We start from the raw sequence: 225,858 nt of genomic DNA, 5'->3' as shown, positions 1-225,858 counted from the left end.
ACGTCGCGGCCCGGCTCGGCATCGCACCCGAGGAGATCATGCGGGTCCTGACCGGCCCGGGCCGGCGCTGGCCGCGACCGGTGCGCGGGACGGGTGGGCTGCCCGCTCTCATGATCATCGGCCGCACCGGCGCGGGGCAGCCGCTGGCGGTGGTGGTGCGTCCGCTGTCGCAGTGGGACCAGCAGGTCGTCGGCGTCCGGCCGGTGACCGGAAGGCTTCTCGCCCAGTTCGAACAATGGGAGGCGGACCATGACTGACTATCCGGACAAGGGCTACCCGCACACGGCCGACGAAGCCGGCGACTTCCTCGACAGCCTCACCTTCGACGAGGACGCCCCCGAACCCGACCTCCCCGGCCCCGACACCCCCGTCACGGTGCTGCGCACGGTCCGGCTCCCCTATGCCATGGATCAGCGCATCCGCGCCGAGGCCGACCATCGCGGGGTGAGCATGTCCGACCTGATCCGCGACTTCCTCACCATCGAACTGGCCGCCCTCGACGACGACACCCCCATCAGCCGTGCCGACGCCCGCCGGGCCCTCAGCGCCGCCCTCGCGAATCTGTCACCCGTGCAACGTCATCCGCGGTGACCCTGCCGCGCAGTCATCCGCGGTGACCCTGCCGCGCACGACGAACCCTGCCGCGCACGACGAATCGCCCGGGCACCGATGTGGTGCCCGGGCGATTTCAGGAGCTGGGGGCTAGGAGAACTTGATTTCGAGGCCGATGCCGAGAATGGAGATCAGCCAGATCAACCCCAGGAAGATCGTGATGCGATCGAGGTTCTTCTCGACAACAGTGGACCCCGACAAGCTCGACTGCACACCACCACCGAAGAGGCTGGACAGACCTCCGCCCTTGGCCCGGTGCAGCAGCACCAGCAGCACCAGCAGCACGCTGGTGATAACGAGGAGGATATCCAGGAACATCCGCATGGCCGACAGTGTATGCGGTCGATACCGAACACCCCGAATCAGGCCGGGAACCGCTGTGGCCAGGCGCATACGGTGACGGCCGGAACCAATGGATGATCTTGCCGAGCTCGAACACCCCGTTGAGGCGCCTGGTCAACGCCGCACGAGCCAGAGCGCAGTCGCAAGTACGACCAGCACGGACCAGACAACCCAGTAGACCGGAGTTGCGTGCACCGCGACCAGCACCGCGGCTGCCACGCCGAGCAGGACGACTGTGGTTGTGCGCATGAGGAATTGTCTCAGCTTCGAGACTCCGTCATCGAAAAGCCCCCGCCTTCTCAGGGCGGTGCTCCGACCATTGAGCTAAGGCGACGAACCTGCCACGTCGGGCGGCGGCCCGGCCAGCGCGCGGCCGGTGAGCAGGGCCGCGCAGGTGCCGGTTGCGGCGCAGCCCAGCACGATCGACCACGCTACCGGCCCCAGTGGTACGCACCCGAAGAACCGGTTCACTCCGGGCACCATGATGATGGTGGCGAGGACTACGGAGCTGCCTGCCACGGTCACCCAGACCAGGCGGCTGTGCCGGCCGATCACCAGGGTCTGCCCGAGCTGTGTACCGATCAGGGCGGCCAGTGCCATCGTTTCCGCGCGGCGGCGCCGACCGGTGGCGCGGCCGAGCAGCCATGCCGCGCCGGCGCCGATGGTGGTGCAGGCGCCGCGCACGGCGACGGCTTGCAGGAAGTCGCTGCCGATACCGGGCGGTGGCCCGAGTGTCCTGTCGGTCGTTTCGGTGTCGTCGGCGGGCCGGGTGTCCGAGAGTGTGAGCGCCATTGCCGGACCGAGGTCGGTGAGCAGGTTCACCACCAGGAATTGCCGGGTGCCGATCGGGGCTCGGCCGGACAGCAGCGCGCCCAGGACGGTGAACGCCACCTCACCAGCGTTACCGCCGACCAGCACGCCGATCGCGTCGCGTACTCGCTGCCACATGCCACGGCCCTCGGCCAGTGCCTCCTGCAGCACGGTGAGGTCAAGAACCTTGCCGGTGTCGGTGAGGATCAGGTCCGCGGCCTCCCGAGCGGCGACCGACCCTCGAGCGGCAAGCCCGATACCGACATCGGCGGTGCGGATGGCGGCCGCATCGTTGCTGCCGTCGCCTGCCATCGCCACCGTGTGCCCGCGGCGCTGGAGCGCGGACACGATGCGCACTTTGTGTTCAGGCGATACCCGCGCGAAAACTGTTGCCTGCTCGATGAGTTCGGCTTGGCCGTCCTCGTCCAGCAGGTCCAGATCGGCGCCGGTGGCCACCGTGTCGGCGGGGATCGCGAGCTGTTCGGCGACCGCGCGCGCGGTGATCGGGTGATCACCGGTGATCATCCGCACGCTGATGTCGTTGCGGGCCAATTCGGCAAGCAGTTCCAGTGCCTGCGGGCGCGGGCTGTCGGCAATACCGAGGAAGCCGAGAAGGGTGAGTTGCTCGATCTCTTCGGTGAGATCGCGGGGAGCGGAGGCGAAATCGCGCCGCGCCACCACCAGCACCCGCAGCCCCTGCGCGGCCAGCCGGCGCACCGCCGCCTCCGCGGCGGCGCGGCACGCGGGCGTGAACGGCCGGGCCTCCCGGCGGCCTTCGTCATCGGTGCGCAGGACCTGATCACAATGTGGCAGCAGCACTTCCGGGGCGCCTTTGACGGCGAGCCGGATGTGCTGACCGGTGTTGCCCACCGCCGCGGAGTAGCCGCGGAAGCTCTCGAACGGCAGCTCCTCGATGGGAGCCCAGGCATGGGGCTGTCTGTGGGCCAGATATGTGTGTGCCGCCTCGACGACAGCTCGGTCGGTGGCGTGTACCAGTGGGGCATCGTCAGGGTTGGGGCAGGCGTAGGCGGCGGCGCGGAGCAGCCCCCGCGACTGTGGCGTGCTCGCGAGATGGTCGCTGTCCCACGTCTGGTCGAGATCGGCAACCGCGACCAGGCGCAATTGTCCCTCGGTGAGGGTGCCGGTCTTGTCGAAGCACATGGTGTCGACGCGGCCGAGTGCCTCGATGGTGCGGCTGGAGCGAACCAGCACGCCGCGGCGGGACAGGCGGCGGGTAGCGGCCAGTTGGGCGACCGTCGCCACCAGCGGCAGTCCTTCGGGGACGGCGGCGACGGCCACGGCCAGCCCGTCTGCGAGGGCCGGGCGCAGCGGCAGCCCACGCAGGAAACTGGTGACAGTAACGGCGGTTCCACCGCCGAGGGTGAACGGCAGCACGCGTTCGGTCAAGCTGCGCAGCTGTTCCTGCACACCGCCGCTGGGGGGCGGCCCGGCGGCGGCGAGGGCACGACCGGCCTCGGTTGCGGTTCCGACCGCCACCACGACCGCGGTCGCCTCGCCGCTGACCACGACGCTGCCCTCGAACACCATGCCGGTGCGTTCTGCCAGCAGGGCGCCGGGTGTGGCGGGGGTCTGCTTCTCCACGGTCACGGTCTCGCCGGTGAGGCCGGACTCGTCCACTTCCAGCCCATCGGTCTCCAGCAGCCGCGCATCCGCGGGGACTACCTCGCCGGTGGCCAGAGCGATCACATCACCAGCCAGCAGACCGTCTGCGGGAGTCTCGATTTCGCCGTCCTCGGTGAGCCGCCGAGCAGTCAACCGCTCGCCGAGCAGGAGTTTGTCCAGCGACAGCCGGGCGCGGCGGCGCTGCAGGGCCGACACCGTGGCATTGAGCCCCAGCACCGTGCCGACGAGCACGGCGTCGGTAGGCGAGCCCAGCAGCGCGGAGGCGACCGCGCCGACACCCAGCAGTGGAGTCATCGGATCGGCCAGCTCGCGGCGCACATCTGCGACCAGACCGGCGAGACTCGTTGCGGGCGTGGCCAATCGCTGCGATATACGGCTGGCAACGGTGGTGACGTGCGAGCGAGGCGGCGGCGCCGACCGGTGCGGGGCGGGTAGGCGGGCCAGCACCTCGTCCGGTTCCAGTGCATGCCACGGCACCAGCCGCACCTCGGCCGGCCCGGTCGCGCGGGCGGCCCGGCGCCCGCCGTTCAGACCCGTTGCCAACCCCATCAGAGTGGCCGCCGTGACCGGGCTGGTGGCTCGCGCCGCGCGAGACTCCGCGGGACCGGACGCGAGCAACAGACCGCTGAGCGTGGCTGCCGACAGCGTCAGGACCCGGCCGCGCTCACTGACATTGCGTGCCTGGCCGGCAGCGGCGATGATCTGCCGTGCCGAACTCAGATCCGGGCACACCACATCCGCCTGCCAGGGGATCCGTACCGGAGCGCCGGGAGTCCGGGAGGCGATACCGATGCCCAGATCGGCGGCCGCAAGGGCGCGATGTGCCTCGCCACTGACCACCGCCACCACGTGCCCCTGCTGTTGCAGTCGCCGTACCAGCCCGGACACCGACCCGCCGGCGAGCACGAATTCATCGGCGCTGCGACGCAATTCGCCGGTGCTCTCGTCACCGATGAGTACCACCCGCAGGCCCGCCTGTCGGGCGGTGGACAGCAATCCGGCAGCACCCGGATGTGGCTCGCTCCCGATCAGCACCCGCCCGACCACGTGTCCGTGCTCGTGCAGCAGGTGCCAGCGAGGGCCCCCTGGATCGCTGTCCGGGCCGGGAGCATCGGTGTCGCTGTCGAGTCGCGGGTCGGCGTCGATGGCCAGATGCAGATTCTCACGCCGATGCTCGGGCGGTGGTGGGATGGGCAGTTCCTCACCATTGCACCAGAGCAGCCGCTGGGCGGCGCTCCACACGTGTTCGACCGGCCAGCTGTCGTCGCGGGATTCGGCGGCGAGGACCACAGCCCGTTGACCGCGCACGGCATCCCGGTCGACGACCACTGCGGAAACCCGGTCCATGCGGCGCCACATGAACGGGTCGAGGGTCAGCACGCCGCGCGCCGCCATGAGGGTCGACAGCGCACCGGCGAAGGTCTCGCGACCGGCCCGCGCCGCCTTCGGCACGCCCGCCGCCACGGCGTCGGCGGCGTCGGCGACCGCGCGGCCGCCGACCAGCGTTGCCGCCGAGGCCAGTGCCGCGGCGGCGCTGACCTGTTCGGTGCAGCGCTCGATCGGTCCATGCGGCAGCGGTACCGGCCGCGGCTCGGGCGGATCGTAGACGTCGACACCCGGCAGGTCCGGGTCGGCGATCAGCTCTTCCCAGCGCCGCCACTGCGCGAAGCGGGCGGCGGCCTCGACCAGCCGCACCGCCCGCTGCATCGCGTCGGCGCACAGGCCGGTCACTTCCGAATCCAATGCCTGACCCACGGCATTTCCGATCGTGATCACGGTATCGGCGCGGTGGCGGCCGAGCTGGGCTTCCAGTGCGCCGCGCAACCTCGGCTGTCCGTCCACGAGAGCCACCGCCCCCCGGACTACATGGGCCGGCGGCGGTGCCGGAAGCAACCGCCCGGTGACGACCACACCGATCCCGATGAGATCGCCGGCCAGCTGCAGCGCGGATGTCAATACCGGCTCCCGATCGGAGGGGTGCTCGAGTCGACGGCTCCACGGCTCCGTACTGGTTCCGGCGAGATCTTCGACGCGTTCCAGGATCGCTTCCAGCTGTGCCGGAGACAGACGTTGCGGGTCCGCGGCCACGACGACCCGCCCGGTGGCGGCATTGACCTGGAACCAGCACACCTCCGGTTCCTGCTCGAGGTGCTTGCGCGCCAACTCGGCTACCCGAGCGCTCTGTGCCGACTGCAAGCCTCGAACCTCGGCGTGAATACGGTTGGCATGCACCGTGAGCCGCCGCTGAGTACGCATGCGCCGCGGGTCCACGAGCGCGCCGAGTTCCCGGCCGATGCCCTCGGTGAATTCGACGACTGTTCGAGCGACTGCTGGGTCCGCCAGCCGCGACGCCACCGCGACCGGCCGCCGGAGCAATCCCACCGTGGCTCCGGTGGCCGCGAGAGGCAGCCGGATCGGCGCAGTGGCCAGACCGCGCAGGGAAACCACTACTGGGCGGCGGTTCGCGACCGTCGCGAACCCGCGGTGGACTGCTTCGGCCGAGTGCTCTTGCGCTCCCGCGGCCGCGGTTCGGACGTGTCCTGATTCCCGGATTCGGTTCTGGCGCGCCGCAACAGATAGACCGCACCCGCGACGCCGCCCGCAGCGGCGGCCACGGGCCACTCGATCAGGCCGGTCAAACCGGCCGCAACGACGCCGAGCACAGTGGCGGCAGAAACGTCCACCCCACTGCGAGCGCCGGATACGGCGCCCTCGACTGTGCCGCGCGCCGCACCGGTCACCGCGCCGACGACGGCTCCACCGGCCGCCTCAACCGCATGCACACCCGCCGATGCCGTAGCCTCGAGCGTCCTCACAGTGTCCGATGCAACGCTGCTCATCACACCCCAGTCGTCGTAGGTAGCGCAAAGAACTTCCTGCGGAAACTAGTGCGTTGCCAGAATACTCCGCGATGCTCTGATCGGCCCTACGTTATCGAAACGAAAAGTGGCACGGTCAACTCGTCCACGTGAGACGGGGGCAGAAAATGCCATTTCCAAACGGTGCCGACCCGATCCGACCGCTGTAGCGATGATATTTCCTCTACCTGAGCAGCCGAAATTGCAGACTAGTTGCTATTGCAAATTGGATCTATACCTCTTCGAGGGCTTCGCCGATCTGATGAGCGATGCGATTGTGCTGATCATGGAGCAGCCAATGACCCGTTGCGAGTACCAGCGCGACAGGCCATTCGATGATCTCCGCTGCGGCCAGCGCGCCCAGTACGCCGTAGTACGCCAACTGCTCGGGCCGGGGGATGCGAACCCGGCCGATCACCGGCAGGTCCACTGCGAAACCCTGCGCAGCCAGCACACGGTCGACGGCGTTCTGGTGGCCGGTTGGTGGTTTTTCGGCCATTTGTTGCCTCCCGGTCATAGTGCGTTCGAGTGTTCGACGCCTGGGATCCGCAGTGTGTCGAGTGTGATGAGTACTGGTGTGGGCGGCGGATCGGATCCATTGACAGGGGCACTGACGCAGATGCTCGCTGTGCCGTTGCGTGAGCTGTATGCGGTCCTGCTGCGCCTGGATCTCATCGAGATCGTCGACTGATCATCCCGCCGGCAACCGCCGGTGGCGAACGGCCGGGGAGCGACGGCGGTCGCGGCAGCAACTAACCAGAGTTTAGCCCCGAGCAAGTCCCCTCACCGCCCGAACCGTCACGGTTTCGGGGCCGCTTTGGGCTGTCCCGAGCGAGAGTCGGGGTGCCGGGCCGGCACGGCACGAGGTCGTTGGTGACGTAGGTCGGAGTCGAACCGACGTGGGTCCTGAATGAAAGTCAGGCTGCCCGTGCCGACAGAGCAACTACGCCATCGTCCGGCTGGATGGAATCGAACCATCTGCGCCCGAAGGCGGGAGGTCGCCACACCGCCATTCGGTTCCGACTCGCGACGGAACACCGCGGAAAGCTGAGGAGTCGAACCCGCGGGACACGTTGCCCGCCTCCGGTTTTCAAGACAGGCCGACCTCCACAGGCCGGAGCCTTCCGAGACCGCCGCCCCATCGAGCTTGCGGTACAACAACATTCGCAGCCGACCAGGGAAGGCCGCAACCGAATTTCCGGGGCTGCCGTCAGGGCCATGACGTCGATGAATTCCTCGTTACGTCGACAGCTTATTCACAGCTATCAACCCGGGAGAAGAGCGGCCCACTCAGAATTCCCACCGTCACCGCAGGACGAGCGAGTCCACCTGTAGTATCCGTTAACCAGTGCTGAACGAATAGCACATGACCAGCTATCGAAGGTGGTTCACTACAGGAGAGGCATTCATGACGATGAAAACTCGATCTGTCCTGCTCGCCGCCGCGGCCGGGAGCGCCCTGTTCCTCAGCACCGGCATCGCTTCCGCCGACCCCACCGATCCGTCGGGTTTCCTCATCGGAGACACCGCTTTCTTCAATATCGGTGGCTTCAACTGTTCGATCGCCGCCAATGGCATTGTCGGCTGCGATATCAACCCGGCGGGCGTGCTGATGTACGTGTCACTGGCCGGGCCCAATGGCCAGGTCTATCCGGTGCCGTACGCCCCGGCCGCGATCATCGACAACGCCGCCTGGCCCGCCCATCCGGAGTGGAGCGGCGGCGGCCACACCCAGCCCGGCGGCAACCAGGCACTGCCGCCCAGCGGTGACGTGTGGTCTCCGGCCAGCATCAGCTACGCGGGCGCGACGTGCACGCAGGGCTACCGCGGCGGGGTGCAGTGCAGCTCGATGGGACACCAGTTCTCGTTCAACTCCAGCCAGGTCTACGGCAGCTGAGCCATACCGACGTGAAAAGCCCTGCCGGGCAGGCGTTTCGCGGCACGGCAGGGCTTCACAGTGTCCGGCGGACGTATTCGTCGAGCGAATCACGCACGAACGCAGCGTGTTCGGGTCCGCCGTAGGCCGCGGCGAACCGCTCGTCCTCGACGTACATCCGCCCGAGACCGCCGATCATGGCGATGGAGCGCTCCCGATCACCGTCCGCCAGTGGCGTTCCGGGGATGGCCCGCAACCACGCCACGTGCCGGGCGGCCAGCGCCTGCGCGCGCTCGGATTCCGGGGCGCACCCGTCCTTGCGGGCGGCGATCCAGCACGCGATCAGATCGTCGGTGTCACGCTTCCACTCCCGCTGCTCCCGCAACGACTTACCGTGCCACCACTGGTTGCTCACGGCGAAAGCGCGTTCACCCCAGCGGGATACGACCTCGTCACGGTAGGGGTCGTTGAAACCCTCCAGCATCATCTGCAGTGATCCGTCGACTCCGGCGCGCGCGTCGAGGGTGTGGCGCAGGGTCCGGATGCGCTCGTCGAGGCGGGCGCGTTCGTCTTCCAGCAACCGCAGATGAGTGTGCAGGGCCTTGTCCGCGTCGTGTTCGCGGTCGAGGACCTCGGCGATCACCGGCAGGCTCAGGCCGAGCTCGCGCAGCAGCAGGATGCGCTGCAGCCGGGCCATCGAATCGGCGTCGTAGAAGCGGTAGCCGTTGTGGCCGACCCGGGCGGGCGGGAGCAGCCCGATCTCGTCATAGTGGCGCAGTGTGCGGCTGGTGACGCCGGCGCTGTCGGCCAGTTGCTGAATCGTCCACTCCACGAAGCCTTCCCGTCTCGTCGCTAATTCTTGCCGACCCAGTCGCCCTCGAAGGTCGCCGCCCATTCCTTGGCCCGGTCCAGCTCGGCCTCGCGGGGTGCGGTGAAGATGACCCGGTTGCCGTCCGGGTCGTCGAGGGTGACATCGGTGGTGTACCACGCGGTGTCCGCGGGACCTGCCACGCCGAGGCCCGGGAAATCGCACTCCCGCAGGGTTGTCGCCAGTGCGGTGAGGTCCGCGCCGCCGGCGGCGAAGGTGACCGTCGTGCTGCCCGGCGCCGGTTCGTCCGGGACCAGCAGCAGGTCCTGGTACTTCATCCGCCTCAGGTGCACCAGGACGGGTGTGCCGTCGGCGCCGGGAATGGTTGCCAGCGCGATGAATCCGGCGGCCCGGTAGCAGGCGGTCGCGGCGGCGAGGTCACGCACCCGGAAGGTGGCGAACATGGGCATGGGGTAGATGGTCCGGTCGATGGCCGGTTCGGTGGGCTCGCTCATGGCCCCGACGCTATGAGTTGACGTAGCGGCAAGGTCAACTCGGCGCCGCCGGGGTCGAGGCGTGGGCGGAGTAAACCGCCAGCATGTCCTCCACGAGACGGAGAACGGCGGTGTCCAGGTCCGGTCGCTGGAAGACCCCGCGTACCACGGCCTCGCCCGAGAACTGGTGCAGCAGCATGAAGAACAGCGGTTCGCGGATCTGCGCGGGGAACTCCGAGAGCACCCCGGTGCGTTCGAGGGTGGCCACGATCTCGCGGTAGTAGTTCTCGGCGATGGGCGCGATGCGGTCGCGCAGTTCGGTGTCCGAGCGCGCCGCCAGGTAGATCTCGCGCAGCGCGTGGGTGAGGTTGGACTGCTGGGCCCGGCGCAGGAAGCGCAGCGCCACATCGAGCGGATTGTCCTGGGCGCCAAGGTGTTCCATGGTGACGGTGTAGCCGATGAGCTGGCGGTCGAAGACCTCCTCGGCGGTGCGCACGATCAGGTCCAGACGGGTGTCGAACTGCCGGAACATGGCTCCCGCCGACAACCCGGCCCGCCCGCAGATCTCCTGGACGGTGGTGCGTTGATAGCCGACCTCTCCGATGGCCGCGATGGTGGCGTCCACCAGCTTGGCCACGGTGGCTGCCCGGCGCTCCTGCTGAGTGCGGCGCGGGCGGGAAACTTCACTCACGACCGACCATCCTGCCCGCCGCCGGGCGTGCAGCAAACATCCGGCCCGACCGTGGCAGGACGCGATCGGCACGGACCGCACAGCGATGATGCGCGGGCGAAGCGGCAAATGGGACCACCCGGAGAGTCGCGGTGACATGGCCCACACGATCGATAACAATGCAGCCCCATGACGGACACGGCCGGGAGCGGATTGATAAATCGGCAGGCAGACCGGGTTCAGCATGCACCGCCGCCCCGGGAGGGATTTCGTCCCGATATCGAAGGGTTGCGAGCAGTCGCGGTCCTGGCCGTCGTGTTCTTCCATGCGGGTGCGCCCGGGCTCGGTGGTGGATTCGTCGGCGTGGATGTCTTTTTCGTGATATCGGGCTTCCTGATCACTGGAATACTCTGCCGGGAGGCGACGGCCACCGGCACCATCGAGCTGGCCCGGTTCTACGGTGCACGGGCTCGTCGGCTGCTGCCCGCGGCGAGCATCGTCCTGGTCACCACCGCGATCGGCGCGGCGGTGCTGCTGCCGCCGCTGCAGGCCCGCCAGGTCCTCGGCGACGGGATCGCGAGCGCGTTGTACGCCGGGAACTACCGGCTCGCCCTGCACGGTACCGACTACCTCGCCGCCGATGCGCCGCCGTCGCCTTTCCAGCAGTTCTGGTCGCTCGGTGTGGAGGAGCAGTTCTATCTGCTGTGGCCGGTGGTCATCATGGCGACGGCCTGGCTCGTGCGGCGGCGCCGAACCGGATCGGCCACGCTGCTGCCGTATCTGATCGTGCTCGCGGTTGTCGCGGCCGCCTCGTTCACGATCTCGCTGGTGTGGACCCGTGTGCTGCCGCCCTGGGCCTTCTTCTCGCTGCCCGCTCGGGCCTGGGAGCTGGCGGTCGGCGGCATGGTGGCGCTCTCGGCCGTCGCATGGTCCCGGCTGCCGAAATCGGTGGCCGCGCTGGTCGGATGGATCGGCCTGGTCCTGATCGTCACGGCCTGCACCCAGCTGAACGGCAGGACACCGTATCCGGGCACCGCAGCGCTGCTGCCGGTCCTGGGCGCGGCTCTGGTGATCGTGTCCGGCTGTGCCGCACCACGATTCGGGGTCGGCCGGGTACTGGCTCCGGCTCGGGTGCGGGCGATCGGCGGCCTGTCCTACACCGTGTATCTGTGGCATTGGCCGGTGTTGCTGCTGGCGCCCCTGGCGCTCGGCCACCCGCTCGGGCGAGTCGGCGCACTCGGCGCGGTCATGATGACCGGCGGACTCGCCCTGCTGACGCACTGGTCGGTCGAGAATCCGGTCCGCTTCGCGGCACTGTTGCGCAGCTCTGCCAAGCTCAGCCTCGCCTGTGGCGGCGCGTGCACGGCTGTCGCCATCTGTGTGGTGGTGGCACTGCTCATGCTCGTCCCCGCCCCGGTCGGCCGCGGCATGTCGGCGCCGGCGCTCACGCTCGTCGCACCAGCTGTACCGTCCGCTCCTGTCGCCGACCCCCTCGACCAGGCGGTTCGGCAGTTGGTGACGCAAACGCAGTCGGCGGTCGCCGACTCGGCCGAAATCCGGGCTGTCCCGTCGAATCTCACTCCCTCACTCGGCAACGCGTCCGGCGACAAGGCAGACGTGTTCAACAACGGGTGTGTGCGCTCCTGGCGCGATGTGGGCCAGCCCGAGTGCGCCTCGGGTAATCCGGGCTCGGACACCACGGTGGCCCTGGTGGGTGATTCGCACGCCGCGATGTGGAGTCCGGCGTTGGAGCCGATCGCCGCGGCGCGGGGCTGGCGGCTGGAAACCATGGCGAAGGTCACCTGCCCGCTGCTGGACCTGCCCATTACGAGTCCCTATCTGGACCGGGAGTACACCGAATGCGAGCAATGGCGCGGCCAGGTGCTGACCCGGCTGCAGAGCGAACGCCCACGGCTGATCGTGGTGAGTATGTCCCGACGCTATGGCGGAGACTTCGGCTTCGTCTCCTATGACGCTGCCTGGATCGATGGCCTGACCCGCCTGGTTGCCCAGCTGCGCGCGATCGGCTCGGCCGTCCTCGTTCTCGGGCCGATCCCCGATCCGCACACCACCGTGCCGGCATGCCTGTCCGAGCACATCGACGATGCCTTGGCATGCACCCCCGAGCGACCGGTCGCGGTGAACGACGCGGGTGTCGTGGCCGAGCAGACCGCGGCCGTCGCCGGAGGCGGCCGGTACGCCGACCTCACCTCGCTGTTCTGCACCGCCGTCCGCTGCCCCCTCATCGTCGGCAACACCCTGGTGTACCGCGACGACAACCATGTCACGGTCAGCTACGCCCGGACACTCGGACCGGTCATCGGCGCACTCACCGAGCAGGCGCTCGCCCACGGCTGAGCTGCGCGGGCTCGTGCGTGAACTCGACCGGGCGGACGCTCGCGTCGGCACTCGGGATGCCGGTGTGATCGCCGTACGATCGGGGATATGCCAGCAACTCGTCGGTGGGTCTTGCTCGCGCTGACCGCCGTGACCGCGGCCGGATGCTCCTCCAACGGCGGCGTCAACGACATCCCGTCCGTCTCGCTCATGGGCCGCTCCTTCGTCTCGACCGCGGTGGCGGGCACCCCGATTCCGGGTGGCGGGCCGCTGACCCTGACCTTCGCCGACGGGCGCATCTCGGCCACCTCCGGCTGCAATACCGCCACCGGACCCGTTGACCTGCAAGGCAATACAATCCAGGTGGGTGAGATGGCGACCACGCTCATGGCATGTCCGGGCGATCTCGCGGGCGCGGACGGCTGGCAGGACGGCCTGCTGCGCTCCCAGCCGACCTGGACGCTGACCGGCGACACACTCACCCTGAAGGGCAACGGCTCCACCGTCACCATGCTCGACCGCAAGGCCGCCCACCCGGACAAACCGCTGATCGGCACGCCCTGGATCGTGACCGCCGTGCTGCGTCCCGACGCCGAGGTCCACTCGGCCACCCTCGACGAGGTCCGCCCCGCCCTCACCATCACCCCGGACGGCACGGTTTCGGGTAGCGCGGGCTGCAACAGCATGACCGGCACGGCCCAGATCGACGACGGCACCGTCACCTTCCAGATCGCGACCACCCGCATGACGTGCGACCCGCAGGTCATGGAGGTCGAGCAGCAGGTGCTGCAAGCACTGGACGGAAAGACCAAGGCCACCATCGATTCCAACGAACTCACCATCCGCAACTCCGGCAACGACACGGGATTGACACTGCGCGCGGAGTGAGTGGTGCTCCGGCGGCAAGCCACCGAAATCGTTGTCGTGCACGGGTATCCGCGCGCTAGCGTGCGGTCGTATGGACGAGAGATATCTGAATGTGGTGGATGTGGAGGCCACCTGCTGGGAGGGGCCCAATCCACCGGGACAGCCGAACGAGATCATCGAGATCGGATTGTGCGTGCTCGATACGGTCACCCGGGAGTGGGTGAGCAAGCACAGCATTCTGGTGCGACCCGAGCGTTCGACGGTCACCGACATGCTGGCGCGCGACGCCTGGCCGCGCTGAGCGGTTGCGACCGCGTCTTCGGAAATACACAGCCATGGCAGCGATATCACCTGGAATACTTCCGAACAGATCATCAACATGGAGGAAATACGCCCGCGACGGGTCTGCGCCCGGCACTCTGGACAGACTGGCCGACAGATCCGATGTTGCCGCTGATCGCGCGGTGTCACACCTACGCTGAGGTCCCGGCGAACTCGAACCATGGGAGGGCGTCATCAACGATCAGGAAGCTGAGCTGGATCAGTGGTTTCGCGCGGAGGTGGCGGCGACGACGCCGGGAGCGGCTCGCGCGCACCGGGAACCGATAGACGCCGCCACCGGATTGACCGGGGCGCGGTGCCTGGAACTGTTCGATGCCCAGGCCGCGTCCCGGCAGCTGGATCTGGCCGCGCGGCGGCTCACCCGGGAGGGGCACGGGTACTACAGCATCGGTTCGTCGGGACACGAGGGCAATGTCGCGGTGGCAGCGGCGCTGCGGGTTACCGATCCGGCGCTACTGCACTATCGGTCCGGCGCGTTCTTCGTGCACCGCGTCCGGCAGGTGCCCGGCCTGGATCCGCTCCGCGATGTGATGCTGGGTGTGGCGGCGGCGGCCGCGGACCCGATTTCCGGTGGGCGGCACAAGGTTTTCGGTAGCAAGCCGGCCCACATCATTCCGCAGACCTCCACCATCGCCTCGCACCTGCCGCGCGCGGTCGGCCTGGCGTTCGCCCTCGACCGGGCCGCACAGCTGCGCCTGGACACCGAGTGGCCACAGGATGCGGTGGTGGTGTGCAGCTTCGGCGACGCGTCGGCCAACCATTCGACCGCGGCCGGGGCCATCAATACCGCGATCCACACCGCCCACCAGGGCGTGCCGATGCCGATCCTGTTCGTGTGCGAGGACAACGGCCTGGGCATCAGCGTGCCCACTCCGCGCACCTGGATCGAGCAGGCCTACGGATCCCGGCCGGGACTCGCGTATTTCGATGCCGACGGCACGGATCTGCCCGCCGCGCTGGCGGCGGCGACCGCGGCCGCGGATCACGTACGCGCACACCGGAAACCGGCCTTCCTGCGCCTGCGCACCGTGCGGCTGCTCGGCCACGCGGGCTCCGATGTGGAATCGGCCTACCGCCGCGCCGCCGACATCACCGCGGACCTGCGCCGCGACCCGGTGACCGCCACCGCCCGCCTGCTCGTCACCACCGGCGTCACCACCCCCGCCGAGATCGTCAGGCGCTACGACGAGATTGGCGACCAGGTCGCCAAGGCCGCCGAAGCAGCCTGGCACGAACCGAAATTGCACTCGGCCGCCGAGATCACCGCCCCGCTCGCCCCCGCCCACCCGGCCCTGGTCCGCGCCGACGCCCTGCGCACCGCCGATGTCACACCCCCGGCCACGGCTGCCGTGGACTCGGCCACCGCGACCGCCGGTCCGGCTCCGGCTGCCGAGGACGCTGCAGGTGCGATATCGGACCTGGCCTCCGCTACTCGAGCCTCCGTTGCGGCATCCGCGAACCGGGCTGCGGCACAGGGCATCTCGTCCGCACCACTTCCTTCACCGGTTTCCGGCGAGCCCCTCACCCTGGCGCAGGCGGTGAATCACACGCTGGCGGAGTTGCTGGCTCGCGATCCGGATGTGCTGGTGTTCGGGGAGGATGTGGGGCGTAAGGGTGGGGTGTACGGGGTGACGAAGGGGTTGCAGCAGAGTTTCGGGGTACGAAGGGTTTTCGACACGCTGCTGGATGAGCAGAGTGTGCTGGGGACCGCACTGGGGGCGGGGCTGGCGGGGTTCGTGCCGATTCCGGAGATTCAATACCTGGCGTATGTGCACAACGCCGAGGATCAGTTGCGGGGGGAGGCGGCGACGCTGTCGTTCTTCTCGGGCGGGCGGTACCGCAATCCGGTGGTGGTGCGGATCGCGGGGCTGGCCTATCAGAAGGGGTTCGGCGGGCATTTCCACAATGACAATTCCCTTGCGGCGCTACGGGATATCCCCGGTCTGGTGATCGCCGCGCCGGCCCGGGCCGATGACGCGGCGGCGATGCTGCGCACATGTGTGTCGGCGGCGCGGGTGGACGGGCGGGTATGCGTGTTTCTCGAGCCGATCGCGCTCTATCACACCCGGGACCTGTATCGCGCCGGGGACGGCGGCTGGCTGGTGCCGATTTCCGGTGTGCGCCATGTCGAGATCGGGCGCGCCCGCGTGTACGGCACCGGTGCGGATCTCACCATCGTGAGCTTCGGCAATGGCGTGCCGATGAGCCTGCGGGTGGCGGAGCGGCTGGCCGCGCAGGGGATTCACGCGCGGGTGCTGGATCTGCGCTGGCTGGCGCCGCTGCCGGTGGCGGATCTGCTCGAGCATGCGCGCGCCACGGGCCGGGTGCTCGTCGCCGACGAGACCCGCCGCAGCGGAGGCGTTTCCGAGGCGGTGTGCGCGGTATTGCTGGATGCCGGGTTCGAGGGCCGCCTGGCCCGTGTCACCAGCGCCGACAGTTTCGTGCCGCTGGGTCCGGCCGCCGCGGCGGTGCTGCTGGACGAGGCGGCGATCGAGGCCGCCGCCCACGCGCTGCTGATCGCTCCGCGGTGACAACGGGTGGGGCCGCGGTTGCTCGCGGAAAACACCCGGCCCCACCCGTGGTCGACGCCGGTCCGGTCGGCGTCCCGGTGCCGTCGAGGGAACGACACCCGGTCTATCTACGTATCAACTACGTAGATACGTAATACCGGAGAATCGCCGCCGACCGCAAGCACGCCCGGTCGATTCATGCGGTTTTCCTACCCCGGCACGGCGAGTCGGCGGCGCGTCCGCGCAGGCCGGCCTGCACTCCGGCCATCGCACACAGAGCGACGCAGCGGGCGAGGGTCACAGTGGCGGGATGTCGTGCCATGCGCCATGCCGCTTCGGTTCGGGTCGACATCGGTTCTCCTGTCGCCGGTTTCGGATTCATACCCCCAGTAGGTATATGAAGCGTACCCCACAGGGGTATCGGACATGCCGCTCCTGCCGGGCGCCTGCGGCGGCCGTCACGCCGCGGGGAGTAAGCCTGCCCTCAGTTTTGCCCTCTACACTCGTGCCCATTCCACGGGAGGAGATCGGATGCGAGCAGCGCGATCGCGGATGCCGGCATGAGCGTCGCCGTCTGTCTGCTGCTGTACGGATTCGCCGTGGTCGTGCTCGCGCCCCGGCTGCTGCGCCGGCTCAGCACAGAGGGAGCCGCGCCGCGGATCGCGGTGGCGGCCTGGCTGGCGGCCATGGCCTCGACCGTGCTGGCCTGGACGGTGACGCTGGCGATCATCATCATCGACCTTGTCACGCACCGGATTTCGCTCTTCCCCGCCCGATTCATGGACAGCTGCCTGCTGCACCTGCACGACGCGGCGGTCGGCGACTACGGCGGGCACATGCAGACCGGGCTGTTCGTGCTGTCGGGATTCGCCACGCTTGCGGTGCTGGTGCTGGCGGTGCGGCTCGGCACCACCCTGCTGCGCTCGCGCCGCACCACCCTCGAGCACGCGCGCATGGCCCGGCTCGCCGGACGCCACCACCCCGGCCTGAACGCGGTCGTGCTCGAGGTCGATCATCCGGCCGCGTATTGCGTTGCGGGCAAACCCCATACGATCGTGGTCAGCCGCGGCGTGCTGGCCGCGCTCGAGGACCATCACCTCGATGCGGTGCTCTCCCACGAGCGCGCCCACCTGGACGGCCGCCACCACCTGCTGCTCACCCTCACCCGCGGCCTGGCCACCGTGCTGCCCCGGGTCGAGCTGTTCACCCTGGGCGCCTCCGAGGTGGCGCGCCTGCTGGAGATGCTCGCCGACGATGTCGCCGCCCGAATCCACGGGCGCGAGGCCGTCCTACAGGCACTGCTGACGCTCTCCACCCTCCCCACCCCGCCCGCGACCGCCGAGGCCGCACTGCTGCCCCGGGTCCGCCGCCTCTCCGCGCCGGAGAACCCGCCCCGCCTGCACACGCGCATCGCGGTCACCGCGATCACGCTCTCCGCCGTGTTCATCCCGGTGGCGGCCATTGTCACCGCCGGCATCGGCCTCCAGGTCTGTGCCGTGTAGCAGGGGCCCGGCGCGGATCGCCGCGCCGGGCCCCGGGCTCAGCGCCGCACCGGCAGCGGCCGGGTCGGATAGTCGATGCGCCGACCCGCGGGCGATGACGGATCCTCGATCGGCGTGCGATGCCTGCCGGTGGGGACCGGATCCCGATCGGACCGATTCAGGGCATGCAGGGCGAAGGCAGCCAGCGCACCGATGACCGCGAGACCGAGCCACACCGCCCAGTCCGCCCCGACGGCATGCGCCGCACCCAGGAGTGCGCCCGTCGCGAGGTTGCCGACCAGGATGCCGATGCCAACCACCGTGTTGTAGAACCCGTAATGCGTGGCTACCAGCCGATTCCCCGACCGCGAGACCACGGTGTCCATCTCGAACGGGAACACCGCCGCCGTGCCGACCGCCAGCACCGCCGCCGCCAGCAGCAGTGCGCCGATCGCCGCCGGTGCACCGAAGGGCCGCGGCGCGGGCAGGACCGCCAGCGGCACGAACGCCGCCGCCAGCAGGGCCACACCGACCACCAGGCCGCGTCCGGTCCCCCAGCGCTTCCGGAACCAGGCGGTAATGCGCAGCTGCCCCGCGACCGCGACCAGGCCGGAGATCACGAACAGCGCCGAGGTGACCGTCTGCGCCCGCTCACCGGCCAGGTACTCGGCCTGCAGGGGCAGCGCCAGATACACCTGGAACGACAGCACATACGAGCCGATCATGGCCAGCGCGAAGGCGACGAAACGGCGATTGACGACGACGGTGCGCCAATCCTCCAGCACCGAGGTCCGCACGGCCGGTTCGGCACCGCGGCGCGCGGGTAGAGCGAACAGCTGCGCGACGGTGAGCAGCGCGAACACCACCGCCGCCGCGGCCGCCGCGGCCCGGAAATCCAAGGCCAGCAGCGCCAATCCGACCAGCGGGCCCGCCAGCATCCCGGCCTGGTAGAAGACGTTGAACACCGCGAACGCCTCCACCCGCCGCTCCCCCGCCTCCGCGGCCAGATAGGCCCGCACCGCCGGATTGAACAGCGCCCCCGCGAATCCCGTTGCCGCCGAGGCGATGAGCAGGCCCGGCAGATCCGACGCGAACACCAGCAGCGCGAAACCGGCTGTCCGCAACAGACATCCGGCCACGATCAGCGGCTTGTACCCCAGCCGATCCGCCAGCGTGCCGCCCACCAGGAACATCCCCTGCTGCGAGAAGTTCCGTACACCCAGCACCAGCCCCACCGCCCACGCCGCCAAACCCAGCGGCCCGGACAGATAGCCGGCCAGATACGGCATCAGCATGTAGAACCCGAGGTTGATGCCGAACTGATTGACCATAAGCAACTGCGCGGCCCGGTCGAACCCGCGGAACTTCGCCACGATGCTCACGACAGCGGCTCCGCGACGTCGCGTGCGCTCGCCGAACCGAGTACCGGATTCCCCACCGGCTCAGCATCTCCGAGCTCCACCGTCGTCGAATGACCAGCGGTACCACCGCCCGGCCCGCGACCGGGTATAGAGCCGGCCGCGTTCGCGATCAGCGCCGGAGCGCCGTCGCGGGCTCTCGTCTCCGACGCGGCCTCCGACGCTCGGGGGTCGATAACCGTGGAGCAGCGGGTCCACTTCTCCACCTGCCGGTCCCGGGGATGAGCGATCGTGTCCGGCGCGGTGGGTTGCGGAGCGCCGAGCAGTCCGTGTGCGGCGCAATAGGAATCGTTGTAGATGGTGTCGAAGTAGCGATGCGGACCGTCGGGGAAGACGGCGGCGATGCGGGTGCCCGGCGCGTGGGTGCGGGCCGCCCATCCGGCCACCAGCGCGACCGCACCGACGCTCCAGCCACCGCTGGCGAGGTAGGCGGCGGCCAGGGTGCGGCAGGCCCAGACGGCTTCGGCCGGTGCGACCCAGTGGATTTCGGTGAAGGCGGCATAGTCGACATTGCGCGGGTGGATGCTGGAACCGAGACCGCGCATGAGGCGCGGCCCCGCCTGCTGGCCGAAGATGGTGGAGGCCACGGTGTCCACACCGATCAGAGACAGGTCCGGGTTGGTGCGGCGCAGGGCACGGGCGACACCGGCGGAATGGCCGCCGGTCCCGACGGCGCAGACCAGAACGTCGACGCCGCCGAGCTGTTCGATCAGCTCCCGGGCCAGGGACTCGTAGCCGTCGACATTGTCGGGATTGCTGTACTGGTCCGGGCACCACGCGCCGGGCTCGGCCGCCAGCAGTTCGGCGACCCGATCGCGGCGCGCCTGCTGCCAGCCGCCGGCTGGGTGTGGCTCGGACACCAGCTCCACGTGGGCGCCGTAGGCCGCGAGCAGCTGCGCGACCATGGGTTCGAGCCCCGGATCGGTCACCACGGTCACCGGATGCCGGTACACCAGCCCCGCCAGGGCCAGCCCCAACCCCAGTGTGCCGCTGGATGATTCGATGATCCGGCCGCCGGGGGCCAGTACTCCCCGTTCCCGGGCGCGCCGCACCATGTGCAGCGCGGGCCGGTCCTTCATCCCGCCCGGATTGCGTCCCTCGAGCTTGGCCCAGAAGCCGAGCCCCGGGGGCGCGAACGGCTCCCCCACCCACAGCACCGGCGTATTGCCCACCAGCGCGCGGGGTTCCCGGGCCAGGCCGGGCAATCCGGGATGGCCGGTGATCGTGTCGAAGTCGTCGAGCAGACCTTTGTCCATGACTGTCGCTTTCGGTATCGGACCGCCGCGGCGGCGGCATGACGTGCACGGCAACGGACTCCGGCCCGGCGCAGGACGCCCGGGGCCTGTCGCCGGCCGATCAGCGTCGGTCGATACACAGGCGGGTCAGCAGTATTCGGCCGCCGACCGCGTAATCGGGTGGTCCCCGGACTCCGTGGGACACGGCGGCGATTCCGGTATCCGCAGGTCCGGCTACCGGGACAACGGGATCGGCTGCGGCCTCCGGCGTGTGTTCCGCGCCGGGCGAGGCCGTCCGGATCGCGTCCTCGACATGCGGGTCGCAGTGCGTGGATTCGCCGCCGTGCGGTCCGGGATCCCCCGGTTCGCCCGGGGCGATCGACACCGCTTCCGGCGGGCGCGCATGGTCGGACCCATCGCCGAGCGCGCAACCGGCAATCGCGGCGAGCAGCACCAGCCCCGAGCCGAGCAGCACCCACAGCGTCCGGCCGAACCCGCCGACACGACCCACCGCCGACACCTCCCGCCTCGAATCCGACTGCCCGGCCGATGTTTTGACCGACCGGTTTCCTCGCCGGCATGTCATTGACACACCCTCGTAACAATCTACTATCTACGTACGTAGTTAGTTGGGAGCCGGTGATCGGGCTCACGCCCGGCCGAGGCGAATCCGAGGCAAAACGACAGGACACGCATGAGGTTTGCGCAATCGGCCACCCGACACGCCGAACCCGCGGCCGACAGACCGCAGCACACCACTACCGGTGGCAGCGGCTGGAATCGAGGTGGCGCGCAGACCCTCCGGTCAGCGCAGTTTGGAGCGTGCGAGTTTGCGCAGAGCCGCGCGCAGACCCTCGGACTCCTCGGCGCTCATCTGCTCCACGAAGTGCGCGAGTACCAGATCCGAACGACCGCCGCTGCCCAGCGCCTCACGCATCAGGCGGGCGCTGTACTCCTCGCGGCTCAGGGTGGCCCAGTATCGGTAGGCCTTCCCGACGCGTTCGCGTTCCAGCCAGCCCTTGCGATGCAGATTGTCCATGGTGGACATGACGGTGGTGTACGCGATGTCGCGCTCGCCGGCCAGCTCGTCGAACACTTCCCGGACCGTCGTCTTGCCGGAGCGATCCCAGATGCGTTCGATGACGACCGCTTCCAGGTCTCCGAAGCCTCGCGCACTCACGTCTGACGTCTCCTCACCTCACGGCTCAGCCGATTCCGCATCGCGTGTCGGCCTACTGTCCTGGTGCGCACCCGATCGTAGGGTGATCGCCGGCATGGACTCAAGCCGCCCCGGGCGCCGGGGGCGCGCCCGCTCATACGTTCTACGTACGTAGACAGTAATATGGTGCACCCGTGGGCCGTCCCACGCAACCGGACAGCAGCACGGCGTCAGTCGGCGATGCGATGCCCCGCATCACGCAGCGCCGCCGACGCCTCCTCCAGCCGATGCGCGGGAACCAGCACCAGATCCGCGTGGAAGGTGGAGGCGACGAACACCGGGATCGACGACTCCGCCAGCGGCCCGATCAAGGCGGCGAGCGTGCCGGGCGCGTTCAGGCTGCCCGCGTCGACACCGTAGAAGCCCTTCCAGGTCTCACCCTCGGCCCACGCGGGGGCCTCGCGAATCACGGTGAGCCCCTCCGGCGCCCGTACCAAGGCGATCCACTCGTCATCCTCCGGGAAGGTGGAATTCGGCAGATGATCCACCGCGAACTGCGATGGGACGATCCGCAAACGCTGGGAGCCGGTCATGGCGACATCGTAGGCGGACGGTCGGACAAACCCGGTGCGCGCACCACGACAGCGCAGTATTGGTGCCTGCGACTAAAATTCGGATGCCATCCCCGGGCCCGGCCCGTATGGTCACTGAAATGAGTACCAGCCCACAACAAATCGCCGACGAGAACGAGCGGATCGCCGCCCTCGGCACCTATCGTGCGGCCGACGGAACCCTCGTCGACATCACCGACGCGCTGTCCGAGGCGCGCGCCTGGACCCACTGCTTCGAACCCGACGAGGAGCTCTACAACCGAGACCTCGGACCTTTCACCGGACGCCCCGAGGTCACGGCAGAAGGCAGCATACAGGCAGCGCGCCGGCTACACGGGGAAGGCGGAAAGGCCATCGCCGTCCTCAATTTCGCCTCCGCCCGCAACCCCGGCGGCGGCTATCTCCGCGGTGCCCGCGCCCAGGAGGAAGACCTGTGCCGCAGCGCCCTGCTCTACCGCTGCCTGCTCGAGACGCCCCGCTACTACGAGGCCCACCGCGCATCCAACGATCTCCGCTACAGCCATCGCGTCATCTTCTCCCGCGAGGTCCCCGTCATCCGCGACGACCGCGGCGCGCTCACCGCGCACACCTTCACCACCTCGTTCCTGACCTCACCCGCCCCGAATGCCGGTGCACTGGCGGACCGTTCGGGCCAACGGGTCGACGTCCGCGAGATCCTGATCGCGCGCGCCGAGCGGGTGCTCGCCGTCGCCGCCCACGAGCGTGTCCGCGAATTGGTCCTCGGCGCGTGGGGATGCGGTGTGTTCCGCAATGACCCGAACGAGGTCGCCGAGGCCTTCGACCGGGCGCTCCAGATCCACGGCGCCGCCTTCGATCGCGTCGTGTTCGCCGTCTGGGACCGCTCCCCCGTCTCCGCCAACCGCGCCGCATTCGAAGCCCGCTTCGGGCAAGCGGTTTCCCCCTAGCCGCGGCGAAGTCCGATGGCGGGCACCGCTCTTCTCAGCTGCTTGTTCTGAACAGGTTCACGGTCCGGGTGTCGCGGCAGCGGTGCCATATCGGCAATCCATGCTCAGATTGCAATATCTACAGACTCAGATAGCCGATTGAGGGCCGATAGGCCCGGACCCTTCGCTCAGCGGGCCAGACCCGTGCGATGGGCGTAGGCGATGGCCTGGCCGCGATCGCGGACCCCGAGCTTGGCGAACAGTGAATTGATGTGGGTCTTCACGGTGCTGACGCCGATGAACAGTTCCTTGGCGATCTCGGAGTTGTTGCGCCCCTGCGCCATCAGCCGCAGTACGTCCCGCTCGCGGTCGGTGAGGTCGGCGGGCGGTTCGGGTGGCGCGTCGAGGGCGGAGAGCAGGCGGCGGCCCACATCGGCGGCCAGGGTGGTGTGACCGCTCGCGACGGATCGGATGGCCGCGGCGATCTCTGCGCGACCGGCGTCTTTGGTCAGATATCCGCGTGCGCCCGCCCGCAGCGCGCCCGCGATGGAAGCGTCGTCGGCGTAGGTGGTGAGTACCAGCACCGCGGTCTCGGGATATCGGGCGGTGATGGCGGCGGTCGCGGCCACGCCGTCGATGCCGGGCATGCGCAGATCCATCAGCGCCACACGGGGTTTCACCCGCCGTACCAGCTCGACCGCTTCCGCGCCGTCGCGGGCCTCCCCCACCACCCGCATATCGGGCAGCAGCGACAGCACCGTGGTGAGCCCGTCGCGCACGGTGGTCTGGTCGTCGGCCACCACCACCGTGATCACTTCCGCGGCAGCAGGATTCGCACCGTCCACCGACCCTCCTCCTTCCCGGCGGACAGCAGTCCGCCCGCCGCCTCGATCCGCTCTCGCATACCCAGCAGTCCCGCCCCTGAACCGGTGCTGCCGAGCGGCATCCGTTGCACGGCAATCGGATTCGATACCACCGCCTCCAGCGACGCGCCGCTGCCGCGCAGCGTGAGCGTAACCGCCTGCCCGGGGGCGTGTTTGCGCGCATTGGTGAGGGCCTCCTGGACCGCGCGGATCAGGGCCACCGCCGCCTGCTCGTTCGCCGGATCCACCGCGACATCGAATCGCTCGGCCAGCTGCCCGCCGGCCGCGCGGTGCTCCTCCACCACCCGGCGCAGCTCGGCCGACGCGTCGAAGCCGCCCGACCGCAGCGTGCCCACCACCCGGCGGGCGTCGGCCAGCCCGGACACCGCCAGCCGATGAGATGCCTTGACCCGCTCCGCGGCCCGGTCCGTCTCCCCCGCCTCCAACAGTGCGTCCGCGGCGTCGAGTTGGAGCACCAGACCGCCCAGAGTGTGGGCGAGCACATCGTGGATGTCGCGGGCGATACGTCCGCGCTCGGCCAGGGCGGCGGCCCGATCCCGCTCCTCGCGGATGATCCGATTCTGTTCCACCAGCATCCGATTGCGCTCCGCGCCGACCCGCGCCTGGCGGCGGCTCCAGCCCGCCAGGCCGACCACGACCACACCGACCAGCAATCCCACGAACGCCCCTGGACGCGCGCCGTCCACCAGGATGGAGACGCACATGAGCACCGAGGTGGACACCGCGATCGCCAGGCCGAACCACAGCGGCGCGCTCAGCAGGCCGAGGGCGATGAATACCGTGGCCAGGGCGGTGATTCCGGAGCCGACCGACTGGGCGACGGTCGATCCCCCGCCGATCGCCATGGCGCACAGGCAGATTCGTTCCCGCCGCCACCTCCGTGCGGGCATCACCACCCACGCCGCCCAGCCCAGCCACGACAGCACCACCAGCGCCGCCACCCACGGCCGGTGGAACAGGGCCACACTCGCCGAGGAGGAGACCACGGCGACGAGCCCGACCAGGCGCAGCAGCCTGGACAGGCTCGAGGGTGGGTCGATGATGGACATCGGTCTCAGTGTGCCGCAACCGGGTGCGCCTGCTCGGCACGCCGGGCCAGCACCAGCGCCCGGCCCGCCCGATTGAGCGCCACCACCAACAGGATCGCCCCGACCGAGGTGACGGCCACCGCGCCGGCCAGGTGCGCGACCACATCCACCCCGATGCGCGCCGCCAGCAGCACCAGCCACAGCAGCGATCCGGCCCACCCGGTCCGCGCCTCCAATCCCGTGGCGGTGCGGCGCAGCTGGGACAGCACGCCCATCAGCACGCCGACCCCGACACCGAGCGCCGCCGACAAGGCCAGCAGGGCCACCGACATCACCCCGAGGCCGCCATCGGTGACCACGGACTTCATCTGCAGAAACCCCACCAGCCCGAGAATGATCGGTCCCCGCCACAGCCGATTGGCATCGAGGACCTGCCACCGGGTCTGCCGGTACATGATCCACCCGATCACCAGCACCGCCACCGCGCCGTCGACCACCGCATTCTGCACGTTCATGCCTCTACGGTCGCCCCGCGAACCGCCTCCACCCACCACCCCGGGGTGGAGACCGGGTGGGATTCCCGCCCACCCGCTCGCCGGTCAGTCGGGCCAGACGGGCGGGCGTTTCTCCAGGAAGGCGGCCATTCCCTCGCGGGCGCCGGGCAATTGGGAGGCGGCGGCCATGACCTCGCGGGCGAGGGTGTAGGCGTCGGCCTCGGGGCGGTCGAGCTGGGCGTAGAGGGTGCGTTTGCCGAGCGCCTTGCTCGCGCGGCTGCCGCGGGTGGCGCGGGCGAGCAGGTCGGCGACGGCGTCGTCGAGGTCGGCGTCGGGGACGGCGTAGTTGATCAGACCCCAGTCGACGGCGGTGCGAGCGTCGATGATCTCGCCGGTGAGGGCCAGCTCCATGAGGCGTTTGCGGCCGATGGAACGGGCGACCGGGACGGCCGGGGTGTGGCAGAACCAGCCACCCTTGCCGCCGGGCAGGGCGAAGCCCGCCGAATCGGCGGCGACGGCCAGGTCGCAGGACGCGACGAGCTGACAGCCGGCCGCGGTGGCCAGCCCGTGCACGCGGGCGATCACCACCTGCGGCACCGTCTCCAGGGTGGTCATGACCTGCTGGCAGAGGGTGAGCAGGTCGCGCACGCCGAGCAGGTCACGGGCGGCCACATCGGCGAAATCGTGGCCCGCACTGAACACCGGTCCGGCCGCGGCGAGCACGATGCCGGTGGCGTCGGTGTCGCCCGCGGCGCGGAACGCGGCCAGCAGTTCGGTGAGGTGGTCGGCGGACAGCGCGTTGCGGCGGTCGGGACGGTTCATGGTGACGGTGATGGTGTCGCCGTCCCGCTTCACGAGTAGGTGCCGGTACTCCGCGGTCATACCTTCCACGGTAGTGCGGAGTATCGGCCCGGGCTGCCGCATTTCGCGGTTCACACGGGTGCGGGCGCGTCCGGATTCAGGTGCAGCCACTGCCCGGTCGAGGGAATCCCGTCGGTGTCCACCACGACCACGAGGTACCAGCCGGGCGGGGCCAGCGCCGGGTTCGAGGGCAGCGTGACGGTGAGGGCGCCGGGCGCGGCCGGGGTGATCGGGCTGGTGGACTGGCTGCGCGACTCCGGATCGACGAGCCCCGGCACCTCGGTGACCACACCGGTGGCGGTGTCCCAGATCGAGGGGTGCATGCCGTTGTTGGTGCCGAACTGCCCGCCGGTGTAGAACACCCGGTCGTCGGCGAGCAGCACGAGGTGTGCGTACGTCGGAATGGGCCCGGGCACAGGGAGTTTCAACCAGGTCAGCGTGGCGGGGTCGAACGACTCGGGCGTCTCCGACAGGAACCCGTCCTCCCCCAGGCCCGAGACCGCCACCACCGCACCGTTTTTCAGCGCGGTCAGGGTCGGATACCAGCGCCCGGAGACCATATCGGGCTGCCGGTTCCAGGTCAGCGACTGCGGGTCGAACAGCAACGCGTCACGTAGCCCGAGGAACGGGTCGTACTGCTCGGTCCCGCCCGCGGCCAGCAGCCGCCCGTCCGGTAGGAACGCCTGCCCGGAACAGAACATGTCGAAGGGCGTCGCGGGCGCGTCCAGCCCCGGATTCGGGTAGTGCCACACCCGCGTGCGAAAGTCGTGGGCGTTCAACCGATCCGGGTCGTTACCGGATCCGGCGAAGAACAGCACATCGCCGGTGTGTAGCAGGGCGGCGTGCACCGGATTGATCTCGGAGCCGAAATCCAGGATGCGCCAGGTGCCCTGGGTGGCCGCGGTGGCCAGATCCGTGTCGAGGTCGAGCACGCGCAGGTATCCGGCACTGCCGCCCTGCGGATGATCGATGGCGCACCCACCAGCTGTGGCAGTCCACCGGCGCCGGGCAGCAGGGCGACCGCCGCGCCCTCGTTCTCCCGGAAACCCCAATCCGGCACCTGTGACCAGCGGCTCCAGCCGTCGACGCAGTGCCCGGTGCCGTCCAGACCCCAGCCGATGGTGTAGACCCCGGCATTGCCGTTCTGCGGGTGGTCGATGGTGAAGACGATGAGTTCGGGCCGCCCGTCCCCGTCCAGGTCGGCGACGGTCATGCCCGCGCCCTGGTTCTCCCATCCCCACCAGTCCGGAATCGCCAGCCATGGTGTCCATTCCGCGACGGAGCCGTCCGCGCCGAGACCTTTGGCGAGACGGAACTGGCCGCTGTTCTGGCCGACCGGATCGTCGACGGTCATGACGACCAGGACCGGTTGCCCGTCGAGGTGGGTCAGGCAGATGTCGGCACCCTGGTCCTCCCAGCCGTACCAGTCCGGAATCTGTTGCCACGCAGTCCATCCGCCGGCCACCGTGCCGTCGGGGGCGAGGTCGCGGCCGATGCGGTAGTAGCCCTGGTTCTGGCCGGCGGGGTTGTCGACGAGGAACACCACCATGTCCGGGCGGCCGTTGCCGTTCAGGTCGGCGATGGCGATGCCCGCACCCTGGTTCTCCCAGCCCCACCAGTCGGGCACCTGCAGCCAGGGGCCCCACTCGCGGACAGTGCCGTCGGCCGCCAGGGCATGGCCGACTCGATAGTTTCCGGTGTTCCGACCTGGCGGATTGTCGACCATGAGGACCACCACGTCGAGGGTGCCGTCGCCGCTCAGATCGGCGACGGCGAGACCGCAATCCTGGTTGTCCGGTGAGAACCAATCCGGGATGGGAACGAATTGTCCTGCCACGCAACCAATCATGGCGGCCGGCGGCAATTCCGGCATCCGATGTTCGATGTCCGGATAGTCCGGATGCCCATTTACGCCAGGTTACGGAAAACGCACCCCGGCGGCCCGGGCAGCCATTACTCTCCGAAACGCTCTCGTTTCACACCCTTGAGGACACATCATGAGAAAGACAGTCTGGGCCAACGGCCTCGCACTCACCGCGGCCGCGATCCTGGCCTCCACCGGCACCGCGAATGCCGTCGGCAACAGCATGAGCACCGATGCCACCTTCAAGGTCGGCGTCGACATCCAGCCCGGTGTCTATAAGACCACGACGGCCGCCACCGTGTGCGCCTGGGCGCGACTGTCGGCCATCACCCCCGATGCCAGCGCCACCATCCAGGCCGGCGGCGCGGTCAACGGCACCGTCACCGTCGAGATCAAGCCCACCGACGTCGCCTTCTTCACCAGCGGCTGCGGCACCTGGACCCTGCAGACCACCACCACGAACACCGGCTCGTCGGGTCTGTCGAATCTGATCAGCGGCAGCGCGAGCGGCAGCAGCCTGCTCTCGACCGGCTCCGCCTCCGCCTCCAGCTAGCCGATCGGGCATCGGTGAGCCGTCTACCCGGAGGTGGCGGGTTCATCGGGCCGGGAGGGCCGGGCAATCCGCAGTGCCCGCCCCTCGCGGTGACTCAGCAGTCGCAGCAGGTTTCCTCACAACAGCAACAGGATTCCTCACAACAGCAGCATCCTTCGCCGCAGCAGACGCAGCCCTCGCAGCACGGCAGGCAGAAGCCACTGCGGCGCCGCGGGGCGGGACCGTAGTAGCCGGGACCCGGGCCGTAGCCCGGAGGCGGACCGTAGCCGGGCGGCGGCGGACCCCATGGGCCCGGCCCCGGACCCCGGCGACGCCAGCGGCTCAGCGGCGCGGTGGCCGCACCGTGATTCGCGCAGGTGTGCGCGGGACCGCCGAATGTCCTTGTCACCGACCGGTTCAGCTCGTGCTTCAGCAGTTTGTGAATCAGCCGCCCATCGGTGAATTCCACGTCGGCCAACGCCAATTCGATACCCAGCAGGGCGTCGGTGCACAAGCGGTGCGCCTCGGCCACCTCGGTTCCCGTGGCGGCCAGGGGATTCCACTTCCCGTGTGCGAGATCCTCGTCCAGGTCCTCGACGGCATCCACGAGATGCGCTATGCGGCCGAACAATCGGCCGACCTCCGACAGCGCTGCCTGGTTTCCCGGGCGCCCCGCCAGAACGGCGGTGTGGCCGAAGGCCGCGCCGGTCGCGGTCTCGGTGGGTTCGGTCACCTCCAGCAGCGGGGTGCCCACCGCGGCCGCGGCCTCCACCTCGCCCTGCCGATCCACGGCGGTCACCAGCACGCCGGTGTCGAAACCCAGTCCGGCGCCGGTGGATTCGCCCTGCCGGGCCCAGCGCTGGGCGATGCGCCGGGCGGCGGGCCGGAATCCGGCCGCGCCCGCCATGCCGTCATGATCGGCCACGTGATCGCGCACCTTGGCGGCGGCCAGCACCAGCGAGACCGTGGCGGCCAGCCGGACGCAGTCGCCGGTGGCGACGTCGGCGCGTTTCATGCCGCGCAGCGGGCAGGGCCCGGCCGCACGGCGGGTGGGCGGCGCCGTGGACTGCGCCTCCACCAGGGCCGAGACGATCAGCCCGTCGTAATTGGTTGCCATGCGGGCGCTCTGGCCGTGGTCGTCACGCAGTGCCAGACAGAGTCCGCACAGTTGCGCCAGCCAGGCCCGCCCGAGTTCCTCGCCCAGCCGATGACGGCAGGGCCGGATGATGCCGAACACACCATCGACGGTAACCGCTCGCGCGGCATTCGTCGCCCGGAATCGGGATCACCGCCGAATGGACGGCGTAGATCGAATCTCACTGGGCCGCAAGGGCGGCGAACTCCTCGGCCAGCGGAACCGGGCGCGCCGACGACCACGCCAGGCTCACCTGCAACGGCGCGAGGTCGGGAACCGGGACGTAGGCGATGTCCGGGCGGGTGTAGAAGGTCATCACCGACAGCGGCAGGAACATGATGCCCCGGCCCGCGGCGACGTGCTCGAGCTTCTCCTCCACACTGTGGAAGACCGGGACGGCGGGGCGGCCGGTGCGCAATTCGGTTGCCACCGCACTCCATTCGGGGACCGTGTCCGGGTCCTGGAGCAGGTGCTCGTCGGCGAGATCTCCGACGGCGACCGCGTCCTTGCCCGCGAGGCGGTGGTCGGCGGGCAGCACCACGACCCGGGGCTCGGTGTAGAGCGGGCGCACGACCAGACCGTGCGGGTCCACCGGCAGCCGCACCACGCTGACGTCGACGCGGCCGTCGTGGACCACCTCGACCTGATCGAACCAGCCGGTCCGCACCAGATCGACGGTGAGGCCGGGGTGACGCTCGGTGAGCGTCCGCACCGCGGCGGTCACGATGAGGCCGGGCATGAAGCCGACGGTGAAGCGCTGCGTCCCCTCGACGGCCCGAATCACCCTGCGCTGCAGGGCTTCCGCGGCGGCGAGCAGCGGTCTGGCGTCGGCCAGCAGCTGCTCCCCCGACGCCGTCAGCGCGGTCCCGCGGCGATCGCGGGCGAACAGCTGCGCGCCCAGTTCCTCCTCGAGCGCGCGAATCTGACGTGACAGGACCGGTTGCGCGATGAACAGCTGCTCCGCGGCGCGGCCGAAATGCAGGTGTTCGGCCACCGCCACGAAGTAGCGCAGCTTGCGCAGATCGACGTCACTCATGATGCCTTCAGGGTATTACAGGCGGCGGTATAGGTCTTGGACGGGAGCGGGTCGCGAAACCCAAGGTGGAGAGGCACACACGCACAGCATTCCCCGAAAGGAAATCCGATGTCTCTCGACGGACAGCACGTCGTCATCCTGGGCGGCACCTCCGGAATCGGCTACGCCGTGGCCGCCGCGACGGCCGCACAGGGCGCGAAGGTCACCGTCGTCTCCAGCCGCCAGGAGAACGTGAAACGCGCGGTGGCCGAACTCCCGGCCGGCGTCACCGGCCTGGTCGCGAACCTCGGCGACACCAACCGGCTTCGCGCGATGTTCGATGAACTCGGCGCGCTCGACCACCTCGTCTACACCGCCGGCGAGCCGCTGCTGCTCTCCCCGCTGGCCGAACTGGATCTCGACGCCGCGCGGAAGTTCTTCGAGCTGCGCTACTTCAGCGTGCTGGCCGCGGTACAGGCGGCCGCGCCACGGCTGCGAGCCGACGGGTCGATCACCCTGACCAGCGGTACCGCCGGGCCGCGCCCGGTCCCGGGTTCGACGGTCACGTCCAGCGTCTGCGGCGCGATCGAGACCCTGACCCGGGCGTTGGCGGTGGAACTGGCGCCGATCCGGGTGAACGCGGTCATGCCGGGGGTGGTCCGGTCGCCGCTGTGGAACTTCCCCGAGGAGTTGCGCGAGCAGTTCTACGCCGACACCGCGGCCGCGACGCCGTTGCGCCGCATCGCCGAAGTGGACGATATCGCGCAGGCCTTCGTCTTCTTCCTCACCCAGCCCCACGCCACCGGCACCGTGCTGCCCCTCGACGGCGGCGCGGTCCTGGCCTGACCCGGACGTCGGGTGGCGCACCGCCGCGGGACACCGGACGGATCCCCAGCGGTGCGCCGGTCGGCGCCGGGACTACCGGCCGGCCGCGTGGCGGGCCGCCAGGTAGCCGAAGACGACAGCGGGGCCGATGGTCGCGCCGGGACCGGCGTAGGTGTGGCCCATGACCGGAGCGCTCGCATTGCCGGCCGCGTACAGGCCCTCGACCACCGAGCCGTCCGCCCGCAGCACCCGGCCGTCGACATCGGCGCTCAGGCCGCCCTTGGTGCCGAGGTCGCCCGGCACCAGTTTCGCCGCATAGAACGGACCCGTCTGCAGCGCACCGAGATTCGGGTTGGGGCGGTTGCGCGGGTCGCCGTAGTAGTTGTCGTAGGCGCTGTCACCTCGACCGAAGTCGGGATCGGCACCGGCGGCGGCGAATTCGTTGAAACGGGTCACCGTGGCCCGGAGTTTGTCGACCGGGACACCGATCTTCTCGGCGAGTTCGGGGAGCGAGTCGGCGCGGGTGAGCGCGCCCGACTTGAACCAGCGGCCGGGCAGGGCCTGACGGGGCGGGACACCCGCGAACTGGTAGCGGTTGCGGTAGCGCTGGTCGAAAATCAGCCAGGCGGGCAGGTTTTCGCCCGGGCCCGCGCCCTGCCCGTACTCACCGCCGTACATGCGGTGGGTGGCCTCGACATAGGGCAGGCATTCGTTCATGAACCGCTCGCCGCGGTCGTTGACCACGATACTGCCGGGCAGACTGCGCTCGGCCAGGCAGAACCAGGCCAGCCGAGGCAGCGGAATGGACGGGCCCCACCAGGCGTCGGCCATGAATTCCACCGCGCCACCGGCATTCTCGCCCGCGCGGATGCCGTCACCGGTATTGGCCTTCGCGCCGACGGTCCAATCGGTGCCGATCGGCTCACGCTGGTACTGCTTGCGCATCACCTCGTTGTGCTCGAAGCCGCCGGCCGCGATGACCACGCCCCGGCGGGCGGTGAGCACCTGCTCGCGCCCGTCCCGCAGTACCACCGCGCCCGTCACCCGGCCGTCCTCGGTGCGCAGGTCCACCAGCGGAGTGTCCAGCCACAGCGGCACATTCGCCTCCAGCAGGCCGGCGCGCAGCATGGCACTCAGCGCCTGGCCGCGGGCCAGGACGCGCCGGCGCAGCACGGCCGCAGTCAACCACCGCCCGGCGACGCGCATGGCCGCCAGCGGACTGCGCGGATTGCGCAGGCCCAGATGCAGCTGCCGGAACTCGGCCTGGGTGATCACGACATTCTTCGGGGCCTTCACGTAATCGGGCTCCAGCGTGGCCAATTCGGCGCCGAGACCGGTGGCGTTGTAGGGCACGGGCTCGATCGAGCGGCCGTGGCCGCGGCCGCCGGGCGCCTCCGGGTAGTAGTCGGAATAGCCCGGCACCCACCGCATGCGCAGCGGCGCGTGCGCGGCCAGGAAGTCGAAGGCCTCCGGCCCGCGGTCGAGGAAGGTGTCGATCCGCTCGGGCGGCACCCCGGGACCGACGATGTGCGTCAGATAGGCTCGCGCGGCCTCGAGGTCATCGGCGGGGGCGTCACGGCGCAGCACGGCATTGCCCGGAATCCACACGCCGCCACCGGATCTCGCGGTGGATCCGCCCCACGCCCGCGCCTTCTCTACGATCACCGTGGACAGTCCGTGGTGGGCGGCCGTCAGCGCCGCGGCCATGCCCGCCGCCCCCGATCCCACGACAATCAGATCGAATGTCTCGTCAGTTGCCCTGTCGTGCTGCATGTTTCCTCTATCTTCGTGTTCTGTTGTAGCTATCCGCGTGCATGCCAACGGCTTTCAGCCGTGATGCCGCCAGCGTTCCCCGGCCACGGCGTCGAGCGCACCCTCGACGCACACCGCCAGCGACATCTCCGGCTGCGCCGAATTACGCAGCCACTGCAGGTAACCGAACTCCGCCGCCGCCAGCATGAGATGCACCAGCAAACCCGGAGTGCTGTCCCGCCGCGAGTCTCGGCCCATCCGCTGCGCGACCAGCTCGACCAGGCGCGCCCGATGCTCCGGAGTGATCAGAGCCACCCGCTCCAGAAGATGCGGAGCGGTGCGGAACGCGGCCCGCCACTGCTCCAGCTCCGCCGGGGCCAGCGCGGTGGACCGCGCCAGAATCGACTGCGCCAGCGCCACATCCGCGGGCTCGTCGCCGTCGCGCTCCTCGAGCAGCGCGACGATTCCCGACCCGCCCTCGCGGACCGGATCCAGCAGCAGATCCTCCTTGCTCCGCACATGCCGGAAGTAGGTACTGGCCGACACACCCGCCGCGGCGGCGATCTGCTCGGTCGTCACCTCCCCGAAGCCCTTCTCCGCGAACAACTCGTACGCCGCCCGCTGAATCTCGCCGCGCACCTGCCGGCGCTGCCGCTCCCGCAATGACATCCGTCGCCCTCCTTCGTTAGAGCGAGTATCTGCCGATATGACAGTTACTGTCAAGAAAGGACTTTCTGTCAGCAATGGACAGCATTCGACAAGGTCCTGATCAGCAAGATTCAGCGATCCACTCGCCCTCGAAAAACCCGCCCCTGCACCTGGGCGGCCGTCACTCCCCCGCCGACTCCCCTACCGCCGCAAATGAATTCATGGACAAGGTGGCCCACCCCGCTCCTGGCCTCCGCACCGACGAATGAGGCCGCCACTACCCTCGACCCCACCTCGAACCCCGGCCGTCGCCTACTAGGGATCGATCTCCGCGCCCACCATCCCCCGCAAACACCCCGACCACCCACACGCCGAATGCACCCCCGCGCCGACGCCTGCCAGGGCGCGGGCCGAGCACCCGCGCCCTGCGGCCGCGAGCCTAGGCCCGGCGCAGCGCCAGCACCGGGATGGTGCGGATACCGGCGGCCTTCACGGCGTATTCGCCGAAACCCGGGTATCGCCGGGCCTGTTCGTCGTAGATCCGGTCGCGGTCCGCGCCGGTCACCTCGGTGACTTCGACCTGAAAGGTCTCGGTCCCGACCTCGGCCTCGGCCGTCCCCGCCTTGGTCAGGTTGTAGTACCAGTCCGGATTGGTGGGCGCGCCCGACTTGGTCGCGAAAACGTACACAGTCGCCGGATCCTGCTCATCGGCCAGGTACATCATGGGCGTCACCAGCTCCCGCCCGGTCTTGCGGCCCCGATGGTGCACCAGAATTATCGGCGCCCCCTCGAACGGCCCGCCGACCCGTCCCTCGTTGGCCCGAAACTCGTTGATGATGTTCGTATTCCAGTCGCTCATACCGATCATTCTTCTGTATGAGCAATTCCGCCGCGGGGAGCTTCCCGGCGCGGCGGCGTCATCCGGCCACGACCACACGCTCTCGCCCGGAGACGGCGAAGGGCCGGGCATCCAGTGGATGCCCGGCCCTGTGCAACGGAAACCCTTACGGCAGCGGGCCGCCGGCGGCGATCGCGGAGAGGGTGGCGAACTCGTCACCCTTCAGCGACGCGCCGCCCACGAGAGCGCCGTCGATGTCGGTCTGGCCGACCAGCTCGCCGACGTTCTTGGCGTTGACCGAGCCGCCGTAGAGGACCCGGACACCGGCCGCCACTTCGGGATTCGCCAGTTCGGCGAGTTCCTTGCGGATGGCGCCGCAGACTTCCTGCGCGTCGGCCGGGGTGGCCACCTTGCCGGTGCCGATGGCCCAGACCGGCTCGTAGGCGATGACGATCTTCGAGATCTCCTCGGGCGTCAGGCCCTTGAGGGAGCCGCGGAGCTGCTCGAGGTTGTACTCGACGTGGGTCTTGGTCTCGCGGACGCCCAGGCCCTCACCGATGCAGACGATCGGGGTGATGCCGTACTTGAGCGCCTGCTTGGCCTTGGCCAGCACGGTGGCGTCGTCCTCGTTGTGGTACTGACGCCGCTCCGAGTGACCCACCACGACGAAACTGCAGCCCAGCTTGGCCAGCATGGAGCCGCTGATCTCGCCGGTGTAGGCGCCCTCGTCGTGGGTGGACACGTCCTGGGCACCGTAGGTGATCAGGAGACGGTCACCCTCGACCAGCGTCTGCACGCTGCGCAGGTCCACGAACGGCGGGATCACCGTCACGTCGACCTTGTCGAAGTACTTCTCCGGCAACGCGAATGCGATCTTCTGCACCAGAGCGATGGCCTCGAGGTGATTGAGGTTCATCTTCCAGTTGCCGGCGATCAAAGGCTTACGTGCCATGGTTCAGTCCTCCAGGACAGCGAGGCCGGGAAGTTCCTTGCCCTCCAGGTATTCCAGCGACGCGCCGCCACCGGTGGAGATGTGCGAGAAACCGTCGTCGGGCAGACCCAGGGTGCGCACGGCCGCGGCCGAGTCACCGCCGCCGACCACCGTGAACGCGCCCTTCGAGGTCGCCGTGGCGATCGCCTCGGCGACACCACGGGTGCCGGCCGAGAACTTCTCGAACTCGAACACACCCATCGGGCCGTTCCAGAACACGGTCTTGGCCTCGGTCAGCAGCGCCGAGAAGCGGGCGACCGAGTCGGGACCGATGTCCAGACCCATCCAGCCGTCGGGAATCTCGTGGGCGGGCACGGTCTTCGAGTCCGCGTCGGCGGCGAACTTGTCGGCCACCACGATGTCCACCGGCAGATGGATGACGTCGCCGTACTTGGCCAGCAGCTCCTGGCAGGTGTCGATCATCTCCTGCTGCAGCAGCGAGGTGCCCACCGGAAGTCCCTGCGCCGCAAGGAAGGTGAAGCACATACCGCCGCCGATGACCAGCGTGTCGACCTTGGGCGCGAGCGCCTCGATGACCGCCAGCTTGTCGGAGACCTTGGAGCCGCCGAGCACGACCGCGTACGGACGCTCCGGGTTCTCGGTGAGCTTCTTCAGCACCTCGGTCTCGGCCGCGACCAGGTTGCCCGCGTAGTGCGGCAGCAGCTTGGCCACGTCGTACACCGACGCCTGCTTGCGGTGCACCACACCGAAACCGTCGGACACGAACGCGCCGTCGTCACCGACCAGCTCGACCAGGGCACGGGCGAGCCTGGTGCGCTCGGCGTCGTCCTTGCTGGTCTCGCGCGCGTCGAAGCGAATGTTCTCCAGCAGCAGCACATCACCGTCGGTGAGGCCCTCGGAGCGGGCGAGCGCGTCCTGGCCCACCACGTCGCCGGCGAGCTGGACATTGCGGCCCAGCTCCTCGGACAGCCGCGCCGCGACCGGCGCGAGGGAGAACTTCGGATCCGGCTCGCCCTTGGGGCGGCCGAGGTGCGCGGTCACGACGACCTTGGCGCCGGCCTCGGCCAGCGCCTTGATGGTCGGCGCGGACGCGATGATGCGGCCCGGGTCGGTGATGACGCCGTTATCGAGGGGAACATTGAGGTCGGAGCGCACCAGCACGCCCCGGCCCTCGACACCCTCGGTCAGCAGATCCTGCAGAGTCTTGATCGTCATCGGCGCTTAGAGGGACTTGCCGACGAGGCCGACGAGGTCGGCGAGACGGTTGGAGTAGCCCCACTCGTTGTCGTACCACGAGGCGACCTTGACCTGGTTGTCGATGACCTGGGTCAGCGGCGCGTCGTAGATGGAGGAGTGCGGGTCGGTCACGATGTCGGAGGAGACGATCGGGTCGACGTTGTACTTCAGGATGCCCTTCATCGGGCCGTCCGCGGCGGCCTTCATGGCGGCGTTGATCTCGTCGATCGAGGCGGTCTTGGCCAGGTCCACGGTCAGGTCGGTGAGCGAACCGGTCGGGACCGGCACGCGCAGCGCGTAGCCGTTCAGCTTGCCGAGCAGCTCGGGCAGCACCAGGCCGATGGCCTTGGCGGCGCCGGTGCCGGTGGGCACGATGTTCAGCGCGGCGGCGCGGGCGCGACGCAGATCCGAGTGCGGGCCGTCCTGCAGGTTCTGGTCCTGGGTGTAGGCGTGCACGGTGGTCATCAGACCACGCTCGATGCCGAAGGAGTCGTTGAGCACCTTGGCAATCGGGCCCAGGCAGTTGGTGGTGCAGGACGCGTTCGAGATGATGTTCTGCGAACCGTCGTACTTGTCGTCGTTGACACCCATCACGATGGTGATGTCCTCGCCCTTGGCGGGCGCGGAGATGATGACCTTCTTGGCGCCGGCGGCCAGGTGGCCCTTCGCCTTGGTGGCGTCGGTGAAGATACCGGTGGACTCGACGACCACGTCGACACCGAGGTCACCCCACGGCAGCGCGGCCGGGCCCTCCTTGATGGCCAGCGCGGTGATGCGCTGGTCGCCGACGACGATGGTCTCGTCGCCGTCCAGGGAAACGTCCTGCGGCAGGCGGCCGAGGATCGAGTCGTACTTCAGCAGGGTCGCCAGCGACTTGTTGTCGGTGAGATCGTTGACCGCCACGATCTCGATGTCGGTGGTGCCGAGGGCCTTCTGCGCCTCGACGGCTCGGAAGAAGTTTCGCCCGATGCGGCCGAAGCCGTTGATCCCTACCCGGACAGTCACGTTTTCGCTCCTCAGCTTTGCGGATCGTTTCCGTTGCGGTGCTAACCCTAGACCTGTAACAGAAACATCACGGACACACCCCCGCCACGGTGAACTACGAAACGTTCACTTTCGTCACAGACGACCGGAAGCGCCGCGACCCTTGGGGTTGCGGCGCTTCCGGACGGAATCACCGTGCGGTATTCATCAGTTTATGCGGCGGCGTGGGTGTTTCACGCCTCTTCGAGCAGCTCTGCGGTGACAGCGCTTTCGGTGTCGGGCACGCCGAGTTCCTTGGCGCGCCGGTCCGCCATCGACAGCAGCCGCCGGATCCGGCCCGCCACAGCGTCTTTCGTCATGGGCGGATCGGCCAGCTGGCCCAGCTCCTCCAGGGACGCCTGCCGGTGCAGCACGCGCAGCTTGCCCGCGGCGGCCAGATGGTCCGGCACATCCTCGCTCAGTATTTCGAGCGCGCGCTCCACGCGGGCCGCGGCGGCCACGGCCGCGCGGGCCGAACGACGCAGGTTGGCGTCGTCGAAATTGGCCAGCCGGTTGGCGGTCGCCCGGACCTCGCGACGCATGCGCCGCTCCTCCCAGGTGAGCCGGGTGTCCTGCGCACCCATGCGGGTGAGCAGGGCGCCGATGGCCTCACCGTCGCGCACCACGACGCGATCGGTGCCGCGCACCTCGCGCGCCTTGGCCGAGATGCCCATCCGCCGCGCGGCGCCGACCAGGGCGAGCGCCGCCTCCGGCCCGGGGCAGCTCACCTCCAGGGCCGAGGAGCGGCCCGGCTCGGTGAGCGAGCCGTGCGCGAGAAACGCTCCACGCCAAGCGGCTTCGGCATCGCCGATGCTGCCGCCCACCACCTGGGCGGGCAGCCCGCGCACCGGGCGGCCGCGCACATCGAGTAAACCGGTCTGGCGCGCCAGCGCCTCGCCCTCCTTGGAAACCCGCACCACGTACCGGGAGGTTTTCCGGAGCCCGCCGGCGCCGAGGACATGCACGTCCGAGCCGTATCCGTACAGCTCGAAGATCTCTCGGCGCAGCCGACGTGCAATGGAACCCATGTCCACCTCGGCTTCGACGATCACTCGACCGCCGACGATGTGCAATCCACCGGCGAACCGCAGTAGCGCGGACAATTCCGCTTTGCGCGAGCTCACCTGTGATACAGAGAGCCGGCTCAGCTCGTCCTTCACTTCCGCTGTCATCGCCACGAGACGCGCTCCTTTCCACCCAACCCGGACCGCACACGTTGGCCCATATGCCGTCCTTCGACTCGAAGCCCTGCCAATTCCGGCCGAGGTTGCCGGATCACCTGATCCAGTGCGGCGGCAAGCTTTCCGGGGTGGTGCCGGTCCGTCCCCGCCTCGGCGACATCAGCGAAGGTTACTCGCGCACGCAGCTGTTCGGCAGCTCTTGCCAGATGTTCGCGTTCCCTACCCTCGGGTACGGAACCGGAGTCCACCAGAACATGGTCGACTGTGAAATCCGGTGCGTGCTGGGACAATACATGCAGGTGCCGCTCGGCGCTGAATCCGGCCGTTTCGCCCGGTTCGGCAGCGAGGTTGAGCACCAGCACTTTCCGTGCCCGCGTATACAGCAGCGCTTCGTGCAATTCGGGCACCAGCACATGCGGGATGACGCTCGTGAACCAGCTTCCGGGGCCCAGCACCACCACGTCGGCGTGCTCGATGGCCGAGGTCGCCTCGGGGCAGGCGGGCGGATCCGAGGGGATCAGCCGCACTCGGCGCACCTTGCCCGGCGTGGTCGCCACGGCCACCTGACCGCGGATGCAGCGGCTCACGCGCGGATCGCCTTCCAGCCCAGACACATCCGCCTCGATGGTCAGCGCGATGGGCGACATGGGTAGCACGCGGCCGGTGATCCGCAGGATCTTTCCGGCCTCGTCGAGGGCCGCCACCGGATCGCCCAGCTCCTCGGTGAGACCCGCCAGAATCAGATTGCCCACCGAATGCCCGGCCAGCGCGCCGGTGCCGCCGAAGCGGTGTTGCAAAGTTCGCGCCCAGATTCCGTCGGCCTCTTCGGCCAAGGCCGCCAAGGCCATTCGCAGATCGCCCGGGGGCAGCATGCCCAGCTCGGACCGTAGCCGTCCCGAGGAGCCGCCGTCGTCGGCGACCGTGACCACCGCGGTGATCTTGCGGGTGAGCCGCCGGATGGCGGTCAGCGTCGAATACAGGCCGTGCCCACCACCGAGGGCCACGATGGCCGGATTCGTGGTGCGGACGGAGTCGTTCTCACTCATTCCCGCCCCAGATCCCGATGAACCACGCGCACCACGTCACCCGGGTCGTTGCCGGCCGGGGCCGATTCGTTGCCCGCCAGCGCCTCGCCCAGCGCCTCCGCTATCGCCACACTGCGGTGTTTGCCGCCGGTACAACCCACTGCCACGGTCATGTATCGCTTCCCCTCTTGGCGGTAGCCCTCGGTTGTCAGGTCGACGAGATGCCGCGCGGTGCCCAGATAGTCCTGCGCGCCCGGCTGCGACAACACATACTCGCTGACCGGGGCGTCCTGTCCGGTCTTTTCGCGGAGTTCGGGAATCCAATGCGGATTCGGCAGAAACCGCAAATCGAACACCATGTCGGCGTCGAGCGGGACTCCGTATTTGAAACCGAACGATTGAATGGTCAGCTGCAGCACGGTGGCGGCGTCGCCGCCGTAGACCTCCTCGAGCTTGCGGTGCAGCTGGTGGATGGACAGCGCGGTGGTGTCGATGACCACGTCGGCGGCCGTTTTCACCGGGTCCAGGCGCCGCCGCTCGGCGGCGATGCCGGCGGTCAGGGTGCCGTCGGCGCTCTCGCTCTGCAGCGGATGGCGGCGGCGCGCGAACCCGAAGCGGCGGATCAGCACGTCGTCGGAGGCCTCCAGGAACAGGATGCGGGTGCGCACACCCGCGGCCCGTAGCTGCTCGCCGACCGCGGCGAGGTTCCCGGTGAAGAAGCGGTTGCGCACGTCCATGACGAGCGCCAGTTTGCGGATGGGCGGTTCGGCGCCGCGGCCGAGATCGACCATGCGGCCGATCAATTCGGGTGGGAGGTTGTCGGCCACGTAGTAGCCGAGATCCTCGAGCACCTTGGCGGCGGTGCCGCGCCCGGCGCCGGACAGGCCCGTCACGATGACGACCTCGACCGGTGCGGATTCGGGTGCCGACCGCCCGCTGCGAGCGGTCGGCTGGGACTCACCTGTATCGGTTGCCTTGCTGTTTTCGGCCGTATCAGTACTGGCTTCGACGCGCGTCATGTCCTACCGGTTCGTGTCTGGAGTTCCCTCGATCATCCTGCACCGACGCCCGGAAACGCGGCAGGCACACGACGGGAGCGAGACACAGCTGTGATTTCTGCTCCCGACCTGCACACACGGCGTGTCGCAGTTTTGCCATTCGGCGTGTCGCACTCTACCCGGTGCGTCCCGATCGGACGCGCCATCGCGGCAAACCGATGGGTCCGCGCACGATTGTTACGGCTGCTGCAGGGCGGCCAGGACCGCCTTGGCCGTCGCCACGCCGATGCCCGGGACCTCGGTGATCTGCTCCACCGTAGCCTGCTTGAGCTTGGCGACCGATCCGAAGTGCGTGACCAGCGCGGTCTTGCGCGCCGAGCCCAGCCCGGGCACCGAGTCCAGCACCGATTCGGTCATCCGCCGCGAGCGTTTGGAGCGGTGGAAGGTGATGGCGAAGCGGTGCGCCTCGTCGCGGACCCGCTGCAGCAGATACAGCGCCTCGCTGGTGCGCGGCATGATCACCGGGTCCGCCTCGTTCGGCACCCACACCTCCTCCAGGCGCTTGGCCAGCCCGATGACCGCGACATCGGTGATGCCGAGTTCGTCGAGCACCTCGGCGGCGGCATTCACCTGCGGTGCACCGCCGTCCACCACGTACAGGTTGGGCGGGTACGCGAAGCGGCGCGGCTTACCGGTCTTCGGATCGATGCCGGGCAGGCTGGATTCGAGCGGGTCCGAACCGGATTCGAGCTCGGCGGCCTCGGCGGCGTCCAGGTCGCGGCGGAGCTTGCCGAAGCGCCGCCGGGTCACCTCGGCGATGCTGCCGACGTCGTCGGAGCGGCCCTCGCCGGCGGCCTCCTTGATGGCGTAGTGCCGGTACTCGGACTTACGGGCCAGGCCGTCCTCGAACACGACCAGTGAGGCCACCACATCGGTACCCTGCACATGCGAGATGTCCACGCATTCGATGCGCAGCGGTGCGCTGTCCAGATCCAGGGCGTCCTGTAGTTCCTGCAACGCGGCCGAGCGCGCGGTCAGGTCGCCGGCGCGCTTGAGCTTGTGCTGGGCCAGGGCCTCCTGGGCATTGCGCTGCACGGTCTCGGCCAGCGCCTTCTTGTCGCCGCGCTGCGGCACCCGCAGCTGCACGGCCGATCCGCGCAGGTCCGAGAGCCACTGCTGAACCTGCTCATGATCATTGGGCAGGGCCGGGACCAGCACCTCGCGCGGGACCACGGCCCCGGGCTGTGCGTCCCCGCTCTGCTGGGCGACCGCGGTCTGCTCGCCGTAGAACTGGGTGAGGAACTGCTCGACCAGGGCCGCCAGCTCCCCACCGGATTCCGCCACGGCAGGGTCGATCGGACCTGGGCCGGGGCCCTCCGTGGTTACGCCGGCTTCCGCCTCCGGGCCTGACCGCCCCAGGTCCAGGGCGTCGCCTGACTTGTCGACCACCCAGCCGCGCTGCCCGCGCACCCGCCCGTCGCGCACGTGGAAGATCTGGACCGCGACCTCGAGCTCGTCCACCGCGAAGTCGATGACATCGGCGTCGGTGCCGGTGCCCAGCACCACGGCCTGCTTCTCCAGGGCGCGCTTGAGCGCCTGCACGTCGTCGCGCAGGCGGGCGGCCAGTTCGAAGTCGAGTTCGCCGGCGGCCTCGTGCATGCGGCGCTCGAGCTGCTTGACCAGGCGATCGGTCTTGCCGGAGAGGAAGTCGCAGAAGTCGTCCACGATCTGCCGGTGCTCGGCAGCGCTCACCCGGCCGATGCACGGCGCGGAGCACTTGTCGATGTAGCCGAGCAGGCACGGCCGCCCGATCTGACTGTGCCGCTTGAAGACTCCCGCCGAGCAGGTGCGCACCGGGAACACCCGCAGCAGCAGATCCAGGGTCTCGCGAATGGCCCAGGCGTGGGCGTACGGGCCGAAGTACCGCACGCCTTTCTTGCGCGCGCCGCGGTAGACGAACACCCGCGGATACTCCTCGTCGAGGCTGACCGCCAGCACCGGATACGACTTGTCGTCGCGGTACCGGACATTGAAGCGCGGATCGAATTCCTTGATCCAGTTGTATTCCAGCTGCAGCGCTTCCACCTCGGTGGACACCACGGTCCACTCGACCCCGGCCGCCGTGGTCACCATCTGCCGGGTGCGCGGGTGCAGCCCGGCCACGTCGGCGAAGTACGAGTTCAGGCGCTGGCGCAGGCTTTTCGCCTTGCCGACATAGATGACCTGCCCGAACTTGTCCCGGAACTTGTAGACACCTGGTTCGACGGGAATGGTGCCCGGTGCGGGCCGGTAGGTCGCGGGATCTGCCACGGCTCCAGGTTAGTCAGTGCCCCCGACAGGCGGCCAAGGCCTCCGACACCCCCGCCGGGCCTCCGGGCGACCATCCGCGGCGGTCACGGCGACGAAGTATCCGCAAGATCGTTCACCTGGAGGGACCGCCATGATCCGACTGCGTTTGCGCCGCCGCTCGCTCGCCATCGCGGGGGCGGTCTGCCTGGCCGCCGCCGCGCTGGTGGCGGTCTCGGTGCCGGCCGAGGCCGCCGCCGGGCCGATCTTCGTCTATGGCGGCTACCGCGAGCACACGACGCCGCTGCCGATCCGCGCTGGGGCCGTGGCGAATTCGGCGCCGGAGCTGCTGGTCGCCTGGCACGGGCGCGGCCCGACAGCGACCGCGCGTCCCGGAGGACGCGCCACGCGGGAACACCGATCTCCGCGAGGTTCGGCCGTCCAGCGGGGTCTCGCGGTCAGTATGGGACGAACTGTTTCGCTTGATCTGTCCGTCTATGAGGGAGCTTGATCGATGACGAACCATCACCATCTCCACCCGCGCCGCCGGTCGCTCGCGATCGGTTCCGCACTCGGCATCGGCGCGGCGGGCCTGATCGCGGTGTCGGCGCCGGCCGCCGACGCCGACTCGGTCTGCCGCATCGACCGGACGCTCGACACCGCCACCTTCACCTGCCCCGCGGACACCTGGTACGCCGCGGTGGTGCAGTGCCTGGGCACCCGGCAGGTGGGCAGCGGCTACCAGGCCCCCACCTACATCGTGGGCGATTCGCCGCGGCCGCTCATCCCGATGACGATCGAGTGCAATGGTGAGGGCAAGAAGGGCATCGTGCTGAATACCTGGACCGACGGGCCGTTCTGACCCGACCTGCACCGTTCCCGACCTTCACCGTTCCGATCCGCGTTGCGTGGAGCTAGGCGATCTCACGCCGCAAAGCCGGTGCGAGATCGCCCTTTTCGCCCACCTCGACGGTGTCGAGTTCGAGCCAGCCGGCCATGTCCCGCAGCGCCGCGGCCAGTGCGGCCGCCACCCTCGGGTGGTCCCGGCCCGGCTCGGCGAACGCGCCCGGCACCAATAGCCGCCCGGTCCCGCGCTCGGCACGCAGATCCACCCGCGCCACCAGTTCGCCGTCGAGCAGGAACGGGAAGACGTAATACCCGTGCACGCGTTTGTGTTCCGGCGTGTAGATCTCGATGCGGTAGTGGAAGTCGAAGAGCCGCTCGGTGCGGTCGCGGAAGAAGATGAGCGGATCGAAGGGGCACAGCAGGGCCGCGCCCGTGACCCGGCGCGGAGTGCGGGCCTCGGCATGCAGGTAGGCGGGCTTGTCCCAGCCCGCGACGGTGACCCGCTCCAGCTCTCCGGTGTCGAGGAGGTCGGCGATGGCGGGCTCGGTTTGGCGACGGTTGAGCCGGTAGTAGTCCCGCAGATCGGTTTCGGTGCCGATGCCGTGCGCCCGCGCCGCACGCCGCACCAGTTCCCGCACCGCGTCGGCTTCGTCCGGTTCGCGCGAGAGAACCTCGGGCGGAAGGACATTCGCGGCCAGATCGTAATGCCGCTGGAAGCCCACCCGTTTCGGCACCGTCAGCTCCCCCGCCGCGAACAGTGCCTCGCAGACCACCTTGGTGTCGCTGTAGTTCCAGCCCCAATTGTCCTTGGCCCGTGGCCGATCCAGTTCCAGATGCCGCTCGATCTCGCCCGCCGTGCTGGACCCGCACTCCTTGACCACGCCGAGCACATCGTCGGCCAGGGCCGGATTGCGTTCGAGCACCTGCCGCATCCCGTTCCAGCGTCCGTGCCGGTACTGCACCATGCGCCAGCGCATGAGCGGCCAGTCCTCGACCGGAATCAGCGCCGCCTCGTGCGCCCAGTACTCGATGAGCTGCCGGGGCCGCCGGGCGGTGTGCCCCCACGCTGCCTCGTCCAGCAGCGCCCGGTCGTAGGCCCCGATCCGGCTGAACACCGGGGCGTAGTGCGCGCGCACCACCGCCGACACCGAGTCCAGCTGCAGCAGCCGGGTGCTGTCGAGCACCTTCAGGACCGTCCGCCGGGTGGGCGTCCCGCTCGGCGGTGCCGAGGCGAAGCCCTGTGCAGCGAGTGCGATGCGGCGCGCCGCCGCGAGTGACAGGGATCCGGACGAAGAAGTCGGCACACTCGAACCATGCCATGTCCCACCGACAACCTCGTTCGATACAGCACTGTATCGAACGTCTGTACAGCAGCGACCTCGTTCGATACATTCGTGTATCGAACTTCGACACCAAGGAAATCATGGGCATGATCGAGAATCCCGATGTCATCGTGGTCGGGGCCGGGCTGGCCGGTCTCGTCGCCACGCACGAGCTGGTCAAGGCGGGACGCCGCGTACTCGTGCTGGATCAGGAGAACCGCGCCAACCTGGGCGGCCAGGCGTTCTGGTCGCTGGGCGGGCTGTTCTTCGTGGACAGTCCCGAACAGCGGCGGCTCGGCGTCAAGGACAGCCTCGCGCTCGCCATGCAGGACTGGTTCGGCTCGGCCGGCTTCGACCGCGAGGACGAGGACCACTGGGCACGGCAGTGGGCGCGCGCGTACGTGGAGTTCGCCGCCACCGAGAAGCGGCAGTACCTCTACGATCTCGGGCTGCGCGTGACGCCCGTGGTCGGCTGGGCCGAGCGCGGCGGCGTGACCGCCGACGGGCACGGCAACTCGGTGCCACGCTTCCATCTCACCTGGGGCACCGGCCCCGAGGTGGTACGGGTGTTCCTCGAGCCGGTGCTCGAGGCCGAGAAGCGGGGACAGGTCGGCTTCGCCTTCCGGCACCGGGTCGACGAACTGATCGTGGAGGACGATGCGGTGACCGGCGTGCGCGGCAGCGTGCTGGAGCCCGCCACCGAGGCCCGCGGGGTCGCGTCCTCACGGAATATCGTGAGCGAGTTCGAGTTCCGTGCGCGGGCGGTCATCGTGTCCTCGGGCGGCATCGGCCACAATCACGAACTCATCCGCCGCAACTGGCCGACCGACCGGCTCGGCCCCTGCCCGGAGCACCTGATCTCCGGCGTGCCCGCGCACGTGGACGGCCGCATGCTGGGCATCACCGAGGCCGCGGGCGGGCGCATCGTGAACCGGGATCGCATGTGGCACTACACCGAAGGCATCCACAACTGGGATCCGATCTGGCCCGATCACGCCATCCGCATCATTCCCGGCCCGTCCTCGCTGTGGTTCGACGCCAATGGAGAGCGCATGACCGCACCGGCTTTCCCGGGTTTCGACACCAATGCCACCATGAAGCAGATCCTGGCGACCGGCTACGACTACTCGTGGTTCATTCTCGACCAGTCGATCATCGAGAAGGAGTTCGCGCTCTCGGGCTCGGAGCAGAATCCCGACATCACCGGCAAGGATCTGAAGCTGGCCCTCAAGAGCCGGGTGGCGAAGGGCGCGCCGGGCCCGGTGGAGGCATTCAAGCAGCACGGCGTGGACTTCGTGGTCGCCGACACCCTCGCCGAGCTGATCGCGGGCATGAACAAGATCTCTCGCGGCCCGCACCTCGACCTCGCCGATATCGAGCGCCAGATCGTGGCCCGCGACCGGGATGTCGAGAACAAGTACAGCAAGGACGCCCAGTTGATGGCCGTCAACAACGCGCGCCGCTTCCTGGGCGACAAGGTCCGGGTGGCGAGCCCGCACAAGATCCTGGATCCCGCGCACGGCCCGCTGATCGGCGTGCGCCTGAACATCCTGACCCGCAAGACGCTGGGCGGCCTGCAGACCAATCTGGACTCGCAGGTCATCCGCGCCGACGGCACCCCGTTCCCGGGCCTCTACGCCGCGGGCGAGGTCGCCGGGTTCGGCGGTGGCGGCGTACACGGCTACAACGCGCTGGAGGGCACGTTCCTCGGCGGCTGCATCTTCTCCGGCCGCGCCGCCGGCCGCGCGCTGGGCAATACCGCCTCCCCGGAACTTTAGCGGGCAGCTGAGTGGCGTTGGCCGCCACGCACCCGTGTCGGCGGTTGGCTGCCGAACCAATTCAGGACGTACCCGGCGAGTTACCCAGAAGGGCACGAAATCAGTTGTCGCCCACCGCCCGGATATTGGTCCGGGCGGCAGGCCGCTCGATCACTTCAGGGTGCATCCGCGAACCAGCGGTAGAGGTCGCGGCGCAGCAGCAGCGCCAGCACCACGCCGGACGCCATCACGCCGAAGAGCACGGTGAACGGTCCTACGCCCGAGGGCATTTCGGCCGATACCAGCGTGAAGATGCCCAGGAACGACTGCAGGCTGGCCAATCCGAGCGCGGTCACCCAGATCCAGCGCGAGCGCAGCCCGAACAGCAGTGCGACACCGCCGGTCACCCAGGCGGCGAAGAAGTGGCCGATACTGCCGACCACGCACGAGACGCCGCCGGTGATGGACAGCAGGCTGTGCAGCACCGCCAGTCCCATCGCGCCGAGTGCGGCGTATTGCGTTTCCCGGACCTGGGCGGGCATGTCGATCTCGGAACCATCACGGCGCAACCCCCGCACCCCGTCGAGCACACGCTCGAAAAATGTGGCTGGAATGCCGTTTTCCGTGGCGACGGGTGTCATATCCACCTCGTCGGCAACGGCCATTTGCGAACTCACAGCACTCCTCATCGAGTAACCCCTGGTCGCGCGCCCCCTGCGAACGCGCTGAACCTGACGCTAACCAAATGTTCGGATTCCGGACAATCTGGTTGACGAAGTTATGACCATGGCCACAGCCGATAACTAGCATTCGAAACAGTGATCTCGAACACATAACGGCCGCACGCGATTTCGCGTGCGGCCGTTGAAAAGCGCAGGTCCGGGCAGAGTTTCCCAGTGTACCCCCGGAAGCGGAAAACTACTTGTCGTCCATGGGGATCGGCGGAATCACCGGGAACTCGCCGGTGTAGCCCTCGCGCAGCCTGGCGATGGCCAGCACCCGCGGGCTGGCGACCTTCCACCCGATGGCCAGCGCGGGCACGATGATCACCAGGCTGGCCACCGTCCACGTACCGACCGGATGGTCGAAAGCCATCAGCACCAGTACCGCGAAGAGGAACACCAGCGTCGCGATGCCGGTGTAGGGCGCACCGAACATCCGGAACGCCGGACGCTCCGCCTGCCCCTTCCTCCACAGGTAGAACAGCTTCAACTGGCACAGCACAATGGTCGCCCAGGACGCCAGAATGCCGAGCGACGCGACGTTCAGCACGATTTCGAAAGCCTGCGACGGCACAATGTAATTCAGCCAGATACCGAACAGCGCGATGGTGGCGGTGAGCAGAATGCCGCCGTACGGCACACCGGCACTGGACATCCGTGAGGTGAATTTCGGCGCACTCCCGTTCATCGCCATCGAGCGGAGGATGCGGCCGGTCGAATACAGTCCGGCATTCAAACTCGACAGCGCCGCGGTGAGCACCACGAAATTCATGATCGAACCCATGTGCGCGACACCGAGTTTGCCGAAGAAGGTGACGAACGGGCTCTCGCCGCCCTTGTACGCGGTGTAGGGCAGCAGCAGCGCCAGCAGAATCACCGAGCCGCAATAGAATACGGCGATACGCATGATCACCGAATTGATGGCGCGCGGCATGATCTTGGCCGGATTCTCGGTCTCGCCGGCCGCGATGCCCACCATTTCCACGGCGGCGTAGGCGAACACGACGCCGGAGGTGACGGTGACCAGCGGCAGCACGCCGGTCGGGAACCAGCCGCCGGCATCGGAGACCATGCGCAGGCCGGTGCCCTGGCCCTCGACCTCGAAGCGCCCGGCCAGGAAGACGGTGCCGACGACCAGGAAGGTCACCAGGGCCACCACCTTGATCATGGCCGCCCAGAATTCCATCTCGCCGAACCATTTGACCGAGACCAGGTTGATGCCGAGCACGATGACCAGCGCGCCCAGCGCCAGCAGCCATTGCGCGATCGGCTGGAAGGGTCCCCAGTAGTGCAGATAGGTGGCGATCGCGGTGGTGTCGACGATGCCGGTCATGGACCAGTTCAGGAAGTACATCCAGCCGGCCACGAATGCGGCCTTCTCACCGAAGAATTCGCGCGCATAGGAGACGAACGAGCCCGAGGACGGGCGGTGCAATACCAGTTCGCCGAGCGCGCGCAGGATGAAGAAGACGAAGATGCCGCAGATCAGGTACACCAGGAACAGCGATGGGCCGGCATTGTGCAGCCGGCCACCCGCGCCCAGGAACAGGCCGGTACCGATGGCACCGCCGATGGCGATCATCTGCAATTGCCGGGGTTTCAGGGCTTTGTGATAGCCGCTGTCCTCGGCATTGAGGCTGGTGGCAGTAGTCCGGATCTCGGTCATTCGCCGGGTTAACCCTCCGCAATCGTGAAGTGAGGCAGCCTGAGGGTACCTTGCCATTTGCTGAGCTCCACATTGGCGCCCCGAGCGGGGAATCCTTCGAAAAAGCAGGCCGGTCAAGCGACCAATTGGCACGCTTTCATGGAGATTGCCGTGAAGGCGCTGAACCCTCTCGGCGAGCAGCGGCCCGACGTTCCCCTGGTAGCGGCCCGATCCGGCCCCTCAAAGCCCTGCCCACGCGGGCCCACGGCGCTAGAGTCCGATCATGAGGCGCTCGCGACGAATCGGGAGCGGCGCTGCCGCTCTGCTGCTGCTGGTCGGATTGGTCACCGCCTGTTCGTCCTCGACGAACCAGGGTGCGTCGTGCACGGTGTCCCCCAACGGAACTCCGGTCACCTCCGGGGTTCCTGCCGGGCCCAGCAGCACGAATCTGGCCCTGCACCCCGAGGTCGCCACCGGCTACCGCACCGGCATGACACCCGTGCGCACCGGCGATTTCGCGGTCTCCACCGCCAATCCCGTTGCGACCGAGGCGGCTTGCCGGGTACTGCGGGACGGCGGCACCGCCGCGGACGCGCTCATCGTGGCACAGACCGTGCTGAATCTGGTGGAGCCCCAGGCCACCGGCATCGGCGGCGGCGCGTTCCTGATGTACTACGACGCCAATGCCGGGACCGTCGACGCCTACGACGGCCGCGAGACCGCCCCGGCGGCTGCCACCGAGGACTACCTGCGCTACATCAGCGCCGCCGATCACACTGTGCCGCAACCGAATGCGCGGGCCAGCGGGCGCTCCATCGGCACGCCGGGAGTGCTGCGGATGCTGGAGCTGGCCCACAACGAGCACGGCAAGCAGCCGTGGAAGGACCTGTTCGCCCCGGCGATCAACCTGGCGGATCAGGGCTTCAAGATCTCACCGCGGATGGCGAGCCAGATCTCCGACTCCAAGGCCGACCTCGCGCGCGACGACAATGCCAAGACGTATTTCCTGCAGCCCGACGGCAGCCCGAAGCCGTCCGGCACCACGCTCACCAATCCGGCCTTCGGCAAGACCCTCTCGGCCATCGCGACCGACGGGGCGAACGCCTTCTACACCGGCGCGATCGCCGCGGACATCGTCGACACCACCGCCACCACCGCGGGCGGGCGCACCCCGGGGCTGATGTCCCTGGCGGATCTGCAGTCCTACCAGGCGAAGAAGCGCACCGCGGTGTGCTCGCCCTACCGCACCCACGAGGTGTGCGGCATGCCCAACCCGTCCTCGGGCGGCATCACGGTGGAGGCGACCCTGGGCATCCTGTCCAACTTCGATCTGGCGTCGATGAAACCGGCGGACCTCGGCGGCGACAGCACTACCGCCCGCAACGGCGGCAAGCCCACGCCGGAGGCCGTGCACCTGATCGCCGAGGCCGAACGCCTGGCCTACGCCGACCGCGACAAGTACATCGCCGACTCGGATTTCGTTCCGCTGCCGGACAATTCGCCGCAGACCCTGCTGGATCCCGGCTATCTGAAGCAGCGTGCGGCGCTCATCGACCCGGCCAAGAGCCTGGGCACCGCCAAGCCGGGTGACTTCGGCCCGGTGCCGGTCGGCAACGGCCCGCAGCAGCCCGAGCACGGCACCAGCCACATCTCCGTCGTCGACAAGTACGGCAACGCGGCCTCCATGACCACCACGGTCGAATCCGCGTTCGGGTCCTTCCATTTCGTGGACGGGTTCATCCTCAACAACCAGCTCACCGACTTCTCGGCCGAACCGGTCGACAAGGACGGCACCCCGATCGCCAACCGTCTCGACCCGGGCAAGCGGCCGCGCAGCTCCATGGCCCCGACCCTGGTCTTCGACCGAAATCCGGACGGCTCGCGCGGGGCGCTCAGCTATGTCACCGGTTCGCCCGGCGGGGCGGTGATCATCCAGTTCGTGGTGAAAACCCTGGTGGGCATGCTGGATTGGGGCATGAACCCGCAGCAGGCGGTGTCGATGATCGACTTCGGCGCGGCCAACTCCCCCACCACCTATGTGGGTGGTGAGCATCCGGCCGTCGACGCCTCCGACAACGGCGACCACGATCCGCTGGTGCAGAAACTGCGCCAGTACGGCGACCAGGTCTCGGTCGCCCCGCAGTCCAGCGGCCTGTCGGCCCTGGTCCGCGACGGTAATGGCTGGTTCGGCGGCGCGGACCCGCGCCGCGAGGGCGCGGTGCTCGGCGCCCCGCGCTAACGTCGGTCCTGGTTCTCGGCGCTGTACTTGGCGCCGAGTTCCCGGAACCGGTCCATGGCCTCGGCAGCGCGCATCTTGTCGTTGGAGCGGATGGCCATCATGGGCACGTACTCGTCGTGCACCAATTCCAGCCGGGCCCAGGACTTCTTGTCCGGGAAGGAGATCCCGCGGATGTCCTTCCACTGGAACTCGCTGTCGCCCACGATATTGCGCACCGTCACGCCGCGCCGGCCGACCCGCACCCGGGGCCGGGTGAGCGTCAGCACGCCGCCGGCCAGCAGCAGGCCGAACACCATCAGGCCGATCTGATCGGAGACCCGGAAGTTCACGCCGGTGGATCCGTGCCGCAGCACGATGCCGCCGAAGATGAAGATGGCCGCCAGCACCGCCGCCACGATCCGCACGGTGACGATGGCGTGGTGCGGTCGCACCTCGAGATCCCAATCGCCCGCGGCGGTGCCGGGCTGCACCGGCGTCTCGGTTTCGGTCGGCTCGGCCATGGCGTCCTCGGACTCCGCTCTCTGCTCGGCCCGCGGATCGGAATGCGCCGCAGGCGTTTCCGGCGTGGCGGCAGGCTGACGGGGCGGCTCCTCGGAGCCGCCGTCCCGCTTCCAGATCCGCACGACCGGCATGGCTAGACGGTCTGGGTCAGCTCGCGCAGGGTCAGCGCGGCATCGAGGGCGGCGGCCGCGGCCTGCTCGCCCTTGTTCTCGATCGAGCCGGGCAGGCCCGCGCGATCCAGCGCCTGCTGCTCGGTGTTCACGGTGAGCACGCCATTGGTGACCGGGGTGCTCTCATCGAGGGACACCCGGGTCAGACCGGCGGTCACCGAATCGCACACGTACTCGAAATGCGGTGTCTCACCACGGATCACGACACCCAGTGCGACCACCGCGTCATGGCTGCGGGCCAGTGCCTGCGCCACCACCGGCAGCTCCATCGCACCGGCGACCCGGACCACGGTGATGTCGGCGACGCCCGCGGCCCGGGCGGTCTGCTCCGCGTTCGCGACCAGCGCGTCGCAGATGGTGGTGTGCCAGCGCGACGCCACGATCCCCAGCTTGAGGTCCTTGGCATCGGCCAGCTCGAAGGTCGGTACGCCCGTACCGCTCATTCTCGTTCCGCCCTCTCGATAGTCGGTTCCGGTGCGTCAGTTCGCGGTTTCGCCGAGGTCCAGGTCTTCCAGGCCGACCAGGTCGTGGCCCATCCGATCCCGCTTGGTGCGCAGATACCGCAGATTGTGCTTGTTGGCGCGGACGGGCATCGCCACCCGCTCGCTGATGCTCAGGCCGTAGCCCTCGATCCCGGCACGCTTGTCGGGATTGTTGGTGAGCAGCCGCATCGAGGTGATGCCCAGGTCGGCGAGGATCTGCGCGCCGATGCCGTAGTCGCGCGCGTCGGCGGGCAGGCCCAGGTCCAGGTTGGCGTCCACGGTGTCGGCGCCGCCGTCCTGCAGCTGGTAGGCCTGCAGCTTGTGCAGCAGCCCGATGCCGCGGCCCTCGTGGCCGCGCATGTAGAGCAGCACGCCGCGGCCCTGCTGGGCGATCATCTCCATGGCGGCGTCCAGCTGCGGGCCGCAGTCGCAGCGCAGCGAGCCGAAGGCGTCGCCGGTGAGGCATTCCGAGTGCACGCGCACCAGCACGTCCGTGCCGTCGCCGATATCGCCCATGACCAGGGCCACGTGCTCGGCGTCGTCGTATTCGCTCTCGTAGCCGATCGCCAGGAAGTCGCCGAACTCGGTGGGCAGCTTGGCCTCGGCCACCTGCTTGACGTGCTTCTCGTTGCGGCGACGCCAGGCGATCATGTCGGCGATGGAGATGAGCGCCAGATCGTGCTCGTCGGCGAAGATGCGCAGCTCCTCGGTGCGCGCCATATCGCCCTCGTTCTTCTGGCTGACGATCTCGCAGATGACGCCGGCGGGGCTCAGCCCGGCCATCCGGGCCAGATCCACGGCGGCCTCGGTGTGGCCGGGCCGGCGTAGGACGCCACCGTCCTTGGCGCGCAACGGAACCACATGGCCCGGGCGGGTCAGATCGTCGGACTTGGCGTTGCGGTCGGCCAGCACGCGCATGGTGGTGGCACGATCGGCGGCCGAGATGCCGGTGGTGATGCCCTCGCGGGCGTCGACGGAGACGGTGTAGGCGGTGCCGTGCTTGTCCTGGTTGACCGCGTACATCGGCGGCAGGCCCAGGCGATCGCAGTCGTCCCCGGTGAGCGGCACACAGATGTAACCGGAGGTGTAGCGGATCATGAAGGCCACCAGCTCGGGTGTCGCCTTCTCCGCCGCGAAGATAAGGTCGCCCTCGTTCTCCCGGCCCTCGTCGTCGACGACGACAACCGCCTTACCGGCGGCGATGTCGGCGACTGCGCGCTCGATGGTGTCGAACCTGGTCACGTCTGTTGTGCTCCATCTCGAATTAGGTGCCTCATTACACTAAGCCAGGCCCAGCGCCCGATTTGCGCCGACTCCCGGCCTCGCGGCGATCAGCCGCGCTGTACGAGCCGTTCGACGTACTTGGCGATGATGTCGACTTCGAGATTCACGGTGGTGCCGGCCGGGGCCGTGCCGAGGGTGGTGAGCTCGCGGGTGGTGGGGATGAGCGACACCTCGAACCAGTCCTTGGCGCCGTCGGTGAAGGCGTCCTCGGCCAGGCCGATGCCGGAGACGGTCAGCGAGATGCCGTCCACGGTGATCGAGCCCTTCTCCACCACGTAGCGAGCGATGCTGTCGGGCAGGGAGATTCGCACGACCTCCCAGTTCTCGTACGGGGTGCGGGAGACGATGGTGCCGGTGCCGTCGACGTGACCCTGCACGATGTGCCCGCCCAGGCGGCTGTTCACGGCCGCGGCGCGCTCGAGGTTGACGCGGGAGCCCACGGTCAGGCCGCCGATGCTGGAGCGGTCCAGGGTCTCGGCCATGACGTCGACGGTGAAGGTGTCGCCCTCGATCTTCCGGTCGACCACGGTGAGGCAGACGCCGTTGACGGCGATCGAATCACCGTGTCCCGCATCGGAGGTCACCAGGGGGCCGCGAATGGTGAGCCGCGCCGAATCGTCCAGCTGCTCGGTGGCGAGGATCTCGCCCAGCTCCTCGACGATGCCTGTGAACATGCGTACCTCTCCCTGATCGCGTGTGCGTGCTCCGCTGGAGCCAACAGCCGGTGCGGTACGCGGTATTCCCCGCGTGGACGGCCGTCCCCTTCAGCCTAACGACGCGGGGTCGTAGGCGACATGCGGCCTCGTTCACTGGAGCGTTGGATACCGGTGGATGGACGAAATCGGGCGTAAGCCAATGTGCGATCGGATAATTGTGTTCATTGGTCGCGATCGCCAATTGAAACGCCGGGATTTACCGATACTTTGAATGGCCTGACCTGGCCCAACACCAAGTGGTACCCAATTCACGACTCGCTCAACCCAGAATCTTGCGCGGCAGCGAGAATGGTCGCAAGATTGTTATGCAGCTGATTCCCACAGTTCAACTTCTCCGCGAGCAGTTCAGTGCAGAACGGTCACCGTGTCCACGGCCGATCCGGGCCGTGACGATCATCGCAAGCAGAACCGAAGGAAGGTTGGACCCCGCGCGGGTCGGATTCAGGTGGCAGACAACACAATCGGCACAGTTGGGGGTGCGGCGTGACCATGCTTCTCGATTCGACACTCGAAGTTCGCTGCGTACAGTACCGACGCGAATTTCACCTGCCGGCATCGATCGACCCGACGTCACGGCACATCCTCTTGGAGATAGGCACTCGGTACGGGGCCATCACCATGCCCGCCGACCTCGGCGAACGCGTCCAGCAACAGCTGGCGCAGGCCGATCTGGCCGGCCCGGTCGTGCACCATCCCCGGGCACGGCGATGGACCTTCATCACCGGCCCCGCCCGGCCGGAGTCCCTCACCAAATCGGTGGCCGCCGCCCTGTTCCGGCTCTACGCCACCGTCGCGTGCCCGGGAGCGCAGGTCGTGCTCCCGTCCGCCGACGACGAGCGGACGGGATACCGCACCTGGGTGCACTCCCCCGATTCCAGTGACACGGTTCCGCCGCTGGAATCGGTGATCGAAGCGCTCCTACCGCACTGAGCCCGCGCTACTGCGCGGACGCCGCCTCGACCGCGATCACCTTCTGCCGCAAGATTTCCACGGTCGCGGCCGGGTCCGGGGTGCCGTACACCGCGGAGCCCGCCACGAAACAGTCGATGCCGGCCTCGGCAGCCTGCTCGATGGTGTCCATATTGATGCCGCCGTCGATCTCCACGACCAGGCGCAGCTCACCGGCGTCGACCAGGCGGCGCACCTGCCGGGCCTTATCGAGCACGTGCGCGATGAAAGACTGTCCGCCGAAACCAGGTTCGACGCTCATCACCAGCAGGGTGTCGAACTCGCGCAGGATCTCGAGGTACGGCTCGATCGGGGTGTTCGGCTTGACCGAGAGCCCGGCCTTGGCGCCCGCGGCGCGGATGTCACGCGCCACCGCGATCGGGTTGTCGGTGGCCTCGGCGTGAAAAGTGACGTTGTAGGCACCGGCCTCGGCGTAGCCCGGGGCCCAGCGCTCCGGGTTCTCGATCATGAGGTGGCAGTCCATCGGAATGTCGGTCACCTTCAACAGGCTTTCCACCACCGGCAGACCCAGCGTCAGATTCGGGACGAAGTGGTTGTCCATCACATCGACGTGCACCCAGTCGGCGCCCTCGATCGCTTGCAGTTCGGCCGCGAGATTCGCGAAGTCGGCGGACAGGATGGACGGGGCGATCATCGGAGCGGGCCGCTGGAAGGGGGAGGAAGAGGTGCACACGGGCCGCAGTCTATCGGCAGCCCCCCAAGGCCCCCACGTCAACGGGAATGGCTGATTGCCGCGCACCGGAATGGGTAGCCTCTACAGAGTGATCAACATTTCGGCGGAACAAGGGTTGCGCGGTACACCGGTCGAGATCGGTGTCGCCGCGTCCGTCTCCCAGTTGCCCATCGTGCGCGGACTCGCCGAAACACTGGTGTTGCTCAGCGATTTCACCCTGGACGAGGTGGCCGATATCCGGCTCGCCGTCGACGAGGCGGCTTCCACGCTGATCGCCGTCGCCGCGCCGGGCACAACGCTGCAGTGCGTGTTCACCGTCGGCGACGCGGATCTGATCGTACGGGTGAGCGGCATCGCGGGGGCCGAGGGGCTACCGGACCAGCGCAGCTTTGGCTGGCACGTGCTGCGGACGCTCTCCGACGAGGTCACCGCCACCCAGGAACCCTTCGATCCGGCGATCTCCGGATACCCGACGGCGGTGGAGTTCCGGCGGGTCCGGGGGAAAGCGTAGTGACCGACGGAGACAACGTGTTCACAGCATCCGCCGACGCGCCGGGACCCGAGGAACCACGCGACGACCGGGAAACGGACGAGACCGAGGACACCGCCGAGGAGACGGTCGACGCCGACGAGGCCGAGGAGGTCGCGCGCAGCGTCTCCGGCTACGACGACGTCACCATGCTGTTCGAGCAACTGGCCGCCGCCGCACCGGAATCCGGGCGGCGCGCCGCACTGCGCACCGAGCTGATCAACCGCTGTATTCCGCTCGCCGACCACATCGCCCGCAAATTCAGCGGCCGCGGTGAGCCTTTCGACGACCTCACCCAGGTCGCGCGGGTGGGGCTGGTGCACGCGGTGGACCGCTTCGACATCTCCCGCGGCTCCAATTTCCTGTCCTTCGCGGTGCCCACCATCATGGGCGAGGTCCGCCGCTACTTCCGCGACAACACCTGGGCCATGCGGGTGCCGCGCCGCGTCAAGGAAACCCACCTGCGCATCGGCTCCGCCATCGACGCCCTCTCCCAGCAGCTGGGCCGCTCGCCCACCGCCAAGGAGATCGCGGCCGCCCTCGAGATCGACGCCGACGAGGTCACCCAGGCGGTCATCGCCGGAAACGCCTACCAACCCAGCAGCATCGACGCCGTCTCCGTCGGCCGCGACACCGAGGCCTCGCTCCTCGACACTCTCGGTGAGGAAGAATCCCAGTTCGACCGCGTCGAGGAATACGTGGCCATCCGGCCCCTGCTGGCGGGGCTCCCCGAACGCGAACGCCGCATCCTCACCATGCGTTTCTTCGAATCCATGACCCAGACCCAGATCGCCCAGCAGATGGGCATCTCGCAGATGCACGTCTCCCGAATCCTCTCGAAAACCCTTGCCCGCCTGCGGGAACAATCCGCCCGCGAGTGACTCCGGCGTGGCCGGGGCCCCGGCGCGCGCCCGGCATGGGTAGATTGCGGGCGGGTCATGATCGCCTCGGCCGGATGCAAAGGGGTCGGTGTTGTCACAGCAACTGCCGTTCGATTCGCTGTATCGGCACGGGTTCGCGCGGGTCGCGGTGGCCGTGCCACCGGTGCGGGTCGCCGATCCGGGCTTCAACGCCGAACAGACCCTGCTGCTGGCCCGGCGCGCCGCGGCCGAGCACGCGGCGCTGACGATCTTCCCCGAGCTCGGGCTGTCCAGCTACACCGCCGACGACCTGTTCCATCAGGACGCGCTGGACGCCGCGGTCGGCCTGGCGCTCGAGCGCGTGGTCGACAAGAGCACCGCCATCGAGACGGTGCTGGTGGTGGGCGCGCCGGTGCGGGCGCAGGGCCGGCTGTTCAACTGCGGCATCGTGATTCACCGGGGCCGGGTGCTGGGCGCCGCGCCCAAGAGCTACCTGCCCAACTATCGGGAGTTCTACGAGAAGCGTCAGTTCGCGGCGGCGCGGGAGGCCCTCGACGACCAAGTGGTGATCGCCGGGCAACGGGTGCCCTTCGGGGCCGATCTGCTGTTCGCCGCGAGCAACCTGCCGGATTTCGTGTTCCATCTCGAGATCTGCGAGGACGGCTGGGTACCATTGCCGCCCAGCGGCTTCGCCGCGCTGGCCGGGGCCAGTGTGCTGGTGAATCTGTCGGCCAGCAATATCGTCATCGGCAAGGCCGACTACCGGCGCGAACTGTGCGCCTCACATTCGGCGCGGTATCTCGCCGCGTACCTGTATTCGGCCGCCGGGCACGGCGAGTCGACCACCGACATGGCCTGGGACGGACAGGCACTGGTGTGCGAGAACGGCAATGTGCTGGCGGAGGGCGAGCGGTTCGCCGGACACCCGCAGGTGGTCACCGCCGATATCGATCTGCGGCGGCTGGCCGCGGACCGGCTGCGCACCACCAGCTTCGCCGACACCGTGCACGATCATCGGGAGCGGCTGCAACGGTTCCGGCGCATCGACGTCGAGCTGCCCGTGCCCGCCGGGACCGTCGCGCTGCGGCGCGAGATTCCGCGCTTCCCCTACGTTCCCGCCGATCCGGCCCGCCGCAACGAGCGCTGCGCCGAGGTGCATCGAATCCAGGTGGAGGGACTGAGCACACGGCTGACCGCCACCGGATCACAGCGCGTGGTGATCGGGGTGTCCGGCGGCCTGGACTCCACGGTGGCGCTCATCGTGGCCGCCAAGACCATGGACCGGCTGGGACTGCCGCGCTCGAATGTCCTGGCGTACACCATGCCCGGCTTCGCCACCAGCACCCGCACCCTCGAGAACGCGCGGCGGCTCATGCGGGCGGTCGGGGCGACGGCGCACGAGATCGACATCCGGCCATCGGCCACGCAGATGCTGCGAGACCTGAAGCACCCTGCCGCCGAAGGGGTTCCGCAGTACGACGTCACCTACGAGAACGTGCAGGCGGGCGAGCGCACCTCACACCTGTTCCGGCTCGCCAATCTGCACGATGCCCTGGTCGTCGGCACCGGCGACCTCAGTGAACTCGCGCTGGGCTGGTGCACCTTCGGCGTCGGCGACCATATGGCCCACTACAGCGTGAACGCCTCGGTCCCCAAGACATTGATCAAATACCTGGTGGCCTGGACGATCGACACCGGCGAGCTGGGGCCCGAGGCGGGTGAGGTCCTGGCCTCCATTCTCGCCACCGAGATCTCCCCCGAACTCATTCCTGCCGACGGCGACGCTCCCCCGCAGAGCTCCGAGGCCACCGTCGGCCCCTACGAACTCCAGGACTTCCACCTCTACCACCTGCTCCGCTTCGGCGACCTGCCGAGCCGCATCGCCTACCTGTCCCACCATGTCTGGTCCGACCGCACCCGCGGCGGCTGGCCCGACCTCGTCCCCGCCGACCAGCGCCACGAATACGACCTGCCCTCCGTCAAACACTGGCTGGCCGAATTCCTGCGCCGTTTCATCCAGACCAGCCAGTTCAAACGCTCCACCCTCCCGAATGCCCCCAAGGTCGGCTCGGGCGGATCCCTGTCCCCACGCGGTGATTGGCGCGCGCCGAGTGATGCCTCGGCCGCCGCCTGGCTCGACGAGCTCGACCGCAACGTCCCCGGCTGACAACCGCGGCGAATCCACTACCACCCGGCCCGCACCGACCCGGCGACGTCCGCGTTCGCGCAACCGCCGGTGAGTCTGCGGCACACAGAACTACGCGACCGTCGGTAGGCCCGCGCCACGCACCCACACGACCGCCGGTGGATCTGCGGGTCACAGACTCACGCGACCGCCGATGGATCTGCGGCGCACAGACTCACACGACCGCCGATAGATCTGCGGCGCACAGACTCACACGACCGCCGATAGATCTGCGGCGCACGGGTCGGCTCGCGCAGCGTTCGGCCTCGGTGCACGGGTGGACCGAGGCCGAACGGCCCGCGCGAGTCGGACCTTATTGCGGCTGAAGCGGTTTGCGCAGCGCGGCCAGGAACATGGCGTCGGTGCCGTGGCGGTGGGGCCACAGCTGGGCGCCGGGGCCGTCGCCGAGTTCCGGGACGCCCGGGAGCAGGTCGCGGGTGTCGAGCTGTTCCGCACCGGTGCGGCGGACCATATCGGCCACCACGGAAACCGTTTCCGGGAGGTGCGGGGAGCAGGTCGAGTAGATCACGACACCGCCGGGGCGGACGAGATCCCATGCGGCGGTGAGGAGTTCGCGCTGCAGGGTGACCAGGTCGCGGACGTCGGAGGGCTGGCGGCGCCAGCGGGCCTCCGGGCGGCGGCGCAGGGCGCCCAGACCGGTACAGGGGGCGTCGACGAGGATGCGGTCGAAGCCCGGAGTCAGGCCGCTGTCGCGGCCGTCGGCGACATGGACGTCCACGGGCATGCCGCGGGTCGCCTGGCGGACCAGGTCGGCGCGGTGCTCGGCGGGTTCGACGGCATCGACGCGGAAGCCGTCGATATCAGCGATCGCGGCCAGCAGCGCGGTTTTTCCGCCCGGCCCGGCACACAGGTCGAGCCAGCGGCCGGTGTCGGGGCCCTCGAGGGGCGCGCGGGTGACGGCCAGGGCGACCAGCTGGCTGCCCTCATCCTGGACGGCGGCCATGCCCTCGCGGACCGGCTCCAGCTTCGCCGGGTCACCGCCCTCGAGGTACACCGCGTACGGCGACCAGCGGCCTTCCTCGCCGCCGGTGACCAGGGCCAGTTCCTCGGCGGTGATATCGCCGGGGCGCGCCACCAGGTGCACCGCGGGCCGCGCGTCGTCGGCCGCCAGCACGTCGGCCAGCTCACCGGCCCGCGCGCCCAGGGCGTCCGCGAAGGCCTGCGCGATCCAGATAGGGTGCGCGTACTCGAATGCCAAGTGCCCCAGCGGATCCCGCGGCGCGAGCCGTTCCACCCACTCCTCGGGAGTGCGTTCGGCCACCCGCCGCAGCACCGCGTTCACGAACCCGGCCCGCCCCTGCCCGTACTCCGCTCGCACCAGCGCGACGGATGTGTCGACCGCAGCGTGCGCGCCGATCCGGGTGCGCAGCAGCTGATAGGTCCCCAGCCGCAACGCATCCAGGAGCGGTCCGTCGATCTCCTCGACGCCTCGCCCCGCGCACTCCGCGATCACCGCGTCCAGCAGCCCCTGCGAGCGTGAGGCCCCATAGGTCAACTCGGTGGCCAGCGCCGCATCACGCCCACTGATATGCCGCTCCCGCAACAGTCCGGGCAGCACCAGATTCGCGTAGGCATCCCGTTCCCGCACGGCCCGCAGCACATCCCGCGCCACCACCCGCACCGGATCGGCCCCGGCCCGCTCGGCCCGCCGGGCCGCGGCACTGCTCATGCCGGCCTTCGCGTCCGCCTCAGTCCGCTTCGGTCCCCGGCCCCCTTGCCCCGCAGTCCTTTCGCGAGCGAACGAGCCACTCCGGCCGCCCGCGCGGTCACCGCCGGAGGAACGTCCGCCCGTGGACGCCGTCCGGTCACGTCCCGCACCCCGCCCATCGCCACGGCGAGACCCACGATCCGACCGGTTCGCCCCGGAATCCCGGTCCCCTTCCGGGAATCCGCCGCGCCTGTCGTCGCTCTGCCGACCGCTGACCGCCGAATCACGCCCGCGGCCGGTGCCCGACCCATACCCGTCGCGCCCACGAAGTCCGCCACTCGACCGGTTCGACCCCGAATTGCGGTCTCCCGCAGGACGTTCGCCCTTGCCGAAGCCTGCGCGCCGCTGGTCCCCGCTGCCGGTCCCGCGCGATCCGGAGGATGGTGCCGCACCCGAATCGCCTGCCGCGCCGGCGGAGCGGCGGAAGCCGCGACGCTGGTCATCCGCACCGGATTGCGTGCCGCCCCGCGAGTTCGCACCGCGTGTGTCGTCGGTTCGGTATCCCGGCGCACGGCGCTGATCCTCCTGGGATCGGTCACTCGCCCGCGAGGTGCCCGAATCCCCGCCGGATGCGGAGCGGCGGAATCCGCGGCGCTGGTCGCCGTCGCCGGACTGCGGGCGACCGCCGGTGCGCGAATCGCGGTCGCGGCCTTCGCCGTCCGGGCGGGTCACTCGACCACCGTGCCGGGTTCGAGGCGGGCGCCGCGGGCCCAGTCCAGGGCGGGCATCATGCGTTTGCCCTGGGGCTGGACCTCGGTGAGGCGGACCGCGGTGCTCGCGGTGCCGAGGTAGACGCCGGTCTTGCGGATGTCGATGGTGCCGACCGGGAGTGTCTCCTCCACCATTTCGACGGGGCCGAGTTTGAGGCGTTTGCCGTCGATTTCGGTCCAGGCGCCTGGGGCGGGGGTGACCGCGCGAATCCGGCGGTCGATGGCGAGGGCGGGCTGGCTCCAGCGGATGCGGCCGGCCTCCGGATCCACCTTGGGGGCGTAGGAGATACCGTCCAGGGGCTGCGGAATCGCGTGCACGGTGCCGTCCTCCACGGCGTCGAGGGTGGATTCCAGCAGGACCGAACCGCTGTCGGCGAGCCGCTCCAGCAGCGAGCCCGCGGTGTCGGCGACGGCGATGCGCTCGGTCATGGTGCCGAAAACCGGGCCGGTGTCGAGGCCCTTCTCGATGCGGAAGGTCGACGCGCCGGTGTACTCGTCACCGGCGAGGATGGCGGCCTGCACCGGTGCGGCGCCGCGCCAGGCGGGCAGCAGCGAGAAGTGCAGGTTGATCCAGCCGTGCCGGGGAATGTCGAGCACCGGCTCGGGCAGCAGCGCGCCGTAGGCCACCACCGGGCAGCAGTCGGGCGCCAAGGCCGTGAGCTGCTCGATGAATTCGGGCTCCGACGGCCGCTTGGGCGTGAACACGGGAATCCCGTGCTCGTCGGCCAGCCGCCCGATGGGCGAGCGGGTGATCTTGCGGCCGCGTCCGGCCACCGCGTCCGGCCGGGTCACCACCCCGACCACCTCGTGCCTGGAGGATTCGATGAGCCGCCGCAGCGACGGCACCGCCGGTTCGGGGGTTCCCGCGAAGACCAGACGCATATCAGCGACTCCGTTCCCGGTCACCGGCCGTCGCGCGACGCCCGCCACCGATCTCGGACGCCGGCAGCACCGTGACTCCCTGTGTGAACCAACCGGATTCGCGGATGGTGCGCATGGCCTCCTTGCGCGATGCCGACTCCAGCCGCTGCAGGAACAGTACCCCGTCGAGGTGGTCGGTCTCGTGCTGCACGCAGCGCGCCAGCAGCCCCTCGGCCCGGAACTCGACCGGCTTGCCGTCCATGTCGACGCCGCGGGCGAGCACGGTCAGCGGGCGCGTCACGTCGAAGCGCACGCCCGGAATCGACAGGCAGCCCTCCGGTCCGGTCTGGGTCTCCTCGCCGATCACCTCGAAGACCGGGTTGATCAGATGCCCCTGCGCGTCGCCGGTGTCGTAGACGAATACCCGTAGCCCGACCCCGATCTGCGGGGCCGCCATGCCGACGCCCCCGCTCTCGTACATGGTGTCGATGAGGTCGGTCACCAGCTGGCGCACCTCCCGGTCGAACGTCTCGACCTCCGCCGCGCGGGCGCGCAGGATCGGATCGCCGAACAGGCGGACAGGCTGGATGGTCACGGGCAGCTCCCGATAGCGAACGAATACGGTCGTCTCATTTTACGGACGCCCGTGACCACCCTGATCAGGAATGCGCCGCCAACACGACATCGCTGATGCCGGTGCCCAGTGCGACCGGCACGCAGGCCGGTGTCACAGGGTGCGCGGGATCGAGCAGATTGACCACCAGCCGCTGCACGAACGGGTCGTACACCAGGTGGAAATGCCCGGTCAGGTCCTCCACGCACTGCTCCTGCAGCACGATATTGGTGGCGCCCGCGCCATGCAGCGCGATGTTGGTGTTGGGCTGGATCATTTCATCGACGCGACTGCCGATCGTCGTGTATTTCACACCGGGCACCGTGTCGCCGCCCGCGTTCAGGTCCTTGATGAACGGCGATCCGGCCGCCTGTTGAATGGCAGCGGTGGAGGATCCCATCTCCACGAGCTTGTAGATGCCCGGCACCGCGTCGGCGATCGGCACCAGCCCGTACATGATCCCGCCGTAGCTGGGCGAGGCCAGGCCGATCCACTGGCCGACCTTCGGCGCGCCGCCGAGCTTGTTGATCCAGTACCGGGTCACGCTCGCGCCCTGCGAGAATCCGACCAGATCGACCTGGGTGGCCCCGGTCGCGGCGAGCACCTGATCGACGAAGGTGCCGATCTGCGCGGAGCTGGCCCACACGTCCTCGGTGCCGTAGGTGTCCTTGCCGGGTTTGCCGCCGTAGTTGAGGGCGAACACGCAGATCCCGGCCTGGGCCAGCAGCGGGCTGATGCCCGACCAGTCGGAGTAGGCCGAGGAGTCGGTGCCGTGTGCGAGCACCACCGGGCGCGGATGCTCCGCGGTCGGTTTGCAGCCGAAGTCGTTGGCGCCCTGGGGCGCCGCGTCCGGATGCTCCTTGAGATAGCGGGCCGCCGCCAGATGTTCGGTCTGCGGCGGCCCCTGTTGCGCCGGTACCTGAAGTACCGGAGTCACGGCCGGTTCGGCCTGTGCGTACGTCCCCGTCGGTGTGGCGGCCGTACCGATCACGGCGGCCGCCAGCGCCATCACCCCCACCGGTGCCACGCGGCGCAGTGCGCGAGTCCGGCTCCTCTGTTGTCCCATGTCACAAGATCGCATGGGGCGCTTTTGTCCCATGTCACGATCTTCGTCGGAATCGGCCCGAATGTTCCAGCGAGAAGCGGGGTTTCGAGGCCATTACTTTTCGGGTGTGTCGTCCTCGGCGAGGATCCGGTAGAGCGAGCGGCGCGCCTCGGTGAGCACCTCCGCCGCCTTGGCCGCCTGCTCCTGCGTGCCGACCGCGGCCACCTGGGCGACCGCGCCCATCAGCTGGCCGACCAGTCCGCGCAGGTCCAGGGCCTGATCGCCGACGCCGTCCTTGACGTCCTGCCAGGGATCGCCCAGCTCGGTGCGGTTGGCCTCGACGTACTCGACACCGGATTCGGTGAGCTTGGCCGTCTTTCGACCCGACACCTTCTCGATCAGCACCAGCCCCTCGTCCTCGAGCTGCGCGAGCGCGGGGTAGATGGAGCCCGGGCTGGGACGCCAGACATCCTGGCTGCGTTCGCGAATCTGCTGGATCAGCTCGTAGCCGTGCATGGGCCGCTCCTGCAGCAGCAGGAGGATGGCCGCGCGGACATCGCCGCGCCGGCCGCGCCCGCCGCGGCCGCGACCGCGGCCGAAATGCGGACCGGGTCCGAAGCCGGGACCGAAGTCCGGGCCGAAACCACGACCGTGGCCGTGGCGGTGCGGACCGAAGTCGCCGCGCGGGCCACCGCGACGCATCCGCGGGTGTTCGGGGCCCTGCTGCTCTTCGGCGCGCAGTCGCCGCCAGGGGCCGCGGCCCCGTTCGATGTTGTCCATGTGTTCCATGGTCGTGCCTCCTTCAAGGCTCGTCGTTGTGTTTGTTGCTATCGACGATATATCGACAATCTATCCACAACAAGGGTGAGACGAGACACAAACCGCCCGGTTTGGACTTAAACGGTCAGGAGACCATGGGTGCGGACGGCCTCCCACAGCCCGGACGAGCGTTCAGCCGTCGGCAGGGGGTTGACCAGGGCGAATGCGCAGCCGATAGCGGCCGCACCACCGTCGGCCTCGGCGCTGTCGCCGACCATGAGGGTGTTCGCGGGGGTCGCGCCGAGGTTGTCGAGGGCCGATTTGAAGATGCGCGCGTCGGGTTTGATCGCACCGACTTCGAAGGACAGCGCGTAATCGCCGATATATCGATCCCAGCCGCGATCGGCGAAGGCCGGGCGGATGTCGAACGCGATATTGCTGACCATGCCCACCCGCACGCCGCTCTCGTGCAGCGCGCGCAGCACCTCACCGGTATCCGGGTAGGGCGTCCAGCCGTCCGGATCGAGCAGCAGCTCGTAGACCTGCAGAGCCTGCGCGTGCGGAACACCGGTCTGCTCGAGCACCTCCAGATAGGCGCGGCGGTGCAGCGCCGGATCGAGATCCCGATTCTCCCAGGCATATTGGCCCTCGGCATCGAACCGCACGATCTGCCCCACGGGCGCGGTGAGCCGGCGCATGATCTCGGCGATCTCGTGGGTATCGAGCAGGCGACCGGCGGCATCGGTGAGCTGTGCGTCGTGGAACGCGGACTCCTCGAATCGAAAAACCGTACCGGAGAAGTCGAACAGCACCGCGTCGATCGCCATCCCGCCACCCTACACAGGCGGCCCCGCCGAGAACGTCGCCGAATCCCGCACCTGCAGAAGCAGACTCATCGTATCCAGCCCGCGCGCCACAGCAGATATTCATGTGGTCGCCACGCAACCACACCGGGTCCCCGCGACACCGCGGCGACCGGTCAGCCCGCTCGCGCATTGCCCCGCCAGTCCGTGAGCCGAACCACTACTCCTCAACTTGTCTGAGGAATTTGCTACGGTGGGCCCATGACGGATCCGGTGCTGAACGTGAGCGACGTGACGGTGGTGCGCGGCGGAAACCCCATCCTGCAAGGGGTTTCGCTCACCGTGCGCGCCGGTGAGCACTGGGCGCTACTGGGTCCCAACGGTGCGGGCAAGACCACCTTGCTGCGCATGCTCGGCGCGTTCGAGCATCCGACCCGGGGCAGTGTGGAGGTGCTCGGGGAGCGGCTGGGCCGGGTGGACATGCGCGCACTGCGGGCCGGCATCGGCCATGTCGATCCGCGCCACACTCCGAGCGGCCCGCTCACGGTCCGCGACGTGGTGATCACCGGCGCGACCAACACCGCCGGCCTCATCCCCCGCTGGCACGCGACGCCCGCCCAGCTCGCCGAGGCCGACCGCCTGATCGACCTGCTCGGCCTGTCCCACCGCCGTGACGCCGACTGGCAGATCCTGTCCCAGGGCCAGCGCGGCCGCACCCTCATCGCCCGCGCCCTCATGCCCAACCCGCGCCTGCTCCTGCTCGACGAACCCGCCACCGGCCTGGATCTGGCCGGGCGCGAACAACTCCTGGAACGCCTCGACCTGCTCCAGCGCGCCCACCCCGACCTCGCCTCGGTCCTGGTCACCCACCATCTGGAGGAACTCCCGCCGGGCACCACCCACGCCATGCTCCTGCGCAATGGCCACACGGTCGCCGCGGGCCCGGTCGGCGAGGTGATCACCACCGCCCACATCAGCGCCTGCTTCGACCACCCGGTCCGCATCCTCCGCGACGAGGGCCGCTGGTCCGTGAGACCCGCTCAGCCCCAACTGAACTGACCCGAACTCACCGCACCACCCGGCCCCGAACCGCACGACCGGCGCCACACTCACGCATCCCCATCCGGCGCGCTCCAAGTTTCACGAGATTGCGCTCAACCAGCTGACCCGAGCCGCTCATCTGCCCGACTGGCCCGATGCGCCTCGCGGCCGGATGGGGGCGCTCAGGTTGCGGGGACGAGGGAGTCGATCCAGCGCTCCAGGCGTGCGCCTTCGGCCTCCATCATCGCGGGGTCGCGGAAGGTGTTGGTGAGCAGGGAGATTCCCTGGTAGGCGGCCAGGAGGGCGACGGCCAGTTCGTGGGAGTCGGTGCGGCCCATGGCGGCGAACTGGGTGTCGATCCAGTCCAGGAGGCCGCGCATGACGGCGGCCAGTTCGCGGTCGAGGCCGTCGGCGCGTTTGTCGAGTTCGGTGGCGAGAGAGCCGGAGGGGCAACCGAATTGGGCGGCGAGGTCGCGCTGGTCGACCCAGCCGCGGACCAGGGCCTTCAGTCGTTCGGCGGGGGCGGCGAAGAGCTCCAGGGCCGCGATGATCTCCTGGGCGGTGCGGGCGTGGGCGCCGATCGCGGCCTGAACCAGCTGATCCTTGGTCTTGAAGTAGTAGTACACGTTGCCCACCGGCACCTCGGCGGCGCGCGCGATATCGGCGATGGTCGTCTTCTCGACGCCCTGTTCGTGGAAGACCTTGGCCGCCGCGTCCGCGAGCCGCTCCCGCTTCCCCGCCTTCGGGGCCGTCGCCCGCGACACTGAGTTAGTCATACGACTAACTATAGACAATGTCCGGTCACATGCCCTATGGTTCGAGTTAGTCAGCCAACTAACTCAGGAGTGGACAGATGATCGTGGTAACCGGTGCGACCGGAAATGTCGGCAGCGCTCTCGTGCGGGAGCTCGCGGAGGCCGGCGAGAAGGTGGTCGCGGTGTCGCGGGGCGAGAAGCCGGTGGATCTGCCCGAGGGCGCCGAGCACCGGCGCGCCGATATCGGGGAGCTGGACAGCTTCGCCGAGGCGGTGGCGGGTGCGCGGGCGTTGTTCCTGCTCATCACGGGCCCGCAGCTGGTGACGGGACCGGCGGCCGCCGAGGTGCTGGAAACCGTTGCGGCGGCGGGTGTCCGGCGAGTGGCGTTCCTGTCCTCGCAGGGCGCGGTGACGCGGCCGGGCAGTGACGGCTATGCGCGCACGCTGGAATTCGAGCAGGCGCTGGCCGCTTCGGATCTGGAGTGGACGGTGCTGCGGCCGGGCGGGTTCTTCAGCAATACCTTCGCCTGGATCGAGCCGGTGCGGGCCGAGCGGATGATTCCCGCGCCGTTCGGGGATGTCGGTCTGCCGCAGGTGGATCCTGCCGATATCGCGGCCATGGCCGCGGCGGCACTGCGGGAGGACGGCCATGACCGGCAGATCTACACGGTGACCGGTCCGGAGCTCGTCACCCCGCGGCAGCAGGCACAGGCGCTGGCGGCCGCGCTGGGCGAGCCGCTACGGTTCGCGGAGCTCACCCGCGAGCAGGCCCGGGTGAACATGCTGCGGTTCATGCCGGAATCGGTCGCGGACCACACGCTCACCATCCTCGGCGAGCCGACGCCCGAGGAGCAGCTGGTCAGCGGCGATGTCGAGCGGGTGCTGGGCCGGCGGGCAACCGGATACGCCGAATGGGCGGCCCGCGTGGCTCCGGCCTTCCGGTGAGTCTCGCCATTGAACATTTAGTACGCCGTCGCTTATCGTACACGTATGCATACTAAATCGTTCTCGGACGGCACCGTACTGATGCCGTGGAATCCCGGCCCGAATCACCAGTTCTCGGGCCCGGTCTTCGTCAGCGTCACCGATTTCCTCGCGAGCTCGGACACGGAGTCGCGCGAGATCTACACGACCGGGCTGGAATTGGGGAAAACGTGGCCGGTCATGCAGGGCGCGGTCGGCCTGTGGCTGTGGGGCAGGCCGGCCGAGTTCCGCGGCGGCTCGATCTCGGTGTGGGAGTCGGAGCGGGATATGCGCCGGTTCGTGCGGTGGCCGGTGCACACCGCGATCGTGCGGGCCTGGCGCGGCCGGGTCGGCATCGGCGTCGACTCCTGGCAGGCCGAAACGTTCGACGCCGACGCGATTCTGACCCGCGCCGGCGACACGATCGAAAGGCCGCACCGGCGCGCCGCCTAATCTTGTCCGCATGACAGACCGTCCGGACCTGGCAGCGATGATCGTCCCCCTGGGCCGCGCCCTCATGGCGGCCGAGCAACCGGTGCTCGCCGCACACGGACTCACCATGTGGGCGTACGTCGTGCTGCTGCATCTGGACGAGGGGCCCGCGCGGGGTCAGGGCGTGCTGGCGCAGGAGATCGGGGCGGACAAGACGCGCATCATCGCGGTGCTCGACGACCTGCAGGAGCGCGGCCTCATCGAACGCCACCCCGATCCGGCCGACCGCCGGGCCCGGCTGCTCGCCCTCACTCCCGAGGGCCGTCGCTTGCGCGACGCGGCGCAGGCCGGGATCCAGGCCCAGGAGGATCACCTGCTGGGCAAGCTCCCCGCCGCCGATCGCCGCGGCTTCCTCAATGCCCTCATCGCCCTCGCCGCCCTCCCCCGCGACGAAATCACCGGCCCCTGAACGAGATCAGCCGATGTCGACGGGGTCGATCTGGACGCGCAGGGGCGCATCGGAGCGATGGGTGCTGCGGACGGCCTGAGCAGCGGTGAGGGCGCGGGAGAGGGCCGCGCCGGTGGCGCGGTCGGCGCGCAGGATCATGCGTTCGACCTCGGCGGGAGAGTCGCCGGAGGAGAACGGCTTTCGCGCACCCGGCGGCAGCGGCACCGGGCCCAGGATCTCCACACCGTCGGGGAGCTGTGCCTCGCCGAGCAATTCGGCGATGGAGTCCGAGGTGCCGTCGATGGCGGCGAAGCGAACCGCGGGCGGGAAGCGCACCTCGGTGCGCTGCTCGAGCTCGAAACCGGCGTGCCACACCGGATCCCAGCGCACCAGCGCCTGCACGGTCGGGATCCCGGCGTCCGCCATGACGATGACCCGGCCGCCGGGGCGCACCAGCGCCGCGGCCGACATCCAGCGGCGCAGCGCGTCCTCGGCGGCCCGAAGGTCGGCGCGGCCGAGCAGGGCCCAGCCGTCGAGCAGCATGGCGACGGCGTAGCCGCCGGGCACCCGGGGTTCCGCGCCGATGGTGGACACCACGACCTGCGGGCCCTCCGGCACGGTGTTCAGGATCGACGACCCGCCCGAACCTCGTACGGGCACACCGGGAAACGCGCGTCCCAGTTCTTCGGCCGTGCGCGACGCACCGATGACGACGGCCCGCAGCGCCCGCGATCCGCAGGCTCCGCAGCGGAAGGCCGCCTCGGTGATCCCGCACCAGCGGCAGGCCGGACTCTGCGCCTCGGCCACCCCTTCCCGCCCGCTGCGCAGCGCGCCACGTGACGCGGGCGCGCTGTCCGGCAGCGCCAGTGGACCGTTGCAATGGCGGCAGCGTGCCGGGGTCCGGCACTTGGCGCAGGCCAGCGCCGGAATGTATCCGCGCCGCGGCACCTGAACCAGCACCGGCCCACCGGCCTTGATCGCCTTGCGCGCCTCCGTGAAGGCCACGGCCGGAATGCGGATGGCCTGCGCGATCGGGTCCCGCTCCAATGCCGCGTCGGTATCGCCGGGCGCGGTGATGCGCGGCATGGCCTGCCGCACCACGGCCCGATCCGCGAGCAGATCGTGCGCCCAGCCGGATTCGACGATCGCCTGCACCTCGGCCGTCCGCGAGAACCCGCCCGCCACGAACGCCGCCCCGGTCTCGTGCGCCCGCAACATCGCCACTTCCCGCGCATGCGGATACGGCGACCGCGGTTCGGCGAAGGTATCGTCCCCGTCGTCCCAGATGGCGATCAGCCCAAGGTCTTTCACCGGTGAGAACACGGCACTCCGCGTCCCCACGACAACCCGCGCCTTCCCACGCAACACCGACAGCCACCGCCGATACCGCGCCGACGGCCCCAACCCCGCCGCCAACCCCACCGCCGACTCCCCCACCAGCGCACCACATTCCCCCAGCACCCGATCCAGATCCCGCTGATCCGGCACCATGATCACCGCACTGCGCCCGCCACGCACGGTCACCGCCGCCAGCTCCGCCAGCCGCCGCGCCCAGTCCTCCCCCGGCAATGCCTGCCACCCGGCCCGCGGCCCGCGCCCTGCCGCCAGAGCGCCCAGGAACGAATGCCCATGGACATACCGCCCCCACGCCTTGAACTCAGCGGCCGACGTCGGCGAAGCAGCAGTCACCGGCTGTTGCCCCGACTCGCCCGCCGGCACCGCGGCCACTGAAGCCGTCGAGTGGTCGCCGACGGCGAGCGCAACCAGATCAGGCTGCGCAGCAACGGTTCCCGTCGAGCCTTCGGCGGCGACCGCGCCCGAATCGACGGCCACAGGCATCGACCCCGAGTCCCTGTCGGCGACAAGAGTCACCTCATCGGTGGCGGATACATCGCTGCCCTGAACCGGGGCGGTGTCCGCACCCTCGCCGTGCGCGGCGTCCCCGATGTCACTTCCGCCTTCCGCGACCGCGAGCGCCGACTCCCCCGCCGATTCGACACCTTGCGGGACGGTGTGTGCGGCAGCGTCTTCAGCGTTTCCGGGCACGACGGAGATCGTCACGTCACCCGGGTGCGCTGCGGTGGTGCGGACCTGCATGACTTCCGGCTGGGCCGAGTCATCGACTGCCACAACAGGATCAGCGGTCGGGGGGCTCTTCTTCGAAGTGCGCTTGGGCTTTTCGGGCTTTTCCACTCCTTCGGATTCGACCTTGGCGTGGCGGGGCGGGATGGCGAGGCGGAGGACGTCGGCGCGGGTGCCCGCGTAGCGGGCGGCCACGGCGGTGACGAGGGCGAGGATCTCCGGGGTGAGGACGCGTTCGCCGGAGACGACACGTTCGAGGCGGACGAGTTTGCCGGTGTGATCGGACTTTTCGCGGCGTTCGAGGAGGTAGCCGTCCACGAGGCGGCCGGAGAAACGGACGCGGACACGGACGCCGGGCTGTGCGAGCTCGTCCATCTCGGGCGGGACCAGGTAGTCGAAATCCCGGTCCAGGTGGGCGGGTTCGAGCAGGGGCAGGACCCGCGCGATCGGGCGGGACTCGCCAACGACGGCGGGAGCGTCGGACTCGGAGGGGTTCTCCGTGCCCGACGCTCCCGTCGAGAGTAGTGAGGTGCCGGTCAATTACAGCCCGGCGGCCGCGCGCAGCTTCTCCGCGCGGTCGGTGCGCTCCCACGGCAGATCGACGTCGGTGCGGCCGAAGTGGCCGTAGGCGGCGGTCGGCGCGTAGATCGGGCGCAGCAGGTCCAGGTCGCGGATGATCGCGCCGGGACGCAGGTCGAAGACCTGGCCGATGGCGTCGGAGATCTTGATCGGGTCGATCAGCTCGGTGCCGAAGGTCTCGACGAACAGGCCGACCGGGGCGGCCTTGCCGATGGCGTAGGCGACCTGGACCTCGACCCGCTCGGCCAGGCCGGCGGCGACGACATTCTTGGCGACCCAGCGCATGGCGTAGGCGGCCGAGCGGTCGACCTTCGACGGGTCCTTGCCCGAGAAGGCGCCGCCGCCGTGGCGGGCCATGCCGCCGTAGGTGTCGACGATGATCTTGCGGCCGGTCAGGCCCGCGTCACCCATGGGTCCACCGAGCACGAACTTGCCGGTCGGGTTGACCAGCAGGCGGACGTCGGAGGTGTCCAGCGGGTTGGGCAGCTGGAGCTCGCCGAGCACCGCGTCGACGACCTTCTCGCGGATGTCCGGGGTGAGCAGGTTGTCCAGGTCGATGTCGGCCGCGTGCTGGGTCGAGATGACCACGGTGTCGAGGCGCTTGGGGATGGCGCCGTCGTACTCGATGGTGACCTGGGTCTTGCCGTCGGGACGCAGGTACGGCAGCACGCCGGACTTGCGGACCTCGGTCAGGCGGCGAGACAGTTTGTGCGCCAGCGAGATCGGCAGCGGCATCAGCTCGGGGGTCTCGACGGTGGCGTAGCCGAACATCAGGCCCTGGTCGCCCGCGCCCTGACGGGCGATCTCGTCGTCCTCGCCGCCCACGCGGGCCTCGTGCGAGGTGTCCACGCCCATGGCGATGTCCGGCGACTGGGCGCCGATGGCGACGTTCACACCGCAGGAGGCGCCATCGAAACCCTTTGCGGAGGAGTCGTACCCGATCTCCAGGACCTTCTCGCGGACGATGGTCGGAATATCGGCGTAGGCGGTGGTGGTGACCTCACCGGCCACGTGCACCTGACCGGTGGTCACCAGGGTCTCCACCGCGACCCGGCTGCGCGGATCGGCCGCGAGCAACGCGTCGAGGATGGAATCGCTGATGGCATCACAGATCTTGTCGGGGTGACCCTCGGTCACCGACTCACTGGTGAATAGGCGGCTGCCAGACGTGCGCACAGTTGTTCCCTCTCCCTCAACGGGTTTCTCGTATCGGGTGGCGACAGTAGCGTCTCCGCTGCATCGCACAACCCTTTGTCTCAGGTTATTCCAATATGTTCGTCACAGGGGCGAGCTGCCCTCGTTAAGAACACATCGTGACTCAGACAGTCGCCGTTAATCTGCCGGCCCAGCGGCAGACAGCGGCAAGTGCCCGAACCCTGCGGTGCCGAGGCTTCAGCGGAGCAAGGGGCCGAGTGCATCCAGCACCCGGCTGGCCAGCAGTGCCTTGGACCCGTGGTCCAGGGCGATCTCGGTGCCGTCGGCACCGAGCAACCAGCCGTCGTTGGTGTCGACCTCGAAGGCCTTCCCCTCCCCGACGGCATTCACGACCAGCAGGTCGCAGCCTTTTCGGGCCAGTTTGGCCCGGGCGTGGGTGAGCACATCCGCGTGCTCGTCCCCGGTCTCGGCGGCGAAGCCGACGATCGCGGTGCCCGGTAGGTGCCCGTCGCGACGGGACTGCACCAACCCGGCCAGGATATCCGGTGTCTTGGCGAGCGCGATCGAATCCGGTTCTCCCGCACCCTTTTTGATTTTAGCCGCCGCCACGTTCACCGGACGGAAGTCGGCCACCGCCGCGGCCATGACGACCGCGTCCGCACCCAGCGAGTGCTTGTCGACGGCCACCTTCAGCTGTTCGGCGGTGGTCACGTGCACGACCTCGACCGCGGCCGGCGGTTCGAGCCCGATGGTATTGCCCGCGATCAGCGTCACCTGCGCACCGCGCTGGGCGGCCAGGCGGGCGATCGCGTAGCCCTGCTTGCCGGAACTCCGATTGCCCAGGAAGCGCACCGGATCCAGCGGTTCCCGGGTGCCGCCCGCGGACACCACGACGCGGCGGCCCTCGAGGTCGCGCGGCAGGGCGTCGGCGCGTTCGAGCAGCAGCCGGGCCAGACCGAAGATCTCCTCCGGCTCGGGCAGCCGGCCCGGGCCGGTGTCGGTGCCGGTCAGCCGGCCCGAGGCGGGTTCCATGACCACGGCGCCGTGCGCGCGCAGCGTCGCCACATTCGCCCGGGTGGCCGGGTGCTCCCACATCTCGGTGTGCATGGCCGGGGCGAACAGGATAGGGCAGCGCGCGGTCAGCAGCGTCGCGGTCAGCAGGTCGTCGGCGCGGCCCTGCGCGGCGCGGGCCATGAGGTCCGCGGTGGCGGGGGCGATGACGACCAGGTCGGCCTCCTGGCCGAGGCGCACGTGTGGCACCTCGGGCACATCGGCGAAGACACCGGTGTGCACGGGGTGGCCGGACAGTGCCTCGAAGGTGGCCTTGCCGACGAATTGCAGCGCCGACTCGGTGGGAATGACACGAACCTCGTGCCCGGTTTCGGTGAACCGGCGCACGAGGTTGCAGCTCTTGTAGGCGGCGATACCGCCGCCGACTCCGACGACGATCCGGGTCACCGCGGGACTACTCCCCTTCGGAGTGCTCGAGCAGGTCGGCGTGGATCTCGCGCATCGCCACCGACAGCGGCTTCTCCTGCAGACCCGGCTCGACCAGCGGACCGACGTATTCGAGAATGCCGTCGCCGAGCTGGTTGTAGTAATCGTTGATCTGGCGGGCCCGCTTGGCCGCGTAGATGACCAGCGCGTACTTGGACGAAGTCCGCTCCAGCAGTTCGTCGATCGGCGGGTTGGTGAGGCCGACCGGAGTGTCGTAGGCGGGCGCGGTCTTGATGTCCGTACTCACTAGGAGGACTCCTGCGGGGTTGTTCGGAAGGGTGGCGTCCGGCTCACTTCGAAGACGAGCCGGTGGTTCGGGGCCTATGACCCCGAATTTGTGCTAACGAACAACGATACCAACTGCTCACAGGCGCTGGTCACGTGGTCGTTCACGATGACGATGTCGAACTCGTCACAGGCAGCCAATTCGGTGCGAGCGGTCTGCAGACGACGCTCGATCACCTCGGGCGATTCCGTCCCGCGCGAGGTCAGGCGGGACACCAGCTCGTCCCAGCTGGGTGGGGCCAGGAAGACCAGTTTGGCTTCCGGCATGGTCTTGCGGATCGAGCGCGCGCCCTCGAGGTCCACCTCGATCAGGACGTGATGTCCGGACGTGAGTGCTTCCCGCACGGGTGCGGCCGGGGTGCCCGACCGCTGCAGTCCACCATGGATGTCGGCCCATTCGAGCAGTTCATCCGCCTCGATCATGGCGTCGAACTTCTCACGGGTGACGAATCGGTAGTCCTGGCCGTCGACCTCCCCGGGCCGCGGAGCCCGGGTGGTGGCCGACACACTGAATACCAATTCGGGCAGTCGTTCGCGCACGCAGCGCACGACGGTGGACTTACCGACGGCCGAGGGGCCGACCAGGACAACCAGTCGACCCTTCCGAGTGTGTTCGACCACCCTCGGATTATTCGGCGCTGAAGTCGAACCGGGCCAGCAGCGCCTTACGCTGCCGGTCGCCCAGTCCGCGCAGGCGGCGGGTGGGAGCGATCTCGAGCTCGCTCATGATCTCGGCCGCCTTGACCTTGCCGACCTTCGGCAGGGCCTCGAGCAGCGCCGAAACCTTCATCTTGCCGAGGACTTCGTCCTTCTCGGCGTCCGCAAGGACCGTCTTCAGATCGGTGCCACCACGCTTCAAGCGCTCCTTGAGCTCCGCCCGAGCGCGGCGAGCGGCAGCCGCCTTCTCCAAAGCAGCGGCGCGCTGCTCGTCAGTCAGCTGGGGAAGGGCCACGGTTCCTCCGTCTCATCGTTCATTGCTTGATCTACCTCCGGTAACCCGGTGGTCTCAGCGACCGTACCCACGACGCTTGCCGATTGCGAACCCACCCCCCAGGTCAGCGCGTGATTCGGGCCGCGACCGGGCCGGATGGGCAGCGGCGCGGGCAGTGCCGGACCGGCCCCCGCGATCGGCTCGGCACGGTCACGAATAGCCTTGCAGCCAGGGCTTTTTCACGGACTTGACAGGGCCCGGGAGAGGTCGGACGGGCCCACCGCGAAACCGTGACCGACCTGTAATCACGCGACCTGGATTTTTCTTGGATTTCTCGGCGTGTCGTTCGATTCAGCACCGCGTGTCGCGTATCACCCGAGGCGCTACGAAGGGTGCCGAAACACGCAATTCCGACACCTTCCCTTGCAGGTCGAGCCGGTTCGAGGCGGCCCCGCCATCGTCGGAGCGGCCCGTTATCCACCCCTCACGCGGCCACTGACGGCCTAAACCTCCCGGTACCGAGAACTACGCCCGCCGCGGTGCGGCGGGCGTGAGAGAGGCGATACGGACAAGCGTTCGATCGGCTCGCCGGACGGGTTCGCCAACAGCGAACACGATCGCGTCAGTCGTCGTACTGGCACAGCTCCACGAGCGTGCCCTCCGGAGCCCGCACATGCGCCACCCGCATGCCCCACGCGGGCTGATCGGCGGGCTCGGCGGCGATCCGGGCGCCGCGCTCGCGCAGGGTCTCGACGGCCCGGTCGACATCGGCGACGCGCAAAACCACGACGACCGTGTCGATCTCGCCGCGCGGGCGGTGCGCGGCGCCGATCGCGGCGTCCATGTAGGCGCGGGTGAACAGCGCGAGATCCTGGCCGCCGAGGGTGAAGCAGGCGTAGGGGCCATCGTCGGATTCGGGGACGTCGCCGGGCACCTCCTGCTTCAGGGGCAGGCCCAGGACGTCGCGATAGAAGCGATAGCTGGACGCGAAATCGTCCACCAGGACGCGGGTTTGGCCGTAGGAGACGAGGTCGAGGCCGGCGTCGGACATGAGAAATCCCACCTTTCTACCGAGCAGTCGGGTTCAGCCTAGTGCTCCGGGGAAGGCGGCCGATCAGGCCCTCCGAGACGGAATCAGTTGCTCTCCATGGCGATTCGCAGGCCCAGCCCGACCATGAACGTGCCCATGGCGGCGTCGAGGGCGCGGCGCACCCGGCGGCGGGTGAACACGTGCCGCAATGCGCCCACGCCGAAGGCCAGGATCACGAACCAGAACAGGTTGGCGATCGTGCACACCATGGCCAGTTCGAGGGTGCCCAGCGCCGACGGATCGGCGGGCAGGAACTGCGGCACCAGTGCGATGAAGAACACGGCGCACTTGGGATTCAGCAGGTTGGTGAGCAGGCCCTGCCGGAAGGCGACCAGCGCGCCGCGACGGTTCGCGGCCGCATCGGGATCAGGCCGGTAGTCGCCGCGCCGCGCGGCCAGCAGCGCGCGAATGCCGATGTAGGCCAGGTAGATCGCGCCGACCAGCTTCACCACCGTGTATGCCTCGGCCGAGGCGGCCAGCAGCCCGGCGACGCCGATCGCGGTGACCAGCGCCCATACGAACACGCCGACCGCGATGCCGCCCGCGCTGGCGACCCCGGCGCGACGGCCGGAGCCCACCGAATTCCGCAGCACGATCAGGAAATCCGGCCCGGGCGACATGGAGCCGAGCACGATCACCCCGGCCAGCGTGAGAATCTCGGTGAGCGACAGCACCCGGCCAGCCTACGCGGCGGCCCGGTGCCGGTTCCGGCCCCGATTCAGGCGGCGGGCCAGAAGTCCTTCAGGCCGGGAGCCGCCTCCGCGCCCTGGCGCAGGCCCGCCTCGTAGGCGGGCTCCAGAGCGGCGGCGTTGAACAGGTCGGGGCCGTAGGCGGCGATGGCGCCGGCGTCGGGGACGATGAATGCCGTTGCCGCACCGTCCAGCTCGCGATCGGTGGGGCTGTGAGGGAACAGGTGGGCCAGCGGTTCGATGATCAGCATGCGTTCGGCGCCGGCGGCCAGGTCGGCATTGATCGGCGAGCGCATGCCACCGTCGAAGTAGTAGGCGCCGTCGATCGGGATGGGCGGGAAGACGCCGGGCACCGACGTGCTCGAGGCCAGCGCCTCGGGCAGGGTGGCCTTGCCATCGGGAGTCCACACCTGGAGTGCGCCGGTGGTGACGCTGATGGCGGTGATCCGCAGATCGCGCTGCGGCCAGGACGCGTTGCCGACGAACCCGCCGATGCGGGCGATATGGTCGGCCGGATCGCCGACCGCCATCTCCAGCGCGCGGAGGCCGGCGCGTCGGCGCGCCTCGTCCGGGTCCAGCCCGGGAGTGGCGAGGATGCCCATGATCTCACCGAAACTGTTCGGGTCGAACCGGATCGGCGGCAGGTCGGAGTCCGGGACGGGCCGCCGCAGCAGCAGGCTCAGGTCGACCTCGGCGGCGAGCGCGGCACCGACGACCGCACCGGCGGAGGTGCCGACGATCCGCTCGGCCAGGGCCGGGTCGATACCGGCCTCGCGCAGCGCGATGACCACGCCCGCCATCCAGCTCAGGCCGACCGCGCCACCCCCTCCGAGCACGAGCGCATGACGAATTTCGGTGGGCGGCACCGCGGCAGACATGCTGCCACTGTATCCGAGGGGAAGGAACCGGAGGACGCCCTCCGAAATTCGGCTCGGGCCTGAACGGGAGTCGCCCCGGTCGCGCTGGGGCGGCCGGGGCGATTCCGTGTCGGGTAGGGCGTTGCGGCGCTACCGTATTCAGTTCTGCAGTAAGGCATTCAGTTCTGCAGGAAGGCGAATTCCGCTGCGAGCTCGGCGACCCGCTGCTTCAGCGCGGCGACCGACGGACCCGACTTGAGGACCTCGCGGGAGACGTTCGGCAGGACCGCGCCGAGGCTGCTCGCGGGAACCAGCTTGCGGATCGACTCCGCTCCCCCGCCCTGCGCGCCGACGCCGGGCATGAGGATCGGGCCGTTGAGCGCGCTCAGGTCCGGAGCCGCGTCCAGGGTCGCGCCGACCACCACACCGACGGAACCGAATTCGGCTCCGGCATTGGCGGCCGCGGCGTCGTCGACCATGCGCTGGGCGATGCTGCGGCCGTCGGAGCCAGTGATGTTCTGCAGTTCCACCGCCTCCGGGTTGGAGGTGGCGGCCAGTACGAACACGCCGCGGTCATTGGCCTCGGCGAGGTCCAGAGCTGGTGCGAGGGAACCGAATCCGAGGTACGGGGAGACGGTGACCGCGTCCGTGCCGAGCGGGCCGTCGCCGAGCCAGGCGTGGGCATAGGCGTCCATGGTGGAGCCGATATCGCCGCGCTTGGCGTCGGCCAGCACCAGGGTGCCCGCCGCCCGCAGTGCGGCAATCGTCTCCTCCAGCACCAGGATTCCAGCCGAACCGTAGGTCTCGAAGAACGCCACCTGCGGTTTGACCAGTGCCACCCGGCCCGCGAAGGCACGCACGCAGGCGTCGGCGAACTTCGCCACGCCCGCGGCGTCCTCGCTCAGGCCCCAGGCCCGCAGCAGCGGCGGATGCGGGTCGATGCCGACGCACAGCGGGCCGTGCTCGCGCATCGACTCCCGCAGCCGCGCACCGAAGGTCGTCATCCGCGCAGCACCGCGTGGAGTTCCTGCAGGGACCGCACGCCGATGCCGCCGCGAATGGTGGCCTCGATGCCCTGCACGGCCGCGGCCGCGCCCTGCACGGTGGTGATGCACGGGATGTTCGCGCCCACCGCGGCGGTGCGGATCTCGTAGCCGTCCACGCGCGGGCCGCTGTTGCCGTACGGGGTGTTGAACACGATGTCGACGTCGCCGTCCTTGATCATGTCCACGATGCTGGGCTGGTCGGCCATCTCGTCGGAGTGCTTGCGCACCTGATCGCAGGGAATGCCGTTGCGGCGCAGCATTTCCGCGGTGCCCTCGGTGGCGAGGATGCGGAAGCCCAGGTCGTGCAGGCGCTTGACCGGGAACACCATGGCGCGCTTGTCGCGGTTGGCGATGGACACGAACGCGGTGCCCTCGGTCGGCAGCGAACCGTAGGCGGCCGACTGCGACTTGGCGAACGCGGTGCCGAAGTCGGCGTCGATGCCCATGACCTCGCCGGTGGACTTCATCTCCGGGGAGAGCAGCGAATCCACGCCGGTGCCGTCGGGGCGGCGGAAGCGGTGGAACGGCAGCACGGCCTCCTTGACCGCGACCGGGGCGTCGATCGGCGCGTAGCCGCCGTCGCCCTCGGCCGGGAGCAGGCCCTCCTTGCGCAGCTCGGCGATGCTGGCGCCCAGCGCGATTCGCGCCGCGGCCTTGGCCAGCGGCACCGCGGTGGCCTTGGAGACGAACGGCACGGTGCGGCTGGCGCGCGGGTTGGCCTCGAGGACATAGAGCACGTCGTCCTTGAGCGCGTACTGCACGTTCAGCAGGCCCTTCACGCCGATGCCCTTGGCGAGCGCGGCGGTGGAGCGGCGCACGGCCTCGATATCGCTGCGGCCCAGGGTGATCGGGGGCAGGGCGCACGCCGAGTCACCGGAGTGGATACCGGCCTCCTCGATGTGCTCCATGACGCCGCCCAGGTAGACCTCCTCGCCGTCGCACAGGGCGTCGACGTCGATCTCGATGGCGTCCTCCAGGAACCGGTCGACCAGCACCGGGTGGTCCGGGGTGATCTCGGTGGCGCGGGAGATGTAGTCCTCGAGGGACTTCTCGTCGTAGACGATCTCCATGCCGCGGCCGCCCAGCACGTAGGACGGGCGCACCAGCACCGGGTAGCCGATCTCGTTGGCGATCTTCTTGGCCTGCGGGAAGGTGGTGGCGGTGCCGTACTTGGGAGCCGGGAGGCCGGCGGCCACCAGGACATCGCCGAATTCGCCGCGGTCCTCGGCCAGGTCGATGGCGGCAGCGGAGGTGCCGACCACGGGCACGCCCGCGTCGGTGAGGCGCTGGGCCAGGCTCAGCGGGGTCTGGCCGCCGAGCTGGCAGATGACGCCCGCGACGGTGCCGGACTCGGTCTCGGCGTGGTACACCTCGAGCACGTCCTCGAAGGTGAGCGGCTCGAAGTAGAGGCGGTCGGCGGTGTCGTAGTCGGTCGACACGGTCTCCGGGTTGCAGTTGACCATGATGGTCTCGAACCCGGCGGCCGACAGCGTCTGCGCGGCGTGCACACACGAGTAGTCGAACTCGATGCCCTGACCGATGCGGTTCGGACCCGAGCCGAGGATGATGACCTTCTCGCGTTCCTTCTGCGGCGCCACTTCGGATTCCGCGGCGGGATCCAGCTCGTAGGCCGAGTAGTGGTACGGGGTCTTGGCCTCGAACTCGGCCGCGCAGGTGTCGACGGTCTTGAACACCGGGCGGATGCCGAGGCGGTGGCGCAGCTCGCGCACGCCGCCCTCACCGGCGAGTTCCGGTCGCAGCGAAGCGATCTGGCGATCGGAGAGGCCGTAGTGCTTGGCCGTGCGCAGCAGCGGCTCGTCCAGCACGGGGGCGTCGATGATCTCCTGGCGCAGCTCCACCAGGCCCGCGACCTCGGCCACGAACCACGGGTCGATGCCGGAGGCGGCGGCCACGTCCTCGATGCTCGCGCCCAGGCGCAGCGCACGCTCCACCTGGTAGATGCGGCCCTCGGTCGGAACCTTCAGGTCGTCCAGGATGGCCTGCACGTCGGTCCATTCGCCGTCGGGCTGGGTCCAGAAGCCCGCGGCCTTGGTCTCGAGCGAGCGCAGCACCTTGCCCAGGGCCTCGGAGAAGTTGCGGCCCATGGACATCGCCTCGCCGACCGACTTCATGGTGGTGGTCAGCGTCGGGTCGGCGCCCGGGAACTTCTCGAAGGCGAAGCGCGGGGCCTTGACCACGACATAGTCGAGGGTCGGCTCGAAGCAGGCCGGGGTCTCGCCGGTGATGTCGTTGAGGATCTCGTCGAGGGTGTAGCCGATGGCCAGCTTGGCGGCGATCTTGGCGATCGGGAAACCCGTCGCCTTGGAGGCCAGCGCGGACGAGCGCGACACACGCGGGTTCATCTCGATGACGATCAGGCGGCCGTCGCGCGGGTCCACCGCGAACTGGATATTGCAGCCGCCGGTGTCGACGCCGACCTCGCGCAGGATGGCGATGCCCAGATCGCGCATCTTCTGGTATTCGCGGTCGGTGAGGGTCATGGCCGGGGCGACGGTGACCGAGTCACCGGTGTGCACGCCCATCGGGTCCACGTTCTCGATCGAGCAGACGATGACGACATTGTCCTTGCCGTCACGCATGAGCTCGAGCTCGAATTCCTTCCAGCCCAGGATGGATTCCTCGATGAGCACGTTCGCGGTGGGCGAGGCGGCCAGGCCGCCGCCGGCGATGCGATCGAGGTCGTCGTGGTTGTAGGCCATGCCCGAGCCCAGGCCGCCCATGGTGAACGACGGGCGCACGACCACCGGGAAGCCCAGTTCCGCAACGGTTTCGCGGACCTCGTCCATGGTGTAGCACACCTTGGAGCGCGCCGACTCGCCGCCGACCTTGGCGACGATGTCCTTGAACTTCTGGCGGTCCTCACCGCGCTGGATGGCCTCGAAGTCGGCGCCGATCAGCTCGACGTTGTACTTGTCGAGGATGCCGTTCTCGTGCAGGGCGACAGCGCAATTGAGCGCGGTCTGGCCGCCCAGGGTCGCCAGGATCGCGTCCGGGCGCTCCTTGGCGATGACCTTCTCGACGAATTCCCAGGTGATCGGCTCGACATAGGTCGAGTCGGCGAACTCCGGGTCGGTCATGATGGTCGCCGGGTTGGAGTTCACCAGCGACACGCGCAGGCCCTCGGACTTGAGGACGCGACACGCCTGGGTTCCCGAGTAGTCGAACTCGCAAGCCTGGCCGATGACGATCGGGCCCGAGCCGATCACCAGGATGTGGTTGAGATCGGTGCGGCGTGGCATCAGGCTCCTTCCATCAGCATGGCGAAACGGTCGAACAGGTAGGCGGCGTCGTGGGGTCCGGCCGCGGCCTCGGGGTGGTACTGGACGGAGAAGGCGCGGCCGCTCACCAGCTGCACGCCCTCGACGACACCGTCGTTGGCGCAGATGTGGCTGACCTCGGCCTTGCCGAACGGGGTGTCGAACACCTCGCCGCGCTCACCCTCCAGGGCGAAGCCGTGGTTCTGCGCGGTGATCGAGATCCGGCCCGAATGATGCTCGACGACCGGCACATTGATGCCGCGGTGGCCGAACTTCATCTTGTAGGTCTTGCGCCCGAAGGCGCGGCCCAGGATCTGGTTGCCGAAGCAGATGCCGAACAGCGGGATGTCCTCGCCCAGCACCTGCTGGGTGAGCGCCACCATGGCGTCCTGGGTGGCCGGGTCGCCCGGGCCGTTGGACAGGAACACACCGTTCGGGTTCAGTTCCTTGATCTGGTCGAAGGTGACGTTGGACGGCACCACGTGCACCCGCATGCCGCGCTGGGCGAACATGCGCGGGGTGTTGGACTTGATGCCCAGGTCCACCGCGACCACCGTGAAGCGGTGCTCGCCGATCGGGTCGACGGTGTACATCTCGTCGGTGGAGACCTCACCGGCCAGGTCCGCGCCCAGCATGGACTGCTGGCCGTTGACCTTGTCGAGCATGTCCTCGTACTCGGTGAGCGACTCACCGGAGAAGATGCCCGCCTTCATGGAACCGCGGGTGCGCAGGTGCCGCACCAGTGCCCGGGTGTCGATGCCCGCGATGCCGACGACGTTCTGGTTCTCCAGTTCGTCCTGCAGGGTGCGGGTGGCGCGCCAGTTGGAGGCGCGGCGCGCGGGGTCGCGCACGGCGTACCCGGCGACCCAGATCTTCGAGGACTCGTCGTCCTCGTCGTTCCAGCCGGTGTTGCCGATCTGCGGCGCGGTGGCCACCACGATCTGGCGGTCGTAGCTGGGGTCGGTGAGGGTCTCCTGGTAGCCCGTCATGGCGGTACAGAACACCGCCTCACCCAATGTCTGCCCGACGGCGCCGAAGGTCGTCCCGCGGAACACGCGGCCGTCCTCGAGCACCATCACGGCAGTGTTTCCGCTGCTCATGCCTCGTCTCCCGTCTTCGTAGCTGCTGCGGTCCATGCCGGGTACACCGCTTTGTCATCGCCGCGGAAACCGGTATCCACCTCGGTCCCGCTCGGCAATGTCCAGCGAATCACCAGCACACCGTCTTCCGTCATTACCTTGCCCGCGTGCCCGCGCTCGGCGCGCACCGCGGTAATGGATTCCTGGGGAATCCAGATCGCCGCCGCGCCGTCCCGCTCCAGCAGGATGCCGCGCTCGAATCGCGTGAGTTCCGCCGTGGCGCGAAAACCCAGGTCGCCCACCGTGATTCGCTGAATCCAGCTGGGGGCGAGGGTGCTGCCGAGGTAGAGCCCCGTGGTCGGCTCCAGCAGCTGCGCGCCGCAGTCGGCGGGCACCGGCGGCAGGTCGCCGATCGCCGAAGCCTGCTTCTCGGCCCGCCGGGTCCACGCCCGGTACATCAGCCACAGGCACAGCGCGAACAGCACCAGCAAAACCAGTACCTGCAGTGTGCGCTCCATTACGGTCCTCCTCGGTTCCCCACCCGCCGCTAACCGGCGACGATCTTGCCGTCCCGGGCGGTGAGCCGGCCACGCAGGAAGGTGGCGGTCACCTTCGCGGGCAGGGTCATCGCCTGGAAGGGCGTGTTGCGGGCGATCGAGGCGAGTTCGTCCGCCTCCACCGTCCATTCGGCGGCCGGGTCGATCAGCACCAGGTTGGCGGGTTCGCCGACCGCGAGCGGCCGGCCCTGATCGTCCAGGCCCACGATCCGCGCCGGGTTCTCGCTCATCACCTGCGCGACACCGCGCCAGTCGAGCAGTCCGGGCTCGACCATGGTCTCCACGATGATCGACAGCGCCGTCTCCAGGCCCAGCATGCCGGGACGGGCGGCCGCGAACTCGCAGCACTTGTCCTGGTCGGCGTGCGGGGCGTGGTCGGTGGCGACGCAGTCGATGACGCCCTCGGCGAGGGCCTGCCGCAGCGCGGCCACATCGGAGGCCTCGCGCAGCGGCGGGTTCACCCGGTTCACCGCGTCGTAGGTCTCCAGGCGCGAGTCGTCGAGCAGCAGATGGTGCGGGGTCACCTCGGCGGTGATCGAAATACCCTGGGCCTTGGCCCATTTCAGCAGTTCGACGGTGCCGGCGGTGGAGGCGTGGCAGATGTGCACGCGGGCGCCGGCATCGCGGGCCAGCAGCGCGTCGCGGGCCACGATGGACTCCTCGGCGGCGCGCGGCCAGCCGGCCAGGCCCAGGCGGGAGGCGGTCGGACCCTCGTGCGCGACCGCGCCCCTGGTCAGACGCGGCTCCTCGGCGTGCTGGGCGATGAGCACGCCCAGCGAGTTCGCGTATTCGAGGGCGCGGCGCATGATCAGCGGGTCGTAGACGCAGTGACCGTCGTCCGAGAACATGCGCACCCCGCCGACTCCGGCGGCCATGGTGCCCATTTCGGCGAGCTGCTTGCCCTCGAGCCCGACGGTGACCGCGCCCACCGGGTGCACGTCGACCAGGCCGACCTCCTGGCCGCGCTTCCACACGTGGTCGGTGATGACCGCGGTGTCGGCGACCGGGCTGGTGTTGGCCATGGCGAACACGGCGGTGTAGCCGCCCAGAGCCGCTGCGGCGGAACCGGATTCGATGGTCTCGGTGTCCTCGCGGCCCGGCTCGCGCAGATGGGTGTGCAGGTCGATGAAGCCGGGCAGCAGGACCTGACCCTTGCCCTCGACGATCTCCGCATCGGGTGCGTTCAGGCCCGCGCCGATCTCGCGGATCTCACCGTCGGCCAGCAGCACGTCGACCGGGTCGCCTTCGCCGTAGAGACGGACATTCTTGATCAGGACGCTCATGCCACCACCTCGTCGGTTCCGACCAGCAGGCGGAACAGCACCGCCATGCGCATATGGACTCCGTTGTTGACCTGTTGCAGCACAGCCGCTTTCGGGGAATCGGCCACGGAGAAGCCGATCTCCATGCCGCGCAGCATGGGTCCGGGGTGCAGCACCACCGCGTGCTCGTCGAGCATCTTCATCCGGCGCTCGCTGAGGCCGTAGCGGATCGAGTACTCGCGCGCCGACGGGAAGAAGCCGCCGTTCATGCGCTCGGCCTGCACGCGCAGCATCATGACCGCGTCCGCGCCCGGCAGCTCGGCGTCGAGCGAGTCCGAGACCCGCACCGGCCAGGCTTCCACGCCCACCGGCAGCAGCGTGCGCGGCGCGACCAGCACGACCTCCGCACCGAGCGTGTCGAGCAGGAACGCATTCGAGCGCGCGACCCGGCTGTGCAGGATGTCGCCGACCAGCACGACCCGCTTGCCCTCCAGGTCGCCGAGCCGCTGACGCAGGGTCAGCGCGTCCAGCAGCGCCTGGGTCGGGTGCTCGTGCGTGCCGTCACCGGCATTGATGATCGCGGGGCCGGGACCGGCGTAACCGCTTGCGGCCTCGTTCATCTCGGCGAACCAGCGCGCGATCTGATGGGCCGCACCCGACGCCGGGTGCCGCACGATGAGCGCGTCCGCGCCGGCCGCGTGCAGGGTCAGCGCGGTGTCGCGCAGCGACTCGCCCTTGGAGACCGAGGAACTCGACGCGCTGACATTGATGACGTCGGCGCTCATCCACTTGCCCGCGACCTCGAAGGACACGCGGGTGCGGGTGGAGTTCTCGAAGAACACGGTCATGACCGTGCGCCCGCGCAGCGTCGGCAGCTTCTTGACCTCCCGGCCCAGCAACGCCTGCTCGAACCGCTCGGCCTCGTCGAGCAGGCCGGTGGCGGCGTCCCGGTCCAGGTCGGTGACCGACAGCAGGTGCTTCACTGGTTGTCACCTTCCTGACGCAGGTAGACACCGTCGCGTCCGTCGTGCTCGCGCAGCAGCACCGAGATGTCCTCGGTGCGGGCGGTGGGAACGTTCTTGCCGACGTAGTCGGCGCGGATGGGAAGTTCGCGGTGGCCGCGATCGATGAGCACCGCCAGCTGTACCGCGCGGGGGCGGCCCAGATCGCGCAGGCCGTCCAGCGCGGAGCGCACGGTGCGGCCGGAGAACAGCACATCGTCGACCAGCACCACCAGCGCGTCCTCGATCCCGCCCTCGGGCACCGAGGTGCGCTCGAGCGGACGGTGCGGCTTGGAGCGCAGATCGTCGCGGTAGAGGGTGATGTCCAGGGAGCCGATCGCGGGGCGGATGCCGGAGAATTCCTCGATCCGGCCGGCCAGGCGATGGGCGAGAGTGGTTCCGCGGGTGGGGATTCCGATCAGCACCACGCGAGCAACCTGCGGGTCGCCGGAGTCCAGAGCCGTCTTCTCGATGATCTGGTGCGCCATGCGCGCGATGGTCCGGCCCACATCCGAATCCGAGAGCAGCTCGCGTCCGGTCTGGACCCGGTCCGGGTCGTGCCGCTGCGAGAACTCGGCAGCGCTCGACTTGGCCGCCCGGTCTTCGGGCACAGCCATGCCGACCTCCTTCCCCGCCTCACGGGACGGTCCGTTAAAGGATGTCTTTCGAGCGGTCACCCTACCAGCGCGCTTACACGCCTTTGACCGGGCACCCCCTCCGCAACCGGCGTCAGCGTGCCCTTCGCGACACGCCGCGACCAGCCCGAACCCGAAACGTCCAGACCAACCGGCAAGCCCGCGGCTATGCGAGCCCGGTCACCCTGTGGCCAGGTTCACGATCCAGCCGCCGGAGCAGTCCGGCGTCAGTGGCTGCTCGGGGTCCTGCGGTCGAAGACCAAGGGGCGGGCGGTGCGCAGGGCGGTGGCGATGGCGCCGAGCAGCACGGCGTCGTCGCCCAGTTCGCTCGGACGGACGGTGGGGCGCAGCGGGGTCGTCCGTTGCAGCGCCGCGCGGACCTGGTCGAGCAGTAGGTCGGCGCTGCGGCCGAGGCCGCCGCCGACGACGATGACATCGGGGTCGAGGACCGCGGTGACGGCGGCCACCACCAGGGCGATGCGTTCACCTTCCTGGCGGACCACCTCGGTGGCGATGGCGTCGCCGGCGCGGGCGGCATCGAAGACGCGTTTGGCGGTGAGGCGGCCGGTCATGCCGCGGGTGCGGGCAGCGCGGACCACGGCGTCGGCGGTGACGGCCTCCTCGAGGGCGCCACGCCGGGAGACGCCGGCGGCGGTGTCGCCGAAAGCGGCGGGAAGGAAGCCGACTTCGCCGGCCGCGCCGTGGGCGCCGGTGAAAAGCTCGCCCTGGGAGACGATTCCGACGCCGAGGCCGGTGCCGATGAGGACGTAGACGAACAGGCGGCTGCCGCGGCCGCCGCCGTGGGCGTACTCGCCGAGAGCGGCGAGGTTGGCGTCATTGTGGACGGACAGCTCGGAAACGCCGAGAGCGTCGCGCAATTCGTCGAGCAGGCCCGCGCGGCCCCAGCCGGGCAGGTTGACGGCGTAGTGCATCCGGCCGTCCTGGGGATCGAAGACGCCCGGGCTGCCGAGAACGGTGTGGACGATGCGGTCCACGGGAATCGCGGCGTCGCTCAGGGTTTCGCGCACGGCCCCGGCCGCCGTCTGGGCGAGGGCGGTGGCGGTGCGCGCACGGTTCGTAATGTCGGTGCGGGACAGTACTTTTCCCGACAGATCGGCCACGGCGGTCCGCAGGAACGCGCGCCCGACATCGATGCCGAGCACGTAGCCCGCGGTCGGATCCGGTTCGTACAGCACCGCCGTCCGCCCGCGCTCGGGGACGACCGTCCCGACCTCCCGCACCAGTCCGTGCTCCTGCAGCGCAGCAAGGGCGCTGGACACGGTGGGCTTGGACAGGCCGGTGTCACGGGCGAGCTGGGCGCGCGAGCTGGGTCCGGCGGTGCGCAGCTGCTCGAGCAGCAACCACTCGTTGTTGCTGCGCAAACGCTGCCTGTTCCAAGGGAGTTCGTCCATGACCGTCCGATCCTGATGCGTCATCGAGCCGACTGTAAACAATCGGCCGCACCCCTTGACTCCGATAGTAAAGGAATTTAACTTTACAAAACCCATACGCCCTCCCCTGCGCGACCCGGAGGCAGCCATGACCGGCCCCCGCACCCTCCCCCGAAGAATCGGCCTGTTCCAGGCCACGACCATCAATATGAGCCAGATGGTCGGCATCGGACCCTTCGTCACCATCCCCCTCATGGTCGCCGCCTTCGGCGGGCCGCACGCCGTCATCGGATTCGTCGCCGGCGCGGTGCTGGCGCTGGCCGACGGCCTGATCTGGGCCGAACTCGGCGCGGCCATGCCAGGCGCGGGCGGCACCTACGTGTATCTGCGCGAGGCGTTCCAGTACCGCACGGGACGGCTCATGCCGTTCCTGTTCGTCTGGACCGCAATCCTTTTCATTCCGCTGATCATGTCGACCGGCGTGCAGGGACTGGTGCAGTACCTGACCTATCTGTGGCCGTCCATGACCACCGGGCAGGGTGACATCGTCGGGCTCGCGGTGGTGGCGCTGGTCGTGGTGCTGCTGTGGCGGCGGGTGGATTCCATCGGCCGCATCACCGTGGTGATGTGGGCGGTCATGATCGTGTCGGTGGCCGCGGTGATCCTCGCCGCGTTCACCCACTTTCATACGAGCATGGCGTTCACCTGGCCCGACCATGCCATCGATTTCGGTCGAGGCGGCTTCTGGCTGGGCTTCGCCTCCGGCCTCACCATCGGCATCTACGACTACCTCGGCTACAACACCAGCGCATATATCGGTGCGGAGCTGAAGAGTCCGGGGCGGGTCCTTCCCCGCTCGATCATCTACGCGGTGCTCGCGGTCATGGTCATCTATCTCGCCATGCAGATCGGTGTGCTCGGCGTCATCGACTGGCACGACATGCTCGACCCGAACAACGTTGCTTCACAATCGGTTGCGTCGGCGGTAATGGAGAAGACCTTCGGAAAGGGTGCCGCCGATGTGGTGACCGTGCTGATTCTCGTCACCGCCTTCGCCTCGGTCTTCGCCGGACTACTCGGCGGCTCGCGGGTACCGTTCGACGCCGCCCGCGACAAAGTGTTCTTCCGGTCCTTCGGACGGCTGCACCCCGAACACGAGTTCCCGATGCTCGGGCTGATCGTAATGGGTGCGATCACCGCGGCCGGGTTCGTCTTCGCCCGGCATGTGGGCGCCTCGGCCACCCATCCCCCACTGGCGGTGCTGATCTCACTGCTGACCACGGTAATGGTGATCGTGCAGGCCTTCGCGCAGATCGCGGCCGTAGCCGTCCTGCGGCGACGGCAGCGAGGGCTCGCGAGGCCCTACCGGATGCTGCTGTATCCGCTGCCGGCGGTCGTGGCGGCCATCGGCTGGGCGGTCATCTACGGGTACGCCGACAAGGCGAATCCGGGCGTACACCCGATCGAGTGGTCACTGGCCTGGACCGCCCTGGGTATCGCGGCCTTCCTGCTCTGGTCGCGGGTCGAGAAGACCTGGCCGTTCGGGCCGAAGCAGATCCGTGAGGAGTACCTGGACGCGGAACCCGCAGCCGCCTGACCGGCCGACCGTGGGGAGATAGACAATTCAGCTTGTTCAATTTCAATTGCGCAACCTGGATTGTCTATCTAGGGTCGAGGCATGACCGATGCCCCCGCGATCCTGTCCGCGTCCTCGGCCCAGGCGGCCCGGGAACTGCGGGTTCTGGTGAGTCGCCTGCGGCGGCGGTTCCTCGAGGCGTCGGACAATGTGGAGCTGACGCCCTCGCAGCTGTCGGTGCTGAGCCGGTTGAAGAACGGTGATGCCACCGCCAGCGAGATCGCCGCCGCGGAGCGGGTGCGGCCGCAGGCCATCGCCACCCACCTCGCCATTCTCAGCGACCGCGGCTTCGTGCTGCGGCGGCCCGATCCCAAAGACGGTCGGCGGCAACTGGTTTCGCTGAGCCCTGCCGGGCGGGAGCTGATGGCGGGCCGCAGCCGGGCGGGGCAGGAATGGCTCACCACCGCCCTCGAGGAGAAGTACACCGAGGCCGAGCGGCAGACGCTGCTGGCGGCACTGGAGCTGCTGGAGAGACTCGGGCCGCAATGATCTCCACGCTGCATCGGCGGACCCGGGAGCGACCGCCCGACGGGTTCGACCGGCGGCTGCTGGTGCCCATGATCACCAGCTCGATCCTGAACCCGATCAATTCGTCCATCATCGCGGTCTCGCTGGTGCCGATCGGTGTGGCGTTCGGCGCGCCAGCGTCGGAAACCGCGTGGCTGGTGTCGGCGCTGTACCTGGCCACCGCCATCGGGCAGCCGGTGGTGGGGCGGCTCATCGACCTCTACGGGCCGCGGCGGCTGTATCTCGGCGGCGCCGCGCTCACCGGATTCGCCGGCCTGCTGGGCATGGTCGCACCGAGTCTCTGGGTACTGGTGCTGGCCCGGGTGATTCTCGGATTCGGCACGTGCGCGGGCTATCCCGCATCCATGTACCTGATCCGCAGCGAGTCCGAACGCACCGGGAAGGACAGTCCCCAGGGGGTGCTCACCGCCCTGGCCGTGGCCACTCAGACCATTGCCGTCATCGGCCCGACCCTGGGCGGTCTCCTGATCCATCTCGGCGGGTGGCGAGCGACGTTCGCGGTCAATCTGCCGCTGGCACTGGTGTGCCTGGTCATCGGATGGCGGCGGATAGCGAGAACCGATGCGCCGCACGGCGGCCGGTGGTCGGATCTCGATCTGCCCGGTATCGGGCTGTTCGCGGCGATGTTGATCAGCTTCCTGTTCTTCTTGATGAAACCGCAAGCAGCGCACTGGTATCTGCCGGTGCTGGCAATCGCCGCCGGGGCCGGACTGGTGTGGCGGGAGCGGCGGGCCGAGCCGCCCTTCCTCGATGTGCGGCTGCTCGCGAGCAATGTCCCGCTGCTGGCCACCTACACCCGCACCCTGCTGACCGCCCTGGTCGGCTACTGCTTCCTGTACGGCTTCACCCAGTGGCTGGAGGAGGGGCGCGGCCTCTCCGCGGCCGGGGCGGGCCTGATCCTGCTGCCCATGTCGGCCACCGCGATCGGCGTCTCCGCGCTCACCGGACGGCGTCCCGAGATTCGCGGCAAGCTGCTGGTCGGCTGCACCTGCCAGGTGGTCATGACGGTGCTGCTGCTGACCCTGCACTCCGGCACCGCCCTGTGGTTGCTGGTCGGCGCGGCTGTCATCAACGGCATCCCGCAGGGGCTCAACAATCTGGCCAACCAGAACGCCCTCTACCACCAGGCCGAGCCGGAACGCATCGGTTCCTCGGCCGGCCTGATGCGGACCTTCTCCTATTTCGGCGCGATCGGGTCGGCGGCGGTCAGTGGCGCATTCCTCACCCCGGGTTCCGGCATCGCGGGACTGCACAATCTGGCCGCGTTCATGCTGGCGGCGGCGGCATTGTGCCTGTTCCTCGCGGTGATCGACCGCTCGCTGTGACCAGCGGCGACCAGCGCGACGGCCGGCTCTGACCGCCGGCGGTCCTAGCTACCGGCCAGTCTTCATACACCGTAAACACGCGTATGCAATGCTCGAAGGGTGAGCAACGACGCTGAATTCACCGAACCCGCCCGGGTGAGCTTCCGCGGGCACGGCGGTATCACCATCGCCGGGGACAGCTGGGGACCCCAGGACGGCCCGCTGGTGGTGTTCCTGCACGGCGGCGGGCAGACCCGCGGCTCGTGGAAGGATTCCGGACTCGCCCTGGCCAAGGCCGGGATGCACGCGGTCCTGCTCGACGCGCGCGGGCACGGCGACAGCGACTGGGACCCGGACGGCAACTACAAGCGCGAGGCCATGGTCGAGGACCTGATGGCGGTGCTGCGCGAACTGGACCAGCCCGCCTTCATCGTCGGCGCCAGCATGGGCGGCCTGACCGGGCTCATGGCCACCACCCACCCGGAGCGCGAGCGCATCACCGGTCTCGTCCTCGTCGATGTGGTGCCGCGCCCCGAGCGCAAGGGCGTCGAGCGCGTCATCAACTTCCTCAGCAGCAACCCGGAGGGCTTCGCCAGCCTCGAGGAGGCCGCCGACGCTGTCGCCGCCTACCTCCCCCACCGCCGCCGCCCGCGCAATCCCGAAGGGCTGCAACGCAATCTGCGCCAGCGCGCCGACGGCCGCTGGTACTGGCACTGGGATCCCGCCATGATGGGCGGCCCGCGCGACGGGCGCGGCGAGGAGATCGACGTGCACACCGAGCAGCTGGAGAACGCCGCGCGGCAGCTGACCATCCCGGTACTGCTGGTGCGCGGCGCGCTGTCCGACGTCGTCAGCGAGGAGGGCGTGGCCGCGTTCCGAGCCCTGGTCCCGCACGCCGACTACACCGAGATCGGCACCGCGGCGCACACCGCCGCCAGCGACGCCAATGACGAATTCACCGACGCGGTGGTCGATTTCGTGCGCGCCCAGGTCAGCGACGAGGGCCGCTAGCCGCTATTCGCCGGTGAACACCCGGTCGAGCAGGTGGTCGAGCAGTTCGACCGCCGTCTCCCGGGTGGTCCCGCCGGCCAGGACCGCCTGACTGATCCCGGTAACCGCGAGCACGATCAGCTCCGCGTCGAGTTCCAGTGCACGCGTGCCGGTTTCGCCCGGACGCTCCCGCCGCAGCTGCTCGGTGAAGCTGGTGATCAGATACCGCGGCGCGCCCATCATCTCCTCCGAGGTAACGGTGTTGCCGGTCAGATTCGCCGCGTGGAAGGCCGCGAACACCAGATTGTCCTGGCGCCGAACATCATCCAGGGGAATCAGCCCGCGCGACCGGGTGTTCACCGTCGCCGCTGATGGTGCTGTTCGGCGCTACCACGGTCGCCAACGATCCGGAGGTGGGCGCGCGGCGGGTACGGGAGCGCATTCCGGGGGCCGAGGTCGAGATCTACCCGGGCGTGGGTCACGAGATGCTGTGGGCCATTCCCGAACAGGTGATTCCGCGGTTCCTCGACTTCGTGAACGAGCACGATCGGGTCCGGGCCTGAGCGGTAGCGGACGCTGACGGCCAGGCCCGGGGGCGCGGCCGTCAGCGCGTCGAGCTGCTCAGTCCGCGGCCGGCGCCTGCCTCGGTAGCAGGAAGACGACTACGCCCGCGATGACCGCTGCGCCGAACGTCGCGAAGGACGCGACGGCAAAGGCGTGCCCGGCGGCGGCGACCCTGCCGACCGCGTCGGGGTGGAACGAACCGAAGAAGATCGCTCCGATCACGGCAACGCCCAGCGCTCCGCCACACTGCTGAGCCGTGGACAGGGCACCCGACGCGACACCGGCCGACTCCGGCCGCACGCGGCTCAGCACCGTGTTGAGCGCCGGCGTAATGACCAGTCCGCCACCGATACTCTGCAGCACAAGGGTGGGGATGACGAGCAGCGGAGTGATTCGCGGGCCGGCCGTCAGCAGCAGTCCCGTCGCCAGATAGCCGCTCGCCATGACGATCGCCCCGATCTCGAGGACGCGGCGCCCATATGTCGGGATGGTCCGGCTCGCCACCATGCTGAACACGAAGAACGCGATGGCTGCCGGCGTGTAGACCAGGCCCGCGCCGACCGCGGACATCCCGAGGCCCTGTTGCATCGTGACCGACAGGGCCAGGTAGTAGGAGTAGATCAGCGCGTACAGCGCGAGGACGAGCACGATCCCGAGCGAGAACGAGCGCTGCCGGAACAATGTGAGCGGTACCAGCGGATCCCCGCCGCGCCGTTCCAGATTCCGCTCGATCGCGACGAACACCCCGAAAGCGATGGCGCTGCCCGCGAAGCAGGCCCACACCCAGCCGGGCCAGCCCGCCTGCTGTCCCTGAATCAGCGGCAGCACCAGTAGGAGCAGGGCGGTACTCAGCACCACGACGCCGGGCAGATCCAGCTTCCGGGTGGCGGTCGCGCCGGTCGCCGGTACGGAGCGCACGGCCAGCCCGAACAGGACGATTCCGATCGGCACGTTCACCCAGAACACCAGCCGCCAGCCGGAGTCGAAAAGGTTTGCGCCGATGAGCATTCCACCGATGACCTGCCCGCCGATGGTGGCGATCCCCATGACGATGCCGAGCACGCCGTAGACGCTGTGCCGCCGCGCCGCCGGCACCAGCACCGTGACGTAAGCGAACACCTGCGGAACCATCAGAGCGGCACCCAGACCCTGGATGACCCGCGCGGCGATCAGGCTGCCCGCGGTCGGAGACAGCGCACACGCCACCGAGGACAGGGTGAACAGCGCCACCCCGAACAGGAAGACGCGTTTGCGGCCGTACAGGTCGGCCAGGCGCGTAGCGGTAATGATGAAGACCGCATAGCTGAGTTGATAACCGGCCAGCACCCATTGGACTTCGCCGGCGGAGGCATGCAGGTCCGCCACGATCGACGGGGCGGCGACCACGACGATGAACGAGTCGAGGACCGCTATGAACAAGGCGGCCAGGACAATCGATACCGTTATCCAGGGAATGGCTTCAGCGTCCTGCGCCAGGATCGGCCGACCGGCTGAGTGCTGAGTGACTGCCACGATGAGAACCTCTTCAATTGTCGGGGTTCGGCGCTTTCAGTTGCGCCCGAGCGAATTCGCCAGCTTCTTGACCAACTCGGCCGCCATCACGGCCTGACCGGAGGTCGAGAAGTGGATGCGGTCCGCGCTGAGCAGGTTGGCACGGTCGTTGACCGGGTGGTCCCACATGTCGACCACGAGGGCGTCGTACTCGGCCGCCAGCCCGCCCACGATCTCGTTGACCGCGGCGACCCGCTCAGGCCAGTCCGGGAAGACCGGGACGACATAGGCTCGGCCGAGCGTGAATGTGGTGAGCAGCGCGCCGGTCTGCTTCGCCAGGTCGTACATCTGGCGCAGTGTCCGCTCGATCTCGTCGAAGTCCGGTGTGCGCCGTGCGATGTCGTTGGCCCCGCAGGGCAGGTGAACCAGGTCCGGGGAGAACTCGAGCAGGCGGGCGGCCTGATTCTCGAGCGTCTGCGCGGTCGTCGCCCCGACCTCGGAGACATTGAGGTAGTCCAGGTCCGGCCGGACCGTCCGCAGGATCTCGGCCACCCGGTCCGGCCAGCCCTCGTCCCGGTAGCCCGGTGTGGGATCGCCGATTCCCGCCGAAAGGCTGTCTCCCACAACGGCATACCTCCCCCACGGAGCCCCGGCCAGCAGTGCGACGGCATCCGCTCGGTCCAGACAGAACGGATCGGTCGCCTCGGTGAAGACGTGTTGTTCCATGCAGAAAACAATACGTCCGCCCGTATGTATAACTCAAGAGGATCCGTCCCATACGCACCGGACCCCGGCGCGACTGGTCGGTCGGTTTCGAAATGCCCAGGCGCGCAGGCCATGCAGAGTCGACGGTTCGGGTACGACGAAGCGCCTGTGCCGAAAGGCGGCCCAGCACAGGAGTGCACATTGTTGCTGCGCATTCGCCGATGGATCGCTATTCTGGATGGAGCCGAAGGTGAGCTTGTGAAACCATCAGCGCCCCAAAGGGATCGGAGGCGTTGACGTGCGCACGTCGTGGCCATTGTGTTCGTATGTCCAAGTTGCGACGGGTCCGGAATCGAAGCGCAGTCACGCGGCAAATGCAGAGCTCTCACAGATCGCGCAGTGACACACCGCGTTCGGCCCGAGATCGATCGAGACGGGTACGAGCGAAGAGGTTCCAGCCCAGACAGGAGACGAGCCATGACGATCACGCCGGAAGCCATCGCCCTCACCGGCCCGGGAAGCGGGGCTCGCATCAATTCACCGCAGACGGAGTCGGCGGACAACGATCTGGACGTCCACCTACGTACGCTACGGCGACGTGTTCCGCACCTGATCGGATCCGCAGTGGCCTCGAGCGACGGCCTGCTGGTGGCCGACGATCTCCCGGATGCCATAGAAGCCACCGGCATTGCGGCACTGACCGCGGCGCTGCTGTCGGTGTCGCTGACCTTCGCGGCTGCCACCCATGGCGCCGATCTGCACGAGGTGGTCCTCGACAGCGGCGTAGGTCATGTGGTGGTCTACCGCGCCGGCCCCATCGCCTGCCTGGCCCTCCTCACGGGCGCCGACGCCACGCTGGCCCGTGTTCATCTGGAAGCCCGCCCGGTGGTCCGCGCCATCGCCGCGACCCTGGCGCCGGCCCATCACGACTGACGGCACCTGAATTCCACCGATCGATGACTTCACACGGAAAGGGAGACACATGTCGAATCTGGATGTGGCACTGAAGGACATGATGACCATCGACGGGGCGCTCGGCGCCGCGATCGTCGACTACAGCAGCGGGATGACCCTCGGCACCGCCGGCGGATCCCGATCCCTGGACCTGCAGCTCGGCGCGGCCGGCAATACCGAGGTGGTCCGCGCCAAGATGCGCACCATCGAACAGCTCGGCCTCGACGAAGGGATCGAGGACATCCTGATCACCCTGACCGGTCAGTACCATCTGCTGCGCCCGCTGAGCGCGCACCCGGCGAGTCGCCTGTTCCTCTATCTCGCCCTCGACCGCATCCGCGGCAACCTGGCCCTGGCCCGTCACCAGCTCCGCAAGATCGACGAAGAACTCGACATCTGAAGAACTCCATCGAACATATGTTCGGAACTGTGGTAGGTTATTCGGCATGTCGACGCCTTGGCAGGGATCACTTCTGGACGGCTTCGGGGAAGTGGAACTCGGTGCGCTGCAGGGGATACGGCGCACCGAGCTCGGCGACGGCGCTTGGGTGGATGTGCTGCCGGGCTGGTTGAGCGGCGCCGACGTGCTGTTCGAACGGCTCGTCACGGAGGTGCCGTGGCGTGCGGATCGGCGGGCCATGTACGACCGGATGGTGGATGTGCCGCGGCTGCTGTGCTTCTACGAGGCGGGGCGGGAGCTACCGGATCCGGTACTCGTCGAGGCACGGGAGGCGTTGAGCGCGCATTACTCCGCTGAACTGGGCGAGCCGTTCACCACCGCGGGCCTGTGCTACTACCGCGACGGAAACGACAGCGTCGCCTGGCACGGGGACACCTTCGGGCGCGGCGCCACCGACGACACCATGGTGGCCATCGTCTCGGTGGGCGCGGCGCGCGCCCTGCTGCTGCGCCCGCGCGGCGGCGGGGCGAGCGTGCGGTATCCCCTCGGGCACGGGGATCTCATCGTCATGGGCGGCTCCTGCCAGCGCACCTGGGAGCACGCGATACCCAAGACCAGACGGCCGGTGGGGCCGCGCATCAGCATTCAATTCCGCCCGCGCGGCGTCCGATAACGAGGGGTCCGGACGCCGCGCACACTCCCCCGCACCCGAGGGGCGTAGGCGGCATTCCGGCCGGATACTCCGGTCAGGCGCGGCGAGCGAAGTCCGGGACCGGTTCGGGAATCACACCCCGCGCCACCAGGAAGGCCGGGAGGCTGCGGATCACCGGGATACGGCGGAAGATTTTCAATGCCACGGGCGTTTCGCGCGAATTCGAGACGTTCAGCCGGCCCCCGACCGCGGGGCGCACGATCTGGGTGTGGGCGAAGCGCTGCATGCCCTGGATAACGACGGTCGGCAGCATCCGGCGACGCTGCACGCGGGCCAGATCCGCGGTGGTCACGGTGTGCGACAACAGTTTCGGGGCGAGTATGCGGGCCGTCGCGATCGCGTCCTGCACCGCCAGGTTGATGCCGACCCCGCCGATCGGTGACATGGCGTGGGCGGCGTCGCCGATGCACAGCAGCCCGTCGGTGTACCAGCGGTCGAGCCGATCCAGCTTGACGTTCAGCAGTTTCACCTCGTCCCAGCTCCGGAGCGCGTCGGTCCGGTCGGCCAGCCACGGCACCACCGCGGCCAGGCTGCGCATGATCTCCGCGACCGGGTGCCGCGCACGCAGTTCCGCGTCGCTGCCCTTGGCGATGAGGGTGGCGCTCTGCCAGAAGTCGCCGCGATCGAACATGACCACCATGCGATGGGCGCTGACCACCGGAACGAGTCCGGCCGGGTCGGTACTGTTGCGCGGGATCCGGAACCACCAGGCATCGAACGGCGTCGGCCATTCCCGTACGCTCAGGCCCGCGGCCGCGCGCAACACCGACGAGCGGCCGTCGCAGGCCACCGTCAGATCGGCCCGAATCTCGCCGGTCACACCGTCTTTCGTGCGATAGCGGACACCGGCCACCACGCCGTTCTCGCGCACCAGATCGACCGCCTCGGTGTTCATCCGCAGCCGGAAGGCCGGTTCGGCATCGCCGGCGCGGGCCAGCAGATCCAGCAGATCCCACTGCGGCACCATGGCCACATACTTGTGCCGGCCGGGAAGGTGGGAGAAGCTCGCCAGCGGCTCCATGCGTCCGCCGATCGGGATCTGCACGGTGTCCAGCCGCCGTTGCGGCAGTTTCGCGAAGTCCTCGCGCAGGCCCAGGGCGTCGATGAGGTCCAGGGTGGTCGGGTGCACGGTGTCGCCGCGAAAGTCGCGCAGGAAGTCACCGTGTTTCTCCAGCACCGTGACCTCGATACCACCGCGGGCCAGCATCAACCCCAGGAACATTCCCGCCGGTCCCCCGCCGACGATCAGACAGGTCGTACGTTCCATCGGGACCTCCCGAGCCGTTGACCACGGTCACCCTCGATGGTAAGCCGAGTGCGGCTCGGGCACAGTCGCTTCGCCGCCCTGAGCTAGCGGTCGCGGTAGAGCACGAAGAAGTAGGGTTCGGTCAATCCGCGCTTGTCCATCACACCCAGCAGGGTGTCCGCGTCGACCCTGCGGAAGATGTCGATGATCGGCAGATCGTCGTAGATCATTGCGGCGCTGGTCTTTCCGCGGAATTCCAGATTCCGCAGGCGGGCGCGTGGAGTCCGGGTCCGCAGCACCGGCCGCAGCACCCCGAGTGACCGGCGCACCGGTTTCAGCGTGTCGACCGGCACCTTTCCCGCCAGGAACAGGGGCACCCGCTGCGGATCCACCGGGAAGATGTCCCCGGACGGATCGGAGAACAGCAGCGGCTGCACGCTGTCGGCGCTGTCGAATTGCTTACCGTACCAGCCGCTTTCCACCAGCATCCCGTCCCAGGGATGCCCGGTCGCCACCTCGGCCCCGCGCCACCGCCCGGTGGTGATCTCCTCGACCCGCACCGCCGGCAGACTGTCGAACAACTCCCAGGCCCGTGCGGCCGTGCCGTCCCCTGCCATCAGCGCCCGCAGCCGCAGCGCGCCATCCGTGGCCGACTCGGCGGCAACCATCATGATCTCCTCGATGAGAGCAAATGACACAATTTCTCTCACTGTATCCGGCGGCCCTTGCTCACACCACACCTAGGCTGGCGTCATGCCGACGCCGCTGCCCGCCCACATCGCCGCCGCCAACCGCCTCACCGCCCGCTGGTGCGCCGCCGCCGGGACCGGGGACTTCGCACTGTCCGGCTGCGGCGTCTGGCCGCTGCTCGCCCTGCTGGCCTCCGCCGCCGACGAGCCCGGACGCAGCGAACTCGCCACGGCCACCGGCATTTCCGCCGCCGACGGCCACGACCGGGCGCTGGATCTGCTGCGCACACTGGCCGAGGCCGACTCGGTCTCGGCGGCACTCGGCCTCTGGGTCCGGCGGGACCTGCCGCTGCGCCCGGAGTGGTCGCGACGACTGCCGGCGGGAACCGTGGAGACCCTCACCGATCAGGCCGCGCTCGATGCCTGGGCGAGCGGCCACACCGACGGCCTGATCGAGAAGTTCCCGCTGCCGATCGACGCCGCGACGGCCCTGGTGCTCGCCACCGCGCTGGTCGCTCGCACCCGATGGGAGGACCCCTTCCGCCGGACCACCATGGAGGTCACCGACGGACCGTGGCGCGGGCACAGCGGTCCCGCTCTGCGCCGGTTCTCGTCGCGCCCACAGCACGCGAGCGTACTCGGCGCCGGTACGGCGGTGACCCGCGTAATCGTCTACGGCGCAGAAGATCTCGACGTACACCTGCTCCTGGGGGAGGGCACGCCGGGCACGGTTCTGACGACCGGCCTCGACGCACTGGAGGGCACCATCCCGATCCGGACGGACCTGCCCGCAGGCACCGAAGCACCCGGACTGAGAGTGCAGGCCGTGCCCGATCACGAACAGGGCGACAGCATGGAAACCCTGTTGCCGCCCTTCGAGATTCGCAGCCTGCACAACCTGATCGACCAGTCGGCACTGTTCGGCCTGACCACGGTGACCGACAGTGCGCGCGGCCATTTCCCGGCGATGTCGGCGCGCCCGCTCTACGTCGACCAGGCGGCGCAGGACGTGTTCGCGCGCTTCACCGAGACCGGGTTCGATGCCGCCGCGGTCACCGCGCTGTCGATGAACCTGGGCAGCGCCCGGTTCCCCAGACCCGCGCACACCGTGCTGCACACCACGGTGACGTTCGACCGCCCGTTCGGATTCCTGGCCGTGCACCGGCCCACCGGACTGGCCGTCGTCGCCGGATGGGTCGCGCACCCCGGTCGCTGACGACAAGGCCCGCCCGCCAGGCTTTTTGTCGAAACTACAAAAAGTTACTCCGAACCTCTGGTGCGCATCGTTTTAGTCATCTAGCCTAAAACCATGACGACAGCACGAGAGACCGCCGAGAGCATTCGGGCGGCCCGGCGGCCCGAGGATCTGTTCGGTGCTGCCGCAACGGATTCCGCGGCCCGGCAGGACGCCCGGCGGCGCTACCACCGGCTGGCGGGGGTCGTGCACCCCGATCGGGTGGAGGCCATCGATTCCGGCATCGCGGGGGTCGCGTTCGCACGGCTGGCCGAGCTGTACCGGCGGTGGCTGGAACTGGACGAGCCCGCCTTCGAGGTCACCGGCGCACATGGGACGTACCCGGTGGGTGCGCTGCACGCATCGGGCTCGGTCGCGAATGTGTACCGCAGCGGCTCGGACCGGGTCGTGAAGATCCCGCGCCGGGCGGCGGCCAACCGGCTGCTGTCCGGGGAGCGAAATGCCTTGCGCGACATCGCGATCGTGGCCGCGGAGCACGAATGGCCGGCGCCGTACTTCCCCGAGCTGGTCGATACTGTCGACCAGCTGGACTCCGCGACCGGCGAGCAGCGCACGGTGAACGTGCTCGGCGCGCTCACCGGGGAGTTCGTGACGCTCGAGGAGGTCCGGGCCGCCTACCCCGGTGGCCTGGACCCGCGCGACTACGCCTGGATGCATCGCCGGCTGCTGCGCTGCCTGGCCGGCGCACAGCTGGCGGGGTGGGTGCACACCGCCATCAGCCCGGCCAATGTGCTGGTGCATCCGCGCCTGCACGGAATCGTGCTGGCGGGCTGGTCTTTCGCGACCCGGCCCGGGAATCCGGCGGCGGCCACGCTGAAGTCGCTCGACTATCCGCCGGAGATCCGCGACGCGGTCTCCCCCGCCACCGATGTCCACCTCGCGCATCGCCTGATGCTCATCATGCTCGGCGACCGCGCACCCGCGGCCCTGCGGTCCTACGCCACGGGGTGCCTGCAATCCGATCCACGGCTGCGGCCCGACGCCGCGGACCTGCTCGGGGAATTCGACGATCTGCTCGACCGGCTCTACGGGAAGCGCCGCTTCCGGCCCTTCGAGCTCACGAAAGGTAAGTGATAGCAATGGGTTACGGACGCTGGGACGACAGTGCCTACGACGCGGCGCGGACCTTCCGCGCGGCGAAGGGGCTCGACGACTTCGGCTACACCGCGGATATGCGGTCGGTGCCGTGGGATCAGTGGAAGGCGCACCCCACCCTGGACCCGTTCGGGGTGGACAAGCGGGAGTCGCGGGACTCCGACGACCACGGCAACTCGCTGCCCATCGCGGTGCTGTTCGACGTCACCGGATCCATGGGCAGGGTGCCCCGCATCATGCAGGAGAAGCTGGCCAAACTGCACGGGCTGTTGCAGCGCAAGGGTTATGCGGAGGATCCGCAGATCCTGTTCGGGGCCATCGGCGACGCCGACAGCGACCGGGTGCCGCTGCAGGTCGGGCAGTTCGAATCCGACAACCGGATGGACGAGCAGCTGCGGCTCATCCTGCTGGAGGGCGGCGGTGGCGGGCAGAAGTCCGAAAGTTACGAGCTGGCAGCGTATTTCATCGCCCGGTACACCGCCACCGACGCGTGGGACAAGCGGGGCCGCAAGGGCTACCTGTTCATCGTCGGCGACGAGCTGAACAAGAAGCGGCTGGCCGCTCGCCACCTTCGCGCCGTCATCGGCGACGACGTCGACCACGACATCTCGGTCGAGTCGATCTACCGCGAGCTGGCCGACCGCTGGCACGTGCACTACATCCTGCCCAATCAGTCCAGCTACTACCGGGATCCGGAGATCGCCGAGCACTGGCAGGGGCTGCTGGGTGAGCGGTTCCTGCGGCTCGACGATCCGGCCGCGGTGTGCGAGCTCATCGCCCTGACCATCGGCATCGCCGAGGACCGCATCGATCTCGGGGCGGGGCTGGCCGATCTGCGCGATATCGGATCGACCAGCGAGGCCGACGCGGTCGGCAAGGCCCTCGCACCGCTGGGCGGCGCCCGGCGCGGACGCAGCGTCGGGGCGCTGCCGGCCGCCACCGGGACCGACGACGTGGATCTCTGACCGGATCCGATAGACGAAGGGACACAACATGTTCGGCGACAGCCACCTGATCGTGGTGGACCTGGGCTTCGGCGATGCCGGCAAGGGCGCCACCGTGGACTGGCTGTGCTCACCGCAGGCCGGGCTCGACGTGGCCGCTGTGGTGCGGTTCAACGGCGGGGCGCAGGCCGCCCACAATGTGGTCGCCGATGGCCGCCACCACACCTTCCACCAGTTCGGGTCCGGCACCCTGTCACGGGTGCCGACCCTGCTGTCGCAGCACATGCTGGTGGAACCGCTGGCCCTGGCCGCCGAGGCGCGCGAACTCGCCGCGCTCGGCGTCGCCGATCCGCTGTCCCTGCTCTACGTGGACGAGCGGGCCCTGCTCACCACGCCGATCCACGGAGCCGCCAACCGTTGCCGGGAGGATACGAGGGGTACCGCCCGGCACGGTTCGTGCGGCATCGGCATCGGCGAGACGGCGAGCTACGCGCTCGGCCACGACGCGCCCCGGGTCGCCGACTGCCGGCGACCGGAGGTGTTGCGGCGCAAACTGATCGCGCTCGAGGAACACTACGGGCCGCTGCTCGCGGGCGGACGGCACCGCTACGACCCGATCGACGATCTGGTCGCGGTGTACACCGCGTTCGCCCGGGCCGTGGCCATTCTGCCGGGCGAACAGCTCGCCGCATTCTCGCGTCAGGGCCGGCTCGTGTTCGAAGGCGCGCAAGGGGTGCTGCTCGACGAGTGGCGCGGCACCCACCCGTACACCACCTGGTCGACCGTCGAACCCCGGCACGCGCGCGCCATGCTGGCGCGCCTCGGCGCGCCCGGCTACGTGCTCGGCGTGACCCGCGCGTACATGACCAGGCACGGGGCCGGTCCCTTCCCGACCGAGGACCCGGCGCTCGCGATTGCGGAGCCGCACAATGGAACCGGCGAATACCAGGGCGCGTTCCGGCGCGGGCACCTCGATCCCCTGCTGCTCCGCTACGCCGCCGAAGCCTGCGGCGGGATCGACGGCGTGGTCGTCAACCACCTCGACGCCCTCGGCGACATCCGCACCGCCACCGGCTATCTCACCCCGGACGGCTGCGTCGACCGGCTGGCATGCGGAGTCTGGCAGGACCTCGGCCACCAGCGGCGGCTCACCGATCTCCTCGCCGCCGCCACCCCGGCCCTGGCCGACCTGCCCGCCGACGTGCCCGGCTACCTCGAGGCCGAACTCGGCGCGCCCGTGGTGCTCACCGCGCGCGGGCCGGACCGAGCCGATCGCACGCTCCGGATCCCGGCTCAGGCATGATTGTCCATTTGTGGAGCAACAATCCGCAGTGTCGATCGACGTGATCACCCTGCGCTACGGACCCGACGACCCCGCCGCCGCCCTCGGCATCGCGCCCCGGCGGTGGGAACCCTTCGCCGGTGAACTCGCGCTGCCGGGTGTGCTGCTCGGCCTCGGCGAACGCCTGGCCGAGGCCGCCCACCGCGCGGTCCACACCAAACTCGGGGTACCGGCCGACGCCATCCTCGCCGTCGGGCAGGTCGCCACCTTCGATGAGCCGCACCGCGATCCGCGCGGGCCGACACTGTCCATCGCCATGTGGGCCGTGGTCGGCCCGCACGGGAACGACAGCGCGACCTGGGTCCCGTTCGACGCCGTCCCGCATCTGGCCTTCGACCACAACCAGATCGTCGCCGCCGCCCGCGCCCGACTGGCCGAGATGCTCTGGAAAGACCTGACATTCACCCGCGCCCTGACCGGCGACCAGTTCACCGCCACCAGAGCCGTCGACCTCACCACCGCCCTGCACGGCGCGAAACCGGACCCCGGCAACCTCAACCGGACCCTGGCCGCCCTCCCCGGGCTCTCCCGCACCGGCGAACGGGTTCGTGTCAAGGCCACCGGCCGCCCCGCCGCCGTCTGGTCCTTCACCTAACCGACCGGACCCGGCCGGGACGCCTCGGACTGCGGCAGCACTGCTCGGCTCGCGAACCGGGCCGCACCCCACCGAAATTCGCGGCGGGCACAACCGGCCCGGCGCACTGTTGCCGAGCAGCCGGTCAGGGGATCAGCACCAGGCGGCCACGCAGGCCGCCTGCGGCGAGCCGGTGGTGGGCGTCGGCGACCCGGTCGAGGGGCAGGGTGCCGGCGACGCGCGGGGTCAGGCGGCCCGCGTCCACCAGGGCGGCCAGCTCGGCGAGACGGGGACCGTCGGCGCGAATCCAGGTGTTGGCGATTCGGATTCCGCGCAAACCCGCCGGTTCCGCGCCACCCACGACGGCCGCGAACGCACCCCCGGAGCGGACCGCGTCGAGAGCCTCGGCGCCCAGGGACGCGGCGTCCACCGCGCCGTCGGCACCGCCCGGGACCAGGGCACGCACCGCCTCGCCCAAGCGTGCGCCGCGCGGGACGAAGAATTCCGCGCCGAGTTTGCGGACCAGGTCCTCGTCCGGCGCGGCGGCGGTCGCCACCACCCGAAGGCCCTGGGCCACAGCCAGTTCCACCGCGAAGCCGCCGACCGCACCGGCGGCGCCGGTGATCAGCACGGTCTGCCCGGCGGTGAGCGCGAGCGCGTCCAGGGACTGCACGGCGGTCAGGGCATTCAGGGGTATCGTCGCCGCCTCGACCGCGGAAGCACGGCGCGGGGCGAGCGCGACGGCCGCGGCGTCCAGGACGACGAAATCCGCCTGCGCGCCCAGTGGCACGTCCAGGCGGTCCGACAGCCCGTACACCTGGTCACCGAGCGCGAAATCCGGGACGCCGGAACCGATCTCGTCGATCGTGCCGGCAACGTCCCAGCCGAGGCCGATCACGTCGCGCGGCACCATCAGGCCCGCCTGTGCCAGACCGCCCGAGCGGGTGTGCAGGTCCACCGGATTCACCCCGGCGGCGGTCACCCGAATCCGCACCTGCCCGGGACCCGGCGACGGCACCGGCACGTCGGCCTGCTCCAGCACCTCGGGGCCTCCGAACGAACGAATCACCACGGCACGCATGCGAAATCTCCTCTGCTGAACGGTTTTCCCACCCAGCAGGAAACGTACGGAGTGTTACTCTCCGTCGGGAAGTACGCACCTCGGAGTGCGTACCGTACGCGAGGGAGAGCCATGGCGACCAAGACCGCGGCCCAGCGGCGCACCGAAGCCCGCCGCGCCTACGACGCCTACATCCAGGAATGCCCCTCCCGGCACCTGCTCGACCGCATCAGCGACAAATGGGTGAGCCTGCTGCTCACCGCGCTCGCAGGCGGACCCCGCCGCTACAGCGACCTGTCCCGCATCGTCGCGGGCGTCAGCCAGAAGATGCTCACCCAGACCCTGCGCACCATGGAACGGGACGGGCTGGTCAGCCGCGCGGTCACCGCCTCGGTGCCGGTCCGGGTCGACTACGAGCTCACCGAACTCGGCCGCAGCCTGCTCCCGGTCATGCAGGCGATCAAGAGCTGGGCCGAGACCCACATCGAAGACGTCCTCGCCGCCCGCGAACGCTACGACAGCAACCCGAACTGACCTGGACCGTTACCACTCGGGCACATCCGTCACCCCGCAGGCAGATCCCTCGCAGCTCCGGCATATCCGTTGCGACCCGGGCAGATCCGTCGCAACTCGGGCAGATCGGTTGCGGCTCAGGCACATCCACTTCGACTCGGCGAATTCGCTGCGGCTCTGGCGAATTCGCTGCGACTCGGGCGAATCCCCAATCAGGCAGGTCCGTAGTCTCACGCAGATCCGCCGAGGACCGACTGAACGAGCTGCCGGACGGCTTCGAGGAGCCGGTCCTTCTGGCCGTTGCGGACCAGGTAGGGCACCAGGTCACCACCCAGGGGCGCGAGCAGCAACCCGCCGACCACATCGGCGTCGAGATCGGGGCGGACCTCGCGGAGCAGGCTGCTGATGTGGGCGGCCCAGAAGGCGTGAAGTTCCTCGGCACGTGGATGCGGGGGGATTGCCCGATAGGCGACCGAGATCTCGATGTCGTCGGCGACCAGACGGGTCATGGCATCGAAGTAGGCCAGTAGGCGCTCCCCGGCCCGAGCGCCCGGACCGAGCGGCGGCGGACCCGACCGCACGGCCTCCATCAGCTCGAACGCACCCTCGGCCATCAGTTCGTGCAGCAGGCCGGCGCGGCTGCCGAAGCGGTGGAAGAGCGTGCCCTTGGCCACCCCGGCCGCTGCCGCGATCCGTTCCATCGTGGCGGCTTCGGCCCCCTCCTCGGCGAACAGCTTCCGCGCCGCCGCCAGGATTGCCTGCCGGTTGCGCGCAGCATCGGCGCGTTCCTTGGGCCGGTCCATATCACCACTTTCATTGACAACTTGACCGACGGTCAATATCTTCGCAGACACATCTTGACCGTCAGTCAACTTATGAGAGGTTTTCAATGCACGCAATCCTATTGACCGGTCCCGGCGCACCCGACGTCCTGGTGGCGAGCGAGGTGCCCGCGCCGCGCCCGCAGGCCGGGGAGATCCTGGTGCACACCGAGGCGATTCCGGTGCTGTTCCCGGAGACCATGCTGCGGTCGGGCGCGTTCCCGCTGCCGGTGGAGTTCCCGATCGTCTTCGGCACCCAGGCCGCGGGCGTCATCGCCGAGGTCGGCGCGGGCGTGGACCCGGCGCTGATCGGGCAGCGAGCGGTGGTGAGCAGCAACAGTTTCGGCACCTATGCCGAGCAGGTCTGCGTTCCGGTGGAGACGGCGACCGCGATCCCGGACGGCCTGGGCACCGTCGAGGCGGCGGCGGTCGCCATGAGCGGGTCGGTCGCGATCCCGCTGCTGGAGACCGCGCGGCTCACCGGCACCGAAACCGTCCTGATCGAGGCGGCCGCGACCGGTGTCGGCGCCTATCTCACCCAGCTGGCCAAGGAGTACGGCGCCGCGCGAGTGATCGCCACCGCGGGCGGGGCCGAAAAGGCCGGGCAGGCACGCGAATTCGGCGCGGACATCGTCGTCGACCATCACATTCCCGGCTGGACCGAACAACTGCGCGAGATGCTCGGCGGCACAACGCTGGACGTCGTGTTCGACTCGATCGGCGGCGAATCCGCCCTGGCCCTACTGGATCTCATGACGCCGCTGCGCGGCCGCATGCTCAGCTACGGCTTCCTGTCCGGCGCGCCCGCACAGGTCGGCGCCATGGACCTGATCATGCGCGGCCTCACCCTGATCGGCTGCTCCGGACCGGACTGGCTGGCGGGGGTCGCCGCTGCGCGCGCCGCGGCACTGCATCGCGCCGCGACGGGATCACTGACCCCGCTCGTCGACCGCGTGCTACCGCTCGACCAGGCCGCCCACGCCCATCAGCTGCTGGCCGACCGGGCGGCCAAGGGCACGATCGTGCTGCGTCCCGCCGGGGCGTGACGAAAGTCCGGATCAGCCGGTGATTTCCCACTCGTAGACGGTGAGTTCCGAAGCGCCCGTAGTGTGAATCGGGTCGGTCTGGATCAGTTCCTGTGCGGCAGCCAGGTTTTCGGCGGTGATCACGTACGCGCCGCCGCTGCCATCGGTGAATTTGCCGGTTTCCACCAGCTGTCCGCGCTCGCGGACAGCCGTCAGCCAGTCCTTGTGCGGGACGATGACGGAGTCGTCGAAGCGCGGGGTGCGCATGGCCATCACGAGATACTTGCGCACCCTGCGCTTCTCCTTCGAACTACTTCTCGTCGTCGGCGACGACGGTGGCGCGGGTCGCGGCCGCGGCCGCCCGCACCTGCGGGGCCACCTGGACCACCTGCCCGAGCACACCATTGATGAACGACGGCGAATCGTCGGTGGAGAGCTCCTTGGCCAGCTCCACCGCCTCGTCGACCGCCACCACCGGCGGAACGTCGTTGCCGTGGAACAACTCCCACACCGCCACCCGCAGGATGGCGCGGTCCACGGCGGGCAGCCGCCCCAGCGTCCAGTCCTGCAGGTACGACTCGATGGTGCCGTCCACCCGGTCCAGATCGTCGGCGACGCCTTCGACCAGGACCCGGGTGTAGGGGTTCACCGGCGCCACCGACTCCTCACGCACCGCCAGCGAGACACGCTCGGACAGCAGATCCGCGGGATCGATATCGCGGGCCTCCGCCTCGAAGAGCAGATCCACCGCGCGCCGGCGCGCCTTGTGCCGTGCGCCGAGCTTCTTGAACGACTTCTTGTCCGATTGATCGGCCACGAAAGACATTATCCGTCGCGTCAGTTGTTGACGCGGCTGATGTAGCTGCCGTCGCGGGTGTCGATGCGCAGCTTGTCACCCTGGTTGATGAACAGCGGCACCTGCACCTCGGCGCCGGTCTCCACGGTGGCGGGCTTGGTGCCGGCCGAGGAGCGGTCGCCCTGCAGGCCCGGCTCGGTGTGGGTGACGATCACGTCGATGGCGACCGGGAGCTCGACGAACAGCGCCTCGCCCTCGTGCATGGCGATCTGCACGGCCATGTTCTCCAGCAGGAAGCCCGCGTTGCGGCCCAGCAGCTGCTCGCTCAGGTGGATCTGGTCGTAGGTGTCGCCGTCCATGAAGATGTAGTCCTGACCATCGTGGTACAGGTACGTCATGTCGCGACGGTCGACGGTCGCGGTCTCCACCTTGACGCCCGCGTTGAAGGTCTTGTCGACGACCTTGCCCGAGACCACGTTCTTCAGCTTGGTGCGCACGAAGGCGGGACCCTTACCCGGCTTCACATGCTGGAACTCGACGATCTGCTGCAGCTGATTGTCGATCTTCAGCACGAGGCCGTTCTTGAAGTCGCTGGTGTCCGCCACTGTCCTCGGATCTCCTACTAGTCGGTCGAACCGCGCGTCAGTCGACGACGGTCAGGTCTTTGCTGGTGCGGGTGAGCAGCTCCGGGCCCCCTTGGCGAACCACGAGTGTGTCCTCGATCCGGACACCACCGCGGCCGGGGAAGTACACACCTGGCTCGACGGTCACCGCCACGCCATCCAGCAGTGTACCCGTGCCGGTTTTGGCTATTCCGGGCGCTTCGTGAATCTGCAGGCCCACACCGTGCCCGAGGCCGTGCACGAACAGCTCACCGTGCCCGGCGGCCTCGATCACCGCGCGCGACGCCGCGTCCACCGCCTTGGTCGAGACGCCCGGGGTCAGGGCCTCACGGCCGGCCTGCTGCGCCCGCTGGACCAGGTCGTAGACCTCGCGCTGCCAGTCCGTGGGGGCACCCAGCACGAAGGTGCGGGTCATGTCGGAGTGGTAGCCGCCGACCACCGCACCGAAGTCGAGCTTCACGAAATCACCGGTGGCCAGCACCGACCCGGTCGGGCGATGATGCGGGACAGCCGAATTCGCGCCCGCGGCCACGATGGTCTCGAAGGCGACCGCCTCCGCGCCGTGCTCGAACATGAGCCACTCCAGCTCCCGGGCCACCTCCCGCTCGGTGCGGCCGGGACGCAGCCCGCCGCGCTCGAGCAGGGTGGCCAGGGCCGCGTCGGCGGCGTCGCAGGCCGCGCGCAGCTGCTCGACCTCGAAGTCGTCCTTCACCATGCGCAACTGCTCGACCAGCCCCGAGATCGCGACCAGGTCCAGGCCGGTGCCCAGCGCGGACAGGCCGCGATGCTGTTCGACGGTGACCACGTGGCTCTCGAAACCGACCCGGCCGGTCTGCCACTCCCCCGCGATCTCCATGACGCGGCGGGCACTGGCCCGGTTGATCTCGGCGCGCAAATCGGGCACCTGCACACCGACCTGGGTGAGGTAGCGGCCGTCGGTGCAGATGAGGGTGCGGTCCTCGCTGGAATCCCAGGCGTACACCAGCAGCGCGGCGTTGGACCCGGTGAAACCGGTCAGATACCGGATATTGATCAGGTCCGTGACCAGCAGGGCATCGACGCGGTTCTCCACCAGCAGATTGCGCAGGCTGGCCCTGCGCAACGCGTAGTCGGGGCGCCGGACCGGATCGTGATCAGCAGACATGCGTCAAAGCTACCGCCGACACGCCGCAACACCGACACGCAACACGTGAACGACCTGGTAATGGAACCCAGGCTGTTCACATCGCAAGCGGTTCTCCACATTTCGCGATCACGCCCCCCACACCGGCCGCCGTCGCGCGATCCTCGATCCATGTCTCCGTTGCCGGTCCTGCTGCTGACCCTGTGGTGCGTCGCCCTGAGCGTCTGCGATCTGCGCAGCCGGCGGCTACCGAACATCCTCACCCTGCCCGGCGCCGCGCTCGTGCTCGGCTACGGATGCGCCACGGGCAGGCCGGCACTCGCGGTCTCCGGCGCCCTGCTGCTGGCCGTTCCCTACCTGTTCGTCCACCTCTGCTGCCCGCGCGCCCTCGGCGCGGGCGACGTCAAACTCGCCTTCGGTCTAGGGGCGGCGACAGCCCTCTGCGGCGCCCAGACCTGGTCCTGGGCAGCATTGGCCGCGCCGATGCTCACCACCGCCGCCGGCCTGGGCGGCATGCTCGGGCATCGACTGCCGATCCCGGGCGCGGGTGGGCGGGCGGTCGTCGCCGGGACGCTCGCGCACGGGCCCGCGATGTGTGCCGCGAGCATGGTGGCGGTGGTGGCCGTGCGCTGACATCGGGCTATGCACGGGCCGTGTGTTCGAGCACCCCTGTTGTCATGGAAAGATGTCACTCGTGTTGCGCTGGATAACTGCCGGAGAATCCCATGGTCCTGCTCTCGTCACCATCCTCGAGGGGATGGTGGCCGGTGTCGAGGTGACCTCCGCCGAGATCGGCGCGCAGCTGGCCCGGCGACGGCTCGGGTACGGGCGCGGCGCGCGGATGAAGTTCGAGGCCGACGTGGTCACCATGGTCGGCGGCGTGCGCCACGGCCGCACCATGGGCGGCCCGGTCGCCATCGAGGTGGCGAACTCGGAGTGGCCCAAGTGGACCCAGGTCATGTCCGCCGATCCGGTGGACGAGGCCGAGCTCGCGGACCTCGCCCGCAACGCCCCCCTCACCCGTCCCCGTCCGGGCCACGCCGACTACTCGGGCATGCTCAAGTACGGCTTCGACGACGCCCGCAACGTCCTGGAGCGGGCCAGCGCCCGCGAGACCGCGGCGCGGGTCGCGGCGGGCACCGTGGCCAAGAACTTCCTGCGCCAGGCGCTCGGCGTCGAGGTGATCTCGCACGTGGTGTCCATCGGCGCCGCCGCGAACACCACCGGCGTGGTCCCGACCGCCGCGGATCTGGACGCCATCGACGAGTCGCCGGTGCGCGCGTTCGACAAGGACGCCGAGGCGGCCATGATCGCCGAGATCGAGGCGGCCAAGAAGGACGGCGACACCCTGGGCGGTGTGGTCGAGGTCGTGATCGAGGGCCTGCCGGTGGGCCTGGGCTCGTTCACCTCCGGTGAGGCGCGCCTGGATTCGCGGCTGGCGGCCGCGCTCATGGGCATTCAGGCCATCAAGGGTGTCGAGGTGGGCGACGGTTTCGAGACCGCCCGCCGCCGCGGCAGCCAGGCCCACGACGAGATGCGGCCGGGCCCCGACGGCGTGCTGCGCTCCACCAACCGCGCGGGCGGCCTGGAGGGCGGCATGACCAATGGCGAGGCGCTGCGCGTGCGCGCGGCCATGAAGCCGATCTCGACCGTGCCGCGGGCGCTGTCGACGGTCGACATGTCCTCCGGCGAGGAGGCCGTCGCCATCCACCAGCGCTCGGATGTGTGCGCGGTGCCCGCGGCCGGTGTGGTCGCCGAGGCGATGGTGGCGCTGGTCGTGGCGCAGGCCGTGCTGGACAAGTTCGGCGGCGACTCGCTGCCCGAGACCGTCGACAACATCCACGCCTACCTGAAGCGGATCAACGCCCGCCCGCACATCCCGGGCCACGCCGGGCAGTGACCGCTGACGACAGCGCGGTGTCCGGAGAGCACGAACCCACCGCGGCGGCCGGTGAAACCGACCGGCCCGCAATCAGTCTGGTGCTGGTCGGCCCGCCGGGCGCGGGCAAGTCCACCATCGGGCGCAAGCTGGCCCGGGAACTCGGCGTGGACCTCTACGACACCGACGCCGGGATCGAGCAGCGCGCCGGGCGCACGATTCCGGAGATCTTCGCCGAGGACGGCGAGCCGGAGTTCCGCCGCATGGAGGAGGAGGTCGTCCGTGACGCCGTCCTCGCCGGGCACGGCGTGGTCTCGCTCGGCGGCGGCTCGGTGCTCTCGGCCGCGACCCGCGCCCTGCTGCACGACCGTACCGTCGTCTACCTGGAAATCAGTGTGGGCGAAGGGCTGCGCCGCACCGGCGCCAGCACCAACCGCCCGCTGCTGAACGGCGACGACCCCGCCAAGAAGTACCGCGAGCTGATGAAGATCCGCCGCCCCCTCTACCGCGAGGTGGCGACCGTGCGAGTGCGCACCGACGGCCGCAGCCCCGGCCGCGTCGTCCGCATGATCCTGGCCAAGCTCGGGCTGGAACCGATTGCGCGCCCGGAGGATTCGGGCACCGAGACCGCCACCGTCGAGCCCGGCGTCAGCTCCCGCTCGCGCGCCCGCCGCAAACGCCGCCGCGGCGGCCGGGGCCGCGGCGAGAACAGGCCGGGCGACGGCACGAATACGACTGCCGCCGAAGCCGATTCGTCCCCGGCCACCGAGGCGCGCAACGGCCAGGGCTCCCCTGCCTCGCCCGCCGACGCGGCCGAGGCCCCCGAGGGCGCGAAACGCTCTCGGCGCAACCGGCGTTCGCGCCGCCGCGGCGGCCGCACCACCGCGGCCGCTCCACTCCCGCCGAATGCGGAGACCACCCTCGGCGAGGCGGTCGCGCCGCCCGCCGCCGCGTCAGGGAACGCATCCCCTGACCGGTCCAGCGAGCCCGCGGTGGCCGACGCTGTAGGTGGTGGATCCGGAGCAGTGGGTGCGCGTACCGGCGGACGCCGTCGCCGCGCCTCCCGCATCGCCGGTGCGCCCTCGAGTTCCGCTGCCGGTGGCCAGAATTCGCCCCGCACCGCCACTCCGGCCGGAGCGGCCGACACGGCCGCCCCTAACACACCCGCCGCGCCGTCGGATGCGGCCCGCGTACCCGGCGCCGTCGCCGCGCCCGGCAGCGGACGCTCGCGTCGTGCCCGGGCCCGACGGGCCCGGGCACGCGCCCGCGAGCAGGAGCACACGCCGGCCGACGGCCCGGTTCCCGGTGCCACTTCCCCTGCGGTGGAGGGAGGTTCGTGATCCTGAGCGCACCATCGCGCGCCACGGGCACGCGCCGCCGATCCGATCGACAACTTCCCCGCACCACGGGGTCACGCTATTCCCCGCCGCTGGGCGGGACCATTCACGGAGGAGTCCTATGAGCGAGCCGACTCGCATCGAGGTCCGCACGGCCGACCCGTACCCGGTGATCATCGGCCGGGGGCTGCTGGGCGACCTGGTCGACCAGGTGACCGGCCGGTCCGGCGTGCGGACCGTGGCGATCTTCTACCAGCCGCCGCTGGCCGAGACCGCCGAGGTGGTGCGGAAGGCCCTCGCCGACAAGGGCATCGACGCGCACCGGGTGGAGATCCCCGACGCCGAGGCCGGTAAGGACCTGCAGGTCGCGGGCTTCTGCTGGGAGGTGCTCGGCCGCATCGGGCTGACCCGCAAGGACGTGATCGTGAGCCTGGGCGGCGGCGCGGCCACCGACCTGGCCGGTTTCGTGGCCGCCACCTGGATGCGCGGCGTGGACATCGTGCACGTGCCGACCACGCTGCTGGCCATGGTGGACGCCGCGGTGGGCGGCAAGACCGGCATCAATACCGAGGCGGGCAAGAACCTGGTCGGCAGTTTCCACGAGCCTGCCGCGGTCATGGTGGACCTGGCCACGCTGGAGACGGTGCCGCGCAACGAGATCGTGGCGGGCATGGCCGAGATCATCAAGGCCGGTTTCATCGCCGACCCGGTGATCCTGGAGCTGGTGGAACGCGACCCGCAGGCCGCCCTGGACCCGACCGGCGACGTGCTGCCCGAGCTCATCCGCCGCGCCATCCAGGTCAAGGCCGATGTGGTGGCCGCCGACCTCAAGGAATCGAATCTGCGCGAGATCCTCAACTACGGCCACACCCTCGGCCACGCCATCGAGCGCCGGGAGCGGTACCGCTGGCGGCACGGCGCGGCCGTCTCGGTGGGCCTGGTCTTCGCGGCCGAATTGGGCCGCCTGGCAGGCCGTCTCGACGACGCCACCGCCGAGCGGCACCGCACCATCCTGGACAGCATCGGCCTCCCCACCACCTACGACGCCGATGCGCTGCCGCAGCTGATGGACGCCATGCAGACCGACAAGAAGACCCGTTCGGGCGTGCTGCGTTTCGTGGTGCTCGACGGCCTGGCCAAGCCGGGTCGGCTGGAGGGCCCGGATCCGAGCCTGCTGGCCGCGGCCTACTCGGCCATCGCCCGCGAGGACGGCCCGACCGGCGGCGCGATTCTGCTGTAGGGCACTACGGCTTTCCTCTCAGCGCCCGCCGCCGGACTCCGGCAGCGGGCGCTGCCGTCGGTGCCCCCGGATACGAAAAACCCCGCGCCACCCGATCGGTGGCGCGGGGTCGAGCGCGGACGGGAGCCTCAGACGGCGGCGGGCTGCGGGTTGGGCGCGGTGCCGGCGGGGGTGCCGGACTGCTTCTTGCCGTCCCGGCCGGCCAGCCAGCGGCCGAGGGCGACGCCGAGCACGCCCGGGATGAAGATGAGCAGCACGATGAAGGACGCGGCCGAGGTGATATTGAAGACCAGACCCTGATCGCCCAGGTCGAAGCCCGGAACGAAGTCGAGGATCCAGGCGGCCAGGCCGGAGCCCAGGCCACCGGCGAGCGCGGCCTTGAGCCAGCGCATGGTCAGATCGGTGCCGCGCTCGGGATCGGCATTGGCGCGCCGATCGGCGCGGCCGTCCAGTACGCCCCACACGACCACCGAGCCGACCAGCACGATCAGGCACAGGATCCGCATCCAGGCGCCCGTGGTCGGCCAGTACCTCATGCCGAAACCGAGCAGGGCCTCCAGCACAACGGTCAGCGCCCCCAAGCCCACGGCGCGCAACACCCACGCATTCATGACGATCACCTTAACCTGCGCGGCCGCCCGGCCGAACCGAATGAATTGAAACTTGTTCCAGAACCATAGCCGGAGCGGGGCCGCGGGACACACCCGGGCCCGGCACGCTGCTACAAAGACAGCGTGAGCATCGAAGCCGTCGCCCTGCTTCAGGATCCGATCCGCAAGCGGCTCTACGACTACGTCGCGGCCGCCGACCACGACGTGAGCCGGGACGAAGCGGCCGCGGCCGTCGAGATCAAACGGCCGCTGGCCGCCTTCCATCTCGACAAGCTCACCGAGGCGGGACTGCTGGACGCGGTGTTCCGCCGCCCGGAAGGCCGCACCGGGCCCGGTTCGGGACGGCCCGCCAAGTTCTATCGCCGCGCCGACGCGGAGTTCGCGATCACGCTGCCGGCCCGCGACTATCGCACGGTCGCAACGATTCTCGCCGAGGTGGTCGAGCACGAGGGCTTCGAGGACGCCATCGCGAGGGCCGCCGCCGCGCACGGGCCGGCCCTCGCGGGCCCTGATCTGTTCGAGGCGCTGCGTGAGCGCGGCTACGAGCCCTACCTCGACGGCAACGCGATCCGCCTGCGCAACTGCCCTTTTCACCGCCTCGCCGTGGACTTCCCGCCGCTGGTCTGCGGCATGAATCTGGCGCTGCTGGCAGGTCCGGCGGCCGAGGCAGGCTGGACCGCGCGGATGGACCCGGCGCCAGGCCGATGCTGCGTAAGTTTTTCTAAAACCAATGGAGACTAGTTATAGTCGAGAAATGCACCTCGCACAGCTGAACATCGGGCGCATGGTCGCCCCCGAAGGCGATCCCCGGGTCGCCGAATTCTTCTCGGCCCTCGACGAGATCAATGCCGTCGCCGAATCCTCCCCCGGCTTCGTCTGGCGCATGGTGGACGGCGAATCCAACAACGCCACCTCCCTGCGCCCGTACCACGGCGAGCCGGACATGCTGGTGAACATGAGCGTGTGGGAATCGCGGGAAGCGTTGTTCGACTACGTCTATCGCAGCGGCCACATGGACTACGTGCGCCGCCGCCGGGAATGGTTCACCCCGCTGCGCGAGGTCTTCACAGTGCTGTGGTGGGTGCCGGAGGGCATGCTGCCCACGCTCGCCGACGCCATGGCGCGACTGGACCATCTGCGTGAGAACGGGCCGACGCCTTACGCTTTCACCTTCCGGCAGGCCTTCGAACCGGAAACGGCCGCGGAAACATCCGCGGCCGTTCTCGATTAGTGGGTCACATCCGTGATCAGTCCCGCAGTGCCGCAGCCATTTCGGCGCGCGGCGCGGGCTTGCCGGTGAACTGCTCGACCTGCCCGTAGGCCTGGTTGAGCAGCATCTCCAGGCCGCTGACCACGGTATTGCCCGCGCGGGCAACCGCTTCCGCGAGCGGCGTGGGCCACGGGTTGTAGATGGCGTCGAGCACCACCGGGGCCGCCGCCACCGAATCCGCCACGGCCGCGGCCGCCGCGGCGGGCACGGTGCTGATGACGGCGTCCACGTCGGAACAGACGAACAGCAGGCCCTCGGGGTCGAAATCGAGCACCTCGGCCGACATGCCCAGCTGCTCGGCCAGTTCCAGGGTTCCGGCGGCACGGCCGCGATCACGGGCCACGATGGTGACGGTGTGCGCGCCCAGGTCGGACAGCGCCAGCAGGGCCGGGCGGGCGGTGCCGCCCGCGCCCAGCACGACGGCGCGGGAGATCTCCTGCACGCCGGCGCCTTCCAGCGCGCCGCGCACGCCGTCCACGTCGGTGCAGTCCGCGCGCCAGCCGAAAGCGGTGCGCACCAAGGTGTTCGCCGAGCCGACCAGGACCGCACGCTCGGTGCGCTCGTCGGCGTAGCCGAGCGCGGCGACCTTGCCCGGCATCGTCACCGACAGCCCGACCCATTCCGGTCCGAGTCCGTCCACCAGGCCGGGCAGCTGCTCGGCGGTGCACTCGATGCGCTCGTAGCTCCAGTCCAGGCCCAGTGCCCGGTAGGCCGCCAGATGCAGTTGCGGCGACCGGGAATGCGAGATCGGGCTGCCGAGCACGGCGGCCCTCCGGCTAGCGTCCACTGTCGAGAATTCCACTCTGCCTGGCCTTTTCGATATTGCGCAGATGCTCCTGATAGCTGTCGGTGAACAACGTGGTGCCCTGCTTGTCGACGGTCACGAAGTACAGCCACGGGCCGGGCGCCGGATTCTCCATGGCGCGCATGGCATCCAGCGACGGCGCGGAGATCGGCGTGGCGGGCAGACCGGCCATGGCGTAGGTGTTCCACGGGGTCTTGTGCGCACGGTCGGAGTCGGTGGTGGCGACCTCGGTCTTGTCGAGGGTGTAGTTGACGGTGGAGTCGAACTGCAGCGGCTGCTGGGCGGCGAGCCGGTTCACGATGACCCGCGCCACCTTCGACATGTCCTGCGGCAGCGCCTCCCGCTCCACCAGCGACGCCGCGATCAGCGTGTCGTAGGGGCTCAGCCCGTTCGCCGCGCCGGACTGCGCCACCCCGGTGGCGTCGTAGCTCGCCGCGCTCGCGGTCACCAGCTGCTTGAGGATGTCCAGCGCGTTGGCGCTGGGGTCGAAATCCCAGGTGCCACCGGCGATCAGGCCCTCGAGCTGGCGGGAACGGTCCGGCACCGACCGCACCCGGTCCAGCGCCCACACCGGCACGCCCAGCGCGGCCGGATCGGCGGTGGCCCCGGCCTGGTCGAGCTGCTCGTAGGTGACGCACTTGGCGGCGGTGCCGGTGCCGACGCAGCTGGCCTCGGCGATCTTGCGGTAGATGCCGTCCTTGCGCGCGCCGGTGGTGACGTCGCTGGAGTCGTGCAGCTGGCGGCCCTCGGAGATGACCACATTGCCGACCCGGGCGTCCTTGCCGAACAGCGCGGTCACCGCTTCGGAGCCCTTGCTGTGGCCCGGAATGGCGTAGTAGCCGGGCTGGATCGAGTTCATGTTCGTATTGCGCACGGCCGCTTCGTAGAACGCACCACTGCTGGCCACCACACCCTTGTCGGCCATGGTCTGCGCGATCTGTGTGGAGGTGTCACCCGGCTTGATCTGGATGACGACCAGCGGGCCCTGCGGGCCCGAGAAGTCGGGGGGCGGGCTCAGCTTGCCGACGAACTTCCAGCCCGCGAATCCGACTGCGCCGACGAACAATACGGCGAACACGCCCGCGATGACGAACAGATTGCGGCGGCGCCGCTTGCGCTCGGCCGCTTTCCGCGACGCCATCCGGGATCGCTTGGGGCGCTGGCTGCCCCGCGACCCCGCGCGCGACTGCGATCGGGTGGCCCGGCGGCCCGGCTCGGCGCGCTGGCCCCGGTCGCCGCGGCGGCCGCGCTCGGTGCGCTGGGGCGCGCTGCGGCGCGGCGGTTCCGGCTCGTGCGGGGGCTCCTCGTCGTAGTCCTCGCCCTGGTAGTGCTCGTCGTCGTAACGCTCATCCTCGTAGCGGGGAATGACGGTGGTGTCGTCTTCGTAATCGTCCGCCTCGGACCAATCCAAATCGTCGCGGCGGTAACGCCGTTCGGCGTTCTGGCGGTAGCGTTCCTCGGCCCGCGTCCAGCGGTCGGTCATGCGTCATCACCGCGCGGCTTCAAAAGGGCACTCCGTTCGTCCAACCATCCTTGCAGGATCGACACGGCGGCGGCCTGATCGATGACCTGCCGCTGCCCGCGTGCGCGAACTCCACTGTCTCGCAACGCACGTGCAGCAGACACCGTAGTCAAACGTTCGTCGGAAAGTCGCACCGGCACCGGCGCGATCAGAGTCCGCAAACGCCCCGCGAAGGTGGCCGCCAGCTTAGCCGACGCGCCGCTCTCCCCGCGCAATGTGCGCGGCAGGCCGACGATCACCTCGACGGCCTCGTACTCCCGCACAATGTCGGCAATTCTGGATAGATCGGAGGCGAGGGTGCCGGGCGCGACCTTCTTCGCGCGCGGCACCGTCTCGACCGGGGTGGCCAGCAACCCGTCCGGATCGCTGGAGGCGACACCGATGCGCACCGACCCCACGTCGATGCCGATGCGCCGGCCGCGGCCCGGGTCCCGTTCCGGGGAGGGCCGCTCCGACGCGAAGCCCCGCCCGCCGGCCGAGACCCCGGAGGCCTCGGTCGGCGTGCGAGCAAATCCGGAGGAATGTCCCGAATCCGGCCGCGCCGGGTCTGCTTCGGGTACGGGCCGGGTCCCGTCTGCGGGACCCGGCGTGTCAGATGTGTCCGCGTCGCCCATTTATCCGGCGAGCTCGGCGACCCGCGCACGTAGGGCGGCCAGACCCGCCTCGATGCCCGACGGGTCCGAACCCGCGCCCTGGGCCATCTCGGGCTTGCCGCCGCCCCGGCCGGAGATGGCCGGACCGAAGGCGGACACCAGGTCCCCGGCCTTGATGCCGAGATCCTGGGCGGCCTTGGTGACCGCGGCGACGAACGGCACCTTGCCGTCGGCATGGCCGAGCAGCACCACGATGGCGGGCTCGGAACCGAAGCGGCCCTTGATGTCCTGCACCAGGGTGCGCAGATCGCCCGCACCCACGCCCGCGGGCGCGGGGGCGGCGACCAGCAGCACCTTGCCGACCCGCTGGGCCTGCTCGACGAAGGTGCCCGCGCTCGACAGCACGGCCGCCATCTTGGTGCGCTCCAGCTCCTTCTCGGCGGTCTTGAGCCGCTCGACCAGCTGCTCGACGCGCCCCGGCACATCCTCCGAGGGCACCTTCAGCGACGAGGCGACACCGGCCAGCAGCGCCCGCTCCTTGGCCAGGTACTTGTAGGAGTCCAGGCCCACGAAGGCTTCCACGCGGCGGATGCCGGAACCGACCGACGACTCGCCGAGCACGGTGATCGGGCCGATCTGCGAGGAGTGCTGCACATGGGTGCCACCGCAGAGCTCCATGGAGAACGGTCCGCCGATCTCCACGACCCGCACCTCGTCGCCGTAGTTCTCGCCGAACAGGGCCATGGCGCCCATCTTCTTGGCGGAGGTCAGGTCGGTGACGAAGGTGTTGACCTGGAAGTCGTCGGCCACCGCGTCATTGGAGACGGCCTCGATATCGGCCTTCTGCTGCTCGGACAGCGCGCCCTGCCAGTTGAAGTCGAAGCGCAGGTAGCCCGGCTTGTTGAGCGAGCCGGCCTGAACCGCGTTGGGGCCCAGCACCTGTCGCAGCGCGGCATGCACCATGTGGGTGCCCGAGTGGCCCTGGGTGGCGCCACGCCGCCAGGACGGATCGACCTGGGCCAGCACGGTGTCGCCCTCGGTGAGCTGGCCGGCCTCGACGGTGGACTTGTGCACCCACACCTTCTTGGCGATCTTCTGCACGTCGTTGACCTTCACCTTGAGGCCGTGCGACGAGACCAGCGACCCGCGGTCGGCGATCTGGCCACCGGACTCGGCATAGAGCGGGCTGCGGTCCAGGATCACCTCGACGTCCTGCCCGGCCTCGGCGACCGGCACCCGGACGCCGTCCTTGATCAGGGCCAGCACCGTCGCCTCGGTCGACAGTTCGTCGAAGCCGGTGAACTCGGTCGCGCCGCGGTCCACGAACTCCTTGTAGACGGTGAGGTCGGCGTGCGCGTGCTTGCGCGAGAGCGCGTCCTCCTTGGCCCGCTTGCGCTGCTCGGCCATGAGCGCGCGGAAGCCCTCCTCGTCGACCTGCAGGCCGGCCTCGGAAGCCATCTCGAGGGTCAGGTCGATCGGGAAACCGTAGGTGTCGTGCAGGGTGAACGCGTCGGTGCCGCTGATCTTCTTGCTGCCCTGGGCCTTCACCTCGTCGACGGTCTCGTCGAACAGCTTGGTGCCGGTGTTCAGGGTCTTGAGGAACGCGGCCTCCTCACCGACGGCGACCGTTTCGATGCGCTTGAAGTCGGTGGTGAGTTCCGGATAGGACGGCGACATCAGGTCGGCGACGACCTTGATGAACGCGCCCATCACCGGCTGCTCGGCGCCCAGCAGACGGGCCGAGCGCACGATGCGGCGCAGCAGGCGGCGCAGCACGTAGCCACGGCCGTCGTTGCCGGGGTTCACGCCGTCGCCGATCAGCATGGCCGCGGTGCGGGCGTGGTCGGCGATGACGCGGAAGCGCACGTCGTCGGCGTGCTCGACACCGTAGGAGCGGCCGGTCAGCTCCTCGGCCTTGTTGATGATCGGGCGCAGCAGATCGGTCTCGTAGACATTGTCGACACCCTGCAGCAGGAACGCGACACGCTCGATGCCCATGCCGGTGTCGATGTTCTTCTTGGGCAGCGGGCCCAGGATCTCGAAGTCGTCCTTGCCGCGCCCGGCGCCGCGCTCGTTCTGCATGAACACGAGGTTCCAGATTTCGAGGTAGCGGTCCTCGTCGGCCTCGGGGCCGCCCTCGATGCCATATTCGGGGCCGCGGTCGAAGTAGATCTCCGAGCACGGGCCGCACGGGCCGGGGATGCCCATGGACCAGTAGTTGTCGGCCATGCCGCGGCGCTGGATGCGCTCGTCCGGCACGCCGAGCTCACGCCAGATCTGCTCGGCCTCGTCGTCGTCGAGATACACGGTGACCCAGAGCTTTTCCGGATCGAAGCCGTAGCCGCCGTCCTCGACGGGGTTGGTGAGCAGCGACCAGGCCAGCTCCATGGCCCCGCGCTTGAAGTAGTCGCCGAAGGAGAAGTTGCCCGCCATCTGGAAGAAGGTGTTGTGGCGGGTGGTGACGCCGACGTTCTCGATATCGCCGGTACGGACGCACTTCTGCACGCTGGTCGCGGTGTCGAAGGGCGGGGTCTGCTGACCGAGGAAATACGGTACGAACTGGACCATGCCTGCGTTGACGAACAGCAGGTTGGGGTCGGCCAGGATCAGCGAGGCACTCGGTACCTCGGTATGTCCGGCCTTTACGAAATGCTCCAGGAAGCGCCGTCGAATCTCGTGGGTCTGCACAACCATCCAGCCTACCGGTCCGGGTCCAGGGAGTTTCCACCCACCACCGGGCGATAGCTACCATCGCCGGGGTGACTGTGATCCCGGACCCATCCCAGCGCTTCCCTCTCCCCCACGCGCGCCGCACCGTCTTTCTGAAACCGCACGTCACCTCGCCGAACATCGAGGTCGGCGACTTCAGCTACTTCGACGATCCGGACGCGGCGACCGCCTTCGAGACCAACAATGTGCTCTACGCCTTCGGCCCCGAGAAGCTGATCATCGGCAAATACTGCGCCATCGCGAGCAACACGCGTTTCATCATGGCCGGCGCCAACCATGCCACCTCGGGCGTGTCGACCTTCCCGTTCACCATCTTCGGCGGCACCTGGGCCGAGGAGACGATGGACATCATCACCTCGATTCCGCCCAAGGGCGACACCGTGGTCGGCAACGACGTGTGGATCGGCTACAACTCGCTGATCATGCCGGGAGTGCACATCGGCGACGGCGCGATCATCGCCACCGGCGCCGTCGTGACCTCCGACGTGCCGCCGTACACGATCGTCGGCGGCAACCCGGCACAGGTGGTCAAGCAGCGTTTCCCGGACCAGGACGTGGCGCGCCTGCTGCGCGCCGCCTGGTGGAACTGGCCGCTCGAACTGGTCACCGAGCACGTGCGCGTGATCATGGCCGGCACCGCCGCCGACATCGAACGCATCGCCATCCACGAGGGACTGCTGGCGGACTGACCAGCGCCGCAAGCGCATTCGCGGCGCGCCGAGCGACTGTTTCCGGCAGTCGCTGCAATTCGGCGCGTGCCGCATCGGCGCACTCGGCGCTATTTACCCCGGACGATGCGGCGCAGTTTGGTGACGCGAGGACCGACTTCACGTTCGTAGCCGTGATCGGTCGGCCGGTAATAGTCGACGCCGACCAGTTCGTCCGGTGGATATTGCTGGGCGAGAACGCCGTCCGGATGGTCGTGCGGGTACTTGTAGCCCTGGGCATTGCCGAGCGCGGCGGCGCCGGCGTAGTGGCCGTCGCGCAGGTGGGCGGGCACCGCGCCCGCCTTGCCCGCGCGCACGTCCGCCATGGCGGCCGCGAGGCCCTTGACCACCCCGCCCGACTTCGGGGCGGTGGCGATGTGAATCGTGGCCTGGGTCAACGCCAATTGGGCCTCCGGCATACCGACCAGCTGGACGACCTGGGCGGCCGCGACCGCGGTCTGCAGGGCGGTGGGGTCGGCCATGCCGACCTCCTCGCTGGCCTGGATCATCAAGCGGCGGGCGATGAATCGCGGATCCTCGCCCGCGCTGATCATGCGGGCCAGGTAGTGCAGCGCGGCATCGACATCGGAGCCGCGCAGGGATTTGATGAAGGCGCTGATGACGTCGTAGTGCTGGTCGCCGGCGCGGTCGTAGCGCACCGCCGCCTTGTCGACGCTGGCCTCGACCAACTCCACGTCGACGGTGCCGTCCAGGGAGGATTCGGCCGACGCCTCCAACGCGGTCAGCGAGCGCCGCGCGTCACCGCCCGCGATCCGCACGATGTGGTCGAGCGCCGCATCCGTGACCGTGTACTCCCCCGCCAGCCCGCGCGGGTCGGCGATGGCCCGGGTGAGCACCGTGCGAATGTCGGCCTCCGACAGGGACTGCAGCTGCAGCACCAGCGAGCGGGACAGCAGCGGCGACACCACCGAGAACGACGGATTCTCCGTGGTCGCCGCGACCAGCAGCACGATCCGGTTCTCCACCGCCGCCAGCAGCGCGTCCTGCTGCGTCTTCGAAAACCGGTGCACCTCATCGATGAACAGCACGGTCTGTTCACCCACGGTGAGGCGGCGGCGGGCCAGATCGATGACCGCCCGCACCTCCTTGACGCCCGCCGACAGCGCCGACAGCGCTTCGAACCGCCGTCCGGTGGCCTGCGACAGCAGCGAGGCGAGGGTGGTCTTGCCCGTCCCGGGCGGTCCGTACAGCAGCACCGAAGCCGCCCCGGACCCTTCGATCAGCCGCCGCAGCGGCGACCCGGGCCCGAGCAGATGCTGCTGCCCGACCACCTCGTCCAGGGTGCGCGGTCGCATCCGCACGGCCAGCGGCGCGAATCGGTCGTCCCCGCTGGGAATGCGCGCGGCTCCCGCCTCGAAGTCGTCGACTACGGCCTGCGTCCCCGGCGCATCGAACAGCCCATCACTCACGCCCCAGACCCTACCGACCGGCTCCGACACACTCGCCGACCACGACGCCATCCCCGGACAGCGCGGAGGATCACTCCTCCCAGTGCTCTTCCAGCGTGGCCGAGACGTGTTCGGCGAAGTCGCCGAGGGTGTCGTCGCCGGTGCAGCGGGCGTCCTCGGCGAGGGCGGCCCAGCGGTTGATGAGGGCGGCCGAACGCGGGATGGACAGACCGTGCTCGCGGGCAGCGGCGATGCGGGCGTGGTCCGCGGGCAGGAACCAGTAGGTGGACAGCCACACCCAGATGAGCCGCGCCTCGAGGATGCGCTCGGCGAGCACCTCGTCATCGGCGAGGGCCGGCCACACCGCCACCACCTCGGAGCGCCACGCCTCCACCATCTGGCGGGCGCGTTCGCGCGACAGCTCGAAATCGCACAGGCAGCCCGGGAAGGAGACCAGAGCATAGGCGATGTCGAGGGTGGCGTCGCGGAAGCCGCCCCACTCGTAGTCCAGGAACCGCGCGCCCTCGTCATTGAGGATGACATTGTCGGGGCACAGGTCCGAGGGGCTGAAGGCGCGGTAGCGGCCGGCGGAGAAGAGCCTGTTGCCGCGCACGATGCGCTCGGCGATCTCACCCGGCACCTCGATGCCCAGCTCGCGCTGCAACATGATCGGCACCTCGGCGACCGCGGATTCGGCTTGCTGGGCAATGCCGTCCACACGGTGCACCACATCGACGCGCCGCAGCAGCGCCACGAAGTCCGCCTCGCGGCCCACGGTCGCGGCGTGCATGCGGCCCAGTGCCTGAGCGAATGCCATGAGCGCATTGCGCCCGCTCGGCTCCACGCCGGACTTCAGGACCGCGGTCAGGGAGGTGTTCTCACCGAGGTCGCTGAGTATGAGCAGGCGGTCCGGCAGGCTGTAGCCGAGCAGGTAGGCGCCGGGCCGGTGGTCACGGCCGAGGGCGGTGGTGAATTGGTAGGAGACCGCCTCGCGCAGGAATGCGGAGTCGATGCTGGCGACACCGGGGGCCATGCCGCCGGTGCGCCGCTGCGTCGCCGTACCCGCTACCTGCTTCACAATCAGTGTGCGAGGTAGCGAAAAGGCGTTCTCTGCAACGCGGACACGGAGTACCGTCGTCCTACCACTGCCGCTGAGTTCCAGCGGATCGCTCAGCTTTACCGGAGCACCCATTCGCTTCGTGAGCAACTGTTGTGCCGCGGACACGACTTCGGCGGCGCGTTCGGCCAATAGTGCGGTCATCGGAACCCAAGTTACTCCCGTCAGGTCACTTTCAGCGAGCGGTTGCGCAACCTTTCGCGCGTCGGACGGCGTGTCTTTGTGATGGGTTTGCCCACGCGGCGCTGGTTGCTTGACACAACCAGGACCTTCTAGTTGTCTCATGGTCACTTGCTGTGCGCCACACCGTAAACCGGGAAATGTGAAAGGCTTGCGACCATGACTGGCACGCCGCCCTCAGCACCGTACGAGCCCTCCGGCGACCGTCCCGTCGCAGGGGGCGGCGAGCAGTATCCGTCCCACGCCGGGCAGCACCAAAACCCCGAGCCCGCACCGGTTTCCGGCACGCCCGAGCCGGGCCCCGTGCCCGGCCGCCACCAGCTGCCCGGCCTCGCCGGGTACCCGCAATTCGACGGCCCCGGCGCCGCACAGTACGGCAGCGAGCCCGTGGAACCCCCGCCGGCCTTCACCCCGCAGCCGGGCGCGCCGCAGCCGTCGGCCGGCTACGGCCCGGGCAAGCCACAGCAGTTGCCGCCGGCCGGCATGCCGCCCGGCGCGAATCCGCCTCCACCGGGCGGACTCCCGCCGGGTGCGATGCTGCCGCCCGCCGGCGCCCCGTCCGCCGGGCCGGCGCCGAAACAGGGCTATACACCCCCGCGCGAGACCCTCGACGTCGGCGCGGCCCTCACCTACGGGTGGGATCGGTTCCGGCTCAATCCCATTCCCTGGGTGGGCATGGTGCTGATCGGCATGATCGCCTGGCTGGTGGTCACCTTGCTGGTGAATATGGTTGACGTGCAGTCGCTGTCGGCCGTCGTCCTGCTGTTCGCGGTGGCGGCGCTGGTGGTGTGGCTGCTGCAGGCCGCCATGATCCGCGGCGCACTGTACGAAACCGACGGGACGCCACCGGATTTCCCGGCCTTCTTCGGCTTCGTGAATGCCGGGAATGTGCTGATCACCGCGCTCATCGTGTTCGCGCTGTGCCTCGTGGCCTCGATCGCGTGCGTGTTCCCGGCGATCATCGTGGGCGTGCTGTGCATGTTCGCGCTGCACTTCGTGATCGACCAGGACCAGAACCCGATCGCCGCAATCCAATCCAGCGTGCGGCTGGTGATCGCCAATGCCCTGCAGGTGACCCTGCTGGCGCTGGGGGTGCTGCTCATGACCGTGATCGGCACGCTGCTGTGCGGATTGGGCCTGCTGGTGGCCGGACCGGTCACCGCCATCGCCACCACCTACGCCTACCGCTCGCTCACCAACGGGCTGGTGGTCTGAGCTCGATCCGCCCGCACGCGCGAGCCGCTGTCGACGACGGAGCCCGCCGGTATCGCTGATACCGGCGGGCTCTCGACGGTCCGGCTGCGCCCTTACTTGGCGTCGTCCTTGACCGGGTTGCCGTTCGCGTCGAGCTTGGCGTTGAGGCCCGCCTCCTGCCGCTGCTGCAGGGTGATCGGGGTGGGCGCGTCGGTGAGCGGGTCGACGCCGCCACCCGACTTCGGGAAGGCGATGACCTCGCGGATCGAGTCCACACCGGCCAGCAGCGCGGTGATGCGGTCCCAGCCGAAGGCGATGCCGCCCATGGGCGGAGCGCCGAAGGAGAAGGCGTCGAGCAGGAAGCCGAACTTCTCCTGGGCCTCCTCCTCGCCGATGCCCATCACCTGGAACACCCGCTCCTGCACGTCCCGGCGGTGGATACGGATGGAGCCGCCGCCGATCTCGTTGCCGTTGCAGACGATGTCGTAGGCGTAGGCCAGCGCCGAGCCCGGATCGGTGTCGAAGGTGTCCAGGTGCTCGGGCTTGGGCGAGGTGAAGGCGTGGTGCACGGCCGTCCAGGCCGAATAGCCCAGGGCCACATCGCCGCTCGCGGTGGCGTCGGCGGTGGGCTCGAACATCGGGGCGTCCACGATCCACACGAAGGCCCAGGCGTTCTCGTCGATGAGACCGCACTTGCGGGCGATCTCGCCGCGGGCCGCGCCCAGCAGCGCACGGCTGGACTTCATGTCGCCGGCCGCGAAGAACACGCAGTCGCCGGGCTCGGCGCCGACCTGCTTGGCCAGACCCTCGCGCTCGGCGTCGGTGAGGTTCTTGGCGACCGGGCCGCCGAGGGTGCCGTCCTCGTTGAAGGTGATGTAGGCCAGGCCCTTGGCGCCGCGCTGCTTGGCCCACTCCTGCCAGGCGTCGAACTGGCGGCGGGGCTGCGACGCGCCGCCCGGCATGACGACCGCGCCGACGTAGGGAGCCTGGAACACGCGGAACTGCGTGTCCTTGAAGTACTCCATCATCTCGGTGATCTCGACCTCGAAGCGCAGGTCCGGCTTGTCCGAGCCGTAGCGGCGCATGGCCTCGGCGTATGTCATGTGCGGGATCGGGGTCGGGATCTCGTAGCCGACCAGCTGCCACAGCGCGGCCAGGACGTCCTCGGCCAGCAGGAGGACATCCTCCTGCTCGACGAAGCTCATCTCGATGTCGAGCTGGGTGAACTCGGGCTGGCGGTCGGCGCGGAAGTCCTCGTCGCGGTAGCAGCGCGCGATCTGGTAGTAGCGCTCGATGCCGCCGACCATGAGCAGCTGCTTGAACAGCTGCGGCGACTGCGGCAGGGCGTAGAACTTGCCGGGCTGCAGGCGGGCCGGAACCAGGAAGTCGCGCGCGCCCTCGGGGGTGGAGCGGGTCATGGTCGGGGTCTCGACCTCGACGAACGCGTGCTTGGCCAGCACGGCGCGGGCGGCGGCGTTCACCTTGGAGCGCAGGCGGATCGTGTGCGCCGGGCCTTCGCGGCGCAGGTCCAGGTAGCGGTACTTGAGGCGGGCTTCCTCGCCCGGCTCGTCGTCGAGCTGGAACGGCAGCGGCGCGGCCTCGTTGAGCACCTCGAGCTCGGTTACGTTGACCTCGATGGCGCCGGTCGGCAGGTTCGGGTTCTCGCTACCGGCCGGGCGGTTCTCGACCACGCCGACGACCTTCACCACGAACTCGTTGCGCAGCTTGTGGGCGGCCGCCGCGGGTTCGCCTTCGCGGAAGACGGCCTGGGCAACACCCGACGCATCGCGCAGATCGATGAAGATCACGCCACCGTGGTCTCGCCGCCGGGCCACCCAGCCGGTGAGGGTGACGGTCTGACCGGCGTGCTCGCTTCGCAGCGAACCAGCCAAGTGGGTGCGCAGCACGGGATTCCTTTCGACGGGCTCGAAGCACCGGTGAGGTGTGACCAGGTGCAGACCCATCGTAGAGAGACACGTTCAGCGAGTGGAAACCGATATCGACTCGCCCGTGTCACAGTGATAGCCATGACCTTCAACGAGGGCCTGCAAATCGACCCGAACCGGGCGAGTGGTGGCGGTGGCGGACCGGGTATGGGCGGTGGATTGGCTCTCGGCGGCGGTGCGCTGGGCATCATCGCGGTGATCGCGGCACTGATCTTCGGCGGCGACCCGGGCAGCATTCTCGGCCAGTTCACGGGCGCGGACAGCAATGCCAAGCCGGGCACCGCGACCCTGCCCACGCACTGCAAGACCGGCGCCGACGCCAACAAGTACGTCGACTGCCGCGTCATCCTCACCGCCCAGAGCCTCGACGCGATCTGGGGCACCGAACTGCCGAAGCAGACCAACCGCAAGTACGTGGTCCCGAAGCTCAACCTCTTCTCCGGCGCGGTCGGCACCGGCTGCGGCCGTGCCTCCTCGGCGGTCGGCCCGTTCTACTGCCCCGCCGATCAGACCGCCTACTTCGACACCAGCTTCTTCCAGGAACTGGTCGACCGCTTCGGCTCCAGCGGCGGCCCGCTCGCCCAGGAGTACGTGGTCGCCCACGAGTTCGGCCACCACATCCAGAACCTGCTCGGCGACATCAACCGCGCCCAGCGCGACCCCCAGGGCGCCACCTCCGGCGCGGTCCGCACCGAACTCCAGGCCGACTGCTACGCCGGGGTCTGGGCCAACTACGCCGACAAGCTCCCCGCGCCCGGCTCCAACACCCCTTTCCTGAAGCCGTTGACCGACAACGACATCCGTGACGCGCTCTCCGCCGCGTCCGCCGTCGGCGACGACCGCATCCAGAAGGCCGCCACCGGCCGCGTCAACCCGGAAGCCTGGACCCACGGCTCGTCGGAGGAACGCCAGAAGTGGTTCCTGACCGGCTACAAGACCGGCCAGGTCAAGGCCTGCGACACCTATTCGGCCCAGGACCTGAACAACCCGCCCGCTCTCCGCTGACCCGAACTCCCCACGGTCCCCAGCCTCGAACAGGCTGGGGACCTTGCCATTTCCGGCCCTCGACCCATTTTCGCTCAGGGCGAGGGCGGTATCCGGGGTGGGGTCGGCGTGGCAGCGCGGGTGCGGCGTGCGGTTGGCGGCAGAATCAGCGGCGGCGGGTGGGTGCCCGCAAGGGAATTCGGAGGAATGCGATGCGGACAGCCAGGGCGGCAGGACTTTTCGGCGAGGCGACACTCGGCCGGGTGGCTCGGCGGCGTGGGTGGCGGGCGGGGGCGGTGACCACTCTGACCGTGGTGATGCTCACGGGCACAGGGGTATTCGCGATGGCGGACCCGGCACCGGCACCCGGCGTGGCGCTGTTCACGCTGACCGCCATGCCCGCGGGGTGGCAGACGCGGACGGATCTGCATCCGTCGCTGGAGATTCAGCCCGACGGGCGGGCGGTGAAGCGCGCCGACGACGGCGCGCAGCCGGTGACCGGGTCCGTGCCCGCCGATGTCATCGGGGCCGCGGCGGCCGAGGTGAAGGCGCTGGCGGCCGTGGACATGGGGACACCGGAACAGGCCGACAAGGGAACCTCCATCATCGACTACATGCCGCAGTCGCCGGATCAGGACGTGCACCTGATCGTGTACGCGCCCGAGCTCGGCGACGGGCTCAACGATGACCAGAAGGCGTCCCGCAAGCGCTTCGACGATCTGTTCCAGCGCTTGCTGAACGCCTTCGTTCCGGCCTAGCGGCGAAAGCTCAGCCGACCGTCCAGGTTTCGCGGCCGGTGAGCAGCTCCTGCAGCGAGTTCTCGCTCACCGGTTTGCGTTCGACGGCGGTGTTCAGCTGGGCGCGGACGCCGTCGTCGTAGGTGGGGCGGGAGACGCTGCGGAAGATGCCGGTCACCACGTGGGTGAGGTCCTGGTCGGACAGGCGGGACAGGGCGTAGGCGTATTCGGGGTGGTCGGTATAGGCGTCGTGGACCACGATCTCGGCTTCGGCGACACTGTCGGCGCGCGCCACCCGCAGGCCGAAACCTGCACGGACCACGGCGAATTCACCGTCCGCGCCGAACCGAATGGGCTCACCATGCCGCAACCGGACCAGATGGGATTCGGCGTTCTCCCGGCGCAGCGCGTCGAAGGAGCCGTCATTGAAGATCGGGCAGTCCTGCAGGATCTCCACGAACGAGGTGCCGCGGTGTTCGGCGGCGGCGCGCAACACCTCGGTGAGCCCGGCCCGATCCGAGTCCAGCGCGCGGGCGGCGAAGGTGGCCTCGGCGCCCAGCGCCACCGACAGGGTGTTGAACGGATGGTCGACCGAGCCCATCGGGGTGGACTTGGTGACCTTGCCGGTCTCCGAGGTCGGTGAGTACTGGCCCTTGGTGAGACCGTAGATCCGGTTGTTGAACAACAGGATCGTCATGTTCACATTGCGGCGCAGCGCGTGAATGAGGTGATTGCCGCCGATGGACAGCGCGTCGCCGTCACCGGTCACCACCCAGACCGACAGGTCGGGCCGGGTCACCGCCATGCCCGTGGCAATGGCCGGCGCGCGGCCGTGGATGGAGTGGATCCCGTACGCCTCCAGGTAGTACGGGAACCGGCTCGAGCAGCCGATGCCGGACACGAACATGAGGTTCTCGCGTTCGAGACCCAGATCGGCCAGGAAGCCGCGCACGGTGGCCAGGATGACGTAGTCGCCGCATCCGGGGCACCAGCGCACCTCCTGATCGGAGGTGAAGTCCTTCGCCTTCTGCGGCCGGTCGGCCCGCGGCACGCCGGACAGTCCGGTGAGGCCGAGATCGGTGCCCACGAGCGGGTTTTCGAGAATGGTCATCAGTTGCCCCCTGGGGTGCGGTAGGTCGCCCGCGCGCGTGCGGTGAAGGCCTTGGCCTGTTCCATCTCCGCGATGGAACCGTCCAGGGCCGCGTCGATGACGCCGACCAGTTCCTGTGCTTGGAAGGCGGTGCCGGCGATCTTGGTCCACGGCTGCACGTCGACCAGGTAGCGGGCGCGCAGGAGCATGGCCAGCTGGCCGCCGTTCATCTCCGGGCAGACCACGGTGCGGTAGCGGCGCAGCACCTCACCGAGGTTGGGCGGGAAGGGGTTCAGGTTCCGCAGATGCGCCTGCGCCACCGGCACCCCGCGCCGCCGCGCCCGCCGGCACGCCTCGCCGATCGGCCCGTAGGAGCTGCCCCAGCCGATGAGCAGCAGTTCGGCGCGGTCCCCCGGATCGTCCACCTCGAGGTCGGGCACCGCGATGCCGTCGATCTTGGCCTGCCGGATCCGCACCATCAGCTCGTGATTGGCCGGGTCGTAGGAGATGTTGCCGCTGCCGTCGGCCTTCTCGAGCCCGCCGATGCGGTGGGCGCGGCCCACGGTGCCGGGCACGGCCAGCGGCCGGGCCAGGGTCTCCGGATCGCGCGCGTAGGGCTGGAACGAATCGCCCTCCGCGCCAGCGGGTTCGAAGCCCGGATCGATCGGGGCCAGCTCGGTGACCTGCGGAATCGCCCACGGCTCGGAACCATTGGCGATGGCGCCGTCGGACAGCAGCAGCACGGGCGTGCGGTAGGTCAGCGCGATGCGGGCGGCGTCGACCGCGGCGTCGAAGCAGTCCGCCGGTGAGCGTGGCGCGACGATGGCCACCGGCGACTCGCCGTTGCGCCCGTAGAGCGCCTGCAGCAGGTCGGCCTGTTCGGTCTTGGTGGGCAGGCCGGTGGAGGGCCCGCCGCGTTGCACATCGATGATCACCAGCGGCAGCTCGGTCATGACGGCCAGGCCGATGGTCTCGCTCTTGAGCGCCAGCCCCGGCCCGGACGTGCTGGTCACCCCGAGCGCGCCGCCGAGTGCGGCGCCCAGCGCCGCCCCGATGCCGGCGATCTCGTCCTCGGCCTGGAAGGTGGTGACGCCGAAGTTCTTGTGCTTGCTCAGTTCGTGCAGGATGTCCGAGGCCGGGGTGATCGGGTAGGTGCCCAGGAAAACCGGCAGCCCGGACAGCTGCCCGGCGGTGACGATGCCGTAGGCGAGCGCGGTATTGCCGGTGATCTGCCGGTAGGTGCCGGGCGCCAGCGTCGCGGGGGCTATCTCGTAGGTGGTGGCGAAGGCCTCGGTGGTTTCGCCGTAATTCCAGCCTGCCCGGAATGCGAGGATATTCGCTTCGGCGACATCCGGTGTAGCCGCGAATTTCTCCCGCATGAACTGTTCGGTGCCGCCGATGGGCCGCCCGTACATCCACGACAGCAAGCCGAGCGCGAACATATTCTTCGCGCGCTGCCCATCTTTCTTGCCCACACCGGTCGGTTCGGTTGCCCCGAGCGTCAGCGATGTCATGGGCACCCGGTGCACCACGAAATCGGTCAGCGTGTCATCGGTGAGCGGATCACCGGCATAGCCGACCTTGGTCAGATTCCGTTTGGTGAATTCGTCAGTATTCACGATCACCGTCGCCCCGCGGGCCAAATCCTCCAGATTCGCCTTCAGCGCAGCAGGATTCATAGCGACCAACACGTCGGGCTGGTCCCCGGCGGTGAGGATGTCGTAGTCCGCGATCTGGATCTGGAACGACGACACGCCCGGCAGCGTGCCCTGGGGCGCGCGGATCTCGGCGGGGAAGTTCGGTTGGGTGGCAAGGTCATTGCCGAAGGCGGCGGCCTCGTGGGTGAAACGGTCACCGGTGAGCTGCATACCGTCACCGGAGTCACCCGCAAAGCGGATGACGACTCTTTCCAATTTCTCGACCGCCAATTTGGCTGTGGCGCGGCCGTTTCCGGCCGCCACTACCCCGCCGTCGGACGGAGCTTTCACAGTGCTGTTGTGCAGCGGAGCCACAGTATCTTTGTGCGGCAGCGCCGCAGGGTCGTCATGCTGCGAAACCATGCGCGTGCATCACTTCCTCGTCAGGTGTGAGGTACCAACGCCAAACTACTCCGCAATATTCGCGACACACCCGTGAAGCGCAATGGTTTCGATCAAAGAACCGCCGTCAGGCGAACAACGCCAGCTGCGGATCGGGCGTGTGCGATTCGGCGACGCGGACCTCGGGTTCGGCCGGCCGATCACGGTTCAAACGGTGTTTCTCCAGCAACGGCTCGATTCGGCCGCGTAGCCACGCAGAATACTCCGGTGTCACCGAAGCACCCCGACCATACAGTTGCCGGTAGCGCCGCAGCAGCGCCGGGTGGGCTTCGGCCAGCCAATTGAGGAACCAGCCGCGTGTGGAACCGCGCAGATGCATGGGGAACGCCGTGACACCGGCGGCCCCGGCCTCGGCGATGGCGGCGAAGAGCGCGTCGAGATGCGCCTGGGAGTCGGTGAGGTACGGAATGACCGGCGCCACCATGACATTCACCGCGAATCCGGCGTCGGCCAGGGCGCGCACCAGTTCCAGCCGCGCCCGCGGCGAGGGCGTGCCGGGCTCGAGGCCGCGGTGCAGCTCCGGATCCAGAATGGCGATGGAGACGGCGAGGTGCACCGGCACCTGCCCGGCGGCCTGGACCAGCAGCGGCAGATCCCGCCGCAGCAGCGTGCCCTTGGTGAGGATGGAGAACCCGGTGCCGGAGTCGGCGAGCGCGGAGATGATGCCGGGCATGAGCCGGTAGCGGCCCTCGGCGCGCTGATAGGGATCGGTATTCGTGCCCAGCGCAACCGATTCTCGCCGCCACGACCGCTTGTGCAGTTCGCGCCGCAGCACCGGGACCACATTGGTCTTGACCACGATCTGGGAGTCGAAATCGGCCCCCGCATCCAGGTCGAGGTACTCGTGCGTGCCACGGGCGAAGCAGTAACGGCACGCATGCGAGCAGCCCCGCATGGGGTTGATGGTCCAGCTGAAGGGCAGATTGCTGTCGGGCACCCGGTTCAGGGCACTCTTGCAGAGCACCTCGTGAAACGTGATGCCCTCGAACTCGGGCGTCTGTACGCTGCGTACGAAACCCGCACGTTCGAGCCCGGGGAGCGCGCCGTCATCGGCGCCGAGGGTTTGCCTTTGCCAACGCACCACCCCAGTCGAACATGCGTTCTAACGACTGTCAAGCAATCTTCTGCGTGTCGGACTCGATCGGCTGTCCGTTGTAGAAGGCGACCAGATCCCGAATGGTCTGCTCGGCGGGCCGCGGCCGGTAGCCGAGTTCCTCGGTGGCCTTGGTGTGCTCGACGATCGGCGCCGACAGCAGCGCGCCCATGGCCGCCTTGGAGATGCGGTCACTGCCCAGCGCACGGGCGACGGGCTCCATGACCGGCATGCACGCGTTGATGACCTTGGCCGGAATCGCGAAGGCGGGCTTCATCTTCCCGTTGACCTCGGCGGCGGTCCGGGTGGCCTGGAACATGTCGGTGAAGTGCCCGCCGAGCAGGTAGTTCTCACCGGTGCGGCCGCGCTCGCTCGCGAGGACCAGGCCCTGGGCCACGTCGCGCACGTCGACCAGGTCGAAGCCGCCGCTGATCATGACCGGCACCCGGCCGCGCGCGGCGTCCCACAGCGTGGTGTTGATGCGCGAGGCGGTGTTGTCGATCGGGCCGTACACACCGGTCGGGTTGCACACCACCGCGTCCAGACCCTTGTCGATGATCTTGCGCAGCTCGATCTCGCCCTGCCACTTGGAGCGGTCGTACACCGGCAGCTCGGGATCGATGGACCGCGGCGAGCGCTCGTCGATCCGGCCGCCGCAGCTGTACTGGTTGAACGCGTGAATGGAGCTGGTGTGCACCATCCGCCGCACGCCGACCTCGCGCGCGGCGTCCGCGACGATGCGCACGCCCTCGGTGTTGACCCGCCAGGCCACGTCGTTCTTGTGGGCCAGGGTGATGAGCGCGACCAGGTGGTAGACCACCTCGGCCCCGTCCAGCGCGGCACGCATGGATGCCGGGTCCAGCACGTCACCGTTGACCCAGGTGACACCGGGCTGGCTCGCGCCCGCGACCCGGTCGATGGCAGTCACTTCGTGACCGCGATCGGTAAGCAGGCGAAGCAAATTGGTGCCAAGGAACCCGGCAGCGCCGGTGACTGCGACCTTCATGGTGACGAGAATATAGAACTTGTTCTAATTTGCAACAACGGTGTGGTTGCGGTGTGGCCGCGCACGCCACGCCGGTCTGGACGATGGACGGGATATATTCGCCATCCGCATGTCCATGACGATCAGGGGGTACTGCCATGGCCGATCTCTGGGTCGACACCGGTGCGGCGCGTACATTCGCCGCCGCACAGGACGTCGTCGCCGCCGACATCGCCGCCCAGGGCGGCCTCGACACGGTGTCCCACGTCGCGGCCATGACACCGGTCTTCGGACTCATCGGCGCGGACTTCCTGGCCGGCTTCGCGGTCGCCGAACTCCTGCACGATCGCGACATCGCCACCCTCTCGGCCCGCTTCGGCGCCCTCGGCCGGGCTGCCTTCGGATCGGCCGCCACCTACGACACCACCGACGCCGAATTCGCCGGGGGCCTCGGCACGGCCGCCGGGCAGATCGGCGAACGGGCATGAGGCCGATCGACTCCGGCGTCATCGATGCCCTCCGCCCGGCGGATCCGGACACCAGTGCGAGGGGAGCCGACAGCGTGAACGTCACGGGTCCGCTCCCGGATCTGCCGCTGGGCACCCTGCCCGCCGCACTCAACGCCGCCTTGGCCGCGCCGGCCCGGGCCGCCGCCGATCCCGCGGCCGCGCTGCCGCCGCTGCCCGCCGATCCGGTCGGCGATCTCATGAAGGGCCTGGCGCTTCCCGCGATTCCTGGACTGGACGCGCTGTTCGAGCCGTTCCTGGACCTGCTGCGGAGCTTCGGCACCGGCATCCTCAGCCGGCTGAATCCGGCGACCCTGCTCAGCACCGGGTCGAAGGTCATCGAGGCCGCGGTCCAGATCGGCGGGGGCGCGCTCGGGACCGTCGAATCCCGGTGGCAGGGCCAGGCTTCCCAGCGTGCGCAGGAGTCCGGCCGGCGGGCCGGGAACCACGGCCGGGGGACCGCCCAGCGCGGCTTCGACCTGTCGTCGATCACCACTCGGGCCGCGGCCGTGGTGCAGCGGGGCAATATCCAGCTCACCGCCATCGGGGAGGCGTTCGCCGCCGAGGCCACGGCGCTGGCCCCGCTGATCCTGACCCCGATCGGCCAGACCACGCTGATCGCCTCGGCCACCCGGCATCTCGGCGAGGCGGTCACGGTCGTGAACGCCACGCACGGCGAACTCTCGGTCTACACCGCGCAGGTGCACGGCATCATCGGTCAGCTGCTCGGCCAGGGCGACGGTCCGAACCCGGCCGAGGTCGCGCAGTCGCTGGCACAGCATGTCGGCCGGCCGATCCTGGAGCAGGCCGAGGGCCTGTTCGAAAGCGGCCTGCAGGCAGCCACCCGCACCCCCGGCGCACCGCGGAAGGCCGATCCGGTCAGTGGCCTCCCGGACACCACTGCCGCAGGGGGCGGCGGGATCGGAGCCGGTGGTGGCGGCCTCGGCGGCGGCCTGCCGTCAACTCCCGGCGGCCCCGGGTTCTCGATCCCCGGTGGCAAGGTCACCAACCCCGCAAATCCGTTCGGCGCGGGCGCGGCCGGCATCACCGGCCTCGGCGGCCCGGCCGGTACAGGCTTCATGAGCTCCCCCGCCGCCACGGGCAAGGGCGGTGCGGCCGATGCCGAACACGGCCGCACCGTGCAGCCGCACCAAAGCCACACCGCCGAAAGCGAACTCACCGGCAACCTGGGCACCTTCGCCCCCGGCGTCATCGGCGGGCCGGCAGAAAGCCCGGACGCAGCCGAGACCGATCCCGCCTGATCCGAGTGCGGCACAGCCGCTCTCGTGGCGGCACGGTCGTCTCCGGACAGCAGAATGCCGCGGCGATCGGGTCGGGTACCCCGGTCACCGCGGCATCGGTGGAGGCCGAAATGCGGCTGTACACCCCGCGGGCTCGGCCACCGTTCAGGGCGCGCGGTCGGCGCGCCGCGGTGGATTACACCGCGGTCGGCCGCGTCTGCGCGTCGATTCCGCCGTCGATGACGAACTGGGCGCCGTGGATGAAGCCGGCCTGCGGGCCGACCAGATAGGCGATGAGGGAGGCGATCTCCTCGGGCTTGCCATTGCGGCCGATGGGGGCCACGAAGTTGCGGATGGCGTCACCGTAGCGCGGATCGTCCAGACCGGCCTGCAGCAGCGGGGTTTCGACGCTGCCGGGCGCGACGGTGTTCAGTCGCACGCCGGCGGCGCCCCACTCGACGGCGCGTTCGCGCACGGCCACGGTGACGGCGTTCTTGGAGGACGCGTAGGCGTAGTGGCCCGCGAAATCCCCGGCCTGGGCGAAGGCCTCGGCCTCGGTGCCCGTGCGGATCGGGTTGTCCTCCCACTTGATCTGGGTGGAGGCCACCGACGAAACCACCACGGCCGCAGGGTTTTCGCCCTTGCGCAGCGCGGGCAGCAGGGCGTCGAGCAGGGCCACGGTGGCCCGGTAGTTGATCTCCACCACCAGGTTCGGGTCGGGCACCTGCGGGCCGACACCGGCACACAGCACCACGCCGTCCAGCACTCCCCCGGATCGCTCCACGATCTCCTCGACCGCGGCCGCGCGCGCCGCGGCGTCGGTGAGGTCGACGGTGATGTCGGCGTTGCGCAGGTCGATCCCGATGATGTCGTGTCCGGCGGCGCGCAGGGCGGCGGCGGTGGCCGCGCCGATGCCCGAGCCGGAGCCGGTGATGGCGATCGTCATGACGCGATTAGAACAAGATCCAGGAATCCGGACAAGCCCACCGGGACGGGCATCTCAGCCACCGGGACGGTTACGACCGGGCGGTCTGCCGCTGCGATACGACAGGTGAGCACCCCCAGCAGGATCGGGTGCGGTGGGTGCGGATCGCTCGTTCGACTGCCTTTCCCGCGAGCCTCCCGCTAGCATCACTCACAGAACTAGAATCGGTTCTAGTTTTTGTACTTGCTCACTGTCGAGAGGACGATCGATGCGCTTCACCTACGCGGAGGCGATGACCAACCCGGATTACTACATCCCCCTCGCGCAGGCCGCCGAGGCCGCCGGGTTCCACAGCATCACCGTGGCCGACAGCATCGCCTACCCGGCCGAGTCGGATTCCAAGTACCCGTACACCGCCGACGGCAATCGCGAGTTCCTGGACGGCAAGCCGTTCATCGAGACCTTCGTGCTGTCGGCCGCCCTCGCCGCGGCCACCACCACGCTGCGTATGACCCCGTTCGTGCTCAAGCTGCCCATCCGCCCGCCGGTGCTGGTGGCCAAGCAGGCCAGTTCGCTGGCCCGCCTGAGCAACAACCGCTTCGCCCTGGGCGTGGGCATCAGCCCGTGGCCGGAGGACTTCCAGATGATGGGCGTCCCGTTCGAGAAGCGCGGCAAGCGCCTGGACGAGTGCATCGAGATCGTGCGCGGCCTGTCCACCGGCGAGTACTTCGAGTACCACGGCGAGTTCTACGACATCCCGAAGATCAAGCTCACCCCCGCCCCGACCCAGCCGCTGCCGATCCTGGTCGGCGGGCACAGCGATGCCGCGCTGCGCCGCGCGGTGCGGTTGTGCGACGGCTGGATGCACGCCGGCGGCAAGGGCGACGACCTGGACAAGTACCTGGCGCGGATCAACGAATTGCGCAGTGAGCGCGACAATCCGGGCGAGTTCGAGATCCACGCGGTTTCCCGCGACGGCTACACCACCGACGGGGTGAAGCGCCTAGAGGAGAAGGGCATCACCGATCTGATCGTCGGCTTCCGCAACTCGTACGCGATGGAGCCCGACACGGAGTCGCTGGAGGAGAAGATCGTCAAGATCAAGTGGTACGGCGAGAACGTGATCGGCAAGCTCAGCTGATCACCTCCGCTCGGCGGGGCTGATCAGGACCGCTTGGCGTACCCCAGGTCGATCACGGCGTCGCGCTCGCTCACGAGTTCCGCGACGCTGTGCTCGATCCGGGCGCGGGCGAACTCGCCGATCTCCAGGTCCGGCACGATGGTGTACTCGCCATCGGCACAGGTCACCGGGAACGAGCTGATCAGGCCCTCGGGCACGCCGTAGGAGCCGTCCGACGGCACCGCCATCGAGGTCCAGTCGCCCGGCGCGGTGCCCAGCACCCAGTCGTGGATATGGTCGATGGCGGCGCTGGCCGCGCTCGCCGCCGAGGACGCGCCGCGCGCCTTGATGATGGCGGTGCCGCGCTGCTGCACGGTCGGGATGAAATCGCCGGTCACCCAGGCATCGTCGGCGATCAGCTCGAGCGCGCCGCGCCCGCCGACCGTCGCGTGGGCGAGGTCCGGGTACTGCGTCGCGGAGTGATTGCCCCATACCGTGATCCGCGCGATGTCGGCGGCCGCCGCCCCGGTCTTCTTCGCCACCTGCGCGATCGCGCGATTGTGGTCGAGCCGGGTGAGCGCGGTGAACCGCCCGGCGGGCACGTCGGGCGCATTGCTCATGGCGATGAAGGCATTGGTATTGGCCGGATTCCCGACCACCAGCACCCGGATGTCCTCTGCCGCATTGGCATTGATGGCCGCGCCCTGATCGGTGAAGATCGGCCCGTTGGCCGCCAGCAGATCCGACCGTTCCATGCCCGCGGTCCGCGGCCGCGCCCCCACCAGAATCGCGATATTGGCCCCGTCGAACCCGATCCACGGGTCATCGGCGATATCGATGCCTGCCAGCAGCGGGAACGCCCCGTCCTCGAGTTCCATCGCCACGCCCTCGAGCGATCCGACGGCGGCCGGAATCTCCAGCAGCCGCAACCGCACCGGCGTCTCGGACCCGAGTAGCGCCCCCGACGCGATGCGGAAGAGCAATCCGTAGGCGATCTGCCCGGCGGCTCCGGTCACGGTGACGGTCACTGGCGCGGTGGTGCTCACGACGATCTCCTCGCGATGGCGGGTAGGTCCGTCTTCACCCTAGCCAGGCTCACTCCCCCGCGTCCCGCCCCGTGAGCAGCACGTGAGCAAACAGACACCGGCACCGGCCGGTGAATCCGGCTCGGGGATCGGTGAATTGACCGCTCAGTGGGCGAGGTCGGCGATGTCGGAGTCGCTGAGGACGACCGGGGCGACCTGGTCGCGGTCGCGGACCATGCGGACGGCCCGGTAGAGGGGCCGTTGCTCGGCGACGGCGTCGCGGGCCTCGGCGCGCAGTTGCTGGACGAGCAGTCCGGAGATGGCGAGGGCGGCCGCGAGGGGGCAACCGGCCAGGGCGTCGGCGAGTTTGCGCAGGCCCAGAATGTGGAGTTCGCGGCCGCTGCCGGAGTCGCTGTAGATGGCCAGCGGCACGACCTGGGTGTCGGCGCCCGCGGTGACGCGCAGCACGATGCGGCTGATCTTGCCCGGGTAGACCAGGATTTCGGCGGCGGTGGCGCCGGCCAGGTCGAGGCGGCGTTCGCCACGCCAGGTGCGGGCACGGATGACGGTGCCGGACACCGTGATTCGCCGGCGCTGCACGGCCACGGCGTAGAGGGCGGTGGGCGCGCCGAGCACGAGGCCGGTGGCGAGGGCGATCGGCCAGTGTACGAACAGCGCCATCAGCAGTCCGACCCCGATGCCGATGCCGAGCGCGGCCAGGGTGAGCCTGCGCAGGGCGGGGGCCAGCAGTTCGGGGGCGACCAGGTCGAGGCCGACTTCGCCGTCGGACCCCGGTTTCGATTCATCAGTCACAGCAGCGCATTCGTCCAAGTCTCGATGGGTCGGGCCTGCCGGCGGCACGCACCGCCCCCGCGGGACGCACCGCACGGTACCAGCAGGTCCTAACCCCATACCCCGATTTGCCCCACCCCAAGCCCCCATCGGCGCGGCGGCTGCCGGCCGGGCCGGACAGCGGCGCTGTCCGGCCCGGCCGACGGATCAGTTCCGCTCGCCCGCGAGTGCGGCCGCGACCTGGGCGACGGCCTCGTCCAGGGGGATCTGACGCTGTTCGCCGGTGCTCAGATCCTTGAGCCCGATCTGCCCCTCGGCGACCTCGCGGTCACCGAGCACCAGGGCCAGCTGCGCGCCGGATTTGTCGGCCGCCTTCATCGCGCCCTTCATACCGCGGCCGCCGTAGGCGAGGTCGACGCGGATGCCGGCCCGGCGCAGCTCGGCCGCGAGCACCACCAGGTGCTGCTTGGCCACTTCACCGAGCGGGACGCCGAACACCTGGACGCGCGGACCGTCGACGGCGGACTTGCCCTCGGCCTCGAGGGCCAGCACCGTCCGGTCGACGCCGATACCGAAGCCGATGCCCGACAGCGGCTGCCCGCCGAGCTCGGCCATCAGCCCGTCGTAACGGCCGCCGCCGCCGATGCCGGACTGCGCGCCCAGCCCGTCGTGCACGAATTCGAAGGTGGTCTTCGTGTAGTAGTCGAGCCCGCGCACCATGCGCGGGTTGACCACGTATGGCACGCCCAGCGCGTCGAGGAGGCCGAGCACCTGCTCGAAGTGCGCCTTGGCCGACTCCGACAGGTGGTCGATCATGAGCGGCGCGTCGACGGTCATCTCCTTGACCTCGGGACGCTTGTCGTCGAGCACCCGCAGCGGGTTGATCAGCGCCCGGCGCTTGGTCTCCTCGTCCAGCGGCAGCTTGAACAGGAAGTCCTGCAACAGTTCTCGATACTGCGGCCGGCAGGTCTCGTCGCCGAGCGAGGTGATCTCGAGCCGGAAACCCTCCAGTCCGAGCCCCCGGAATCCGGCGTCGGCGATGGCGATCACCTCGGCGTCCAGCGCCGGATCGTCGACGCCGATGGCCTCCACGCCGACCTGCTGCAGCTGCCGGTAGCGGCCCTTCTGCGGGCGCTCGTACCGGAAGAACGGCCCGGCGTAGCAGAGTTTGACGGGCAGCGCCCCGCGGTCGAGGCCGTTCTCGATGACCGCTCGCATGACGCCGGCGGTGCCTTCGGGGCGCAGGGTGAAGCTCTCGCCATTGCGGTCGGCGAAGGTCCACATCTCCTTGGTGACGACGTCGGTGGATTCGCCCACACCCCGCGCGAACAGGGCGGTCTCTTCGAAGATCGGCAGCTCGACATGCCCGTATCCGGCCAATCGCGCCGTCTCGACGAGGGCGTCGCGGACGGCGACGAACTCGGCGGACGTGGGTGGCAGATAGTCGGGGACCCCCCTCGGGGCACGGAAGCTGCTGGTCTTGGTCACGATGCCCAGTTTTCACCACGCCCGTCCGCCAAGTCCAACCGGTTACCGGCCGACGGCCATCAGAGCCTGCCATATGTAGGTTTTTCTCAGCGAATGCAGGTAATGTCTGCCGCGGCCGCTGGGCTGACGGCCGCAGTCTGTACAGACATCAGATACCGACCGTTCACGGAGGGACAGTTAGTGCCGAGCAATGAACAGCGACGCGCTGCGGCGAAGCGGAAGCTGGAGCGTCAACTGGAGAATCGGGCCCAGCGGGCGCGTAAGCGCAAGCAACTCACCATCGCGGCCTCGGCCCTGGGTGTTGTGGTCGCGGTCGCGGCCGGTGTCGGCATCTACTTCCTCACCAAGGGCGATGACAACAGCACCAGCGCCAAGGCCTCGGAGACTCCGGACGCCTCGCTGACCGCCGCTCCCCCGCCGGCCGCCAAGGCCAAGCCGGCCTCGGTCAGCTGTGAGTACCGTCCGTCGCAGAAGCCGGCCGACAAGCCGGTGAATCCGCCGAGCACGGCCAATATCTCCACCGCCGGTGATGTCAAGGCGACCATGGACACCAGCCAGGGTCCGATCTCCATGACCCTGACCCCGAGTGAATCCCCCTGCACGGTCAACAGTTTCGAGAGCCTGGCCAAGCAGAAGTTCTTCGACAACACCAGCTGCCATCGCATCACCACGGGCAAGGGCCTGGAGGTGCTGCAGTGCGGCGACCCGACCGGCAGCGGAATGGGCGGTCCCGGTTACGAGTTCGACAATGAGTACCCGACCGACCAGTACGACCCGAATGATCAAGCCGCCCAGTACCCGGTCGCCTACAAGCGCGGCGTGCTCGCCATGGCCAATGCCGGGCCGGGCACCAATGGCAGCCAGTTCTTCCTGGTCTACGGCGACTCCCAGCTGCCGCCGCAGTACACCATCTTCGGCACGGTCGACGACGCCGGTCTCGCCACCCTCGACAAGATCGCCAAGGCGGGTGTCCAGGGCGGCGGCCAGGACGGCAAGCCGGCCGCGGACGTGAACATCCAATCGGTCCAAATCAACTGACCAGCATGGTTTTTCGGGCCCGGCGCTTCCCGCGCCGGGCCCGATTCTTTTCCGGCGAAGGTCTCGGGAAGGTCCCGTTGAACCTCTTGCGTAAGGCTTCCCTAACCAAAGAAAATCCTGACTTTTCCACGACGTGCCGGAATTGTGCGATATATGCTGGATCGCGACGCGCGCGTACGGTGGATTCGGAGTTTTCGCTGGTAATCTCGTAGAACGGAGTACCAAGGCGTAGTAAAGCCCACCGGGCAATCCCCACCGGGCCGCTGCGACGTCTCACGGGCTCCGGGTGTCCACGTTTGCAGGCGGGATATGGCTACGCGCAACCACCGTTCGTGTGGCGATGTCCGTGACGAAGCACCACAATCATCCATAGTGATCTAACTGCAGCATCGGGGAGCAGGCAATGGCCGAGGAACTCGACGACATCGGCCGCGAAACAGCGGCGATGATGAGGCAAATGTTGCAGCTCGCGACACTTGTCGCGCTGCGCACCCGGGAACGTGGCCAGAAGGAAGCGGAAGCACGCGTCAGGGTCACCGAGGCCCGCCAGAAGGAGGGCCGCGAGCGTCGGCTGCGTGAGGCGGCGGATGCCAAGGCACGTGATCCGCGTAACCGCGAACTCTCGCGAATCTTGGAGCGCCCGACGCGTGAACGGGGCGTATCTCTCGAAAAAGATCGATTCTCCGCGCAGGCGGAGGCATCTCGAATGGCCGCGCAGCAAGCCAACCGCGGCTCCGTGCGATACGACTCGGTGGAGCGGCGAACCGCTCTGGCGCAACACCTTTCGCGCATGGGCATCTCGCCCGAACTGCAATCGGTGCGGCTGCTGATGGAGGTCGGACAGGCCCAGTCGGCACAGGACGCCGTGCGGCTCCGGGAGCAGGAGGCAGCGCAGCGGCGGGTGCGGGAGCAGGAAGCGCACGAGCGGGAGCGCGAACGCGCTCGCTCGCGTGAGCGAGTCTGAGCAGCAATAATTTCGAACCGTGGCGGATCGCAACCCGATCCGCCACTTTCCGTTTCGGCGCCGGCACCATACCGGCGCCCACGGTTCATCTCAGAGCGGGAACTCCCCCATCGTGGGATTGCTGAACAAGCCCTGCTGAGGGGACTTCAACGGCAGCGGCGTGAGCATGTCCTTGTGGCCGTTACGCACACTGCAGTACTTGAACGGGCCCTTGGGATCGAACAGTTTCGCCATGTGCGGGTCGGCGTGGTCGAGGAACCAGATGCTCAGCCCCGTCTTGCCGTCGTGGCGGAAGTGCTCCCACGCCCGCCACATGGCATCCAGTCGCGCGACCGCCTCGGCGTGCTTCCACCATTCGGGGCACCACACGGTGTCGCTGATATCGGTCACCTGCCGGCGGTACACGAGGCTGAGGTAGTTCTCCACGAACTCGACCACGCTCGCGTAGACCATGGGTGTTGACTCTTCGCTCACAGCGGTCGAACCTCCTTGGGCGCCGAAACATCCGGCAGTGTCTCTTTGATCAGGGCGGGACTGATCAGATCGGAAATCTCGGTCTTGCGCGTCGGTGACGGGTCGTGGGCTTCGATCGACCGCTCGACCGCGGCGGCGTCGGGGCCCTCCCACCACGGCACCGTGCGCAGCAGCACGGCCGGTGTGCCCGAGGCGAACAGGATGGCGCGGCCACGCGGCAGGGTCGCCAGGGCATGGGCGTTGAAGGTCCGCGACGAGCTCAGGGAGCGCGAATAACTCTTGCCGCCCTTCGATTCCGACACCGACTGCGAGATGCTGTCGTAGTCGCCGATGGCCTCGGAGCGCTGCTGCAGGAAGGTCATGTCGTCGATGCCGCTGCCGATGACCTTGATGTTCGCGGCGCCCCAGAGCGCCTCCATGCCATCGGGTCCCCAGCAGCGCGCGCCCTGCGCCCAGGACTGCAGCACCGTCATCACCACGATGCCGCGAGAACCGAAGTGGCTGTACTGCTTCGGCAGATCCTTCCAGCGCACGACATTGGCGGCCTCGTCGAGTGCGGCCAGCAGCGGCACCGGCAGTCGCCCGCCCGGCGACCGTGACGCCTCGCGGGAGGCCACGTCGATGACCGCCGCGGTCAGGGCGCTCACCAGCGGCGCCGCCGAACCCCGGCCCTCCAGCGACAGGCAGTAGAGGGTGCCGTTGCGCTCGAGGAATTCCAGTTCGTCGAAGGCCGACCGGCCGCCGTTGGGGATGATCCACGGCTGGATGTGCGGGAACTTCAGGCACCTGATCATCGCCTTCGCGCCACCGAAGATGCCGTCGCGCGTGCGGATGTCGAGGTTGTACTGGCCGGCGAGACCCTCGGCCATGTAGTGCTTGGAGTGCGCGCGCAGGATCTCGATGGGGGTGGTGTCCATCGGGTTGTTCACCCATTCCCAGGCGCGCAGGATATTGCTGCCCTCGAAACCCGCGGCCAGGAACAGTGCCGCGAGCAGATCCTCGGCCTCGGGGTCGAAGTACGAGTCCGCGCCCTGGCCGGCCGAGGGACTACCCTCCGCGTCGGAGAAATGACCCGCCAGGCTGACCGCCCGTACCTCGCAGCCGGGCCGGTGTACGTCGACCCACGCCAGCGGATCCCAGTACCAGCCGGGTTCCTGCTGTGTCTGCAGGTCGTGCGAATCCGGGGCCACGCCTTGCGGATCGAAGACGAAGATCTGACTGCCCTTGCCCGCCCGCACATCCCGGGTGGCGTCGACGACGTCACGCTTGTTGGAGGTGACGACCACCGGGCCGATGGCGGCGAGCACGGCCGGGATCACCCGGGAGGTGGTCTTGCCCTGCCGCGGGCCCCAGATGTCGACCTGCAGATCCTCGTAGGAGCCGTACATCATTTCGCCGTCGGCGACCGACATGCCGATCGGGATGCCCGGAACCAGCATGTCCCCGGGCCGCATCAGCGAACCCGGAATGAGCATGTCCCCGGTGAGGTGCTTGTGCAGCGGCACACCGATCTGGCCGGCCTTCTCGCGGACACCGGACAGCGTGAGCGCCTTGATGGCCCCGCCGGTGCCCATGTGATCGGCCTTGTCGTCGATCGCCAGTCGGCCCTTCTTGGCGTTCAGCTCGCGGCGGCGCCGGTACAGCACCCAGCCCAGCGTCCCCCCGAAGACGAGCAGGATGATCACGGTGGCGGCGGCCGGCCAGCGCAGCTCGCCCTCGAGCAGGTTGACCACGATGGCGATCGGGTTGATCGGCACGTGCTGGCGCGGCGAGCTCAGCAGGTTGCCCAATTGCACTGCCAGCCACACGGTTCCGAAGATGTAGAAACCCGCGTAGACGAGGTGCAGGACACGATCGGGACCCGGGTCGGCCGGGTCCGCAATCGGTTTCTTCGCCATCTCTAACCTCCTGGGATGACCTGTGAGTCGTTACCGCTCAACGGAATTCGTCCAGCAACCAGCCACCGGCAGGTCCACGCACGACGGTGGCGACGACCGTGGCCGGGGGTAGCGATTCCCGCCTGCCGTCCGGATAGACGACCGTCTGCTCGATGCCGATCTTGTACTGCTGCCGGTTCGAGTCGGCGCCGGCGGGAGCCTTCTCACCGGAGGCGAACGCGAACGCCTCGACGTGAGCGCCCGCCTTGGCCCAGCCGGCCCAGCGCAGTGACGGTCTCGGGGTTTCCACGCCGGTGGACGGGTTGTCCAGTGTACGGATCAGGCTGGGTCCCAGCCATTTCCGGGCCCGGCGCAGCGCATCGCCCTCGGACTCGGTGGCCGGGTACCAGGTGTAGATCTGCTCCAGCGCGGTCACCGCGACACCGTCGGGCGTGGTCGGGTCGGGGGCGGGGGCATCCTCCAGCAACCGGGTGGTGGACGTGGGCGGTTGCCCGGCAGACGGATTCGAGCCGCCGCCGGTCGAGCTGCCGCCGCCGCATGCGGTGGCCAGCACTGCGACGCTCACTACCAGCATCACCACCCCAATCGCGGGACGCATGCCTGCGCTCGCACCGTGCACACCAGTGCTCGCGCTCACCGGCCCGCGCCGGCGGCGCAGCACCGGACCACCCTTCCAGGCTAGTCGCTGAGCGGTATATGCGGGCCATGCCAGCGGGTTTCCCGAGTCGGCGTGTTCGTTCTCGCGGCAGCGGCTCATGTGCCGCGCTTGGCGTCGTGGAGGGTTTCCACCAGCGTGCGGTTCATTTCGGCGGCGGCCGCGAGCTGCTGCTGCAGCAGAGCCACCTTGCGGCGCAACGCGATCGCATCCATGCGTTCCAGGCCGGGGCTCTCGGCGGCACGCACCCAGTTGCGCACCGAATTGGTGTGCACGCCGATCTGTTCGGCGACCACCCGGCAGGCCTCGGATTCCGAGCGTAGTTTGCCGGTGAGGGCGATGACCTGTTCGACGGCGGCCTGCCGGACCTCCGGCGACACTCTTCGATACGACCGGTGCGGCATCATGCGGCGCTCCCCTCGTCCGAGCCGCGGCTCGCGGTGGTCTCGGTGAATTCGCTGAAACGCTGGTTGGTGTCGTGGATTCCGCTCTCCCGTTCCGAGAGCGTGAACTCCATGTGGAACGGGATGCCGGGCCGGCGGTCCTCGCCGATCTTGAGCAGGAACTTACCGGTGCCGGGCGCGGGCGGGCGCTGCTGGCCCGGTTTGAGCGCCTCACCGGTGAGCGCCTGCGGCGCGGACCAGCTGGTCACCATCTCCTCCTCGGCGGCGGTGAACGGCACGGTGGAATCCAGACGCGCGATCTCCTCGGCCGGGAGCGCACCGAAGATCTTGGCGCGGGCGCGTTCCAGGAAGCCGAGGGCCTTGGCGATGGCCGCCTCGGAGCCCAGGGACTGCAGGTCCTTGATGGTGTGGCTGATCATGATGAGCGAGGTGGCGATGCCGCGCTGCAGACGGGTGAGCTCGTCGACGCGGTCGACCATGAAGTCGCCCAGGCCCAGCACCTGCCACAGCTCGTCCATCACCACCTGGAAGTAGCGCTGCGGGCCCAGATCCGCGTCGGCCAGCACATGCGCGGCCTCGACGGAGGCGAAACCGTCGGCCCAGCAGGCCAGCATGACCGCGGCCTTGAGTTTCTTGTCGCCGTTGGGGATATGGGAGACGTCGATGCAGACGGCGGTGGCGGTGGTGTCGATCGGAGTGGTGGTGTGGCCGTTGAAGACCGCGCCGAACGGGCCCTGGGTGAGAGCGCGCAGGGAGCGGCGCAGGCCCTTGATGGCCTCCTGGTATTCGTCCGGATTGTCCGCGCCCGCATCGAGTTGCAGTTCGTCGCCACCCGCCACGACCACATCGAGCAGGTCCTCGATGATCGGCGGGTGGTCCGGTGTGAACGCGCTGCCCTCGCGATACAGGATGCGCAGCGCGGTGGAGATGAGGGTCTCCTCGAAGTCGCGCACGCGCGCACCGCGCACCAGTTCCACCAGACCGGCCACCAAAGTGACCTGGCGGGCCCGCATCTCCTGTATGACCTGGGTCTGCAGTTCGGGGAACTCGCCCAGCATCGGCACGATCGAACCCAGCACACCGGCGGCGAGCGGATTGAGCTTGCCGTGCCCGTAACCCAGGTCGATCACCTGGCCGCCGACCAGTTCCACCAGCTTGCGGTAGTCGGGCTTGACGTCGGCCAGGATCAGCGGGGTGATGCCCTGCGCGACGCCGCCCAGCACGATGCGGCGCACCAGCGAAGACTTGCCGAAACCATTGAGGCCCAGCACGAACAGGCTGGGCGCGGTGATGAAGCTGCCGCGCATGAACCAGTTCATCGGGTCGAAGCAGACCGGTGCGCCGGTGTGCAGGTGTGAGCCCAGCGGCGTACCGATGAGCGGCGCACCCGCGCCGACCGACCACGGCCACAGGCCCGCGACCTGCGCGGTGGTGGCGCGGTACTCGACCGGGCGGCCGACCACGTTCATTCGCCCGCCGCCCGCGCCGATGTAGCCGCGATCGGTGAGTTGTGCTGTGGTGCGGTCGAATTCGTCGAAGCTGCCGTACTCCATGCGCTCGGCGCGCGCCGCGAAGTTCCGCCGGCGCAAATCGTCGGTGTGCAGGCGGAAGGTGGCCCACGCCGCCCTGATGCCATTGCCCTCACGCGCGGTGACCTCGAGCTTGGCCCGCATGGTGTCGTCGAGCAGCTTGGGACCGGACTGCTTCTTCTTGGCCGCGGCCCTGCGCGCCGCCGCGCGCTTGGCCGCCGCGTCGCGCTCGGCCTGGTCGGCGACCTTGTCCCGCTTGTCCTTACGGGCGCCGCGGCCACGCTCCTCGGTGCCGGTCCGCTCGGACCGCCCGTCGCGCGCGGGCCGGTTGCGCACCGGCCGCTCCCCCGCCTCGCCCTCCGGCCGCGCCGCACGGGTACGGCCGGGCACGCCGGCCCGTCCGCCCAGGTGCACCCGATCCGCGTCCGTGGACCGCCCGCGACCCTCGGAGCCATTGCCGCGCCGGGCATCCCGCTCCGGGTCGGCACGGCGCTCACGCCCGCCTTCGGCCGCACGCCGCTCACGCCCGGATTCACCGTCACTGCGCCGCTCACGTCCGGGTTCGCCGTCTGCGCGCGGTCGTTCGCGCCGCCGTTCACCGGGCTCCCCGCGGCGCACCGCACCCGCCTCGGGTGTGGTCTCGCGACTCCGCTTGCGCTCCATGCGATCCCCCTCGGTCCGTTCCGGCCCGCGCGCCCGTGACCGAGCCTCGCCCTCACGCACACCGCCGGACCGCGCCACCGCGCCACTCCGGCCGGATCCCTTGTCCAGCACGCGCTCCGACCGCTCGGTGCCGCCGGGACGCCCGGCCGATCCCGCCGTGGGCTCCCCCAGCACATCGGCCGCGGCCCGCAGTGCATCCCCCGAATCGGCCTCCGCGCGTACCGCCAGCTCTCGCCCGGTCGCCGGGACCTCCGCGACCTCGGCGGCGGCGACACCCTGGGCCGTGCCCGATTCGCCTGTGCCACCGGTGGGTTCGAGGGCGGGCACCGCCGGAAGCCGCCGCCGGGCCGCCTTCTTCACCGGCTCCGCGCCGCTGTCCGCTCCGGGAACTCCGATCGGCTCGGCCACCGTCTCGCTGAGCCGCGGCATCGTGCCGACCTCGACCGGCTCCCGGCTCGTGATCTGCGCGTGCGTCCCGGCCCGCTCGGGCTCGGCCTCGGGCATCGGGACCGGGGCGCCGCGCTCCTCCACCGGCCGCTCGCCGACCGGCGGTTCCGGCTGCGCCATCGCCTCCGGATCATGCTGGGGTGCAGCGGGATCCGTGATGATCTCCTGCTCGGCGCGCACCGCTTCACCCTCGTGCTCGCCCATAACCTCGGCCGGCCGATCCTGGTCGGGCGGCTCGATGGGGTCGCGGCGGAGCATGCGGCGGTCCGGGAGGGTGCCGCGCCGGGGGCGGTGCTCGTCGCGCATGACGCGGGAGGACGGGGGCGGGTACGGGTCCGGCTCGTCGTGGGGGTCGACGGGATCCGGGTCGCGGCGGGAGCCGCGCCGGGTGGGCGGCGCGGCGTCGCGTTCGCGGACCGAGGGGTCGAAGTCACGTGGCATGGGTTACCCCGCAAGCGCTTTCGGAATGGTGGCGTGTTCGGGGAGGATCACCCCGCAGCCGAGCGAGGCCGCGAACGCCGCCGCCTGGTAGCGGTAGCAGCGGCGGATCTTGAGGCGGGCCTGGGTGGACAGGTCGCGGGTGATGGCCTCGATGCGCGGCAGGTCGCCGCGCAGGGGTTCGGTAATGGTGACCAGGGCGCCGAAGCGGGTGACGCCGTGCCCGCGGGCCTGCTCCTCGCGGGCCTGCTGGGTGGCGCCGACACGCAGGGTGGCGGCGGCGGACACGACGCCGCGCTCGGATTGCTGTGCCACCAGGGCGTTCTTGTAGTCGTCGTCCACGATCTGGGCGGCGTCGCCGGCCGAGTGCGGGCGGTAGACGATGGTGATGCGCTTGCGCGGCACCTCCGGATTCGGCGCGAGCAGCCGCTGCAGCACCCGCTCGTCGACCGCGCCCTCGGGGGCGGTGTCCATCTCCCAGGTGACCGAGCGGCCGCCGTCGTGGATGAAGTGGTCCCAGCGCTCCTCGTGCGAGACCGGGCCCGCGTCGGCCCAATCCAGGCCGTGCCCACCGGGTTCGCCCGCGGCCACCTCGAGATCGGCCTGGGCGGCCGGGTCGTAGCTGCGGCGGATGAACGAGATGATCTCCTCGGCGGCCATGGGCTGGGCGCGAACGCCGGCCTCCGCCAGGGCCGCACAGATGCCGGGCAGGCGGCGGCCGATCTCGACCGCCTCCTCCGCCGGATTCTTGCGGCGCTCCGCGGTGGTCGCCTTGAAGGTGATGGCGACCCGGGGCAGCAGCTGCACCCGCTCCTGCGGCAGTTCGGTGGCCAGCTCGTACATGACCTGCTGCGCGAGATCGGGGGCCTCGGGCCGGGTGATGGTGGAAACCTCGGTGAGCAAACGGTTTCCGGTCTCGGGCACGGTGTCGATGACCGGCACCACGGCCACGATGTCGGAGGTCTGGCCCAGCGAGGCCAGGAACGTGCCCCAGGCGCCCACCCAGCGGTCGATGACCGGCTGGTCGACGGCCTCGTGGCCCTGCGGCCAAGCGCGCAGAACGACTGTGTACTGGGCGAATTGCGGCAGGTGGATCATGCCGAAGCTGTAGCCGCCGGCGTCGATGCCCTCGTAGAGCCGCGACGGGGCCATCAGCCCGGGCAGGCGGGTGACGCCGCCCGGGATCCGGGAGAACCGCCCGCCCCGGTACACGTGCTCGCCCTTGGACCGGCCGCGCAACCAATGGAACATCATCAATCCGTTCTCGTAGCCGGAGCGGCCCGCCGTCCGCCACACCAGTGGAACCATCACGACCGTGCCGATGCCCGCCACCACGGCGGCCGGTTTCGGCCCGGCCGCCAGCGCCGTCAGCAGCGCGGTGATGACGACGGCGAAACCGACCACGGTCTCACCCCAGCGCAGGCCGAAAAGACCGGCGCTGCGGGGCTTCTGCCACAGTCCGTACGAGCGGCGCTCGTAGGTCTCGGTCATCGTCATCGCGGGATGGTGCTCCTGCCGAGGTCGGGTGAACGGTTGGCCCAGCGGTCACCGGCCAGGTCGCCCGCGGTGGACTCGGCTTTGCTCAGCGAGGCGGTCGCCGCGCGCGCCTGTGCGACCCGGTTGGCGACGCGGGACGCGCCTGACGGTACTGCGCCGCCACCGCCTTGGGCGGCAGGACTCGCGGCGGGCGCACCGCCGCCACCACCCGCCGGGCGTGGCGGGGGTGTCGGGCGTGGCGCGCCGCCGGGACCGCCGCCCCCGGGACCGGGACGGGGACGCCCGCCGCGACCGGGTCCGACGAATCCAGCGGCGCCGGGTCCGGCGGCACCGCGCGGGGCCACCGCGCGCGAACCGACCGCACCGAGCGCGGCGATGCCGACCAGGGTGCCGGTGGTGGCGGCCAGACCCGAACCGCCGGAACCGACGATGGCGACCGCCGGGGTCACCAGGCGCATGAGCGCCGGCAGCACGAACGCGACCGTGCACAGCAGCACGATGGCGACCAGCATGCGCTGGGCCTCGTCGGCGTCGGGCAGGTTCACGGTGCCGGTCAGATCGTCGGTATTGCCCGCGGTGGTGAACGCGATCATGTACACGATCGCCGCCACCGGCTTGTAGAGCATGAACGCGATGATCCAGCCCAGCAGCTTCGAGTACGAGGTGCGCCCGATCTGGGTGCCCGACGCAGCCGCGGCCAGCGGCAGCACGCCCGCGGCCACCACCAGCAGACCCTGGCGGACGATGGCGAGCACGATCTGGGCCAGCGCCCCGAGCAGGCCGACGATCGCGATGATCAGCACCAGACCCGGCGAGAACGCCTGCAGCTTCGAGGTTTTCACCATCAGCTCGGCGACGTTCTTGGCATTGCCGTTGGTGGAGTCGTTGATGATCCACTCGGAGAACTTGTCCGAGGCCTGGGTGGCCGCCACGATCACCGCACCCAGCATCCAGGAACTGAACACCACGCGCGCGAACATCCAGAACGATTCGGTGGCCTCACTGACCGCGGCTCCTCGTCTGGCCTGAGCCAGTTTCAGCCCGGACAGGATCACCGACGCCATCAAGAACAGAATCTGGACTTGATAGGTGTAGTCGTTGATCTTCGTGAAGAGCGCCCCCGCATCACTGACGCGTTCGTTCGGGATCTTCATCCAGAACGTCAACGCCAGCATCAACGCCTCGCCCAGACCGTTCATCAGCGAGTCCACCACCTTGCCGAAGGTGGAGTCCCACGCCTTGTCGCGCACGGTGGCGGCGGCGTCGGTCGGGTGGGTCGCGACATTGCCCGCCTTGCACGCGGCCGAGGCCGCGTCGCCCAGCGAGATGCCGGGCACGCCCAGCCCGTCGAGGGAATCGTGTAATTCGTTGCAGGCCTGGTCGAAACCGTACGTCTGGCCATAGGCCACAGTCGGGGTTGCGATCATGACGGTGAAGACGACCGCAAGGATCGTGACTAGCCGCCTCAGCATGTGGTCCACCTCTCGATGGGTCGCGATGCCATATCTGTTGTTGTCACCATCTGGTCCACCCCGCAAGCGAATCGACGTATTCGGTTTGCGCGGTCTTGGAAGTCGAAGGTTTGAGCCGCCAGTCGCCGGCGTCCCAGACCATGATCAGGCGCACCGCCGCCCACAGCTGCCGGTTGTCGACCACCGGCCCGCGCGCGGCCAGCCGCACGATGGCCATGTCGTCGGCGTAGTTCTCGATCTGGAAACCGTCGGGGGCCACCAGATAGCGAGTCACCTTCTCGGGCTGCTGTTTCGGCAGCCGTTGATCGGCGAGCGCCTGGTCGTAGGCGGTGAGCTGTTCCGCGGCCACCCGCACCTGCCGGACATAGAGCTCCCGGTCGGCCGGGCGGGCATTGAGCCGGTAGGTGATCTGGGCCGCGGCCAGCGCCGCGCCCTGCGGGGTGTGCGAATAGCCGACGGCCAGGCCGTTTTCCAGGCGTGCCGGACCGTCGGAGGTGGAGAAGGGCACGGACGCGCCGTAGACCCGCTGCCAGCCGTGGGGATCGGTGGTCCCCAGCGGGGCGGCGGTGAGCCAGTCGGCGTCGGTGGCCTTGCGCTGCTTGGACGGGTCCTGCGGCAGCGGCTGGCCGGCCGTGTTGTTGGGGACGTCGACGCGGCGGCCGAACAGATCCACCTCGGGCGCGGCGAAACCGGTGGCGCCGGAGTCGGAGGTCGCCGGGACGGTCCCGCCGGGCTTGGCGCTCGGCTTGCTGTCGCCGTGCCCGAAGTAGACCACCAGGCCGGCGATCAGGATGACCGCGACCAGGGCGGCCGAGGCGATGACGCCGAACGAGACGCGGTCGCGCTCGGGCGACTCCTTCTCGCTCATCGTATGGCCTCCGAAGTGTGTGTGCCAGTAGACAATTCAGCTGCCCGTGCCCGTCAGGTCGGCAGCAGGGCCAGCGCGATCCCGCTGGCCGAGGTCGCCATGATCGCGCCCAGCAGGCTCATCACCACCCCGTGCGTCGCGTCGTTGGCGGCCAGGTCGTCGCGGAAGGCATACCAGAGCCGGCCCGCGGCCAGGATCATCCAGGCCAGGCAGAACAGCAGCACACACCACAGCAGCCAGTCGATGAGCTGCATGATCGGCCGGATCACATCCGGCGGCATCTGCTTGTAGGCCAGCACGGCGTCCATCGCTGGCGCAACCAGCGCGGCGGGCATTAGGTGATCACTGCATTCATGATCGTGCCCGCGCTCGTGGCGACGATTCCTCCGATCATGGCCCCTGCCACCATCTTCGGCGACTCCAAACCGCCTCCTGTCCATTTCTCCCAGGCGAACCGGCCACCGGCGTAGGTGATGCCCAGGATTCCCGACAACAGAACGAACCAGGTGAAATACCGAACCAGTTTCAGCAATTTGTCCGACGCGGGCGGTGCCTCGGGGGTCGGATTCCCGACCTGGGCGAGGATCTGGCCGTACGCGTCGTGTACGGCGAGGAGCATGCTCATTGTCTGTCCTTATCCAAAAGCGAACTGCTAGTAACAATCTCGCCGATGCACGGCCCGGCCGTCCAACCGGCGACGACAACTCCTTCTACTGACTGCCCTGCCACCTTCCCTGGGGACCGGGCAGGTCCCCGCAACCGGGAACTCATTCCCGCACAACACAATCCGTCGGCGTCCATGATCACTCCTCCGGGTCCGGGAACTCGGAGCGGGGGGCGTCGAGCGCATCCTGCACGGCGGCCACGATGCCGGCGCCGAGCTCCCGCACGTCGGGCGTAATCTCTTCCAGCGGATCGGATTTGCGCTTGCGCTGCTGCGGCACCGGGTCGCCGGGTGACCACACCGGCAACTCATCGGCCTCGACCAGGGTCCATTCCTCGTGCCACGGCAACTGCCACACCTGACCCGCCAGCGAACCGACGACATCGCGGTAGCGGCGGATCTCGGCGGGCAGCCGGCCCGGCCGCGCGGCCACGGTGATCAGGCCCAGCACCTCACACGGACCGGCCAGCCCGGCGTGGTGCTGGCGCAGCAGATCGTGGGCGCGGGTGAGCCCGGCGATGGTTTCGCGCGCCATCAGCACCACGAACGGGGACTCCCGGTCGAACACGCCCGGCCAGCGCCGATACGAATCCGCCGCCGGTGCAAGCACATGCGAGAGCGTCGTCGCGCCCGTGCCCCCGTGCACGCCGAGCAGCCACACCAGGGGCGCTCGGCCATCGCCGGGTACGGGTCGGTCCCAGATCGGTGCGCGGCGGGATTCCGGCGGCGGCACCACACCGGCCGCCAGAGCGGCCTCGGAGGCGGATCGGCGTTCCTTCATGGCTGCGGTCATGATGCCACTCCAGCAAGCAGGCGGCGATACGCGCGGCGTGTCTCTGCGGCCAGGTTGCTGTGCCGCACCAACTCTCCGCGTGCGAGGTGTGCGTCATAGGGTATCTCGACGATCTCACGGACCCAGCCGTCCAGATGCTCCCGCAAATGCTCAGCGACCCGAGAATCACTGCCCGGCAACTGATGTGACACGACGATGGTGGTGTCGCCGACAATGCCGTCGCCCTGACCCTCACCCTGCCCGCCGAACTGATCGTCGAGCCACTCCAGCGTCACGCGCAAGCGGTTGGCCGCATCCACGCGCGCCGGAATCGACAGCACCAGCGCGATATCGGCGTCCTCGAGCAGCGGGCGCAGATGCCGGCTCGCGATCGGATTGCCGCCGTCGTAAACCGGGGTGTACCCGGTCTCGCCGAGCGCGCGGGCGACGGTCAGGTAGGTGGCGCGCCGGCGCAGCGGGGCGGGATCGCGCCACAGCAGGCCGATGCCGGAGGTGGCGCGGGAGAGACATTCCTTGAGCGGCGCGGCCTCGTCGTCGCCGCGGCCGTAGAGCCAGGCCTGCAGACTGATCGGGCTCAGGTGCTCGTCAGCGCCGCGCAACGCGAGATCACTGCCCGCGAAAGTGCCGTCCACAGCGACGGTTTGGGCGCCAGCGGCGCTCATCTCCCCCGCGATGCCGAGCGTTGTCGTGGTGGTGCCCGCGCCGCCGCAACCACCCACCACCAGAATCGGGCGCGGCGCGGGACCGGCCTCGCCGGAGTCGCCGCGGCGCTTGCGCAAGCGCATCACCGGAGCCTTGGAACGCGCGGCACGGCCCGTCGATTCGCCCTCTTCGGGTTTCTCGTCGAGCCAGCGGCTCCAGTCCTGATCCATTGTCTCCGCTCTCCTCTTATCCGGCCGGAATGCCCGCGGCGGGTCCATGGTCGCCGATGATCGCGGGGGCCGTCATTTCGTTGTACGCCGCCGTGACGGCGATCGGGCCGGAACGGGGTCCCGCCTCGAGTGTGCCGATGGATTGCGCAGTGCCGCCGTGGGAATTCAGCACATATAGAGCAACCCCACCGGCAATGGCTAGCAAAACAATGGCAACGATCAGGAACACGACGGCGAAAAACCGCCGCCCCGTGATGCGCTCGGCCGGCACGGCCGCGCGGTCGGCGACCGCGTCGAGCAGTTGCGAGGCCCTGTCGACCGCTCTCGGGGCGCGCTCGCCGGTCGATACCGCACCGGCTTCGCCACTCCCCGTGGGGAATTCGACGACCGTGTTGCCGCGGTAGCGGAGCGGCGGTGCGTAGGAGGCGCTCTCGCCGGATTCGCTCATCCAGTCCGACCAGGCCCCGTCGAAGTGGTTGCGCCGCAGCACCGATTCGGGCACCGGCGGAATCTCGAGCTCGGGTTCGTCGTGGATGTAGTGCGGGTAGCGGGCCGGGCCCTGCTCGTCGGCGAACGCCGAGTCGGCGTCGGGCCGTCCAGCCGGGGCCTGTGCGTCGAGTTCCAGGGCGGGGTACCAGCGCGACACTTTTTTGTACGACTTCAACATTCCCGCTGCGGGCACGTCGCTCGGCATCGTCTGACCCTCTCGGCGTCGGTCGTGGCTGACGGTGTGTTGTCGTCGGTGATCGTCGGTACTCTGCAGCCCGCCGTCGTCGCGTCGCCACGGGCGGTGCGCACGAAACGGTCCCGATCGGAAATTCTCTCGCATGAACAGGATTCCAACGACTCGACGCGCCGGACGACGCACCGTTCAATCCGCGCGCGCGTGCGAGTAGCAGGGTTCGCGACATCGTGTGAACGCCACGCCGACGGGGCGGTCTTCCCTGTGGACGCAGCAGAATCTACATTAACAAGACCAAGAATTTTGGAGGTTTTGTGAAGACAGCAGACATTGCCGCGGTTGTGACCGGTGGCGCGTCGGGACTCGGACTGGCCACCGTGCGGGAACTGCACGCGGCCGGCGCGAAGGTCGTTATCCTCGATCTTCCCTCGTCCGACGGCAAGGCCATCGCCGAGGAACTCGGTGAGCGCGTGGCGTTCTCGCCCGGTGACGTGACCAGCGAAGCGGATGTGACCGCCGCGCTGGACGCCGCCCAGGAGCTCGGCACGCTGCGAATCGCGGTGAACTGCGCGGGAATCGGCAATGCCATCAAGACGGTCGGCAAGCAGGGCGCGTTCCCGCTGGAGTCCTTCTCCAAGATCATCAACGTTAACCTGATCGGAACGTTCAACGTCATCCGCCTGGCCGCCGAGCGCATCTCGGCGGTCGAGGAGGCCGACGGCGAGCGCGGCGTCATCGTCAACACCGCGTCGGTCGCCGCCTACGACGGCCAGATCGGCCAGGCCGCGTACTCCGCCTCCAAGGGCGGCATCGTGGGCCTGACCCTGCCGGTCGCCCGCGACCTGGCCTCGTACAAGATCCGCGTGATGACCATCGCGCCGGGCCTGTTCCACACCCCGCTGTTCGCGACCCTGCCGCAGCAGGCCATCGACGCCCTCGGCGCGCAGGTGCCGCACCCGTCGCGCCTGGGCGACCCGGCCGAGTACGCGGCGCTGGTCCGCCACATCGTGGAGAACCCGATGCTCAACGGTGAGGTCATCCGCCTCGACGGCGCGATCCGCATGGCCCCGCGGTAATCAGCAGGGCCACGCGGTGATCACCGCGGCGATCACCCGGTGACGGCACCGGCGCGGGCACTCGCCCGCCCGGTGCCGTCACCGTTTCCGCGCAGCGCGAGCAGCTGCCGGGTGTGGCCGGGGATTTCGACATCGATCAGGCCGATGAACAGATTCCGCAGGGGCATGGCCTGATCCAGCAGCAGTGCGCCCGCGGAGAGCAGGCGGGTGGGCACCGGGCTGTCCAGTTCCGCGTCGCTGAGCGCGGGCCCGCCGAAACCGCACAGCATCTCGGCCTGGCGGCGCAGGCGTTCGCGCAGGCCGGGGAAACCGCCCGCGAGATCGACGACACGGTCGATGGTCCAGGTGTCGAGGGCGAGGCGATTGTCGTAGGTGGCGTGCTCCCCCGCCGCCACCGACGACGCGGCGGCCATGGTGGCGGCGGTGACGAGGGAGACGTGGGCCAGGATCCGCTCGGCGTCCCACTCACCCGGCGGAGGCGGCAGCGGCGGGCCCGAATCCGCCACGGCGGCAGCGGCTTCCAGCAGGGTGTCGTAGACCTCGCGCAGCGCGGTGGCGTCGAACATCAGGCGTGGGCCTGCGACATTTCCCAGGGCGCCTGCGGCAGTACGGCGCCGGTCTCCAGCAGCGACTTGAGGTTGGCCAGCACGGCGGGCCAGCCGCTCGAAATGCCCTGCAGCATTTCCTGATTCGGCAGGTTCTCGTGGGTGACGGTGAGCCGGACGATGTCCTGGTGGGACTCGATGAGGAAGGTCACCACCGACGGGGCGCGGTCCGCTCCGATCGAATCCTCGAAGGTCAGGACGAGGCGGTGGGGCTCGTCGACCTCGAGGACCTTGCCGACGACATCGATCTTGTCCGAGCCGTCGACGCGGCGGTGCTCCCATTCCGAACCGGGCTGCCAGTCGGACACATTCGCGTGTCCCCAGTACTGCGCGGTCAGGTCGGCGTCGGTGAGGGCCTTCCACACCTGCTCGGCGCTGGCGTGGATGTAGGTGACGTAGACGTAGTTCGGCACGGTGGCGGTCATGGCGTACTCCTCTGCCTGGTTTTTGACGGCGCGCAGGACATCCAGCCGGGGGCGATCGAAGACGGAGATCCAGCGCTGTTCGATGTCGTGAATCGGGGTCGGATTGATGTAGTGCACCCGTTCGCGACCGCGCCGCAGCACGGTGACGAGGCCGGCCCGCTCCAGGATGTCGAGGTGCTGGGTCACCGACTGGCGGGCCATCTCGACCCGTTCGCACAGTTCGCGCAGGGTCTGGCCATTGTTCTCCCGCAGCCGGTCCAGCAGCAGGCGGCGGGTGGAGTCGGCCAGGGCCTTGAAGACCGCGTCCATCTCGGGTTCGGGTTGCACGGGAAAATTATGCAGGCATTTACCTGCATAAGTCAACGCCCCACCGCAGCGCCCCGCCGGACGGGCGGCCCGGCACCCCCTCTTACGTGGGAATTTCGTTCTCGGACATGACAATCCGCGCATTCACCGTCAAGATGTTCAACGGCCCTCGGCCAGAACTGACATCGTTGTCTCAGCAGCGCCCGGTGTTTCGCGGCGCGGACAGGAGCGCCCGTGGCGACGCCGCAGACCTCGGACCCCGTCTCATCGGTGATCGTGGAGACGATCCGGCCGGCGCGCATCGGGACCAGGCTCGCCCATCCGGTGCTGCGCACCACGGTGCAGCAGTTCCTGCGTGCCGGAGCCTGGGTCGCCGACCTGGGCCCGCGCCCCGCGCACCTGGTGTTCCGGATGACGCGGCTGTCCGAGCAGCCCGCCCGGGTGCTCGGCACCCCGCGCGGCACCCGCCGCGAACCGGTGCGGTTCGAGCACTGCGATGCCGAATGGCTGTGGAGCGCACCGGTTCCCGATCCGCGGGTGGACCGCGACGCCGCGATCCTGTACCTGCACGGCGGTGCGTTCATCGCGGGCGGGCTCAACAGCTACCGCCGCCACACCGCCCGCCTGGCCGCGCTGAGCGAGCTGCCGGTGTTGACCGTCGACTATCGGCAGCTGCCCGACGCCCACCCCAACGAGAGCCTCGACGACGCCCTCACCGCCTACCGGCACCTGCTGGCCGAGGGGTTCCCGCCCGGGAAGATCGTCGTCGCGGGCGATTCCGCGGGCGGCGGACTGGCGCTGCGGCTGGCGCTGACACTGCGCGAGCTGGGTCTGCCGCTGCCGGTGGCACTGTCGGTGACCTCGCCGTGGGCGGATTTCGACTCCGCCGCCCGCCTCGCGCATCCCAATGCCCGCTACGACGCGGTGCTGCCCGCGGTCGGCCCCGAGATGGTGGTACGCCGCGGTATCGCCGTGGACGGCGAGCTGGATCCGAGCTGGTCGGTGGTGAATCACGATTTCACCGGTCTGCCACCGATTCTGTTGCAGGTCGGCTCCCGCGAGATGCTGCTCGCCGACGCGCTGGCGGTGGCGAAACGCGCCGAGGCGGCGGGTGTCCCGCTGCGCCTGCAGGTGCGGCCGAGCGCCCCGCACACCCTCATCCACCTGGGTGCGGACCTGCTCGCGGACGGCCGGGACGCCGCCCGTGACGCGGCCGATTTCCACCGTGCGATGATCGATCCAGGTCGCCTCGGCCGCAGCGCCGCCTGATCCGCACCGGCGGTCCCGACCCTCCGATCCGAGAGGCTCCGATGTCCCAGTCCGCCAATGCTTCTCAGCCCGCGATCCTCGTCACCGGGGCGGCCGCCGGTATCGGCCGCGCCGTCGCCGCGCGGTTCGCCCGGGAGGGCTGGACCGTCGGCCTGTACGACATCGACGCCGACGCGGTCGCCCGCGCCGCCGCCGAGATCGGCGGGCGGACCGTGACGGGGGCCTTCGATGTCACCGACCCGGCGGGCTGGGATCGGGCCCTGAAGGACTTCGACGACGCGACCGGCCGGCTGGACCTGCTGGTCAACAATGCGGGCATTCTGGTCTCCGGGCCTTTCGGCGAGATCCCGGTGGAACGCCAGCATCGTCTCGTGGACGTGAACGTCAAGGGCGTCCTCAACGGCTGTCACGCCGCCCTCCCCTATCTGCGCCGCACCTCCGGCAGCCGGGTCATCAACCTGGCCTCGGCCTCGGCGCTCTACGGTCAGCCCGGCCTGGCGACCTACGGAGCGACCAAGGCCGCGGTGCGCAGCCTGACCGAGGCCCTCGACCTCGAATGGCGGCACTACGGCATCACGGTCAGCGACCTGCTGCCCCTGTTCGTCGCGACCGACATGATGACCGAGGTGAGCCGCGGCTCGAAATCCGCGACCACGCTGGGCGTCCACCTCACCCCCGACGATGTCGCGGAAGCGGTGTGGCACACCGCGATCGGACGCCGCCCGCTGTCGGGCCCGCACGTCCTGGTCGGCCTGCAGACCAAACTCACCGGCCTCGCCATCCGCCTGTCCCCGCCCTTCCTGACCCGGGCGGTGGTGGGCTGGATCAGCAAGGCCGATTCGCTGCGGTAGCGCCTAGCTGCGGTCGCGTCTACCGGATCCGTCGACGATAGGAGCCGAATCGGCTGGTCGCGGGCGTTCAGGGGAATCGATGCCCGACCTTGACCTCGTCGGGCGGGGGCGGCGTGCGCATCACGTGACCGGCAGTGCGTGTGCGATGTCCGCCCCGGGCATGCCCGGCTGCCCGGCGGTCCGAGCAGGTGGCGCGGCGCGCATCGGCCGGGCCGCCACCGCCCTCGCCAGGATCGACGCCAGGCCCAGGTAGCCGCGGAGCGCGGGGATCGAAAGTGCCAGGGAGACTACGGTTTGCGTGGTTCCGGCCGGGAGCGGGCGACCGGCGAATCGATCGGCGATCCAGTTCTGGCACAGGGGCGCGGCCAGCAGTCCCAGGCTGGCGTGACCGCCCAGCACATCGCGCAGATAGCGGACCGAGGTGCCCTCGGCCCGGTAGCGATCGACCAGCCGATCCACATTGCCGCACGGAATGATCAGATCGTGCACGCCCTGCACCGCGAGCACCGGGAACCGCGGCGCTCGCGCGCCCGGTTCGACATCGGCCAGGACGGCCCGCACCTGCGGCAGGGTCCGTAGCGTGGCCAGGGCCGAACCGTCGCGATCCTGGAGCCGGGACCGGCGGCTGCGCAGCAGGAGTGGAATCGTGGCGCTGGTTTCGGCGCGGTCGAGCAGGTCGAGGGACGCGGCGTCGAGGTGCTCGCGCAGGGTGCGGTCCAGCGCCGGGTAGGTGCGGCGCAGTCCGGCCACGCACAGGGCGGCCAGCCCGCCGAAGGCCGAGCCGTTGAGCCGGAAGAAGGTCGATTCGAGGTTCCCCACCGGCGAACCCAGCACCGCGGCAAGGATATTCAGCTCCGGGGCATAGCTCGCCGCGAGCTCGGCGGCCCACACCGTGGCCAGACCGCCGCCCGAGTAGCCCCACAGCGCCACCGGCGAATCACCGGGCCGCGCCAGGAAATTCAGGGTGGCGCGCAGGCCGTCCAGGGTGCGGTGGCCGGGCTCGCGCGGGGCCCCGAACCGCCCCGCGGTCCCGGTGTGGTCGGGCACCGACACCACCCAGCCGCGGGTCAGGGCGTGCTCGATGAGCAGCAGCTCGAACTGCGGAACCGCGCCCAGCGCCCGCGCACCGCGACGGAACGCGTACGACGGCAGGCACTTCGAGGCGACGGCGTCGATGGCGCACTGAAAGGAGACGAGCGGCCGGTCGGCCGCCGGGTCCGCGCCGGAGGGCAGCAGCACCGTGGTGACCGCCGCCTCGGCGCGGCCGTGCAGATCTGTGCTGCGGTACAGCAACTGGGTGGCCGTGACGCGCTGCGGAATCCGGCCCAGCAGTGCGAGTTCCACTGGACGCGAACGCAGGACGGCCCCGGGCGCGACCCGGTCGAGTCCGCGGGGACGCCGGTAGAACGGGTCGTGCTCGGGCAGCGGTGGTTGCGGATGGTCGTCCCGCGGCGGCTGCGGCGCCCCGGTTGGATACGCGATCACGCCAATCCCCTTTCGGCCGACGGTTATCCGGTAGCGGTCCGCGCGCCCGTCTCGGTCCGGGACGCCAGCGCGAACCGCAGTTCGCTGCGGCGGGCGACCGCGAGTTTGCGGTACACCCGCGTCAGGTGCTGCTCCACCGTACTGGTGGTGATGTTCAGGGCCTCGGCGATATCGCGATTGCGTTGACCGAGCGCGGCCAGCTCGGCCACCCGCCGTTCGGCCGGGCTCAAGGCGTCGAAACCGGTGTCTACCAGGGTTTCTCGCGCGGCTGGCACCGGGTCGACCTGCAGGCGGGCCAGCAGCGGTTCGGCCCCGCAGCTCTCGGCCAGCCGCGCCGCCTCCCGCAGCGGGGGCCGGGCCCGGTCCGACTCCCCCAGCGCCCGGTAGGCGTTCCCGAGATCGGCGAGCACCGTGGCCAATTCGAGTTCGTCGCCACCCGAGCGGGCCAGCGCCGCCGAACGGCGCAGCAGCGTCACCCGCCGCAGCGGATCGCTGGTCGCGGCGAGCAGGCGCAGCGACACCCCACCGGTGTGGTGCTGCTCGGCTCCGCCGATCAGGTCCAGGTGCCGGGTGACCAGATTCCGCACCTGCCGCTGCTGCCCGGATACCAGGCCGGCCGCGGCCAGGTCATTGCGCCACGGCGCCAGCCAGGCGAAGTCCATGTCCCACTCGTCCATCAGCCGCCCGCACCGGCGGAAGTGCCGCAGCGCCTCCTCGGGCCGGCCGGTGGCCAGGCAGTGCTCGCCGCAGGCGCGCAGATAGCCCAGCGCGAAACGGGATTCGAACATGGCGCGCGGCATCGGCCGCTCCAGCTGTGCGGCGGCCTCGGCGTGCCTGCCCTGTGCGGTGAGCGCGCGCACCAGCACCGCGACCGCCCGGCCCAGCCACACCCCGAGCTGTTCGGCGGGCAGCAGATTGAGTGCCGCCAGGGCATGTCCGGCCGCCTCGACCGGATTTCCCTTGCGCAGCAGCGTCTCCGCGCGCGCCGAGGCGAACAGCGCCTGCCAGGTCGGGGCGCGGCGCGCGGTGGCCTCGGCCAGCAGGGCGGTACACCAGGCGTCGGCGGCGTCGAGGCGATCGGTGTGCAGCAGGCAGTCGACCGCCGCCACCAGCACCTCGACGGTGGCGGGGGTCAGCCGGTGGTGTGCCAGGATGCGCTGGGCCGCGGCGGCGGTCTCGGCGGGTGAGCGCTGCTCCCACAGTCCCGCCAGCAGTGCGGCGGCCTGCCGGTGGGGTGAGTCACGGTCCGGCGACGGCGATTCCGGGCCGGAGCGGGCGCGGGCCAGCCACGGATGCCGTTGCGCCTGCACCGGATGCGTGTAGCGCAGCCACGCCCCGACGAATTCGAGCCGATCGGCCGCCGCCGCGTCCGTGCTGCGACGCAGCTGGACCAGCGCGTGATCGGCGTGCAGGACATGACCGTGCCACAGCATCTGCAGCACGGTCATGGGCAGCTCCGGATACGGCACCCGCCCGGTGCGCAGGGCCGCCTTGAGCCGGCCGAAATTGCGGGTGCGGCACGACGGGTTGATCCGCCACTCCACCGCCACCAGCCGCGTCGCGATGGCGGCCCGCTCGTCGGCGCGTCTGCTGGCCCGATAGGCCAGCTCCAGATAGGTTCCGGCGCTGTCCAATTCATCGGCGTCGAAGGCGCGGTCGGCGACCTCCAGGAGCACCTGCGCCGCCCACGAGCCGCGGGCGTCGCCCGCCTCGACCAGGTGCCGGGCCACCGTCGCCGCGGGCAGGCCCTCCCGGAACAGCAGTTCGGCCGCCCCGGTGTGCAGGGCGCGCCGATCCTCGTCGGGCAGGTCCCGCAGCACCGGGGCCGCCAGCTCCGGGTGGGGGCGGCACTCCCCCACGATCAGCCCGACCGCCGCCAATTCCGTGACCACCGCACGGGTCTCGTCCAGTTCCGTGTCCAATAGCGCCGCCACCCGGCCCACCCGCGCGGCGGCCCCCAGCACCGCCACCGCGCGCGCGACCCGCAGCCGCTCCGCGTCCGCCGCGCTCACCTGGGTGGTGACCGCCCAGCTCGTCCTGGCGCCGGCCCCCACCGGCATGTCCCCTCGGTCCCGAGCGACCGACCGTGCCATCTGACGTCCCTTTCACCGATCGGGATGCGCCCGACTGACAGGCGTGGCACGGCGAGCTTCGGTGTGCTGGAGCGGCATCATTGCAGCGAGGGCGCGTAGGCGCCCAGGATCAGCCGGGGCACAACGGTTTCGAAATGTACTGCCAAACAGTGTATTTCACATTCGCCTAGGAGGTGGTGACAAGCGCCCCCGGGCGATAGACCAGGGCAGCCGCCGACGTGTCGTCCACCGCGAGGAACACCACCGCGTGCGCCTCGTCGAGCATGCCCTGGGTGGCCGCGTTCAGATACGCGTGCACCGGGCCCGCGGAATACGGGTCGCCGACGAACGGGTCGATCCCGGCGACCGCGGCCGAGGGCACCCCGATCCGATAGGCCACCCGCTCCCGGAAGCCGGGGACGGGGGCCGGGGCCAGCAGCACCGCGCCACCGGTGGCGAAGTCGCTGGGCTGCAGTCCTTCACCCCCCAGGCATTCGCGCAGCGCGGCCTCGGCCAGCGCGAGCGGGTCCCCGGTCTCGGTGCGCACGGTCAGCGCGGTGCGGCCGCCGGTGCCCGCCGCCTCCAGGTCGGCCCACGCGGTCGGGGCGAGCGCGCCCGGGGTCTCGGTGGTGTAGATGCGGCCGAAACCGCCCGCGCTGTCGGAGGAATGCAGCAGGATGGCCGCACCGCTGGCGGCGTAGGGGAAGTCCTCGCGGTCACGCTCGGTGGACGGGTGAGTGTCGCCGGCCACGATGAGCGCGTACTCGACATCGCCGAGACCGGTGAAGCACTGGGCGGCCATGAGCGCGTGCACCACCCCGGTGCCGCCGTTGAGCAGGTCGAAGGAGAACGCGGGCACCCGCCCGGTCGCGTACTCCAGGCCCACCTCGAGGCGCTTCTGGATCAGCGCGGCCACCGCGGGTTCGGCGATATTGCTGTCCCGGAACACCCCGGCGTTGACCACCAGGCCGACCTGGTCGGCGGAGACCTCCGCCGCCGCCAGCGCCTGCGCGCCGGCGCGGGCGGCCAGCTCGAAGTAGCTGCCGGTGTCGGCGTCGGTGCAGACCGCCGCGGAAACGATTGCGGTGCTCATGGATTCAGGCCTCCAGCCGGGAGATGGTCGCGGCGAGGTGCCCGGAGACCACGCCGGACGCCTCGGGGATCAGCAGCACCTTGGAGCCGCGCGGAATCCGGCCCTGCGCCAGATGTTCGCGCAGCACCAGGAAGTGCGAGGTGGACGCGGTATTGCCGTATTCGGCGTAGACATTGAGCGCCTGCGGCATCGGGGTGTCGAAGTGCCGCTCGGTGAGCGAGCTGATGTACTCGATGGCCGGGCCGCTGAACTGGTGGTGGATCCAGTAGTCGTACTTCTCGCTCTCCCAGGCCCGGCCGGTCTCCAGCAGGAAGTCGGCCATGCGCGAAATGCCCTGCAGGAAGCGGGATTCGCTGGCCAGGGCGCGGTTGTCGGTGTACATGGCGATGCCGGTGGTCTTGTCGCTGGGCATGCCGACGCAGTGCTCGGCGCCGGCCGAGGTGGTCATGAGCTCGATGTAGTGGATCTCGTCCGCGTCGTCGCCCTGGTCGTCGACCACCACGGCCACAGCCGCGTCGCCCACGGTCAGGGCGGCGAACTGCGGGTCGTAGGGCTGGGAGATCTCGCGGGTGGCGGTCTCGGCGATGGGGGTGATCTGCTCGCCGCTGACCACCAGGCCGCGGCGCACCACACCGGACTTGATCATGCGGTCCAGCACCAGCACGCCGGTGATCATGCCCGCGCAGGCATTGGACAGGTCGAAGTGCAGGGCCCGGCCCGCGCCGATCGCCGCACCCAGCTGGGCAGCGAAAGACGGTGCGAAGCAGTACTGCCCGGGCGCGGTGAAGCGGGTGATCGACACCGAGATGATGACGTCCAGGTCCGCGGCGTCGTAGCCGGAGCGGGCGAGGCAGTCCTCGATGGCCTGGCGCGCCAGTGCGAACGACGATTCGTAATTCTCCGGATCACTATTGTGCACGCGCCGGTTCTTGATTCCGGTAATTCGTTCCAGGTCCAATGCCCTGGGTACCGAAAGGCTGTTGATCACGTCCTCGGTGGAACGGATGGTCGTGGGTGTGTACGCACCGATCGATTCGAAGCGTGTACGCATGTGGCCCCCTGCTCTCTGGACTGAGTGCGTCCGGTCGAATGTGGCTGCGGCGGCCGCAATTCGGTGTCCCCCGAGCCGGCCCCGCTGATATCCCGTAGCCCCGATGCCAAGTGAAACGCTACCGTACCCACCGGTAGGCGAGAGCCCCACGCGCCCCACCAATCACAGTGCGCTCGAGTGATTTTCGCGGCGTAATCGCTGGAAGGAAGTGGTACGCACGCCGATCGGCGAATGGACGCCGAGTCACCCCGTAGGGGTGGAATAGGGGGTTGCGAAGAACCGGTGTCGGTACCCGGGGACACACTAAAACTGTTGTATATCAAACGAATACGGAGCGCCACGTCTAGCGGTCCGACATCACCCCGTGTAGCCTCACCGATACATTCCTCGCATTCCTCGACAATTCACTGGGGGAAGTGTGTCGCATTCCTTGCCCACCATTTATTGGCGCGCTCTCGATCGTTTCAGCGATATCGTCGACGCCCATCCCGAACGGGAGGCGGTGATCTATGCCGACGGCAGGAATCGGGACGGCCTGCCCGATTACCGCCACCTCACCTACGCCGAACTCGACGCGTGGTCGGACACGATTGCCGAGCGGTTCGCCGAGGCCGGCGTCACCCGCGGCGTGCGCACCATCGTGCTGGTGCGGCCGGGACCCGAGCTGTACGCCGTCCTCTACGGGCTGTTCAAGATCGGCGCGGTGCCGGTGGTGATCGACCCGGGCATGGGCATGTTCAAGATGCTGCGCTGCCTGCAGGCCGCTGACGCCGAGGCCTTCGTCGGCGTCACCGAGGCGCAGGCGCTGCGCATCGTGTTCCGCGCCTACTTCCGCAAGGTGCGGATGGCGGTCACGGTCGGGCGCTCGTGGTGGCAGGGGCCCACCCTCGAAAGCTGGGGCCGCACACCGGCTTCCGCGCTGCCCGAACGCGAGCACGCGCCCGATGACGAACCGCTGCTCATCGCCTACACCACCGGCAGCACCGGGCCCGCCAAGGCGGTGGTGCTCACCCACGGCAATCTCAGCGCCATGGTCGACCAGGTGGACGCCGCGCGCGAGCACGTCGCGCCGGGCACCTCGCTCATCACCGCGCCGGTGGCGGGCATCCTGGAACTGCTGCTCGGATCCCGGTGCGTGCTACCGCCGCTGATTCCCTCCAAGGTCGGGGCGACCGATCCGGCGCACGTGGTCGACGCGGTGCAGCGATACGAGGTGAAGACCATGTTCGCCTCCCCCGCCGTGCTGATCCCGCTCCTGCGGCACATCGAGCAGACCGGGGCGGCGCTGCCGAGCATCGAGAGCATCTACTCCGGCGGAGCGCCCGTCCCGGACTGGTGCATCGCGGCGCTGCGGCAGGTGCTGCCCGAGCCGGCGAAGGTGTACTCCGGCTACGGCGCGACCGAGGCGCTGCCCATGGCGACCATCGAATCCCGTGAGCTGCTGGGCGATCTGGTGGAGCAGGCGCACACCGGGCACGGGGTGTGCGTCGGCGCGCCCGCGCTCCACGTGCAGGCGCGCATCATCGCCATCACCGACGATCCGCTGCCGGACTGGGCGGATGCGGAGGCGCGGGCAGCCGATCTGGCGGCGTCGCGCGGGATCGGCGAGCTGGTGGTGTCCGGGCCGAATGTCAGCCCCCGCTACTTCTGGCCGCAGGCGGCCAACCGGACCGGCAAGATCGCCGAGGGCGAGGTGATCTGGCACCGCACCGGAGACCTGGCCTGGATCGACGACGCCGGGCGAATCCGCTTCTGCGGGCGCAAGAGTCAGCGACTGGAGACGGCGAGCGGGCCGATGTTCACCGTGCAGGTCGAGCAGGTGTTCAACACCGTCGAGGGCGTGGCCCGCAGCGCGCTGGTGGGCGTGGGTGCGCGCGGGGACCAGCAGCCGGTGCTGTGCGTGGAGCTGACGCCGGGGGCCGACCGGGCCGTGGTCGAGGACCGATTGCGCGGGCGGCGCGACGAATTCGACATCACCAAGCCGGTGGCGGAGTTCCTGTTCCATCCGAGGTTCCCGGTCGACATCCGCCACAATGCCAAGATCGGCCGCGAGAAGCTGGCGGTCTGGGCGGCCAAGCAACTCGACGGGTAGGGCCGGAGCATGAAAAGCCCGGCGCCGCAGGTGGTTCCGCTGGTCACGCGGTTGTACCTCCTGGCCGGGATCGCCGCACGGCTGTATCTGGTGGCCGGACTGATCGCCGCGGTGGCCGGGCGCGCCCCGTCGAATCCGGCGCTGCGGCTGCTGTGGTGGGCCGACGCGGCACTGTGCGCCGCGGATCCGGCCACCCGCATACCGGTCAGCATGGCCGCCGACGAACTGGCCAGCCGGGTCGGCTGGGGCACAGCGGCGCTGACGCCGCTCCTCGGCCGCGCCCGGCGACGCGACCACACACTTCTGGAGGCATCGTGAAAGCAGCAGCATCGTGAAGGCATTGGTGACGGGGGCCTCCGGCTTCCTGGGCGGCGCGCTCACGCGCCGGCTGGTGCGCGACGGGGACCATGAGGTGGCGATTCTGGTGCGGCGCACCAGCAATCTGCGGGACCTGGCCCCGGTGCTCGACCGGGTGGAGCGGGTGGTGGGCGATCTCGGCGACCCCGACTCGCTGGAACGCGCCGTCGCCGGGGTCGATGTCGTGTTCCACAGCGCCGCCCGCGTGGACGAGCGCGGCACCCGCGCCCGCTTCTGGGCCGAGAACGTCGCCGCCACGGCGCGATTGCTGGCCGCTGCCCGGGCGGCGGGCGCGCAGCGGTTCGTGTTCATCTCGAGTCCGAGCGCGCTCATGGACCGTGACGGCGGCGACCAGATCGATATCGACGAGTCGGTTCCGTATCCCCGCCGCTACCTCAACCACTACTGCGAGACCAAGGCCGCCGCCGAACGCCTGGTGCTGAAGGCGAATACACCCGGATTCACCACTTGCGCGCTGCGGCCGCGGGCCATCTGGGGTGCGGGCGACCGATCCGGGCCCATTGTGCGGCTGCTCGAACGGGCGGCGGCCGGGACCCTGCCGGATCTGTCGGCCGGGCGCGAGGTGTACGCCTCGCTATGCCATGTCGACAATATCGCCGAGGCCGCGGTCAAGGCCGCTGCCAGCGAGAATGTCGGCGGCAAGCCGTATTTCATCGCCGATGCGGAGCGGACCGACGTGTGGGGGTTCCTCGGTGACGTCGCCGCGGACCTCGGCTATCCGCGGCCCGGCCGCCGGCTCGATCCGCGCGTGGTGGCGCTGGTGGTGTCGGTGATCGAAAACCTCAGGCGGGTACCGTATCTCGCCGAAAACTGGACGCCGCCGCTGTCGCGGTACTCGGTGGCGGTGATGACCCGCTCGGGCACCTACGACACCTCCGCGGCGACCCGTGATTTCGGATATCGGCCCGTAATGGATCGCGACACCGGCATGACCGAACTGAAATCCTGGATCCGCAGCGGGGAGGTGATCGCCGGATCCACCCGCTGACCAGCGCTCGGACGCTCCCCTCAAAACTTGTGTTACGCGCGGTACCGGCTAACATGGCTGGTACCGCGCGAGGGTGAGTCGGTGCTGACGGCCCTCGAGGCCGCAGACGCAGTGCAGCACCGCTACTCAATGAGGAGAGCGCCCGATGCCGGAGTTCGACTATCACGGCGTATCCGTCGCCTACGATCGCGCCGGGTCCGGGGATCCGATCCTGTTCCTGCACAATATCGGCGGTGACCGGCGCATCTGGGTGAACCAGACGCGCGCGCTGGCGGCCACCAACACCGTGTACGCGCTGGACCTGTTCGGCTACGGCGACTCCGACTCACCCGCGGACGGCTACACCGTCGACAACTACGTGCGCATGGTGTCGGAGTTTATCGAGGCGCACGGGCTCACCAATGTCACGATGGTCGGCAACTGCTTCGGCAGCGCGCTGTCCCTGCTGTACGCGCGCCGCAACCCGCAGAATGTGCGCGCCCTGGTGCTGTGCAGCCCGCTGACCGCCGCCACCCTGCGTCCCACACCGACCGGTTGGACCGCGCGCGCGGCCGCCCAGCTCCCGCTCGACTCCGTCGCGGGCGCGATCCGGCTGCCCGGTTTCGCCGCGAATCTCGTCGTCCGCGAACAGCTCGGCCCGCGCGGCCGCGGCATGGGCTCCTCCCCCTTCACCGGTCTGCGCCACCGCTGGAGCGAACCCCGCCGCCTGCTGCCACCCGCCGCCATCGCGCGTGACCTGCCGAAACTGGCCGTCCTCGACGACTTCCGGCCCGCCCCCGGCTTCCCGCCCATCACCACCGTCTGGGGCGCCAAGAACCACATCCTGTCCGCCGCCGCCGGCGCCCGCCTCAACACCACCCTGTGCCCGTCCGAGGCCATCGAACTCCCCGACTGCGGTCACCTGGTCATGCTGGAGCAGCCCGAAACCGTCACGGCCGCCATCCGTGCCGCCACCCGCACAGCCCTGGCGGGCTGAACTCGCCCAGCACACAACCCCCTCTCCGCCACGGACGCCCGGCGTATCCGCCGTACCCGGCGTCTCGAAAGAACAGTTGCCCGCCAGCAACTCAGGTCAGCCTGCCGCCCGGTGCAATCGGGTAGCGAGCTCACGCAGGTGCGCCGCCAGTTCCGGCGGCTCGAGGACCCGGAAGTCGAAACCGAAACCCGCCACGTGGACGGCGATGGCGTCGAGTGAGTCCGCGCCGGTGTGCAGGATGCAGGTGTCCGGGTCGACGGCCTCGAGCACGCCGACAGTCGGCGCGATCACCTCGGCGGCCCGTTCGACCGAGGTCAGCAGGGTGATGCGGGCCTGATAGCGGTAGGGCGCGGTGGTGACGCCGCGGGAGACCTGAGCGGCGGCGTCGGGGGCCTCGCGTGGTGTGAAGCGGGGGCCGGTCGGGATGCGCGGGGTGAGGCGGTCCACCCGGTAGGTGCGCCAGTCCTCGCGGTCCACGTCCCAGCCGGTCAGGTACCAGCGGCGGCCGATGTGCACCAGGCGGTGCGGTTCGGTTGTCCGGCGCGAGGATTCGCCATCGTGGGTGCGGTAGTCGAATCGGAGGCGATGCTGGTCACGGATGGCCGCGGCGATGGCGGTCAGGGTGTCCGGGTCGACGCGCGGGCCGCCATCGGGGACGGCCACGGTCGCGGCCTGCAAGGCCGTCACCCGATGCCGTAGCCGCGAGGGCAGGACCTGCTCGAGTTTCGCCAGCGCCCGCAGTGAACTCTCCTCGATGCCCGCGATGGTCCCGCCCGCCGCCGTGCGCAATCCCATGGCCACGGCGACGGCCTCCTCGTCGTCGAGCAGCAGCGGCGGCAGCTGTGCGCCCGCGCCCAGCCGATATCCGGCCGCGCCGGCGGTGGCGTCCACGGGATATCCGAGGGCGCGCAGCTTTCCGATATCGCGGCGCACGGTGCGCACATCCACCTCGAGCTGCGCGGCCAGCTCCGCGCCGCTCCAGTCGCGCGGGGTCTGCAGCAGCGAGAGCAGGCGGAGCAGTCTGGCGGAGGTTTCCAACACGATTTCGATTCTGCCGCACAGCTAGGGCAGAACCTGTCCTAACCGCCTCGTACGGTGGTACTCATGAGCGACGAGATCACTCCCTTCCGCATCGACATCCCCGCCGAACAGCTCGAGGACCTGCAGCGACGCCTGGACGACGCGCGTCTGCCCGCCCCGCTGCCGGGCGACGACTGGGACACCGGCGTTCCGGTGCACTGGCTGCGCGCGCTGGTCGACCACTGGCGCACCGGATACGACTGGCGCGCAGCCGAAGCCGAGCTCAACCGGTATCCGCAATTCGTCACCGAGATCGAAGGGCAGCGCATCCACTTCCTGCACATCCGCTCCGCCGAACCGGGCGCGGTGCCGCTGCTGCTCACCCACGGCTGGCCCGGTTCGATCGCCGACTTCCTCGACGTCATCGGCCCCCTGAGCGATCCGCGCGCCCACGGCGGCAATCCGGCCGACGCCTTCCACCTGATCATTCCCTCGCTGCCCGGGTTCGGATTCTCGGGACCGGTCGGCGACTCCGGTTGGACCCGGGCCCGTATCGGCCGGGTCTGGGCGGAGCTGATGAACCGGCTCGGCTACGAGCGCTACGCCGTGCAGGGCGGCGACATCGGCGGCGCGGTCAGCCCCGAAGTGGCCCGCACGGCACCGGATCGGGTGATCGGCGTGCACGTCAACGGCGGCCCGAGCCTGCCGCCGCCCTCGGCCGCGGACGACATCGACGAGCTCACCGAGCTCGAGCGGGACCGGGTGCGGCGCATCCAGGCGTTCATGCGAGAGGAGTTCGGGTACGTCGCGATTCAGTCCACCCGGCCCCAGGCCCTGGCGTACGGGCTGGTGGATTCGCCGGTGGGACAGCTGGCCTGGATCATGGACAAGTTCCGGGAGTGGACGCATCCGCGCGGCGTGGACCCGGACAAGATCATCGACCGCGATCGCCTGCTCACCACCGTCATGCTCTACTGGCTCACCGGCACCGCAGGTTCCGCGGCCTATGTCGGGTACGCCAACACCGGGGAGTGGGGTGTGCCCGGCGTGAATTCCGGCGTGCCGACCGCCGTCATCGCCTTCGCCCACGACGTCTGCATCCGCCGCTACTGCGAGGAGGCCAACACCATCACCCGTTGGGTGGACGTGGACCGCGGCGGGCACTTCGCGGCCATGGAGGAACCCGAGCTGCTGGTCGACGATATCCGCGAGTTCTTCCGCGACCTGCGCTAGCAGCCTGTCTCCGTCTTTGTGGTCGATGCGACGGCCAACGCCTCGTGTAGCGCCGGCACCCGGTGGCCGGCGCTGCACGAGGTGGTCGTGGTGTGTCTCAGGCGTTGACGCTGACGACTCCGGCGGCCCCGCCTCCGATGTACTGCACGCCATTGAGGCCCTGAGCTTGGCTGAGGGTGTCGGTGAGGTGCCGGATGGTGACGCCGTCGAGGATGGAGTGGAAGTGGCCGTCCTCGGTGAAGTTCACGTTGCCACCCTCGACGAAGGCCAGGAGCACGGTGTCCTCGGTGTTGTCGGCGGGGCAGACGAAGGTGTGCACCGAACCGGCCGGCTCGTAGAGGTAGGAGCCCGCGGTCTGCATCTGGTCCGGGTACTCCAGGTAGTGCCAGCGGCCCGCCAGGGTGTACCCCTGGGCGATGCCGGTGTGGTAGTGCAGTGGCACCGCGGCGCCGGGCTCGAAGATCGCGAGCACGACCCACTGGCCGGTCTCGAGGTCGAGGCGCAGCGGCTTGAAGTGGACGCCGGGACCGAGAGCGTCGCGGATCAGGGGGATGTCGTTGGAATTGACGGTGAGCAGTTCGCCCTGGGGCAGGGCGACCAGCGGCAGCGGCGTGCCTGTGCTGGTGGTGGCAGACTGCGGTGCGGCGGTGAGTGTCATGACTGTTCCTCTCGAGGGGTGACAGCGGCAGGTCGGTCGACGTTGCCGTAGGTGGTGCGAATTTCCCGGGCTCAGGCGAGTGCAGGCGGGGTCGCGCCGACCTGGCTGCGCAAGTGCGGCAGGACATGGTGGGCGACGCGGTCGGGCTCTTCGAGCCACACCCAGTGCCCGGCACCGGGGATCTTGTGGATCTGTGCCGACGGGAACGGCTCGCGCTGCCCATCGGCTTGGTTCGTGGGGAGATAGACGTCGGCGGTGCCCCAGACGACCAGGCAGGGGAAGTCGTGGCGACGGAGAGCCGCGGCCAGCGGCGGCATCGAGGAGACCGAGGTGGACCGGTACAGGCGCAGGACGGCCCGCTTGGTCCCCCACGGCCGAAGGTACGCACCCAATTGGGCCACCCACCGGCGGTCCAGGCCGGGGTTGTCATGTCGGAGCAGGCTCCTGATCAACCGTGGGGTGGCACCGCGCTGGAACAGCTCGCCCACCAGGGGCAGTCGCCAGACCCGGGCCAGCCGGTGCCAGCGGTAGTCGAGCAGCACCCCGGTGTTGACCAGGGTGATGCTGGCGACCTTCTCGGGATGGTCGGCGGCCCACGTCAGCGCCCACGGGCCGCCGAAGTCATGCGCCACCAGGTGCACGCGCTCCAAGCCGAAGGCCGTGATGACGCCGTCGAGGTGACGGGCGTAACCGGCGACGGTGTAGTCCTGGTCGGCTCGTTTCTCGGCGCCGGCGAAGCCGGGCATGTCGGGGGCGATGACCTGGGCGAACTCGCTGACGGGCGCCATCAGGGAAAGCCAGTCGGCGCCGCCGCCGGGGTTGCCGTGTACGAACACCACGGCCTCGGTGGGCGAGGCGTCACGCGGACCACCCACCAGCACGGGCGATCTGACATCGCCCACGACGACCTGACGATTCTCGAACACGGTACTCACGACAGGTCGACCAGCCACGGGTCGGTGGCCACCAGCGCCGAGGTGGTCAGTGCGGCAGTGCGGTGCCGGCTGACCTCCTGGTAGCCCGGGTCCATGACCATGTCCAAGAACGCCGACCGCGAGGGGTACTGCACCAGCAGGATCGTGTCCCACCAAGCGTCGCCCTCGTGGCCTATGACGACGCTGCCGGCGTCGCCGACGTACACGATCGAGGCACCCACGCGCTCCAGATGCGGCTGTACGTCACGGGCGTAGCGCAGGTAGCTGTCGCGGCCCCCCTCGTCGTTGAACTTCAGCAGGTTCAGCATGATCACGGGGCCACTGGCGTGCCCGGCCGCTTCGACCAGGGCGCCGACCTGGTGCTCGGTGGGCTCGATGTACACGGATGACTCGACAGTCATGGCAGCCTCCTGGGCGATCGTCGGTGGGCTATGTGGCCCTGTGACGCAGGACACTACGAACCGCGGGCATGTGCCGTCTCGGTCAGCCGCGACAGATTTCGGCCGCCTCACTGTGCTGCCGCGACAGTCGGCAACTTCCGGGTGGGGTCAGCTGGAGGGGAGCCCGCGCAGGGCAGGCAGCAGGGCCAGCGCCACGCGGAGATCGAGATCGCCGCTCCCGATCGCGTGACCAAGGATGCTCTCGGCCTGCCGGACCCGGTAGTTGACCGTGTTCGCGTGGATGTGCAACCGGGCGGCGGCACGGTTGCGACTGTGGTTCTCCTCGAGATAGACCGCCAGCGTCTCGGCTACCCGATAGGTCGCCTCGTCGTCGGCGGCCAGGTCACCCAGCACACCTACGACGTGCGCCCTGGCCTGCTCAGGATCCACCGTGGCCATCGCGACCACCGCGACCTCGTCGTACCGGGTGACCGAGCCGGTCGCTGCACCGATCAGGGTCGCCACGCGCCGGGCATGGCCGGCCTGCGTCTGGCTGGCGCGAAAGCCCGTCAGCCCGTGGCCCGGGGTGCCCACCGCCAGCAGAGGGGCGAACTCGTGCGTGGTCGCCTCGACCGGGATGGCGACCTTGCCGAGGTCGTCGTCGCCGAACGCGCGAGCCCGACTGATCCAGGCGACGCCGCTCATCGCACCGCGGGGACACACCAGCACGGAATCGGCACCGACCAGCGGGCCCAGCTGTTGCAGAAGCCGGTTGAGCGCCGGCTGCGGATCCGAACCCTCCGGTGTCGACTCCACCCACGCGACCACACCGACGTGATGGCGCCCCAGCTCGTAGCCGAGCCGCGCCGAGGCCCGTCGCGCGTCACGCTCACGACCGGACAGGATCGCCTCGACTGCCTCGACCCGGGCCGCCATCGCGCTGCGCATCCACTGGTCGCGCTCGGTCTCGTACAGCTGCTCAGCCAGGCTCGATGAGGTATCGATGAAAGCGAACAACCAGGCCGAGAGCAGATCTGCAGCCCTGGCCAGCACGGCGGGATCCGGGGTCCGCTCGGAGATCCGCGCCAGCAGCCACTGCCACACGACCTGGTGGCCCAGCCGGTACGAGCGCAGCATCGGGGTCAGCGCCACCAGCCGGTGCACCCCTGTTGTCGCCACCGCCACCGTGGCCTCGGGCAGGATCAGCGCTCGAGGGTCACCGCCGCGCTGGAGTTGCCCCGACACCACCCGCAGCGACGCCTCCGCCGAAGCGACCTGCTGGGCGTAAGCCTCGGCGTCGGAGATGAACTCCGGTAGCTCCGCACGCATCAGGTCGGCCACCTGGATGGCAAGGTCGGCGGCGTGGGCACCGAGGTCGGCGGCGACTCCGGTGACCACGTAGTCCCAGATGCGCTTCGACTCAGGTTCCTGTAGCGGTGGCCAGCCCGACTCCATGCAGCGCACCTTACTGTCGCGGGACGACAGCTGTCCGGGTGAATGCTGGTGCTGTCGTACGAGCGCGTCAGCAGCGCCCACTCCTACGGTCCGATCATGCGTACTACGAAACACCTCGAGACCAAGGACCTCAGCGGCCGTGCTGTGGTCATCACCGGAGCGGGCAGCGGTATCGGCCGCGAGCTCGCATTGCTGTGCGCGCGCAGGGGCGCCTCGCTCGCCCTGTGCGATATCAACCTCGCAGCCGTCGAGGCGACCGCGGAGCAGGCCCGGCAGTTGGGCCGCGACGTCTTGACCGCGAAGGTCGACGTCTCCTCCGCCGACGAGATGGCAGCCTTCGCGGATTCGGTACTGGAGCGGTTCGGTGCCCCCGACCTTCTGGTGAACAACGCTGGTGTGGGAGTTTTCGGCGGCTTTCTGGACACCACCCTCGAGGACTGGAAGTGGCTCGTCTCGATCAACCTGATGGGTGTCGTGCACGGCTGCACGGCATTCGTACCGGGCATGGTCGAGCGGGGCCAGGGCCACGTCGTCAACGTCGCCTCGGCTGCAGGCCTGCTGGCCAACCCCAGCCTCTCGGCGTACAGCGCGACCAAGTTCGCGGTGCGCGGGTTCTCCGAGGCGCTGCGCATGGAGCTCAAGTCTCTGGGCATCGGAGTCACTGCGATCTGCCCCGGCGTCATCAATACCCCCATCACCGCCAGCTCCCCGATCCGGGGTGACGGTGCGGACGAGGTGCGCAAGAAGATCGGCGACCTCTACGCCAAGCGTGGGTATACAGCCGAACGCGTTGCGGTCAACATCCTCAAGGCCGTCGACCGCAACACCGGCGTCGCCCCCATCGCCGCAGAAGCCCACCTGATGTACGCACTGGCCCGATTCACGCCTCGCGTCGCGGCAATAGTCTCGGCCAAGCTTGCTGCGGCCGCCAAATAGCCCGACAGCAAACTCACCGTTGTCGCCCGCCGATGTTGTCCCCGTGCTGCTGTAACCGGTCCGGCAGGCATCTGAGGTTCGCCGGTAAGGATCGTGTCACCTGCTGCAAACTGCCTGTGGCAGTATCTATCTCGGTGTAGCTTGCGCGACTGTGGCGCGTGAGCTGGACCAGGACGAGCTGATCGACCATTGGACGCTTATCGGGGATGAGCCCGAGGCTGATCGGCGGCATCAGGAAACGAGGGGCCTGACCTGTTCGGCGGCGAACCGGACGAAACCCACCGGGTCCGGTTCGTCGCCGGTCGGTTGCAGGACCACGCTGGTGGCGCCGGCCTCGATCCAGCGGAGCACGGTGTCGGCGATGGCCTGGGCATCTCCCGCCACACCGATATCGGGAATGGTGTCGCGTCCCTCGGCGCGCAGCTCCGCGGCCACCCGTTCGGCGGCGCCGGAACCGGTGGCCGCCAGCAGGTACACGACGATCGGATACGGCTGTGCCGCAAGCGCTTCGGGCCGCGCGGCCCGCACGATCCCGGCGGCCGTGCGAATCCCGTCGGCGGGTGTGGAGCTGGTGAGGATCACCCCGTCGGCGGCCTCCCCCACCACACTCAGCGTCCGCGGCCCGGTCGCGGCGGCCAGGATCGGCGGCGCGGCGACCGGCGGCCAGTCCAGCGCGACGTCGTCGAGCCGGACATACCTGCCCTGCACCGTGATTCGCTGCCCGGCCAGCAGCGCCCGCAGCGCGTCGAGGTATTCACGCAGCAGGGCGATCGGCGAGGCGACCCGCTCCCCCACCTGCCCCATCCAGTCCTGAACCCCGTGTCCCACACCCCAGATCCCCCGCCCGGGGAACATCCGCTCCAGCGTCGCCAGCTCCATCGCGGTGACCGCGACATTGCGCAGCGGCACCGGCAGCACCCCCACCCCGACCCGCACCCGTTCACTCCACGCGAGTGCCGCTGCGGCCGTGGCGATCCCGCCCTCCAGGAAGCAGTCCTCCCACAGCCACAGCTCGTCGAGTCCCGACTCGTCCGCCGCTCGCACCACGTCCCGCAGCCGCTCGGGCGGTTGCTGCGGCCGGAACACCACTCCCAGGGTCGTCATACCCCATGCGTACCACGCCGGAGCCGGAAATGGCTGTGGCCCGGTCACATTCGCGACCGGGCCACAGGGTTGGGAACTCAGCCGAAGTGGCAGACGTAGTGGACCGGCTCGATGACCTCGATCTGGAAGCTGGAGTTGCCCGGCACCGAGAACGACTCGCCGCCCTTGTAGGTGACGGCCTCGGACTCGCCGGCCAGGGTGACGTTGCACTGACCCTCGAGCAGCTCCATGATCTCCGGCGCACCCGTGTTGAAGGTCAGGGTGGCGGGGAGGATGACACCGATCGACTTGCTGGTGCCGTCGGCCAATTCGATGTTGTGGCTCACACACTTGCCATCGAAGTAGACGTTGGCGCGCTTGGTGACGGTGACATTCTCGAACTTCATGCTGGTACGGGGCCCTTCCTACGGGTGACTACCGGCCGCGCGGGCCGGTCCGGTTCGCGCCGATCGTACCCGCGACCGCCGGGCAATCGTTCAGTCGGGCAGCGCGTCGAGGGCGCGGTCGGGCAGGGCGTCGAGAGCCCGAGCCGTCAACGCCCGCCCCTGCTCGATGATCGGCGTGGCGCGATGGAAATCCATGGTGCCGCAGATGTTCTGCGGCACCTCGATCACCAGGTCCGGCGGGTGTGCGGCCAGATGCTGGCGGGTGAGGGCGGCCAGCATGAGATCGATGGCCCGCTGGGCGACATCGGTGGCACGGATGCTGCTCAGCGCCGGGGGCTGCGCCGGCACCTCCTCGACCTGGGTGCGCGCCCCGCCGAGCCGCTGCGCCGAGGCCCGCCACCACTGGGTGAACCAGTTCGTGCGCGGTTGCGCGCGGTCGTAGGCCGGGTCCGGCGCGCCCGAGAGGTCGACGCCGATGGTCATGTCCGCGGGGCCCAGCGCCATGGTCGCCACCACCGGCAGCGGATCGAGCACGCCGCCGTCCACCAGCACGTGCCCGTCGACGAGCACCGGGGTGATGAATCCGGGAATGGCGATCGAGGCCCGGATGGCGGCATCGAGTTCACCGGCCTGGAACCAGGTCGACCGGCCGGTCGTGATATCGGTGGCCACCGCGACATACGGGATGGGCAGGTCCTCGATGCGCAGCTCGCCGAGCATCTCGCGGATCCGGTCGAGGACCTTGCCCGCACGGATCACGCCCGGTTCGCTGAACGCCGGATCCAGCAGCCGCGCCACCTCGAACTGGCCGAGAGTGGTTGCCCAGGAGGTGAATTCGTCGAGCCGCCCGGCGGCGAACAGCCCGCCGACGAGTGCCCCCATCGACGATCCGGCCACGCCGACGATCTCGTAGCCGCGCTCCTGGAGCTCGGCGATCACGCCGATGTGCGCGTATCCGCGTGCGCCGCCACTACCCAGGGCGAGTTTGACGCGCTTGCCCGTCGACATATGAATCTCCTACCCGCCCGAGAATCAGCAATCTAATCGCAAACCATGGTAGAGCTCGGTCGCCACCAGTTCGGTCAGTAGCCACGGTGGAGGTAACGATCCGCTCCAACTTGGGTCTCCATCCGATTGCCGCAATTCCGGAAGCTGGCAACCGCCACCAGAAGACCAGCTGGTCACACCGATAATTCCACAAGTCATGCGAGCCGAATCCGGCGAATCCGGGCGGGCATTCGGGCGCTATCGTGTCATCCCATGCTTGCTGAAACTCAGAACGTTCGTGTGGACAGTGAATTCGCGCGGCTGCGGACAGTGGTGGTTTCGCAGAGCGAATTCCGGGCTCCAGCAAATGCCGAGATACTGGGCCACTCGATGCCGGTGGAACCGGGCGCGGTGGACATCCTGGACGCGGTGTGGGGTCAGGACTTCGGCGCGGTGTATCCGGACAAGCAGCGCCGGTGGGAGGCCGAGCGGGACGAGCTCGCCGCCGTGCTCACCCGCCACGGCGTCGAAGTACTGCGACCTCGGCTGTTCACCGCGGACGAGAAGGCCACCGCCGGCCCGATGGGATACGCCAACTTCTTCGTCCGCGACCCGTGGTTCACCATCGGCGAGCACGTGATCGAGGGCGTGCTCCAGTTCCCGCACCGCCGCATGGAGGTGCTGCCCAGCCGCGACCTGCTGCTGGACCGCGTGATGCCCTCTGCCGCGCAATACGTTTCGTTGCTCCAGCCCGGCAAGGCCGCGGTCGGCCACCCGGGACCCGGCCCGTTCCTCGAGGGCGGAGACGTCCTGGTGCTCGGCACCGACGTCTTCGTCGGCCTGTCCGGCATGGCCAGCAATGAGCTCGGCTACCGCTGGCTCGCGAAATACCTGCGGCCGCACGGCTTCACCGTCACGCCCGTACGCCTGCCCGAGCATGTGCTGCACCTGGATTGCGCGATCGGCCTGGTGCGCGAGGGACTGCTCATCGCCTGCCCCGACCGCCTCCCCGAGGGCCTGCCCGAGCGGCTGCGCGACTGGGAGCGCATCGACGTGAGCGAGGACGAGGCCGCGGCCATGGCCACCAACGGCCTGCCCATCGACGCCGGAACCTACCTCACCGACCCGGAATTCGAGCGGGTCGGCAAGGAGCTCGAGGGCCGCGGCATCACTGTCGAATACATCGACTTCGCGGTGTCGCGGCTGTTCGGCGGCGCCTTCCGCTGCTCCACCCAGCCGCTGCTGCGCGCGGACTGACCTGTCCCCCACCGGCTTTCGCCGGGGTGGGACGGATCAGGCGGCCGAGGTCACGCGGTAGACGTCGTAGACGCCTTCCACATTGCGGACCACGTTGAGCAGGTGGCCGAGGTGCTTGGGGTCGCCCATCTCGAAGGTGAACTTGGAGATGGCGACCCGGTCACCGGAGGTGGTGACGGCGGCCGAGAGGATGTTGACCTTCTCGTCGGCCAGCACCTTGGTCACGTCCGACAGCAGGCGGGTACGGTCCAGGGCCTCGATCTGGATGGCCACCAGGAACACCGACGACGGCGACGGCGCCCACTTGACCTCGATGATCCGTTCCGGTTCCGAGCGCAGCGAATCGGCGTTGGTGCAGTCGGTGCGATGCACGCTGACCGCGCCACCGCGGGTCACGAAGCCCATGATCTCGTCGCCGGGGACCGGGGTGCAGCACTTGGCCAGCTTGGAGACCGTCCCGGGCGCGCCCGGAATCTCCACGCCCGCATCGCCTGTGGTGCGCTGACGCGCCGGCACGGTGGACGGCGTGGACCGCTCGGCCAGTTCGTTCTCGACATCGCTGACGCCGCCGAGCTGGGCCATGAGCCGCTGCACCACGTGGTGCGCGGACACCTGGTTCTCGCCGACGGCCGCGTACAGCGCCGAGATGTCGGTGTAGTGCAGCTCGTGGGCGAGCGCGCTCATGGCGTCGACGCTCATCAGACGCTGCAGCGGCAGGCCCGAGCGCCGGACCTCCTTGCTGATGGCGTCCTTGCCCGCCTCGAGGGCCTCCTCGCGGCGTTCCTTGGCGAACCACTGCCGGATCTTGGCCTTGGCGCGCGGGGACACCACGAAGTTCTGCCAGTCCCGGGAGGGTCCGGCGTTCTGGGCCTTGGAGGTGAAGATCTCGACGACCTCACCGTTCTCCAGCTGCCGTTCCAGTGCGACCAGCCGCCCGTTGACGCGCGCGCCGATGCAGCGGTGGCCGACCTCGGTGTGCACGGCATAGGCGAAGTCCACCGGGGTGGACTTCTGCGGCAGGGTGATCACGTCACCCTTGGGCGTGAACACGAAGATCTCGGGCGATTTGAGGTCGAAGCGCAGCGACTCCAGGAACTCGGCCGGGTCGGCCGCCTCCCGCTGCCAGTCGAGCAGCTGACGCATCCACGCCATGTCGTCGACTTCGGTGGAGTCGTTGGAGTGCTTGCCCTTGGTCTCCTTGTATCGCCAGTGCGCGGCGATGCCGAACTCGGCGGTCCGGTGCATGTCCTGGGTGCGGATCTGCACCTCCAGGGGCTTGCCGTCGGGGCCGACCACGGTGGTGTGCAGCGACTGGTAGACGCCGTAGCGCGGCTGGGCGATGTAGTCCTTGAACCGCCCGGCCATGGGCTGCCACAGCGAGTGCACGACACCGACCGCGGCGTAGCAGTCGCGCACCTCGTCGCAGAGGATGCGGATGCCGACCAGGTCGTGGATGTCGTCGAAGTCCTTACCCTTGACGATCATCTTCTGATAAATCGACCAGTAGTGCTTCGGACGGCCCTCGACCACGGCATTGATCCGGCTCGACGCCAGGGTGTTCACGATCTCGGCGCGTACCTTGGCCAGGTAGGTGTCACGTGATGGCGCGCGGTCGGCGACCAGCCGCACGATCTCGTCGTACTTCTTGGGGTGCAGGATCGCGAAGGCGAGGTCCTCCAGCTCCCACTTGACGGTGGCCATACCGAGGCGGTGCGCCAGCGGCGCTATCACCTCGAGGGTTTCGCGGGCCTTCTTGGCCTGCTTCTCCGGCGGCAGGAAACGCATGGTGCGCATGTTGTGCAGCCGGTCGGCGACCTTGATCACCAGCACGCGGGGGTCGCGGGCCATGGCGATGATCATCTTGCGGATGGTCTCGGCCTCGGCGGCCGCGCCCAGGTTGACCTTGTCCAGCTTGGTGACACCGTCGACCAGATGGGCGACCTCGGTGCCGAATTCGGCGGTCAGCTCGTCGAGCGAGTACCCGGTGTCCTCGACGGTGTCGTGCAGCAGCGCGGCCACCAGCGTGGTGGTGTCCATGCCCAGCTCGGCCAGGATGTTGGCCACGGCCAGCGGGTGCGTGATGTACGGGTCGCCGGACTTGCGGAACTGGTGGGCGTGCTTCTCGTCGGCGACGTCGAAAGCCCGTTGCAGCAGAGCGAGATTCGCCTTCGGGTACAGCTCCCGGTGCACGCTGGCGAGGGGCTCGAGCACCGGCTTGACGGCGGCGATGCCGCGCTGCCCGGTCATGCGGCGGGCCAGGCGCGCGCGGACGCGACGTGATGCGGAGGTGGGAACGGCGGTGGTGTTGCGAGCGGCGGACTGCCCGTTGGCCGATGGGGTGGCGGACTCACCCTCGGGCGATTGCCCCGAGTTCGCCTGCTCCAGATGCTGTGTCATGCCACCTCCGCTCGCGGCCTCGATCGGAAAACCATATCGGACCGTTCAACCACCCAGATCATCCACTTTAGTCCTGGAATCGGATCCCGACCGGACGGCGATCACCGCCGGTCCGAACAGCTCCGGAGCGATGAACGATACCCGGTCGGGGCTCGGTTTCGCGCCCGCATGGGACCCGGATTGTTCCGGTGTCGGCCGGGCCTCCCTGCTCATTGTTCGCCCGTGCTCTCGACCAGGCCCTCCGGGGTCAGTTCCAGCCGCCTGGTCACCCCGATCTCGGTGAGGAAGCGCGGGTCGTGACTGACCACGAGCAGTGCGCCCTGGAAGCTCGCCAGCGCCTCGGTGAGGTGGGCGAGGCTGGGCAGGTCCAGGTTGTTGGTCGGCTCGTCGAGCAGCAGCAGTTTGGGCGCGGGTTCGGCCAGCAGCAGCATGGCCAGGGCCGCGCGCAACCGCTCACCGCCCGAGAGCGCGCCGGCCGCGACATCGGCGTCGGTGCCGCGGAACAGGAACCGGGCCAGCTGGGCCCGGATCTGTTCGGCCGAGGCGTGCGGCGCGGTGGCCGCCACGTTCTCGAACACCGACCTGGATTCGTCGAAGACGTCCAGGCGCTGCGGCAGCATGCGCCAGGGCACCCTGGGCGACTCCTCCCGGATGCGGTGCAGCAGCGTGGTTTTGCCGATGCCGTTGCGGCCGGTGAGCGCGATGCGTTCGGGGCCACTGACTTTCAGCGTCACCGTCGGCCCGCACGGGAGCCGCACCTCGGTCAGTTCGAGCACGTCCTGGCCCGGGTAGAGCCGGGTGTCCGGCAGGTCGACGCGGATCTCGCGGTCGTCGCGCAGCCGGTCCTGCATATCGGTCAGATGATCCTTGGCCTCCTCGACCTTGCCGATGTGGTTGTTGCGCAGCTTGCCCGCCGAGACCTGAGCCTGGCGTTTGCGCTCCCCCATGACGATCTTGGGTTCGCGCTTCTGGTCCCACATCTTCTGCCCGTAGCGTTGCCGCCGGTCGAGTTTGATGCGGGCCTCCACGAGTTCGCGCGCCTGCTTGCGGACATCGCTGCGGGCCTCCCGGATCGCCGCGCGGGCGGCGTCCTGCTCGAGCTCGATGATCCGCTCGTACTCGCTGAAATTGCCGCCGAAGAGTCGGATCTCGCCCTGCCGCAGCTCCGCGACGGCGTCCACGCGGTCGAGCAGTTCGCGGTCGTGGCTGACGGTGAGCACGGTGCCGGGGAACTGGCCGACGACCTCGTAGAGACGTTGCCGCGCCACCTGATCGAGGTTGTTGGTCGGTTCGTCCAGCAGCAGGACGTCGGGTTCGCGCAGCAGCTCGGCGACCAGGCCCAGCAGTACGGTCTCACCGCCGGAGAGGGTGTCGAGCCGCCGGTCCAGCTGCGCGACATCCCCTGCGACGTAATGCAATCCGAGCCGTCCGAGCAGTGCCACGGCGCGTTCCTCGATATCCCAGGCGGTGCCCACGGTTTCGAAGTCGGCGTCGGTGCCGGATCCGGATTCGATGCGGTGCAGGGCCTTCCGGATCCCGGCCATCCCGAGCACCGCGTCGACCCGCTGCCCCGCGGCCAATCCGAGGTCCTGACGCAGGTACCCGAACCGCCCCGGGATGCTCACCGAACCGCGCGCGGGGCGCAGTTCGCCGGTGATCAGGCGGAAGAGGGTGGACTTCCCCGCACCATTGCTGCCGACCAGGCCGAGGTGACCGGGTCCGAGCTGGGCGTCGAGACCGTCGAAGACTCCGGTGCCGTCCGGCCACGCGAAGGTGAGATCGGAAATGGAAATAACGGGCATTGACATGCGGGCCTCCCCGAGAGTGAGCGAATGCGGCGCGCGATTGCGGGCCACTCGGCGATCACCTCAGAAGAGCAACGGCATGTCTCCGATCGGACGGGAAGAGAACTCGACTACGGTAACCGAGATCAACGAGCCCGTGCAAGAACGTATTTCGTGAGCCGAGTCTCACCGCCGGTCAGCGCGCGGCTCGCGCCGTGCACCGCAGGTAGCCGAGCGCGATCACGGCCAGCAGGGCGGCCAGGCCGTACATGACCGTGGCGCCGTGCTCCAGGGTGATGCCGCCGAGCGCGGTCCCCGCGCCGATGCCGATGTAGATGCAGGAGGCGTTCAACGCCACCACCAGCCCGGACTCCTGCGGCGCGGCCGCGATGAGCCGGTGCTGCTGCGCCGGCGTCTGGCACCAGCTGGCCGCACCCCAGCCCAGGGTCAGCAGCCCGACCAGGGCGGGAACCCGGGTGTCCGTCGCCGCCAGCACACCCATGCTCGCCAGGGTCGCCGCCATCAACGCGTATCCGGCGGTCAGCACCCGGGTGGCGCCGAAGCGGTCGGTGGCGTAACCGGACGACAGGTTGCCCGCCACCGCGCCCACGCCGTACAACATCAGCATCCACGCGGTCGTGGCGGCCCCGATTCCCAAGGCCCCCAACGCCGGAACGGCATACGCGTACACGACATACGCCGCCCCCATGCCCAGCACCGTCAGCGGCAGCACGGCCGCGACCGACCGATTGCGCAGCACCGCCAGCCGTTTCGCGAGCGGGACCGCGGGATTGCCGGGCAGCGCGGGCACCCAGGCCGCGACACCGGCCGCCGCCAGCAGGCACCCGGTCGCGACCCCGGTCAGCGCCGACCGCCAGCCCAGCCAGTGCCCCAGCAGATCACCCAGCGGCACACCCAGCGCGGTCGCGATGGTCAGCCCGCCGACGACCACCGCCAGCGCCCGCCCGCGCGCCTGGGGCGAAACCAGCGCCGCGGCCACCGCGCCCGCATTGGGCGTGAAGGCCGCCGCTCCCAGCGCGGCCACGATCCGGGTGGCCAGCAGGATCGTGAACGTCGGCGCGAGCGCCGATCCCAGATTCGCCAGCGCGAGCACCAGCAGCGCCGACACCAGCAGCGCCCGGCGCGGCAGCCGCGCGGTCAGCGTGGCCAGCACCGGCGACCCCAGCGCATAGGCCGCCGCGAACACCGTCACCGCCGCGCCCGCGGTCGCCGTGGACACCCGCAGCGATCCGGCCAGGTCCGGCAGGAACCCGGCCAGGATGAACGAGTCGGTGCCGACCGCGAAGGTGCCCAGCGCCAGGATCAGGGTGCGCCGCAACCCGTTCGGCGCGGCGGTGGCCTCGGCCGTCGACGGCCGGGCAGTAACCGGGATATTGGCCATCCCGAATCTCCTTCCGAAAAAACCCGGCGCGGGGCCGGGTCGGTTTCTCGCGAGCGGCGCGACCGCTCAGGCGGTCACATGTTCATAGAAGCTGCGCGTGTGGGCCGAGGCATTGGCCGGGGCGGCGGCCATCAGGTCGGCCACAGTCTGCGCGGCCAGCTCGCGCCGCCAGGCCAGTTCGGCGCGCCCCATGGCCCGGGCGATGCCGCACGGTTTGGCGAATTCCGTACCCGCCCGGGTGGCTCCGGCCCCGCGGCGGCGAATCTCGGTGCAGCGGAAGGCTTCCGTGCGTCCCTCGACCGCGGACACCACGTCCATGAGCGTGATGCGTTCGGGTGTGCGGGCCAGCCGGTAGCCCCCGCGCGCGCCGGGCGTGGAGTCGAGAATTCCCTCGCGCACCAGCGGCTGCAGCCGCTTCTTCAGGTATTCGGGCGGCAGCTCGAAGATCTCGGCCAGGCGGGCGGTGGCGATCGGCGCGTGATCGTCGAGCCAGGCCAGCACCGTGCAGCAGTGCAGTCCCCATTCGACGCCTTCACCCATCATCATGAATAGGGATAATACATGTCCCGGATACCCGGGCCAACCCCGATTCAGCGGCTGATGCGGCGGGCCTTCATGCCGTTCGAGAGCGGCACCTCGGTCACCTTGCCGCCGGATTCGGCGTGCAGCATGCGGCCGCTGCCGGTGTAGACGCCGACATCCGAGGGCCCGCGCGGGCCGAAGGATCCGAACACCAGATCACCGGGTTCGGCATTGAGCAGCTGGACCTCCACGCCCTGTTCCCACTGCTGTTCGGCCGTGCGCGGCAGGCTGATGGTGCTGCCGCTGGCGGCGAACACCGCGGCCGCGGTGAAGCCCGCCTGGTCGAATCCGCCGTCGCTGGGCCCGCCCGGACCGCCGCCGCCGAAAACGTAAGGGGTGCCGACCCATTGCTGTCCCGCCGCGACGATCTGCGCCCCCAGATCGGCATTCGGGTCGGCCTGGAACCGGCCCTCGCTGCCGAGGCTGCGGAATCCGGGCTCGGCGGCCAGGATCCGCGCCACGTACGGCCGGGTCTCGGTGTAGTGCCGGGAGATCTGGTTGGGCATGCCGCCCGAGGCGAGCACCGCACCCTCACCGGCGTTGTAGGCGGCGATGGTGAGCGCGGTCAGGTCGCCGGAGACCTTGCCCTCCGACATCCAGCCCTCGATGGTCTTGGCGATGGCGCACATGTAGCGGCCCTGCCCGATGATGGCGTCGGCCGGATCCAGCACGCTGGCATAGCCTTTGCCGTCGGCGTCGATGACGTACGGCTGTCCGTCGGGTGCGAGGGCCTTGGCGGTCCCGGGCATGAATTGGGCGATGCCCTGTGCACCGTCCGGGGACACCGCGTCGGTGCGGAACCCGGATTCGGCCTGGCCCTGAGCGGCCAGCAGCGAGGCGCCGATCTCCGGGCACAGCGAACCCGCGCGGCGGTACCAGATCTCGAGTTCGGGCGGCACCTTCCCGGACGCGAGATTGCCTCCCGGCGTGCCGAATCCGTTCTCGCAGTATGGCGTACTGGGCGCGGGAATGGTGCCGCCGGCCAGCCACGGCATCGGGTCGACCTGGTGCCCGCCGGTCAGCCGCCCGCCCGGCACCAGCTCGAAATGCAGGTGCGGGCCGGAGGATTCGCCATTGCTGCCGACATCGGCGATGTGCTGGCCCATCTGCACGACGTCGCCGGTGTGCACGAAGATGCCGTTCTGGTACATGTGCCCGTACACGGTGGAGTACCGGCGGCCGCTCTGGTCGAGGGAGTCGATGACCACCCAGTCGCCGAAGCCGGACGCCGCGCCCGCGGCCACCACCAGCCCGTCGGCGGCGGCGTAGATCGGCGTGCCCGCGGGGGCCGCCAGGTCGACGCCCATATGGGTGCCGCCGCGCGCGCCGAACACGTCGCTGACGGTGAATGTGCCTGCGGCGAGCGGATATTGGTGCCGCCCGGCCCCGGTGAGGCTGCCCGCCTCGTTCACCGTGCCGGGCGCCGCCGCCATGGAGGCATTGGCCGGGGCGAGCTCGGTGGAGGTGGGGGCGGCGTCCTCGATGGTGACCTGGACCCGGTCCAGGTGATTGCGGGCGACGTCGCCGCGGTCGCCGAGCGGGCTCCACTCGGTGCCGGCGGCCGCGCCCGGAGTCCAGCTGCGCTGCTTCCAGATCAGGTAGTCGACCCGGAAGGCGGCCGCGTTCTGCTGCAGGAACGAGACGATGGCGTCGCCCTTGCCCGAGTCCGCGCCGACGATGAATTCCACCGAGCGCCCGGCCTTCAGGTCCGGAACGGAGTCGTCGTTGACGACCCCGCGCATGTCCATCATGCCGAAGTGGGCCACCGTGCAGCGCAGCACGCGCAGCGCGCCCTCCTGCAGACCGGCCTCGACGGGCGAGCCGGTGGTGGGGCAGTTGGGTTCGGTGCGGGCCGAGGTGACGGCCGGAACGCTGGGTGTGCCCGGGCCGCAACTGGTCTCGCTGGCGGGCAGGATGATGACGAGGACGAGGGTCAGCAGACCCAGCACCAGGGCGACCGCCCCACCTACGAGGACTTTGGGCTTCACGCCCGAACGCTCCCGGCCGCCGCGGTGATCACCCGGACATCATGCCATGGCGGACACGCGGTTTCACGGAGCTGCGTGTCTGTTTCGAACGGATCTGCGTGTCTGTTTCAACAGGCATACAGCGGGCATCCCCCTGATATGCCGTACGTCGCCCGCAATGAAGTCCACGCCGCTCGCATCATCAGCGGCGTCGGCGCGTTGTTCGCCCTCGTCGAGGGCGTCTACATCCTGATGCTGGTCCTCAACGCGGATCAGTCCAACAAGTTCTTCGTCTTCATCAAGGGGCTCGCCGAACCTCTCGCATTGTTCTTCCCGGGGCTGTTCCACACCGGCAGCCCGAACGTCGACACCATCCTGAATTACGGCCTGGCCGCGGTCTTCTGGCTGGTGGTCACCGGTTTCGTCGCCCGGGTCATTGCCCGCTAGAGGCCGGCGGCCGACAGATCGAACGCGGTGAGAGCCGCGGCGAACAGAGGTGTGTGCTCGGAGCGGCCGGGATCGTATCCGGTAAGGGCGGCGATGCGGTTCAGGCGGTAGTTCAGGGTGTTCCGATGCACGACCAGCGACTCGGCGGCCGCGACGCGATTGTGGTCGCAGGCCAGATACGCGCGCAGGGCCGCCATCAGGTGCTGATGCTCGGCCAAGGGCGCGAGCAGGCCGAGTAGCCAGGCGCGGGCGGGGCCGGGGCGGGCGAACTGGTACTGCAGGGCGAGGTCGGCCATGCGGTACACGCCGGTCGGCCGACCCAGTCCGAGGGCGAGCCGGGCGATCTCCCCGGCCTCCTCGGCGCGCGCCGGAATCTCGGAAACCGTTGCGGCGGTGGCTGTCCCGGCTATCACCCGGCCACCTGCGGCGGCGGCGATCCGGGCGACCGCGGCGTCGACCCGGGCGGCCGGTTCGCTCACCGGCACCAGCACCCAGCCCCCGGCCCGATCCAGCACGGTCAGCGCCAGCGGTGACAGCGCGTCGACCTCCCCGTGGATCACGCGCATGGCGGGCCGCGCGCCGTCCCCTGCGGCGGGCCGCACATCGCCCACCGGGGCGGCCGTGCCGGCGGTGCGCAGCGCCAGCACGTGGTAGCCGCCGAGCGCGATCCCGAATCGATCGGCCAGCAGTTCGGCCGGTTTGCCCTGCAACAATGCCTGCGCCAGAGCGCGTTTGGCTTCCCGCTGCTCCCAGTACAGGTCCTGCCGCTCACGCAGATAGGACCCGGCCACGCCCGGAATGACGACGCCCAGATACCGCAGCAACTGCGGCACGGCCCGCAGCAGTTCCTCCCGCTCATGTTCCGTCCGTGCCTGCGCGGTGAGGAAGTTCCAGGCCGCCAGCGCCCCTTGGTGATACACCGCCAGCACCGCGTCCAGGGGGATGCCTTCGCGCGCCCGCCGCACCGCGACCGCGATCATGTCGTCCAGATCGCCGGCCTGGGGTTCGCGCCCCTCCCCCAGCAGTCGCGCGAACAGCCGCAGATTGTCCTCGGCACGATGGATCACGTCCCGCTCCAGCAGATCCCGTGGCAACTGCCCGCAATCCGGGACGCTGCGCACCACCGCCGCCAGGATCTCCCCCGCGGCCTCGGACAGGTGGGTCGCCAGGAATTCCGCGAACGCGGCCTGATCCTCGGGTGGGTTACTCACCGGTACATTGTTGCCGCGACCGAATCCCTTCGCGGGGCAAATGAATCCAGCAGGGCGAATAGCCGCCACCGCCGGACCGGCCTGTCATTCCACCAAATCCGGCCGATCAACCCTGAGCCCGTGCACAGAGACCGCGACCACCTTTGTCTGGGACTCGGACAGCGCACGCCGTCCATGCCGGTGTACATCTACCACGCGCAGTACGACGAGATCCTGCCGAACGCGGGCGTCGACCGCCTGGTGGGCCAATACTGCGCCGAGGGCGCACCCAGCGTCGTCTACGAACGGGAACTGGTGGCCGAGCACATCTCCGGTGTCGCCGGGCAGCTGCCCGGCGCGTTCCACTGGCTGCGCGACCGTCTCGACGGCGTTCCGGCCCCCGAGGGCTGCACCATCACCGATCCGATTCTCGTGATGGCCGAGCCCCGGTTCTGGCAGACCCTCGGGGAGATCCTCCCCACCGTTGTGCAGTCTCTGATCGGTCAGGCCATCGGCGCGGGGAGGTGACCGGTCATAGCTCGACGATGGAGGTCAGCGGGTAATCACCCTGGCGCTCACGGCCTTTGAGGAAGCCGAGCTCCAGCACCACCGCCGCCGCGACCACCTCGGCCCCGGCGGTGGCGAACAGCTCGGCCGCCGCGGCGAGGGTGCCGCCGGTGGCGAGCACGTCGTCGAGCAGCAGGACCTTACGGCCCTTCAGATCGATGCCGTCGGCCGGGATCTCCAGTGCGGCCGAACCGTATTCGAGGGTGTACTCACGCGAGATGACCGGCGGCGGCAGCTTGCCCGCCTTGCGGACCGCGATCACGCCGGTGCCGAGCGTGGCGGCCACGCCCGCGCCCAGCAGGAAGCCGCGCGCGTCCACGCCCGCCACCAGGTCGGCGTCGGGGGCGCAGGCCGCCAAGCAGTCCAGCACCGCGCGGAAGCCCTCGGAGTCGGCGAACACCGGGGACAGATCCGCGAAACGCACTCCCGGCGTCGGGAAGTCGTCACGCCAGCGGGTCAACCGCCGCACCGCGGCCTCCGCGCGGGCGGCCCGCTCCCCCGCCACCTCGGCCGTCTCCAGCATCTCGTGCTTGCTCATCGGCACCCACTCCTCATTCACCACGCCACCACGGCTCTCACCGTTTCAGCACCCAGCGATCCATGTTCCAGCCCGCTCCCGCCTCGGTGGGACTGGCGATGCCGTTCTCCATACCGTCACCGAACCCGATGGTGCGGGGGGCGGCGAACAGCGGAATCGACGGCATCTCGCTCCAGAGCAGGTTCTCCTGCTCGGTCAGCAGGTTCAGCACGGTGCCCGAGTTGTCCTCGGCCGCAAGCTGATCCGCGATGGCATCGTAGCGGCCGTTGCCGAATCGGCCGAAATTCAGCCCCGCGCCGGTGCGCAGCGACGCGATGGCGTCGGTGCCGGTCAGCGAACCCGACGGGCCCGGCATGCCGGCGGTGCCGCCCAGGATGGCGTCCACCTTGCCGTCGGTGAGCTGCGACGCGGTGAAATCCGGTGCGCCCGCGTCGACCACGGTGATGCCCGCGGCCTTGCAGGCGTCGGCGATGGCGGTCACCGTGGCCGCGCGCCGCTCGTCCGGCTTGACGTAGCCGATGCGCACGGTCTGGTTCTGGACACCCGAGGTCGCCGCCGCCTGGGTGGCGGTGGCGTCACCGCCCTTGTACTTGTCACCCGCACCCGAGATCGCCGAGTAGTACACCGAATCCTGTTGCACCGTCCGGGAATTCAACAGGCCCGCACCCAGCCCCAGCTTGACGTCGTAGCCCGGGTGCCCGAACTTGTCGAACAGCGCCTGCCGCGGCACGCACAGCGCGAACGCCCGGCGCGCATCCGCCGATCCGAACACCCCGCCGGTGCTCAGCACCAGCTGCTCGACCCCGCGGCTCGGCAGATTCTGCTTGCGGAACCCGCCCAGGCTCACGTCGCCCAGCGACCCGGCGCCCACATCGAGCACGCCGATCGACTGGTCCGACACCTTCGACTTCAGGTCGGAGTGCCGGTCCCACACCACGATCCGCGGCGTCCGGGGCTGATTGCCCCACCACTTCTCGTTCTTGACCAGCACCAGACCGTCCTTGTCACCGAACGAGTCGATCCGGTACGGCCCCGAGGACGGCAGCAGCGTCAGGTCCACCTTGCCCGGGGCGAGCTTCCAGCCGTTGTTCCAGAAGTCGGCGATGCGCTCGAGGGTGGGCTGATCCCCGGTCTGCACCGGCGTCACCACACTCGGGATCTTCACCTGTGCGGCGATCACGTGCGCGGGCATCAGCTCGGTGGCATTGAACAGCGTCTTCCACGCCGAATAGTGCTTGCCCGGCCGGAACACCACGGTGGCGTCCTTGGATCCGGGCTGGCAGTCCACCCGCTCGATATCGCGGTAGCCGTCGGTGCTCGCGGCGTCGAACAGCGGCACCGGCCCGCCCGGAGCGGCCTTGGTGAATCGCCCGCTGCGCGCGGCCCAGGTCAGCACCAGGTCATCGCAGGAGGTCGCCACGCCATCGGAGTAGACGCCTTCCGGGGCGAGCCGGTACTGGATGGTCTGCGCGTCGCCCGGGACCTCCTTGGCGGTGCCGGTGTCGGTGTCGGCCACCGGCTGCCCGTCCGGGCCGGTATAGAAGAACCCGGTCAGCACCCGCGAGAACACCGCGGCCGCACCGCTGTTCGCGCCCAGCGTGCTGCCGCCGTTGTAGCTGGCGACGACCGCGTCCACGCCGTACCCGATCGAGGGCACCTGATTCTTGCTGGAGCACCCGGCCAGCGCACCGGCGGCGAGGGCACCCGCCACCAGCGCGACGGCGGTCCGGCGCACAACCCTGTGGTCTTGCTTCACGGTCGCACCCCCTGCGCTCAGTGCCGTCGCTGCTGTCGTTTCCCAGTCGGCCGGGCCCCGGGACGCGGCGCCCCGGCACTCTGACTGCGCGGCGCGTGGTCGCGTCCGAAACCATTGGCGTCGGCGCCGCGCCCGGCGGCACCGGCCCGCTCGGCGGCCGCCGCGCCCACCCGCGCCTTCGCGCCACCGGAGCGGCGGTTGAGCACCTTCTTGGTGTGCGCGGCCACCGGACCCCAGGTCTCCTTGAGCGTCACCAGCACCGGCACCGCGAAGAAGATGGACGAGTAACCACCCACGATCATGCCGACCAGCTGCACCAGCGCCAGGTCCTTGAGGGTGCCGACACCGAGCAGCCACACCGCGACCACCAGCATGCCGATGATCGGCAGGATGCCGATGACGGTGGTGTTGATCGAGCGCATCAGCGTCTGGTTGGCCGCCAGGTTCGCCTTCTCCGCGTACGTGTGCTTGGTCAGGTGCAGGACACCGCGGGTGTTCTCCTCGACCTTGTCGAAGACGACCACGTTGTCGTAGAGCACATAGCCCAGGATGGTGAGCAGACCGATGACCGCCGCCGGTGTCACCTCGAAACCGACCAGCGAGTAGATGCCCGCGGTGACGATCAGGTTGAAGAACAGCGAGCCGATCGCCGCGAACGCCATGTCGCGTTCGAAGCGAATCGCGATGTACAGCGTGGTCAATCCGACGAACACCACCAGCGCCAGCAGCGCCTTCCTGGTGACCTGGCCACCCCAGGTCCCACTGATCTCGGCGACGCTGATGGCATTGCGGCTGGCCTGGCCGTTGGAGTCCTTCGGATGGAAGGTGTCGAACAGCGCGGTCTGCAGCTTGTCGGCCTGCTCGACACTCAGTGTGTCGGAACGGATCTGGATGGTCGCCGAGGACCCCGAGCCCGCCTTCTGCACGGTGACCGGGTCGTGGCCGAGCGTGGACCGGTAGACGTCCTCCACCTTCGAGGTGGTGACGCTGTCGGAGGCGGGCAGCTGGATCCGGGAGCCGCCCGCGAAGTCGATGCCCAGGGTGAAGCCCTTGAACACCATGCTGGCCACCGCGATGGCGATCAGCGCCGCCGCGATGCCGTAGTACACCCTGCGCTTGCCGACGATCTCGAAACCACCGGTACCGGTGTAGAGCCGCTCGAACAGGCTGTGCTGCTTGCCTGTCGGCACGGCCTCGTAGTCGAGCTCGGAGTCGGAATCCACGATGACGGGAGAGGACTTGGCCATGATCACGCCTCCTTCACCAGGACGCCGGCGGTGGCCTTGCGTTCCTGTGCAAGCTCTGCAATAGCGCCCAGGCCGTTCACCGACGGCTTCGCCCAGAACGGCGAGCGCGAGACCAGCATCATCAGCGGCGAGGTCACCAGGTACAGGACGATGACGTCGAGCACGGTGGTGACACCGAGGGTGAAGGCGAAGCCCTTCACCTGGCCCGCGGCCAGCACGTACAGCACAGCGGAGGCGATGAGCGACACCGTCTTGCCCGACAGGTTGGTGCGCTGCGCGCGCTGCCAGCCGCGCGGGACCGCGGACCGGAAGCTGCGGCCCTCCCGCATCTGGTCCTTGATGCGTTCGAAGAAGACGACGAACGAGTCGGCCGTCAAACCGATACCGATGATCAGACCCGCGATACCGGCCAGGTCGAGGGTGAAGCCGATCCAGCGGCCCAGCAACACGATCAGCGCGTACACCGCCACACCCGCCGCGAGCAGCGAGAAACCGGCCAGGAAGCCGAGCATGCGGTAGTAGAGCAGGCAGTACAGCAGCACCGCCAGCAGGCCGATGGCACCCGCGATCAGACCGGCGTGCAGCGACGAGATGCCCAGGGTCGCCGAGACCGTCTCGGCCTCGGAGGTGCCGAACGACAGCGGCAGCGAACCGTACTTCAGGGTGTTCGCCAGCTCCTTGGAGGTCTTGGCATTGATGCCCGGACCCGAGATCGCGGTGCTACCGCTGAACTGGCCGCCCTCCTTGATCACCGGCGCGGAGACCACGCGGGAGTCCAGGGTGAAGGCGATCTGCTTGCCCACGTACTTGTTGGTGAGGTTGCCCCACTGGTCGGTGCCGCTGGACTTGAACTGCAGGCTGACCACCCACTGGGCCTGCTGCAGCACGCCGGAGGCGTCCTTGATCTCGGTACCGTCCATCACGGACTTGTCGAGCAGGTAGACGGTGGTGCCGTCGGTGCTGCAGGTCACCAGGGGCAGGTTCGGATCGTCGTTACCCTGCAACGGATCCGGCTTGGAGCAGTCCAGCGTGGCCATGGCCTGCAGCTGGGCGTTCTGGTCGGTGCTCTGGCGGGCCGCCTTGGCGGCCGCGATCTCCTGCGCGGTCTGCTGCTGGCCGCCCGGCTGCGCGGGCGTCGACGGCGGCGCGGACGGGGTGGTCGGGGCCTGTGCCGGGAACACCCGGTTCTGCGGGGCCTCACCGGTCGTCGTGGGGGCCGGAGCCTCCGCCGTGGCCGGGGTGGTCTCGGTCGGCGTCGCGCTCGTGCTCGGCGGCTGCTGCGGCTGGGTCTGCTGCGGCTGCTGGGCCGCCTTACCCGCCTGCGCGGGGGCGCTCTGCACCACCGGACGGAAGTACATCTTGGCGGTGGTCGCCAGCGATTTCGCCTGTGCGCCATCGGCACCGGGGACGGTGATCACCAGATTGTCGCCCTCGATGACGACCTCGGAGCCCGCCACGCCCAGACCGTTCACGCGCTGCTCGATAATGTTCTGCGCCTGCTTGAGGCTGTCCTGGCTCGGCTTACCGCCATCCGGGGTGCGGGGCGTCAGGGTGACGCGGGTACCGCCCTGCAGGTCGATGCCGAGCTTCGGGGTGTGGTGCTTGTCCCCGGTGAAGAAGATCAGGCCGAACATCAGAGCCACCAGCGCGGCGTAGATGCCGAGCAGGCGCAACGGGTGCGCCGTTCCCTGAGAAGGTGGCACAGTACTTATCTCCTAGGCGGATTCGAAGGTGGAACGAGCTGGGCACACACCGCAGCGCCACCGGCCGCCGGGAATCCGGTGCGGCCGATGGCGCGGAGTATGTCAGTCCTTGGTCAGCCGCGGCGCGTCGTCGGCGGCTTCGGGGGCGGCGACGTGATCGTCGGCGACGCCGTTCGAAGACGCGGCTTCGGTGGTCTCGGCGGTGGTGTCCTCGGTGGCGTCGTCGTTGCGCACCTCGCGGATCGATTGCCGCAGCCAGGTGGTGACGACTTCCTCGGCGATCTCCAGATCGACGGTGGTGTCATCGAGCTCGACCACGGTGCCGAAGAGCCCCGACGTGGTGACGACCCGGTCGCCGACCTTCAGGCTGTCCTGCATCTCGGTGACCTTCGACATCTCCCGCTTCTGACGGCGGACACCGAGGAACATCGGGATGAGCAGGGCAACCAGCAGTAGCGGCAGCAGAAGGTCCATCGTCGAAGTCAGCCCCTAGTAAGTGGTCGGTTGGGTGCGTTTCCCACACAGTCTGCCAGTAATCCCTGAGAGAATGCGCGGCGACCTGTTCTAGAGTCCACGCTCGTTCGCGCAGGGCTGATTCATCCTGTTTCCCCCAGCTGCGCGGTCGACCGCCGACTCTGCCGACCGCGCAGTCGGTCCCACTCAGGCCGACTGCTGCCCGTAGGTGTAGTCGTCGAGCGGGAAGGTGGTCGCCTCGCGGTGGGCGTTCAGGGTGCTTGTCGGCCGCAGCAGCGCGGCCTCACCGTGCTGGTTGAAGTAGTAGCTACGGGCCGTGGCGCACTGGCCGCCGTAGAAGACCGACGAATCCAGTTTCTCGGTGACGCGATCCAGGAATTCGGCATTGGCGCGCTCGGTGACCTCGAAGACCCGTTCGCCGCGGCGGAACATCTCCCCGAACAGGCGCGCCATATGCTTCATCTGCGCCTCGATGGTGGTGAAGTAGGACAGGCCGCTGTAGGAGTAGGGGCTGTTGAGGCTGACGAAGTTGGGGAACTTCGGCACCGTGATGCCCTCGTAGGCCTGGAAGCGGTTGTCGCGCCAGAATTTTCCGAGATTGCGGCCGTCGCGGCCGATGATCTCGATGGCCGGGAAGTTGACGTCCCACAGGTTGAAGCCGGTGGCCAGGATGAGGGTGTCGATCTCGGTCTTGTGGCCGTCCGCGGTGACGATGCCGTCGGGCTCGATGTGGTCGATGGAGTTGGTCTCCAGGCGCACGTGCGGCTCGTTGAAGGTCTTGAAGTAGAGGTTGGAGAAGGTGGGGCGCTTGCAGCCGAAGTCGTAGTCCGGCGTCAGCTTCTTGCGAGTCTCCTTGTCGCGCACCTGGGTTCGCAGATGCGCCTTGGCCAGGATGCCCGCTGCCCTGTTGAGCGGCTTGGCCTCCTTGAAGTGCAGCACGCCGACCACCATGAGCGCCTCCAGCATGGAGGTGTTGACCAGGCGAGCGGCCTTCTGCGTCAACGGAACCCGCGCGAACAGATGCTGCACCGCGGGCGGAATCGGGGCGTCGACCTTCGGGACGACCCAGATCGGGGTGCGCTGGAAGACGGTGAGCGCCCGCGCCTGCTTGGCGACCTCCGGGATCAGCTGCACGGCGGTCGCGCCGGTGCCGATGATGGCGGACCTGGTCCCGGTGAGATCGACCTCGTCGTCCCACGCGGTGGTGTGGATGATCTTGCCCGCGAAGGTGTCGATGCCCGGGAACGGCGGGGTGTAGGGCTGCGACAGGAATCCGGTGGCGGCCATCAGGTAGCGCGCGGTGAGCGATTCACCGTTCTCGATGGAGACCACCCAGTACTGCTGCCCCTCGTCCCAGCGCGCACCCCCGACGACGGTGTCGAACCGCATACGCCGGCGCAGGTCGTACTTGTCGGCGACGTGCTCGGCGTACTTCTTCAGCTCCGAACCCGGGGCGAACAGCCGCGACCAGTACGGGTTGGGCTCGAAGGAGTACGAGTAGGTGACCGAGGCGATGTCCACGGCCAGGCCCGGGTAGCGGTTGACGTGCCAGGTGCCGCCCAGGTCGTTCTCCCGTTCGAGGATGACGAAATTGCTCATGCCGAGCCGATCCAGCTCGATGCCCGCGCCCATCCCGCCGAATCCCGCGCCGACAACGATGGCGTCGTACTGAGGTGCCACGCCGAACCTCCTGCAAGAACTGTGTTCGAACAAAGAAAATGATGCACATGTCACGGAATGACATCTCATTCCGTTTGTGATCACCGTATCATCGGGCTCGTGACGAAGCCATCCTCGAGAATCGAACGGCGCAAGGCCGAACTCCGGCAGGAGATCATCGACACCGCGTTCGCGTGTTTCGCCGAGCGGGGCTACCACGCCACCGGCATCGCCGACATCGCCGGCGAGCTGGGTATCGGGCACGGAACGTTCTACCGGTACTTCGAGAACAAGCGCGACATCATCGACCATGTCATCGACGATCTGTCCGCGCGGATCATCGAATCGCTGGGGACCGACAATGCCCCCGACGCCGCCGACAGCCTCGAGGAGTACCGCGCGCAGGTGGATCGGATCGGCGACGCGCTGAACCACATCTTCCTCGAGGACCGGCGGGTGGCGCAGCTGCTGTTGTTCCAGGCCACCGGCATCGACACCGAATTGACCGCGCGGCTCTACGGTTTGCTCGACACCGCCGACATGCTGACCGCCGGGTACCTCGAGCACGGGGTCGAACGCGGTTATCTGCGTGCGGATCTCGACACTGTGAACACCGCGCGGGCGGTGACCGGCATGATGCTGGCCGCCATTCTGCACGGCATCCGGACGCCCGAGGTGCAGGCGGTCGACGATCTCAGCCACGCCATCCGGCATCTGCTCATCGACGGCGTCCGCAAGCACTGAACCAGCTTGTACAAACGGACCCGTTTGTCCGGTGCGGCCGGATTCGGCTGGGGGCGGAGGTAATTCGGACATGCGGCCATTGGCACAATGACCCGAGTGACCCCAGACGACGTCCGCCGCACCCGGTTCGGCCACGCGCCGTCCGGGCCCCACGGCTACCACCCGGCCCAGGTGGACGCCTTCTGCGCACGCATCGCCGACACCATGCTCGGCCGCGACCATCTGAGCATCGCCGACATCCGGCACATCGAATTCGACGATCCCCCACCCGGACATCGCGGCTACGACATCGACGAGGTCGACGACTTCCTCGACCACGTCTGCACGGAACTGGAATACCTACGCCGCGGCCGCGGACGCCTCCCCGCCGGCCGCACCCCCGACACGCTCACCCACGACGACGTCCTGCGCATCCAATTCTCCTCTCCCCCTTACGGTTTCCCCGGCTATTTGGCCGACGAAGTGGGCGCGTTCCTCGACCGCCTGGCGGCGACGCTCGCCCACCACGGCCCCAACGGCCTCACTCCGAAGGAGGTCCGGGACATCACTTTCCACCTCGCCTCCGACGGCACACCCGCCTATCACTGCGAGGAGGTCGACGCCTTTCTCGACCTGGTGGTCCACCAGCTCGAGAAGTCCGAGGCATCCCGGCACTGACACCCGAAGGCGGAGGAGAATCTCCATCGGACGTCCCACGCGTAGGGACCTTGGCCCCTGCCTCCGAAGGCGCCGGCGCAACAGACTGATCGTCATGCGTAGACGATTCGAGTTGGCTTTCAACATGTCCTATCTGGCGATCATCTGGGGGCTCGTGATCGCCATGCGTCGCAATCGCGACCGGGTTCCGCGGGAGCAGCGGGAAACGGCGGCGCGATTCGAGGAGGCGTTCACCCTGCTGGCGACCGGCGACACCGCACACCTGGCGTTGCGCGCGGTATCCATGGCACGCGGCGAGGACCGCGGGTATCTGAGCCTGCGGGGACGGCGAGCGAGTCTGATCGGGCTGGGAGAGATGGCCACCTCGATCACGATCACCCTCTTCTATGTGCTGTCGCTGGATGCCTGGCGGCTGCGGTTCCGGCACTCCTGGGACGGTTTCAGCAGATCGCTGCTGGGGCTGTCGTTCGTGCGATTGATCCTGCTGGCAACGCCGTTCAACAACTGGGACAGGGACGAGACGCCCGCCGGGTACGGAGTGGACCGCAATCTCCCGCTGCTGGCCGTGGGCGCCGGCGAGATGTACCTCATGCGCCGCGAAGCCACCCGCACCGGCGACCGCACCTTCCGCTTCCTCTCCGACGCCATGGCTGCGTCGTTCGCCTGCTACCTGCCCGTCATCCTGTGGGCTCGCCGCATCCCCCAGCTGGGTCTGCTCATGATTCCCAAGACCCTCGCCTACCTCGCCATGGCATTCCGCGTCTACGCCGACTTCTTCCGGGGTACGCCGGAATCGGCCGCCCCGGAACCGGCGGCCCCCGCGGCCGACGCCACCGTCATCCCGGCACCGTCGCAGCCGGCCGTAGCGCCGAGATGACCGGTGCCACCGGCGGCCTGCGGTGTGCCCAGGGGGCGACGCGCTCGATGGCCGCGGCCAGCCGGATCACGGTGGCGTCGTCGAGGTGGCCTCCGATGATCTGGAGTCCGACCGCGAGGCCGGTGTCGGTCCAGCCCGCCGGAATGCTGGCGGCGGGCTGGCCGGTGAGAGTGGCGGGATAGTTGAATCCGATCCAGGCGGAATCGGAAACCGCTGTGCCGTCGATGATTTCGGGACCGGTCAAATCCACCGGGAAGGCCGGGACGGCCGTGGTCGGAGTGATGAGGACATCGTGGTGGCGCATGAGCCGGGCCATGGCGTTCACCAGCGCCTTGCGCGCGATGTTCGCGTCGGTGAAGTGCTGTGCGGTCCACGGTTGCCGGATCCAGTCGATCACGTACGGCGACATCCGCTCGCCGTGTGCGTCGATCATGGCTCGCATGCCGGTCAGATCGGTCTCGGCGATGATCAGCGCGGAGAAGGCGGCGGCGGGGTCCGCCCACCCGGGCGTCACGTCCTCGACGCGGCATCCGAGGCGGTCGCCCACGACCTCCCGCACCGCGTGTTCCACCACCGCCCGAACCCGGGGATCCACCGCCAGATACCCGAGATCGGGACTGAATCCGACCCGCAGCCCGGCCACCGACTCCGGATGCTCGGCACCGGCCCGGGCCGCACCGATCCAGTCCACGTCCTGACACGGGATGGAGTGCCGATCGCGCGGATCGGGACCGGCGAGCACGGACAGCAGCAGCGCCGCGTCACCGACGGTCCGGGTGATCGGGCCGATGTGTTCGACGCTCTCCCAGCCGGATACGCCGGGCAGCCGCTCGTCGCGGCAGCCCGGATACACCGGCACCCGCCCCATCGACGGCTTCACTCCGACCAGCCCGCACAGCGCCGCGGGCGCGCGGACCGAGCATCCGCCGTCGCTGCCCAGGGCCGCCGGCCCCAGCCCGGCCGCGACCGCCGCCGCCGACCCCGCACTGGATCCGCCGGGGCTCATCGTGAGGTCCCATGGATTGCGGGTGGCCGGGAACAGGCGATTGAGCCCTGTTGCGCTGTAACCGAATTCGGAGGTATTGGTCTTGCCCAGGCAGATCGCGCCCGCCCCGAGGGCGCGTTCGACCACGATGTCGTCCTCGTCCGGGATGTGATCGCGATAGACCCACGACCCGGAGGTCGTGCGAATTCCCTTGGTGGACAGCAGGTCCTTGATCCCGAGCGGCACTCCCCCGAGCGGCCCCGGATCGATGCCGCGCGCCAGTCCATCGGCCACCCGCCGCGCCTGACGCCGCGCCAGGTCCGGCGTGGGGGTGCAGAAGGCGTGCAGCAGTGGGTCGAGCTCCGCCATCCGGTCGAGGACCGCGTCGACGATCTCGACCGGAGAAAGCTCCCGTGACCGGACCCGGGCGGCGAGTTCGGTGGCGGGGAGGAAGCAGAGTTCCTCTCGCTCAGCGGAATTCACCGTGCGTCCTCACCCGCTCACGGCGGCGACGACGGGTTCGCGTGCGGCCGTCGGCAGTACCGCCGTGATTCCGGCCTGCACCGCCACCGCGGTGACGAACCCGATGACCGCGTCCACCGAGCCCGGCAGCTGATAGTGCGCGATCCCGGCGGCCACCGCCCCGATCCCCCACGCCGCGAACGCGACCGGCCGGACCGGCGCACCCGCCACGGTCCGGCGCCGGGCCAGCAGGTGATCGACGATGAGGACCGCGCCGATCGGCGGCACCACCACGCCCAGCAGTACCAGCCAGTTGACGATGTGCGCCCAGATTCCGGTCAGCGCCACCACGGTGCCGATCAGGCCCAGCGCTACCGCCAGCGGCCGCATGCGTAGCGGTGTGATCCCGGCCCAGCCCACCGCCCCGTTGTAGAGGCAGTGCGCCGCAACCGATCCCAGGTTCGCGAACACGAACAGCACCGACAGCCCGGTGATCAGGGAGCCGTGCCCGGCGAGCAGTCCGAGGAAGGCCCCGCCGTTCGACGCCGGATCGCTCGCGCCGCCGATCGCGACCACCACGCCACCGACGAGGAACGCGATCGAATTGGCGAACGGGAAGGCCGCGGCCGCGGCCAGCACCCCCGCCCGGCCGTCTCGGGCCCAGCGGGTGAAGTCGGCGGTCATGGTGCCCGAATCGGCGAAGCCGCCGACCACGATGCTCACGCACGCCCAGAATCCCAGCGGCCCGCCGCCGCCGGCGTAGCCGAGCACACCCGAGAGCGAATGCCCGTGCCCGAGACCGTAATACAGGGCCAGGCCCGCCATGATCAGGAACAGGGGCGTGCCGATCAGGCCGATGAGCGACAGTGCCCGGATTCCGGCGAGGGTGAGCAGCACGAAGAACGTCCCGCCGATCACCCCGCCCCAGAACGGATTCCACCCGTACATGCCTTGGAGCGTGGTGCCGGTGAGCCCGACCTGATAGGAGAACCAGCCGATCACGACCGTGGCCAGGAAGCCGACCACCACGGCGCGCCCGCGGTCGCCGAAGGCGCGGCGCGCCTGCAGCGAGAAATTGCGGCCGGTCTGCCCGCCGATCCAGCTCAGCGTGCCGATGTAGCCGAACAGCAGCAGATTGCCCAGCAGGATCGCCAGCAGCCCGCGGCCCATGCCCTGGCTGTAGACGATCAAGCCGCCGAAGACCGCGTTGCCCAGGCACATCGGGAATCCGGCCCAGACCGCCGCCACCGAGAGCAGGCTCCGGCGTTCGGTGACGGGGACCGGTTCCTGCTCGTATTCGTGACTCGACATGGTTCGGCCCCGCCTATCCGTGCTGCTCGAGACCCTTTGCGGGGTCGATGAATTCGTTGGTGACCAGGTCCGCGGCGGTGAGGTTGTCGGGGACCTGCTGGCCCTTGGCGCGCAGCAGCGGAGTGACCTGGGCGATGGCGCGGGTGACGCGGTCGGTATCGAAATTGCCGAGGGTATTGCCGGGGCCGTTGGCGACGATCTTGTTCTCCAGCTGGACCCGGACTGAGTCGGTATTGCCGGCGGCGGAGATGGGCGGGCCGTCCGGGATCGTCTGTGCGATGCGGAGCAGGGCCTGGTTGGTGGGGTCGGGGTTGGTGACGTAGTCGATCTGGGCCTGCTGCAGCATGGGGACGAGCTTCTGCAGGCAGGGGCGCAGTTTGTCGAGTTCGCCGCTGCGGACCGACCAGGCGTGCGGGTAGCTCTCGTATCCGGCGTCGGCGACCAGCAGGTGACCGGTGGGCTTCTGCCAGCCCTTGACGTCGTGCTCCCAGCGGTACGGCTCGTTGGAGACGTAGGCCTGCTGCATGACCCGGCCGTGCTCGGCGACGAAGCGGCTGGGCGTGCCGTCGTAGGAGGCGTCGGCCTGTTCCTTCTTCACGTACCCGTTGGCGATCAGGTAGTCCATGTAGATCTTGCCCTCGGAGTACAGGATCGGGGCGTTGGTCGCGGCCACGTCCTTCCACGAGTTGACGGTGTAGGTGGCGGGATCCCACATGATGATCTGCGGGTTCTTCGCGAGTGAGGCGAAGACACCGGTCAGCGGGAATTTCGCCTTGGCTCGCACCTGCTCGTCGGTCGGGACCAGCCCGAGAGTGATGGAGTTGTCCTGGTACATCTGCGCGGGCACCGGTTGACCACCGAGGAACGGACCACCCAGCCGCACTTCGACATTCACGCCGGTGTCGCCGAGCGGGCCGGTGTACGCGCCCTTCTTGGGGTCGACGGTGCCGTTCGGGCCGACCAGCTGATAGGCCGCGGCGCGTTCGGGTGTGGCGTACCAGTCCGTCTGGATCACGATGGTGGACGGACAGACGCCGGCCAGCACACCCTGCCCGGAGGGTTTCGGAGTGGAGGCGCCGCCACCGCAGGCGGCGGTGAGCAGGACGCTGCCGGTGATCGCGGCAGCGGCGAGGACACGTTTCTTCACGAGAATTCCTAGAGGGTTGAAACTGATTGCGGGAGAAGTGGTTCAGCTATTCGCCGGCGCGCTTGCCGTGGGCGCGGTCCACGCGCCCGGCCAGGAAGTCGAAGATCCAGAACAGGATCAGGCCCACCAGTGAGGACAGCAGCAGCGCGGTCAGCAGTTCCTCGGTGGCCAGCCGCTGCCGGTAGACGTCGATCATCCGGCCGATGCCCGGATTGCCCTGGCGGAAGAAGAAATCGGCGACGATCGAGCCGATCACGGCCATGCCCGCCGAGATCTTGAATCCCGAGATCATGGCGGGCAGCGCCGCCGGAAGTTGCAGTTTCAGCAGCCGCTGCCACCGGTTGGCGCTGTGCAGCGTGAACAGGTCGTGCTCGGACGCCTGCACCGACTTCAAGCCGAACAGGGTATTGGTGATGACCGGGAACAGCGACACCATCACGCACACGATGACCCGGCTGCCGAATTCGTAGCCGAACCAGAAGCCGAACAGCGGCACCACGGCCAGCACCGGAATCGTCTGCAGGATCACGGCATACGGGTAGAGCGAATACTCGGCCCAGCGCGCCTGGCTCATGATCACCGCGAACGCCACCCCGAGCACGATGGCGATCACCAGACCGACCAGCGCGATCTGCACGGTCGAGCCGAGAGCGGTGAGAATCTCGGTGCGGGTGGCGGCATTGAGCAGGCCCTTGGACACCACCGATTCCGGTGGCGGCAGCAGGAATCGGGATTCCTGCGGGATCAAGAGGTGGCTCGCGATCGTCCAGGCTGCCATGACCAGTGCGAACACCAGCGCGGGCGCGAGCACACGCACCGGCGCGACGGCGAAGGGCCAACGGAGTTTCCGTGGCGTGCGCGGCGGCCGCGCAGTCGCCTCGGTCGTCTTGGTTGCCTTGGTCGTCTCGGGCACGACGATTCCGCCGTCGGCGGTGGCGGCGGTCATGCGGCCCTCCCCCCGATCCGCGTGGCTCCCCGCTCGGCGTCGTGCAACGCCGCCGACACCCCCGCCGCGACGGCACCGAATTCGGGCGTATACCGCGACTCCGGTGATCGCGGGAAATCCAGCGGCACCGGGATATCCGCCGCCACGCGACCCGGGCGGCCGGTCAGCACGACGACCCGGCTCGACATGAACACCGCCTCGGCCACCGAGTGCGTCACGAACACCCCGGTGAAGCCCGATCGCCGGTACAGCCCGCTCACCTCCTCGTTCAAGCGCTGCCGGGTGATCTCGTCGAGCGCCCCGAACGGCTCGTCGAACAGGAACAGTTCGGGTGCACCCGTCAGCGCCCGCGCGATCGACGCCCGCATGCGCATGCCGCCGGAAAGCTGTGCGGGCTTGTGGTTCTCGAAGCCGAACAGCCCGACCAGCTCCAGCGCTTCGCGCGCCGCCGCCCGCCGGGTGGCCTTGTCCACGCCGGCGAGCTCCGCGGGCAGCTCGACATTGCGCAGCACCGAGCGCCACGGCAGCAACGTCGCCTCCTGGAAGACGTAGCCGAGTTTGCCGGTGGCGACGGAAACCGTTCCGGCGGTGGGCTGCTCGAATCCGGCGGCCAGACGCAGCAGGGTGGACTTGCCACAGCCGGACGGGCCGACCAGGGAGACGAATTCCCCCGGCCGGATGGCGATATCGATGCCGTCGAGCGCGTGCGTGCCGTTCTCGAAGGTCAGGCCGACGTGCTGAAAGGCCAAGGCCGGATCGGTGTATACATTGCCGCCCTCGGCGGCCTCCGTATTCTCGTCCGGGCCTTGGCCTTTGACGATGGTTGAGGCGGTGGTGCGCATGTCCACAGTTCTATCGGCGGATCATTGCCGGATGCGGTCCACGCGATTACACCTTTGTTTCGTATACGATCAGCCCGCGCTGAGCCGGCCGTCCCGCGCGACCACCCGACCGCGCTTGACCACCAGCTTTCGGGCCGGAACGGAAACCACAGCCGCAGCGGGTGTTTCGGCGTCGACGGTGAACAGGTCGGCGGGCGCACCCACCCGCAACCCGTAATCCTCGATCCCGAGAACCGCGGCGCCGCCATAGGTTCCGGCCGCCAGTGCGAGTTCGATATCGGCATCGGACACCAGCCGATCCCGGAAGGCCACCTGCATGATCCGGCGCAGCATGTCGCCGTCGCCGTAGGGCGTCCACAGGTCCCGGACGCCGTCATTGCCCAGCGCCAGCCCGGCTCGGGCCTCGTGCATCACCCGCACCGGCACTACCGGCGCGTCACCCACCGCGCAGGTGATCATGGAAACCCCGGCGTCGGCGAGGTTTTCGGCGATCCGGCGCTGCTCACCCGGGGCGAGCTCCCCCATCGCGTAGGCGTGGCTGATGGTGACCCGTCCCGCCAGCCCCGTGGCCCTGGTCCGGGCCGCGATCAGGTCGAACTGCCAGGCGCCCAGCGCGCCACGGTCGTGCAGGTGGATATCGATGTGCGCGCCGTATTTCTCGGCGAGACCGAAGATCAGATCGAGCTGGCCGGTCGGATTCCCGTCGTAGCCGGCCGGATCCAGCCCGCCGATCACCTCGACGCCCTCGGCCAGCGCGGCTTCCAGCAGCTTGCCGGTGCCCGGCCGGGTCAGCAGACCGCCCTGCGGAAAGGCGACCAATTGCACGTCGACCCGGTCCGCGTGCCGCGCCGCGGCCGCCCGGACCGCCTCCACGCCCCGCAGCCCCACCTCCGGGTCGATGTCGATATGACTGCGGACGTGCGCCGTCCCGCCGGACACCATGGCCCCCAGCAGGTTCGACGCGTAGTCGGCGCTGGGCAGCCCGAGCTCGTCACGGCGGCCCTCGCCGTTGGCAATGCGCCCGGCCAGGGTCGGCCCGCCGGTATTGGGCACCCAGGGACCGCCGAACATGGTCTTGTCGAGGTGACAGTGCGACTCGACCAGGCCCGGAAGCACCAGCGCCCCGGCCAGATCCACGGTGTCGACGCCCTCGGCGCTCAGATCGGGCGCGATCGCCGTGATCCGGCCGTCCCGGACGAGAATGTCGGCGCCGGCGAGCGGGACTCCGGGAGTCCAGGGGCGGCCGCCGCGCAGCAGGAGATCGTTCATGGAGTGCACCACCTGTGTCGAAGAGAGAACGGCAATTCAGGAATCCTTCCGGACGGAATGGCCGCATCGTATACAAATAACGCCTGCTCAGCGACCCGAAACCCCTGCGACACAGCTGGACCCGCGAATATCTGATCGGTGCAGTAGATTTGCGGGATCCCGTCGGCCGAGGCCACCATGGATCGTATGCAAATCCCCATTCCACCGATCGTCAGATGAGGCCGTAGTGACCAGCACCGCCGGGCGCATGACACCGCAGCAGCTGTGCCGCGCCATCCGTGACGACATCATTCGCGGCGCGTACGCCCCCGGCCAACGACTCACCGAGGAGGCGCTGGCCGAGAGCTACGGCGTCTCCCGCGTGCCCGTCCGGGAAGCGCTGCGCACCCTGGAAGCAGAGGGTTTCGCCTCGTCACGGCCCTACGCCGGGGTGTTCGTGGCGGAGCTCACCGAGGACGAGGCCGCCGACCTGCTGGAGATCCGGGCCCGCCTGGAACCGCTCTGCGCATCACGGGCTGCGGTGCGGCGCACGCCCGAGCAACTCGGCCGCCTCAAGGAACTCACGGCGCTGGGCCAGGACGCGGTGCGGGCGGGCCGCCTGGACGAGTTGGCCCGGCTCAACAGCCGCTTCCACGAGGTGCTCGCCGAAGCGTCGGGCAGTACCCTGCTCGCGCAGCTGATCATGCAGCTGAGCTGGAAGATCGCCTGGGTGTACTCGGTCGAACTGCCGCGCCGCGCCAGTGATTCGTGGAGCGAGCACGAAGAGATCTGTGCCGCACTGGAGGCCGGTGACCCCGACCGCGCGGCCGATGTGGTGAGCGCCCACATCGCGCACGCCGCGAACGCCTACAGGTTCCGGAAGCACACCGAGGACACCGCGTTGCCGCGCACCGAAAACACTGCGCGACAGCGTGCTTCGAGGTCGCACACTTCGTAACATCGCCGCAGCATTTGCCACCCCGGGACGAAACACGGCTCTCGTATACAAAATGGAGTCACTTCGTCCGGGGAGGTCACCATGGCGGATCCGTTGCCGCACACCGTGGATCTGATGTTGCGCGCCGCGCGTATCGCCGACGATGCGGAGCTGGTCGACATCGCGATCGACGGCGGCGTCATCACCGCGATCGGGGCCGCACTCACCGACCGGGGCGCAGAGGAAATCGACTGCGCCGGACGAGTCGTCATTCCCGGCCTGATCGAATCCCATGTGCACCTGGACAAGGCGCTCCTCGACGCCGAGAAGTCCAATCCGGACGGCACCCTGGCCGGGGCCATCAGCGTGACCGCCGAACTCAAGCGCGGCTTCACCGTCGCCGCCATCCGCGACCGCGCCCGACGTGTCCTCGACATGGCGATCGGCAATGGCACCACCGCCATTCGCGCGCACCCCGATGTCGACCCGATCGTGGGCCTGCGTGGGGTGACCGCGCTGCTTGATCTGCGCGAGGAGTATCGCGACCGCCTGGACATTCAAATCGTCGCATTCCCGCAGGAGGGCATTCTCCAAGCTCCCGGCACCCTCGGCCTCCTCCGCGAGAGTCTGCACGCGGGCGCCGACGTCCTCGGCGGCTGCGCGTACAACGAACGCACCGTCGAAGACTGCCGCCGCCACATCGACCTCATCTTCGACCTGGCCGCCGAATTCGATGTCCCGCTCGACATCCACGCCGACTTCGCCGACGATGCCACCGACCCCCGCTATGCCATGGCCGGCTACATCGCCGAGGTCACCGAGCGCACCGGCCGGCACGGGCGGGTCGCCCTCGGTCACATGACCTCCCTGGCCGGTCGTCCCCGTGCCGACCGCGCCCGCACCCTGGAGCAATTGGCGGCGAGCGGAATCTCCGTCGTCCCTTTGCCCGCCACCGACATGCATCTCGGTGGCCGATCGGATGTCACCAACGTGCGCCGCGGGATCGCTCCGATCCGCGAGCTCTGGCAGGCAGGAATCACAACGGCCTACTCATCCAACAACATCCGCAATGCCTTCACCCCGTACGGCAACGCCGACATGCTCGATATCGGGCTCTTCCTGGCACAAACCGCGCATCTCTCCGGCCCCGAGGACCTGACCCGGGTGCTGGCAATGGCGACCACCGAGGCGGCTCGCACCATTGGCATCTCGGAGCGGTACGGGCTACGCGTCGGCGCGGCCGCCGATCTGGTGGTGCTGTCCACGCGGAGAGTCGAAGGTGCCCTGCTCGATCGGCCCGATCGGAACTATGTCTTCAAGTCCGGACACCTGACCGCCCGCACCACCCGCGTGCAGGAGGTAATCCGGAATGACGAAAACCCAAGAGACAAAACCTAAAGACCAAAACCCAAAAGATTAAAAGACAAAAGATGCCTGGAGAAGGGAGGAGGCCGGGCTCACGTCCGCGCCTGCACCTTCCAGCCTCCTCACCTTTGAAGCCGCATGTGGGGTTACTGCAGGAGGTATTCCTTCAGATCAAGGGTTGGTGTCGCCACATGATGGTTTGCGCTTGTTCGGGATAGTGCGGATGAGCAGGGACGCCAGGGATCGACCTTCCGGAGGGCGGCGGTGCGATGACGATGGGCGGGTCCGCACGGGGGTGCCGGTGGCTTTGCCCGAGAGCACGGCAGTCGCGGCGGCGTAGGCTTCGATCGGATCCGATTTGCCTTGTGCCTGGCGGTTTTGTGGTCGGGTCGGTCGACGTCGATGACGGTCACCCCCGCCGCGGTCAGCACCCGCGCGAGCTCGGCGCCGTAGACACCGGTTCCTTCCACCCGACCGCGACGAGTGTGCCGTGTGACCGCATCCACTCCAGCAGGTCCCTGTAGCCGCTGACGATGGCGGGGAACTCGCGATCGGCCACATGTACCAGCGCCTGCACCCACCGGCCGCGGTCGGTTTCGATCCCAACGACCACTTGATCGGGCTCGTCATCCTCGGCCGGACACTGGCCGATCAGCTCGTGAAGCCCGGCGATACCCCCGACGGAGCAGCCGGGAATCACGCCGCCCGTGCACCCCACCTCCGGCAACTGGAATCGATGGCAGCGGCGACCCACCGCCCAACCTGATGTCTATCGTTCACCCACACCTCCCCGTGCCCTGCGCACACCAGCCCGACACGAGCGGTCCGGGAATCACGCCACCCGAGCACCCCACCTCCGGCAACTCGAATCGATCGCAGCGGCGACCCACTGCCCCACGTGATGCCTGTCGTTCACCCGCGCCGTGCCCGTGGGGTCAAGACGTTTCGGGGCAATCCAACCAGTACGCCCCCGATACGGGGAATCCTCGCCCATGACAACGGTTCTCCAACCCTCGGCACTGTCATTCACCAGCGCATGGCAGTGATCGCACACCAAGGTCAGATTGGTCAGATCCGTGGGCCCGCCCTTCGCCCAGTCGGTGATGTGGTGCACCGCGCACATACTCGCGGGCGCATCGCATCCCGGGCGGGTACAGCCCTTGTCGCGGGCGATCAACGCCAACCGTTGGGCAGGGGTGGCCAGGCGCTCGCAGCGACCCAGGTACAACGGCAGCCCGTCGGCGTCGAGGACCGCCAGCACCGGCCGGGTGCCCTCGGCCATCTTCAACGCCTCGTTGATGGAGACGTGCCCGCCGGAGGCGGTGGTCGCGACCCCGGCCCCACGCTCGAGATCGGCGAGGTTCATGGTCAGGATGGCCTGCACCGGCAGGCCCCGGTGCGAACCGAGCTTGGCGGGGTCGACACCGGGCTGCAGCAACGCGAACAACGCGTCGTGGGTGCGCTGCCCGGCATCGCGACGGTCGCGACGGGCGGCCGCCTCCAACACCGTCGAATCGACCACATTGACCGTGGCAGCAACGCTGTCAGCGTCGTCGATGTTGCACATACCCGGACGCGCCAACTTCGCGAACACGGCATCCAACAGGGCCCGCAGTTCGGGGGTGATCCAGCCCTCGATCCACGACATGCCATCCACCCCAGGACGGCCCAGGATCAGTCCACGGCGACGACGGCGGTCGGCGTCGGAGACGACCTTGCCATCGGGGTCGACACGAGCGAGGATGTCGCGACCGATCTTGGGCAGGTCATCGGGCCACCCGACACGGGAATGGCCGACCAGGATGCCCTCGGCCTCCGCACGCGTTTCGGCGGGGATGTCGGCAGGCAGGTGGGTCATCACATCGATGATGTTGCGGACATGATCACGCGAGATGTCGCCTGCCTCATAGGCTTCGGCGGTTTCAGCCAAGGTGGCTGGGCGCAGGTGTCCGGTGGGTTCGAAGAATTCTCCACACTGACGGGCGATCTTCACCCGCACCGACGCGTCGTACCTCGACAATCCCAATGTCTGCCGCAAGAACGGCACCACATCCTTCGCCCCACTACCTTCGGGCAGCGAACGGTTGCAGGCCTCGATGATCAAACATGAATCCAGCGCCGACAGTTGGCGTTTGCAGGTTTCCAGGCGCTGCATCAGCTCCACGACGTCCCCGTCGGAGAACGGGTTCAGGTTTCCGTGCAGGACGGAATTCGACAGGGTTTCGACGGCGGTCGCCAGGTCGGCGATACCGCACGTGTCGAGTGTTTCCCCTTTCGAATCCATGTGCTAATTCTACCGCCGCGCGATCATTGAGAGAACCCGAATTGTCCAGTATCCCTTGCCTTTTCGATTGAATGTCGAATAAGGGTTCGATCCATACCGGGCGCCCCAATCAAACACAGACCATTTGGAATTCCATCAATATCCGCCAGCGGGAAGGTGACGGCGGGTACGCCTGCGATAGCGGCCAAACATGTCAAATGCAGGGTGCGTGTCCGGCCCGATTCCAATGCTTCGGCGGCGGCCGTCCGGGGCGGCGGCGGTGTGGCGGTGGTGGGTAATGCCAGAATCCGGTCGCGCAGTGCGGCGCGGAGATGTTCGGCGGCTATGCGTAGCACTTCGCCGGCCGCTATCGCTTGCGAAGGCGTGATCGTCGATGCGAACCGGAAGCGCTGCGCCACTTCGGATTCGAGCGCTCCGGGATGCGCCTGGATCCAGGCTCCATGGTTGGACCAGGCTTCGAAGGCCTGGACGGTCCGGAACGCCGTGAACCACGATGCTGTGTCGGCGTTCAGATCTGCCTCGACGGCACCCATCCGCTTCGCGGCGGCGAGACTCGCGGCCGCCGGCTCGTCATCGGCGACAGCGCACAACCTCGGATCCACGATCAACTGTGCGTCGCCCGATTCCTGTTCGGGCAGCAGACATTCCGCGACGGCCGCCAAGGTGAGCGCGTCACGCGACATCCATCCCACCGCGTCGAATGATTGCGCGAGCGGCAGCATTCCCATGGTGGGTATCGCGCCGTGCGAAGTACGGATTCCCCACAATCGCTGGTAGGCCGCCGGAACCCGGATCGACCCGGCCGTATCCGTGCCGAGCCCGATGGTGACCGCGCCGCTCGCCACCGCAACCGCTGAGCCGCTCGACGATCCCCCCGGAACACGGTGCGGAGCAGCGGGATTCACCGGCATCCCATAGCGTCCGTTGCCGCCGGTGATGCTGTAGGCGAATTCGTCGGTCTGCGCGATGCCGGTGATGTCGGCACCGGCGGCGAGCAGGCGGGCCACCACGGGCGCGTGGGACGGCGCGGGTGCGCCGAGATAGTCCGGAACTCCTCCACCGAGCGGAAACCCGGCGACGGAGTAGAGATCCTTCACTGCCACGGTGTGCCCGCTGAGAACACCGTCACCGGTGGCGCGGACCAGCGGCGCACCCAGTTCACGCCATACCCGCCGATCGAAATCCGTTGCCCGATCGGGGATCTGCTTCACGATCGTCATCAGGCCCGCTCGAGGACGCGTCGGGCCAGTTCGGTCGCGGCATGGTGGGCGAAGTCGGCGACCCGTACCTCACCGTGCACCCCACGCACCTGGTCCACCGCCTGCGAGATGGTGAAATCCGCTGCGGCGCTGAGATACAGGTACGCCTGCTGCGGGTCGGCGTCGAACAGCGAGACCACCAGTTCCACCGCATTGCGGACGCAGACCTCGAGCGCCCGGTTCAGGTCCTCGTCCAAGCCGGTCGGAATGACCAGCCCGTGTGCGGCGGCGAACGGCCCGATCGTCCGGCCCAGTCCGGCCGCGACCTGCGCGCCCGGAATCACGTCGACCGTCAATCGCGCCCGCAATGGCGCTTCCAGCGCGGTGAGCGCAACCTCGCCGTTCCCCTGAGCGAAATGCGGGTCACCTATATAGAACAGCGCGTCCGGAACCTGAACGGGCAAGAACAGTGTCGCACCGGCCGTCAGTCGGCGGATGTCGATATTGCCGCCGTGCAGCCCCGGCGGCACCGACGACACCCGGCTCTCGGTGTCGGTCGCGACGCCCATGATCCCCAGGAACGGATGCAGCGGAAAACTGGCCCGCTGCGGCCGATCCGGATGCATGGGCATGGTGCCGAACCAGCTTCCCTCCCGCGATTCCACCGCACAGAACTGCCCGTAGTTCCCGTCGAATCCGCGCCGATGGGCCAGGACACCGCGCGCGTGTCGCGTGGAGACGACGCCGTAGGGTGCGCGCATGGTCAGTTCGTCGATGCGGATGGCGAGCAGATCGCCCGGCTGCGCCCCGGTCACCGCGATCGGCCCGGTGACGATGTGCGGCCCGGCCAGCGAGTCACGGTTCCTGGTCGCGGCGACTTCGACGGCGTCGGCCAGCACCTGGTCGCGTTCGACACCGTTCCGCCCGAAATACCCGACGGGATCCGGGCCCTGGTCGTCGAGAATCCCTTCGTGGCTGACGGTGTCGACCACGATGCTGTGTCCCGGCTCGACGGCCGCGATCGGCCGGTCCCGCGCACACGGCAGTCGCCCCCACAGCACCGCCGACGGATCGACCGGCAGATAGCCGGTGTCCGATCCGATCCCCTCACCCGGTTGCAGCACCGGAAACGCCGGGATGAACTCCCGCACGATCGACGTCACGCTCACCACCTCTCCTACCCGACCGAATTGGTCGGACCATCCGATGTGCCGACCATAAGCCGGGCGAACGGGCGGTGACGGGGCTCGAAACCGAACGTAACCGGCGTTTTACCTGACCGAAATGGCTTGGCCGGGAACGGATTTAAACTCGGGCGATGACAGCATCGATTCCCCCGCTGCGGCGGCGTGCGCGCAGCGTCAGCGCGGAGGTCGCCGCGCATCTGGAGGCGCTGATCACCAATGGCGAGCTGCGGGCCGGGGATCGGCTGCCGTCGGAACGCGAGCTGGCCGCGAATATGAACGTGTCGCGATCATCCTTGCGCCAGGCCATGTTCGAGCTGGAGTCCAAGCAGCTCATCGAACGCCGTCAGGGCCGCGGCAGCACCGTCACCGAAACCCCGCGGCATGCGGACGCGCTGTCGGAGGGCCTGCGGGCGCTGGATATCGAGCTCGGCCACGCCATCGAATTGCGTGATCTGGTGGAACCGCGCATCGCGGAGCTGGCCGCCCTGCGTGCGCTGGACTCGAACCTGCTGTCCCTCGACGACGTCCTGACCCGTTCCAGCGACACCCTCTCCCCCGCCGAATCCCTCAGGCACGACATCGAATTCCACACGCTGCTGGCGCACGCGGCGCAGAATCCGCTCCTGGTGACGCTGTGCACCATGACCACCGAGTGGACCAGGAGCACCCGCACGCTCTCCCACCGCTCACGTCACGCCCGCCGCCTGTCGCTCGAGGGCCATCACCGGATCTACGAGGCCGTGGCGGCCCATGACAGCGCGGCCGCGGCCGCCGCCATGGAACGGCACCTGCGAGAGGTACGCGAACTCAGCATCGCACCGCGCTGAGCGCTCAGGCGCGCATCGCGCCGACCGCCACCTCGGTCCGGAAGGTGCGCCGATAGGCCAGTGGCGACACACCGATCGCCTCGTGCAGGTGCTGGCGCAGGGAGGCTCCGGTGGCGAAGCCGACCTCCCCGGCGATTCGATCCACGGAAAGCTCTGTGGTCTCGAGCAATTCGCGGGCGCGGAACACCCGCTGCTGAATCAGCCACCGTCCCGGGCTCATCCCGACCTCGTCGCGGAACCGGCGGGCGAAGGTGCGGCCGCTCATGCGCGCTCGATCCGCGAGGTCGGCCATGGTCAGCGGCCGGTCCAGATTCTCGAGCGCCCACTGACGAGCGGTCGCCGTGCCCGCGGCGGTCGGCGGGGGCACCGGCTGCTCGATGAACTGGGCCTGGCCGCCTTCGCGCCAGGGCGGGACGACACAGCGGCGGGCCACCATATTGGCGACCTCGCTGCCGTGGTCGGCACGAATCAGGTGCAGGCACAGGTCGACTCCGGCGGTGGCGCCGGCGGAGGTCAGGATGTCGCCGTCGTCGACGTAGAGGACGTTCGGGTCGACGTGGACCCTCGGGAAGGTCCGCCGGAACCGGTCGGCGAAGTTCCAGTGGGTGGTGGCGGGCCGATCGTCGAGCAGGCCCGCGGCGGCGACCACGATCGCTCCCGTGCAGATGGAGACCAGCCGCACGCCAGGACGGATGGAGGCCAGCGCGCACGAAACCGACTGCGGCAGGCCATTTTCCAGGATCGGCACGACATCGCACGGCGGAATCACCACGGTGTCGGCGGTTTCCAGCAGGCTCGCGTCGTGCGCGACCGCGATGTCGAAGTCGGAACTGCTGCGCACCGGCCGCCCGTCCAGCGAGCAGGTGATCACCTCGTACCGCCCATCGGCGGTGCCGAACACCCGGTTCGGGATGCCGAGTTCGAACGGGTAGACCCCGTCGAGCGCCAGGACGACGACCCGGTGCGGCTGTACCTTCTCCGACTGCATGGCACGATCCTATCGAATATTGGCAATCGTGCCATTTCCTCCCCGCTCTCCCGGCGGCAAGCTGGAAGCATGAGCGAGAAGGAGATCACCATCCCCACCACCATGAAGGCCATCGGCCAGGACGTGCTCGGCGGTCCCGAGGTTCTGCACGAGGTGGAACTGCCGGTGCCGCAGCCCGGTCCGAGCGAGATCCTGGTGCGGGTGCGCGCCACGGCCCTGAACCCGACCGACTGGGGTCACCGCCGCCGCGCGGGCCTGTTCCTGCCCCCGCCCCCGTTCGTGCTGGGCTGGGACGTCTCCGGCGAGGTGGTAGCGACCGGGATCGGCGTCACCCTGTTCAAGCCCGGCGACGAGGTGTTCGGCATGCTCCCCTACCCGCACGGGCACGGCGCGGCCGCCGAATACGTCACCGGACCGGCCCGGGCCTTCGCCCGCAAGCCCGCCAATCTCGACCACGCGCAGTCCGCCGCCATCCCGCTGGCCGCCCTGACCGCCTACCAGGCGCTGGTCGACACCGCGAATGTCCAGGCCGGGCAGCGGGTTCTGATCCACGCCGCGGCCGGCGGTGTGGGGCACTTCGCGGTGCAGATCGCCAAGGCGCGCGGCGCGTACGTGATCGGCACCGCCAGCGCCGCCAACCACGATTTCCTGCGCGGCATCGGCGTCGACGAGGTGATCGACTACCGCACGACCGATTTCGCGGACACGGTCCGCGAAATCGATATGGTCCTCGACCCCATCGATGCCGACCACGCCCAGCGGTCCCTGCGCACCCTGCGGCCCGGCGGCATGCTGGTTTCCCTGCGCGCCAATGGCGGTGACCACTACAAGGCCGATGCCGAGCAGCTCGGCGTGCGTGCCGAAATCCTGCTCGTCGAGGCCGATCACACCGGGATGGAGGCGCTGCGCGAGCTCGCCGAGTCCGGCGCGCTGCGCCCCACCATCGCGGGGTCGTTCCCGCTCGCCGACGCGGCCAAGGCCCATGCTCTCGGCGAGACCGGCCGTACCGTCGGAAAGCTCGTCCTCACCGTCGAGTGAAGTAGCAATGGAACCGCGCCGCCCGCCGGAGAACGGCAAGCGGCGCGGTTCTGTTCGCGGAAGTTCGCACCCGTGAACGGTTTACGGCTCGAACAGATCCAGCTGCGGCTCGTGACGCCGCACTTCGATCGATCCGAAAACCAGGTCCGGCGGCGGGACCAAGCCGAGGTGCTCCCACGCCGCCGCTGTCGCGATGCGGCCGCGGGGCGTGCGGGCCACCAATCCGGCCCGTACCAGGAAGGGTTCACACACCTCCTCGACCGTGGCCGCTTCCTCGCCGACCGCGACGGCGAGGGTCGAGACCCCGACCGGGCCGCCGTTGAAGCTGCGGATCAGCGCGCTCAGCACCGCGCGGTCGAGGCGGTCCAGCCCCAGTGCGTCCACGTCGTACACCGCCAGCGCGGCACAGGCGATTTCACGCGTGACAAGTCCGTCCGCCTTGACCTCGGCATAATCACGGACGCGCCGGAGCAGCCGGTTCGCAATGCGGGGCGTGCCACGGGAGCGGCCCGCGATTTCGGCCGCCGCGTCGGACTCCAAGCGCACGCCCAGGATTCGGGCCGAGCGTTCCAGAATCTTCTGCAGCTCTTCGGGTTCGTAGAAGTCCATGTGGCCGGTGAAGCCGAAGCGGTCGCGCAGCGGGCCGGTCAGGGCACCTGATCGAGTGGTCGCGCCGACCAGCGTGAAAGGCGCGATATCGAGTGGAATCGACGTCGCGCCAGGGCCTTTGCCGACCACCACGTCGACGCGGAAGTCCTCCATGGCCAGGTACAGCATTTCCTCGGCCGGCCGCGCCATGCGGTGGATCTCGTCGATGAACAGCACATCGCCCTCGACCAGATTGCTGAGCATGGCGGCCAGGTCGCCCGCGCGTTCCAGCGCCGGGCCGGAGGTGAGCCGCAGCGCGGTGCCCAGTTCGCCGGCGATGATCATGGCCATACTCGTCTTGCCCAGCCCCGGCGGGCCGGACAGCAGCACGTGGTCGGGGGTGCCGCCGCGCAGTTTCGCCCCGCGCAGCACCAGCGCCAGCTGTTCGCGCACGCGCGGCTGGCCGATGAAGTCGTCGAGGGACTTCGGGCGCAGGCTGGCCTCGATCTCGCCATCGGATTGCAGATAGCTTGCGCTGACGGTGGATTCGGTGTCGTCGATATCGTCGAACTCGTCGGTCATGACGGCCTATCGATTCTTGCCCAGGAGCCCGAGCGCCGTGCGCAGCGCCTGCGAGGTGCCGATGCCGGGGTCGTCGGCCAGCACGGCGTCCACCGCGCCCTCCGCCTGCCGGGCCGGGAAGCCCAGCCCGATGAGCGCGTCCACCACCTGCTCCCGCACCGGGGTGGCCATGGGCGCGGGCCCGGATCCGGGCGGGCCGGACTGCACCGGAACCAGATTCACCTTGTCCCGCAGCTCGACCACCATGCGTTCGGCGCCGCGCTTGCCGACACCCGGGACCCGGGTCAGCGCCGCCACATTCGATTCCGCGAGCGCCTTGCGCAACGCCTCGGGTTCGAGCACCGCCAGCACGGCCATGGCCAGCTTCGGGCCCACACCCGACACGGTCTGCAACAGCACGAACAGCTCCCGCGCCTCGGTGTCGGCGAAGCCGAACAGCGTCATGGAGTCCTCGCGCACGATCATGGTCGTGTAGAGCCGGGCGTCCTCGCCGCGGGTGAGCCCGGCCAGGGTGGCCGGGGTGGCATTGAGCCGATAGCCGACCCCCGCCGCCTCGAGGACCACATGGTCGAGCCCGATCTCGAGTACCTCGCCGCGTACCGACGCGATCACCGCGTTACCGCCTTCCGTTGCTGGGCAAGCCTTTCCTCGTACATGCGCCGTTGCCGCTCGGCCATCGCCTCCGCCTTGGCCATGCGTTCCAGCATGGGTGCGCGCCAGCAGTGGCAGATCGCCAGGGCGAGCGCGTCGGCGGCGTCGGCGGGCTTGGGCGCGACGGCCAGCCCGAGAATACGGGTCACCATGGCGGTCACTTGCGCCTTGTCCGCCGAACCATTGCCGGTGACGGCCGCCTTCACCTGGGACGGCGTGTGGAAGTGCACCGGGATCTGCCGCCGGGCGGCCGCGAGCGCGACGACGCCGCCCGCCTGCGCGGTGGCCATGGCGGTGCGCACATTGTGCTGGGAGAAGACACGTTCGATGGCCACGGCCTCGGGCTCATGGGTGTCCATCCAGGCCTCGGCGGCATCGGCGACCAGCAGAAGCCGTTGCGCCAGCTCCATTTCCGGCGGGGTGCGCACCACGTCGACGGCGAGCATGGAGACCTGCCGGCCCATGCTGCCGACGACCATGCTGATGCCGCACCGGGTGAGCCCGGGGTCGACGCCCATCACCCGCACCGAAACCCCTCTCACCATGAACGAACAACTGTTCGAGAGTCTAACGGACCCTCGCGGCGACATTGTCCATCGACACGGCCGGTCGCGGTGCGGGCTCGGGTGATCCGGCCGGAATCAGGAACCGCTGGGCGCGGGGGCGCCGGGGCGCCGGCGGCCGCTGTTGTCGACCACGGCACTCAGGTAGTCGATGCCCGTCAGGTAACTGGGCTCGAACGTGTCGGGCTCCTTCTCCATCGGAGGCGAGTTCCAGGTGCCGTCCGGGTTCATCGAAGGCGTGCCGGGGCGGAATCCGCCGGACACCCAGCGGCCGGTGCACCCGACCTGCGTCTGTTCGGTGGTGTGGCTGTTCACCCAGACCGACGTCTCGTACCCGTCACCGAATCCCGAGCAGTGCACCCGCACCTGAATGCGGTAGATGTCGTCGGTGTCGTTGCGGCAGCTGCGATCGCTGCACGAAACCCCCTCGGCCAGATCCGTCGCGAATGCCGCCGGGGCCAGGGCGCCAGCCGCGGCAGTGATCAGGGCCGCAGCGCCCAGACCCACCAGCAACCGTTGAGCCATGTGTGAATCAACTCCTATCGACTATGACCCGACCCGGGATTCAGCTTGCCGCACAGGAGGTTTCACGTATATCGGGGTAAACCCGGAATTCGCCCGCTCAGGCACCCTGATTCGCGGCGAGTGCCGCGGCGAAGATTCGGAACGCCTCGTCGCCGAAGAGGACGAACCGCACCTCCCGCACTCGGGTCTGGGCGCCGCGCACGGTCTCTACGGCGATGCGGGCGCCGTCGTCCATGGGCCAGCCGTACACGCCGGTGGAGATGGCGGGGAAGGCCACGGTGTCTGCTCCGAGTTCGTCTGCCACGCGCAGGGATTCGCGGTAGCAGGAGGCCAGCAGCGCGGAGCGGTCCTCGGTCGCCGACCACACGGGGCCGACGGTGTGAATCACCCAGCGGGCGGGGAGGTTTCCGGCGGTGGTCGCGACCGCCTGCCCGGTCTTCAGGCCGCCGCCGTACTGGGAGGCCCGCAGTGCGCGGCAGGCGGCGAGGATCTCCGGTCCGCCCTTGCGGTGGATCGCCCCGTCCACTCCCCCGCCGCCGAGCAGCGAGGAATTCGCGGCGTTCACAATGACATCGACCTGCTGTTCGGTGATATCGCCTCGCACGGCGCGCAATTCGGGCACGCCGCGATTCTCGCACCCGGCACCCGCAGAGCCCGGGAAATACGACGCGGGCCGCCTCCCGGGTGGGGGGGGGGGCCGCGGGGGTGGGGGGGCGGTGAAGGGTGGTGGTCGGGCCGCCACACCTGGGGGTGCGGGAGGGTTGTGGAAAAGG

Annotated in this window: 217 protein-coding genes, 1 tRNA gene and 1 pseudogene (1 of these 219 only partly in view); 73 read left to right on the top strand and 146 right to left on the bottom strand. The window is 69.3% G+C overall.

Annotated features, from left to right (window positions below; translation table 11 throughout):
- Both ACFXHE_RS26635 and ACFXHE_RS26630 read left to right on the top strand, forming a co-directional pair.
- Window positions 1-257, top strand: the 3' portion of a protein-coding gene (locus tag ACFXHE_RS26635) for a hypothetical protein (RefSeq protein ID WP_354846545.1). It extends 31 nt beyond the left edge of the window; the window shows 257 of its 288 coding nt (coding positions 32-288); its start codon lies off the left edge, out of view; its stop codon occupies window positions 255-257.
- The gene (locus tag ACFXHE_RS26630) at window positions 250-591 is read left to right on the top strand and encodes a hypothetical protein (RefSeq protein ID WP_379387179.1); all 342 of its coding nucleotides are present in this window, start codon (window positions 250-252) and stop codon (window positions 589-591) included. The genes ACFXHE_RS26635 and ACFXHE_RS26630 overlap by 8 nt, the downstream gene beginning before the upstream one ends.
- A 111-nt stretch (window positions 592-702) precedes the next feature.
- Here the strand turns inward: ACFXHE_RS26630 and secG are convergent, their stop codons facing one another.
- The 5 genes from secG to ACFXHE_RS26605 all read right to left on the bottom strand — a co-directional run bounded on the left by secG (window position 703) and on the right by ACFXHE_RS26605 (window position 6,765).
- Window positions 703-936 carry a preprotein translocase subunit SecG gene (secG, locus tag ACFXHE_RS26625; RefSeq protein WP_040858416.1) on the bottom strand — a complete coding sequence of 78 codons (234 nt, stop codon included), beginning with the start codon at window positions 934-936 and terminating at the stop codon, window positions 703-705.
- 132 nt (window positions 937-1,068) lie between these two features.
- Window positions 1,069-1,203 (bottom strand): hypothetical protein, encoded by a 135-nt coding sequence (locus tag ACFXHE_RS26620; RefSeq protein ID WP_379387178.1) that lies wholly within the window; start codon window positions 1,201-1,203, stop codon window positions 1,069-1,071.
- Window positions 1,204-1,278: 75 nt separating this feature from the next.
- Window positions 1,279-5,790: an HAD-IC family P-type ATPase gene (locus tag ACFXHE_RS26615; protein ID WP_379387177.1), complete on the bottom strand. Its 4,512-nt coding sequence runs from the start codon at window positions 5,788-5,790 to the stop codon at window positions 1,279-1,281.
- A gap of 65 nt (window positions 5,791-5,855) precedes the next feature.
- Complete coding sequence (locus ACFXHE_RS26610) at window positions 5,856-6,224, bottom strand: hypothetical protein (protein WP_379387176.1); 369 nt, start codon at window positions 6,222-6,224, stop codon at window positions 5,856-5,858.
- Window positions 6,225-6,498: 274 nt separating this feature from the next.
- The gene (locus ACFXHE_RS26605; RefSeq protein ID WP_379387175.1) at window positions 6,499-6,765 is read right to left on the bottom strand and encodes a hypothetical protein; all 267 of its coding nucleotides are present in this window, start codon (window positions 6,763-6,765) and stop codon (window positions 6,499-6,501) included.
- A gap of 66 nt (window positions 6,766-6,831) precedes the next feature.
- Here ACFXHE_RS26605 and ACFXHE_RS26600 point away from each other — a divergent pair, with 66 nt between their 5' ends.
- On the top strand, window positions 6,832-6,957 hold the full coding sequence (locus ACFXHE_RS26600; RefSeq protein WP_354837538.1) for an Rv1535 domain-containing protein: 126 nt from the start codon (window positions 6,832-6,834) through the stop codon (window positions 6,955-6,957).
- A gap of 180 nt (window positions 6,958-7,137) precedes the next feature.
- On the opposite strand, the gene ACFXHE_RS26595 is transcribed toward ACFXHE_RS26600, so the two are convergent.
- Window positions 7,138-7,216: transfer RNA gene (locus ACFXHE_RS26595), tRNA-Glu, on the bottom strand.
- 458 nt (window positions 7,217-7,674) lie between these two features.
- On the opposite strand from ACFXHE_RS26595, the gene ACFXHE_RS26590 reads away from it, so the two are divergent.
- Complete coding sequence (locus ACFXHE_RS26590) at window positions 7,675-8,163, top strand: hypothetical protein (RefSeq protein ID WP_379387174.1); 489 nt, start codon at window positions 7,675-7,677, stop codon at window positions 8,161-8,163.
- Between the two features lie 55 nt (window positions 8,164-8,218).
- On the opposite strand, the gene ACFXHE_RS26585 is transcribed toward ACFXHE_RS26590, so the two are convergent.
- The 3 genes from ACFXHE_RS26585 to ACFXHE_RS26575 are packed head-to-tail and all read right to left on the bottom strand — an operon-like array spanning window position 8,219 to window position 10,135.
- The gene (locus ACFXHE_RS26585) at window positions 8,219-8,974 is read right to left on the bottom strand and encodes a MerR family transcriptional regulator (protein ID WP_379387173.1); all 756 of its coding nucleotides are present in this window, start codon (window positions 8,972-8,974) and stop codon (window positions 8,219-8,221) included.
- Between the two features lie 20 nt (window positions 8,975-8,994).
- Window positions 8,995-9,465, bottom strand: a complete 471-nt coding sequence (locus ACFXHE_RS26580; protein ID WP_379387172.1) for a VOC family protein — start codon at window positions 9,463-9,465, stop codon at window positions 8,995-8,997.
- 34 nt (window positions 9,466-9,499) lie between these two features.
- The gene (locus ACFXHE_RS26575; RefSeq protein ID WP_379387171.1) at window positions 9,500-10,135 is read right to left on the bottom strand and encodes a TetR/AcrR family transcriptional regulator; all 636 of its coding nucleotides are present in this window, start codon (window positions 10,133-10,135) and stop codon (window positions 9,500-9,502) included.
- Between the two features lie 168 nt (window positions 10,136-10,303).
- On the opposite strand from ACFXHE_RS26575, the gene ACFXHE_RS26570 reads away from it, so the two are divergent.
- The 5 genes from ACFXHE_RS26570 (at window position 10,304) to ACFXHE_RS26550 (ending at window position 17,672) form a co-directional block, all read left to right on the top strand.
- Entirely contained in the window at window positions 10,304-12,472 is a 2,169-nt protein-coding gene (locus ACFXHE_RS26570) for an acyltransferase family protein (RefSeq protein WP_379387170.1), read from the top strand.
- Window positions 12,473-12,559: 87 nt separating this feature from the next.
- Window positions 12,560-13,339 (top strand): META domain-containing protein, encoded by a 780-nt coding sequence (locus ACFXHE_RS26565; protein ID WP_379387169.1) that lies wholly within the window; start codon window positions 12,560-12,562, stop codon window positions 13,337-13,339.
- A 70-nt stretch (window positions 13,340-13,409) separates the two neighbouring features.
- Window positions 13,410-13,619, top strand: coding sequence for a hypothetical protein (locus ACFXHE_RS26560; RefSeq protein ID WP_379387168.1), 210 nt, complete (start codon window positions 13,410-13,412; stop codon window positions 13,617-13,619).
- Window positions 13,620-13,878: 259 nt separating this feature from the next.
- Complete coding sequence (locus ACFXHE_RS26555) at window positions 13,879-16,191, top strand: thiamine pyrophosphate-dependent enzyme (RefSeq protein WP_379387167.1); 2,313 nt, start codon at window positions 13,879-13,881, stop codon at window positions 16,189-16,191.
- A gap of 539 nt (window positions 16,192-16,730) precedes the next feature.
- Complete coding sequence (locus ACFXHE_RS26550) at window positions 16,731-17,672, top strand: M56 family metallopeptidase (protein ID WP_379387166.1); 942 nt, start codon at window positions 16,731-16,733, stop codon at window positions 17,670-17,672.
- Window positions 17,673-17,710: 38 nt separating this feature from the next.
- Here the strand turns inward: ACFXHE_RS26550 and ACFXHE_RS26545 are convergent, their stop codons facing one another.
- From ACFXHE_RS26545 to ACFXHE_RS26525, 5 genes are all read right to left on the bottom strand, one after another.
- Complete coding sequence (locus ACFXHE_RS26545) at window positions 17,711-18,982, bottom strand: MFS transporter (protein ID WP_379387252.1); 1,272 nt, start codon at window positions 18,980-18,982, stop codon at window positions 17,711-17,713.
- 47 nt (window positions 18,983-19,029) lie between these two features.
- The gene (locus ACFXHE_RS26540) at window positions 19,030-20,325 is read right to left on the bottom strand and encodes a PLP-dependent cysteine synthase family protein (RefSeq protein WP_379387165.1); all 1,296 of its coding nucleotides are present in this window, start codon (window positions 20,323-20,325) and stop codon (window positions 19,030-19,032) included.
- A gap of 100 nt (window positions 20,326-20,425) precedes the next feature.
- Window positions 20,426-20,815, bottom strand: coding sequence for a hypothetical protein (locus ACFXHE_RS26535; protein ID WP_379387164.1), 390 nt, complete (start codon window positions 20,813-20,815; stop codon window positions 20,426-20,428).
- 294 nt (window positions 20,816-21,109) lie between these two features.
- Complete coding sequence (locus ACFXHE_RS26530; RefSeq protein WP_364612631.1) at window positions 21,110-21,484, bottom strand: BlaI/MecI/CopY family transcriptional regulator; 375 nt, start codon at window positions 21,482-21,484, stop codon at window positions 21,110-21,112.
- A 209-nt stretch (window positions 21,485-21,693) separates the two neighbouring features.
- Complete coding sequence (locus ACFXHE_RS26525) at window positions 21,694-22,056, bottom strand: ACT domain-containing protein (RefSeq protein ID WP_354837508.1); 363 nt, start codon at window positions 22,054-22,056, stop codon at window positions 21,694-21,696.
- Between the two features lie 119 nt (window positions 22,057-22,175).
- On the opposite strand from ACFXHE_RS26525, the gene ACFXHE_RS26520 reads away from it, so the two are divergent.
- On the top strand, window positions 22,176-23,000 hold the full coding sequence (locus ACFXHE_RS26520; protein WP_379387163.1) for a TIGR02452 family protein: 825 nt from the start codon (window positions 22,176-22,178) through the stop codon (window positions 22,998-23,000).
- Between the two features lie 167 nt (window positions 23,001-23,167).
- Here the strand turns inward: ACFXHE_RS26520 and ACFXHE_RS26515 are convergent, their stop codons facing one another.
- The 6 genes from ACFXHE_RS26515 to ACFXHE_RS26490 all read right to left on the bottom strand — a co-directional run bounded on the left by ACFXHE_RS26515 (window position 23,168) and on the right by ACFXHE_RS26490 (window position 28,083).
- Entirely contained in the window at window positions 23,168-23,824 is a 657-nt protein-coding gene (locus ACFXHE_RS26515) for a response regulator (RefSeq protein ID WP_379387162.1), read from the bottom strand.
- Window positions 23,791-24,912 carry a sensor histidine kinase gene (locus tag ACFXHE_RS26510; RefSeq protein WP_379387161.1) on the bottom strand — a complete coding sequence of 374 codons (1,122 nt, stop codon included), beginning with the start codon at window positions 24,910-24,912 and terminating at the stop codon, window positions 23,791-23,793. The genes ACFXHE_RS26515 and ACFXHE_RS26510 overlap by 34 nt, the downstream gene beginning before the upstream one ends.
- Window positions 24,913-24,917: 5 nt before the next feature.
- Window positions 24,918-25,406, bottom strand: coding sequence for a hypothetical protein (locus ACFXHE_RS26505; protein WP_379387160.1), 489 nt, complete (start codon window positions 25,404-25,406; stop codon window positions 24,918-24,920).
- Window positions 25,407-25,490: 84 nt separating this feature from the next.
- A complete protein-coding gene (locus tag ACFXHE_RS26500; protein WP_379387159.1) occupies window positions 25,491-26,267 on the bottom strand; it encodes an enoyl-CoA hydratase-related protein in 777 nt (258 codons plus the stop codon).
- Between the two features lie 50 nt (window positions 26,268-26,317).
- On the bottom strand, window positions 26,318-26,569 hold the full coding sequence (locus tag ACFXHE_RS26495) for a galactose oxidase-like domain-containing protein (RefSeq protein WP_379387251.1): 252 nt from the start codon (window positions 26,567-26,569) through the stop codon (window positions 26,318-26,320).
- A 452-nt stretch (window positions 26,570-27,021) separates the two neighbouring features.
- Window positions 27,022-28,083 (bottom strand): hypothetical protein, encoded by a 1,062-nt coding sequence (locus tag ACFXHE_RS26490; RefSeq protein ID WP_379387158.1) that lies wholly within the window; start codon window positions 28,081-28,083, stop codon window positions 27,022-27,024.
- Between the two features lie 160 nt (window positions 28,084-28,243).
- Between ACFXHE_RS26490 and ACFXHE_RS26485 the strand changes: the two genes are divergently transcribed.
- Window positions 28,244-28,663, top strand: a complete 420-nt coding sequence (locus tag ACFXHE_RS26485) for a hypothetical protein (protein ID WP_379387157.1) — start codon at window positions 28,244-28,246, stop codon at window positions 28,661-28,663.
- Window positions 28,664-28,757: 94 nt separating this feature from the next.
- Here ACFXHE_RS26485 and ACFXHE_RS26480 read toward each other — a convergent pair whose 3' ends face one another.
- Together ACFXHE_RS26480 and ACFXHE_RS26475 are read right to left on the bottom strand one after the other, a co-directional pair.
- Window positions 28,758-29,879: a DUF5685 family protein gene (locus ACFXHE_RS26480; RefSeq protein WP_379387156.1), complete on the bottom strand. Its 1,122-nt coding sequence runs from the start codon at window positions 29,877-29,879 to the stop codon at window positions 28,758-28,760.
- A 79-nt stretch (window positions 29,880-29,958) separates the two neighbouring features.
- Window positions 29,959-30,813, bottom strand: coding sequence for a LysR family transcriptional regulator (locus ACFXHE_RS26475; RefSeq protein ID WP_379387155.1), 855 nt, complete (start codon window positions 30,811-30,813; stop codon window positions 29,959-29,961).
- Between the two features lie 108 nt (window positions 30,814-30,921).
- On the opposite strand from ACFXHE_RS26475, the gene ACFXHE_RS26470 reads away from it, so the two are divergent.
- The gene (locus ACFXHE_RS26470) at window positions 30,922-31,638 is read left to right on the top strand and encodes an SDR family oxidoreductase (RefSeq protein ID WP_379387154.1); all 717 of its coding nucleotides are present in this window, start codon (window positions 30,922-30,924) and stop codon (window positions 31,636-31,638) included.
- A 72-nt stretch (window positions 31,639-31,710) separates the two neighbouring features.
- On the opposite strand, the gene kstD is transcribed toward ACFXHE_RS26470, so the two are convergent.
- From kstD to uvrC, 10 genes are all read right to left on the bottom strand, one after another.
- Window positions 31,711-33,390 carry a 3-oxosteroid 1-dehydrogenase gene (kstD, locus tag ACFXHE_RS26465; protein ID WP_379387153.1) on the bottom strand — a complete coding sequence of 560 codons (1,680 nt, stop codon included), beginning with the start codon at window positions 33,388-33,390 and terminating at the stop codon, window positions 31,711-31,713.
- Between the two features lie 54 nt (window positions 33,391-33,444).
- Complete coding sequence (locus ACFXHE_RS26460) at window positions 33,445-34,038, bottom strand: TetR/AcrR family transcriptional regulator (RefSeq protein WP_379387152.1); 594 nt, start codon at window positions 34,036-34,038, stop codon at window positions 33,445-33,447.
- 418 nt (window positions 34,039-34,456) lie between these two features.
- Complete coding sequence (locus tag ACFXHE_RS26455) at window positions 34,457-34,885, bottom strand: nitroreductase/quinone reductase family protein (protein WP_379387151.1); 429 nt, start codon at window positions 34,883-34,885, stop codon at window positions 34,457-34,459.
- A gap of 136 nt (window positions 34,886-35,021) precedes the next feature.
- Window positions 35,022-35,807, bottom strand: coding sequence for a triose-phosphate isomerase (tpiA, locus tag ACFXHE_RS26450; protein ID WP_354837480.1), 786 nt, complete (start codon window positions 35,805-35,807; stop codon window positions 35,022-35,024).
- A 3-nt stretch (window positions 35,808-35,810) separates the two neighbouring features.
- A complete protein-coding gene (locus ACFXHE_RS26445) occupies window positions 35,811-37,022 on the bottom strand; it encodes a phosphoglycerate kinase (protein ID WP_379387150.1) in 1,212 nt (403 codons plus the stop codon).
- Window positions 37,023-37,028: 6 nt separating this feature from the next.
- On the bottom strand, window positions 37,029-38,048 hold the full coding sequence (gap, locus tag ACFXHE_RS26440) for a type I glyceraldehyde-3-phosphate dehydrogenase (protein ID WP_354837476.1): 1,020 nt from the start codon (window positions 38,046-38,048) through the stop codon (window positions 37,029-37,031).
- 212 nt (window positions 38,049-38,260) lie between these two features.
- Entirely contained in the window at window positions 38,261-39,244 is a 984-nt protein-coding gene (whiA, locus tag ACFXHE_RS26435) for a DNA-binding protein WhiA (RefSeq protein WP_040858457.1), read from the bottom strand.
- A complete protein-coding gene (gene yvcK / locus ACFXHE_RS26430) occupies window positions 39,235-40,293 on the bottom strand; it encodes a uridine diphosphate-N-acetylglucosamine-binding protein YvcK (RefSeq protein ID WP_379387149.1) in 1,059 nt (352 codons plus the stop codon). The genes whiA and yvcK overlap by 10 nt, the downstream gene beginning before the upstream one ends.
- Window positions 40,290-41,291: an RNase adapter RapZ gene (gene rapZ, locus ACFXHE_RS26425; protein ID WP_379387148.1), complete on the bottom strand. Its 1,002-nt coding sequence runs from the start codon at window positions 41,289-41,291 to the stop codon at window positions 40,290-40,292. The genes yvcK and rapZ overlap by 4 nt, the downstream gene beginning before the upstream one ends.
- Before the next feature lie 216 nt (window positions 41,292-41,507).
- Complete coding sequence (gene uvrC / locus ACFXHE_RS26420) at window positions 41,508-43,580, bottom strand: excinuclease ABC subunit UvrC (RefSeq protein WP_379387147.1); 2,073 nt, start codon at window positions 43,578-43,580, stop codon at window positions 41,508-41,510.
- A gap of 130 nt (window positions 43,581-43,710) precedes the next feature.
- Between uvrC and ACFXHE_RS26415 the strand changes: the two genes are divergently transcribed.
- Together ACFXHE_RS26415 and ACFXHE_RS26410 are read left to right on the top strand one after the other, a co-directional pair.
- Window positions 43,711-44,067, top strand: coding sequence for a hypothetical protein (locus ACFXHE_RS26415; protein ID WP_379387146.1), 357 nt, complete (start codon window positions 43,711-43,713; stop codon window positions 44,065-44,067).
- A gap of 3 nt (window positions 44,068-44,070) precedes the next feature.
- Window positions 44,071-44,418 carry a hypothetical protein gene (locus tag ACFXHE_RS26410; RefSeq protein WP_379387145.1) on the top strand — a complete coding sequence of 116 codons (348 nt, stop codon included), beginning with the start codon at window positions 44,071-44,073 and terminating at the stop codon, window positions 44,416-44,418.
- Between the two features lie 52 nt (window positions 44,419-44,470).
- Here the strand turns inward: ACFXHE_RS26410 and ACFXHE_RS26405 are convergent, their stop codons facing one another.
- Window positions 44,471-45,706: a winged helix-turn-helix domain-containing protein gene (locus ACFXHE_RS26405; RefSeq protein WP_379387144.1), complete on the bottom strand. Its 1,236-nt coding sequence runs from the start codon at window positions 45,704-45,706 to the stop codon at window positions 44,471-44,473.
- A gap of 125 nt (window positions 45,707-45,831) precedes the next feature.
- Between ACFXHE_RS26405 and ACFXHE_RS26400 the strand changes: the two genes are divergently transcribed.
- Entirely contained in the window at window positions 45,832-47,502 is a 1,671-nt protein-coding gene (locus ACFXHE_RS26400; protein ID WP_379387142.1) for an FAD-binding dehydrogenase, read from the top strand.
- Between the two features lie 155 nt (window positions 47,503-47,657).
- On the opposite strand, the gene ACFXHE_RS26395 is transcribed toward ACFXHE_RS26400, so the two are convergent.
- Together ACFXHE_RS26395 and ACFXHE_RS26390 are read right to left on the bottom strand one after the other, a co-directional pair.
- A complete protein-coding gene (locus tag ACFXHE_RS26395; protein ID WP_379387140.1) occupies window positions 47,658-48,158 on the bottom strand; it encodes a hypothetical protein in 501 nt (166 codons plus the stop codon).
- A gap of 241 nt (window positions 48,159-48,399) precedes the next feature.
- Complete coding sequence (locus tag ACFXHE_RS26390) at window positions 48,400-49,869, bottom strand: amino acid permease (RefSeq protein WP_379387250.1); 1,470 nt, start codon at window positions 49,867-49,869, stop codon at window positions 48,400-48,402.
- Between the two features lie 262 nt (window positions 49,870-50,131).
- Here ACFXHE_RS26390 and ACFXHE_RS26385 point away from each other — a divergent pair, with 262 nt between their 5' ends.
- Window positions 50,132-52,087 (top strand): gamma-glutamyltransferase family protein, encoded by a 1,956-nt coding sequence (locus ACFXHE_RS26385; RefSeq protein WP_379387138.1) that lies wholly within the window; start codon window positions 50,132-50,134, stop codon window positions 52,085-52,087.
- On the opposite strand, the gene ACFXHE_RS26380 is transcribed toward ACFXHE_RS26385, so the two are convergent.
- The 4 genes from ACFXHE_RS26380 to ACFXHE_RS26365 all read right to left on the bottom strand — a co-directional run bounded on the left by ACFXHE_RS26380 (window position 52,084) and on the right by ACFXHE_RS26365 (window position 55,198).
- The gene (locus ACFXHE_RS26380) at window positions 52,084-52,719 is read right to left on the bottom strand and encodes a PH domain-containing protein (RefSeq protein WP_379387136.1); all 636 of its coding nucleotides are present in this window, start codon (window positions 52,717-52,719) and stop codon (window positions 52,084-52,086) included. The genes ACFXHE_RS26385 and ACFXHE_RS26380 overlap by 4 nt on opposite strands.
- 2 nt (window positions 52,720-52,721) lie before the next feature.
- Window positions 52,722-53,201: a 6,7-dimethyl-8-ribityllumazine synthase gene (gene ribH, locus ACFXHE_RS26375; RefSeq protein ID WP_357003218.1), complete on the bottom strand. Its 480-nt coding sequence runs from the start codon at window positions 53,199-53,201 to the stop codon at window positions 52,722-52,724.
- Window positions 53,202-53,237: 36 nt separating this feature from the next.
- On the bottom strand, window positions 53,238-54,482 hold the full coding sequence (locus ACFXHE_RS26370) for a bifunctional 3,4-dihydroxy-2-butanone-4-phosphate synthase/GTP cyclohydrolase II (RefSeq protein ID WP_364612549.1): 1,245 nt from the start codon (window positions 54,480-54,482) through the stop codon (window positions 53,238-53,240).
- 89 nt (window positions 54,483-54,571) lie between these two features.
- Window positions 54,572-55,198 (bottom strand): riboflavin synthase, encoded by a 627-nt coding sequence (locus ACFXHE_RS26365; protein ID WP_379387135.1) that lies wholly within the window; start codon window positions 55,196-55,198, stop codon window positions 54,572-54,574.
- 627 nt (window positions 55,199-55,825) lie between these two features.
- Here ACFXHE_RS26365 and ACFXHE_RS26360 point away from each other — a divergent pair.
- A complete protein-coding gene (locus ACFXHE_RS26360; RefSeq protein ID WP_379387133.1) occupies window positions 55,826-56,170 on the top strand; it encodes a hypothetical protein in 345 nt (114 codons plus the stop codon).
- A gap of 7 nt (window positions 56,171-56,177) precedes the next feature.
- Here ACFXHE_RS26360 and rpe read toward each other — a convergent pair whose 3' ends face one another.
- Entirely contained in the window at window positions 56,178-56,843 is a 666-nt protein-coding gene (gene rpe / locus ACFXHE_RS26355) for a ribulose-phosphate 3-epimerase (RefSeq protein ID WP_354837566.1), read from the bottom strand.
- A 127-nt stretch (window positions 56,844-56,970) separates the two neighbouring features.
- On the opposite strand from rpe, the gene ACFXHE_RS26350 reads away from it, so the two are divergent.
- From ACFXHE_RS26350 to ACFXHE_RS26340, 3 genes are all read left to right on the top strand, one after another.
- Complete coding sequence (locus tag ACFXHE_RS26350; protein WP_379387131.1) at window positions 56,971-57,393, top strand: anti-sigma factor; 423 nt, start codon at window positions 56,971-56,973, stop codon at window positions 57,391-57,393.
- A gap of 167 nt (window positions 57,394-57,560) precedes the next feature.
- Window positions 57,561-58,292, top strand: a complete 732-nt coding sequence (locus tag ACFXHE_RS26345; protein ID WP_379387249.1) for an RNA polymerase sigma factor SigF — start codon at window positions 57,561-57,563, stop codon at window positions 58,290-58,292.
- A gap of 91 nt (window positions 58,293-58,383) precedes the next feature.
- Window positions 58,384-60,438, top strand: a complete 2,055-nt coding sequence (locus ACFXHE_RS26340) for an NAD(+) synthase (RefSeq protein ID WP_379387129.1) — start codon at window positions 58,384-58,386, stop codon at window positions 60,436-60,438.
- 331 nt (window positions 60,439-60,769) lie between these two features.
- On the opposite strand, the gene ACFXHE_RS26335 is transcribed toward ACFXHE_RS26340, so the two are convergent.
- The 6 genes from ACFXHE_RS26335 to ACFXHE_RS26310 form a co-directional block, all read right to left on the bottom strand.
- Window positions 60,770-62,146, bottom strand: a complete 1,377-nt coding sequence (locus ACFXHE_RS26335) for an RsmB/NOP family class I SAM-dependent RNA methyltransferase (protein ID WP_379387127.1) — start codon at window positions 62,144-62,146, stop codon at window positions 60,770-60,772.
- A 707-nt stretch (window positions 62,147-62,853) separates the two neighbouring features.
- The gene (fmt, locus tag ACFXHE_RS26330) at window positions 62,854-63,777 is read right to left on the bottom strand and encodes a methionyl-tRNA formyltransferase (protein WP_379387125.1); all 924 of its coding nucleotides are present in this window, start codon (window positions 63,775-63,777) and stop codon (window positions 62,854-62,856) included.
- Between the two features lies 1 nt (window position 63,778).
- Entirely contained in the window at window positions 63,779-64,351 is a 573-nt protein-coding gene (gene def, locus ACFXHE_RS26325; protein WP_379387123.1) for a peptide deformylase, read from the bottom strand.
- A 64-nt stretch (window positions 64,352-64,415) separates the two neighbouring features.
- Window positions 64,416-65,435 (bottom strand): esterase/lipase family protein, encoded by a 1,020-nt coding sequence (locus ACFXHE_RS26320; RefSeq protein WP_379387121.1) that lies wholly within the window; start codon window positions 65,433-65,435, stop codon window positions 64,416-64,418.
- A gap of 93 nt (window positions 65,436-65,528) precedes the next feature.
- Window positions 65,529-66,116, bottom strand: a complete 588-nt coding sequence (locus ACFXHE_RS26315) for a PadR family transcriptional regulator (protein ID WP_379387248.1) — start codon at window positions 66,114-66,116, stop codon at window positions 65,529-65,531.
- A gap of 194 nt (window positions 66,117-66,310) precedes the next feature.
- Window positions 66,311-67,000, bottom strand: coding sequence for an HAD family hydrolase (locus ACFXHE_RS26310; RefSeq protein WP_379387119.1), 690 nt, complete (start codon window positions 66,998-67,000; stop codon window positions 66,311-66,313).
- A 237-nt stretch (window positions 67,001-67,237) separates the two neighbouring features.
- On the opposite strand from ACFXHE_RS26310, the gene ACFXHE_RS26305 reads away from it, so the two are divergent.
- Window positions 67,238-68,035, top strand: coding sequence for an ABC transporter ATP-binding protein (locus ACFXHE_RS26305; RefSeq protein ID WP_379387117.1), 798 nt, complete (start codon window positions 67,238-67,240; stop codon window positions 68,033-68,035).
- Between the two features lie 164 nt (window positions 68,036-68,199).
- On the opposite strand, the gene ACFXHE_RS26300 is transcribed toward ACFXHE_RS26305, so the two are convergent.
- Entirely contained in the window at window positions 68,200-68,793 is a 594-nt protein-coding gene (locus ACFXHE_RS26300) for a TetR/AcrR family transcriptional regulator (RefSeq protein WP_379387116.1), read from the bottom strand.
- A 77-nt stretch (window positions 68,794-68,870) separates the two neighbouring features.
- Here ACFXHE_RS26300 and ACFXHE_RS26295 point away from each other — a divergent pair, with 77 nt between their 5' ends.
- The 3 genes from ACFXHE_RS26295 to ACFXHE_RS26285 are packed head-to-tail and all read left to right on the top strand — an operon-like array spanning window position 68,871 to window position 70,635.
- Window positions 68,871-69,716, top strand: coding sequence for an SDR family oxidoreductase (locus ACFXHE_RS26295; RefSeq protein ID WP_379387114.1), 846 nt, complete (start codon window positions 68,871-68,873; stop codon window positions 69,714-69,716).
- A 45-nt stretch (window positions 69,717-69,761) separates the two neighbouring features.
- A complete protein-coding gene (locus tag ACFXHE_RS26290; protein ID WP_379387112.1) occupies window positions 69,762-70,187 on the top strand; it encodes a hypothetical protein in 426 nt (141 codons plus the stop codon).
- 10 nt (window positions 70,188-70,197) lie between these two features.
- Window positions 70,198-70,635, top strand: coding sequence for a MarR family winged helix-turn-helix transcriptional regulator (locus ACFXHE_RS26285; RefSeq protein WP_379387110.1), 438 nt, complete (start codon window positions 70,198-70,200; stop codon window positions 70,633-70,635).
- 6 nt (window positions 70,636-70,641) lie between these two features.
- On the opposite strand, the gene ACFXHE_RS26280 is transcribed toward ACFXHE_RS26285, so the two are convergent.
- The 17 genes from ACFXHE_RS26280 to ACFXHE_RS26200 all read right to left on the bottom strand — a co-directional run bounded on the left by ACFXHE_RS26280 (window position 70,642) and on the right by ACFXHE_RS26200 (window position 90,073).
- The gene (locus tag ACFXHE_RS26280) at window positions 70,642-73,143 is read right to left on the bottom strand and encodes a primosomal protein N' (RefSeq protein WP_379387247.1); all 2,502 of its coding nucleotides are present in this window, start codon (window positions 73,141-73,143) and stop codon (window positions 70,642-70,644) included.
- Between the two features lie 93 nt (window positions 73,144-73,236).
- Window positions 73,237-74,451 (bottom strand): methionine adenosyltransferase, encoded by a 1,215-nt coding sequence (gene metK, locus ACFXHE_RS26275; RefSeq protein WP_354837423.1) that lies wholly within the window; start codon window positions 74,449-74,451, stop codon window positions 73,237-73,239.
- 216 nt (window positions 74,452-74,667) lie between these two features.
- Window positions 74,668-75,888 carry a bifunctional phosphopantothenoylcysteine decarboxylase/phosphopantothenate--cysteine ligase CoaBC gene (gene coaBC, locus ACFXHE_RS26270; protein ID WP_354837421.1) on the bottom strand — a complete coding sequence of 407 codons (1,221 nt, stop codon included), beginning with the start codon at window positions 75,886-75,888 and terminating at the stop codon, window positions 74,668-74,670.
- 7 nt (window positions 75,889-75,895) lie between these two features.
- A complete protein-coding gene (rpoZ, locus tag ACFXHE_RS26265) occupies window positions 75,896-76,174 on the bottom strand; it encodes a DNA-directed RNA polymerase subunit omega (protein ID WP_067713345.1) in 279 nt (92 codons plus the stop codon).
- Between the two features lie 74 nt (window positions 76,175-76,248).
- The gene (gene gmk, locus ACFXHE_RS26260) at window positions 76,249-76,833 is read right to left on the bottom strand and encodes a guanylate kinase (RefSeq protein ID WP_379387107.1); all 585 of its coding nucleotides are present in this window, start codon (window positions 76,831-76,833) and stop codon (window positions 76,249-76,251) included.
- 7 nt (window positions 76,834-76,840) lie between these two features.
- Window positions 76,841-77,164 (bottom strand): integration host factor, actinobacterial type, encoded by a 324-nt coding sequence (gene mihF / locus ACFXHE_RS26255; RefSeq protein ID WP_033086940.1) that lies wholly within the window; start codon window positions 77,162-77,164, stop codon window positions 76,841-76,843.
- Between the two features lie 601 nt (window positions 77,165-77,765).
- The gene (locus tag ACFXHE_RS26250; protein WP_379387105.1) at window positions 77,766-78,194 is read right to left on the bottom strand and encodes a VOC family protein; all 429 of its coding nucleotides are present in this window, start codon (window positions 78,192-78,194) and stop codon (window positions 77,766-77,768) included.
- Between the two features lie 83 nt (window positions 78,195-78,277).
- Window positions 78,278-78,907 (bottom strand): LysE family translocator, encoded by a 630-nt coding sequence (locus ACFXHE_RS26245; RefSeq protein WP_379387104.1) that lies wholly within the window; start codon window positions 78,905-78,907, stop codon window positions 78,278-78,280.
- A gap of 44 nt (window positions 78,908-78,951) precedes the next feature.
- A complete protein-coding gene (locus ACFXHE_RS26240; protein WP_379387103.1) occupies window positions 78,952-79,800 on the bottom strand; it encodes a patatin-like phospholipase family protein in 849 nt (282 codons plus the stop codon).
- Window positions 79,801-79,958: 158 nt separating this feature from the next.
- On the bottom strand, window positions 79,959-80,783 hold the full coding sequence (gene pyrF, locus ACFXHE_RS26235) for an orotidine-5'-phosphate decarboxylase (protein WP_379387101.1): 825 nt from the start codon (window positions 80,781-80,783) through the stop codon (window positions 79,959-79,961).
- Window positions 80,780-84,085, bottom strand: coding sequence for a carbamoyl-phosphate synthase large subunit (gene carB, locus ACFXHE_RS26230; protein WP_379387099.1), 3,306 nt, complete (start codon window positions 84,083-84,085; stop codon window positions 80,780-80,782). Before carB ends, pyrF begins: the two co-directional genes overlap by 4 nt.
- Window positions 84,085-85,203, bottom strand: a complete 1,119-nt coding sequence (gene carA, locus ACFXHE_RS26225; protein WP_379387097.1) for a glutamine-hydrolyzing carbamoyl-phosphate synthase small subunit — start codon at window positions 85,201-85,203, stop codon at window positions 84,085-84,087. Before carA ends, carB begins: the two co-directional genes overlap by 1 nt.
- Window positions 85,200-85,700, bottom strand: a complete 501-nt coding sequence (locus tag ACFXHE_RS26220; RefSeq protein WP_379387095.1) for a transporter — start codon at window positions 85,698-85,700, stop codon at window positions 85,200-85,202. The genes carA and ACFXHE_RS26220 overlap by 4 nt, the downstream gene beginning before the upstream one ends.
- A 29-nt stretch (window positions 85,701-85,729) precedes the next feature.
- On the bottom strand, window positions 85,730-87,022 hold the full coding sequence (locus ACFXHE_RS26215; protein WP_379387093.1) for a dihydroorotase: 1,293 nt from the start codon (window positions 87,020-87,022) through the stop codon (window positions 85,730-85,732).
- Window positions 87,019-87,984, bottom strand: a complete 966-nt coding sequence (locus ACFXHE_RS26210) for an aspartate carbamoyltransferase catalytic subunit (protein WP_379387091.1) — start codon at window positions 87,982-87,984, stop codon at window positions 87,019-87,021. The genes ACFXHE_RS26215 and ACFXHE_RS26210 overlap by 4 nt, the downstream gene beginning before the upstream one ends.
- A complete protein-coding gene (pyrR, locus tag ACFXHE_RS26205) occupies window positions 87,981-88,619 on the bottom strand; it encodes a bifunctional pyr operon transcriptional regulator/uracil phosphoribosyltransferase PyrR (protein ID WP_379387089.1) in 639 nt (212 codons plus the stop codon). The genes ACFXHE_RS26210 and pyrR overlap by 4 nt, the downstream gene beginning before the upstream one ends.
- Before the next feature lie 245 nt (window positions 88,620-88,864).
- Window positions 88,865-90,073 carry an ROK family protein gene (locus ACFXHE_RS26200; RefSeq protein WP_379387087.1) on the bottom strand — a complete coding sequence of 403 codons (1,209 nt, stop codon included), beginning with the start codon at window positions 90,071-90,073 and terminating at the stop codon, window positions 88,865-88,867.
- 103 nt (window positions 90,074-90,176) lie between these two features.
- On the opposite strand from ACFXHE_RS26200, the gene ACFXHE_RS26195 reads away from it, so the two are divergent.
- The 4 genes from ACFXHE_RS26195 (at window position 90,177) to ACFXHE_RS26180 (ending at window position 94,507) form a co-directional block, all read left to right on the top strand.
- The gene (locus tag ACFXHE_RS26195) at window positions 90,177-91,625 is read left to right on the top strand and encodes an APC family permease (protein ID WP_379387085.1); all 1,449 of its coding nucleotides are present in this window, start codon (window positions 90,177-90,179) and stop codon (window positions 91,623-91,625) included.
- Between the two features lie 81 nt (window positions 91,626-91,706).
- Window positions 91,707-92,153: a MarR family winged helix-turn-helix transcriptional regulator gene (locus ACFXHE_RS26190; RefSeq protein WP_379387083.1), complete on the top strand. Its 447-nt coding sequence runs from the start codon at window positions 91,707-91,709 to the stop codon at window positions 92,151-92,153.
- Window positions 92,150-93,517, top strand: a complete 1,368-nt coding sequence (locus ACFXHE_RS26185; protein WP_379387082.1) for an MFS transporter — start codon at window positions 92,150-92,152, stop codon at window positions 93,515-93,517. The genes ACFXHE_RS26190 and ACFXHE_RS26185 overlap by 4 nt, the downstream gene beginning before the upstream one ends.
- A gap of 99 nt (window positions 93,518-93,616) precedes the next feature.
- Entirely contained in the window at window positions 93,617-94,507 is an 891-nt protein-coding gene (locus ACFXHE_RS26180; protein ID WP_379387080.1) for an alpha/beta fold hydrolase, read from the top strand.
- Window positions 94,508-94,510: 3 nt separating this feature from the next.
- Here the strand turns inward: ACFXHE_RS26180 and ACFXHE_RS26175 are convergent, their stop codons facing one another.
- Window positions 94,511-94,846 (bottom strand): hypothetical protein, encoded by a 336-nt coding sequence (locus ACFXHE_RS26175; RefSeq protein WP_379387078.1) that lies wholly within the window; start codon window positions 94,844-94,846, stop codon window positions 94,511-94,513.
- An 11-nt stretch (window positions 94,847-94,857) separates the two neighbouring features.
- Between ACFXHE_RS26175 and ACFXHE_RS26170 the strand changes: the two genes are divergently transcribed.
- A complete protein-coding gene (locus ACFXHE_RS26170; protein WP_379387076.1) occupies window positions 94,858-95,049 on the top strand; it encodes an alpha/beta fold hydrolase in 192 nt (63 codons plus the stop codon).
- A 58-nt stretch (window positions 95,050-95,107) separates the two neighbouring features.
- Here the strand turns inward: ACFXHE_RS26170 and ACFXHE_RS26165 are convergent, their stop codons facing one another.
- Window positions 95,108-96,562 (bottom strand): MFS transporter, encoded by a 1,455-nt coding sequence (locus ACFXHE_RS26165; protein ID WP_379387074.1) that lies wholly within the window; start codon window positions 96,560-96,562, stop codon window positions 95,108-95,110.
- 36 nt (window positions 96,563-96,598) lie between these two features.
- Window positions 96,599-97,267, bottom strand: coding sequence for an SGNH/GDSL hydrolase family protein (locus ACFXHE_RS26160; RefSeq protein WP_379387072.1), 669 nt, complete (start codon window positions 97,265-97,267; stop codon window positions 96,599-96,601).
- A gap of 456 nt (window positions 97,268-97,723) precedes the next feature.
- On the opposite strand from ACFXHE_RS26160, the gene ACFXHE_RS26155 reads away from it, so the two are divergent.
- From ACFXHE_RS26155 to ACFXHE_RS26145, 3 genes are read left to right on the top strand one after another with little or no spacing between them, the layout of a single operon-like run.
- Window positions 97,724-98,179 (top strand): roadblock/LC7 domain-containing protein, encoded by a 456-nt coding sequence (locus ACFXHE_RS26155; RefSeq protein ID WP_379387070.1) that lies wholly within the window; start codon window positions 97,724-97,726, stop codon window positions 98,177-98,179.
- A 49-nt stretch (window positions 98,180-98,228) separates the two neighbouring features.
- Window positions 98,229-98,600, top strand: a complete 372-nt coding sequence (locus tag ACFXHE_RS26150) for a hypothetical protein (RefSeq protein WP_354837374.1) — start codon at window positions 98,229-98,231, stop codon at window positions 98,598-98,600.
- A 46-nt stretch (window positions 98,601-98,646) separates the two neighbouring features.
- Window positions 98,647-99,273 (top strand): alpha-ketoglutarate-dependent dioxygenase AlkB, encoded by a 627-nt coding sequence (locus ACFXHE_RS26145; RefSeq protein WP_379387068.1) that lies wholly within the window; start codon window positions 98,647-98,649, stop codon window positions 99,271-99,273.
- 73 nt (window positions 99,274-99,346) lie between these two features.
- Here the strand turns inward: ACFXHE_RS26145 and ACFXHE_RS26140 are convergent, their stop codons facing one another.
- The gene (locus ACFXHE_RS26140; protein WP_379387067.1) at window positions 99,347-100,579 is read right to left on the bottom strand and encodes an FAD-dependent oxidoreductase; all 1,233 of its coding nucleotides are present in this window, start codon (window positions 100,577-100,579) and stop codon (window positions 99,347-99,349) included.
- A gap of 83 nt (window positions 100,580-100,662) precedes the next feature.
- Window positions 100,663-101,175, bottom strand: coding sequence for a DUF4334 domain-containing protein (locus ACFXHE_RS26135; protein WP_379387246.1), 513 nt, complete (start codon window positions 101,173-101,175; stop codon window positions 100,663-100,665).
- 136 nt (window positions 101,176-101,311) lie between these two features.
- Here ACFXHE_RS26135 and ACFXHE_RS26130 point away from each other — a divergent pair, with 136 nt between their 5' ends.
- From ACFXHE_RS26130 to ACFXHE_RS26110, 5 genes are all read left to right on the top strand, one after another.
- A complete protein-coding gene (locus ACFXHE_RS26130; RefSeq protein ID WP_379387065.1) occupies window positions 101,312-102,463 on the top strand; it encodes a serpin family protein in 1,152 nt (383 codons plus the stop codon).
- Between the two features lie 93 nt (window positions 102,464-102,556).
- A complete protein-coding gene (locus tag ACFXHE_RS26125) occupies window positions 102,557-103,576 on the top strand; it encodes a hypothetical protein (RefSeq protein ID WP_379387063.1) in 1,020 nt (339 codons plus the stop codon).
- 5 nt (window positions 103,577-103,581) lie between these two features.
- The gene (locus ACFXHE_RS26120; RefSeq protein ID WP_379387062.1) at window positions 103,582-104,562 is read left to right on the top strand and encodes a hypothetical protein; all 981 of its coding nucleotides are present in this window, start codon (window positions 103,582-103,584) and stop codon (window positions 104,560-104,562) included.
- 28 nt (window positions 104,563-104,590) lie between these two features.
- Entirely contained in the window at window positions 104,591-105,844 is a 1,254-nt protein-coding gene (locus tag ACFXHE_RS26115; RefSeq protein ID WP_379387060.1) for an adenylosuccinate synthetase, read from the top strand.
- A gap of 28 nt (window positions 105,845-105,872) precedes the next feature.
- Complete coding sequence (locus ACFXHE_RS26110) at window positions 105,873-106,478, top strand: NUDIX domain-containing protein (RefSeq protein ID WP_379387058.1); 606 nt, start codon at window positions 105,873-105,875, stop codon at window positions 106,476-106,478.
- Window positions 106,479-106,602: 124 nt separating this feature from the next.
- Here the strand turns inward: ACFXHE_RS26110 and ACFXHE_RS26105 are convergent, their stop codons facing one another.
- Window positions 106,603-107,538, bottom strand: coding sequence for an NADP-dependent oxidoreductase (locus tag ACFXHE_RS26105; protein WP_379387057.1), 936 nt, complete (start codon window positions 107,536-107,538; stop codon window positions 106,603-106,605).
- Between the two features lie 111 nt (window positions 107,539-107,649).
- Between ACFXHE_RS26105 and ACFXHE_RS26100 the strand changes: the two genes are divergently transcribed.
- Window positions 107,650-108,051, top strand: a complete 402-nt coding sequence (locus ACFXHE_RS26100; protein WP_379387055.1) for a winged helix-turn-helix transcriptional regulator — start codon at window positions 107,650-107,652, stop codon at window positions 108,049-108,051.
- Between the two features lie 209 nt (window positions 108,052-108,260).
- Here ACFXHE_RS26100 and ACFXHE_RS26095 read toward each other — a convergent pair whose 3' ends face one another.
- The gene (locus tag ACFXHE_RS26095) at window positions 108,261-108,833 is read right to left on the bottom strand and encodes a TetR/AcrR family transcriptional regulator (RefSeq protein WP_379387053.1); all 573 of its coding nucleotides are present in this window, start codon (window positions 108,831-108,833) and stop codon (window positions 108,261-108,263) included.
- Window positions 108,834-108,919: 86 nt separating this feature from the next.
- Between ACFXHE_RS26095 and ACFXHE_RS26090 the strand changes: the two genes are divergently transcribed.
- Complete coding sequence (locus ACFXHE_RS26090; protein ID WP_379387052.1) at window positions 108,920-109,897, top strand: zinc-binding alcohol dehydrogenase family protein; 978 nt, start codon at window positions 108,920-108,922, stop codon at window positions 109,895-109,897.
- A 12-nt stretch (window positions 109,898-109,909) separates the two neighbouring features.
- Here the strand turns inward: ACFXHE_RS26090 and ACFXHE_RS26085 are convergent, their stop codons facing one another.
- The 4 genes from ACFXHE_RS26085 to ACFXHE_RS26070 are packed head-to-tail and all read right to left on the bottom strand — an operon-like array spanning window position 109,910 to window position 112,439.
- Window positions 109,910-110,167 carry a YciI family protein gene (locus ACFXHE_RS26085; protein WP_379387050.1) on the bottom strand — a complete coding sequence of 86 codons (258 nt, stop codon included), beginning with the start codon at window positions 110,165-110,167 and terminating at the stop codon, window positions 109,910-109,912.
- A gap of 19 nt (window positions 110,168-110,186) precedes the next feature.
- On the bottom strand, window positions 110,187-110,693 hold the full coding sequence (gene nusB, locus ACFXHE_RS26080) for a transcription antitermination factor NusB (protein ID WP_379387049.1): 507 nt from the start codon (window positions 110,691-110,693) through the stop codon (window positions 110,187-110,189).
- A gap of 20 nt (window positions 110,694-110,713) precedes the next feature.
- The gene (efp, locus tag ACFXHE_RS26075; protein ID WP_354837343.1) at window positions 110,714-111,277 is read right to left on the bottom strand and encodes an elongation factor P; all 564 of its coding nucleotides are present in this window, start codon (window positions 111,275-111,277) and stop codon (window positions 110,714-110,716) included.
- 37 nt (window positions 111,278-111,314) lie between these two features.
- The gene (locus ACFXHE_RS26070) at window positions 111,315-112,439 is read right to left on the bottom strand and encodes a M24 family metallopeptidase (protein ID WP_379387046.1); all 1,125 of its coding nucleotides are present in this window, start codon (window positions 112,437-112,439) and stop codon (window positions 111,315-111,317) included.
- A gap of 150 nt (window positions 112,440-112,589) precedes the next feature.
- Here ACFXHE_RS26070 and ACFXHE_RS26065 point away from each other — a divergent pair, with 150 nt between their 5' ends.
- The 4 genes and pseudogenes from ACFXHE_RS26065 to aroB all read left to right on the top strand — a co-directional run bounded on the left by ACFXHE_RS26065 (window position 112,590) and on the right by aroB (window position 116,874).
- Complete coding sequence (locus ACFXHE_RS26065) at window positions 112,590-113,051, top strand: prepilin peptidase (protein WP_379387044.1); 462 nt, start codon at window positions 112,590-112,592, stop codon at window positions 113,049-113,051.
- Between the two features lie 61 nt (window positions 113,052-113,112).
- On the top strand, window positions 113,113-114,318 hold the full coding sequence (aroC, locus tag ACFXHE_RS26060; protein ID WP_379387245.1) for a chorismate synthase: 1,206 nt from the start codon (window positions 113,113-113,115) through the stop codon (window positions 114,316-114,318).
- Between the two features lie 71 nt (window positions 114,319-114,389).
- A pseudogene (locus ACFXHE_RS26055) lies at window positions 114,390-114,881 on the top strand (shikimate kinase); the annotation flags it as partial.
- Window positions 114,882-115,755: 874 nt separating this feature from the next.
- Window positions 115,756-116,874: a 3-dehydroquinate synthase gene (gene aroB / locus ACFXHE_RS26050; protein WP_354837335.1), complete on the top strand. Its 1,119-nt coding sequence runs from the start codon at window positions 115,756-115,758 to the stop codon at window positions 116,872-116,874.
- A 128-nt stretch (window positions 116,875-117,002) separates the two neighbouring features.
- On the opposite strand, the gene ACFXHE_RS26045 is transcribed toward aroB, so the two are convergent.
- Window positions 117,003-117,485 (bottom strand): B-4DMT family transporter, encoded by a 483-nt coding sequence (locus ACFXHE_RS26045; RefSeq protein WP_379387042.1) that lies wholly within the window; start codon window positions 117,483-117,485, stop codon window positions 117,003-117,005.
- 123 nt (window positions 117,486-117,608) lie between these two features.
- Here ACFXHE_RS26045 and ACFXHE_RS26040 point away from each other — a divergent pair, with 123 nt between their 5' ends.
- Together ACFXHE_RS26040 and ACFXHE_RS26035 are read left to right on the top strand one after the other, a co-directional pair.
- Entirely contained in the window at window positions 117,609-118,226 is a 618-nt protein-coding gene (locus ACFXHE_RS26040; RefSeq protein WP_379387040.1) for a helix-turn-helix transcriptional regulator, read from the top strand.
- Between the two features lie 13 nt (window positions 118,227-118,239).
- Window positions 118,240-118,716 (top strand): DUF3291 domain-containing protein, encoded by a 477-nt coding sequence (locus ACFXHE_RS26035; protein ID WP_379387038.1) that lies wholly within the window; start codon window positions 118,240-118,242, stop codon window positions 118,714-118,716.
- Window positions 118,717-118,732: 16 nt separating this feature from the next.
- Here the strand turns inward: ACFXHE_RS26035 and ACFXHE_RS26030 are convergent, their stop codons facing one another.
- The 4 genes from ACFXHE_RS26030 to alaS all read right to left on the bottom strand — a co-directional run bounded on the left by ACFXHE_RS26030 (window position 118,733) and on the right by alaS (window position 124,363).
- Complete coding sequence (locus ACFXHE_RS26030) at window positions 118,733-119,542, bottom strand: shikimate dehydrogenase (protein WP_379387036.1); 810 nt, start codon at window positions 119,540-119,542, stop codon at window positions 118,733-118,735.
- Window positions 119,532-121,043 (bottom strand): endolytic transglycosylase MltG, encoded by a 1,512-nt coding sequence (mltG, locus tag ACFXHE_RS26025; protein WP_379387034.1) that lies wholly within the window; start codon window positions 121,041-121,043, stop codon window positions 119,532-119,534. Before mltG ends, ACFXHE_RS26030 begins: the two co-directional genes overlap by 11 nt.
- On the bottom strand, window positions 121,040-121,492 hold the full coding sequence (gene ruvX, locus ACFXHE_RS26020) for a Holliday junction resolvase RuvX (RefSeq protein WP_357008253.1): 453 nt from the start codon (window positions 121,490-121,492) through the stop codon (window positions 121,040-121,042). The genes mltG and ruvX overlap by 4 nt, the downstream gene beginning before the upstream one ends.
- 204 nt (window positions 121,493-121,696) lie before the next feature.
- The gene (alaS, locus tag ACFXHE_RS26015) at window positions 121,697-124,363 is read right to left on the bottom strand and encodes an alanine--tRNA ligase (RefSeq protein ID WP_379387244.1); all 2,667 of its coding nucleotides are present in this window, start codon (window positions 124,361-124,363) and stop codon (window positions 121,697-121,699) included.
- 71 nt (window positions 124,364-124,434) lie between these two features.
- Here alaS and ACFXHE_RS26010 point away from each other — a divergent pair, with 71 nt between their 5' ends.
- Window positions 124,435-125,094, top strand: a complete 660-nt coding sequence (locus ACFXHE_RS26010) for a CatB-related O-acetyltransferase (RefSeq protein ID WP_379387033.1) — start codon at window positions 124,435-124,437, stop codon at window positions 125,092-125,094.
- Between the two features lie 89 nt (window positions 125,095-125,183).
- Here the strand turns inward: ACFXHE_RS26010 and ACFXHE_RS26005 are convergent, their stop codons facing one another.
- Together ACFXHE_RS26005 and ACFXHE_RS26000 are read right to left on the bottom strand one after the other, a co-directional pair.
- The gene (locus ACFXHE_RS26005; RefSeq protein ID WP_379387031.1) at window positions 125,184-126,593 is read right to left on the bottom strand and encodes a replication-associated recombination protein A; all 1,410 of its coding nucleotides are present in this window, start codon (window positions 126,591-126,593) and stop codon (window positions 125,184-125,186) included.
- 19 nt (window positions 126,594-126,612) lie between these two features.
- On the bottom strand, window positions 126,613-127,782 hold the full coding sequence (locus ACFXHE_RS26000) for a phosphotransferase family protein (protein ID WP_379387029.1): 1,170 nt from the start codon (window positions 127,780-127,782) through the stop codon (window positions 126,613-126,615).
- Between the two features lie 195 nt (window positions 127,783-127,977).
- Between ACFXHE_RS26000 and ACFXHE_RS25995 the strand changes: the two genes are divergently transcribed.
- Window positions 127,978-129,033 (top strand): hypothetical protein, encoded by a 1,056-nt coding sequence (locus ACFXHE_RS25995; RefSeq protein WP_379387028.1) that lies wholly within the window; start codon window positions 127,978-127,980, stop codon window positions 129,031-129,033.
- A gap of 92 nt (window positions 129,034-129,125) precedes the next feature.
- Here ACFXHE_RS25995 and aspS read toward each other — a convergent pair whose 3' ends face one another.
- On the bottom strand, window positions 129,126-130,919 hold the full coding sequence (aspS, locus tag ACFXHE_RS25990; protein ID WP_379387026.1) for an aspartate--tRNA ligase: 1,794 nt from the start codon (window positions 130,917-130,919) through the stop codon (window positions 129,126-129,128).
- A 120-nt stretch (window positions 130,920-131,039) separates the two neighbouring features.
- On the opposite strand from aspS, the gene ACFXHE_RS25985 reads away from it, so the two are divergent.
- Window positions 131,040-131,963, top strand: coding sequence for a neutral zinc metallopeptidase (locus tag ACFXHE_RS25985; protein ID WP_379387024.1), 924 nt, complete (start codon window positions 131,040-131,042; stop codon window positions 131,961-131,963).
- 191 nt (window positions 131,964-132,154) lie between these two features.
- Window positions 132,155-132,700 (top strand): hypothetical protein, encoded by a 546-nt coding sequence (locus ACFXHE_RS25980; RefSeq protein WP_379387022.1) that lies wholly within the window; start codon window positions 132,155-132,157, stop codon window positions 132,698-132,700.
- A gap of 10 nt (window positions 132,701-132,710) precedes the next feature.
- Here the strand turns inward: ACFXHE_RS25980 and ACFXHE_RS25975 are convergent, their stop codons facing one another.
- The 4 genes from ACFXHE_RS25975 to ACFXHE_RS25960 all read right to left on the bottom strand — a co-directional run bounded on the left by ACFXHE_RS25975 (window position 132,711) and on the right by ACFXHE_RS25960 (window position 137,967).
- Entirely contained in the window at window positions 132,711-133,790 is a 1,080-nt protein-coding gene (locus ACFXHE_RS25975) for a 2-oxoacid:ferredoxin oxidoreductase subunit beta (RefSeq protein WP_379387020.1), read from the bottom strand.
- Window positions 133,790-135,829, bottom strand: coding sequence for a 2-oxoacid:acceptor oxidoreductase subunit alpha (locus ACFXHE_RS25970; RefSeq protein ID WP_379387018.1), 2,040 nt, complete (start codon window positions 135,827-135,829; stop codon window positions 133,790-133,792). The genes ACFXHE_RS25975 and ACFXHE_RS25970 overlap by 1 nt, the downstream gene beginning before the upstream one ends.
- A gap of 106 nt (window positions 135,830-135,935) precedes the next feature.
- On the bottom strand, window positions 135,936-136,949 hold the full coding sequence (locus tag ACFXHE_RS25965) for an Rv2578c family radical SAM protein (RefSeq protein WP_357008184.1): 1,014 nt from the start codon (window positions 136,947-136,949) through the stop codon (window positions 135,936-135,938).
- Between the two features lie 31 nt (window positions 136,950-136,980).
- Window positions 136,981-137,967, bottom strand: coding sequence for an NAD-dependent epimerase/dehydratase family protein (locus ACFXHE_RS25960; protein WP_379387017.1), 987 nt, complete (start codon window positions 137,965-137,967; stop codon window positions 136,981-136,983).
- A 137-nt stretch (window positions 137,968-138,104) separates the two neighbouring features.
- On the opposite strand from ACFXHE_RS25960, the gene ACFXHE_RS25955 reads away from it, so the two are divergent.
- Window positions 138,105-138,434: a type VII secretion target gene (locus ACFXHE_RS25955; RefSeq protein ID WP_379387015.1), complete on the top strand. Its 330-nt coding sequence runs from the start codon at window positions 138,105-138,107 to the stop codon at window positions 138,432-138,434.
- Window positions 138,431-139,714 carry a hypothetical protein gene (locus ACFXHE_RS25950; protein ID WP_379387013.1) on the top strand — a complete coding sequence of 428 codons (1,284 nt, stop codon included), beginning with the start codon at window positions 138,431-138,433 and terminating at the stop codon, window positions 139,712-139,714. Before ACFXHE_RS25955 ends, ACFXHE_RS25950 begins: the two co-directional genes overlap by 4 nt.
- 175 nt (window positions 139,715-139,889) lie before the next feature.
- Here ACFXHE_RS25950 and ACFXHE_RS25945 read toward each other — a convergent pair whose 3' ends face one another.
- Window positions 139,890-140,639, bottom strand: a complete 750-nt coding sequence (locus tag ACFXHE_RS25945) for an SDR family oxidoreductase (protein WP_354837294.1) — start codon at window positions 140,637-140,639, stop codon at window positions 139,890-139,892.
- Window positions 140,640-140,886: 247 nt separating this feature from the next.
- On the opposite strand from ACFXHE_RS25945, the gene ACFXHE_RS25940 reads away from it, so the two are divergent.
- The gene (locus tag ACFXHE_RS25940; protein ID WP_379387011.1) at window positions 140,887-141,759 is read left to right on the top strand and encodes a TIGR03619 family F420-dependent LLM class oxidoreductase; all 873 of its coding nucleotides are present in this window, start codon (window positions 140,887-140,889) and stop codon (window positions 141,757-141,759) included.
- A 23-nt stretch (window positions 141,760-141,782) separates the two neighbouring features.
- Here ACFXHE_RS25940 and ACFXHE_RS25935 read toward each other — a convergent pair whose 3' ends face one another.
- From ACFXHE_RS25935 to hisS, 3 genes are all read right to left on the bottom strand, one after another.
- Entirely contained in the window at window positions 141,783-142,784 is a 1,002-nt protein-coding gene (locus tag ACFXHE_RS25935) for a malate dehydrogenase (protein WP_379387009.1), read from the bottom strand.
- A 144-nt stretch (window positions 142,785-142,928) separates the two neighbouring features.
- On the bottom strand, window positions 142,929-143,576 hold the full coding sequence (locus tag ACFXHE_RS25930) for a hypothetical protein (protein WP_379387008.1): 648 nt from the start codon (window positions 143,574-143,576) through the stop codon (window positions 142,929-142,931).
- A gap of 186 nt (window positions 143,577-143,762) precedes the next feature.
- Window positions 143,763-145,043, bottom strand: a complete 1,281-nt coding sequence (hisS, locus tag ACFXHE_RS25925) for a histidine--tRNA ligase (protein WP_379387006.1) — start codon at window positions 145,041-145,043, stop codon at window positions 143,763-143,765.
- A gap of 180 nt (window positions 145,044-145,223) precedes the next feature.
- Between hisS and ACFXHE_RS25920 the strand changes: the two genes are divergently transcribed.
- Window positions 145,224-146,081 (top strand): peptidylprolyl isomerase, encoded by an 858-nt coding sequence (locus tag ACFXHE_RS25920; protein WP_379387005.1) that lies wholly within the window; start codon window positions 145,224-145,226, stop codon window positions 146,079-146,081.
- Window positions 146,082-146,484: 403 nt separating this feature from the next.
- Complete coding sequence (locus ACFXHE_RS25915; protein ID WP_357008160.1) at window positions 146,485-147,045, top strand: hypothetical protein; 561 nt, start codon at window positions 146,485-146,487, stop codon at window positions 147,043-147,045.
- Window positions 147,046-147,135: 90 nt separating this feature from the next.
- Here ACFXHE_RS25915 and ACFXHE_RS25910 read toward each other — a convergent pair whose 3' ends face one another.
- The 13 genes from ACFXHE_RS25910 to ACFXHE_RS25850 all read right to left on the bottom strand — a co-directional run bounded on the left by ACFXHE_RS25910 (window position 147,136) and on the right by ACFXHE_RS25850 (window position 160,413).
- Entirely contained in the window at window positions 147,136-147,519 is a 384-nt protein-coding gene (locus tag ACFXHE_RS25910; RefSeq protein ID WP_354837280.1) for a DUF4913 domain-containing protein, read from the bottom strand.
- The gene (locus tag ACFXHE_RS25905) at window positions 147,516-149,417 is read right to left on the bottom strand and encodes a TraM recognition domain-containing protein (RefSeq protein WP_379387004.1); all 1,902 of its coding nucleotides are present in this window, start codon (window positions 149,415-149,417) and stop codon (window positions 147,516-147,518) included. The genes ACFXHE_RS25910 and ACFXHE_RS25905 overlap by 4 nt, the downstream gene beginning before the upstream one ends.
- Window positions 149,418-149,454: 37 nt before the next feature.
- Window positions 149,455-150,015: a hypothetical protein gene (locus tag ACFXHE_RS25900; protein ID WP_379387002.1), complete on the bottom strand. Its 561-nt coding sequence runs from the start codon at window positions 150,013-150,015 to the stop codon at window positions 149,455-149,457.
- 155 nt (window positions 150,016-150,170) lie between these two features.
- Window positions 150,171-150,452 carry a transposase gene (locus ACFXHE_RS25895; protein ID WP_354837274.1) on the bottom strand — a complete coding sequence of 94 codons (282 nt, stop codon included), beginning with the start codon at window positions 150,450-150,452 and terminating at the stop codon, window positions 150,171-150,173.
- Between the two features lie 23 nt (window positions 150,453-150,475).
- Window positions 150,476-152,668: a hypothetical protein gene (locus ACFXHE_RS25890; protein WP_379387243.1), complete on the bottom strand. Its 2,193-nt coding sequence runs from the start codon at window positions 152,666-152,668 to the stop codon at window positions 150,476-150,478.
- A gap of 891 nt (window positions 152,669-153,559) precedes the next feature.
- Window positions 153,560-155,050, bottom strand: a complete 1,491-nt coding sequence (locus ACFXHE_RS25885) for an SCO6880 family protein (RefSeq protein ID WP_379387001.1) — start codon at window positions 155,048-155,050, stop codon at window positions 153,560-153,562.
- Complete coding sequence (locus ACFXHE_RS25880) at window positions 155,047-156,522, bottom strand: hypothetical protein (protein WP_379386999.1); 1,476 nt, start codon at window positions 156,520-156,522, stop codon at window positions 155,047-155,049. The genes ACFXHE_RS25885 and ACFXHE_RS25880 overlap by 4 nt, the downstream gene beginning before the upstream one ends.
- Window positions 156,523-156,565: 43 nt before the next feature.
- Window positions 156,566-157,390, bottom strand: a complete 825-nt coding sequence (locus tag ACFXHE_RS25875) for a hypothetical protein (RefSeq protein ID WP_379386997.1) — start codon at window positions 157,388-157,390, stop codon at window positions 156,566-156,568.
- Window positions 157,391-157,443: 53 nt separating this feature from the next.
- Window positions 157,444-157,725, bottom strand: coding sequence for a hypothetical protein (locus ACFXHE_RS25870; RefSeq protein WP_379386995.1), 282 nt, complete (start codon window positions 157,723-157,725; stop codon window positions 157,444-157,446).
- Window positions 157,725-158,015, bottom strand: a complete 291-nt coding sequence (locus ACFXHE_RS25865; RefSeq protein WP_213556317.1) for a hypothetical protein — start codon at window positions 158,013-158,015, stop codon at window positions 157,725-157,727. The genes ACFXHE_RS25870 and ACFXHE_RS25865 overlap by 1 nt, the downstream gene beginning before the upstream one ends.
- 178 nt (window positions 158,016-158,193) lie before the next feature.
- Entirely contained in the window at window positions 158,194-158,847 is a 654-nt protein-coding gene (locus tag ACFXHE_RS25860; protein WP_379386994.1) for a hypothetical protein, read from the bottom strand.
- Window positions 158,844-159,719, bottom strand: a complete 876-nt coding sequence (locus ACFXHE_RS25855; RefSeq protein WP_379386993.1) for a MinD/ParA family protein — start codon at window positions 159,717-159,719, stop codon at window positions 158,844-158,846. Before ACFXHE_RS25855 ends, ACFXHE_RS25860 begins: the two co-directional genes overlap by 4 nt.
- A gap of 16 nt (window positions 159,720-159,735) precedes the next feature.
- Entirely contained in the window at window positions 159,736-160,413 is a 678-nt protein-coding gene (locus tag ACFXHE_RS25850) for a hypothetical protein (protein ID WP_379386991.1), read from the bottom strand.
- 302 nt (window positions 160,414-160,715) lie between these two features.
- Between ACFXHE_RS25850 and ACFXHE_RS25845 the strand changes: the two genes are divergently transcribed.
- A complete protein-coding gene (locus ACFXHE_RS25845) occupies window positions 160,716-161,477 on the top strand; it encodes a 3-hydroxyacyl-CoA dehydrogenase (protein WP_379386989.1) in 762 nt (253 codons plus the stop codon).
- 32 nt (window positions 161,478-161,509) lie between these two features.
- Here the strand turns inward: ACFXHE_RS25845 and ACFXHE_RS25840 are convergent, their stop codons facing one another.
- Window positions 161,510-162,043: a hypothetical protein gene (locus ACFXHE_RS25840; protein ID WP_379386988.1), complete on the bottom strand. Its 534-nt coding sequence runs from the start codon at window positions 162,041-162,043 to the stop codon at window positions 161,510-161,512.
- On the bottom strand, window positions 162,043-162,816 hold the full coding sequence (locus ACFXHE_RS25835) for an ArsR/SmtB family transcription factor (protein WP_379387242.1): 774 nt from the start codon (window positions 162,814-162,816) through the stop codon (window positions 162,043-162,045). Before ACFXHE_RS25835 ends, ACFXHE_RS25840 begins: the two co-directional genes overlap by 1 nt.
- A 231-nt stretch (window positions 162,817-163,047) precedes the next feature.
- Between ACFXHE_RS25835 and ACFXHE_RS25830 the strand changes: the two genes are divergently transcribed.
- Window positions 163,048-164,082, top strand: a complete 1,035-nt coding sequence (locus ACFXHE_RS25830) for an alpha/beta hydrolase (protein ID WP_379386987.1) — start codon at window positions 163,048-163,050, stop codon at window positions 164,080-164,082.
- A gap of 41 nt (window positions 164,083-164,123) precedes the next feature.
- Window positions 164,124-164,933, top strand: a complete 810-nt coding sequence (locus ACFXHE_RS25825; RefSeq protein ID WP_379386985.1) for an SDR family oxidoreductase — start codon at window positions 164,124-164,126, stop codon at window positions 164,931-164,933.
- Window positions 164,934-165,053: 120 nt separating this feature from the next.
- Here the strand turns inward: ACFXHE_RS25825 and ACFXHE_RS25820 are convergent, their stop codons facing one another.
- The 4 genes from ACFXHE_RS25820 to ACFXHE_RS25805 form a co-directional block, all read right to left on the bottom strand.
- The gene (locus tag ACFXHE_RS25820) at window positions 165,054-166,418 is read right to left on the bottom strand and encodes a lipase family protein (protein ID WP_379386983.1); all 1,365 of its coding nucleotides are present in this window, start codon (window positions 166,416-166,418) and stop codon (window positions 165,054-165,056) included.
- A 23-nt stretch (window positions 166,419-166,441) separates the two neighbouring features.
- A complete protein-coding gene (locus ACFXHE_RS25815; protein WP_379386982.1) occupies window positions 166,442-168,478 on the bottom strand; it encodes a LuxR C-terminal-related transcriptional regulator in 2,037 nt (678 codons plus the stop codon).
- A 199-nt stretch (window positions 168,479-168,677) separates the two neighbouring features.
- Window positions 168,678-169,583, bottom strand: coding sequence for a hypothetical protein (locus ACFXHE_RS25810; RefSeq protein ID WP_379386980.1), 906 nt, complete (start codon window positions 169,581-169,583; stop codon window positions 168,678-168,680).
- 4 nt (window positions 169,584-169,587) lie between these two features.
- Window positions 169,588-170,634, bottom strand: a complete 1,047-nt coding sequence (locus ACFXHE_RS25805; protein WP_379386978.1) for a 3-oxoacyl-ACP synthase III family protein — start codon at window positions 170,632-170,634, stop codon at window positions 169,588-169,590.
- A gap of 430 nt (window positions 170,635-171,064) precedes the next feature.
- Here ACFXHE_RS25805 and ACFXHE_RS25800 point away from each other — a divergent pair, with 430 nt between their 5' ends.
- The 4 genes from ACFXHE_RS25800 (at window position 171,065) to ACFXHE_RS25785 (ending at window position 175,068) form a co-directional block, all read left to right on the top strand.
- Window positions 171,065-172,726, top strand: a complete 1,662-nt coding sequence (locus tag ACFXHE_RS25800; protein ID WP_379386976.1) for a fatty acid CoA ligase family protein — start codon at window positions 171,065-171,067, stop codon at window positions 172,724-172,726.
- Between the two features lie 9 nt (window positions 172,727-172,735).
- A complete protein-coding gene (locus tag ACFXHE_RS25795) occupies window positions 172,736-173,044 on the top strand; it encodes a hypothetical protein (protein ID WP_379386974.1) in 309 nt (102 codons plus the stop codon).
- Window positions 173,045-173,057: 13 nt separating this feature from the next.
- Window positions 173,058-174,092, top strand: a complete 1,035-nt coding sequence (locus ACFXHE_RS25790) for an NAD-dependent epimerase/dehydratase family protein (protein ID WP_379386973.1) — start codon at window positions 173,058-173,060, stop codon at window positions 174,090-174,092.
- Between the two features lie 145 nt (window positions 174,093-174,237).
- A complete protein-coding gene (locus ACFXHE_RS25785; RefSeq protein WP_379386971.1) occupies window positions 174,238-175,068 on the top strand; it encodes an alpha/beta fold hydrolase in 831 nt (276 codons plus the stop codon).
- A 96-nt stretch (window positions 175,069-175,164) separates the two neighbouring features.
- Here ACFXHE_RS25785 and ACFXHE_RS25780 read toward each other — a convergent pair whose 3' ends face one another.
- On the bottom strand, window positions 175,165-176,109 hold the full coding sequence (locus tag ACFXHE_RS25780) for a helix-turn-helix transcriptional regulator (RefSeq protein WP_379386969.1): 945 nt from the start codon (window positions 176,107-176,109) through the stop codon (window positions 175,165-175,167).
- Window positions 176,110-176,172: 63 nt separating this feature from the next.
- Here ACFXHE_RS25780 and ACFXHE_RS25775 point away from each other — a divergent pair, with 63 nt between their 5' ends.
- Window positions 176,173-177,321: an epoxide hydrolase family protein gene (locus ACFXHE_RS25775; protein WP_379386967.1), complete on the top strand. Its 1,149-nt coding sequence runs from the start codon at window positions 176,173-176,175 to the stop codon at window positions 177,319-177,321.
- A gap of 97 nt (window positions 177,322-177,418) precedes the next feature.
- Here the strand turns inward: ACFXHE_RS25775 and ACFXHE_RS25770 are convergent, their stop codons facing one another.
- The 4 genes from ACFXHE_RS25770 to ACFXHE_RS25755 all read right to left on the bottom strand — a co-directional run bounded on the left by ACFXHE_RS25770 (window position 177,419) and on the right by ACFXHE_RS25755 (window position 180,749).
- Window positions 177,419-177,979 (bottom strand): 2,4'-dihydroxyacetophenone dioxygenase family protein, encoded by a 561-nt coding sequence (locus ACFXHE_RS25770; RefSeq protein ID WP_379386965.1) that lies wholly within the window; start codon window positions 177,977-177,979, stop codon window positions 177,419-177,421.
- Window positions 177,980-178,050: 71 nt separating this feature from the next.
- The gene (locus ACFXHE_RS25765; RefSeq protein ID WP_379386963.1) at window positions 178,051-178,905 is read right to left on the bottom strand and encodes an alpha/beta fold hydrolase; all 855 of its coding nucleotides are present in this window, start codon (window positions 178,903-178,905) and stop codon (window positions 178,051-178,053) included.
- A 5-nt stretch (window positions 178,906-178,910) separates the two neighbouring features.
- A complete protein-coding gene (locus ACFXHE_RS25760) occupies window positions 178,911-179,315 on the bottom strand; it encodes a DUF1330 domain-containing protein (protein WP_379386961.1) in 405 nt (134 codons plus the stop codon).
- 147 nt (window positions 179,316-179,462) lie between these two features.
- Entirely contained in the window at window positions 179,463-180,749 is a 1,287-nt protein-coding gene (locus ACFXHE_RS25755; RefSeq protein WP_379386959.1) for a PucR family transcriptional regulator, read from the bottom strand.
- Between the two features lie 96 nt (window positions 180,750-180,845).
- Between ACFXHE_RS25755 and ACFXHE_RS25750 the strand changes: the two genes are divergently transcribed.
- The gene (locus ACFXHE_RS25750; RefSeq protein ID WP_379386958.1) at window positions 180,846-181,685 is read left to right on the top strand and encodes an SDR family NAD(P)-dependent oxidoreductase; all 840 of its coding nucleotides are present in this window, start codon (window positions 180,846-180,848) and stop codon (window positions 181,683-181,685) included.
- Window positions 181,686-181,916: 231 nt separating this feature from the next.
- On the opposite strand, the gene ACFXHE_RS25745 is transcribed toward ACFXHE_RS25750, so the two are convergent.
- The 3 genes from ACFXHE_RS25745 to ACFXHE_RS25735 form a co-directional block, all read right to left on the bottom strand.
- Window positions 181,917-182,789, bottom strand: a complete 873-nt coding sequence (locus ACFXHE_RS25745; RefSeq protein ID WP_379386957.1) for an LLM class flavin-dependent oxidoreductase — start codon at window positions 182,787-182,789, stop codon at window positions 181,917-181,919.
- Between the two features lie 77 nt (window positions 182,790-182,866).
- Window positions 182,867-183,175 carry a pyrimidine/purine nucleoside phosphorylase gene (locus ACFXHE_RS25740; protein WP_379386956.1) on the bottom strand — a complete coding sequence of 103 codons (309 nt, stop codon included), beginning with the start codon at window positions 183,173-183,175 and terminating at the stop codon, window positions 182,867-182,869.
- Between the two features lie 90 nt (window positions 183,176-183,265).
- Window positions 183,266-184,183 carry a patatin-like phospholipase family protein gene (locus ACFXHE_RS25735; RefSeq protein WP_379386954.1) on the bottom strand — a complete coding sequence of 306 codons (918 nt, stop codon included), beginning with the start codon at window positions 184,181-184,183 and terminating at the stop codon, window positions 183,266-183,268.
- Window positions 184,184-184,435: 252 nt separating this feature from the next.
- On the opposite strand from ACFXHE_RS25735, the gene ACFXHE_RS25730 reads away from it, so the two are divergent.
- On the top strand, window positions 184,436-185,419 hold the full coding sequence (locus tag ACFXHE_RS25730) for a dimethylarginine dimethylaminohydrolase family protein (RefSeq protein WP_379386953.1): 984 nt from the start codon (window positions 184,436-184,438) through the stop codon (window positions 185,417-185,419).
- Window positions 185,420-185,455: 36 nt separating this feature from the next.
- Here ACFXHE_RS25730 and ACFXHE_RS25725 read toward each other — a convergent pair whose 3' ends face one another.
- The 5 genes from ACFXHE_RS25725 to ACFXHE_RS25705 all read right to left on the bottom strand — a co-directional run bounded on the left by ACFXHE_RS25725 (window position 185,456) and on the right by ACFXHE_RS25705 (window position 193,572).
- Window positions 185,456-187,816, bottom strand: coding sequence for a RelA/SpoT family protein (locus tag ACFXHE_RS25725; RefSeq protein ID WP_354837222.1), 2,361 nt, complete (start codon window positions 187,814-187,816; stop codon window positions 185,456-185,458).
- Window positions 187,817-188,025: 209 nt separating this feature from the next.
- On the bottom strand, window positions 188,026-189,624 hold the full coding sequence (locus ACFXHE_RS25720) for an ABC-F family ATP-binding cassette domain-containing protein (protein WP_379386951.1): 1,599 nt from the start codon (window positions 189,622-189,624) through the stop codon (window positions 188,026-188,028).
- 172 nt (window positions 189,625-189,796) lie between these two features.
- A complete protein-coding gene (locus ACFXHE_RS25715) occupies window positions 189,797-191,002 on the bottom strand; it encodes an MFS transporter (RefSeq protein ID WP_379386949.1) in 1,206 nt (401 codons plus the stop codon).
- A 66-nt stretch (window positions 191,003-191,068) separates the two neighbouring features.
- Window positions 191,069-191,548 (bottom strand): RrF2 family transcriptional regulator, encoded by a 480-nt coding sequence (locus ACFXHE_RS25710; protein WP_379386947.1) that lies wholly within the window; start codon window positions 191,546-191,548, stop codon window positions 191,069-191,071.
- 44 nt (window positions 191,549-191,592) lie between these two features.
- Window positions 191,593-193,572 (bottom strand): peptidoglycan DD-metalloendopeptidase family protein, encoded by a 1,980-nt coding sequence (locus ACFXHE_RS25705; RefSeq protein WP_379386946.1) that lies wholly within the window; start codon window positions 193,570-193,572, stop codon window positions 191,593-191,595.
- Window positions 193,573-193,710: 138 nt separating this feature from the next.
- Between ACFXHE_RS25705 and ACFXHE_RS25700 the strand changes: the two genes are divergently transcribed.
- Window positions 193,711-193,998: a hypothetical protein gene (locus ACFXHE_RS25700; protein WP_379386945.1), complete on the top strand. Its 288-nt coding sequence runs from the start codon at window positions 193,711-193,713 to the stop codon at window positions 193,996-193,998.
- On the opposite strand, the gene ACFXHE_RS25695 is transcribed toward ACFXHE_RS25700, so the two are convergent.
- Complete coding sequence (locus ACFXHE_RS25695) at window positions 193,995-195,209, bottom strand: PucR family transcriptional regulator (protein WP_379386944.1); 1,215 nt, start codon at window positions 195,207-195,209, stop codon at window positions 193,995-193,997. The two genes, ACFXHE_RS25700 and ACFXHE_RS25695, sit on opposite strands and share 4 nt — an antisense overlap.
- Before the next feature lie 120 nt (window positions 195,210-195,329).
- Between ACFXHE_RS25695 and ACFXHE_RS25690 the strand changes: the two genes are divergently transcribed.
- Window positions 195,330-195,716, top strand: a complete 387-nt coding sequence (locus ACFXHE_RS25690; RefSeq protein WP_379386942.1) for a lipase family protein — start codon at window positions 195,330-195,332, stop codon at window positions 195,714-195,716.
- Between the two features lie 4 nt (window positions 195,717-195,720).
- Here the strand turns inward: ACFXHE_RS25690 and ACFXHE_RS25685 are convergent, their stop codons facing one another.
- The 6 genes from ACFXHE_RS25685 to ACFXHE_RS25660 form a co-directional block, all read right to left on the bottom strand.
- Window positions 195,721-196,293 carry an adenine phosphoribosyltransferase gene (locus ACFXHE_RS25685; protein WP_379386940.1) on the bottom strand — a complete coding sequence of 191 codons (573 nt, stop codon included), beginning with the start codon at window positions 196,291-196,293 and terminating at the stop codon, window positions 195,721-195,723.
- 37 nt (window positions 196,294-196,330) lie between these two features.
- Window positions 196,331-198,049 carry an ABC transporter substrate-binding protein gene (locus ACFXHE_RS25680; RefSeq protein ID WP_379386939.1) on the bottom strand — a complete coding sequence of 573 codons (1,719 nt, stop codon included), beginning with the start codon at window positions 198,047-198,049 and terminating at the stop codon, window positions 196,331-196,333.
- A 17-nt stretch (window positions 198,050-198,066) separates the two neighbouring features.
- Entirely contained in the window at window positions 198,067-199,296 is a 1,230-nt protein-coding gene (secF, locus tag ACFXHE_RS25675) for a protein translocase subunit SecF (protein ID WP_379386938.1), read from the bottom strand.
- 2 nt (window positions 199,297-199,298) lie between these two features.
- The gene (secD, locus tag ACFXHE_RS25670; RefSeq protein WP_379386937.1) at window positions 199,299-200,999 is read right to left on the bottom strand and encodes a protein translocase subunit SecD; all 1,701 of its coding nucleotides are present in this window, start codon (window positions 200,997-200,999) and stop codon (window positions 199,299-199,301) included.
- 102 nt (window positions 201,000-201,101) lie between these two features.
- On the bottom strand, window positions 201,102-201,473 hold the full coding sequence (yajC, locus tag ACFXHE_RS25665; RefSeq protein ID WP_379386935.1) for a preprotein translocase subunit YajC: 372 nt from the start codon (window positions 201,471-201,473) through the stop codon (window positions 201,102-201,104).
- Between the two features lie 186 nt (window positions 201,474-201,659).
- Complete coding sequence (locus tag ACFXHE_RS25660; protein WP_379386933.1) at window positions 201,660-203,153, bottom strand: flavin-containing monooxygenase; 1,494 nt, start codon at window positions 203,151-203,153, stop codon at window positions 201,660-201,662.
- A 57-nt stretch (window positions 203,154-203,210) separates the two neighbouring features.
- On the opposite strand from ACFXHE_RS25660, the gene ACFXHE_RS25655 reads away from it, so the two are divergent.
- The 3 genes from ACFXHE_RS25655 to ACFXHE_RS25645 all read left to right on the top strand — a co-directional run bounded on the left by ACFXHE_RS25655 (window position 203,211) and on the right by ACFXHE_RS25645 (window position 205,410).
- Window positions 203,211-203,876, top strand: a complete 666-nt coding sequence (locus ACFXHE_RS25655; RefSeq protein ID WP_379386931.1) for a TetR/AcrR family transcriptional regulator — start codon at window positions 203,211-203,213, stop codon at window positions 203,874-203,876.
- Between the two features lie 87 nt (window positions 203,877-203,963).
- The gene (locus ACFXHE_RS25650; protein ID WP_379386929.1) at window positions 203,964-204,533 is read left to right on the top strand and encodes a DivIVA domain-containing protein; all 570 of its coding nucleotides are present in this window, start codon (window positions 203,964-203,966) and stop codon (window positions 204,531-204,533) included.
- Between the two features lie 94 nt (window positions 204,534-204,627).
- The gene (locus tag ACFXHE_RS25645; RefSeq protein WP_379386927.1) at window positions 204,628-205,410 is read left to right on the top strand and encodes a hypothetical protein; all 783 of its coding nucleotides are present in this window, start codon (window positions 204,628-204,630) and stop codon (window positions 205,408-205,410) included.
- Here the strand turns inward: ACFXHE_RS25645 and ACFXHE_RS25640 are convergent.
- The 6 genes from ACFXHE_RS25640 to ACFXHE_RS25615 all read right to left on the bottom strand — a co-directional run bounded on the left by ACFXHE_RS25640 (window position 205,370) and on the right by ACFXHE_RS25615 (window position 212,372).
- Window positions 205,370-206,878, bottom strand: a complete 1,509-nt coding sequence (locus ACFXHE_RS25640) for an amidase (RefSeq protein ID WP_379386925.1) — start codon at window positions 206,876-206,878, stop codon at window positions 205,370-205,372. The genes ACFXHE_RS25645 and ACFXHE_RS25640 overlap by 41 nt on opposite strands.
- A gap of 9 nt (window positions 206,879-206,887) precedes the next feature.
- The gene (locus ACFXHE_RS25635) at window positions 206,888-208,168 is read right to left on the bottom strand and encodes a cytosine permease (RefSeq protein WP_379386923.1); all 1,281 of its coding nucleotides are present in this window, start codon (window positions 208,166-208,168) and stop codon (window positions 206,888-206,890) included.
- Window positions 208,169-208,181: 13 nt separating this feature from the next.
- Window positions 208,182-209,315: an ABC transporter substrate-binding protein gene (locus ACFXHE_RS25630; protein WP_379386921.1), complete on the bottom strand. Its 1,134-nt coding sequence runs from the start codon at window positions 209,313-209,315 to the stop codon at window positions 208,182-208,184.
- 46 nt (window positions 209,316-209,361) lie between these two features.
- The gene (locus ACFXHE_RS25625; protein ID WP_379386920.1) at window positions 209,362-210,261 is read right to left on the bottom strand and encodes an ABC transporter permease; all 900 of its coding nucleotides are present in this window, start codon (window positions 210,259-210,261) and stop codon (window positions 209,362-209,364) included.
- The gene (locus ACFXHE_RS25620) at window positions 210,258-211,103 is read right to left on the bottom strand and encodes an ABC transporter ATP-binding protein (protein WP_379386919.1); all 846 of its coding nucleotides are present in this window, start codon (window positions 211,101-211,103) and stop codon (window positions 210,258-210,260) included. Before ACFXHE_RS25620 ends, ACFXHE_RS25625 begins: the two co-directional genes overlap by 4 nt.
- Before the next feature lie 69 nt (window positions 211,104-211,172).
- Window positions 211,173-212,372, bottom strand: a complete 1,200-nt coding sequence (locus tag ACFXHE_RS25615) for an amidohydrolase (RefSeq protein ID WP_379386917.1) — start codon at window positions 212,370-212,372, stop codon at window positions 211,173-211,175.
- Between the two features lie 226 nt (window positions 212,373-212,598).
- Here ACFXHE_RS25615 and ACFXHE_RS25610 point away from each other — a divergent pair, with 226 nt between their 5' ends.
- Window positions 212,599-213,309, top strand: a complete 711-nt coding sequence (locus ACFXHE_RS25610; RefSeq protein ID WP_379386916.1) for a GntR family transcriptional regulator — start codon at window positions 212,599-212,601, stop codon at window positions 213,307-213,309.
- Window positions 213,310-213,390: 81 nt separating this feature from the next.
- Window positions 213,391-214,686, top strand: a complete 1,296-nt coding sequence (locus ACFXHE_RS25605; protein WP_379386914.1) for an amidohydrolase family protein — start codon at window positions 213,391-213,393, stop codon at window positions 214,684-214,686.
- 391 nt (window positions 214,687-215,077) lie between these two features.
- Here the strand turns inward: ACFXHE_RS25605 and ACFXHE_RS25600 are convergent, their stop codons facing one another.
- The 4 genes from ACFXHE_RS25600 to ACFXHE_RS25585 all read right to left on the bottom strand — a co-directional run bounded on the left by ACFXHE_RS25600 (window position 215,078) and on the right by ACFXHE_RS25585 (window position 219,305).
- A complete protein-coding gene (locus tag ACFXHE_RS25600) occupies window positions 215,078-215,407 on the bottom strand; it encodes a hypothetical protein (protein WP_379386913.1) in 330 nt (109 codons plus the stop codon).
- A 78-nt stretch (window positions 215,408-215,485) separates the two neighbouring features.
- Window positions 215,486-216,937 (bottom strand): DUF222 domain-containing protein, encoded by a 1,452-nt coding sequence (locus tag ACFXHE_RS25595; RefSeq protein ID WP_379386911.1) that lies wholly within the window; start codon window positions 216,935-216,937, stop codon window positions 215,486-215,488.
- A 23-nt stretch (window positions 216,938-216,960) separates the two neighbouring features.
- Complete coding sequence (locus ACFXHE_RS25590; protein WP_379386910.1) at window positions 216,961-218,157, bottom strand: amidase family protein; 1,197 nt, start codon at window positions 218,155-218,157, stop codon at window positions 216,961-216,963.
- A complete protein-coding gene (locus ACFXHE_RS25585; RefSeq protein ID WP_379386909.1) occupies window positions 218,157-219,305 on the bottom strand; it encodes an acetamidase/formamidase family protein in 1,149 nt (382 codons plus the stop codon). The genes ACFXHE_RS25590 and ACFXHE_RS25585 overlap by 1 nt, the downstream gene beginning before the upstream one ends.
- A 149-nt stretch (window positions 219,306-219,454) precedes the next feature.
- Between ACFXHE_RS25585 and ACFXHE_RS25580 the strand changes: the two genes are divergently transcribed.
- On the top strand, window positions 219,455-220,150 hold the full coding sequence (locus ACFXHE_RS25580) for a FadR/GntR family transcriptional regulator (RefSeq protein ID WP_379386907.1): 696 nt from the start codon (window positions 219,455-219,457) through the stop codon (window positions 220,148-220,150).
- Between the two features lie 4 nt (window positions 220,151-220,154).
- Here ACFXHE_RS25580 and ACFXHE_RS25575 read toward each other — a convergent pair whose 3' ends face one another.
- On the bottom strand, window positions 220,155-221,138 hold the full coding sequence (locus ACFXHE_RS25575) for a GlxA family transcriptional regulator (protein ID WP_379386906.1): 984 nt from the start codon (window positions 221,136-221,138) through the stop codon (window positions 220,155-220,157).
- 69 nt (window positions 221,139-221,207) lie between these two features.
- Between ACFXHE_RS25575 and ACFXHE_RS25570 the strand changes: the two genes are divergently transcribed.
- Window positions 221,208-222,176 (top strand): NADP-dependent oxidoreductase, encoded by a 969-nt coding sequence (locus ACFXHE_RS25570; RefSeq protein ID WP_379386905.1) that lies wholly within the window; start codon window positions 221,208-221,210, stop codon window positions 222,174-222,176.
- 81 nt (window positions 222,177-222,257) lie between these two features.
- Here ACFXHE_RS25570 and ruvB read toward each other — a convergent pair whose 3' ends face one another.
- From ruvB to ACFXHE_RS25545, 5 genes are all read right to left on the bottom strand, one after another.
- Window positions 222,258-223,346 (bottom strand): Holliday junction branch migration DNA helicase RuvB, encoded by a 1,089-nt coding sequence (ruvB, locus tag ACFXHE_RS25565; protein ID WP_379386903.1) that lies wholly within the window; start codon window positions 223,344-223,346, stop codon window positions 222,258-222,260.
- A gap of 6 nt (window positions 223,347-223,352) precedes the next feature.
- Window positions 223,353-223,958 (bottom strand): Holliday junction branch migration protein RuvA, encoded by a 606-nt coding sequence (gene ruvA, locus ACFXHE_RS25560; RefSeq protein WP_379386902.1) that lies wholly within the window; start codon window positions 223,956-223,958, stop codon window positions 223,353-223,355.
- A complete protein-coding gene (ruvC, locus tag ACFXHE_RS25555; RefSeq protein WP_379387241.1) occupies window positions 223,955-224,524 on the bottom strand; it encodes a crossover junction endodeoxyribonuclease RuvC in 570 nt (189 codons plus the stop codon). Before ruvC ends, ruvA begins: the two co-directional genes overlap by 4 nt.
- Before the next feature lie 114 nt (window positions 224,525-224,638).
- Complete coding sequence (locus tag ACFXHE_RS25550) at window positions 224,639-225,085, bottom strand: hypothetical protein (protein ID WP_379386901.1); 447 nt, start codon at window positions 225,083-225,085, stop codon at window positions 224,639-224,641.
- A 97-nt stretch (window positions 225,086-225,182) separates the two neighbouring features.
- Window positions 225,183-225,707: an O-acetyl-ADP-ribose deacetylase gene (locus ACFXHE_RS25545; protein WP_379386900.1), complete on the bottom strand. Its 525-nt coding sequence runs from the start codon at window positions 225,705-225,707 to the stop codon at window positions 225,183-225,185.
- Window positions 225,708-225,858: the final 151 nt, after the last annotated feature.

Origin of the sequence: Nocardia sp. NPDC059229 (assembly GCF_042754165.1) — a bacterium.
Taxonomy (GTDB): Bacteria; Actinomycetota; Actinomycetes; order Mycobacteriales; family Mycobacteriaceae; genus Nocardia.
Note: the sequence above shows the minus strand (reverse complement) of the source record. Positions and strands in the feature narration are given on the sequence as shown.

Coding starts and splice junctions, on each gene's coding strand:
- ACFXHE_RS26570 (WP_379387170.1), top strand. CDS start 10,304: ATGACGGACACGGCCGGGAGCGGATTGATAAATCGGCAGGCAGACCGG.
- ACFXHE_RS26545 (WP_379387252.1), bottom strand. CDS start 18,982: ATGGTCAATCAGTTCGGCATCAACCTCGGGTTCTACATGCTGATGCCG.
- carB (WP_379387099.1), bottom strand. CDS start 84,085: ATGCCACGCCGCACCGATCTCAACCACATCCTGGTGATCGGCTCGGGC.
- ACFXHE_RS26220 (WP_379387095.1), bottom strand. CDS start 85,700: ATGGAGCGCACACTGCAGGTACTGGTTTTGCTGGTGCTGTTCGCGCTG.
- ACFXHE_RS25720 (WP_379386951.1), bottom strand. CDS start 189,624: ATGTCAATGCCCGTTATTTCCATTTCCGATCTCACCTTCGCGTGGCCG.
- ACFXHE_RS26620 (WP_379387178.1), bottom strand. CDS start 1,203: ATGCGCACAACCACAGTCGTCCTGCTCGGCGTGGCAGCCGCGGTGCTG.
- ACFXHE_RS25840 (WP_379386988.1), bottom strand. CDS start 162,043: ATGTTCGACGCCACCGCGCTGCGCGAGGTCTACGACACCCTGCTGGAA.
- aroB (WP_354837335.1), top strand. CDS start 115,756: ATGAGCGAGCCGACTCGCATCGAGGTCCGCACGGCCGACCCGTACCCG.
- yvcK (WP_379387149.1), bottom strand. CDS start 40,293: ATGAGTGAGAACGACTCCGTCCGCACCACGAATCCGGCCATCGTGGCC.
- ACFXHE_RS25710 (WP_379386947.1), bottom strand. CDS start 191,548: ATGATGATGGGTGAAGGCGTCGAATGGGGACTGCACTGCTGCACGGTG.
- ACFXHE_RS26540 (WP_379387165.1), bottom strand. CDS start 20,325: ATGGACAAAGGTCTGCTCGACGACTTCGACACGATCACCGGCCATCCC.
- ACFXHE_RS26090 (WP_379387052.1), top strand. CDS start 108,920: ATGCACGCAATCCTATTGACCGGTCCCGGCGCACCCGACGTCCTGGTG.
- ACFXHE_RS26400 (WP_379387142.1), top strand. CDS start 45,832: ATGATCGAGAATCCCGATGTCATCGTGGTCGGGGCCGGGCTGGCCGGT.
- ACFXHE_RS25970 (WP_379387018.1), bottom strand. CDS start 135,829: ATGGTTTCGCAGCATGACGACCCTGCGGCGCTGCCGCACAAAGATACT.
- ACFXHE_RS25885 (WP_379387001.1), bottom strand. CDS start 155,050: ATGACGATGACCGAGACCTACGAGCGCCGCTCGTACGGACTGTGGCAG.
- ACFXHE_RS25855 (WP_379386993.1), bottom strand. CDS start 159,719: ATGGATCAGGACTGGAGCCGCTGGCTCGACGAGAAACCCGAAGAGGGC.
- ACFXHE_RS25620 (WP_379386919.1), bottom strand. CDS start 211,103: ATGCGCACCACCGCCTCAACCATCGTCAAAGGCCAAGGCCCGGACGAG.
- ACFXHE_RS26095 (WP_379387053.1), bottom strand. CDS start 108,833: ATGGACCGGCCCAAGGAACGCGCCGATGCTGCGCGCAACCGGCAGGCA.
- ACFXHE_RS25605 (WP_379386914.1), top strand. CDS start 213,391: ATGGCGGATCCGTTGCCGCACACCGTGGATCTGATGTTGCGCGCCGCG.
- tpiA (WP_354837480.1), bottom strand. CDS start 35,807: ATGGCACGTAAGCCTTTGATCGCCGGCAACTGGAAGATGAACCTCAAT.
- ACFXHE_RS25980 (WP_379387022.1), top strand. CDS start 132,155: ATGCGGACAGCCAGGGCGGCAGGACTTTTCGGCGAGGCGACACTCGGC.
- ACFXHE_RS26290 (WP_379387112.1), top strand. CDS start 69,762: ATGCATACTAAATCGTTCTCGGACGGCACCGTACTGATGCCGTGGAAT.
- ACFXHE_RS25825 (WP_379386985.1), top strand. CDS start 164,124: ATGTCCCAGTCCGCCAATGCTTCTCAGCCCGCGATCCTCGTCACCGGG.
- ACFXHE_RS26520 (WP_379387163.1), top strand. CDS start 22,176: ATGAGTACCAGCCCACAACAAATCGCCGACGAGAACGAGCGGATCGCC.
- ACFXHE_RS26385 (WP_379387138.1), top strand. CDS start 50,132: ATGAGGCGCTCGCGACGAATCGGGAGCGGCGCTGCCGCTCTGCTGCTG.
- ACFXHE_RS25975 (WP_379387020.1), bottom strand. CDS start 133,790: ATGACCATTCTCGAAAACCCGCTCGTGGGCACCGATCTCGGCCTCACC.
- ACFXHE_RS26455 (WP_379387151.1), bottom strand. CDS start 34,885: ATGATCGGTATGAGCGACTGGAATACGAACATCATCAACGAGTTTCGG.
- ACFXHE_RS25595 (WP_379386911.1), bottom strand. CDS start 216,937: ATGGATTCGAAAGGGGAAACACTCGACACGTGCGGTATCGCCGACCTG.
- ACFXHE_RS26485 (WP_379387157.1), top strand. CDS start 28,244: ATGAGAAAGACAGTCTGGGCCAACGGCCTCGCACTCACCGCGGCCGCG.
- ACFXHE_RS25870 (WP_379386995.1), bottom strand. CDS start 157,725: ATGCCCGCCGCGCTGGTTGCGCCAGCGATGGACGCCGTGCTGGCCTAC.
- ACFXHE_RS26185 (WP_379387082.1), top strand. CDS start 92,150: ATGATCTCCACGCTGCATCGGCGGACCCGGGAGCGACCGCCCGACGGG.
- ACFXHE_RS26000 (WP_379387029.1), bottom strand. CDS start 127,782: ATGACCGCACTATTGGCCGAACGCGCCGCCGAAGTCGTGTCCGCGGCA.
- rapZ (WP_379387148.1), bottom strand. CDS start 41,291: ATGACGCGCGTCGAAGCCAGTACTGATACGGCCGAAAACAGCAAGGCA.
- ACFXHE_RS26300 (WP_379387116.1), bottom strand. CDS start 68,793: ATGACTAACTCAGTGTCGCGGGCGACGGCCCCGAAGGCGGGGAAGCGG.
- ACFXHE_RS26190 (WP_379387083.1), top strand. CDS start 91,707: ATGACCGATGCCCCCGCGATCCTGTCCGCGTCCTCGGCCCAGGCGGCC.
- ACFXHE_RS26460 (WP_379387152.1), bottom strand. CDS start 34,038: ATGTCATTGCGGGAGCGGCAGCGCCGGCAGGTGCGCGGCGAGATTCAG.
- ACFXHE_RS25725 (WP_354837222.1), bottom strand. CDS start 187,816: ATGACACAGCATCTGGAGCAGGCGAACTCGGGGCAATCGCCCGAGGGT.
- carA (WP_379387097.1), bottom strand. CDS start 85,203: ATGAGCAGCGGAAACACTGCCGTGATGGTGCTCGAGGACGGCCGCGTG.
- ACFXHE_RS25580 (WP_379386907.1), top strand. CDS start 219,455: ATGACAGCATCGATTCCCCCGCTGCGGCGGCGTGCGCGCAGCGTCAGC.
- ACFXHE_RS26475 (WP_379387155.1), bottom strand. CDS start 30,813: ATGAGTGACGTCGATCTGCGCAAGCTGCGCTACTTCGTGGCGGTGGCC.
- ACFXHE_RS25740 (WP_379386956.1), bottom strand. CDS start 183,175: ATGAAGTTCGAGAATGTCACCGTCACCAAGCGCGCCAACGTCTACTTC.
- ACFXHE_RS25915 (WP_357008160.1), top strand. CDS start 146,485: ATGGCCGAGGAACTCGACGACATCGGCCGCGAAACAGCGGCGATGATG.
- ACFXHE_RS26605 (WP_379387175.1), bottom strand. CDS start 6,765: ATGGCCGAAAAACCACCAACCGGCCACCAGAACGCCGTCGACCGTGTG.
- secG (WP_040858416.1), bottom strand. CDS start 936: ATGCGGATGTTCCTGGATATCCTCCTCGTTATCACCAGCGTGCTGCTG.
- ACFXHE_RS26170 (WP_379387076.1), top strand. CDS start 94,858: ATGGTGCTGTTCGGCGCTACCACGGTCGCCAACGATCCGGAGGTGGGC.
- ACFXHE_RS25625 (WP_379386920.1), bottom strand. CDS start 210,261: ATGACCGCCGCCACCGCCGACGGCGGAATCGTCGTGCCCGAGACGACC.
- ACFXHE_RS25950 (WP_379387013.1), top strand. CDS start 138,431: ATGAGGCCGATCGACTCCGGCGTCATCGATGCCCTCCGCCCGGCGGAT.
- ACFXHE_RS26510 (WP_379387161.1), bottom strand. CDS start 24,912: ATGTCCATCATCGACCCACCCTCGAGCCTGTCCAGGCTGCTGCGCCTG.
- ACFXHE_RS25900 (WP_379387002.1), bottom strand. CDS start 150,015: ATGCGTCCCGCGATTGGGGTGGTGATGCTGGTAGTGAGCGTCGCAGTG.
- ACFXHE_RS26565 (WP_379387169.1), top strand. CDS start 12,560: ATGCCAGCAACTCGTCGGTGGGTCTTGCTCGCGCTGACCGCCGTGACC.
- ACFXHE_RS25815 (WP_379386982.1), bottom strand. CDS start 168,478: ATGCCGGTGGGGGCCGGCGCCAGGACGAGCTGGGCGGTCACCACCCAG.
- ACFXHE_RS26390 (WP_379387250.1), bottom strand. CDS start 49,869: ATGACCGAGATCCGGACTACTGCCACCAGCCTCAATGCCGAGGACAGC.
- ACFXHE_RS25655 (WP_379386931.1), top strand. CDS start 203,211: ATGACATCTCATTCCGTTTGTGATCACCGTATCATCGGGCTCGTGACG.
- ACFXHE_RS25860 (WP_379386994.1), bottom strand. CDS start 158,847: ATGACCGCAGCCATGAAGGAACGCCGATCCGCCTCCGAGGCCGCTCTG.
- ACFXHE_RS26160 (WP_379387072.1), bottom strand. CDS start 97,267: ATGGAACAACACGTCTTCACCGAGGCGACCGATCCGTTCTGTCTGGAC.
- ACFXHE_RS25730 (WP_379386953.1), top strand. CDS start 184,436: ATGCTTGCTGAAACTCAGAACGTTCGTGTGGACAGTGAATTCGCGCGG.
- ACFXHE_RS26505 (WP_379387160.1), bottom strand. CDS start 25,406: ATGAACGTGCAGAATGCGGTGGTCGACGGCGCGGTGGCGGTGCTGGTG.
- ACFXHE_RS26630 (WP_379387179.1), top strand. CDS start 250: ATGACTGACTATCCGGACAAGGGCTACCCGCACACGGCCGACGAAGCC.
- ACFXHE_RS25850 (WP_379386991.1), bottom strand. CDS start 160,413: ATGCCGAGCGACGTGCCCGCAGCGGGAATGTTGAAGTCGTACAAAAAA.
- pyrF (WP_379387101.1), bottom strand. CDS start 80,783: ATGACGACCTTCGGTGCGCGGCTGCGGGAGTCGATGCGCGAGCACGGC.
- ACFXHE_RS26310 (WP_379387119.1), bottom strand. CDS start 67,000: ATGGCGATCGACGCGGTGCTGTTCGACTTCTCCGGTACGGTTTTTCGA.
- ACFXHE_RS26590 (WP_379387174.1), top strand. CDS start 7,675: ATGACGATGAAAACTCGATCTGTCCTGCTCGCCGCCGCGGCCGGGAGC.
- ACFXHE_RS25775 (WP_379386967.1), top strand. CDS start 176,173: ATGAGCGACGAGATCACTCCCTTCCGCATCGACATCCCCGCCGAACAG.
- ACFXHE_RS25985 (WP_379387024.1), top strand. CDS start 131,040: ATGACCTTCAACGAGGGCCTGCAAATCGACCCGAACCGGGCGAGTGGT.
- ACFXHE_RS25575 (WP_379386906.1), bottom strand. CDS start 221,138: ATGCAGTCGGAGAAGGTACAGCCGCACCGGGTCGTCGTCCTGGCGCTC.
- ACFXHE_RS26035 (WP_379387038.1), top strand. CDS start 118,240: ATGCACCTCGCACAGCTGAACATCGGGCGCATGGTCGCCCCCGAAGGC.
- ACFXHE_RS26315 (WP_379387248.1), bottom strand. CDS start 66,116: ATGCGTCGCGGTGGCCCGCGCGGCGACTTCGGTCCGCACCGCCACGGC.
- ACFXHE_RS25865 (WP_213556317.1), bottom strand. CDS start 158,015: ATGAGCATGCTCCTCGCCGTACACGACGCGTACGGCCAGATCCTCGCC.
- ACFXHE_RS25735 (WP_379386954.1), bottom strand. CDS start 184,183: ATGTCGACGGGCAAGCGCGTCAAACTCGCCCTGGGTAGTGGCGGCGCA.
- ACFXHE_RS26345 (WP_379387249.1), top strand. CDS start 57,561: ATGCTGTTCGAGCAACTGGCCGCCGCCGCACCGGAATCCGGGCGGCGC.
- ribH (WP_357003218.1), bottom strand. CDS start 53,201: ATGAGCGGTACGGGCGTACCGACCTTCGAGCTGGCCGATGCCAAGGAC.
- ACFXHE_RS25685 (WP_379386940.1), bottom strand. CDS start 196,293: ATGAGCAAGCACGAGATGCTGGAGACGGCCGAGGTGGCGGGGGAGCGG.
- ACFXHE_RS26145 (WP_379387068.1), top strand. CDS start 98,647: ATGTCGACGCCTTGGCAGGGATCACTTCTGGACGGCTTCGGGGAAGTG.
- secF (WP_379386938.1), bottom strand. CDS start 199,296: ATGGCCAAGTCCTCTCCCGTCATCGTGGATTCCGACTCCGAGCTCGAC.
- ACFXHE_RS26250 (WP_379387105.1), bottom strand. CDS start 78,194: ATGTCCGACGCCGGCCTCGACCTCGTCTCCTACGGCCAAACCCGCGTC.
- ACFXHE_RS25590 (WP_379386910.1), bottom strand. CDS start 218,157: ATGACGATCGTGAAGCAGATCCCCGATCGGGCAACGGATTTCGATCGG.
- ACFXHE_RS26125 (WP_379387063.1), top strand. CDS start 102,557: ATGACGACAGCACGAGAGACCGCCGAGAGCATTCGGGCGGCCCGGCGG.
- ACFXHE_RS26365 (WP_379387135.1), bottom strand. CDS start 55,198: ATGTTCACAGGCATCGTCGAGGAGCTGGGCGAGATCCTCGCCACCGAG.
- ACFXHE_RS26320 (WP_379387121.1), bottom strand. CDS start 65,435: ATGGGACAACAGAGGAGCCGGACTCGCGCACTGCGCCGCGTGGCACCG.
- ACFXHE_RS25750 (WP_379386958.1), top strand. CDS start 180,846: ATGCGTACTACGAAACACCTCGAGACCAAGGACCTCAGCGGCCGTGCT.
- ACFXHE_RS26305 (WP_379387117.1), top strand. CDS start 67,238: ATGACGGATCCGGTGCTGAACGTGAGCGACGTGACGGTGGTGCGCGGC.
- ACFXHE_RS26495 (WP_379387251.1), bottom strand. CDS start 26,569: ATGCACCCCTCGATCTGGGACACCGCCACCGGTGTGGTCACCGAGGTG.
- ACFXHE_RS26120 (WP_379387062.1), top strand. CDS start 103,582: ATGGGTTACGGACGCTGGGACGACAGTGCCTACGACGCGGCGCGGACC.
- kstD (WP_379387153.1), bottom strand. CDS start 33,390: ATGCAGCACGACAGGGCAACTGACGAGACATTCGATCTGATTGTCGTG.
- ACFXHE_RS25755 (WP_379386959.1), bottom strand. CDS start 180,749: ATGGAGTCGGGCTGGCCACCGCTACAGGAACCTGAGTCGAAGCGCATC.
- ruvB (WP_379386903.1), bottom strand. CDS start 223,346: ATGACCGACGAGTTCGACGATATCGACGACACCGAATCCACCGTCAGC.
- ACFXHE_RS25835 (WP_379387242.1), bottom strand. CDS start 162,816: ATGGACGCGGTCTTCAAGGCCCTGGCCGACTCCACCCGCCGCCTGCTG.
- ACFXHE_RS25550 (WP_379386901.1), bottom strand. CDS start 225,085: ATGGCTCAACGGTTGCTGGTGGGTCTGGGCGCTGCGGCCCTGATCACT.
- ACFXHE_RS25785 (WP_379386971.1), top strand. CDS start 174,238: ATGCCGGAGTTCGACTATCACGGCGTATCCGTCGCCTACGATCGCGCC.
- fmt (WP_379387125.1), bottom strand. CDS start 63,777: ATGCGTCTGGTCTTCGCGGGAACCCCCGAACCGGCGGTGCCGTCGCTG.
- ACFXHE_RS25700 (WP_379386945.1), top strand. CDS start 193,711: ATGCCGTACGTCGCCCGCAATGAAGTCCACGCCGCTCGCATCATCAGC.
- ACFXHE_RS26560 (WP_379387168.1), top strand. CDS start 13,410: ATGGACGAGAGATATCTGAATGTGGTGGATGTGGAGGCCACCTGCTGG.
- ACFXHE_RS26195 (WP_379387085.1), top strand. CDS start 90,177: ATGACCGGCCCCCGCACCCTCCCCCGAAGAATCGGCCTGTTCCAGGCC.
- ACFXHE_RS25805 (WP_379386978.1), bottom strand. CDS start 170,634: ATGCGTACACGCTTCGAATCGATCGGTGCGTACACACCCACGACCATC.
- ACFXHE_RS25635 (WP_379386923.1), bottom strand. CDS start 208,168: ATGTCGAGTCACGAATACGAGCAGGAACCGGTCCCCGTCACCGAACGC.
- ACFXHE_RS26065 (WP_379387044.1), top strand. CDS start 112,590: ATGTCTCCGTTGCCGGTCCTGCTGCTGACCCTGTGGTGCGTCGCCCTG.
- ACFXHE_RS26005 (WP_379387031.1), bottom strand. CDS start 126,593: ATGGCGTCGTGGTCGGCGAGTGTGTCGGAGCCGGTCGGTAGGGTCTGG.
- ACFXHE_RS26100 (WP_379387055.1), top strand. CDS start 107,650: ATGGCGACCAAGACCGCGGCCCAGCGGCGCACCGAAGCCCGCCGCGCC.
- rpe (WP_354837566.1), bottom strand. CDS start 56,843: ATGATCGCCCCGTCCATCCTGTCCGCCGACTTCGCGAATCTCGCGGCC.
- ACFXHE_RS25715 (WP_379386949.1), bottom strand. CDS start 191,002: ATGGCCAATATCCCGGTTACTGCCCGGCCGTCGACGGCCGAGGCCACC.
- ACFXHE_RS25955 (WP_379387015.1), top strand. CDS start 138,105: ATGGCCGATCTCTGGGTCGACACCGGTGCGGCGCGTACATTCGCCGCC.
- ACFXHE_RS26240 (WP_379387103.1), bottom strand. CDS start 79,800: ATGTCTGCCGCGGTGCCGCCCACCGAAATTCGTCATGCGCTCGTGCTC.
- ACFXHE_RS25810 (WP_379386980.1), bottom strand. CDS start 169,583: ATGAGCACCGCAATCGTTTCCGCGGCGGTCTGCACCGACGCCGACACC.
- ACFXHE_RS26335 (WP_379387127.1), bottom strand. CDS start 62,146: ATGAGCAGTGCCGCGGCCCGGCGGGCCGAGCGGGCCGGGGCCGATCCG.
- ACFXHE_RS25960 (WP_379387017.1), bottom strand. CDS start 137,967: ATGAAGGTCGCAGTCACCGGCGCTGCCGGGTTCCTTGGCACCAATTTG.
- ACFXHE_RS26580 (WP_379387172.1), bottom strand. CDS start 9,465: ATGAGCGAGCCCACCGAACCGGCCATCGACCGGACCATCTACCCCATG.
- ACFXHE_RS26105 (WP_379387057.1), bottom strand. CDS start 107,538: ATGCGTGCCGTGGTGATTCGTTCGTTCGGAGGCCCCGAGGTGCTGGAG.
- ACFXHE_RS26215 (WP_379387093.1), bottom strand. CDS start 87,022: ATGAGCGTCCTGATCAAGAATGTCCGTCTCTACGGCGAAGGCGACCCG.
- ACFXHE_RS26140 (WP_379387067.1), bottom strand. CDS start 100,579: ATGGAACGTACGACCTGTCTGATCGTCGGCGGGGGACCGGCGGGAATG.
- ACFXHE_RS25890 (WP_379387243.1), bottom strand. CDS start 152,668: ATGGAGCGCAAGCGGAGTCGCGAGACCACACCCGAGGCGGGTGCGGTG.
- ACFXHE_RS26115 (WP_379387060.1), top strand. CDS start 104,591: ATGTTCGGCGACAGCCACCTGATCGTGGTGGACCTGGGCTTCGGCGAT.
- ACFXHE_RS25745 (WP_379386957.1), bottom strand. CDS start 182,789: ATGACGACCCTGGGAGTGGTGTTCCGGCCGCAGCAACCGCCCGAGCGG.
- ACFXHE_RS26410 (WP_379387145.1), top strand. CDS start 44,071: ATGACGAACCATCACCATCTCCACCCGCGCCGCCGGTCGCTCGCGATC.
- ACFXHE_RS26380 (WP_379387136.1), bottom strand. CDS start 52,719: ATGCCGGTCGTGCGGATCTGGAAGCGGGACGGCGGCTCCGAGGAGCCG.
- ACFXHE_RS26155 (WP_379387070.1), top strand. CDS start 97,724: ATGACGATCACGCCGGAAGCCATCGCCCTCACCGGCCCGGGAAGCGGG.
- ACFXHE_RS26500 (WP_379387159.1), bottom strand. CDS start 26,267: ATGACCGCGGAGTACCGGCACCTACTCGTGAAGCGGGACGGCGACACC.
- ACFXHE_RS26550 (WP_379387166.1), top strand. CDS start 16,731: ATGAGCGTCGCCGTCTGTCTGCTGCTGTACGGATTCGCCGTGGTCGTG.
- ACFXHE_RS26070 (WP_379387046.1), bottom strand. CDS start 112,439: ATGTCTGCTGATCACGATCCGGTCCGGCGCCCCGACTACGCGTTGCGC.
- ACFXHE_RS25880 (WP_379386999.1), bottom strand. CDS start 156,522: ATGCTGAGGCGGCTAGTCACGATCCTTGCGGTCGTCTTCACCGTCATG.
- ACFXHE_RS26415 (WP_379387146.1), top strand. CDS start 43,711: ATGATCCGACTGCGTTTGCGCCGCCGCTCGCTCGCCATCGCGGGGGCG.
- ACFXHE_RS25760 (WP_379386961.1), bottom strand. CDS start 179,315: ATGACTGTCGAGTCATCCGTGTACATCGAGCCCACCGAGCACCAGGTC.
- ACFXHE_RS26525 (WP_354837508.1), bottom strand. CDS start 22,056: ATGACCGGCTCCCAGCGTTTGCGGATCGTCCCATCGCAGTTCGCGGTG.
- ACFXHE_RS26445 (WP_379387150.1), bottom strand. CDS start 37,022: ATGACGATCAAGACTCTGCAGGATCTGCTGACCGAGGGTGTCGAGGGC.
- ACFXHE_RS25615 (WP_379386917.1), bottom strand. CDS start 212,372: ATGAACGATCTCCTGCTGCGCGGCGGCCGCCCCTGGACTCCCGGAGTC.
- ACFXHE_RS26285 (WP_379387110.1), top strand. CDS start 70,198: ATGACAGACCGTCCGGACCTGGCAGCGATGATCGTCCCCCTGGGCCGC.
- ACFXHE_RS26045 (WP_379387042.1), bottom strand. CDS start 117,485: ATGAATGCGTGGGTGTTGCGCGCCGTGGGCTTGGGGGCGCTGACCGTT.
- ACFXHE_RS25570 (WP_379386905.1), top strand. CDS start 221,208: ATGAGCGAGAAGGAGATCACCATCCCCACCACCATGAAGGCCATCGGC.
- ACFXHE_RS25940 (WP_379387011.1), top strand. CDS start 140,887: ATGCGCTTCACCTACGCGGAGGCGATGACCAACCCGGATTACTACATC.
- ACFXHE_RS25795 (WP_379386974.1), top strand. CDS start 172,736: ATGAAAAGCCCGGCGCCGCAGGTGGTTCCGCTGGTCACGCGGTTGTAC.
- ACFXHE_RS25995 (WP_379387028.1), top strand. CDS start 127,978: ATGACTGGCACGCCGCCCTCAGCACCGTACGAGCCCTCCGGCGACCGT.
- ACFXHE_RS26130 (WP_379387065.1), top strand. CDS start 101,312: ATGCCGACGCCGCTGCCCGCCCACATCGCCGCCGCCAACCGCCTCACC.
- yajC (WP_379386935.1), bottom strand. CDS start 201,473: ATGGACCTTCTGCTGCCGCTACTGCTGGTTGCCCTGCTCATCCCGATG.
- ACFXHE_RS25905 (WP_379387004.1), bottom strand. CDS start 149,417: ATGGCGAAGAAACCGATTGCGGACCCGGCCGACCCGGGTCCCGATCGT.
- pyrR (WP_379387089.1), bottom strand. CDS start 88,619: ATGGCTGTGCCCGAAGACCGGGCGGCCAAGTCGAGCGCTGCCGAGTTC.
- ACFXHE_RS25875 (WP_379386997.1), bottom strand. CDS start 157,390: ATGAGCGAGAAGGAGTCGCCCGAGCGCGACCGCGTCTCGTTCGGCGTC.
- mltG (WP_379387034.1), bottom strand. CDS start 121,043: ATGACCGACCGCTGGACGCGGGCCGAGGAACGCTACCGCCAGAACGCC.
- ACFXHE_RS26470 (WP_379387154.1), top strand. CDS start 30,922: ATGTCTCTCGACGGACAGCACGTCGTCATCCTGGGCGGCACCTCCGGA.
- ACFXHE_RS25645 (WP_379386927.1), top strand. CDS start 204,628: ATGCGTAGACGATTCGAGTTGGCTTTCAACATGTCCTATCTGGCGATC.
- ACFXHE_RS26150 (WP_354837374.1), top strand. CDS start 98,229: ATGTCGAATCTGGATGTGGCACTGAAGGACATGATGACCATCGACGGG.
- ACFXHE_RS26135 (WP_379387246.1), bottom strand. CDS start 101,175: ATGGCAGGGGACGGCACGGCCGCACGGGCCTGGGAGTTGTTCGACAGT.
- ACFXHE_RS26295 (WP_379387114.1), top strand. CDS start 68,871: ATGATCGTGGTAACCGGTGCGACCGGAAATGTCGGCAGCGCTCTCGTG.
- ACFXHE_RS25770 (WP_379386965.1), bottom strand. CDS start 177,979: ATGACACTCACCGCCGCACCGCAGTCTGCCACCACCAGCACAGGCACG.
- ACFXHE_RS26600 (WP_354837538.1), top strand. CDS start 6,832: ATGAGTACTGGTGTGGGCGGCGGATCGGATCCATTGACAGGGGCACTG.
- ACFXHE_RS26200 (WP_379387087.1), bottom strand. CDS start 90,073: ATGACGCATCAGGATCGGACGGTCATGGACGAACTCCCTTGGAACAGG.
- ACFXHE_RS25650 (WP_379386929.1), top strand. CDS start 203,964: ATGACCCGAGTGACCCCAGACGACGTCCGCCGCACCCGGTTCGGCCAC.
- ACFXHE_RS25945 (WP_354837294.1), bottom strand. CDS start 140,639: ATGACGATCGCCATCACCGGCTCCGGCTCGGGCATCGGCGCGGCCACC.